General features: G+C 58.5%; 209 protein-coding genes, 6 tRNA genes and 3 pseudogenes (1 of these 218 only partly in view). 102 read left to right on the top strand and 116 right to left on the bottom strand.

Going from position 1 to position 230,686, the window contains the following annotated elements; genetic code table 11:
- Positions 1–42 precede the first annotated feature (42 nt).
- The 14 genes from ptsG to yceD all read right to left on the bottom strand — a co-directional run bounded on the left by ptsG (position 43) and on the right by yceD (position 12,352).
- Complete coding sequence (gene ptsG / locus GKN89_RS10640) at positions 43–1,476, bottom strand: PTS glucose transporter subunit IIBC (protein WP_019455831.1); 1,434 nt, start codon at positions 1,474–1,476, stop codon at positions 43–45.
- Between the two features lie 343 nt (positions 1,477–1,819).
- Positions 1,820–2,596, bottom strand: a complete 777-nt coding sequence (locus GKN89_RS10635) for a metal-dependent hydrolase (protein ID WP_063919200.1) — start codon at positions 2,594–2,596, stop codon at positions 1,820–1,822.
- Positions 2,597–2,615: 19 nt separating this feature from the next.
- Positions 2,616–3,623: a DNA polymerase III subunit delta' gene (holB, locus tag GKN89_RS10630; protein ID WP_074054513.1), complete on the bottom strand. Its 1,008-nt coding sequence runs from the start codon at positions 3,621–3,623 to the stop codon at positions 2,616–2,618.
- A complete protein-coding gene (gene tmk, locus GKN89_RS10625; RefSeq protein ID WP_019455834.1) occupies positions 3,623–4,261 on the bottom strand; it encodes a dTMP kinase in 639 nt (212 codons plus the stop codon). Before tmk ends, holB begins: the two co-directional genes overlap by 1 nt.
- Entirely contained in the window at positions 4,251–5,276 is a 1,026-nt protein-coding gene (gene mltG / locus GKN89_RS10620; protein ID WP_074054514.1) for an endolytic transglycosylase MltG, read from the bottom strand. Before mltG ends, tmk begins: the two co-directional genes overlap by 11 nt.
- Positions 5,277–5,289: 13 nt before the next feature.
- Complete coding sequence (gene pabC, locus GKN89_RS10615; RefSeq protein ID WP_154746927.1) at positions 5,290–6,087, bottom strand: aminodeoxychorismate lyase; 798 nt, start codon at positions 6,085–6,087, stop codon at positions 5,290–5,292.
- 144 nt (positions 6,088–6,231) lie between these two features.
- Complete coding sequence (fabF, locus tag GKN89_RS10610; protein ID WP_025159944.1) at positions 6,232–7,473, bottom strand: beta-ketoacyl-ACP synthase II; 1,242 nt, start codon at positions 7,471–7,473, stop codon at positions 6,232–6,234.
- Between the two features lie 82 nt (positions 7,474–7,555).
- Entirely contained in the window at positions 7,556–7,792 is a 237-nt protein-coding gene (acpP, locus tag GKN89_RS10605) for an acyl carrier protein (protein WP_004719003.1), read from the bottom strand.
- A 154-nt stretch (positions 7,793–7,946) separates the two neighbouring features.
- Positions 7,947–8,681 carry a 3-oxoacyl-ACP reductase FabG gene (gene fabG / locus GKN89_RS10600; RefSeq protein ID WP_004928729.1) on the bottom strand — a complete coding sequence of 245 codons (735 nt, stop codon included), beginning with the start codon at positions 8,679–8,681 and terminating at the stop codon, positions 7,947–7,949.
- 11 nt (positions 8,682–8,692) lie between these two features.
- Positions 8,693–9,622, bottom strand: a complete 930-nt coding sequence (fabD, locus tag GKN89_RS10595; protein ID WP_074054517.1) for an ACP S-malonyltransferase — start codon at positions 9,620–9,622, stop codon at positions 8,693–8,695.
- An 18-nt stretch (positions 9,623–9,640) separates the two neighbouring features.
- Positions 9,641–10,594, bottom strand: coding sequence for a beta-ketoacyl-ACP synthase III (locus GKN89_RS10590; protein WP_025159945.1), 954 nt, complete (start codon positions 10,592–10,594; stop codon positions 9,641–9,643).
- Between the two features lie 6 nt (positions 10,595–10,600).
- On the bottom strand, positions 10,601–11,635 hold the full coding sequence (gene plsX, locus GKN89_RS10585; protein WP_025159946.1) for a phosphate acyltransferase PlsX: 1,035 nt from the start codon (positions 11,633–11,635) through the stop codon (positions 10,601–10,603).
- A gap of 11 nt (positions 11,636–11,646) precedes the next feature.
- Positions 11,647–11,814, bottom strand: coding sequence for a 50S ribosomal protein L32 (gene rpmF, locus GKN89_RS10580; RefSeq protein WP_004927778.1), 168 nt, complete (start codon positions 11,812–11,814; stop codon positions 11,647–11,649).
- A gap of 16 nt (positions 11,815–11,830) precedes the next feature.
- Entirely contained in the window at positions 11,831–12,352 is a 522-nt protein-coding gene (gene yceD / locus GKN89_RS10575; protein WP_004927780.1) for a 23S rRNA accumulation protein YceD, read from the bottom strand.
- A gap of 141 nt (positions 12,353–12,493) precedes the next feature.
- Here yceD and GKN89_RS10570 point away from each other — a divergent pair, with 141 nt between their 5' ends.
- On the top strand, positions 12,494–13,075 hold the full coding sequence (locus tag GKN89_RS10570; protein WP_063919194.1) for a nucleoside triphosphate pyrophosphatase: 582 nt from the start codon (positions 12,494–12,496) through the stop codon (positions 13,073–13,075).
- Positions 13,076–13,081: 6 nt separating this feature from the next.
- Here the strand turns inward: GKN89_RS10570 and rluC are convergent, their stop codons facing one another.
- Positions 13,082–14,041 (bottom strand): 23S rRNA pseudouridine(955/2504/2580) synthase RluC, encoded by a 960-nt coding sequence (rluC, locus tag GKN89_RS10565; protein ID WP_004927787.1) that lies wholly within the window; start codon positions 14,039–14,041, stop codon positions 13,082–13,084.
- Between the two features lie 552 nt (positions 14,042–14,593).
- Here rluC and rne point away from each other — a divergent pair.
- The gene (rne, locus tag GKN89_RS10560) at positions 14,594–17,944 is read left to right on the top strand and encodes a ribonuclease E (RefSeq protein ID WP_154746926.1); all 3,351 of its coding nucleotides are present in this window, start codon (positions 14,594–14,596) and stop codon (positions 17,942–17,944) included.
- Between the two features lie 62 nt (positions 17,945–18,006).
- Here the strand turns inward: rne and GKN89_RS10555 are convergent, their stop codons facing one another.
- On the bottom strand, positions 18,007–18,294 hold the full coding sequence (locus GKN89_RS10555; protein ID WP_019455847.1) for a putative quinol monooxygenase: 288 nt from the start codon (positions 18,292–18,294) through the stop codon (positions 18,007–18,009).
- Positions 18,295–18,507: 213 nt separating this feature from the next.
- On the opposite strand from GKN89_RS10555, the gene pyrC reads away from it, so the two are divergent.
- The 8 genes from pyrC (at position 18,508) to GKN89_RS10515 (ending at position 24,079) form a co-directional block, all read left to right on the top strand.
- A complete protein-coding gene (gene pyrC, locus GKN89_RS10550; RefSeq protein WP_074054520.1) occupies positions 18,508–19,554 on the top strand; it encodes a dihydroorotase in 1,047 nt (348 codons plus the stop codon).
- A 75-nt stretch (positions 19,555–19,629) separates the two neighbouring features.
- Entirely contained in the window at positions 19,630–19,869 is a 240-nt protein-coding gene (dinI, locus tag GKN89_RS10545; protein WP_019455849.1) for a DNA damage-inducible protein I, read from the top strand.
- A gap of 129 nt (positions 19,870–19,998) precedes the next feature.
- Positions 19,999–20,277 (top strand): hypothetical protein, encoded by a 279-nt coding sequence (locus tag GKN89_RS10540; RefSeq protein ID WP_019455850.1) that lies wholly within the window; start codon positions 19,999–20,001, stop codon positions 20,275–20,277.
- A gap of 200 nt (positions 20,278–20,477) precedes the next feature.
- The gene (gene bssS, locus GKN89_RS10535) at positions 20,478–20,732 is read left to right on the top strand and encodes a biofilm formation regulator BssS (protein ID WP_004927812.1); all 255 of its coding nucleotides are present in this window, start codon (positions 20,478–20,480) and stop codon (positions 20,730–20,732) included.
- A gap of 141 nt (positions 20,733–20,873) precedes the next feature.
- Positions 20,874–21,989, top strand: coding sequence for an N-methyl-L-tryptophan oxidase (solA, locus tag GKN89_RS10530; protein WP_025159949.1), 1,116 nt, complete (start codon positions 20,874–20,876; stop codon positions 21,987–21,989).
- Positions 21,990–22,205: 216 nt separating this feature from the next.
- Complete coding sequence (locus tag GKN89_RS10525; protein ID WP_025159950.1) at positions 22,206–22,832, top strand: response regulator transcription factor; 627 nt, start codon at positions 22,206–22,208, stop codon at positions 22,830–22,832.
- A gap of 122 nt (positions 22,833–22,954) precedes the next feature.
- On the top strand, positions 22,955–23,071 hold the full coding sequence (locus GKN89_RS10520) for a DUF2770 family protein (protein WP_004927822.1): 117 nt from the start codon (positions 22,955–22,957) through the stop codon (positions 23,069–23,071).
- Between the two features lie 3 nt (positions 23,072–23,074).
- On the top strand, positions 23,075–24,079 hold the full coding sequence (locus GKN89_RS10515) for a zinc-dependent alcohol dehydrogenase family protein (RefSeq protein ID WP_154746925.1): 1,005 nt from the start codon (positions 23,075–23,077) through the stop codon (positions 24,077–24,079).
- Here GKN89_RS10515 and GKN89_RS10510 read toward each other — a convergent pair.
- A complete protein-coding gene (locus GKN89_RS10510; protein WP_154746924.1) occupies positions 24,027–25,085 on the bottom strand; it encodes an AI-2E family transporter in 1,059 nt (352 codons plus the stop codon). The two genes, GKN89_RS10515 and GKN89_RS10510, sit on opposite strands and share 53 nt — an antisense overlap.
- Positions 25,086–25,527: 442 nt before the next feature.
- On the opposite strand from GKN89_RS10510, the gene GKN89_RS10505 reads away from it, so the two are divergent.
- Entirely contained in the window at positions 25,528–26,082 is a 555-nt protein-coding gene (locus tag GKN89_RS10505) for a cytochrome b (RefSeq protein WP_019455855.1), read from the top strand.
- Between the two features lie 23 nt (positions 26,083–26,105).
- Positions 26,106–26,684 (top strand): YceI family protein, encoded by a 579-nt coding sequence (locus GKN89_RS10500; RefSeq protein ID WP_019455856.1) that lies wholly within the window; start codon positions 26,106–26,108, stop codon positions 26,682–26,684.
- 42 nt (positions 26,685–26,726) lie between these two features.
- Here the strand turns inward: GKN89_RS10500 and GKN89_RS10495 are convergent, their stop codons facing one another.
- Positions 26,727–27,794, bottom strand: a complete 1,068-nt coding sequence (locus GKN89_RS10495; RefSeq protein ID WP_063919186.1) for a rhodanese-related sulfurtransferase — start codon at positions 27,792–27,794, stop codon at positions 26,727–26,729.
- A 393-nt stretch (positions 27,795–28,187) separates the two neighbouring features.
- Here GKN89_RS10495 and GKN89_RS10490 point away from each other — a divergent pair, with 393 nt between their 5' ends.
- From GKN89_RS10490 to GKN89_RS10475, 4 genes are all read left to right on the top strand, one after another.
- Positions 28,188–29,108 carry a Kdo(2)-lipid IV(A) acyltransferase gene (locus GKN89_RS10490; protein ID WP_025159951.1) on the top strand — a complete coding sequence of 307 codons (921 nt, stop codon included), beginning with the start codon at positions 28,188–28,190 and terminating at the stop codon, positions 29,106–29,108.
- Between the two features lie 100 nt (positions 29,109–29,208).
- The gene (locus tag GKN89_RS10485) at positions 29,209–29,493 is read left to right on the top strand and encodes a YciI family protein (RefSeq protein ID WP_063919185.1); all 285 of its coding nucleotides are present in this window, start codon (positions 29,209–29,211) and stop codon (positions 29,491–29,493) included.
- A gap of 199 nt (positions 29,494–29,692) precedes the next feature.
- Positions 29,693–30,931 (top strand): multidrug efflux MFS transporter MdtG, encoded by a 1,239-nt coding sequence (gene mdtG, locus GKN89_RS10480; RefSeq protein WP_019455860.1) that lies wholly within the window; start codon positions 29,693–29,695, stop codon positions 30,929–30,931.
- Between the two features lie 474 nt (positions 30,932–31,405).
- Complete coding sequence (locus tag GKN89_RS10475; protein WP_019455861.1) at positions 31,406–32,959, top strand: peptide MFS transporter; 1,554 nt, start codon at positions 31,406–31,408, stop codon at positions 32,957–32,959.
- Positions 32,960–33,010: 51 nt separating this feature from the next.
- Here GKN89_RS10475 and GKN89_RS10470 read toward each other — a convergent pair whose 3' ends face one another.
- The 4 genes from GKN89_RS10470 to GKN89_RS10455 are packed head-to-tail and all read right to left on the bottom strand — an operon-like array spanning position 33,011 to position 34,572.
- Positions 33,011–33,409: a VOC family protein gene (locus GKN89_RS10470; RefSeq protein ID WP_019455862.1), complete on the bottom strand. Its 399-nt coding sequence runs from the start codon at positions 33,407–33,409 to the stop codon at positions 33,011–33,013.
- Positions 33,400–33,828, bottom strand: a complete 429-nt coding sequence (locus tag GKN89_RS10465; RefSeq protein WP_019455863.1) for a YeeE/YedE family protein — start codon at positions 33,826–33,828, stop codon at positions 33,400–33,402. Before GKN89_RS10465 ends, GKN89_RS10470 begins: the two co-directional genes overlap by 10 nt.
- Positions 33,829–33,830: 2 nt before the next feature.
- The gene (locus GKN89_RS10460; protein WP_154746923.1) at positions 33,831–34,265 is read right to left on the bottom strand and encodes a YeeE/YedE family protein; all 435 of its coding nucleotides are present in this window, start codon (positions 34,263–34,265) and stop codon (positions 33,831–33,833) included.
- Positions 34,255–34,572: a helix-turn-helix transcriptional regulator gene (locus GKN89_RS10455; RefSeq protein WP_019455865.1), complete on the bottom strand. Its 318-nt coding sequence runs from the start codon at positions 34,570–34,572 to the stop codon at positions 34,255–34,257. Before GKN89_RS10455 ends, GKN89_RS10460 begins: the two co-directional genes overlap by 11 nt.
- 136 nt (positions 34,573–34,708) lie before the next feature.
- Here GKN89_RS10455 and GKN89_RS10450 point away from each other — a divergent pair, with 136 nt between their 5' ends.
- Positions 34,709–35,500 (top strand): helix-turn-helix transcriptional regulator, encoded by a 792-nt coding sequence (locus tag GKN89_RS10450; protein WP_019455866.1) that lies wholly within the window; start codon positions 34,709–34,711, stop codon positions 35,498–35,500.
- On the opposite strand, the gene leuA is transcribed toward GKN89_RS10450, so the two are convergent.
- The gene (gene leuA, locus GKN89_RS10445; protein WP_154746922.1) at positions 35,460–37,139 is read right to left on the bottom strand and encodes a 2-isopropylmalate synthase; all 1,680 of its coding nucleotides are present in this window, start codon (positions 37,137–37,139) and stop codon (positions 35,460–35,462) included. The two genes, GKN89_RS10450 and leuA, sit on opposite strands and share 41 nt — an antisense overlap.
- Positions 37,140–37,348: 209 nt before the next feature.
- On the opposite strand from leuA, the gene GKN89_RS10440 reads away from it, so the two are divergent.
- A complete protein-coding gene (locus GKN89_RS10440; protein ID WP_063919182.1) occupies positions 37,349–37,726 on the top strand; it encodes a MysB family protein in 378 nt (125 codons plus the stop codon).
- Positions 37,727–37,760: 34 nt separating this feature from the next.
- Positions 37,761–38,306, top strand: coding sequence for a GNAT family N-acetyltransferase (locus tag GKN89_RS10435; RefSeq protein WP_019455869.1), 546 nt, complete (start codon positions 37,761–37,763; stop codon positions 38,304–38,306).
- Between the two features lie 6 nt (positions 38,307–38,312).
- On the opposite strand, the gene GKN89_RS10430 is transcribed toward GKN89_RS10435, so the two are convergent.
- The 3 genes from GKN89_RS10430 to GKN89_RS10420 form a co-directional block, all read right to left on the bottom strand.
- Positions 38,313–38,558 carry a YceK/YidQ family lipoprotein gene (locus tag GKN89_RS10430; protein WP_019455870.1) on the bottom strand — a complete coding sequence of 82 codons (246 nt, stop codon included), beginning with the start codon at positions 38,556–38,558 and terminating at the stop codon, positions 38,313–38,315.
- A 162-nt stretch (positions 38,559–38,720) separates the two neighbouring features.
- Entirely contained in the window at positions 38,721–41,279 is a 2,559-nt protein-coding gene (gene mdoH / locus GKN89_RS10425) for a glucans biosynthesis glucosyltransferase MdoH (RefSeq protein ID WP_025159952.1), read from the bottom strand.
- Entirely contained in the window at positions 41,272–42,840 is a 1,569-nt protein-coding gene (locus GKN89_RS10420; RefSeq protein ID WP_025159953.1) for a glucan biosynthesis protein G, read from the bottom strand. The genes mdoH and GKN89_RS10420 overlap by 8 nt, the downstream gene beginning before the upstream one ends.
- A gap of 260 nt (positions 42,841–43,100) precedes the next feature.
- Here GKN89_RS10420 and mdoC point away from each other — a divergent pair, with 260 nt between their 5' ends.
- The 4 genes from mdoC to GKN89_RS24480 all read left to right on the top strand — a co-directional run bounded on the left by mdoC (position 43,101) and on the right by GKN89_RS24480 (position 47,134).
- Complete coding sequence (gene mdoC / locus GKN89_RS10415) at positions 43,101–44,231, top strand: glucans biosynthesis protein MdoC (RefSeq protein WP_154746920.1); 1,131 nt, start codon at positions 43,101–43,103, stop codon at positions 44,229–44,231.
- Between the two features lie 304 nt (positions 44,232–44,535).
- Positions 44,536–44,760, top strand: coding sequence for a hypothetical protein (locus GKN89_RS10410; RefSeq protein ID WP_019455874.1), 225 nt, complete (start codon positions 44,536–44,538; stop codon positions 44,758–44,760).
- Between the two features lie 283 nt (positions 44,761–45,043).
- Positions 45,044–46,765: a potassium/proton antiporter gene (locus GKN89_RS10405; protein WP_019455875.1), complete on the top strand. Its 1,722-nt coding sequence runs from the start codon at positions 45,044–45,046 to the stop codon at positions 46,763–46,765.
- Positions 46,766–47,005: 240 nt separating this feature from the next.
- Positions 47,006–47,134 carry a hypothetical protein gene (locus tag GKN89_RS24480; protein WP_019455877.1) on the top strand — a complete coding sequence of 43 codons (129 nt, stop codon included), beginning with the start codon at positions 47,006–47,008 and terminating at the stop codon, positions 47,132–47,134.
- A 62-nt stretch (positions 47,135–47,196) separates the two neighbouring features.
- Here the strand turns inward: GKN89_RS24480 and GKN89_RS24475 are convergent, their stop codons facing one another.
- The 5 genes from GKN89_RS24475 to cho form a co-directional block, all read right to left on the bottom strand.
- Positions 47,197–47,328 carry a hypothetical protein gene (locus GKN89_RS24475; protein ID WP_015377413.1) on the bottom strand — a complete coding sequence of 44 codons (132 nt, stop codon included), beginning with the start codon at positions 47,326–47,328 and terminating at the stop codon, positions 47,197–47,199.
- 69 nt (positions 47,329–47,397) lie between these two features.
- The gene (locus GKN89_RS10400; protein ID WP_015377412.1) at positions 47,398–47,901 is read right to left on the bottom strand and encodes a YlaC family protein; all 504 of its coding nucleotides are present in this window, start codon (positions 47,899–47,901) and stop codon (positions 47,398–47,400) included.
- Between the two features lie 123 nt (positions 47,902–48,024).
- Positions 48,025–48,324: a sigma-S stabilization anti-adapter protein IraP gene (locus tag GKN89_RS10395; RefSeq protein WP_019455879.1), complete on the bottom strand. Its 300-nt coding sequence runs from the start codon at positions 48,322–48,324 to the stop codon at positions 48,025–48,027.
- Positions 48,325–48,510: 186 nt separating this feature from the next.
- A tRNA-OTHER gene (locus GKN89_RS10390) sits at positions 48,511–48,607 on the bottom strand.
- Between the two features lie 112 nt (positions 48,608–48,719).
- Positions 48,720–49,568, bottom strand: coding sequence for an excinuclease Cho (cho, locus tag GKN89_RS10385; protein ID WP_063919599.1), 849 nt, complete (start codon positions 49,566–49,568; stop codon positions 48,720–48,722).
- A gap of 216 nt (positions 49,569–49,784) precedes the next feature.
- On the opposite strand from cho, the gene GKN89_RS10380 reads away from it, so the two are divergent.
- The 6 genes from GKN89_RS10380 (at position 49,785) to GKN89_RS10355 (ending at position 56,863) form a co-directional block, all read left to right on the top strand.
- Positions 49,785–50,990, top strand: coding sequence for an efflux RND transporter periplasmic adaptor subunit (locus GKN89_RS10380; protein WP_154746919.1), 1,206 nt, complete (start codon positions 49,785–49,787; stop codon positions 50,988–50,990).
- Entirely contained in the window at positions 50,987–52,924 is a 1,938-nt protein-coding gene (locus GKN89_RS10375) for a MacB family efflux pump subunit (protein ID WP_197667463.1), read from the top strand. Before GKN89_RS10380 ends, GKN89_RS10375 begins: the two co-directional genes overlap by 4 nt.
- A 3-nt stretch (positions 52,925–52,927) precedes the next feature.
- Entirely contained in the window at positions 52,928–54,295 is a 1,368-nt protein-coding gene (locus tag GKN89_RS10370) for a TolC family protein (protein ID WP_154746918.1), read from the top strand.
- A gap of 413 nt (positions 54,296–54,708) precedes the next feature.
- Positions 54,709–56,211 carry a glycine betaine/L-proline transporter ProP gene (proP, locus tag GKN89_RS10365; protein ID WP_004927916.1) on the top strand — a complete coding sequence of 501 codons (1,503 nt, stop codon included), beginning with the start codon at positions 54,709–54,711 and terminating at the stop codon, positions 56,209–56,211.
- 150 nt (positions 56,212–56,361) lie between these two features.
- Positions 56,362–56,490 (top strand): hypothetical protein, encoded by a 129-nt coding sequence (locus tag GKN89_RS24470; RefSeq protein ID WP_255428177.1) that lies wholly within the window; start codon positions 56,362–56,364, stop codon positions 56,488–56,490.
- A 103-nt stretch (positions 56,491–56,593) separates the two neighbouring features.
- Positions 56,594–56,863: a hypothetical protein gene (locus GKN89_RS10355; protein ID WP_019455885.1), complete on the top strand. Its 270-nt coding sequence runs from the start codon at positions 56,594–56,596 to the stop codon at positions 56,861–56,863.
- Between the two features lie 67 nt (positions 56,864–56,930).
- Here GKN89_RS10355 and GKN89_RS10350 read toward each other — a convergent pair whose 3' ends face one another.
- The 3 genes from GKN89_RS10350 to GKN89_RS10340 all read right to left on the bottom strand — a co-directional run bounded on the left by GKN89_RS10350 (position 56,931) and on the right by GKN89_RS10340 (position 58,324).
- Complete coding sequence (locus GKN89_RS10350) at positions 56,931–57,482, bottom strand: hypothetical protein (protein ID WP_025159957.1); 552 nt, start codon at positions 57,480–57,482, stop codon at positions 56,931–56,933.
- On the bottom strand, positions 57,448–57,729 hold the full coding sequence (locus tag GKN89_RS10345; protein WP_071892059.1) for a hypothetical protein: 282 nt from the start codon (positions 57,727–57,729) through the stop codon (positions 57,448–57,450). Before GKN89_RS10345 ends, GKN89_RS10350 begins: the two co-directional genes overlap by 35 nt.
- Positions 57,730–57,871: 142 nt before the next feature.
- Complete coding sequence (locus tag GKN89_RS10340) at positions 57,872–58,324, bottom strand: PaaI family thioesterase (RefSeq protein ID WP_019455888.1); 453 nt, start codon at positions 58,322–58,324, stop codon at positions 57,872–57,874.
- A 236-nt stretch (positions 58,325–58,560) separates the two neighbouring features.
- Between GKN89_RS10340 and GKN89_RS10335 the strand changes: the two genes are divergently transcribed.
- Complete coding sequence (locus tag GKN89_RS10335; RefSeq protein ID WP_019455908.1) at positions 58,561–59,901, top strand: anaerobic C4-dicarboxylate transporter; 1,341 nt, start codon at positions 58,561–58,563, stop codon at positions 59,899–59,901.
- A gap of 484 nt (positions 59,902–60,385) precedes the next feature.
- On the top strand, positions 60,386–61,396 hold the full coding sequence (locus GKN89_RS10330; RefSeq protein WP_019455907.1) for an acyltransferase: 1,011 nt from the start codon (positions 60,386–60,388) through the stop codon (positions 61,394–61,396).
- 691 nt (positions 61,397–62,087) lie between these two features.
- Here GKN89_RS10330 and GKN89_RS10325 read toward each other — a convergent pair.
- The 9 genes from GKN89_RS10325 to uvrY form a co-directional block, all read right to left on the bottom strand.
- A tRNA-Leu gene (locus GKN89_RS10325) sits at positions 62,088–62,173 on the bottom strand.
- A 10-nt stretch (positions 62,174–62,183) separates the two neighbouring features.
- A tRNA-Cys gene (locus tag GKN89_RS10320) sits at positions 62,184–62,257 on the bottom strand.
- A 341-nt stretch (positions 62,258–62,598) separates the two neighbouring features.
- The gene (locus GKN89_RS10315; RefSeq protein WP_230328962.1) at positions 62,599–62,958 is read right to left on the bottom strand and encodes a hypothetical protein; all 360 of its coding nucleotides are present in this window, start codon (positions 62,956–62,958) and stop codon (positions 62,599–62,601) included.
- A gap of 175 nt (positions 62,959–63,133) precedes the next feature.
- Positions 63,134–63,469 (bottom strand): TfoX/Sxy family protein, encoded by a 336-nt coding sequence (locus GKN89_RS10310; RefSeq protein WP_154746916.1) that lies wholly within the window; start codon positions 63,467–63,469, stop codon positions 63,134–63,136.
- Between the two features lie 83 nt (positions 63,470–63,552).
- Positions 63,553–64,428: an alpha/beta fold hydrolase gene (locus tag GKN89_RS10305; RefSeq protein ID WP_154746915.1), complete on the bottom strand. Its 876-nt coding sequence runs from the start codon at positions 64,426–64,428 to the stop codon at positions 63,553–63,555.
- A gap of 227 nt (positions 64,429–64,655) precedes the next feature.
- Positions 64,656–64,731: transfer RNA gene (locus tag GKN89_RS10300), tRNA-Gly, on the bottom strand.
- A 144-nt stretch (positions 64,732–64,875) separates the two neighbouring features.
- The gene (pgsA, locus tag GKN89_RS10295; protein ID WP_025160331.1) at positions 64,876–65,424 is read right to left on the bottom strand and encodes a CDP-diacylglycerol--glycerol-3-phosphate 3-phosphatidyltransferase; all 549 of its coding nucleotides are present in this window, start codon (positions 65,422–65,424) and stop codon (positions 64,876–64,878) included.
- A gap of 58 nt (positions 65,425–65,482) precedes the next feature.
- Positions 65,483–67,315 carry an excinuclease ABC subunit UvrC gene (gene uvrC / locus GKN89_RS10290; protein WP_370520192.1) on the bottom strand — a complete coding sequence of 611 codons (1,833 nt, stop codon included), beginning with the start codon at positions 67,313–67,315 and terminating at the stop codon, positions 65,483–65,485.
- Entirely contained in the window at positions 67,308–67,964 is a 657-nt protein-coding gene (gene uvrY / locus GKN89_RS10285; protein ID WP_025160332.1) for a UvrY/SirA/GacA family response regulator transcription factor, read from the bottom strand. The genes uvrC and uvrY overlap by 8 nt, the downstream gene beginning before the upstream one ends.
- A 703-nt stretch (positions 67,965–68,667) precedes the next feature.
- Here uvrY and GKN89_RS10280 point away from each other — a divergent pair.
- A complete protein-coding gene (locus GKN89_RS10280; RefSeq protein WP_004927950.1) occupies positions 68,668–68,892 on the top strand; it encodes a DUF2594 family protein in 225 nt (74 codons plus the stop codon).
- Between the two features lie 122 nt (positions 68,893–69,014).
- A complete protein-coding gene (locus GKN89_RS10275) occupies positions 69,015–69,356 on the top strand; it encodes a GlpM family protein (protein WP_019456464.1) in 342 nt (113 codons plus the stop codon).
- A 17-nt stretch (positions 69,357–69,373) separates the two neighbouring features.
- Here GKN89_RS10275 and GKN89_RS10270 read toward each other — a convergent pair whose 3' ends face one another.
- Both GKN89_RS10270 and GKN89_RS10265 read right to left on the bottom strand, forming a co-directional pair.
- A complete protein-coding gene (locus GKN89_RS10270; protein WP_019456463.1) occupies positions 69,374–69,805 on the bottom strand; it encodes a hypothetical protein in 432 nt (143 codons plus the stop codon).
- Between the two features lie 176 nt (positions 69,806–69,981).
- Positions 69,982–70,317, bottom strand: coding sequence for a hypothetical protein (locus GKN89_RS10265; RefSeq protein WP_019456462.1), 336 nt, complete (start codon positions 70,315–70,317; stop codon positions 69,982–69,984).
- Between the two features lie 525 nt (positions 70,318–70,842).
- On the opposite strand from GKN89_RS10265, the gene GKN89_RS10260 reads away from it, so the two are divergent.
- A complete protein-coding gene (locus tag GKN89_RS10260; RefSeq protein ID WP_019456461.1) occupies positions 70,843–71,202 on the top strand; it encodes a hypothetical protein in 360 nt (119 codons plus the stop codon).
- Positions 71,203–71,249: 47 nt separating this feature from the next.
- Here GKN89_RS10260 and GKN89_RS10255 read toward each other — a convergent pair whose 3' ends face one another.
- Genes GKN89_RS10255 through GKN89_RS10240 form a run of 4 tightly spaced genes read right to left on the bottom strand, consistent with a single transcriptional unit; the run spans position 71,250 to position 74,839 of the window.
- The gene (locus GKN89_RS10255) at positions 71,250–72,518 is read right to left on the bottom strand and encodes an FAD/NAD(P)-binding oxidoreductase (RefSeq protein WP_154746914.1); all 1,269 of its coding nucleotides are present in this window, start codon (positions 72,516–72,518) and stop codon (positions 71,250–71,252) included.
- Complete coding sequence (locus GKN89_RS10250) at positions 72,511–72,771, bottom strand: (2Fe-2S)-binding protein (RefSeq protein ID WP_019456459.1); 261 nt, start codon at positions 72,769–72,771, stop codon at positions 72,511–72,513. The genes GKN89_RS10255 and GKN89_RS10250 overlap by 8 nt, the downstream gene beginning before the upstream one ends.
- Complete coding sequence (locus GKN89_RS10245; RefSeq protein ID WP_154746913.1) at positions 72,768–73,892, bottom strand: FAD-binding oxidoreductase; 1,125 nt, start codon at positions 73,890–73,892, stop codon at positions 72,768–72,770. The genes GKN89_RS10250 and GKN89_RS10245 overlap by 4 nt, the downstream gene beginning before the upstream one ends.
- Positions 73,892–74,839, bottom strand: coding sequence for a 4-hydroxyproline epimerase (locus GKN89_RS10240; protein WP_154746912.1), 948 nt, complete (start codon positions 74,837–74,839; stop codon positions 73,892–73,894). The genes GKN89_RS10245 and GKN89_RS10240 overlap by 1 nt, the downstream gene beginning before the upstream one ends.
- A gap of 389 nt (positions 74,840–75,228) precedes the next feature.
- Here GKN89_RS10240 and GKN89_RS10235 point away from each other — a divergent pair, with 389 nt between their 5' ends.
- The 5 genes from GKN89_RS10235 (at position 75,229) to GKN89_RS10215 (ending at position 81,518) form a co-directional block, all read left to right on the top strand.
- Positions 75,229–76,083: an AraC family transcriptional regulator gene (locus GKN89_RS10235; protein WP_019456456.1), complete on the top strand. Its 855-nt coding sequence runs from the start codon at positions 75,229–75,231 to the stop codon at positions 76,081–76,083.
- A 208-nt stretch (positions 76,084–76,291) separates the two neighbouring features.
- Complete coding sequence (locus GKN89_RS10230) at positions 76,292–77,212, top strand: dihydrodipicolinate synthase family protein (protein WP_154746911.1); 921 nt, start codon at positions 76,292–76,294, stop codon at positions 77,210–77,212.
- A gap of 54 nt (positions 77,213–77,266) precedes the next feature.
- Positions 77,267–78,904, top strand: a complete 1,638-nt coding sequence (locus tag GKN89_RS10225) for an aldehyde dehydrogenase (NADP(+)) (protein WP_154746910.1) — start codon at positions 77,267–77,269, stop codon at positions 78,902–78,904.
- A 15-nt stretch (positions 78,905–78,919) separates the two neighbouring features.
- Positions 78,920–80,485 (top strand): APC family permease, encoded by a 1,566-nt coding sequence (locus GKN89_RS10220; RefSeq protein ID WP_154746909.1) that lies wholly within the window; start codon positions 78,920–78,922, stop codon positions 80,483–80,485.
- Between the two features lie 19 nt (positions 80,486–80,504).
- Positions 80,505–81,518: an Ldh family oxidoreductase gene (locus tag GKN89_RS10215; protein ID WP_154746908.1), complete on the top strand. Its 1,014-nt coding sequence runs from the start codon at positions 80,505–80,507 to the stop codon at positions 81,516–81,518.
- Positions 81,519–81,564: 46 nt separating this feature from the next.
- Here the strand turns inward: GKN89_RS10215 and GKN89_RS10210 are convergent, their stop codons facing one another.
- The 3 genes from GKN89_RS10210 to GKN89_RS10200 form a co-directional block, all read right to left on the bottom strand.
- Positions 81,565–82,248 carry a hypothetical protein gene (locus GKN89_RS10210; protein ID WP_043129445.1) on the bottom strand — a complete coding sequence of 228 codons (684 nt, stop codon included), beginning with the start codon at positions 82,246–82,248 and terminating at the stop codon, positions 81,565–81,567.
- Positions 82,249–82,419: 171 nt separating this feature from the next.
- Positions 82,420–82,848, bottom strand: a complete 429-nt coding sequence (locus GKN89_RS10205; RefSeq protein ID WP_019456450.1) for a universal stress protein — start codon at positions 82,846–82,848, stop codon at positions 82,420–82,422.
- Between the two features lie 179 nt (positions 82,849–83,027).
- Positions 83,028–83,744, bottom strand: a complete 717-nt coding sequence (locus tag GKN89_RS10200; protein WP_025160334.1) for a LuxR family transcriptional regulator — start codon at positions 83,742–83,744, stop codon at positions 83,028–83,030.
- A 347-nt stretch (positions 83,745–84,091) separates the two neighbouring features.
- Between GKN89_RS10200 and GKN89_RS10195 the strand changes: the two genes are divergently transcribed.
- The 7 genes from GKN89_RS10195 (at position 84,092) to GKN89_RS10165 (ending at position 91,179) form a co-directional block, all read left to right on the top strand.
- Entirely contained in the window at positions 84,092–85,621 is a 1,530-nt protein-coding gene (locus GKN89_RS10195) for a 3-hydroxyacyl-CoA dehydrogenase NAD-binding domain-containing protein (protein WP_154746907.1), read from the top strand.
- 9 nt (positions 85,622–85,630) lie between these two features.
- Positions 85,631–86,842: an acetyl-CoA C-acyltransferase gene (locus tag GKN89_RS10190; protein ID WP_154746906.1), complete on the top strand. Its 1,212-nt coding sequence runs from the start codon at positions 85,631–85,633 to the stop codon at positions 86,840–86,842.
- 15 nt (positions 86,843–86,857) lie between these two features.
- Positions 86,858–88,069, top strand: coding sequence for a 5-aminolevulinate synthase (gene hemA / locus GKN89_RS10185; RefSeq protein WP_019456446.1), 1,212 nt, complete (start codon positions 86,858–86,860; stop codon positions 88,067–88,069).
- Positions 88,066–89,238, top strand: coding sequence for an MFS transporter (locus GKN89_RS10180; RefSeq protein WP_154746905.1), 1,173 nt, complete (start codon positions 88,066–88,068; stop codon positions 89,236–89,238). Before hemA ends, GKN89_RS10180 begins: the two co-directional genes overlap by 4 nt.
- A complete protein-coding gene (locus GKN89_RS10175) occupies positions 89,231–89,950 on the top strand; it encodes an enoyl-CoA hydratase/isomerase family protein (protein ID WP_063919166.1) in 720 nt (239 codons plus the stop codon). The genes GKN89_RS10180 and GKN89_RS10175 overlap by 8 nt, the downstream gene beginning before the upstream one ends.
- A 124-nt stretch (positions 89,951–90,074) precedes the next feature.
- Complete coding sequence (locus GKN89_RS10170) at positions 90,075–90,641, top strand: GNAT family N-acetyltransferase (RefSeq protein WP_154746904.1); 567 nt, start codon at positions 90,075–90,077, stop codon at positions 90,639–90,641.
- Positions 90,625–91,179 carry a hypothetical protein gene (locus GKN89_RS10165; protein ID WP_154746903.1) on the top strand — a complete coding sequence of 185 codons (555 nt, stop codon included), beginning with the start codon at positions 90,625–90,627 and terminating at the stop codon, positions 91,177–91,179. Before GKN89_RS10170 ends, GKN89_RS10165 begins: the two co-directional genes overlap by 17 nt.
- 117 nt (positions 91,180–91,296) lie before the next feature.
- Here GKN89_RS10165 and GKN89_RS10160 read toward each other — a convergent pair whose 3' ends face one another.
- Entirely contained in the window at positions 91,297–91,599 is a 303-nt protein-coding gene (locus GKN89_RS10160) for a putative quinol monooxygenase (RefSeq protein WP_154746902.1), read from the bottom strand.
- Positions 91,600–91,968: 369 nt separating this feature from the next.
- On the opposite strand from GKN89_RS10160, the gene GKN89_RS10155 reads away from it, so the two are divergent.
- A complete protein-coding gene (locus tag GKN89_RS10155) occupies positions 91,969–93,282 on the top strand; it encodes an MFS transporter (RefSeq protein WP_370520191.1) in 1,314 nt (437 codons plus the stop codon).
- A 74-nt stretch (positions 93,283–93,356) separates the two neighbouring features.
- A complete protein-coding gene (locus tag GKN89_RS10150; protein ID WP_074054560.1) occupies positions 93,357–93,860 on the top strand; it encodes a DedA family protein in 504 nt (167 codons plus the stop codon).
- A gap of 220 nt (positions 93,861–94,080) precedes the next feature.
- Here GKN89_RS10150 and GKN89_RS10145 read toward each other — a convergent pair.
- Positions 94,081–94,156: transfer RNA gene (locus GKN89_RS10145), tRNA-Lys, on the bottom strand.
- A gap of 349 nt (positions 94,157–94,505) precedes the next feature.
- On the opposite strand from GKN89_RS10145, the gene cycA reads away from it, so the two are divergent.
- Positions 94,506–95,906 (top strand): D-serine/D-alanine/glycine transporter, encoded by a 1,401-nt coding sequence (gene cycA, locus GKN89_RS10140; protein ID WP_154746900.1) that lies wholly within the window; start codon positions 94,506–94,508, stop codon positions 95,904–95,906.
- 185 nt (positions 95,907–96,091) lie between these two features.
- Here cycA and GKN89_RS10135 read toward each other — a convergent pair.
- A pseudogene (locus tag GKN89_RS10135) lies at positions 96,092–96,664 on the bottom strand (Tn3 family transposase); the annotation flags it as partial.
- 7 nt (positions 96,665–96,671) lie between these two features.
- Between GKN89_RS10135 and GKN89_RS10130 the strand changes: the two are divergent.
- Together GKN89_RS10130 and GKN89_RS10125 are read left to right on the top strand one after the other, a co-directional pair.
- Positions 96,672–96,994: pseudogene (locus GKN89_RS10130) on the top strand (helix-turn-helix domain-containing protein); the annotation flags it as partial.
- Positions 96,995–97,410: 416 nt separating this feature from the next.
- Complete coding sequence (locus GKN89_RS10125; protein ID WP_154746899.1) at positions 97,411–97,749, top strand: hypothetical protein; 339 nt, start codon at positions 97,411–97,413, stop codon at positions 97,747–97,749.
- A 323-nt stretch (positions 97,750–98,072) separates the two neighbouring features.
- Here the strand turns inward: GKN89_RS10125 and GKN89_RS10120 are convergent, their stop codons facing one another.
- From GKN89_RS10120 to GKN89_RS10105, 4 genes are all read right to left on the bottom strand, one after another.
- The gene (locus GKN89_RS10120; RefSeq protein ID WP_154746898.1) at positions 98,073–98,732 is read right to left on the bottom strand and encodes a CPBP family intramembrane glutamic endopeptidase; all 660 of its coding nucleotides are present in this window, start codon (positions 98,730–98,732) and stop codon (positions 98,073–98,075) included.
- Positions 98,733–100,844: a peptidase domain-containing ABC transporter gene (locus tag GKN89_RS10115; RefSeq protein WP_154746897.1), complete on the bottom strand. Its 2,112-nt coding sequence runs from the start codon at positions 100,842–100,844 to the stop codon at positions 98,733–98,735.
- Positions 100,837–102,111, bottom strand: coding sequence for an HlyD family secretion protein (locus GKN89_RS10110; RefSeq protein WP_370520190.1), 1,275 nt, complete (start codon positions 102,109–102,111; stop codon positions 100,837–100,839). The genes GKN89_RS10115 and GKN89_RS10110 overlap by 8 nt, the downstream gene beginning before the upstream one ends.
- A gap of 493 nt (positions 102,112–102,604) precedes the next feature.
- Complete coding sequence (locus GKN89_RS10105; RefSeq protein ID WP_025160336.1) at positions 102,605–103,528, bottom strand: DMT family transporter; 924 nt, start codon at positions 103,526–103,528, stop codon at positions 102,605–102,607.
- 67 nt (positions 103,529–103,595) lie between these two features.
- Between GKN89_RS10105 and GKN89_RS10100 the strand changes: the two genes are divergently transcribed.
- Together GKN89_RS10100 and GKN89_RS10095 are read left to right on the top strand one after the other, a co-directional pair.
- A complete protein-coding gene (locus GKN89_RS10100; protein ID WP_063919160.1) occupies positions 103,596–104,171 on the top strand; it encodes a helix-turn-helix domain-containing protein in 576 nt (191 codons plus the stop codon).
- Positions 104,172–104,288: 117 nt separating this feature from the next.
- Positions 104,289–104,759 (top strand): helix-turn-helix domain-containing protein, encoded by a 471-nt coding sequence (locus GKN89_RS10095; protein ID WP_154746896.1) that lies wholly within the window; start codon positions 104,289–104,291, stop codon positions 104,757–104,759.
- Here the strand turns inward: GKN89_RS10095 and GKN89_RS10090 are convergent.
- Positions 104,743–105,666: a LysR family transcriptional regulator gene (locus GKN89_RS10090; protein WP_154746895.1), complete on the bottom strand. Its 924-nt coding sequence runs from the start codon at positions 105,664–105,666 to the stop codon at positions 104,743–104,745. The two genes, GKN89_RS10095 and GKN89_RS10090, sit on opposite strands and share 17 nt — an antisense overlap.
- A 68-nt stretch (positions 105,667–105,734) precedes the next feature.
- Between GKN89_RS10090 and GKN89_RS10085 the strand changes: the two genes are divergently transcribed.
- From GKN89_RS10085 to GKN89_RS10065, 5 genes are all read left to right on the top strand, one after another.
- Positions 105,735–106,352, top strand: coding sequence for a LysE family translocator (locus GKN89_RS10085; RefSeq protein WP_154746894.1), 618 nt, complete (start codon positions 105,735–105,737; stop codon positions 106,350–106,352).
- Positions 106,353–106,430: 78 nt separating this feature from the next.
- The gene (wrbA, locus tag GKN89_RS10080) at positions 106,431–107,030 is read left to right on the top strand and encodes an NAD(P)H:quinone oxidoreductase (protein WP_004928045.1); all 600 of its coding nucleotides are present in this window, start codon (positions 106,431–106,433) and stop codon (positions 107,028–107,030) included.
- A gap of 236 nt (positions 107,031–107,266) precedes the next feature.
- Positions 107,267–107,581 carry a hypothetical protein gene (locus GKN89_RS10075; protein WP_016928271.1) on the top strand — a complete coding sequence of 105 codons (315 nt, stop codon included), beginning with the start codon at positions 107,267–107,269 and terminating at the stop codon, positions 107,579–107,581.
- Positions 107,582–107,708: 127 nt separating this feature from the next.
- Positions 107,709–109,169: a TrkH family potassium uptake protein gene (locus tag GKN89_RS10070; RefSeq protein WP_074054566.1), complete on the top strand. Its 1,461-nt coding sequence runs from the start codon at positions 107,709–107,711 to the stop codon at positions 109,167–109,169.
- Between the two features lie 153 nt (positions 109,170–109,322).
- Positions 109,323–110,123 carry a DNA/RNA non-specific endonuclease gene (locus tag GKN89_RS10065; RefSeq protein ID WP_060387549.1) on the top strand — a complete coding sequence of 267 codons (801 nt, stop codon included), beginning with the start codon at positions 109,323–109,325 and terminating at the stop codon, positions 110,121–110,123.
- A 49-nt stretch (positions 110,124–110,172) separates the two neighbouring features.
- Here the strand turns inward: GKN89_RS10065 and GKN89_RS10060 are convergent, their stop codons facing one another.
- Both GKN89_RS10060 and GKN89_RS10055 read right to left on the bottom strand, forming a co-directional pair.
- Entirely contained in the window at positions 110,173–113,253 is a 3,081-nt protein-coding gene (locus GKN89_RS10060) for a MexW/MexI family multidrug efflux RND transporter permease subunit (protein WP_154746893.1), read from the bottom strand.
- Between the two features lie 10 nt (positions 113,254–113,263).
- Positions 113,264–114,349: an efflux RND transporter periplasmic adaptor subunit gene (locus GKN89_RS10055; RefSeq protein WP_154746892.1), complete on the bottom strand. Its 1,086-nt coding sequence runs from the start codon at positions 114,347–114,349 to the stop codon at positions 113,264–113,266.
- 145 nt (positions 114,350–114,494) lie between these two features.
- Between GKN89_RS10055 and soxR the strand changes: the two genes are divergently transcribed.
- Positions 114,495–114,971: a redox-sensitive transcriptional activator SoxR gene (gene soxR / locus GKN89_RS10050; protein WP_019456251.1), complete on the top strand. Its 477-nt coding sequence runs from the start codon at positions 114,495–114,497 to the stop codon at positions 114,969–114,971.
- Between the two features lie 40 nt (positions 114,972–115,011).
- Here soxR and GKN89_RS10045 read toward each other — a convergent pair whose 3' ends face one another.
- The 5 genes from GKN89_RS10045 to GKN89_RS10025 form a co-directional block, all read right to left on the bottom strand.
- Complete coding sequence (locus GKN89_RS10045; RefSeq protein WP_154746891.1) at positions 115,012–116,082, bottom strand: fimbrial protein; 1,071 nt, start codon at positions 116,080–116,082, stop codon at positions 115,012–115,014.
- Positions 116,083–116,100: 18 nt separating this feature from the next.
- Positions 116,101–118,593 (bottom strand): fimbria/pilus outer membrane usher protein, encoded by a 2,493-nt coding sequence (locus GKN89_RS10040; RefSeq protein ID WP_154746890.1) that lies wholly within the window; start codon positions 118,591–118,593, stop codon positions 116,101–116,103.
- Positions 118,594–118,608: 15 nt separating this feature from the next.
- Positions 118,609–119,304 carry a molecular chaperone gene (locus tag GKN89_RS10035; protein WP_063919152.1) on the bottom strand — a complete coding sequence of 232 codons (696 nt, stop codon included), beginning with the start codon at positions 119,302–119,304 and terminating at the stop codon, positions 118,609–118,611.
- Between the two features lie 49 nt (positions 119,305–119,353).
- Positions 119,354–119,938 (bottom strand): fimbrial protein, encoded by a 585-nt coding sequence (locus GKN89_RS10030; RefSeq protein WP_019456255.1) that lies wholly within the window; start codon positions 119,936–119,938, stop codon positions 119,354–119,356.
- Between the two features lie 179 nt (positions 119,939–120,117).
- Positions 120,118–120,729 (bottom strand): LuxR C-terminal-related transcriptional regulator, encoded by a 612-nt coding sequence (locus GKN89_RS10025; RefSeq protein ID WP_154746889.1) that lies wholly within the window; start codon positions 120,727–120,729, stop codon positions 120,118–120,120.
- 402 nt (positions 120,730–121,131) lie between these two features.
- Here GKN89_RS10025 and GKN89_RS10020 point away from each other — a divergent pair, with 402 nt between their 5' ends.
- Positions 121,132–121,911, top strand: a complete 780-nt coding sequence (locus GKN89_RS10020) for a winged helix-turn-helix domain-containing protein (protein ID WP_154746888.1) — start codon at positions 121,132–121,134, stop codon at positions 121,909–121,911.
- Positions 121,912–122,394: a hypothetical protein gene (locus GKN89_RS10015; protein WP_019456258.1), complete on the top strand. Its 483-nt coding sequence runs from the start codon at positions 121,912–121,914 to the stop codon at positions 122,392–122,394.
- 90 nt (positions 122,395–122,484) lie between these two features.
- Here the strand turns inward: GKN89_RS10015 and GKN89_RS10010 are convergent, their stop codons facing one another.
- The gene (locus GKN89_RS10010) at positions 122,485–122,700 is read right to left on the bottom strand and encodes a hypothetical protein (protein ID WP_019456259.1); all 216 of its coding nucleotides are present in this window, start codon (positions 122,698–122,700) and stop codon (positions 122,485–122,487) included.
- Between the two features lie 228 nt (positions 122,701–122,928).
- Positions 122,929–123,016 (bottom strand) — tRNA-Ser (locus GKN89_RS10005).
- Positions 123,017–123,244: 228 nt separating this feature from the next.
- Here GKN89_RS10005 and yccA point away from each other — a divergent pair.
- Together yccA and tusE are read left to right on the top strand one after the other, a co-directional pair.
- Positions 123,245–123,904, top strand: a complete 660-nt coding sequence (gene yccA / locus GKN89_RS10000; RefSeq protein WP_004928091.1) for an FtsH protease modulator YccA — start codon at positions 123,245–123,247, stop codon at positions 123,902–123,904.
- Between the two features lie 111 nt (positions 123,905–124,015).
- The gene (tusE, locus tag GKN89_RS09995) at positions 124,016–124,345 is read left to right on the top strand and encodes a sulfurtransferase TusE (RefSeq protein WP_004928095.1); all 330 of its coding nucleotides are present in this window, start codon (positions 124,016–124,018) and stop codon (positions 124,343–124,345) included.
- Positions 124,346–124,379: 34 nt separating this feature from the next.
- On the opposite strand, the gene yccX is transcribed toward tusE, so the two are convergent.
- Positions 124,380–124,658: an acylphosphatase gene (yccX, locus tag GKN89_RS09990; protein ID WP_154746887.1), complete on the bottom strand. Its 279-nt coding sequence runs from the start codon at positions 124,656–124,658 to the stop codon at positions 124,380–124,382.
- A 93-nt stretch (positions 124,659–124,751) separates the two neighbouring features.
- Here yccX and rlmI point away from each other — a divergent pair, with 93 nt between their 5' ends.
- Together rlmI and hspQ are read left to right on the top strand one after the other, a co-directional pair.
- Positions 124,752–125,942: a 23S rRNA (cytosine(1962)-C(5))-methyltransferase RlmI gene (rlmI, locus tag GKN89_RS09985; RefSeq protein ID WP_063919149.1), complete on the top strand. Its 1,191-nt coding sequence runs from the start codon at positions 124,752–124,754 to the stop codon at positions 125,940–125,942.
- 60 nt (positions 125,943–126,002) lie between these two features.
- Entirely contained in the window at positions 126,003–126,320 is a 318-nt protein-coding gene (hspQ, locus tag GKN89_RS09980; RefSeq protein WP_004928104.1) for a heat shock protein HspQ, read from the top strand.
- A 57-nt stretch (positions 126,321–126,377) separates the two neighbouring features.
- On the opposite strand, the gene GKN89_RS09975 is transcribed toward hspQ, so the two are convergent.
- A complete protein-coding gene (locus tag GKN89_RS09975; RefSeq protein WP_154746886.1) occupies positions 126,378–126,791 on the bottom strand; it encodes a CoA-binding protein in 414 nt (137 codons plus the stop codon).
- Positions 126,792–127,046: 255 nt separating this feature from the next.
- Between GKN89_RS09975 and GKN89_RS09970 the strand changes: the two genes are divergently transcribed.
- Together GKN89_RS09970 and GKN89_RS09965 are read left to right on the top strand one after the other, a co-directional pair.
- A complete protein-coding gene (locus GKN89_RS09970; RefSeq protein ID WP_154746885.1) occupies positions 127,047–127,712 on the top strand; it encodes a DUF2057 family protein in 666 nt (221 codons plus the stop codon).
- Positions 127,713–127,835: 123 nt separating this feature from the next.
- Positions 127,836–128,294, top strand: a complete 459-nt coding sequence (locus GKN89_RS09965) for a methylglyoxal synthase (protein ID WP_015377363.1) — start codon at positions 127,836–127,838, stop codon at positions 128,292–128,294.
- 33 nt (positions 128,295–128,327) lie between these two features.
- On the opposite strand, the gene helD is transcribed toward GKN89_RS09965, so the two are convergent.
- On the bottom strand, positions 128,328–130,382 hold the full coding sequence (helD, locus tag GKN89_RS09960) for a DNA helicase IV (protein ID WP_154746884.1): 2,055 nt from the start codon (positions 130,380–130,382) through the stop codon (positions 128,328–128,330).
- Between the two features lie 166 nt (positions 130,383–130,548).
- On the opposite strand from helD, the gene GKN89_RS09955 reads away from it, so the two are divergent.
- A complete protein-coding gene (locus tag GKN89_RS09955; protein WP_025159665.1) occupies positions 130,549–131,001 on the top strand; it encodes a YccF domain-containing protein in 453 nt (150 codons plus the stop codon).
- A gap of 26 nt (positions 131,002–131,027) precedes the next feature.
- A complete protein-coding gene (gene yccS / locus GKN89_RS09950; protein WP_370520189.1) occupies positions 131,028–133,163 on the top strand; it encodes a YccS family putative transporter in 2,136 nt (711 codons plus the stop codon).
- 3 nt (positions 133,164–133,166) lie between these two features.
- Here yccS and GKN89_RS09945 read toward each other — a convergent pair whose 3' ends face one another.
- Positions 133,167–133,823 (bottom strand): TfoX/Sxy family DNA transformation protein, encoded by a 657-nt coding sequence (locus GKN89_RS09945; RefSeq protein ID WP_025159666.1) that lies wholly within the window; start codon positions 133,821–133,823, stop codon positions 133,167–133,169.
- A 230-nt stretch (positions 133,824–134,053) separates the two neighbouring features.
- Here GKN89_RS09945 and sulA point away from each other — a divergent pair, with 230 nt between their 5' ends.
- Positions 134,054–134,560 carry an SOS-induced cell division inhibitor SulA gene (gene sulA / locus GKN89_RS09940; protein ID WP_074054581.1) on the top strand — a complete coding sequence of 169 codons (507 nt, stop codon included), beginning with the start codon at positions 134,054–134,056 and terminating at the stop codon, positions 134,558–134,560.
- Positions 134,561–134,917: 357 nt separating this feature from the next.
- On the top strand, positions 134,918–135,997 hold the full coding sequence (gene ompA / locus GKN89_RS09935; RefSeq protein WP_025159667.1) for a porin OmpA: 1,080 nt from the start codon (positions 134,918–134,920) through the stop codon (positions 135,995–135,997).
- Positions 135,998–136,103: 106 nt separating this feature from the next.
- Here ompA and matP read toward each other — a convergent pair whose 3' ends face one another.
- Complete coding sequence (matP, locus tag GKN89_RS09930; RefSeq protein WP_019454505.1) at positions 136,104–136,562, bottom strand: macrodomain Ter protein MatP; 459 nt, start codon at positions 136,560–136,562, stop codon at positions 136,104–136,106.
- A 210-nt stretch (positions 136,563–136,772) separates the two neighbouring features.
- Here matP and GKN89_RS09925 point away from each other — a divergent pair, with 210 nt between their 5' ends.
- The 4 genes and pseudogenes from GKN89_RS09925 (at position 136,773) to fabF (GKN89_RS09910) (ending at position 141,194) form a co-directional block, all read left to right on the top strand.
- A complete protein-coding gene (locus GKN89_RS09925; RefSeq protein WP_154746883.1) occupies positions 136,773–138,521 on the top strand; it encodes a Lon protease family protein in 1,749 nt (582 codons plus the stop codon).
- A gap of 68 nt (positions 138,522–138,589) precedes the next feature.
- On the top strand, positions 138,590–139,108 hold the full coding sequence (fabA, locus tag GKN89_RS09920; protein WP_019454507.1) for a bifunctional 3-hydroxydecanoyl-ACP dehydratase/trans-2-decenoyl-ACP isomerase: 519 nt from the start codon (positions 138,590–138,592) through the stop codon (positions 139,106–139,108).
- A gap of 285 nt (positions 139,109–139,393) precedes the next feature.
- Entirely contained in the window at positions 139,394–139,921 is a 528-nt protein-coding gene (locus GKN89_RS09915) for a helix-turn-helix domain-containing protein (protein WP_154746882.1), read from the top strand.
- Positions 139,918–141,194, top strand: a pseudogene (gene fabF / locus GKN89_RS09910) (beta-ketoacyl-ACP synthase II). Before GKN89_RS09915 ends, fabF (GKN89_RS09910) begins: the two are co-directional and overlap by 4 nt.
- Positions 141,195–141,257: 63 nt before the next feature.
- Here fabF (GKN89_RS09910) and rmf read toward each other — a convergent pair.
- From rmf to rlmKL, 6 genes are all read right to left on the bottom strand, one after another.
- Entirely contained in the window at positions 141,258–141,428 is a 171-nt protein-coding gene (gene rmf, locus GKN89_RS09905; protein ID WP_004928150.1) for a ribosome modulation factor, read from the bottom strand.
- 270 nt (positions 141,429–141,698) lie between these two features.
- A complete protein-coding gene (pqiC, locus tag GKN89_RS09900) occupies positions 141,699–142,259 on the bottom strand; it encodes a membrane integrity-associated transporter subunit PqiC (RefSeq protein WP_019454510.1) in 561 nt (186 codons plus the stop codon).
- Positions 142,256–143,902, bottom strand: coding sequence for an intermembrane transport protein PqiB (gene pqiB, locus GKN89_RS09895; protein WP_019454511.1), 1,647 nt, complete (start codon positions 143,900–143,902; stop codon positions 142,256–142,258). The genes pqiC and pqiB overlap by 4 nt, the downstream gene beginning before the upstream one ends.
- On the bottom strand, positions 143,889–145,205 hold the full coding sequence (pqiA, locus tag GKN89_RS09890; RefSeq protein WP_019454512.1) for a membrane integrity-associated transporter subunit PqiA: 1,317 nt from the start codon (positions 145,203–145,205) through the stop codon (positions 143,889–143,891). Before pqiA ends, pqiB begins: the two co-directional genes overlap by 14 nt.
- 73 nt (positions 145,206–145,278) lie before the next feature.
- Entirely contained in the window at positions 145,279–147,183 is a 1,905-nt protein-coding gene (locus tag GKN89_RS09885) for an ABC transporter ATP-binding protein (RefSeq protein WP_046686785.1), read from the bottom strand.
- A gap of 5 nt (positions 147,184–147,188) precedes the next feature.
- Positions 147,189–149,315, bottom strand: coding sequence for a bifunctional 23S rRNA (guanine(2069)-N(7))-methyltransferase RlmK/23S rRNA (guanine(2445)-N(2))-methyltransferase RlmL (gene rlmKL, locus GKN89_RS09880; RefSeq protein ID WP_154746881.1), 2,127 nt, complete (start codon positions 149,313–149,315; stop codon positions 147,189–147,191).
- A gap of 103 nt (positions 149,316–149,418) precedes the next feature.
- Between rlmKL and GKN89_RS09875 the strand changes: the two genes are divergently transcribed.
- Positions 149,419–150,522 (top strand): YcbX family protein, encoded by a 1,104-nt coding sequence (locus GKN89_RS09875; RefSeq protein WP_197667435.1) that lies wholly within the window; start codon positions 149,419–149,421, stop codon positions 150,520–150,522.
- 6 nt (positions 150,523–150,528) lie between these two features.
- Here the strand turns inward: GKN89_RS09875 and GKN89_RS09870 are convergent, their stop codons facing one another.
- Both GKN89_RS09870 and pyrD read right to left on the bottom strand, forming a co-directional pair.
- Positions 150,529–151,077, bottom strand: a complete 549-nt coding sequence (locus tag GKN89_RS09870) for a cell division protein ZapC (protein WP_004928171.1) — start codon at positions 151,075–151,077, stop codon at positions 150,529–150,531.
- A gap of 176 nt (positions 151,078–151,253) precedes the next feature.
- Positions 151,254–152,264, bottom strand: a complete 1,011-nt coding sequence (gene pyrD / locus GKN89_RS09865; protein WP_019454516.1) for a quinone-dependent dihydroorotate dehydrogenase — start codon at positions 152,262–152,264, stop codon at positions 151,254–151,256.
- 258 nt (positions 152,265–152,522) lie between these two features.
- Between pyrD and ssuE the strand changes: the two genes are divergently transcribed.
- The 5 genes from ssuE to ssuB are packed head-to-tail and all read left to right on the top strand — an operon-like array spanning position 152,523 to position 156,836.
- Positions 152,523–153,101, top strand: coding sequence for an NADPH-dependent FMN reductase (gene ssuE, locus GKN89_RS09860; RefSeq protein ID WP_154746880.1), 579 nt, complete (start codon positions 152,523–152,525; stop codon positions 153,099–153,101).
- Between the two features lie 24 nt (positions 153,102–153,125).
- Positions 153,126–154,091 carry a sulfonate ABC transporter substrate-binding protein gene (locus GKN89_RS09855; RefSeq protein ID WP_019454518.1) on the top strand — a complete coding sequence of 322 codons (966 nt, stop codon included), beginning with the start codon at positions 153,126–153,128 and terminating at the stop codon, positions 154,089–154,091.
- A 20-nt stretch (positions 154,092–154,111) separates the two neighbouring features.
- Positions 154,112–155,260 carry an FMNH2-dependent alkanesulfonate monooxygenase gene (gene ssuD / locus GKN89_RS09850; RefSeq protein WP_154746879.1) on the top strand — a complete coding sequence of 383 codons (1,149 nt, stop codon included), beginning with the start codon at positions 154,112–154,114 and terminating at the stop codon, positions 155,258–155,260.
- An 11-nt stretch (positions 155,261–155,271) separates the two neighbouring features.
- The gene (gene ssuC / locus GKN89_RS09845) at positions 155,272–156,066 is read left to right on the top strand and encodes an aliphatic sulfonate ABC transporter permease SsuC (protein WP_019454520.1); all 795 of its coding nucleotides are present in this window, start codon (positions 155,272–155,274) and stop codon (positions 156,064–156,066) included.
- The gene (ssuB, locus tag GKN89_RS09840; RefSeq protein ID WP_154746878.1) at positions 156,063–156,836 is read left to right on the top strand and encodes an aliphatic sulfonates ABC transporter ATP-binding protein; all 774 of its coding nucleotides are present in this window, start codon (positions 156,063–156,065) and stop codon (positions 156,834–156,836) included. The genes ssuC and ssuB overlap by 4 nt, the downstream gene beginning before the upstream one ends.
- A gap of 55 nt (positions 156,837–156,891) precedes the next feature.
- Here ssuB and pepN read toward each other — a convergent pair whose 3' ends face one another.
- On the bottom strand, positions 156,892–159,510 hold the full coding sequence (gene pepN, locus GKN89_RS09835; protein ID WP_019454522.1) for an aminopeptidase N: 2,619 nt from the start codon (positions 159,508–159,510) through the stop codon (positions 156,892–156,894).
- Between the two features lie 336 nt (positions 159,511–159,846).
- Between pepN and GKN89_RS09830 the strand changes: the two genes are divergently transcribed.
- From GKN89_RS09830 to GKN89_RS09810, 5 genes are all read left to right on the top strand, one after another.
- On the top strand, positions 159,847–161,547 hold the full coding sequence (locus tag GKN89_RS09830; RefSeq protein WP_154746877.1) for a GGDEF domain-containing protein: 1,701 nt from the start codon (positions 159,847–159,849) through the stop codon (positions 161,545–161,547).
- Between the two features lie 255 nt (positions 161,548–161,802).
- Positions 161,803–163,008, top strand: coding sequence for a nicotinate phosphoribosyltransferase (gene pncB, locus GKN89_RS09825; RefSeq protein ID WP_154746876.1), 1,206 nt, complete (start codon positions 161,803–161,805; stop codon positions 163,006–163,008).
- A gap of 212 nt (positions 163,009–163,220) precedes the next feature.
- Entirely contained in the window at positions 163,221–164,621 is a 1,401-nt protein-coding gene (asnS, locus tag GKN89_RS09820) for an asparagine--tRNA ligase (protein ID WP_004928205.1), read from the top strand.
- Positions 164,622–164,922: 301 nt separating this feature from the next.
- Positions 164,923–166,050, top strand: coding sequence for a porin OmpC (gene ompC, locus GKN89_RS09815; RefSeq protein WP_304621491.1), 1,128 nt, complete (start codon positions 164,923–164,925; stop codon positions 166,048–166,050).
- Between the two features lie 244 nt (positions 166,051–166,294).
- Entirely contained in the window at positions 166,295–167,485 is a 1,191-nt protein-coding gene (locus GKN89_RS09810) for an amino acid aminotransferase (RefSeq protein ID WP_154746875.1), read from the top strand.
- 79 nt (positions 167,486–167,564) lie between these two features.
- Here GKN89_RS09810 and GKN89_RS09805 read toward each other — a convergent pair whose 3' ends face one another.
- From GKN89_RS09805 to cmoM, 7 genes are all read right to left on the bottom strand, one after another.
- Positions 167,565–168,212: an MBL fold metallo-hydrolase gene (locus tag GKN89_RS09805; protein ID WP_019454527.1), complete on the bottom strand. Its 648-nt coding sequence runs from the start codon at positions 168,210–168,212 to the stop codon at positions 167,565–167,567.
- Positions 168,213–168,276: 64 nt separating this feature from the next.
- A complete protein-coding gene (locus tag GKN89_RS09800; RefSeq protein ID WP_025159674.1) occupies positions 168,277–168,825 on the bottom strand; it encodes a YcbK family protein in 549 nt (182 codons plus the stop codon).
- Between the two features lie 180 nt (positions 168,826–169,005).
- Positions 169,006–170,814: a L,D-transpeptidase gene (ldtD, locus tag GKN89_RS09795; RefSeq protein ID WP_154746874.1), complete on the bottom strand. Its 1,809-nt coding sequence runs from the start codon at positions 170,812–170,814 to the stop codon at positions 169,006–169,008.
- A 220-nt stretch (positions 170,815–171,034) separates the two neighbouring features.
- Positions 171,035–175,483 (bottom strand): chromosome partition protein MukB, encoded by a 4,449-nt coding sequence (gene mukB / locus GKN89_RS09790; protein WP_019454530.1) that lies wholly within the window; start codon positions 175,481–175,483, stop codon positions 171,035–171,037.
- Positions 175,480–176,208 (bottom strand): chromosome partition protein MukE, encoded by a 729-nt coding sequence (mukE, locus tag GKN89_RS09785; protein ID WP_025159676.1) that lies wholly within the window; start codon positions 176,206–176,208, stop codon positions 175,480–175,482. Before mukE ends, mukB begins: the two co-directional genes overlap by 4 nt.
- On the bottom strand, positions 176,189–177,511 hold the full coding sequence (gene mukF, locus GKN89_RS09780; RefSeq protein ID WP_004928228.1) for a chromosome partition protein MukF: 1,323 nt from the start codon (positions 177,509–177,511) through the stop codon (positions 176,189–176,191). Before mukF ends, mukE begins: the two co-directional genes overlap by 20 nt.
- A complete protein-coding gene (cmoM, locus tag GKN89_RS09775) occupies positions 177,508–178,293 on the bottom strand; it encodes a tRNA uridine 5-oxyacetic acid(34) methyltransferase CmoM (protein WP_019454532.1) in 786 nt (261 codons plus the stop codon). Before cmoM ends, mukF begins: the two co-directional genes overlap by 4 nt.
- A gap of 152 nt (positions 178,294–178,445) precedes the next feature.
- On the opposite strand from cmoM, the gene elyC reads away from it, so the two are divergent.
- Complete coding sequence (elyC, locus tag GKN89_RS09770) at positions 178,446–179,219, top strand: envelope biogenesis factor ElyC (RefSeq protein ID WP_154746873.1); 774 nt, start codon at positions 178,446–178,448, stop codon at positions 179,217–179,219.
- Between the two features lie 7 nt (positions 179,220–179,226).
- Here elyC and GKN89_RS09765 read toward each other — a convergent pair whose 3' ends face one another.
- The 6 genes from GKN89_RS09765 to GKN89_RS09740 form a co-directional block, all read right to left on the bottom strand.
- Positions 179,227–180,123: a YcbJ family phosphotransferase gene (locus GKN89_RS09765; protein ID WP_154746872.1), complete on the bottom strand. Its 897-nt coding sequence runs from the start codon at positions 180,121–180,123 to the stop codon at positions 179,227–179,229.
- Positions 180,124–180,271: 148 nt separating this feature from the next.
- On the bottom strand, positions 180,272–181,021 hold the full coding sequence (gene kdsB / locus GKN89_RS09760; protein WP_019454535.1) for a 3-deoxy-manno-octulosonate cytidylyltransferase: 750 nt from the start codon (positions 181,019–181,021) through the stop codon (positions 180,272–180,274).
- Entirely contained in the window at positions 181,018–181,200 is a 183-nt protein-coding gene (locus tag GKN89_RS09755) for a Trm112 family protein (RefSeq protein ID WP_004928237.1), read from the bottom strand. Before GKN89_RS09755 ends, kdsB begins: the two co-directional genes overlap by 4 nt.
- Before the next feature lie 296 nt (positions 181,201–181,496).
- Entirely contained in the window at positions 181,497–182,723 is a 1,227-nt protein-coding gene (locus GKN89_RS09750) for a winged helix-turn-helix domain-containing protein (RefSeq protein ID WP_154746871.1), read from the bottom strand.
- Between the two features lie 113 nt (positions 182,724–182,836).
- Positions 182,837–183,058, bottom strand: a complete 222-nt coding sequence (locus GKN89_RS09745) for a cold-shock protein (RefSeq protein WP_004928241.1) — start codon at positions 183,056–183,058, stop codon at positions 182,837–182,839.
- Between the two features lie 221 nt (positions 183,059–183,279).
- Positions 183,280–183,489 carry a cold shock domain-containing protein gene (locus GKN89_RS09740; RefSeq protein WP_019454537.1) on the bottom strand — a complete coding sequence of 70 codons (210 nt, stop codon included), beginning with the start codon at positions 183,487–183,489 and terminating at the stop codon, positions 183,280–183,282.
- Between the two features lie 525 nt (positions 183,490–184,014).
- Here GKN89_RS09740 and GKN89_RS09735 point away from each other — a divergent pair.
- The gene (locus tag GKN89_RS09735; RefSeq protein ID WP_154746870.1) at positions 184,015–185,421 is read left to right on the top strand and encodes a VOC family protein; all 1,407 of its coding nucleotides are present in this window, start codon (positions 184,015–184,017) and stop codon (positions 185,419–185,421) included.
- Positions 185,422–185,423: 2 nt separating this feature from the next.
- On the opposite strand, the gene lpxK is transcribed toward GKN89_RS09735, so the two are convergent.
- The 9 genes from lpxK to ansB form a co-directional block, all read right to left on the bottom strand.
- The gene (lpxK, locus tag GKN89_RS09730) at positions 185,424–186,404 is read right to left on the bottom strand and encodes a tetraacyldisaccharide 4'-kinase (RefSeq protein WP_154746869.1); all 981 of its coding nucleotides are present in this window, start codon (positions 186,402–186,404) and stop codon (positions 185,424–185,426) included.
- Positions 186,404–188,152, bottom strand: a complete 1,749-nt coding sequence (msbA, locus tag GKN89_RS09725; protein WP_025159678.1) for a lipid A ABC transporter ATP-binding protein/permease MsbA — start codon at positions 188,150–188,152, stop codon at positions 186,404–186,406. Before msbA ends, lpxK begins: the two co-directional genes overlap by 1 nt.
- A gap of 35 nt (positions 188,153–188,187) precedes the next feature.
- The gene (locus GKN89_RS09720) at positions 188,188–190,464 is read right to left on the bottom strand and encodes a ComEC family protein (RefSeq protein WP_370520198.1); all 2,277 of its coding nucleotides are present in this window, start codon (positions 190,462–190,464) and stop codon (positions 188,188–188,190) included.
- 270 nt (positions 190,465–190,734) lie between these two features.
- Positions 190,735–191,019 carry an integration host factor subunit beta gene (gene ihfB, locus GKN89_RS09715; protein ID WP_004928264.1) on the bottom strand — a complete coding sequence of 95 codons (285 nt, stop codon included), beginning with the start codon at positions 191,017–191,019 and terminating at the stop codon, positions 190,735–190,737.
- 62 nt (positions 191,020–191,081) lie between these two features.
- Positions 191,082–192,755, bottom strand: a complete 1,674-nt coding sequence (gene rpsA / locus GKN89_RS09710; protein WP_004928267.1) for a 30S ribosomal protein S1 — start codon at positions 192,753–192,755, stop codon at positions 191,082–191,084.
- A 184-nt stretch (positions 192,756–192,939) separates the two neighbouring features.
- Entirely contained in the window at positions 192,940–193,629 is a 690-nt protein-coding gene (gene cmk, locus GKN89_RS09705; protein WP_025159679.1) for a (d)CMP kinase, read from the bottom strand.
- Positions 193,630–193,895: 266 nt separating this feature from the next.
- The gene (gene aroA / locus GKN89_RS09700) at positions 193,896–195,182 is read right to left on the bottom strand and encodes a 3-phosphoshikimate 1-carboxyvinyltransferase (RefSeq protein WP_154746867.1); all 1,287 of its coding nucleotides are present in this window, start codon (positions 195,180–195,182) and stop codon (positions 193,896–193,898) included.
- 113 nt (positions 195,183–195,295) lie between these two features.
- Positions 195,296–196,381 (bottom strand): 3-phosphoserine/phosphohydroxythreonine transaminase, encoded by a 1,086-nt coding sequence (serC, locus tag GKN89_RS09695; protein WP_063919127.1) that lies wholly within the window; start codon positions 196,379–196,381, stop codon positions 195,296–195,298.
- A 302-nt stretch (positions 196,382–196,683) separates the two neighbouring features.
- A complete protein-coding gene (ansB, locus tag GKN89_RS09690) occupies positions 196,684–197,730 on the bottom strand; it encodes an L-asparaginase 2 (protein ID WP_063919126.1) in 1,047 nt (348 codons plus the stop codon).
- A gap of 148 nt (positions 197,731–197,878) precedes the next feature.
- Here ansB and ycaO point away from each other — a divergent pair, with 148 nt between their 5' ends.
- The 4 genes from ycaO (at position 197,879) to pflA (ending at position 204,318) form a co-directional block, all read left to right on the top strand.
- Entirely contained in the window at positions 197,879–199,642 is a 1,764-nt protein-coding gene (ycaO, locus tag GKN89_RS09685) for a 30S ribosomal protein S12 methylthiotransferase accessory factor YcaO (RefSeq protein WP_154746866.1), read from the top strand.
- A gap of 457 nt (positions 199,643–200,099) precedes the next feature.
- Positions 200,100–200,960 (top strand): formate transporter FocA, encoded by an 861-nt coding sequence (focA, locus tag GKN89_RS09680; protein WP_019454548.1) that lies wholly within the window; start codon positions 200,100–200,102, stop codon positions 200,958–200,960.
- Between the two features lie 54 nt (positions 200,961–201,014).
- On the top strand, positions 201,015–203,297 hold the full coding sequence (gene pflB / locus GKN89_RS09675) for a formate C-acetyltransferase (RefSeq protein ID WP_019454549.1): 2,283 nt from the start codon (positions 201,015–201,017) through the stop codon (positions 203,295–203,297).
- A 280-nt stretch (positions 203,298–203,577) separates the two neighbouring features.
- On the top strand, positions 203,578–204,318 hold the full coding sequence (pflA, locus tag GKN89_RS09670) for a pyruvate formate lyase 1-activating protein (RefSeq protein WP_015377324.1): 741 nt from the start codon (positions 203,578–203,580) through the stop codon (positions 204,316–204,318).
- Between the two features lie 49 nt (positions 204,319–204,367).
- Here pflA and GKN89_RS09665 read toward each other — a convergent pair whose 3' ends face one another.
- On the bottom strand, positions 204,368–205,519 hold the full coding sequence (locus GKN89_RS09665) for an MFS transporter (RefSeq protein WP_025159681.1): 1,152 nt from the start codon (positions 205,517–205,519) through the stop codon (positions 204,368–204,370).
- 163 nt (positions 205,520–205,682) lie between these two features.
- On the opposite strand from GKN89_RS09665, the gene GKN89_RS09660 reads away from it, so the two are divergent.
- Positions 205,683–206,048 carry a DUF1801 domain-containing protein gene (locus tag GKN89_RS09660; RefSeq protein WP_154746865.1) on the top strand — a complete coding sequence of 122 codons (366 nt, stop codon included), beginning with the start codon at positions 205,683–205,685 and terminating at the stop codon, positions 206,046–206,048.
- A 53-nt stretch (positions 206,049–206,101) separates the two neighbouring features.
- Here the strand turns inward: GKN89_RS09660 and serS are convergent, their stop codons facing one another.
- From serS to lrp, 5 genes are all read right to left on the bottom strand, one after another.
- Positions 206,102–207,394: a serine--tRNA ligase gene (gene serS, locus GKN89_RS09655; RefSeq protein WP_019454553.1), complete on the bottom strand. Its 1,293-nt coding sequence runs from the start codon at positions 207,392–207,394 to the stop codon at positions 206,102–206,104.
- Positions 207,395–207,503: 109 nt separating this feature from the next.
- Positions 207,504–208,790: a replication-associated recombination protein A gene (locus tag GKN89_RS09650; RefSeq protein ID WP_050439750.1), complete on the bottom strand. Its 1,287-nt coding sequence runs from the start codon at positions 208,788–208,790 to the stop codon at positions 207,504–207,506.
- Positions 208,791–208,857: 67 nt separating this feature from the next.
- Positions 208,858–209,469 carry an outer membrane lipoprotein chaperone LolA gene (gene lolA, locus GKN89_RS09645; RefSeq protein WP_019454555.1) on the bottom strand — a complete coding sequence of 204 codons (612 nt, stop codon included), beginning with the start codon at positions 209,467–209,469 and terminating at the stop codon, positions 208,858–208,860.
- 195 nt (positions 209,470–209,664) lie between these two features.
- Positions 209,665–213,309, bottom strand: coding sequence for a DNA translocase FtsK 4TM domain-containing protein (locus GKN89_RS09640; RefSeq protein WP_154746864.1), 3,645 nt, complete (start codon positions 213,307–213,309; stop codon positions 209,665–209,667).
- A gap of 120 nt (positions 213,310–213,429) precedes the next feature.
- Positions 213,430–213,924 carry a leucine-responsive transcriptional regulator Lrp gene (lrp, locus tag GKN89_RS09635; protein ID WP_004928318.1) on the bottom strand — a complete coding sequence of 165 codons (495 nt, stop codon included), beginning with the start codon at positions 213,922–213,924 and terminating at the stop codon, positions 213,430–213,432.
- 223 nt (positions 213,925–214,147) lie between these two features.
- Between lrp and GKN89_RS09630 the strand changes: the two genes are divergently transcribed.
- From GKN89_RS09630 to infA, 6 genes are all read left to right on the top strand, one after another.
- Positions 214,148–214,420, top strand: a complete 273-nt coding sequence (locus GKN89_RS09630; RefSeq protein WP_154746863.1) for a hypothetical protein — start codon at positions 214,148–214,150, stop codon at positions 214,418–214,420.
- Positions 214,421–214,578: 158 nt separating this feature from the next.
- Positions 214,579–215,550 (top strand): thioredoxin-disulfide reductase, encoded by a 972-nt coding sequence (trxB, locus tag GKN89_RS09625; RefSeq protein WP_019454557.1) that lies wholly within the window; start codon positions 214,579–214,581, stop codon positions 215,548–215,550.
- Positions 215,551–215,790: 240 nt separating this feature from the next.
- Complete coding sequence (gene cydD / locus GKN89_RS09620) at positions 215,791–217,557, top strand: cysteine/glutathione ABC transporter permease/ATP-binding protein CydD (RefSeq protein WP_154746862.1); 1,767 nt, start codon at positions 215,791–215,793, stop codon at positions 217,555–217,557.
- A gap of 2 nt (positions 217,558–217,559) precedes the next feature.
- Positions 217,560–219,299: a cysteine/glutathione ABC transporter ATP-binding protein/permease CydC gene (gene cydC, locus GKN89_RS09615; RefSeq protein WP_154746861.1), complete on the top strand. Its 1,740-nt coding sequence runs from the start codon at positions 217,560–217,562 to the stop codon at positions 219,297–219,299.
- Between the two features lie 29 nt (positions 219,300–219,328).
- Positions 219,329–220,054 carry a leucyl/phenylalanyl-tRNA--protein transferase gene (gene aat, locus GKN89_RS09610; protein WP_019454560.1) on the top strand — a complete coding sequence of 242 codons (726 nt, stop codon included), beginning with the start codon at positions 219,329–219,331 and terminating at the stop codon, positions 220,052–220,054.
- A gap of 105 nt (positions 220,055–220,159) precedes the next feature.
- On the top strand, positions 220,160–220,378 hold the full coding sequence (infA, locus tag GKN89_RS09605) for a translation initiation factor IF-1 (RefSeq protein ID WP_002211347.1): 219 nt from the start codon (positions 220,160–220,162) through the stop codon (positions 220,376–220,378).
- 205 nt (positions 220,379–220,583) lie between these two features.
- Here infA and clpA read toward each other — a convergent pair whose 3' ends face one another.
- The gene (gene clpA / locus GKN89_RS09600; RefSeq protein WP_004928343.1) at positions 220,584–222,863 is read right to left on the bottom strand and encodes an ATP-dependent Clp protease ATP-binding subunit ClpA; all 2,280 of its coding nucleotides are present in this window, start codon (positions 222,861–222,863) and stop codon (positions 220,584–220,586) included.
- Between the two features lie 27 nt (positions 222,864–222,890).
- Positions 222,891–223,211 carry an ATP-dependent Clp protease adapter ClpS gene (clpS, locus tag GKN89_RS09595; protein WP_004928347.1) on the bottom strand — a complete coding sequence of 107 codons (321 nt, stop codon included), beginning with the start codon at positions 223,209–223,211 and terminating at the stop codon, positions 222,891–222,893.
- A 355-nt stretch (positions 223,212–223,566) separates the two neighbouring features.
- Between clpS and cspD the strand changes: the two genes are divergently transcribed.
- A complete protein-coding gene (cspD, locus tag GKN89_RS09590) occupies positions 223,567–223,788 on the top strand; it encodes a cold shock-like protein CspD (RefSeq protein WP_004928349.1) in 222 nt (73 codons plus the stop codon).
- A gap of 87 nt (positions 223,789–223,875) precedes the next feature.
- On the opposite strand, the gene macB is transcribed toward cspD, so the two are convergent.
- Both macB and macA read right to left on the bottom strand, forming a co-directional pair.
- Positions 223,876–225,822: a macrolide ABC transporter ATP-binding protein/permease MacB gene (gene macB, locus GKN89_RS09585; RefSeq protein WP_154746860.1), complete on the bottom strand. Its 1,947-nt coding sequence runs from the start codon at positions 225,820–225,822 to the stop codon at positions 223,876–223,878.
- A complete protein-coding gene (macA, locus tag GKN89_RS09580; RefSeq protein WP_019454562.1) occupies positions 225,822–226,937 on the bottom strand; it encodes a macrolide transporter subunit MacA in 1,116 nt (371 codons plus the stop codon). Before macA ends, macB begins: the two co-directional genes overlap by 1 nt.
- Before the next feature lie 194 nt (positions 226,938–227,131).
- Between macA and GKN89_RS09575 the strand changes: the two genes are divergently transcribed.
- Complete coding sequence (locus GKN89_RS09575; protein ID WP_154746859.1) at positions 227,132–228,085, top strand: VirK/YbjX family protein; 954 nt, start codon at positions 227,132–227,134, stop codon at positions 228,083–228,085.
- A 14-nt stretch (positions 228,086–228,099) separates the two neighbouring features.
- Here GKN89_RS09575 and GKN89_RS09570 read toward each other — a convergent pair whose 3' ends face one another.
- Entirely contained in the window at positions 228,100–229,758 is a 1,659-nt protein-coding gene (locus GKN89_RS09570) for an ATP-dependent endonuclease (RefSeq protein WP_019454564.1), read from the bottom strand.
- A gap of 187 nt (positions 229,759–229,945) precedes the next feature.
- Between GKN89_RS09570 and GKN89_RS09565 the strand changes: the two genes are divergently transcribed.
- On the top strand, positions 229,946–230,686 hold the 5' portion of the coding sequence (locus tag GKN89_RS09565) for a lysine exporter LysO family protein (RefSeq protein ID WP_019454565.1). It continues 156 nt past the right edge of the window; 741 of the gene's 897 nt are visible here — the first part of the coding sequence; its start codon is at positions 229,946–229,948; its stop codon lies beyond the right edge, outside the window.

Genomic DNA, 230,686 nt, shown 5'->3' with positions numbered 1-230,686 from the left:
AAAGGGAGGCTTTCGCCTCCCTTGGTAACTCCCCTGCCTGAATCAGTGATTACGGATATATTCGTCCATATCGGTTTTCAGGTTGTCAGACTTGGTGCCGAAGATGGCCTGCACGCCAGAGCCAGCGACGACTACGCCGGCTGCGCCCAGTTTCTTCAGGCCCGCCTGGTCAACTTTGGACACGTCGGCCACGCTGACGCGCAGACGGGTGATGCAAGCATCCAGGTTAGTGATGTTTTCTTTACCGCCGAAGGCCTGAACCAGCGCTGCGGACATTTCGGAACCGCCCTGCGCAGTCTGCTCGGCAGCGGTGTCTTCACGGCCCGGGGTTTTCAGATCCAGCTTGGCGATCAGCACGCGGAAGATGGTGTAGTACACCAGACCGTAGATGATGCCGACGATTGGGAACAGCCAGATTTTGCTGCTGTTGCCGCTCAGTACGATAAAGTCGATCAGGCCGTGCGAGAAGCTGGTGCCGTCACGCATGCCCAACAGGATGCAGATTGGGAACGCCAGACCGGCCAGGATAGCGTGGATCACATACAGGATCGGTGCGACAAACATGAAGGAGAACTCGATCGGCTCGGTGATACCGGTCAGGAACGAGGTCAACGCGGCGGAGATCATGATGCCGCCGACTTTAGCGCGGTTTTCCGGCTTGGCCGAGTGCCAGATGGCGATGGCCGCAGCAGGCAGACCGTACATTTTGAACAGGAAGCCGCCGGACAGTTTGCCCGCGGTTGGGTCGCCCGCCATGTAGCGAGGGATGTCGCCGTGGAACACCTGGCCCGCCGCGTTGGTGAATTCACCAATTTGCATTTGGAACGGTACGTTCCAGATGTGGTGCAGACCGAACGGCACCAGAGCACGCTCAACCACGCCGTAAATGCCGAAGGCTACAACCGGGTTCTGATAAGCCGCCCACTGCGAGAAGGTCTGGATAGCCGTACCGATCGGTGGCCAGATGAAGGACAGCACTACGCCCAGAACGATCGCCGCCAGACCGGAAATGATCGGCACGAAACGCTTACCGGCAAAGAAGCCCAGGTATTCCGGCAGTTGAATGCGGAAGAAGCGGTTGAACATATAGGCCGCGATGGCGCCGGAGATAATCCCCCCGAGCACACCGGTATCCGCCAGGTGTTTGGCCGCAATCTCTTCAGCCGGCAGGTGCAGCACCAGCGGCGCAACCACCGCCATGGTTTTCACCATGATGCCGTAAGCCACCACCGCCGCCAGCGCGGAAACGCCGTCGTTGTTGGTGAAGCCCAAGGCGACGCCGATAGCGAAAATCAACGGCATATTGGCGAAGACCGAACCGCCCGCTTCCGCCATCACGTGGGAGACTACCGCAGGTAGCCAGCTAAAGTTGGCGGAACCGACGCCCAGCAGGATACCTGCGATAGGCAACACGGACACCGGCAGCATGAGCGATTTACCTACTTTTTGCAGGTTTGCAAATGCGTTCTTGAACATAGTTGAGTGTGCTCCTGAGTAATAATGCTTTGCTACTTCTTGTCGCGATACGTCGCGCTGCAAGGGGGGGAGAAAAACCCCTGCAATTCAGGGTGTCTGAGCACCCCTTGAATTTATTACGCAGAGTAAAATAAATAGCCTGCGCAATGTTTGATGACAATCACGTTTCGATGATCGAGCCGCAGCAACTTTGCATAAACCGGCTGTTTTTTGGCAAAACAGGCCAAAAAATACGCACCGAACAACCTGAAACGGGAGGGAACCTTACCCGTTTCAGTGATTAATTACGAGCTCAAAAAAAATTATGCAGACAATGACCTACAGCTATAGCCTAGGTCAAAGATCACAGATCGAGGTGAAATAAGCGTGAAAAGTTGGCGGTGGTCGCTTCGGCCAGTTGTTCCAGGCTAACGCCCTTCAATACCGCCATGTATTCAGCCACATCGCGCACATAGGCGGGTTGGTTTTCTTTGCCGCGATGCGGCACCGGCGCCAGATAAGGCGAGTCGGTTTCCACCAGAATGCGGTCCAGCGGCACATAGCGGGCTACTTCACGCAGCTGTTCGGCGTTGCGGAAGGTCACGATGCCGGAGAAAGAGATGTAAAAGCCCAGATCCAGCAAAGCTTCGGCGGTGGCCAGATCTTCGGTGAAGCAGTGCAGCACGCCACCACAGTCCTGTGCGTTCTCTTCACGCAGGATCGCCAGCGTATCCGCGCGCGCATCGCGGGTGTGGACGATCACCGGCTTGTTCAGATCCCGGCCAATGCGGATATGCTCGCGGAAAGAGTCCTGCTGCAGCTCAAGGTTGTCTTTCTGGTAGAAGTAATCGAGCCCGGTCTCCCCCAGCGCCACCACCTGCTCCGCCGCCGCCAGGCGACGCAGCTCGGCGTAATCATAGCCTTCTTCCAGGTTGAGCGGATGCACCCCGCAGGAGAAGGCCACATCGTCGCGCTGGCCGATCAGTTCGGTCATGGAACGGTAGCCCGGCAGCGTGGTGGCGACCGCCAGCACATAGCCGACGTCGCGCGCTTTGGCCTTGGCCAGCGCATCGTCCACATTCTGGTGCAGCGTTTGATAATCCAGGCCGTCAAGATGGCAATGAGAATCGACTAACAACATAATTTTTAACTCTTTTACTTTACAGCGAATGAGGTTGGGAATAGCCGGCGGCGCCGAGCATCTGTTCCCAGCGAAGTAACTGTTCGGTCAGCAGCAGCTCGCGATTGACGCCCACCACGCTGAGCAGCTGGTGACGACAGTTCAGCCACTGCTGCACGATCTGCTGCAGCGAGGCGCTGCTCAGCAGGCTGGCCAACTGGTGCACCAGCGGCTGCTGATCCTGATTCAATACATAGTGATGCGCGCCCTGTTGCCACTTCATCGCGTCCACCAGCAGCGCGCACAGCCAGTGCAGGCGCTCGGCGACGTCTTCGTGGTTTAACGCCGGCAGCAGCGACAGCATATCGCGCTGCGGCAGCGCGGCGCTCAATGCAGCGCACAGGGCGCTGCGCTGTTGCCACTGCTGCGGCTGCAACAGCTGTTCGGCGGCCAGCGGCGCGCCGTCGTGCAGGCGCAGCGCCGTGAGGCGGTCCGTCTGAGATCCGGCCGCCTGTCGGCCCAGCCACTGCAGGCTGAGCTGCTCCTCCGGGCTGGCCAAATGCCAGTACAGGCAGCGGCTGCGCAGCGTCGCCATCAGCCGCGACGGCTCACGGCACCCCAGCAGGAAATAGGTTTTCTCCGGCGGCTCCTCCAGCGTTTTCAACAGCGCGTTGGCCGCCGCCTCGGTCAGCTGTTCCGCCTGAGGCAGCCAAATCACCTTGGCGCCGCCCTGCTGCGCGTGGGCATACAGCTTCTCAATCACCTGGCGAATCGGTTCGATCCCCAGGCTGCTCTTGCCCTTTTCCGGCGCCAGCACGTGATAATCCGGGTGGTTACCCGCCAGCATCAGCCGGCAGCTATGGCACTCACCGCAGCTTTTTTCACCGTTGCGCTGCTGACAGATCAACCAACGGCTCAGGCCGTAGGCCAGCGCATCGTCACCGTTGCCCGCCGCAGCGTGCAGCAGCAGCGCATGATGGCCGCGGCCCTCGGCGTACTGCCCAACCAGCTGGCGATAAGGGCCATTCAGCCACGGATACCAGTTCATTATGCGCCTTCCTGCTGCCGCAGCCACTGGCTGACGCAGTCGCGGATCGCCGCCGTCACCTGTTCCAGCGGTTGGGCGGCGTCGACGGTGACGATGGTTTCATCCTGCGCCGCCAGCTCGAGATAACGCGCGCGGGTGCGTTCGAAGAACGGCAGCGCCTCCTGTTCGATGCGATCCAGCTGGCCGCGAGCCTGTGCGCGTTGCAGGCCAACCAGCGGCGGCAGATCGAGATAGACCGTCAGGTCCGGCCGGAAATCCCCCAGCACGGTGTCGCGCAGCGAGGCCATCAGCTGCGGATCCACGCCACGGCCGCCGCCCTGGTAAGCCTGTGAAGAGAGATCGTGACGGTCGCCCACCACCCACGCGCCGCGCGCCAGAGCCGGTTTAATTACGGTCTCCACCAGCTGCACGCGCGCGGCGTACAGCATCAGCACTTCGGCCTTGATGGTCGGCAATTCGCCATCGATGCCGCGCTTAAACAGATCGCGCAGCTTTTCCGCCAGCGGCGTACCGCCCGGTTCGCGGGTGAAGACGATATCGCTGACGCCGTGTTCACGCAGTACATTGACCACCGTGTCGCGCGCGGTGGTCTTGCCCGCGCCTTCCAGCCCCTCGATAACAACGAATTTACTTTTCATTCTTTTCCTTTAACGCCTGACGGTACGCACGCACCGCCTGGTTATGGCTCGCCAGATTGGTGGTGAAGGTATGCCCACCCTTGCCATCGGCGACAAAATAGAGATAAGGCGTTTTGGCCGGATTGGCGGCCGCCTGCAGCGAGGCCTCACCCGGCATGGCGATCGGCGTTGGCGGCAGGCCGGCGATCACATAGGTGTTATAAGGCGTCGGCGTCTCCAGATCCTTGCGCGTGATGTTGCCATTATAGCTTTCGCCCATGCCGTAGATCACCGTCGGATCGGTCTGCAGACGCATGCCGATGCGCAAGCGGTTGACGAACACCGACGCCACCTTGCTGCGCTCTTCCGGCACGGCGGTCTCTTTCTCGACGATCGAAGCCATGGTCAACAACTCTTCCGGCGTTTTATACGGCAGGCTGGCGTCGCGGCCGGCCCAGGCTGCCTGCAGCGCTTTGTTCATGCGCACGTGAGCGCGTTTGAGTAGCGCAATGTCGCTCATGCCGGCGGTATACTGATAGGTATCCGGGTACAGGTGCCCTTCCGGCGTTTCGCCCGCAGGAATGCCTAGCGCGGTGGCGATCTCCGCTTCGCTCTTGTCCGCCAGAGTGTGTTTCAGGTATTTGGACTGCTGCAGCACCTGCTGCCAGTCACGCAGGCGTGAGCCTTCGATAAAGCGCGCGGTGAACTGCGCCTCTTTGCCGCTGGCCAACAGCTTCAGCATCTGGCGCACCGTCATGCCCGGCGTGAAACGGTAGGTACCGGCCTTGAACTCCGCCAGCTCCGGCTCCAGTTTCAGCAGCCACTGGAACCAGCGGCCGTTGCGCACCAGTTTATCGCGCACCAGCAACCCTTCCAGCGCCACCCGGCCGGTGCCGGCAGGCAGTTTGAAGATAGTCTCTTGCTGGATGGCCAGCGGCGTATCGGCAAAGCGTTCGATCTTCTGGTAGCCCCAAAACAGCAGCGCCAATGCCAGAACAACAATAACAGACAGGACCTTCAGCTTTCTTTTCTTCATCAATCAGCCATGGTTAACAGTGTGGACGCAAAAAATCATACAGCTGGCGCGAATGATAACGCCATGATTGGGCAACGTTTACCGGCAGCAGCGGCATCAGCGCGTTGCTCACCAGAACTTCGTCAGCGTCGGCCAGCGTCTCCAGCGGTTCACTGACGCAGTGCAGACGGTATTCCGAACCGGTCAGCAGCGCGATCACCCGCCGCCGCATCAGCCCGGCGACGCCCGCCTGGCTCAGGTCCGGGGTAAACACCGCTTTTCCCTTACGCCAGAACAAATTAGCCGCACAGCATTCCACCAGCATACCGGCAGTGTCAAGCACCAGCGCCTCGTCGGCGGCCGTCTGGTCAAGATGCGCGCGGATCAGCACCTGCTCCAGACGGTTCAAATGCTTTAGCCCCGCCAGCAGCGGGTTACGCGCCAGCGCCACCGGGCTGAGCGCGAGCGTGATGCCCTGCTCGCGCCACTGCAAATAGTGCGCGGGATAGCTGCTGCGGGCGACGATGCGCGTTGGGTTTTCGCACCCCGACGGGCTGTAGCCGCGCCCACCGCTGCCGCGCGTCAGTATCGCTTTGACCACGCCGAGCGGAATTGATTCGGCCGCCTGCGCCATCTCCCGTTCGAAAGCCAGCCAATCGGTGGCGGGCAGCATCAGCCGCTGCGCCGCTTGCTGCAGCCGCTCCAGATGCCAGGGCAGCAGCTCGACTTTGCCGTCGATAACCCGGGCGGTAGTAAAGCAGCCATCGCCGAATTGCAGGCCGCGATCGCTCGGCGCCAGCGTATCGTGGCGTTGTCCGTTAATCCAATACATGCTTCCTCCTGTTGCCGGCTGATGACTTGACGCTCGCAGAATAGCAGGCGATGAAGCGATGTGCAGCCCCGCAGAGAGTCAGGCGTCAGACGTAAAAAAGCCCGGTTAAAAAACCGGGCTTTCATCAGCAGTCGACCGTGCGAGTTACACTCGGCGGAAGATCAGCGAGCCGTTGGTGCCGCCGAAGCCGAAGGAGTTACACAGGGTGAACTCCATATCGCTGACCTGGCGCGCTTCGTGAGGCACGAAGTCCAGATCGCAACCTTCATCCGGGTTATCCAGGTTGATGGTTGGCGGTACCGCCTGATCGCGCAGCGCCAGCACGGTGAAGATGGACTCGATCGCGCCTGCCGCACCCAACAGGTGGCCGGTCATCGATTTGGTCGAGCTCACCAGCACGCGCTGGGCATCGGCGCCAAATACGGATTTCACCGCCTGCGCTTCCGCCTGATCGCCCGCCGGCGTAGAGGTGCCATGTGCATTGATGTAGCCGATTTGTGACGGGGTCACACCGGCGTCAAGCAGGGCATTCTCCATCGCCAGCGCAGCGCCAGCGCCGTTTTCCGGTGGAGAAGTCATGTGATAGGCATCGCTGCTCATCCCAAAGCCAACCACTTCGGCGTAGATTTTCGCGCCGCGTTTTTTCGCGTGTTCGTACTCTTCCAGCACCATCATGCCGGCGCCGTCGCCCAACACGAAGCCGTCGCGGTCTTTATCCCACGGACGGCTCGCCGCCTGCGGGTTGTCATTACGGGTGGACAGGGCGCGCGCTGCGCCAAAGCCGCCGACGCCCAATGGGGTGCTGGCTTTCTCTGCCCCACCGGCCAGCATCACGTCAGCATCATTGTAAGCAATGATACGCGCCGCATGGCCGATGTTGTGCACACCTGATGTACAGGCGGTGGCGATGGAAATGCTTGGGCCACGCATGCCGTACATGATTGTCAGGTGGCCTGCAATCATATTCACGATGGTGGATGGCACGAAGAACGGACTGATTTTCCGTGGGCCACCGTTAACCAGTGAACTGTGGTTTTCTTCAATCAAACCCAGGCCGCCGATGCCGGAACCGATCGCGGCTCCAATGCGGGTAGCGTTAGCCTCGGTGATGTCCAGACCTGCATCCTGCATGGCTTGCATGCCGGCAGCGATACCGTACTGGATAAAGGCGTCCATCTTGCGCGCATCTTTGCGAGAGATGAAATCCTCAGAATTAAAATTCTTTACCAGGCCAGCAAACTTGGTCGCATAGGCAGTGGTATCGAAATGGTCGATCAGGCTGATGCCACTCTGACCGGCAAGAAGAGCGTTCCACGTGGACTCTACCGTATTGCCGACAGGAGACAACATGCCCAGTCCGGTCACAACTACTCGACGCTTAGACACGTTTGTCCTCCAGGGAGGGAAAAATATGACACTAGGGATAGAAAAAACTTAGGCGGTCGAACGACCGCCTAGATATGTTCTCTTACTGCTGGCTAGCGTTGATGAAATCAATAGCTGCCTGAACAGTAGTGATCTTCTCAGCTTCTTCGTCTGGAATCTCGGTGTCGAATTCTTCTTCCAGTGCCATTACCAGCTCAACGGTGTCAAGAGAATCAGCGCCCAGATCTTCAACGAAAGAAGCGTTGTTCAAAACTTCTTCCTGTTTAACACCCAGTTGCTCAACAATGATTTTCTTAACGCGTTCTTCGATAGTGCTCATACTCTTAAATTTCCTATCAAAACTCGCTTTCGCGATGGTTTTCGTAGTGTATAAAATGCTGAAAAAGATGCAACTAAATCCCGGCTGGTCAAACCACGATTTTACGCTATTTTGCGGTTTTTGCCTCAAATAACGCAAATGGTTTTCGCATTTTTTAAATCATGTACATGCCGCCATTGACATGTAACGTTTCACCGGTGATATAGCCGGCCTCATCAGAGGCCAAAAATGCAACAGCGCTGGCGATTTCTTTAGCATCGCCCAGCCGGTTGGCTGGAACTGATGACAAAATGCCTGCGCGTTGATCATCTGTCAACGCCCGTGTCATGTCCGTCTCAATAAAGCCAGGTGCCACGACGTTGACCGTAATGCCACGCGAAGCAACTTCACGTGCCAAAGATTTGCTAAAACCAATCAGGCCGGCTTTAGCCGCCGCGTAGTTCGCCTGCCCTGCGTTCCCCATGGTACCGACAACGGAACCGATGGTGATGATACGGCCAAACCGCTTTTTCATCATAGCGCGCATTACCGCTTTTGACAGACGGAATACGGAAGTCAGGTTGGTGTCGAGGATATCCTCCCACTCATCATCCTTCATGCGCATCAGCAGGTTATCACGCGTAATGCCGGCATTATTCACTAAAATGTCGATTTCGCCAAATTCGGCGCGAATCGATGCCAGCACGCTGTCGATAGATTGCGCATCAACAACGTTCAACATAAACCCTTTGCCGTTTGCGCCCAGGTAGCCGCTGATCGCTTCAGCGCCGCTCTCGCTGGTCGCGGTGCCGATCACTTTGGCGCCGCGTGCCACAAACGTTTCTGCAATAGCTCGGCCAATACCGCGGCTCGCGCCGGTGACCAGAACGATTTTACCTTCGAAGCTCATCATTTTCCTCTTTATTGTTCAAGCGCCGCCGACAGGCTGGCGGTGTCGTTCACCGCCGCAGCCGTCAGGGTGTCAACAATACGTTTAGTCAGGCCGGTCAGCACTTTGCCCGGCCCCACTTCCAGCAGCGACGTCACTCCCTGTGCTGCGATAAATTCTACGCTTTCGGTCCAACGCACCGGGCTGTACAGTTGACGCACCAGCGCGCTGCGGATCGCTTCAGGATCGTTTTCGGTACGCACGTCGACGTTGTTCACCACCGGCACCTGCGGCGCGTTGAAGGTGATGTCCTGCAGCGCCACGGCCAGCTTGTCGGCGGCCGGTTTCATCAGTGCGCAGTGCGAAGGCACGCTCACCGGCAGCGGCAGCGCGCGTTTGGCGCCGGCGGCTTTACAGGCGGCGCCTGCGCGTTCAACCGCTTCCTTGTTGCCGGCGATAACCACCTGGCCCGGCGAGTTGAAGTTGACCGGTGAAACCACCTGCCCTTGCGCGGACTCTTCACACGCCTTGGCGATCGCGTCGTTGTCCAGGCCGATGATGGCGTACATCGCACCGGTGCCTTCCGGCACCGCTTCCTGCATCAGCTTACCGCGCAGCTCGACCAGACGGATCGCCGCCTTGAAGTCCAGCACGCCGGCGCAGACCAGCGCCGAGTATTCGCCCAGGCTATGGCCCGCCATCAGCGCCGGCGCTTTACCGCCCTGCTGCTGCCAAACGCGGAAAATCGCCACCGAGGCGGCCAGCAGCGCCGGCTGGGTCTGCCAGGTCTTGTTCAGCTCTTCCGCCGGGCCTTGCTGCACCAACTGCCACAGATCGTAACCCAGGGCGGAGGAAGCCTCGCCGAAGGTCTCTTCGACGATCGGGAACTGTGCGGCCAAATCGGCCAACATGCCAACGGTCTGCGACCCCTGGCCCGGGAAAACAAAAGCAAATTGCGTCATTTTTTCTTCCTGTCCAAATCAGAAACGAACCAGCGCCGAGCCCCAGGTAAAGCCGCCGCCGAAGGCTTCCAGCAGCACCAGTTGGCCGCGCTGAACTCGCCCGTCGCGCACTGCTTCGTCCAGTGCGGAAGGCACCGAGGCGGCGGAGGTGTTGCCGTGACGATCGAGCGTCACCACCACTTTGTCCATCCCCATGCCCAATTTTTTCGCCGTTGCGCTGATGATGCGCAGGTTGGCCTGGTGCGGCACCAGCCAATCCAGCTCGCTGCGGTCCAGATTATTGGCCTGCAGCGTCTCGTCGACGATACGCGCCAGCTCGGTGACCGCAACCTTGAAGACTTCGTTGCCCGCCATGGTGACATAGGCCGGCTTGTCTTGATTCTGACGATCCTTGTACGGCAGCGTCAGCAGGCCGCCGTAGCTGCCGTCGGCGTGCAGATGGGTGGACATGATGCCCGGCTCTTCGGAAGCCCCCAGCACCACCGCCCCTGCGCCATCGCCAAACAGAATGATGGTGCCGCGATCTTCAGGATCCAGCGTGCGTGACAACAGATCTGCGCCGATCACCAACGCATGTTTGACCGCGCCGTTTTTCACGTACTGATCGGCCACGCTGAGCGCGTAAGTAAAGCCGGCGCAGGCCGCAGCCAGATCGAACGCCGCGCAGTCCTTGATACCCAGCATGTCTTGCACCAGGCACGCCGCGCTCGGGAACGCGTGCGTATTCGTGGTGGTCGCCACCACGATCAGCCCGATGTCTTCTTTAGCCACACCTGCCATTTCCAGCGCTTTTTCAGCGGCCTGGAAGCTCATCGTCGCAACGGTTTCATCCGCAGCGGCGATACGGCGTTCGCGAATACCGGTACGCGTGACGATCCACTCGTCAGAGGTATCCACCATTTTTTCCAAATCAGCATTGGTGCGCACTTGTACGGGCAAATAACTCCCCGTACCGAGAATCTTTGTATACATGTACGATCAGTCACTCTTAGGTAATACAGCCTCAAGGCGCGCAGCAATCCTTTCCGGGACTTGCCGCTGCACCGCCTGCACAGCCTGTTCGATTGCGACTGCAAACGCGTGAGGGTTCGCAGCGCCGTGGCTCTTGACTACGGTGCTGCGCAATCCTAACAGACATGCGCCATTATACTGGTCGGGGTTCAGGTGGCCGAACCGCTTAACCACCCGTTTTTGCAGCCAACGGCCCAACAATTTCAGCCACCAGGCTCGCTTGTTTCCGTCGCCGGACGATTTCAGCAGCGATAAGAACACCCTGACCACCCCTTCCATGGTTTTCAGGGTGACGTTGCCCACGAAGCCGTCGCAGACCAACACGTCGGTCTTGCCGGTGAGCAGCTCGTTTCCTTCCAGATAACCAATATAGTTGATTGCCGGCGTATTTTTTAGCACAGCGGCCGCTTCGCGGATATTATCCAGGCCTTTGGTCTCTTCTTCGCCAATATTCAGCAACGCCACTCGCGGTTGTGCAATGCCGATCACCTCTTCCGCCATCACCGCGCCCATCACCGCGAACTGCACCAGCATGGTGCTGTCGCACTCGACGTTGGCGCCCAAATCCAGCACCACGGTTTTGCTGCGTTGCTGATTCGGGATCACCGTCATCAGCGCCGGGCGTTCGATGCCTTCCAACGGCTTGACCAGCAGCTTCGCCAACCCCATCAACGCACCGGTATTGCCGGCACTGACGCAGCCCTGCGCGTTGCCGCTGCTGAGCTGTTCGAGCGCAATGCGCATCGATGTGCCGCGGCTGGCGCGTATCGCTTGTGAAGGTTTGGCGTCGCCGGCGATCACCGACTCGGCGGGCACGACTTGCAGACGCTCCAGAAGAACCGGATCGGCGTGGGCAAGCAAAGGGGAGATGACGTCGGGATTGCCGACCAGCAGGAGATGAAGCTGTAAATTAGAGGCCAGTGCCTGCAACGAAGCAGGCACTGTGACGCAGGGACCGAAGTCCCCGCCCATTGCATCTAACGCCAGGGTTAGACGAGTCAAGGTATCGCTACTTAGCCGATAACCTTGCGACCGCGGTAGAAACCGTCGGCAGTGATGTGGTGACGACGGTGAGTTTCACCGGATACTTTGTCTACAGACAGAGTAGTCGTGGTCAGAGCATCGTGAGAACGACGCATGCCACGCTTGGAACGGGTTGGTTTATTCTGTTGTACGGCCATGGACCTTACTCCTCAATTACTTACGCTTTAAACTGGCTAATACGGCAAACGGATTCGGTTTCTCCGCCTCAGGAGGCAGTTGGCCAAATACCATGTCCGCTTCGGACACTTCACAGTGTTCAGATTCATGTACCGGAACGACAGGCAGTGAAAGAATAATTTCGTCTTCAATCATTGCCAACAGATCGACTTCGCCAAACTCGTCAACTTCGATCGGTTCGTACGCTTCCGGTAATGCCTCAGCCTGCTCATCATTGACGACCGGGCTAAAACAATATGTTGTGTGGACCTGATGTTCGAACGGGACTCCACAGCGTTGGCACATCAACGTTACCGTGACGTCCGCATGCCCTGTTATCACCGCGAGGCGCTGATTGTCGATATTAAACGACAACGACACCTCGACATCACTGTCCACACTGACCACGGAGTCGGCAACACGAGTAACCTGCTCAGGCGCATAGACACCAGCATAGTCCAGGCGTTTCTGAGCGGTACGTACCGCATCAATGGTCAAGGGTAATTTTACCTTTTGCATAGGGCGCGCATATTAACTTTGTAACGACATAGAGTCAAAGAAAAAGGCCGTAAAACGGCTCCTTTCACCAATATTCGCTTCCACAGCGGCCGACAGTTTAAAATGCCGTACCCATTTACGCTACGGTTTGCGAAAAAAATTATGCAGAGATTGCTTTTAGCCTCCACCTCCCCCTATCGAAAAATGCTGCTGGAGAAGCTGCAACTGCCCTTCGACTGCGCCGCGCCGCAGGTGGATGAAACGCCACTGCCGGGTGAAAACGCCGAAGCGCTGGTGCTGCGCCTGGCGGCGGCGAAGGCGCGGGCGCTGGCCCTCGCCTATCCCGAGCATCTGATCATCGGCTCCGATCAGGTCTGCGTGATCGACGGCGCCATCACCGGCAAGCCGCATACCGAGGAAAACGCCCGCGCGCAGCTGCGCAAGGCCGCCGGCCAGGCCGTGACCTTCTATACCGGCCTGGCGCTGTACAACGGCCGCAGCAAACAGCTGCAGGCTCTGTGCGAGCCTTTCCACGTACATTTTCGCGCGCTGAGCGAAGCGGAGATCGCCGCCTATGTGCGTCTGGAGCAACCGCTGAATTGCGCGGGAAGTTTCAAAAGCGAAGGATTGGGGATCGCGCTGTTCGACAGGCTGGAGGGCCGGGATCCGAATGCCCTGATCGGCCTGCCGTTGATCGCGCTGTTGGATATGTTGCGGGCTGAAGGCGTCAACCCGCTGGTCTGATGCGGATTACTTGGCCGCCTGCCGGCGCAGCACCTGCAGGCAGTGGCGCAGTTCTTCGTCCATCGGCGCTTCGATGCGCATCGTTTCGCCGGTGGCCGGATGCTCAAAGCGCAGCGCCGCAGCGTGCAGGAACAGACGTTTCAGGCCGGTGCCCGCCAGTTGACGATCGAACTCGCGATCGCCATAGCGATCGTCAAAAGCGATCGGGTGCCCGGCATGCAGGGTGTGCACGCGGATCTGGTGGGTGCGCCCGGTGATCGGGCTGGCCTTCACCAGGGTGGCGAACTCGTAACGCTCTTCCACCTTGAAGCGGGTTTCCGAAGGCTTGCCTTCGCTATTGACGCGCACGATGCGTTCGCCGCTTTGCAGAATGTTTTTCAGCAGCGGCGCCTGTACGGCCTTGCAGTGGGATTGCCACTGGCCGCGCACCAGCGCCAGATAATCCTTCTGCATGCCCTTCAGCCGCAGTTGCTCATGCAAAGAGCGCAGCGCGGAACGCTTCTTGGCCACCAACAGCACGCCGGAGGTGTCGCGATCCAGGCGATGCACCAGCTCGAGGAAGCGAGCCTCGGGGCGCAGCGCCCGCAGCCCTTCAATCACGCCGAAGCTCAGGCCGCTGCCGCCGTGCACCGCAGTGCCGGAAGGCTTGTTGAGGATCAGCAGGTGGTCGTCTTCATACAGAATGCAGTCGGCCAACGCGGCCACCTTATCCAGCTTGGCCGACACCGGCGCCTCTTCGCGTTCGGCCACGCGCACCGGCGGCACGCGCACCACGTCGCCGGCCGCCAATTTGTATTCGACCTTGATGCGCCCTTTATTGACCCGCACCTCGCCTTTACGCACGATGCGGTAAATCATGCTCTTCGGCACGCCTTTCAGGCGAGCGAGCAGAAAGTTGTCGATTCTCTGACCGGCTTCGTCGTCAGAAATCGTGATGAATTGTACTGCTGGATTGTTCGTTTTCATGGTGCGGGATTCTAAATAGAGCGCGTGAATAGCGCCACATCTTTTTCTGTGCTTAACTGTCTCTCTGACGGCGGGCGAAACCCCAGCGGACAATAAGGCAGCAAGCCGATTTGAACGTTTGCGATTTCTTCCGCAGTTAAGGAAAAGTCACCTTGCTATAACGGCATCAGCAGTGGAATAATGCAGTCACTTTCCGCGTTGATTCTCGTTAAACAGGGAAAACGGTGGAATTATAAAATTTGTCTGATCGCGCAAAAACGCAGCAATGGCGTAAGACGTAATGCGAAATCAAACAATTAGCGGGCTGCGGGTTGCAGCTTGGCCGGCAAATGGAATCAGATCTGTCGACGTAAATCAGAGGCTATTCCCCTAGTAAAAGTGCTGCCTTTCACAAAGAAAGGCAGGCTTACCGAGATAATGCGCCCCTATGCAGGCGACAACCGTGAGGTTGACGGCTTTGCGAGAAGACACGGGGCTTTCGGTTTAACTCCGGCCATGAGGTTATTTTGCCCGCAGCTTTGTCGATAATGTAAAAATAACGAGTAAGTTAAGATGAAAAGAATGTTGATTAACGCAACTCAGCAGGAAGAGTTGCGTGTTGCCCTCGTAGATGGACAGCGGCTGTATGATTTGGATATCGAAAGTCCGGGTCATGAGCAGAAAAAAGCGAATATTTACAAAGGCAAAATCACCCGCATTGAACCAAGTCTTGAAGCAGCGTTCGTGGACTACGGCGCAGAACGACATGGTTTCCTCCCTCTTAAAGAAATCGCCCGCGAATACTTCCCTAGCAATTACTCTTCCCATGGCCGCCCGAACATCAAAGATGTGCTGCGCGAAGGCCAGGAAGTCATCGTTCAGGTAGACAAAGAAGAACGTGGCAACAAAGGCGCCGCCTTGACCACCTTCATCAGCCTGGCGGGCAGCTATCTGGTGCTGATGCCGAACAACCCGCGCGCCGGCGGCATTTCTCGCCGCATCGAGGGTGACGATCGCACCGAGCTGAAAGAAGCGCTCTCTTCGCTGCAACTGCCGGACGGCATGGGCCTGATCGTTCGCACCGCGGGCGTAGGCAAATCCGCCGACGCGCTGCAGTGGGATCTCTCCTTCCGCCTGAAGCACTGGGAAGCGATTAAAAAAGCCGCCGAAGGCCGCCCTGCGCCGTTCCTGATCCATCAGGAAAGCAACGTTATCGTGCGCGCCTTCCGCGATTACCTGCGCCCGGACATCGGCGAAATCCTGATCGACAACCCGAAAATTCTCGATCTGGCCAAAGAGCACATCGCTGCGCTGGGCCGCCCGGATTTCAGCAGCAAGATCAAACTGTACAGCGGTGAGATCCCTCTGTTCAGCCACTACCAGATCGAATCGCAGATCGAATCCGCCTTCCAGCGCGAAGTGCGCCTGCCGTCCGGCGGTTCGATCGTCATCGACAGCACCGAGGCGCTGACCGCCATCGATATCAACTCCGCGCGCGCAACCCGAGGCGGCGACATCGAAGAGACGGCGTTCAACACCAACCTGGAAGCGGCGGACGAGATCGCGCGCCAACTGCGCCTGCGTGACCTCGGCGGCCTGATCGTCATCGACTTCATCGACATGACGCCGGTACGCCACCAGCGCGAAGTGGAAAACCGCCTGCGCGACGCCGTGCGTCAGGACCGCGCGCGCATCCAGATCGGCCGCATCTCCCGCTTCGGCCTGCTGGAAATGTCGCGTCAGCGCCTCAGCCCGTCGCTGGGCGAGTCCAGCCACCATGTGTGCCCGCGCTGTAACGGCACCGGCACCATTCGCGACAACGAATCGCTGGCGCTGTCCATCCTGCGTCTGATCGAAGAAGAAGCGCTGAAGGAAAACACCAAAGAAGTTCACGCTATCGTGCCGGTTCAGGTCGCTTCGTACCTGCTGAACGAAAAGCGCGAATCCGTCAGCGCGATCGAAAAACGCCAGGGCGGCGTGAAAGCCGTCATCGTGCCGAACGATCAGATGCAAACCCCGCACTACTCGGTGCTGCGCGTGCGTAAGGGTGAAGAGACTTCCACCCTCAGCTACCTGCTGCCGAAGCTGCATGAAGAAGACATGGAGCGCCCGCTGGAAGATGCGCCGATGGAACGCAAGCGTCCGGAGCAACCGGCCCTGGCTTCCTTCTCGCTGTCCGCCGATGCGCCGCCGCCGGCTGAAGAGCCTGTCGCCGTGGCCAAACCTGTCGCTGCAGCCGCCAAGGCTAAAGCCGCAGCGCCGGTCGCCGCCAAGCCAGGCTTCCTGGGCCGCCTGTTCGGTGGTCTTAAGAGCCTGTTCGCCGGTGAAGAACAACCTGCCGTCGAAGAAGCCAAACCGGCCGAAACGCCGAAAGCGGAAGGCAACGGTGAAAACCGTCGTCAGGATCGTCGCGGTCAGCGCCGCCAAGGCACCGGCCGTAAAGAGCGCGGTGAGCGTGGCGATCGTCCGGAACGCGGCGAGCGTAAAGAGCGCGGTGAAGGCCGTGACAATCGCGAGCGCGACAACCGTGAACCGCGTGAGAACCGTGAAGGCCGTGAATCGCGTGAATCCCGCGATGAGCAGCGCCGTAACCGCCGCAACCAGCAGCAGAACGCGCCGGTAGCTGAGGAAACCGCAACGGAAGAAAGCGCTAAAGCGCCGCGCGAAGATCAGCAGCAGCGCCGTGAGCAGCGTGCTGAACGCCAGCGTCGTCGTCAGGAAGAGAAACGTCAGGCTCAGCAGGAAGTGAAAGCGCTGGAAAGCGTTGAAGCGGTCGAGAGCACCGACGAAGAGCAGGAAGAACGCCAGCAGCAGAACATGCAGCGCCGTCAGCGCCGTCCACTGTCGCAGAAAGTGCGTATCCTGTCTGCGGAAGAAGAACTGCAGCGTGCAGCGGAAGAGCTGTTGGCGCCGAAAGCGCCGGTAGCGAAAGCCGAAGACGCGCAGCCGACTGCCGACGACAGCGTCAAGCTGCTGCCGGAAACCGTTGCTGCACAACCGGAAGACGATGCCCAAGGTGAAAACCGCGGCAACGGCGAAGGCATGCCGCGCCGTTCCCGTCGTTCACCGCGTCACCTGCGCGTCAGCGGCCAGCGTCGCCGTCGTTACCGCGATGAGCGTTACCCGCTGCAATCCCCAATGCCGTTGGCGGGCGCCTTCGCTTCGCCGGAAATGGCGTCGGGCAAAGTGTGGGTGAGCTACCCGGTCGCTCAGGTTGAAGAAGCCGAAGTGCAGACCGAAACCGTAGAACAGGCAGCGGCACCCGTTGTCGCCGCAGCGGTTGAACAGCACAGCGTTGCCGTGGAAGAAGCGCAGATCGTGGCCAGCGTCAACGAACCGGCACCAGAAGCCGCCGCTGAAACTGTTACCGTCGCCGTAGCGGAAGAAGCCGCAGTCGTTGCTACCCCGGCCGAGGAAACCCCTGCGCCGGTAGCAGCAGCGCCGGCAGCTGTCGCGGTTGAAGAGCCGAAAGCGGAAGAAACTGCCCCGGCAGTGGAAGCCGAGCCGGTAGCTGAAACCGTTGCGGCAGAACCTGTGGTTGAAACTGCCGCACCAGCGGAAGAGGCCCCTGTGGCCGTCGCTGCGCCGGTAGAAGCTGCGCCTGTGGCAGAAACAGCGCCTGCAGCCGCCGCCGTGGAAGTGGCCCCGGAGGAAAAAGCTCCTGCGACTATCGCCGCTGAACCTGTGCCTGCGGTTGTTCAACAACCAACGCCGGTGAAAGCCGTGCAGGACGTGCTGTACAAGCACATCGCCACTGCGCCGATGACTAAAGCGCCTGCGCCTGCCTACGTGCCGGAAGAACGCAAGCACAGCGACTGGCAGCGCCCTTCCTTCAACTTTGAAGGCAAAGGTTCCGCCGGCGGTCACTCGGCGGTGAGCCAGGCGACCGCGCCGGCCACCAAGCCGCAGCCGGTTAACGAATAAGTTAATCTGCAACCCTAAAAAAAACCCGCCATCGGCGGGTTTTTTCTTGGCTGCAAAAAGGTTCAGGCGATCTTCTTCAGCTTTTTGATGTCCAAAACATCCAGCTTGCCATCGAGCCGGCTGACGAACTGCTGAAAATGCGCCGTCTTATTATGCTTATCCAGCGCTTCGCTGCTGGCCCAGCGCTCGAAGAACACGAAGACGCCCGGTTTTTCCAGGTCGCGATGCAAATCATATTGCAGATTGCCCAACTCCTGGCGGCTAGGCTCGAGTATGTCGTGCACCGCTTCGCTGACGGCGGCCTCAAATCCCGCTTTTGCTTGCAGGGTGGCGATAACGCGTACTTCCATTGTTTTCTCCCTTTCCACTTGATGGCAGTCGACCCTAATCATGTCGGCATCGTTGAAATCCCTGCCACTATGCGCCTGCTGGCACATTGATTTCAACTTGTCGGCAACAAACAGATGCATCTGCGGCACTTTCCGCTTATCCTTACACCCCGGCGTGAATAAACCCATTATTCGCTTTTCATTAGACGTATTTGACCGCCGGAGCCTAGCTAGATGACCGCACAACCTCAAGTTCTGAAAATCCGCCGCCCAGACGACTGGCATATTCACCTGCGTGACGATGAGATGCTGAAAACCGTGGTGCCCTATACCAGCCAGGTATTTGGCCGGGCGATCGTGATGCCGAACCTGGTTCCGCCCGTAACGACCGTGGCCGCCGCGCGCGCCTACCGCGATCGCATTCTGGCGGCGGTTCCGCAGGGCCACAATTTCACTCCGCTGATGACCTGCTACCTGACCAACTCCCTGGCGGCCAGTGAACTGATCAACGGCTTCGAGCAAGGGGTGTTTACCGCCGCCAAGCTGTATCCGGCCAACGCCACCACCAACTCCAGCCACGGCGTCAGCGACGTGACCGGCATTTACCCGTTGTTCGAGCAGATGCAAAAAATCGGCATGCCGCTGCTTATCCACGGCGAAGTGACCGATCCTGCCGTCGATATCTTCGACCGCGAGGCGCGCTTTATCGAACAGGTGATGGAACCTATTCGCCGTCACTTCCCGGAACTGAAAATCGTCTTCGAGCACATCACCACCAAAGAAGCGGCTCAATACGTGCAGGCAGGCAACCGTTTCCTCGGCGCCACCATCACGCCGCAGCACCTGATGTTCAACCGCAACCACATGCTGGTCGGCGGCATTCGCCCACACCTGTTCTGCCTGCCGATCCTCAAGCGCAATGTGCATCAGGAAGCGCTGCGCCAGGCGGTGGCCAGCGGCTCGGACCGTTTCTTCCTCGGCACCGACTCTGCGCCGCACCTCAAGCATCGCAAGGAGTCCAGCTGCGGCTGCGCCGGCTGTTTCAACGCACCGAATGCCATCCCGGCTTACGCCGCCGTTTTCGAACAGCTCGGCGCGCTGGAGCACTTCGAGGCCTTCTGTTCGCTCAACGGCCCGCGCTTCTACGGCCTGCCTCTCAACGAAGACTTCATCGAGCTGCAGCGCGTGCCAACCACCCAGCCGGAAGCGATCGCCCTGGGCGATGAGTCCGTCATCCCCTTCCTGGCCGGCGAAACCTTAAGCTGGTCGTTGAAAGACTGATATTTTTGCTTTCCCTACTTGCTCCCGCTCGCGGTTAACTGTATAAATAAACAGTAAATCGCTTCGGGGGCAATTATGCGTGTTGAAGTCACTATAGATAAAACCCGGCCGCTGCCGTCGGGCGCCATTGAGGCGCTGACCGGTGAACTGGGCAAGCGGGTCAATCGCCAGTTTCCAGACGCCGTCGTGCACGTCCGCTATGCCGGCACCAACGGGCTCTCCGTGCTGGGGGGTGCCAAAACCGACCGGGATCTGATCGAGGAAATCCTTCAGGAAACCTGGGAAAGCGCGGACGAATGGTTCAGCGCAGAATAACACTGCAATGCTGTTTTTGCCGGGGGTCGCTCTCCGGCTTTTTTGTTTCTGGCGCCCTGCTCTTTCATCGCTTACCCTTATTCTGGAACAAAATCCGCTGCATACTGTTTTTAACGCAAAGGAGTTAGCATGGCCCCGGACAAGGTGAAATCCGAAGACGCGATGACGTTTGGCGAATTGCTGGCGCTGATTGCCGATCAGAAAAGGCGTCTGAACGTACTGGAAGTGGCTTTCTCTTATCTGGCATTCAGCCTGGATGACAAAGCCAATCAATTGCTGATCCACAGCCTGAAGCTGGAATCGCAGAGCCAGAACCGCGACGCCGAAACGCAAAAGCATTTCGCGCATTTGGCCGAGGAGCTGGAAAAATGCCTGCACGGCTCACCGCCGCCTGCCGGCGCGGAATAACGCCGCCGCGCTTTTCATCCACAGAATCGCATACGAATTTGTAGAATAATTGTTCAAATAAATATTTATTTTGCAAATTTCGGTGACAACCCCCTCCACCGATGAAAGCGGATGCGTATACTGTAATTGCTCTCATGATGATGAGCCGCATTGATCCTCGTTAGTCACTCACGGTAGTTACTACTCAATAAGGGGTCTTTATGGACAGAAATGATGAAGTAATTCAGACGCACCCGCTTGTCGGTTGGGATATCAGTACTGTCGACGTTTACGACGCCATGATGATACGCCTTCATTACCTGTCTTCACTAGACCAAACGCCCGAAGAAGCCCAAGTAGACCGAACGCTTTGGCTGACCACAGATGTCGCCCGTCAATTAATCAATATCTTAGAGGCCGGCATCGCCAAAATTGAAGCTACGGATTACCAGGATCTTGATCGCAGAAAGCATTGATTCATCGTCCCCTAACCCCTAAGGCGCCGCGCCCCATTCCCGGCGCCTTTTTCTTTGCCTTTCGCCGTTCAATCAGTGCATTGCGCTCGCCAAACTTTTATCATGGGCCGATAAGAAATCGCTATCAGAGAAGGTGGGCACGTGGAATATGATTTGATTGTGGTGGGCAGCGGTTCCGTCGGCGCAGCGGCAGGTTATTACGCCACGCGCGCCGGCTTGAAAGTGCTGATGATCGACAGCGCCATCCCGCCGCACCGCAACGGCAGCCATCACGGCGATACCCGCATTATCCGTCACGCTTACGGCGAAGGCGAAAAATACGTACCGTTGGTGCTGCGCGCGCAGGCGCTGTGGAATGCGCTGATTCAGCAATCCGGCGAGGAGCTGTTCCAGTCGTGCGGCGTGCTCAACCTGGGGCCGCAGCAGTCCGAATTCATTCGCAATGCGCAGCACAGCGCACAACAATTCCGCCTGAACGCGCAAACCCTCAGCGCCGAACAGATCAATCAACGTTGGCCGGAATTCCGTGCGCCGGAAGGCTACGTCGGCGTCTTCGAGCCGGACGCCGGATTCCTGCGTTCCGAGCTGGCGGTAGCCGGCCTGATCAAGCTGGCGAAAGAAGCCGGCTGCAGTCAGTTGTTCAACTGCCCGGTCAACGCGGTAACGCCTATCGATGGCGGTGTGGAGGTCGTCACCGGCGAAGGGCGCTTTACGGCGCGCAAAGCGGTAGTTACCGCCGGCACCTGGGTCAAAGCGCTGTTGCCGCAATTGCCGGTCACGCCATTGCGCAAGGTCTTCTCCTGGCACCAGGCGGACGGCCGCTACAGCGTGAACAATCGTTTCCCGGCCTTTACCGTCGAAGCGCAAGACGGCACGCACTATTACGGCTTCCCGGCGGACAACGACGGGCTGAAAATAGGCAAGCACGACGGCGGCCAGCCGATGGATGCCCCCGAGCAGCGTAAACCCTTCGGCAGCTATGCCAGCGACGGCACGGAAGTCTTCGCCTTCCTGCGGCAGTTTTTGCCGGGTGTAGGCGTATGTTTACACGGTGAAGCCTGCAGTTACGATATGAGCCCCGACGAAGATTTTATTATCGATACCCTGCCGGATTGCGATCGCCTGATGGTCATCAGCGGCTTGAGTGGCCACGGATTCAAGTTCGCCAGCGCACTGGGCGAGATCGCCGCGCTGTTCGCGCAGGACAAAGCGCCGCCGGTCGACGTTTCCTGCTTTGGCCTGAAGCGATTTCGTTGAGCGAAGGATTTCGCTGTCCGCATTCACCCTTGTCCCTGGACAGCGAAATTTGATGGTTACAATTTATTAACCTGCTAACGCTTTTAAATATCAAGTAAAAATCCTGATAACGGAAATTTCTTGTATTCAGCAATTGAATTTCCGAATTGAACACTTGCAGTGTAAGTCCTATTTTACAGAAGATATGCTCCATCGGCTTTCAACAAGGACGTCACCATGAAACTACTTGTCGTGGACGAATGCTGCTTCACCCGGGTCGGTATAGCCAGCTACTTTGCGGATAGTGGAATTACGACGATCAAATGCTGCCATAGCATTGAACACGCTACGCCGCTGTTGGCCAGCTTTCAGCCGAGTCATATACTGGTGAACCTCAGCAACCAATGCCGCTATAACGAAGCCGACGCGCAGCTGCTGGCGTTTATGGAAGCCAGCCAGTCCGCCCTGCTGTTCATCTATCTCGACACCCCTTACCCTTACAGCGAAACGCCAATGCGTATCGCCGATAACGCATTTCTGTTCAATAAAAGCATCCTGCCGTTCACCTTGCGCATGCTGCGCGAAAATCCGCTGGCGCTGGCCGATGACGGCGAAGAGCGTTCGCTGTTCAGCCCGCAGGAACTGACGGTGATGAAATATTGGATGGCGGAAATGCCCAACTACCGCATCGCGAAGAAACTGCAGATCAGCTCGCATACGGTGTACGTGCACAAACGTCACATTACGGAGAAGATCAACGCGCGCAATCGCCTGGAGTTCTACTCGCTGTATAACGTACTGCGCTACTTCTATCCGCCGAGTGCACCAACCAATTCGACGCCGTTGGCGCTGCTGGCGGTTTAGCATCAAGCCTGCGATAACGCAGGCTTTTTTATCGCCATTCGCCCACCGCCCCCACGCGGCGCGCTATAAAAGACGCCAAGAAAAGGACTATAATCAAAGGTCCCTTTCTTCAGGCGGCTGAAATGTTAAACCGAATTCTGGCGGCGATCGTCAACAACGTGCGCGAGCACCTGGTGCTGTACCTGTGTCTGTGGCTGGTGCTGCTGGCGCTGGATGTCTATTTCTTCTTCGTGATGTAACCCATGTCGTCGTCATTTCCCCGACTGAGCTTCAACCGCTTTGGCGACCCCGCCGAGGTGCTGGAACTGCAGCAGGCGATCAAACCGCCACTGCGCCCCGGCCAGCGGTTGCTGCGGATGCGCTATGCCCCGATCAACCCTTCCGACCTGATCCCGATTCACGGTCAATATGCGCACCGCATCGCCCTGCCGCAGGTGCCGGGGTATGAAGGCGTGGGCGTCATCGTCGATCCGCAAAGCGGGCGCTCAACCGGCCGACGCGCGCTGGCGGTAGCCGGTGACGGCAGCTGGCAAACCTTCGTCACGCTGCCTGACGAGCGGGTGGTCTGGGTGCCGGACGACATCGACGACGCCAGCGCGGCGCAAATCTATATCAACCCGCTCACCTGCTGGGTGCTGTTGACGCAATGGCTGTCGCTCACCGCCGGCGACGTGCTGCTGCTTAACGGCGGCGGCTCCGCCGTTAGCCTGCTGCTGGCGCAGCTGACGGCGCTGCGCGGCATTCGTCTGGCGATCGTGGCGCGCAACGCCGCTCATCGCCCGGCGCTGCTGGCCGCCGGCGCCTGGCGCGTTATCGACGCGCCTCAGTTGGCACAGATGACGAATTTTGGCGCCCGCGCGGCCATCGACTGCATCGGTGGAGAAGACGGCTTGCAGCTGGCGCGGGCGGTTCGCACCGGCGGCGACTTCGTGGCGCTGGGCCTTTTAGGTGGGCGTCAGGTGGACTGGCGGCGCGTGGTGGACGAGCTGAAGCTGCGCGCTTCGCTGTTTCACCTGCGCAAATGGAACGCACAGGCAGCACCGGCGCAGTGGCAGACGGCGTTTTATCAGCTCTTCCAGCTGCTGCGACGCGGGGAGCTGGCGCTGCGCCCGCCCGCTGCGATTTACCCTCTTCACCAGTTCGCTGCGGCGCTGCGGCATGCCGCCCAGCCAGGCGTAAACGGAAAAATCTTCCTCACTCCGGCGGCATCGGAGGCTGACGCGGCGGGCGACCGTCCCCCAAAATGACCGCCAGCCGATAGCCGCCCTCGGTAGTCTCCAGCGCGATGCGCGCCACGATCGTCAGCGGCACCGACAGCAGCATGCCGACCGGCCCGAGCAGCCAGCCCCAAAAGATCAGCGACAGGAATACCACCAGCGTCGATAACCCCAGCCCGCGCCCCATCACTCTCGGCTCGAGGATATTGCCGATCACCATGTTGATAGCGATAAAGCCGCCCGCTACCACCAGCGCATCGCCCAATCCGTTGAACAGCAGCGCCTGAATCAGCGGCGGAATGGCAGCCAACACCGAGCCGATATTGGGAATATAGTTGAGCAGAAACGCCAGCAGCCCCCAGATAAAGGCGAAGCGCACGCCGACCGCCGCCAGAAAGATCCAGACGATCACCCCGGTGGCCAGGCTAATAATGGTTTTAATCACCAGATAGCGCGTCACGCCATCCAGCGCTCGCCGCATCGCGGCGAGCCCCTCGTCCGGTTTATCCAGCGCCTGCCGCAGCTTGTAAGGCAGCAGTTGCACTTCGAACAGCATGAACACCACGGTCATCAGCAGCAGGAAGACGTTGGTCATGGCGCCAGACAAGTGCCCCAGCATGCGGGTGACCAGATTCATCGCCGCGCTGGGATCGACATACTGCAGCATCGCTTCGCTGGAGAGGCTAATGTTGATGCGGTCGGCGTAATGCTGCAGCTCGCGCAGCTTCTCGATCATCATGCCGCGATACTGCGGCAGCGAGCGGGCGAACTCATTGAGCGAAGCGCCTAACATGCCGATAAACAGCATCACGACCACGATCACCGCCGTCACCAGCAGCGTGACGCCAACGATGCGCGGCACGCGCTTGCGTTCCAGCATCGCCACCAGCGGGTTCAGCACCATGGCGAGAAACACCGCCAGTAAAAACGGCACCACGATATCGGCGGCGGCTTTCACCCCGGCCAAAATGATCACCAACATCGCCAGCAGGACGGCCAGGCGCAGGCTGCTGTCGGTCACGCGGGTACGGCCCATGACGTTTCCTTGTTATTTCACTGGGTTAACCGGCCTCATGGGGCCGTCTCTTGGCGCTAATGGTAGCAAAATTCCGCCGCCGCGCCGCAGGGGATTTAACGCAACCGTTCGATGAAACTAATCTTTTCGCCCTTCTCTCGTCGCAAGAAATAGGCATAACCTTTGCCAACAAATAATCCCGCCGAGCAATTCATGCAGAATTTACGTAAAATGACAAAAGCTGACGTTAATAAAGAATAATCCTAATTTTCAACAACTAGCATAAATTTTACGTGAGCAAAATAATATCATCTTCAACGATTTATCTGATTAACTCCCAACATCTCAAACAAATTCACTGACTAATATTTCAAAGTAGTAACATAGTTAAATTTATTATTGATTTTATGTTTCCTAAAGTTTAATTATTGCAGCCAGCCAATCGGTAATCGAAGGAAACAGGATGCTCTGGAAAAATACCGCCGATCGTTTCGGCCATGTGTCAGTGTTGATCCACTGGCTGGTGGCGCTGACGGTATACGGCATGTTCGCGCTCGGCCTGTGGATGGTCACGCTGGGCTATTACGACGTCTGGTACCACCAGGCGCCGGAGATCCACAAAAGCATCGGCGCGCTGCTGTTCATCGTCATGGTGATCCGCGTGATCTGGCGCTTTGTCTCGCCGCCGCCCAAGCCTTTGGCCAGCTATGGCCGCCTCACTCGCGTCAGCGCCATCCTCGCGCATCTGGCGCTGTACGCCGTGTTGTTCGGCATTCTGATCAGCGGCTATCTGATCTCTACCGCCGACGGCCAGCCGATCAGCGTGTTCGGCTGGTTCAACGTGCCCGCCACCGTCACCGGTATGGCCGAACAGGCCGATACCGCCGGCGCCATACACCTTTACCTGGCCTGGACCGTGGTCGTGCTTTCGGTACTGCACGGGCTGGCCGCGCTTAAACATCACTTTATCGATCGTGATGTCACTTTGAAACGGATGCTGGGTAGCAGCGCCGATTAACCTTTGGATTTATGGAGATTGCTATGTTGAAAAAGACCGTATTGGGCCTGACCGCAGGCGCCCTGCTGCTGAGCGCCGGTTCCGCACTGGCGGCGAACTACAAGATCGACAAACAGGGCCAACACGCCTTTATCGAGTTCCGCATCCAGCACCTGGGCTACAGCTGGCTGTACGGCAGCTTTAAAGACTTCGACGGCGGCTTCACCTTCGACGAAAAAGATCCGTCCAAGGACAAGGTCAATGTGACCATCAATACCGCCAGCGTCGACACCAACCACGCCGAGCGCGACAAGCATCTGCGCAGCGCCGAGTTCCTCAACGTGGAGAAGAACAAGCAGGCCAAGTTTGAATCCACCGAAGTGAAGAAAAACGGCGACGGTTATGCGGTGGTCGGCAACCTGACGCTGAACGGCGTGACCAAGCCGGTTACGCTGGACGCCAAACTGATTGGCCAGGGCAACGATCCGTGGGGCGGCTACCGCGCCGGCTTTGAAGCCAACGGCAAGATCAAGCTGAAAGACTTCGGCATCACCACCGATCTGGGCCCGGCATCGCAAGACGTTGAGCTGATCATCTCCGTAGAAGGCGTGCGCGAGAAATAAAAAAAGCCCGGCCAGACGGCCGGGCTTCTCATTTCGTCAGGCTCAGCGGGCTGGGCCTTCTTCTTCCGGTGCCGGAATGTGCATCGTGGTCTGCAACAATCCTTTCGATTTATTGAAGATCTTGACGCCATTCTCACGGCCGGCACGGCGCGCGCGCTGCTCTTCGCGCGGCAGCTTCAGCTCTTCGCGGCAAATCTCGCTGCAGCACCCTTCAAACTTGGCGGCGCAGCTCGGGCACTGAATGAACAGCAGGTGGCAGCCGTCGTTCTTGCAGTTGGTGTGGGTATCGCACGGCGCACCGCACTGGTGGCAGTTGGCGATCACATCGTCGGAGATGCGTTCGCCCATGCGCTCATCGAACACGAAGTTTTTGCCGATAAACTTCAGCGGCAACCCCTGCTCTTTCGCTTTGCGAGTGTACTCGATGATCCCGCCTTCCACGTGGTAGATGTTTTTAAAGCCGTTGTGCAGCATATAGGCGCTGGCTTTTTCACAGCGAATGCCGCCGGTGCAGTACATGACGATGTTTTTGTCTTTGCTGTCCTGCAGCATCTCCACCGCCATCGGCAGCTGATCGCGGAAGGTATCCGATGGCACCTCGATGGCATTTTCGAAGTGACCGACTTCGTACTCATAGTGGTTGCGCATATCGACGAATACCGTGTTCGGATCGTCGATCATCTGATTGACGCGATCGGCCTGCAGATACTCGCCGACGTTGCTCGGATCGAAGCTGTCGTCATCGATGCCATCGGCCACGATGCGCTCGCGTACCTTGAGGCGCAGCACCCAGAAGGATTTGCCGTCGTCTTCCAGCGCGATGTTCAGGCGCACCTGATCCAGCGCCGGGTGCGAGGCGAACAGCGCGGCTTTGAACGCGTCGAAGTTATGCTGCGGCACGCTGATCTGCGCGTTAATGCCCTCTTTCGCCACGTAGATGCGGCCGAACACCTTCAGTTTTTCAAACTGAACGTACAGGCTGTCGCGAAACGCTTTGGGATCGTCGATGGAGAAGTATTTATAAAAAGAAACTGTGGTGCGCGGCTCGGTTTCCGCCAGCATGCGCGCCTTCAGTTCCTCGTTAGAAATTCGGTTATGTAACACTGGCATGGTGTACTTTCCTGTCTTTCGGGAGGTGACTGATACCGCGCGCTGCCAACCGGCCCGCGCGCGGCGCACATCATACCCGAAAAACCGGCGCAGCGCACAGCTGCGCACGAGCCAAGGGCCGCCATATCGCTGCCTTGTGCACCATAACATCGCCGAAGATGCCCATGCCGTTGTCCTTGCACAGGAAATTTTGTGGAAAAATCCCGCACCTGATGCATATTTAACGCCGAAAAGGGGATTTTAATGCGTTGTTTTTTCCCGACGCGCCAGAAAAATGCCACAATAGTCGCAAACAAACGGCAGAAACGAACCTGACGGCCGAGCATATCCGCCGCCAGACCATGCTATGACTCTGTCATTACACTTAAACAACCGTATTCAAACAGAGAATCCATGACTCAAGTTCCTACTTTCAATCGTTCCTTATTGCACCCGCGCTACTGGCTGACCTGGGTAGGCATCGGCTTGCTGTATCTGCTGGTGTTGCTGCCTTACCCCGTCATCTACTGGCTCGGCACCTCGATCGGTCGGTTTTCCATGCGCTTTCTCAAGCGGCGCGTCGTTATCGCCCAACGTAACCTCGAGCTCTGTTTTCCCGACATGCCGCAGGCCGAACGCGATGCGCTGGTGGTAAAGAATTTCGAGTCGGTCGGCATGGGTCTGTTTGAAACCGGCATGGCGTGGTTCTGGCCGAACTGGCGCATCGAGCGTTGGTTCAAGGTCAGCGGCCTGGAGCATATCCAAAAAGCGCGCGATAACCATCAGGGCGTGTTGCTGATTGGCCTGCACTTTTTGACGCTGGAGCTGGGCGCGCGCATCTTCGGCATTCACAACCCAGGCATCGGCGTTTACCGCCCGCACGACAACAAGCTGATGGACTGGCTGCAAACCTGGGGACGCATGCGCTCCAATAAATCCATGTTGGATCGCAAGGACGTCAAAGGCATGATCCGCGCCCTGAAACAGGGCGATATCATCTGGTATGCGCCGGATCACGACTACGGCCCGCGCAGCAGCGTTTTCGTGCCGCTGTTCGCGGTGGACAAAGCCGCCACCACCACCGGCAGCTACGTGCTGGTGCGGATGGGCAAGCCGGCGATCATTCCGTTCACCCCGCGCCGCCTGCCGGACGGCAAAGGCTATGAGCTCATCATGCAGCCGGCGGTGGAGAACTTCCCGCTGGATAACGAACTCGACGCCGCCGCCTTTATGAATAAAGTGGTGGAAAAAGAGATCCTGATGGCGCCGGACCAGTACATGTGGCTGCATCGCCGCTTCAAGACTCGCCCGGAAGGCGAGCCTTCGCTGTACTGACCTAAAAACCCGCCGCCGGCGGGTTTTTTATTGCGCGCCCCTTGAGAATCGCCGGCGAGGGTGGGATGGTAAAGCCTTTGCCGCCAACCCTGGAGCCGCTATGTACATTGTCAGCCTGACCTACCATCGCCCGATTGCCGAAGTCGACAGCCACCTTGACGGGCACATCGCCTGGCTTAAACAATATTTTCAGGACGGCACCTTCGTCGCCTCCGGCCGCAAGAATCCCCGCACCGGCGGCGTGATCCTGGCCAAGGGCATTGAACGCGCGCGTCTGGACGCCATCCTGGCCGAAGATCCCTTCAACGCCGTGGCCCACTATGAGGTCACCGACTTTAGCGCCACCACCACCGCCGCCGGTTTCGAGGCGCTGGCCGGACTATAAAACGCTGTAAATTCCGCGCGATAAGCGCGGAATAAGGTTTAAACGCCATTTTTAAAACTTTATTTCATTTTTACCCCGATCTTCGTCCCCTCGTTTGCCGTTGCCGCGCTGGCGGCGCATACTTATCAGGCTAACTTTCACGTTTTGCCCCTTCACCTTGCCGCTGGCAAAACGCGTCACCTTTCGGCAGTGGACATTTATGGCTTCGGCAGCAGAACCCGTTAACTGGAAACGCAACCTTTTCGTCGCCTGGCTGGGATGTTTTCTCACCGGTGCCGCCTTCAGCCTGGTGATGCCGTTTCTACCGCTGTACGTAGAGACGCTGGGCGTAACCGGCCATCAGGCGCTCAACATGTGGTCCGGCCTGCTGTTCAGCATCACCTTCCTGTTTTCCGCTATCGCCGCGCCGTTTTGGGGCGCTCTGGCCGACCGACGCGGCCGCAAACTGATGTTGCTGCGCTCCGCATTGGGCATGGCGATCGTCATGGTGCTGATGGGCATGGCGCAAACGGTCTGGCAGTTTCTCGCGCTGCGCGCGGTGCTGGGGCTGCTCGGCGGGTTCATCCCCAACGCCAACGCGCTGATCGCCACCCAGGTGCCGCGCAACCGCAGCGGTTGGGCCCTGGGCACCCTGTCTACCGGCGGCGTAGGCGGTGCGCTGATCGGCCCGCTGATCGGTGGCCTGTTGGCCGATCTGTACGGCCTGCGCCCGGTGTTTTACATCACCGCTGCGGTGCTGTTCGTCTGCTTCGTGCTGACGCTGCTGTATGTCAAAGAGCAATTCACTCCAGTGCAAAAACGCGACATGTTGCACGCACGGCAGGTGTTCGCCTCGCTGAAGAACCCGAAGCTGGTGCTCAGCCTGTTCGTCACCACCATGATCATTCAGATCGCCACCGGCTCGATTGCGCCGATCCTGACGCTGTATGTGCGCGATCTGGCCGGCGCCACCCATAATCTGGCGTTTATCAGCGGGCTGATCGCCTCTGTGCCCGGCGTCGCGGCCTTGATGAGCGCCCCGCGGCTGGGCAAACTGGGCGATCGCATCGGCCCGGAGCGGATTCTGGTATGCATGCTGCTCCTTTCGGTGCTGCTGCTGATCCCGATGGCGTTCGTGCAAACGCCGTGGCAGCTTGGGGTACTGCGTTTTCTGCTGGGGGCGGCCGACGGCGCGCTGCTGCCGGCGGTACAGACGCTGTTGATTTATAACTGCACCAATCAGGTGGCCGGTCGTATTTTCAGCTACAACCAGTCGTTCCGCGATGTCGGCAACGTCAGCGGTCCGTTGCTCGGCGCCGCGGTCTCCGCCGGCTACGGTTTCCGCGCGGTCTTCTGCGTCACCGCGCTGGTGGTGCTGTTCAACGCCGGCTATTCCTGGTGGTGTCTGCGGCGGCGCCCGGGATACATGCGGGAAGACACGCTGCAAGAGGAACAATAGCTGCATTTATCGCCAGTTTTCGCCGTTGACCGGATCAACGGCGCATTTCCCCTACTTTTAATAGTGCCTCCCCCGAAGCGGTGAATTTTCGCCTCACTCAGAACATTCTTATCGCAACAGTTTGTTTATCAACAAAAAACAAACTTTCAGCACATAAAACCCGCTGTCAATCTTATTCCTGCTTTAACCAACGGAAAAACCAGAAAAGGAGATGCTTGTCGACTTTTCGTCTAAAAAATGGGATACAGGTACTAGACAAAACCAACGACCAGTTATCAAATGGTTAAATAATATCACGCCAGATGTGAACCATCGGCCAAGTGAAGAAAAGGTCAGCACGCTTTCCACGGTTTATCAGCGTTGCAGCCGCGGTTTTGTCGGGTAATCCGCATTGGGCGGAGCGCCTTCATTAAATACACATACATACCACAGTACGGGCTGCAGCCTTGCAGCGCCTTTTATTGGGAAATCGTTATGCAATCCTCTGTCAATAAGTCAGAAAGCCGGACCTTCTTCGGCCATCCCTATCCGCTGGGTTCGCTGTTCTTCACCGAAATGTGGGAGCGCTTCTCGTTCTACGGCATCCGTCCGCTGCTGATCCTGTTTATGGCCGCCACCGTGTACGACGGCGGTCTGGGTCTGGCGCGTGAGAACGCTTCGGCGATCGTCGGCATCTTCGCCGGCAGCATGTACCTGGCGGCGCTGCCGGGCGGCTGGCTGGCGGACAACTGGCTCGGCCAACGCAAGGCCGTCTGGTACGGCTCGATCCTGATCGCGCTCGGCCACCTGTCGATCGCCCTGTCCGCGGTGATGGGCACCAACCTGTTCTTCATCGGCCTGATGTTCATCGTGCTCGGTTCCGGCCTGTTCAAGACCTGTATCTCGGTGATGGTCGGCACGCTGTACAAGAAAGGCGATGCGCGCCGCGACGGCGGTTTCTCGCTGTTCTACATGGGCATCAACATCGGCTCGTTCATCGCTCCGCTGATCTCCGGCTGGCTGATCAAATCACACGGCTGGCACTGGGGCTTCGGCATCGGCGGTATCGGGATGCTGGTGGCGCTGGTGATCTTCCGGGTGTTCGCCGTACCGGCAATGAAACGCTATGACCGCGAAGTGGGCCTGGACTCCACCTGGAACAGCCCGGTCGCGAAGAAAAAAGGCGTCGGCGCCTGGTTGCTGGCGCTGGCGGCCATCCTGGTGGCCGTCATCGTGCTGATCGCACAAGGCACCATCGTCATCAACCCGGTCGAGGTGGCCAGCGTGCTGGTGTACGTGATCGCCGCGTCGGTCACCCTGTACTTCATCTATCTGTTCGCCTTTGCCGGCCTGAGCCGCAAAGAGCGCGCACGCCTGCTGGTGTGCTTCATCCTGCTGATCTCCGCCGCGTTCTTCTGGTCGGCGTTTGAGCAGAAACCGACCTCGTTCAACCTGTTCGCCAACGATTACACCAATCGCATGATTGGCGGCTTCGAGATCCCGGCGGTGTGGTTCCAGTCGATCAACGCCCTGTTCATCATCCTGCTGGCGCCGGTGTTCAGCTGGGCCTGGCCTGCGCTGGCGCGCAATAACGTGCGTCCGAGCAGCATCACCAAGTTCGTGATCGGCATCCTGTGCGCCGCCGGCGGCTTCGGCCTGATGATGCTGGCCGCGCAGAACGTGCTGAGCAATGGCGGCGCCGGCGTATCGCCACTGTGGCTGGTGGGCAGCATCCTGATGCTGACGTTGGGTGAACTGTGTCTGAGCCCGATCGGGCTGGCTACCATGACGCTGCTGGCGCCGGAGAGAATGCGCGGGCAAATGATGGGGCTGTGGTTCTGCGCCAGTGCGCTGGGCAACCTGGCGGCCGGTCTGATCGGCGGTCACGTCAAGGCCGACCAACTGAATATGCTGCCTGATCTGTTCGCTCGCTGCTCAGTCGCGCTGCTGATTTGCGCCGCCGTGCTGATTGTGTTGATCGTACCGATTCGCCGCATGCTGGAAAATACCCAGTCCAAGAGCGCGCCAAAACCGGCGACCAACGCCTGACGGATAAACCGTTTTCATCTCGCAAACCGGCGCTCGATGCGCCGGTTTTTTTTATGCTTGCCAGGCCTGATGTTGCAATACCACCCGGTAGCCATCAGGATCTTCAAAGGTTTGCCCCGCCCGATCCCAATAGGGATTATAGGCGGCGACCGATAGGAACCCCGCCGCCCGCATCCGCTCACACGCTGCGCGCCAATCGTTCTCATCCGGCAGATAAAACACCAGCAGATGATCCTGCGTCGGCGCCTGTCCGACTCGCACTCCGCGATGCTGTGTGAACTCCAGATGGTAGGCATGCTGCGGATGCCCGATCATAATGCCGTCAAAGCCCTGATGATCGACAAACTCGCCCAGCCTTTCGAATCCCAACCCGCGGCAATACAGCGCGGCGATCTCTTGCAACCGATCCGTGGGGCGCGCGATGCGCAACACCGCTTTGGCTATCGACATGAACGCCTCCGCCTCATGATAATTTCATACAGCGCCATACCCGCCAGCATCGCCAACAGGAACGGCCACACCCGCTGCATCTCCGCTCCCGCCAGCACCCAGGCGGGGCCGGGGCAGATGCCCGCGATGCCCCAGCCGATGCCGAACAGCGCGCTGCCCGCCAGCAAACGGCGATCCACACGTCCGGCGGCCGGTATCTGCAATGTTTCCCCCAACAGGCTCCGTTCGCGTCGCCGCGCCCACAGGAAGGCCGGCGCCGCTACCGCGATCGCCCCAGCCATCACTAACGCCAGCGAAGGATCCCACTGGCCGGTAACGTCGAGAAACGCCAACACCTTAGCCGGATTGGCCATGCCGGCGACGATCAGCCCCAGACCGAAAATGACGCCGCTCAGCAACGCCAACAACGATTTAAGCATTTTCACCCTCCCAACAGGTGGCGCATCAGCCAGACGGTCATAAACCCCAGCAGCATGAACACCGCCATGGCGGCCAGCGAACGCGGCGCCAACCTTGCGACGCCGCACACGCCGTGCCCGCTGGTGCAACCGCTGCCCAATCGAGTGCCCAATCCCACCAACAGCCCTGCGGCCGCCAGCCAGCCGCTGCCGGTCGCGATCTCACCGGACGGCAAAGCCGCAGCGGCAGCATACAGCCAGGGAGAGAGCAACAACCCGCCAATAAATGCGACGCGCCAGCCCCGCTCCCGACCGCCGGCGCTCAATAAGCCGCCGGTAATGCCGCTGATACCGGCGATCCGGCCGTTGAACAGCAGCAGCAGCGCCACCGCTGCGCCGATAATGGCCCCGCCCGCCAACGCGGAATAAGGCGTGAAATGTTGCCAGTCAATGTTCATCGCGGTTCTCCGGCTGTGGGCAATAGAGTTGATACAGGGTATGGAGCAGCGCCAGCGCTTTGGCATCGGCCACCGCATAGTAAATCTGCTTGCCGGCGCGCCGGGTGGAGACCAAGCCTTCCTCACGCAGCACGCCAAGCTGTTGGGACAGCGTCGGCTGGCGGATATCCAGCGCCTGCGCCAACTCGCTCACCGCCATTTCTCCCTGGCTGAGCCGGCACAGCAGCAGCAGCCGATCTTCATTGCCTAAGGTGCGCAGCATCGCGCCGGCCTGCGCCGCCGCCTTGCGCATCGCGTCTATGTCCATTGACCCTCCAAACAATTTATAAAATTATATAATATCATTTTATATACCATCTAACCGTGCCGCGCCACCGGCTGGTGCTAAACCGCGCCTCATGGCATGCTGTTATTCCCTTTTCGCCGCGCGGAGAACACTCACCATGCTGTTGTTTCACGACGTTCTGCCGGCCAATCAGCCTATCCGGCCATTAGCCAAAGATTATCGCCACGGCGACAGCGAGCCGGAGCACTACCATCATTGCGCACAGCTGATACACAGCCTGAGCGGTGTAGTGCAGGTCACAACCCGGCTTGGCAGCTGGGTTGTGCCGCCCGGCCGCGGCGTCTGGGTGCCGGCGAAAATGGTGCACAGCCTGCGCATCACTGGCCAGGTGGCAGCCAGAACGTTGTTCGTCGATCCGTTGGCGCGCGCCGATCTGCCGGCCCAATGCCAGGTGGTGCAGGTTTCGCCATTGCTGCGCGAGCTGATTATCTGTGCGATGGAGATTGCGCCAGGCTACCCAAGCGGCGGGCGCGATGAGCGGGTGATGGAACTGATTCTGGATGAGTTAAGGATGCTGCCGATCCTGCCGCTGCACCTGCCGGAACCGCGCGAAGCCTCGCTGCTCGCCCTGTGCCGCCATATACAGACCTCACCGGCGCAGCCCTGGACGCTGGAACAGGCGGCCGCTCGCCTCAGCGTCAGCGGACGCACCCTGTCACGACGCTTCCAGCGAGAAACCGGGCTGCGTTTTAGCGATTGGCTGCGACGCGCCCGTTTGCTGGCGGCATTAAACGCGCTGGCGACCGGCCGTTCAGTATTGGAAGTCGCGCTGGATCTCGGCTATGACAGCCCCAGCGCGTTCAGCGCCATGTTTCGCCGGGTGCTGGGCGTCGCGCCCAGCGACTATTTCACTCGAACCGCGACGCCAGATAGCGCCCGGCAACGTTGAACAGCGCCTGCAGCGAGGCACTGGCGGAGTCGACGTCGATGCCAACGCCGTAGCTCGCCTCTCCATGCGGCAAGACGCAGCGAATGTAGGCCACCGCTCGACTGTCGCTCTGATGCCCTAACGTGTGTTCGTGGTAATCCTCGATCGCCAACGGCAAGCCGAAACGCTGACGTAACGCATCCACCGCGCTGGAAAGCAGACCGTTGCCGGCTCCCTGCAGCCGCAATTGTTCTCCTGCGCAAGCGACTCGTGCGTTGAAGCTGTATGCCTCTGCGCCGTGGCTTTCCGTCTGGTAGCTCAGCAGCTGCAAGCACGGCTGCTCCACCAGCCCGTAAGTGTCGCGGAATAAACGCCACAGCTGTGCGACGCTCATTTCCTTACCGCTGCCGTCGGTCGCCCGCTGTACCACCTGGCTGAAATCGATCTGCAAACCGCGCGGCAACGCCAGCCCATGATTCTGTTCCAACAGCCAGGCGGCGCCGCTTTTGCCGGACTGGCTGTTGACCCGGATCACCGCCTCATAGCTGCAACCGACATCGGCGGGATCGAGCGGCAGGTAAGGCACCTGCCAGCGGCCGTCTTGCCGCTGCCGCTGTGCGGCGAAGCCTTTCTTGATCGCATCCTGATGCGAACCGGAGAAGGCGGTAAACACCAACTCGCCGGCATAAGGATGGCGAGGATGCACCGGCAGCTGATTGCACTGCTCCACCACCTCCACCACCTGCTTCAGGCGGCTGAAGTCCAGGCCCGGCGCCACGCCCTGGGTATAGAGATTCAACGCCAGCGTGACCAGATCGACGTTGCCGGTGCGTTCGCCGTTGCCGAACAGACAACCTTCGACGCGGTCGGCGCCGGCCAACAGCGCCAGCTCCGCGCAAGCCACGCCAGTACCGCGATCGTTATGCGGGTGCACGCTGATCGTCACGTCGGCGCGACGACTGAAATGGCGACAGAACCATTCGATCTGATCGGCATACACGTTGGGCGTGCTCACCTCCACCGTCGCCGGCAGATTGATGATCATCGGCCGTTGTGCCCCCGGTTGCCATACATCCGCCACCGCTTCGCAGATCTCCAGCGCGAACTCCAATTCGGTAAAGCAGAAGGTCTCCGGCGAATACTCGAAGCACCAGGCGGTATCGGGCTGCGCCTCGCAATGTCGGCGAATGCGGCGCGCGCCGTTCACCGCCAGCGCCACGGTCGCCGCCTTATCCTGACGGAACACGATGTCGCGAAACATCGGCGCAGTGGCGTTATACAAATGTACGATGGCCCGCGGGGCGCCCTGCAATGCCTCAAAAGTGCGATCGATCAGATCATCGCGCGACTGCGTCAGCACCTGAATCGTGACGTCGTCCGGGATCAGCCGCTCGTCGATCAGCGCGCGCACAAAGTCGAAGTCCGTTTGCGACGCCGAAGGGAAAGCCACTTCGATCTCATTGAAACCGCACTGCAACAGCAACTGATAAAACTCGCGTTTGCGCGCATTATCCATCGGCTCCGCCAGCGCCTGATTGCCGTCGCGCAGATCGCTGGAGCACCAACGCGGCGCCTGTCGCAGCGTGCGTGAAGGCCACTGGCGATCCGGTAACGCCACCGGCGGGAACGGTCGGTATTTGTGTGAAGGGTCGATTAACATGGGCTTCTCCTGACGCCTGAGTGAACGATAAGTTCATTATTTCCCGCCTCCGCCTCTGCTTCTCCCGCTTTGCAGACAATCGTCGTCGCACAACGGACAATAAAAAAATTTGCATCCTGCGCCAGTCAGACAACAATTAGTTTTGATATTTCTCCCACCGCGCCAACAGTACGCCGGGCGCTTTACTCTCATCGTCAACGGAGGCGAACATGAGCCTGTATGCAACCCTGGAAGAAGCCATCGAGGCCGCACGCGAAGAGTTTATCGACACCGCAGAAGGCGGCAGCGATGGCGAACCGCCGGTGCCGCAGCAGTTCAATCTGCAAAAGTACGTGATGCAGGATGGCGATACGATGTGGCAGGCGGAGTTCTTCGAAGACGAAGGCGAAGCGGTGGAATGCCTGACGCTACGCAGCGGTGCGGCGGCGCAGGCGATTTTCGACGGTGACTACGACGAGGTGGAGATCACCACCGAGTGGATAGACGAAAATACCCTGTACGAATGGGAAGAAGGCGACTTCCAGCTCGAGCCGCCGCTGGACACCGAAGAGGGCCAGGCCGCCGCCGATGAATGGGATGAGCGCTAATCCGCTCCAGAGATTTTATCGCCAAGGAGGCAACATGATTATTCGTCAGGCCCGTCCCAGTGACTACCCCGCCATTTTGCAGCTGCAGGGGGAAAACGTGCCGGAAGCGCTCGACGAGCGCCAAAAAAGGCAGGGATTTATCGTTTCGCGCATGAATGAGGCACAGCTGGCGGCGATCAACCGCGGCATCGGCATAGTAGTGGCGGAACAGGATGGCCAACTGGCAGGATTTGTTTGCCTGATGCCCGCCGACGTGCAACCGCGGCCGCCGGTGGTGGACGCGATGCTGGCAACGCTCGTCACGCAGTCCTTCGCTGGCCGGGCGCTGAGCGAGCAGCGAGTGTTTCTCTACGGCCCGGTCTGCCTCGACGCCGCCTGGCGCGGCAAGGGCGTGCTGAAACGCCTCTACGACGCGGTCAAAGCGCACACCCGCCATGACTACGACGTGGGCGCGCTGTTTATCGACGACGACAACCCGCATTCGCTGGCCGCTCACGTGCAGGGGCTGGGCATGACGGCGCTGACGCCTTTCCACTGCGGACAAAAAGGTTATCAGCTGGTGGTGTTCGCCACCCGCTGAACGGATCTATTCATAGGGGCCATGCTGCGCATCGAACGGCAGCATAAAGGTGTCCACCACCATCGACAGCGGCACGTCTATCACCGTGACGTAGCGCCAGGGCGTATCGCGCAGATCCCACTGCACGCCGGGATAATACTGATGGCCATGCCCGGCACCGGGCACGGTGCGGCTGATGATGCTGCCGCAACCGGTTAAGACCATCACGCCGGCCGCCACGCAGGCCAGGCGAAAGTAGGAAGAGAGCGTCACGACATTAACTCTGAGCAAAGGGTTGTTTCGCGAGTGAACAATGCATTGGCCGCAGTCTATCACAGTTCCCTTTCTCCACCGGTACCGGCGCGCGTAAGCAAAAGGTAAAAAAAACGGGGAACGCGCGATGCGCATTCCCCGTCGAGCGTTGCCGTTTAGCGGTTAACGCCGGCCCGTTGGGTGCGCCAGCGGGTTATGCGGCAACTGCTGATAGTGCTCACGCCAGGCGGCGCCTTCCGGCAACAGCCAGACGCGCTGGTGCAGACGAGCCAGCGTGACCGGATCGCTCAACAGCTCCAGACGTTTGCCCTTCACCAGCTTCTCCGGCCCCAGCTGCAGCGCTTCGTTCACCCGCTCTTCGCGGTTGCGATCGAGCGTGGCGCGCAGATGGTGACGCGCCGTCGCCAGCGCTGTCGCCAGCGCGTTGAAGGACGGGTTGACCACCGCGTGCATAAAGCCGTTGGTCAGCGCACGGTTACGGTTGAGATGCAGGTACTCTTCCGTCGCCAGCAGCTCACGCGGCGGATTGTACTCTTCCGGGATCAGGAACAGCTTGGCGCGTTTGCTTTTCATGCCCAGCGTCGCGCGGCTCGACAGCACCGACACGAACGGCGACAGGATCAGCGAGAACACGATCGGCGACAGCCACCACAGGAAGCGCAGATCCAGCCACGCCATGCCGCCGGCCCACACCAGGCCCAGCAACATCTGCGAACCATGGCGGCGGAACGCTTCGCCCCACGGCGTATCGTCATCGTCACGCTGCGGCGAATTCCACACCACTTCCCAACCAAGGAAAGCGCTCACCACGAACACGGTATGGAACAGCATGCGCACCGGCGCCAGCAGCACCGAGAACAGCATTTCCATCAGCATCGAAATGAACAGACGGAACGCCCCGCCATACTCTTTCGCGCCCTTGGCCCAGATCAGCACGATGCTGAGCAGCTTCGGCAGGAACAGCAGCACCAGCGTTGTGGAGAACAGCGCTATCGCCAGCTCCGGCCGCCACTGCGGCCAAACCGGGAACAGCTGCCGCGGCTGCAGGAAGTATTGCGGCTCCATCAGCGTGTGCACCACCTGCAACGCGGTGGAGAGCGCCAGGAACATGAACCACAGCGGCGCCGACAGGTAGGACATCACGCCGGTAAGGAACACTGCCCGGTGCACCGGGTGCATTCCTTTCACCAGGAACAGGCGGAAGTTCATCAGGTTGCCGTGGCACCAGCGACGGTCGCGCTTCAGCTCATCCAACAGGTTCGGCGGCAGCTCTTCGTAACTGCCCGGCAGATCGTAAGCGATCCACACGCCCCAGCCGGCGCGGCGCATCAGCGCGGCCTCAACGAAGTCGTGCGACAAGATAGAACCGGCGAAAGAGCCCTCGCCCGGCAGCGGCGCCAGCGCACAGTGCTCGATAAACGGCTTCACGCGGATGATGGCGTTATGGCCCCAATAGTGCGACTCGCCCAACTGCCAGAAATGCAGACCGGCGGTAAACAGCGGCCCGTAAACGCGGGTGGCGAACTGCTGCACGCGCGCATACAGGGTATCCATACCGGACGCCTTCGGCGCGGACTGGATGATGCCGGCGTTCGGGTTGGCTTCCATCAGGCGCACCAGCCCGGTGAGGCATTCGCCGCTCATCACGCTGTCGGCGTCCAGGATCACCATGTAGCTGTACTCGCCGCCCCAGCGACGGCAGAAGTCGTCGATGTTGCCGCTCTTGCGTTTTACGCGGCGGCGGCGGCGGCGATAGAAGATACGGCCGTGGCCGTCGACATCGCGACACAGTTCCATCCACGCCTTTTGCTCGGCCACGCAAATGTCCGGATCGTAGCTGTCGCTCAGCACGTAGATATCGAAGTGTTCCAGCTGACCGGTGGCGGCGACGGACTCATAGGTCGCACGCAGACCGGCGAACACGCGCTCGACGTCTTCGTTGCAGATCGGCATGATCAGCGCGGTGCGGTGCGCCGGGTTGATCGGCTCATCACCCTTGATGGTGGAGGAAATGCTGTATTTGTCCTTGCCGATCAGCAGTTGCAGGAAGCCCATCAGCGCGGTCCAGAAACCGGCCGAGACCCAGCAGAAAAGCACCGCGAACAGGATCAGAATGCCGGTCTGCAGCACATACGGCAGCAGCTGCAACACCGACTGCATCAGGTCCTGATCCAGCATGGCGATAGGATCGATCAGCGCCCAGCCCTGATAAGGCAGGATGGTTTTCATGTACCAGGTGGCGATGCCGGTCTGCACCAGCATCAGCACCAGCAGCACATAGCGGCGCATCGAACCGACGACACGCCAGCGGTTCTCGGCCTCGGCCTCCTCTTTGGTGGCGTGCCGATTGTGCGGCGAACGCCCCAGCAGAGAATCCCAGAAGCGCGCCACCGGGTTGGTGCGCCAGGCTTCCGGGAACATGGTGGTGCGTTTGATCGGCGGCGTCGCTTTCAGAATGGCGCGCCCTTCGGCGTCGGTATCGAAGTCGTCATCGCTGACCGCATCCGGCCAGGCGCTTTCGATACGCGGCTTGACCGAGGCCAGCGCCACGTCATCCGCCGACAAACTATTGACGTTGGCGTCGGCGGCGCCCATCTGCCGATGGAGCGCCTCCAGTGCCTGAGCGTCATCCGCCGTTTGAGGGGTGAGCGCCTCCGACCGCTCAGCGGTCAGAGGCAGCGCCGCAAGATAATCCTGGGCGGGTTGAGTAGGCTTATTCATTGGCAGGTAGCTGATAGCTCCAGGTTTCCGACAGAGTCTTATCGCCATTGACCAGCGCCGCGCGCATTTCTACCGGTTTTTTGTCGTCTTTCACTTTCAGACGCACCGTCAGGCGCCAGCCTTTGGTCACTGGGTTATAGCGGACGTTGTTTTCTACCATTTCACCGTTGTCGCCGATGCTGATCTGAGAAGCGACCGGCGTGTTGGCGTCCAGCCCTTTCAGCACCGGGCCGACGAAGTCGACCAGGAAGGCCACGCTGCCGTCAGGCTCGCGAATCAGGTTCGACTGCTTCACGTCGCCGGTCGAACGCATAGTGCGCGCCACATAGGCGATGTCTTGCGAATGCAGTTTATCTTCATCGCGGGTGAAGTTCAGACGGTAGCTCAGCGTCAGCGGTTTTTTGGCTTCCGGCAAGGTGTCCGGCGTCCAGAACGCGACGATGTTGTCGTTGGTTTCATCCGCCGTCGGGATCTCCACCAGCTCGACCTTGCCTTTGCCCCAGTCGCCCTTCGGTTCGATCCAGGCGCTCGGGCGCAGATCGTAACGATCGTCCAGATCTTCGTAATCCTTGAAGTTGCGGCCGCGCTGCAGCAGGCCGAAGCCTTTCGGATTCTCGACGGTATAGGTGCTGACGGACAGGTGTTTAGGATTGTTCAGCGGGCGCCAGATCCACTCGCCGTTGCCAGCGTGGATGGACAGGCCGTTGGAATCGTGCAGCGCCGGGCGGTAGTTCAGCGTCGGCGACGGCTGGTTTGGCCCGAACAGGTACATGCTGGTCAGCGGCGCCAGGCCCAGTTTGCCCACTTTGTCGCGCAGGAACACTTTGGACTCGACGTCCACGGTGGTATCGCGACCCGGGATCACCGTGAAACGGTAAGCGCCGGTAGCGCGCGGGGAATCCAGCAGCGCGTAGATCACCAGGTGTTTGTCGCCCTGCTTCGGACGCTCAACCCAGAATTCGCGGAAACGCGGGAACTCTTCGCCGGACGGCAAAGCGGTATCGATAGCCAGGCCACGAGCGGAAAGCCCGTAAACCTGCCCTTTACCCACCACGCGGAAATAGCTCGCGCCCAGCAGGCTCATGATCTCATCGTTTTTGTCGGCGCTGTTGATCGGGTAGATCACCTTAAAGCCGGCAAAGCCGAGGTTCTTCACCGATTCAGGATCGTGCTTGACCGAACCGAAATTGAAGTAATCCGGGCTGTATTTAATCTGCTTTACGCTGGTGGAGGTGACCTCGTTGATTTTCACCGGCGTATCGAAGTACATCCCCTGATGATAAAACTCAAGCTTGAAAGGGGTTTTCAGCTTGCTCCAATAGGCTTTATCGTGATTGAACTGAATCTGCTGATAGTCTGCGAACTTCATCTCGCGGAACTGAGAAGGAAGGTTGCTCTTCGGGGCTTCGAAACCTTTCGCAGCCAGATCCTGCGCCTGCTTGGCCACATCATCAATAGAAAAGGCCCACGCCGGCGCACTGAACAGCGTGAACAATACGGTGGCACCTAACCAACGAACGCTCGCGGCGCGTGGTTGTCCGGATAATATATTAACTAGCACATCCCCCCCTATTCGTGTGCTCAAATCATTTTAAATCCATATTAATGGATTACTCAGCTTTCCGACAACATGATAAATGGATGGTTCATGTTTACGGCTCATTGTTTAAGCAGCTGATGGAGCACCAGCGTAGCAAGCCGCGCAACAAGACGCTATGGAAAAATGCGGGGGGCTATAGTAGGGTTTCGGATAACAATTTAACCTTTGACGACTTATTAAGCGTGTTAATGAGCACCCGATTAAATCACCAGCGGTAATCTATGACTAAAGGCAGCAAACAGCGCGAGTTTTTCCTCGATTCGATCCGAGCCTATTTGATGTTGCTCGGCATTCCGTTTCACCTCTCCCTGATTTATTCCAGCCATGCCTGGGCGGTGAACAGCGCGTCGCCCTCCTTCTCGCTCACGGTGCTGAACGACTTCATCCACGCCTTCCGCATGCAGGTGTTCTTCGTGATATCCGGCTACTTCTCCTACATGCTTTACGAACGCTACGAGCGACATCAGTGGCTGAAGGTCAGGCTGGAACGGGTGGCGATCCCGCTGCTGAGTTCCATCCCGCTAATAACGGTGCCGCAGTTCTTTATGCTGAAATATTTCACCGATAAATTAAATGGCTGGGATACGTTTTCTCTCTATCAGAAAATAAATGTAACAGTTTGGGAATTGGTTTCTCATCTGTGGTTCTTATTGACGTTATCACTGTTAACCTGCGCCTGTTTTTATCTGTTCCGTAAAATCAAGCGTCAAACCCGTGAGCATATCCCAGCCTTAATAAATAGAATGCGGGGATTAGGAAACATCTCACTGTGTTTCTTTATTTATGCGGTATGCTATTCGGCCGCGCACCGTATTATTTTGATTTTCGCGCCGCAGCTATTATCCAACGGCCTGTTCAATTTCGTGGTGATGGAGACGATGTTCTACCTGCCGTTCTTCATCCTCGGCGCCTATGCGTTTAAGTACGTGTGGCTTAAGGAGATTTTCCTGCGCCGTTCGCCGCTGGCGCTGCTCGGCTCGCTGCTGCTGTTTATCGCGTATATGCTGAACCAGAAACTGCTGGCGCACAGCAGCTATATGTTCGAACTGGAAGTGGTGATCAAAACCCTAATGGGGATTCTGATGACCAATGTGGTGTTCTCTTTCGGGCATAACCTGCTGAATTATCACTCGCCGCGCATCACCTATCTGGTCAACGCCTCGCTGTTTATATATCTGGTGCACCATCCTCTGACGCTGATATATGGCGCCTTCGTGACGCCTTATATCGGCAACAATCTGTTGGGATTCTTGCTGGGCCTGCTGTTTGTGTTCTCGCTGGCCTTCGCTTTATATGAACTGCATAAGCGTATTCCGGTGCTGCGTTTCCTGTTCTCCGGCAAGCCGCAATAACCTTCCCTCCCTGTAAACCCGATCGTTTGCAGGGATTTCCTGTCATATTTACGCCGCGTAAAAAGCCTATACTGGTGGTTTGCATGCAGAGCACACATTGCTCAGCCTGGCGTCGACCGTTGAGGCAAAGTGATACGGCTGCATAGATAACCTAGGCGTTATAACTGCAATGCATAAGTAGAAATCCGGATCCCTGCCTTACGGTAGCGATTGGGCTCAACACCCCCGAGGGGCTGCGCGACCGCTTGATATATTCGATGGCGCTAGCTGTTTCTCCCTTCCGTCACGACAGAGAGGATTTTGAATGACCGATAAAACCCCACCGGCTGAGGAAGCCGTAGCGGAAAACGCCACCTTGCTGAAGATCCTCGGCCGGCTGCTGTCCGCGCTGGACGCTTCGATCAGCGGCAAAGAACGCAGCGTTTTGGTAACTGAACTCGCCAACTTCAATCTCGACGGCATTTCCGAAACGGAAAGCAAGCTGGCGACCGAGCTAATCAAGCGGGCGCTGGAATCGCTCGACCATTAACCCTGCCGCGCCTGCAAACCATTAAGCCTGCCTGCGCGGGCTTAATGGTTTTTCCCTCAGCCACGATCGGGCATTGTTGCCAAAGCAGAAATACAGCAGACTGATAATGTTGGATAAAAGGCAGCATTCTCCCTCTTCCCCTCACTTTCTTCGGTTAATCGCACCAAAGGGCAATAATTGATCGGTTGTTTTCGCAATCAGCCTTGGCGTTTTACCCACTAAACACGTTATCATCGACACCAGCGCAGTGCCCCCTATCCCCCAGCCTCAGGAGAGCGATATTTTGGATGCCAGCACCATTAACAGTTTGTTCGTCATCGGTGCCGTGCTGGTGGGGGCAAGCATTCTGCTCAGCTCATTTTCTTCCCGGCTCGGCATTCCGATCCTGGTGATCTTCCTGGCGATCGGCATGCTGGCCGGCGTCGACGGGCCAGGCGGTATCGTCTTCAGCAATTACCCGGTCGCTTATCTGGTCAGTAACCTCGCGTTGGCGGTGATCCTGCTCGACGGCGGCATGCGCACCCGGGTCAGCTCTTTCCGCGTCGCCCTGTGGCCGGCGCTGTCTCTCGCCACCATTGGCGTGGTGATCACCGCCGGCCTGACCGGCATGGCCGCCGCCTGGCTGTTCAATCTCGATCTGCTGCAGGGGTTGCTGATCGGCGCCATCATCGGTTCCACCGACGCCGCTGCAGTCTTCTCGCTCCTCGGCGGCAAAGGCTTGAACGAACGCGTTAGCGCCACGCTGGAGATCGAATCCGGCAGCAACGATCCGATGGCGGTATTTCTCACTATCACGCTGATTGCGATGATCGCCGCCGGGGAAACCGCGCTAAGCTGGACCTTCCCGCTGCATCTGATGCAGCAGTTCGGCATGGGCATCGTCTTCGGTTTGGGCGGCGGCTGGCTGCTGCTGACGCTGATCAACCACATCAAGCTGGCCGACGGCCTCTATCCGTTGCTGGCGGTGAGCGGCGGCATTCTCATTTTCGCGCTGACCACCGCGCTGGACGGCAGCGGCATTCTGGCGGTGTACCTGTGCGGCCTGCTGCTGGGCAACCGGCCGATCCGCAACCGTCACGGCATCGTGCAAACCTTCGATGGCCTGGCGTGGCTCAGCCAGATCGGCATGTTCCTGGTGCTCGGCCTGCTGCTTAATCCACACGAGCTGCTGCCGATCGCCATCCCTGCCCTGCTGCTGTCGCTGTGGATGATCCTGTTCGCCCGCCCGCTGTCGGTGTTTATCGGCCTGCTGCCGTTTCGCAGCTTTACCCTGCGCGAGCGCGGCTTTATCTCCTGGGTTGGCCTGCGCGGCGCGGTGCCGGTGATCCTGGCGGTGTTCCCGATGATGGCCGGCTTGCCCAACGCCCAGCTGTTCTTCAACGTGGCGTTCTTCGTGGTGCTGGTCTCCCTGCTGCTGCAGGGCACCACGCTGTCTTTCGCCGCCAAAAAAGCCAAGGTGATCGTGCCGCCGGCGCTGACGCCGATCTCCCGCGTCGGGCTGGACGTGCACCCGGAAAACCAGTGGGAGCAGTTCGTCTATCAACTTTCGGCGGAAAACTGGTGCGTCGGCGCGGCGCTGCGCGAGCTGAAAATGCCGCCCAACACCCGCATCGCCGCCCTGTTCCGCGGCAAAGAACTGCTGCACCCGAGCGGCAGCACCCGGCTGCGAGAGAACGATATTCTGTGCGTTATCGGCCATGAGCACGATCTGCCGATCCTCGGCAAGCTGTTCAGCCAGGCGCCGGCCGTGACGCTCGATGAGCGGTTCTTCGGCGACTTTATCCTGCAGTCCGACGCCCGTTTGAGCGATATCTCGCAGGTCTATGGCCTCAATCTGCAAGACGACGTGGATGAGCAGCAGACGCTCGGCCAGTTTGTTATTCAATTGATCGGCGGTGAACCGGTCATCGGCGACCAGGTGGAATGGGACGGTCTGACCTGGACCATCGCCGAAATGGAAGGCAATCAAGTCAGCAAGATAGGCGTGCGGATCGTGACCGACTAACGCTGCCGCTCAGGCGCCGGCCTATCAGATGAGGGAACTTCTGGCCTTAAGAACGCTCTTAATCTCTATCACGATGTATGCAGTACGGCGCCGCCAAATTATATCCCTTTGATATAACGGCGCCGACAGGGATTAGGGATGTGAACGGCAAGACTCGATTTCTTTCGGTGATAATGATCATGGCGCTGGGCGTAGCGGCGCTCGATCTCGGCATCGCCGGTTTGGTCCATAGACTTTTAATTGGATAACTTCAACGTGACGCAGCGGGAACAAGAAAAAGACATTCTGGGGAAAATACTGGTGACGGTGTCCGCGCTTTGCCTGATTTTGGTGGCGGCGTTCCTGATCTGGGGATTCGTGCTGGATTGACGCCGCGCGATGCTCAGACATAAAAAAAACCGCCGCGGCGGTTTTTTTTATGGGGCAGGCGATCAGATCTTGCAGCCTTCGCAGTCCGCTTCGTCCTCGAGGAACTCAGGAACCTCTTTTACCTTCTGCGCCGCTTTTTCTTCGGCTTTCGCCAGTTCGGCATCGATATCAAAATCGAAAATATCATCGCTCATCGCTTGGTCCTTATTCTGCTTCACGTTCAAACGCTGAGTATAATCGACAAGCCGCCGGCCGGAAACCTTTCAGTTCGCCGCCGCCAGCTGAGACGGCTCATCCTGCGGCTTTTTTCCGTAGGCCATGTCGTACACGTCGTAGAAATCGATTTCGCCCTTGTTGCCGATGATGATTCGCATCTTCTGTTTCAGCGCGGCGCCGATGGACGGCTCATCCAGCAGCTGCTGCACCGCATAAGGCGACAGCGCGCGGGTGAAGTACCATTCGCCGTTGTAGCAAACCCGCAAATCCAGCACCCCGATGTCCTCGAAACGATACACCGGCCGAATCTCGATCAGCAGCATGGCGAACATGAACAGCACGAAGGCGGTGAAGCCCAAGAAGGCATACATCCCCATATACGGCACCTGATACATCACGGCGATCACCGCGAAGTAACCGGCGAACATGGCAAGGCACAAATAGCGGTGAGTGCGGGCGAATTCGCTGTTGAAACGCGGCTTGCCGTCGCGCCCCTCGCGCCGATTGATCTGTTCAATCTCTTTAACCAAGATGCTTTTAATCGCGTCCATCGTTACAACCTTATGCTGGAAACAGCATTGCCATCAAATCTCACCGCTAAAAGTAACACAAGTACAGTTTTGCCGGGTAGATCAGTTAGCCAACTTAATGACGGCAACTGTTATAGTTCGGCTTCAGCGCGGCTGAGCGGCTTTGCCTTGCGCAAACATGAACATGCGCTGGGCGACGTCGTCGGCCTGTTTGATTTTTTGCTTTTGCGGTTCGTTGCTGCGTTGAATGGCGCGGGCGTAGGCGATTTCATGGGCCTGATCGATCATGGCGATGATCCGGTCACGTTCGGCCTTCTCCATATTGCCCAACATGGTGGTGATAATCGCCTGATAAGCGTTGGATGCGGCGGTCAGCGCTTTCTCCCTCGCCTCGAGGGCGGCGACGCGTTGCAAGAGCTCCTGCAGTTGCTCGGAGTGAGACATATCGACCTCCTGTTGCCGGGCAGACAGCCTGCCTGATTACAGTTTAGCAAAGGATCGAAAGAGAAAGAGGAAGGAAAGCCAGCGGTTACGGTAAAGCACACCCGAAAATCCCAACGAGGAGCCGATAGTGCAAATCAACCCGGGTGCGCTTTACGGTAAACGCGGTGAGGTGAAGGGAAAGAAAGCTGGCGCGCTATGCAGGACTCGAACCCGCGTCTATCAATTTTCAAGCCAAAACAAGCCATTATAAAACCAATCACTCTGCCAACTGAGTTAATAGCGCGTTCCTTCGCTTCGGGGCGACATTATCCATAACAACATTATGGACTCAAGCTTTTTTAGCATAATGTCATGCATTTACGGATAAGTCTTAGGTAATCGCTAGCGTTCCGGCATTAAGGCAGCGCAATAATCCGGTAATCGCCACCGATGAGCGGCTTGCACAGAATCTTGTAGCCATCGCTGTCAAAGTGGCTGGCCGCGCTCTGCAGCAACTTCGCCTGCGCCAGGCTGCTGACCGATCCCAGATAAAACCAATTGTGGATAACATGGTACTGCCGCAGCGCCTCGCCCTGCTCCTCCAGCGCCACGCGCCCGGCGAACGGCCAACAGGCGATGCGCAACTGTTCAAGCGCCGCGCTGAGCCGCAGAGCATGTTCCTGCGCCGACTCCACGCCACAGCAGGCGCCGGCGCACTTGCGCAGGCTGTAACGGAAACAGGCTCGCCCGGCGGGCAGCTTGTCGATCCCCAGCTTGCCGTAACACAATCGATGCTCGTCAGCGATGGCGCGCAGCTTTTCCAACGCGGCGTGGCGATTGGCGAACAGCCCGTAGAGATCGGGCGTGACGGCGAAATCAATCTCTTTGGCATGCGCTATCGTCACGTTCCCCGCCAGCAAACGCAGCGCACACAGCTGCTTCGAACGCCGCAGGCGTTTGTTGAACAGCGGCTGCTGCTGCTTGATCAGCTGCGCCTCCAGCAGCAACGCCCCCAATTCGCCGGCGGTCTCGATAAAGCTGATGCGCCGGGTTTGACGCAGCATTTTAGCCTCGTCCTGCGCGCGAAAATGCGCCATCACCCGGCTGCGTACGTTGACGCTTTTGCCGATGTAAAGCGGCAGGCTTTCGCTCTGGCCATGGAACACATACACGCCCGGCCCCTTGGGCAACGACGCCAGGCAAGCGCGCAGGTGCTCCGGGTATTGGTAAATATCGAGTTCAGGCTCGAGGCGGTTCGGCATCATGGCGGCGGTGTCATCCTGCTGATAAATGAATACTGGTTTTTTACCCAGTATAACGCCCATCGCCGTCGGTTGCACACCCAACGGATAGTAACTCGCCGTGATCTTTAGCGAGAAAGCCTTTACTATCCCCTTTCCAGCGGGAAAGCGCCTGACGTTTAGCGCCAGTTCAAGCTGGCGCTGCCATGATGGCAGACTGGAACCGCCGCTTTTATCGTTATGGAAAACCTGGGTATGCCATCACTGAAACTCTCCTCCCGCCGCCTGGCGTTGGTCGCCGTCATCGTTTTCATCGCCGTCGCTGTCGCGTTGGCCATCTATTGGCAACGCCCGCCGCAACAGGATTACGTTACCGCACCGGCCCGGCTGGGCGATATCGAAAACGCCGTGCTGGCCACCGGGCGGCTGGACGCCGTCGAACGCGTCAACGTCGGTGCGCGAGTCTCCGGTGAGGTCAAATCGCTGAAGGTCAAACTAGGCGATCGCGTCACCAAAGGCCAGCCGATCGCCGACATCGACGATCTGCAACAGCGCAACGATCTGCGCAACGCCGAAGCGGCGCTAAACGTGATCAAAGCCGAGCTGCAGGCCAAACAGGCGCAGCTGAAACAGGCGGAATCACGTTTCAAACGCCAACGCCGCATGCTGAGCGACGAAGCCAGCTCGCATGAAGACTTCGAAACCGCCGAAACCGCGCTCGCTACCACCCGCGCCGAACAGCTTTCGCTCAATGCGCGCCTGGTACAGGCGCAGATTGACGTCGACAAGAAAAAGATCGATCTGGGCTATACCCGCGTGGTCGCGCCGATGGACGGCATCGTCATCGCCGTGGTCACGCAACAGGGGCAAACGGTCAACTCCAGCCAAAGCGCGCCGACCATCGTCAAGCTGGCGCGGCTGGATATGATGACTATCAAGGCGCAGATCTCCGAAGCCGACATCACCCGCATTTCGCCAGGGCAAAAGGCATACTTCACGATTTTCTCCGATCCGGATAAACGCTACGACGCCACGCTGCGCACCATCGAACTGGCGCCGGAATCGGTGATGAAAGACGATTCGCTCGCCGGCACCAGCTCCGCGTCCGGCTCCGGCACCTCGAATGCGTCGGTCTATTACAACGCGCTGTTGGACGTACCTAACCCGGAAAATCGCCTGCGCATCGCCATGACCGCGCAGGTTTCCTTGCTGCTCGGCGAAGCGAAGAACGCCCTGCTGGTGCCGATCCAGGCGGTGCATAAAACCGAAGGGAAAGTGCAGCAGGTACAGGTGCTGACCCAAGACCAGCGGCTGGAAACGCGCGAAGTGACCACCGGCATCACCAACAACGTCGATATTCAGATCCTCAGCGGTCTGAAAGCCGGTGAGGCCGTGGTGCTGTCGCAGCCTGCCGCCAAATCGGCTGAGGATGGCTTCTTCCTGTGAACGCGATCATCGAGCTAAAAGGCATCAGCCGAACCTACACCAACGGCGGCCAGGCGTTGACGGTGTTGAAAGACATCGATCTGACCATCGCCGCCGGCGAACTGGTGGCGATCATCGGCGCCTCCGGTTCCGGCAAATCGACGCTGATGAACATCATGGGCTGTCTCGACGTGCCGGATCGCGGCGACTACTACATCAGCGGCCAGAACGCCGCCCATCTGTCGCCTGACGAATTGGCCCGCTTGCGCCGCGAGCATATCGGCTTCATCTTCCAGCGCTATCACCTGATGCCCGATCTCAGCGCGCTGGGCAACGTCGAGATCCCGGCGATTTATGCCAATGACAGGCGCGATCAGCGGCGGCGGCGCGCAGCGCAGCTGCTGGCGCGGTTGGGCCTGGAGGGACGCGAAGACCATAAGCCTGGTCAACTTTCCGGCGGCCAGCAGCAGCGCGTCAGCATCGCCCGCTCGCTGATCAACGGCGGCGAGATCATTTTGGCGGACGAACCGACCGGCGCGCTGGACAGCCAATCCGGCCAGGAAGTGCTGGCGATCCTCAGTGAACTGAATCAGCGCGGCCACACCGTGGTGATCGTCACCCACGACATGAAAGTGGCGCAGCATGCACAGCGCGTCATCGAGCTGCGGGACGGCGAAATCATCGCTGACAGCGGCCGCCAGTCGGTGCCCGGTCCTTCGCTGCCGTCGCCGAACCGCAGCCGGCAAAGCGGCTGGCAAAGTCTTATCGACCGCACCCGCGAATCGCTGCATATGGCGCTGAAGGCGATGAATGCCCACCGCCTGCGCACCGCGCTGACCATGACCGGCATCATCTTCGGCATCGCCGCCGTGGTCACGGTCGTCGCGCTGGGCGAAGGCGCCAAGCAACGCACGCTGGAGAATATCAAAGGGCTCGGCACCAACGTGGTAAGCATCTATCCGGGGCGCGACTTCTTCGACGACGCCATCGACAGCATCCGCACCCTGGTGCCGGCCGACGCCGACGCCCTGGCGCAGCAAAGCTTCGTCGACAGCGTCAGCCCGGAAGTCAGCGCGTCCGACAGCATCCGTTTTCGCAGCAAATCCGCCACCGCGTCAATCACCGGCGTCGGGCGCGACTATTTCCGCGTCAACGGCATCACGCTGGTGCAAGGCGCCACCTTCCGCGACGATCGCAACGCGCTGCAGGAAGTGATCATCGACGACAACGCGCGCCAGGCGCTGTTCGGCGACTTCGGCGTCGAGCCGCTCGGCCAGATCGTGTTTCTCGGCTCGGTGCCGGCGCGAGTGGTCGGCGTCGCCAAAAGCGAGCGCAACTACGCGCCCAACCGCATCAGCGTTTGGATGCCCTACAGTACGGTGATGTACCGCATGGTCGGCAAAACCACGCTCAGCGGCATCACCGTGCGGCTGAAGGATGACGTCGCCAGCGATGCCGCCGTCAGCGCCATCACGCAGTTGCTGACCCAGCGCCACGGCGTCAAGGATTTCATGACCTTCAACCGCGATCAGTTCCGTAAGTCGATCGAGCGCACCTCGATGACGCTCAGCCTGCTGATCCTGATGGTAGCCTCGATCTCGCTGGTGATCGGCAGCCTCGGCGTGATGAACATCATGTTGGTTTCGGTGACCGAACGCACCCACGAAATCGGCGTGCGCATGGCGGTCGGCGCGCGGCGCAGCGACATCATGCAACAGTTCATGATCGAAGCGGTGCTGGTCTGTCTGATCGGCGGCGCATTGGGCATTGCGCTGTCGCTCGCCGCCGGGTCGCTGTTCACCTCGCTGGCGGGCGGCATGTTCACCGCCATCTATTCCTGGCAAGCTGCCGCAACGGCGTTTTTCTGTTCAACCTTAATCGGCATGATCTTCGGTTATCTCCCCGCCCGCAAAGCGGCAAGGATGGATCCGGTCGTTTCATTGGCCAGCGAGTAACCCATGAAAATTTTATCCCCCCTGGCGCTAAGCCTCGCCGCCCTGCTCACCGCCGGCTGCGGCAATGCCCTGAAAAGCGACTACCAGGCACCGCAGGTCAACTACCCGGCGGGCTGGCAGCACGCGGCAGAAAATGCCGCACCGACGCCGTTCGACTGGCGTGATTTCCACGATCCCGAGCTCGATCGTTGGCTGCAACAGGTGATGGCGAGCAACAACGATTTGGCCCTCGCCGTGCTGCGTGTTTACCGCGCGCGGCTCGAAGCGGAACGCGTCGGCATCAGCACCGCGCCCGCCGTCAGCGCTTCGTTGACGAACGGCATCAATCGCCCGCTGTCCGAATCCTCCGCCTGGAACAAAACCAGCGGCGCCTCTCTCTCTACGAGCTATGAAGTCGATCTGTGGGGCAAACTGGCGCGCCAGCGCGACGCCGCCGAGTGGGCCAGCCAGGCTTCCGAGCAGGATCTGCAGACGGCGCGCCTGACGCTGCTGGCCGACGCGGCCACCAATTACTGGCGCATCGGCTTCCTCAATCAGCAGATCGACGTCAGCCGGGCGAGCATCGCCTACGCCAAAGAAACCCTGCGGCTGGCCAACGCCCGCTACCGCGCCGGCAGCATCTCGGCGCTGGACGTGGTGAACGCGGAGCAAAGCTTGCTGACGCAGGAAAGCCGGCTGCTGGCGTTGCAGCACGAACGCCAACAGGCGCTGAATGAACAGGCGGTGCTGCTGGGTGCGCCTTCAGGCCAGGCCACCATCGTCCCCGCACGTCTGCCGACGGCGGCGATGCCGCAGATCAACACCGGCATTCCCGCCAGCGTCTTGAGCCGCCGCCCGGACCTCAGCGCTAAAGAGCTGCGGTTGCGCGCCGCGCTGGCCAACGTCGACGAGAAACGGCTGCAATACTATCCCGCGTTCAGCCTGACCGGCTCGCTGGGTGCCAGCAGCAGTGCGCTACTGGAGTTCCTGCGCAACCCGACGGGCAGCCTCGGCGCCAGTCTGACGCTGCCGTTCCTGCAATGGCGGCAAATGGGCGTGGATATCAAGATCGCCCGCAACGACTATGAACAGCAGGTTCTGGCGTTCAAGCAGGCGCTGTACAAAGCGATGGGCGACGTGAACAACGCACTGTCATTGCGTACGCAGCTGCTGGCGCAGGAGACGCAGTTGCGGGCCTCATTGGCACTGGCGCGCAAATCGGAGCGGCTGAACGAGGTGCGCTACCGACAGGGCGCCGTCACCATTACCGACTGGCTCAACGCTCAGGAGCAACGTCGTCAGGCGGAACTGGCGGTAGACGAAAACCGCTTCGCGCAGTACCAGAATCTGGCGAAAATCTATCTGGAATTCGGCGGTTCGTCGGCGCCATAACCCAACCGGCCCGGCCATCGAGCCGGGCCTTTTTTGACGGCAAACACATCAATTTTTCCTGTTTTATCTCTCGCTTTCTCTATACTTGAAGCATCGTCAATCAGACGAAAAATCGCCAAATCGCGCAATTATTAGACCAATCTCGCACCAAATCGGTGCAAATACTTAAGTTAAACTGCTGGATTTGATCGCCGCAAGATATAACGTTAAGCTATAGATGCAAAATAATTAGTCACCTAAATGACATAACATCGGCATAAGCGAGGTTATTTTGCGATCCACATCACAACTTAAATGTGGATAATGGATCGTCTTGAATCGCGATTCAATTAGCCGATTTGATAACTCAAAAACAACAGTGAACGGAGATTACGCTTTCACGAACAACGAATAATTCATTAAGGGATGATTATATGAAGTTAAGAAAAAAACGACATAAACCGATGCACATTAACGACATCACCATCATCGATGACAGCAAACTCAAGAAGGCGATCACCGCGGCGGCCCTGGGCAACGCGATGGAGTGGTTCGACTTCGGCGTATACGGCTTTGTCGCCTATGCGCTTGGCCAGGTCTTCTTCCCCGGCGCCTCTCCCGGCGTACAAATGATCGCCGCGCTGGCGACCTTCTCCGTGCCCTTCCTGGTGCGTCCGCTCGGTGGTCTGTTCTTCGGCGCCATGGGCGACAAGTTCGGCCGGCAAAAAGTTCTCTCGGTCACCATTATCATCATGGCGGTCAGCACCTTCTGTATCGGCCTGATCCCGTCCTATGCGTCGATCGGCATCTGGGCACCGATCCTGCTGCTGCTGGCCAAGCTGGCACAGGGCTTCTCCGTCGGCGGTGAATATTCCGGTGCGGCGATCTTCGTCGCCGAGTACTCGCCGGACCGCAAACGCGGCTTTATGGGCAGCTGGCTGGACTTCGGCTCCATCGCCGGCTTTGTGATGGGTGCCGGCGTGGTGGTGCTGATCTCCAGCATCGTCGGTGAAGCCAACTTTCTCGACTGGGGCTGGCGTATCCCGTTCTTCATCGCCGCACCGCTGGGCCTGATCGGTCTCTATCTGCGCCATGCGCTGGAAGAAACCCCGGCGTTCCAGCAGCACGTGGACAAGATGGAGAAAGAGGACCGCAACGCCATCGAAAATCCGCCGAAAACCTCGTTCAAAGAGATCGCGGCCAAACATTGGAAAAGTTTGCTGGTGTGTGTCGGTATCGTGATCTCCACCAACGTGACCTATTACATGCTGCTGACCTACATGCCGAGCTACCTGTCGCATAACCTGCACTACTCGGAAGATCACGGCGTTCTGATCATTATCGCCATCATGATCGGCATGCTGTTCGTGCAGCCGGTGATCGGCCTGACCAGCGACCGCATCGGCCGCAAGCCGTTCATTATCGGCGGCAGTATCGGCCTGTTGGCGCTGGCGATCCCGTGCTTCATTCTGATCAACAGCAACGTGATTGGCCTGATCTTCGTCGGCCTGCTGGTGCTGGCGGTGCTGCTCAACTCCTTCACCGGGGTGATGGCGTCCATTCTGCCGGCGATGTTCCCAACGCACATCCGCTACAGCGCGCTGGCGATTTCGTTCAACATTTCGGTGCTGATCGCCGGTGCAACGCCAACCGCCGCCGCCTGGCTGGTGGAGGCGACCGGCAACCTGTACATGCCGGCCTACTACCTGATGGTTGTGGCGGTGATCGGTCTTATCACCGGTCTGTACATGAAAGAAACTGCTAACAAGCCACTACGCGGCGCGACGCCGGCGGCGTCTGACCGTACCGAAGCGAAAGAGCTGCTGCAGGAGACCTACGACAACATCGAACAGAAAGTCGAGGACATCAACGCGCAGATCGCCGAACTGGAAAAGAAAAAGCAGATCCTGATAGACCAGCACCCCAAACTGGACTGATCGGCGCTGAAAGGCAAAAGCCACCCGCTTGGGTGGCTTTTTTACATGGGTTTCACGCGAAACAATGCGCAGCGCATTTTATGACAATCAGGATTGATGATACGCTTTGAACCACACTCTTTATTGATGAAGCACCTGATCATGAGCAAGATGGATCTTCCCGTCATCATTGGCATCCTGGTTATGCTAACCCTGTGGCTCGGCGCACTGTTCAACATCGGCGATATCACCTTCACCATTTCTCGTCTGTTTCACTGGATTGAAAGCCAACGAGGATAGCCTGCGTACGCGGCAACACGGGCGATGAGCAAACATCGACTATGATTGAAAGACGTTACCGTCATTTTCCGAGACTGTCGCTCGCGATAAAGAGGACCGCATCATGACCGACTATGTATTCTACAATCAGATCCTGACCCGGCTGGCCGCCAATCACCCCGGCACGCTGGATGAAAAAACCTACGAGCTGTGGAAGCAAGACGCCACCAGCCCGCACGCCTTCGCCGATCCCTTCGCCTATCTCAAAACCAAGGGGCTGATACAGGCCTATGTAATGAGCGATATCGACGAGAACAACTATGACATCGATCCGCATCAAACGCGGATCACCGCCGCTGGTCTCGAGTTCATTCGCAACGGTGGTTTCAAATAAGGGCGATGGTCACCAATAAAAAACCGCCGGACGGCGGTTTTTTATTTCGGGCAGCATGCTGGCCGGGTCAGGCGGGGAAAGGCCGATAAAAAATGCGCAGCACTTCGTTGTCGCCCTGGCGTAAAAAGCCGCCTTCCGGCTGCCAGCGCAGATCGCGCGCCAGGTTGAGATTTTCCCAGCCGACCGCGCCGCCCACGCCGATGCAAAGATTTTTATTGCCTGCGGCAAAGCCCGCACCGGTGCCGATCATCGCATGCAGCAAACGGGGAGCCGCCGCGTCGCGCAGGGAGAATATGCCGATAAAGCAGCCCTGCGGAGCGCGCAGCATCTCTGCACTGGTGCGGATCTCGGTATCTTCCGGGCTGACGAAATGTTTGTATTGTTTATCGAATACCGTCAGCCACAGCTGCTTATATTTCGCCTTGCTGAGTGCCCCGGAGCGATAGGCGCAAAGCACGACCGCATCCCAACATATCTCCCCGCTCAACGAGAAGTATTCATCCGTATTCGCCTGCGGCTGAGCCGCGTAATGTCGTGCGAATTCGGCCGCATTCAGATGCGGCGGCACAGCCTGTTTGGCAACCTCACTCTTGTAACGCTTGAAATTCAACCAATGCATGGGAAGCATCCTCTCCGCCTGTCGGATGAGTCAATCCACAACGGTGGATCAAACGAGCCATCAAATCCAGAGCGTCGTCGGCGATAGCGGTTTCCTCATCATTCAACCCCTGCGCCACCGACCGCTCGATGGCGCCCATAACTGTCGGCGCGCTGGTTTCTTCCCCCTGCGCCACCACGTCCAATACGGCCCTGCCGATCGCCAGACAAAGCTCATGATCAAACTCAACCTCTTTATGCGGCTGCATACTCACTCCGATAAAATTTTTACCCAAGAATACTAGACCACAATGACGCATCGCGCCCGCCATTGCGCCACCGCGTGATATGCAGCCGAAGAGAAAGGCATCAGGCCCCGGATGATTAATCCCGGGCCTGATAAGCGACAGGTTATTGCGGCGCTTGCCCGGTAGGGCGAATGATAAAGCAAGTGGCGGTTGCCGAAGCCAGCAGCTTCCCTTCCGTCGTTTTAAGCGTGCCTTCAGCGAACGCGACATTCTTCGATGTGTAGACCAGGCGCCCCTCGGCGATCAGATCAATTCCCTTCGGCACAGGGCGCAACATTTTAACCTGCAGATCGACAGTGCCATAGCCAATCCCCGCAGCCAGCGTGCTGTGCACCGCGCAACCGGTCACCGAATCCAGAACCGTGGCGGCGAAGCCGCCATGAACGCCTCCCAGCGGATTCAGGTGACGTTCGTCAGCCCGCGCCACGATGCGGATATAGCCCTCTTCAACCGCATCCGGTTTCATGGGCACCGTTTCAGCGATTGAAGCCGGTGGGATCTTGCCGGCCATCGCAGCCTGTAATAACGCCAATCCCGTCATTTTGGTCGGATCCATAGTTTTCTCCTCTGGTGGTAAACCCGTCATATAGGAGAGGTCTGACCTGTTGGCTTGCTTTTTCGTGCTGATGACGTCAGTCAGCCGCGTTTCCGATGTTCAAATGTGACCGCTATCACTCTTTAGGGTTAATAACCACAATTTATTCATGACTATAGATTTAAAACAACTTTCTGCTGTAAGCGCCGCCGGAAACTGAACGCAGTTAAGTTCAACATTATTAAGGCGCATCTATCATGGATTTCTTTCTGCAATTAGCGGTTATATTGGCATGCCTGCTGTATGGGGCGCGTAAGGGCGGCATCGCGCTGGGGTTGCTGGGCGGTATCGGTTTGATGATTCTGGTGTTCGGCTTTCACCTGCAGCCCGGCAAACCGCCGGTAGACGTGATGCTGGTGATCATTGCGGTGGTGGCGGCTTCCGCCACCCTGCAGGCCTCGGGCGGATTGGACGTCATGCTGCAAATAGCCGAACGGATGCTGCGGCGTAACCCGCGCTATGTTTCGATCATTGCACCGTTCGTCACCTGCATTCTCACTATCCTGTGCGGCACCGGGCATGTGGTGTACACCATCTTGCCTATCATCTATGACGTGGCGATCAAAAATAATATCCGCCCGGAACGGCCGATGGCCGCCAGTTCGATCGGCGCGCAGATGGGCATTATCGCCAGCCCGGTCTCGGTGGCGGTGGTCTCACTGGTGGCGATGCTCAGCAGCTACACCTTTAATGGCCGCCATCTGGAATTCCTCGATCTGCTGTCGATCACCATTCCCTCAACCCTGTGCGGCATTCTGGCGATCGGCATCTTCAGCTGGTTCCGCGGCAAAGACCTGGACAAAGATCCCGAGTTCCAAAAATTTATCTCAGTGCCGGAGAACCATCGCTACGTCTATGGCGACGCCGCCACCCTGCTGGATCGGGTGCTGCCGCGCAGCAACTGGATCGCCATGTGGATCTTCCTCGCCACCATCGCATTGGTGGCGGTGCTGGGAGCCTTTTCCGACCTGCGGCCCAACTTCGGCGGCAAACCGCTCTCCATGGTCCTGGTGATCCAGATGTGTATGCTGATGGCCGGGGCGCTGATCGTTATCATCACCCGCACCAATCCGGCGTCGATCTCTAAAAATGAAGTGTTCCGTTCCGGCATGATCGCCATCGTGGCGGTGTATGGCGTCGCCTGGATGGCAGAAACCATGTTTGGCGCCCATCTGGCGCAGATAGAGGCCACGCTGGGCGTGCTGGTGAAAGAGTACCCCTGGGCCTATGCGCTGATCCTGCTGCTGGTGTCGAAGTTCGTCAATTCACAGGCCGCCGCACTGGCGGCGCTGGTGCCGGTCGCGCTGGCGATCGGCGTCAACCCGGCCTATATCGTCGCTTCGGCGCCGGCCTGCTACGGCTATTACATTCTGCCGACCTACCCCAGCGATCTGGCGGCGATCCAATTTGACCGCTCCGGCACTACCCGTATCGGCCGCTTCGTGATCAACCACAGCTTTATTCTGCCCGGCCTGATCGGCGTCAGCGTCTCCTGCGTCTTCGGCTGGATCCTCGCCGCAGCGTTCGGTTTCTTATGAGTTGTACTTCGGAGCCCTGCGGGGCTCCAAGATATGTGCTCCAGCTATACCAGCATATTTCTGAAAATGCAGAGCAAAGAAGCTATCCTTGCCCCAGGCTTTACTTAACTCGTCAACAACCGCAACCAATTAAAATAGCTAACTATCACAATGTGTTACCTGGCTACACAGAAAAGCGCTATCGACTTCATTTCCTCACTTGATACCCATAAGATAAAACGCCTTCGTTTGCCTTACGAGATATAAAGTTATCTTTAACACACCTGTCACCACAACATGTGGTGCGCAGAGTAAAAGAAAAAAACAATATATAGGGGTAAAATGAAGTAGCAACAATAAATCAGACTACTTCTAGGATTGCATTTTGCTTGTGCCCGTTGCAATATGTGTCGTTTTAAATAATATGACCAGCAAAAATTTGATTATTCTTATCAAGATGTTGGAAAAAAATTAACAAAGTCACGGGGATTTGGGCAGGATATCCATGAAAAAGTTAGACACCTTACAATACGCTAGAGCACTTGCAGCCCTGTTCGTTGTTATAGCCCACACTGTTAATCAGTTTTATTTATATCACCCCCTTGAAAACCCCATTATTAGTAACGCAATGCGCCTTACTGTTCATTTAGGTGATATTGGGGTTTATGTGTTCTTTGTTATTAGTGGATACATTATGTCCTATACGACAAAGAACAAAGACTTTGGGATTAACTATTCCATTCAGTTTTTAAAGAAGAGAATAAAGAGAATATATCCTTTATATTGGATATATTTGACGGCTTTAGTTTTCCTCTGGTACTTTGGTTTAGCCTTGAGAGCTCAAAACTTTGAAATCGAAAAGATAATATTTAATTATTTCTTAATACCTTTTGGTGCCAGCGGTGGGAAAATTGACACCCCTGTAATGTCTCAAAGTTGGACATTATCTTACGAAATGTTCTTTTATATAGCATTTGCCATTATAATATTTTTGGACGTTAAAAAGGAAAGAGTAATAGGTTGTTTAACAGCGATATTTTTAGCTTTATTTTTCGCTGCACATTTTAACCTCCTCCCCTCCGAAGAAGCGAATATCTTTTTTTCAAAATGGCTCATATTCCTATTTATCGCCGGTGTCATTATTGAACGAAATGAGAATTTCATGCGTAAGCTAGAAGGGAAAGTGAGCGATGCGTTTCTTTGGATCTTAACCTTATCTTTCATTCTCTTGGCAACCTATATCGAAAAGCCTCAATACGTAGACTGTATGATAAGCATCTTAATATTAATAACTATATTACCTATACAAGTAAAAAACAAAACGTTATTGGATATTGGCGATGCGTCTTACACCATATATCTTACCCATAATTTTATAGTAATGGGATACGGCATTTTGATTAAAAAATCGCCTGGAATTTTCATGGGCACACTCGCTGGCGCAATAACAATATTAATATGCATTCCATTTGGGCTAGTTTTATATAAACTCGTCGAAAACAAAATACACCGATAATATTGAATTAGATCACACCCGCAAAGAACATAATCTGAGCGGGTTAATCCCACTAAAAAACGAATTTAAATAGGAAGAAAGAAATCACTCACGAAATCCAGGCTGTTAACCATTTTTAATTAAAAAACGCTATAAAGCAGAACCCTTCAAATGAGATACTACTCCCACCGAACACACCTGCAATGACCATTAATTACAAAGTAGACTTATCCGCTGTTTCAGGCATTGAAATCAGTATTAGCTGAAATGCCAGACGTATAGAAGAGTCAGGTACTACTAGCTCTGGAACTGTTGAGTATGGGAGATTTCCTGGCGGCGTCATGCGGGAACGACTGTCAAATTGTCGCTATTCATACGGCAACTCAGGGATGATACGATGAATGAAAATCCACACGGACGCGCAAAGCACCGAAAAATTGTTTCGTTTCGAAGGCACCCTCAAACACCTCAAAGGTGACTGTAACTAGTTCGGCAGCTATCCAGCAGAAGTGTTAGCGTATCTGTCCGAATCTATGGTGTGTCCCACGTGCCTATCTACAGTAGTATCTGGAAACTTAGGCCGTCACCGAAAAAATGGCCAGTGGGGAATAGAAACAAGGCTCAGCCTCACACTGCAAAAACAAAAAAACCGCCTCTCGGCGGTCTACGACATTACTACTTATTGCTTTGATTATTCGGTATTTTTATTCCCTGGTACCCGGGGCGGGACTTGAACCCGCACAGCCATAAGCCGAGGGATTTTAAATCCCTTGTGTCTACCGATTTCACCACCCGGGCTCGGGAAAGTTGGAGGCGCGTTCCGGAGTCGAACCGGACTGGACGGATTTGCAATCCGCTACATAACCGCTTTGTTAACGCGCCTTTATTCTGTTTGCCTTTTCAGGCTAAAGCCGGTGAATCACCCGCTTCGTTTTATTCTTTTGGTCTGCGATGCTGAAACCGCTTAACCTAATCATCTGATTCTCAAGCGATTTGTTTCGTTACCGCCGAATCGATGGACTGCATTATGGACTAAACCCCCTACCTTGGCAACCCCTCGAAATAGCAAAAAGTTCTCTAACGCTTTCAACTGCTTATTTTGTGGGCGCACTGTTCACAATACCGACGCAAAGGCAAGCGGAATGTTGATTTTATATGCATCGGCTCAGAAGTTCACGGGCAAATCGGCGATTTTTTCTCGTTCAGACTGTTGGGGAGCTTGTTTATTGCCATGGCGTACCGGGCAAAATATCCTGGTTAGAGGCTGCTCGCAATCTCCTGCGCCACCATAAAAAACCGGTGATTATCCCCGGCAAAACCGCAATCGCGCCAAAAATGCGCTGTTCGACATTCAGCAAACCGGGTGCAACGGCGGACAGCAGCGCGCATAACAGCAGAAACCATCGCAACCGGCTGATGCCAGGCTGGGCGATACCGACGATAGCCCCCACCAAGCATGCCGACAAAAAACCAATCGCATAAGAAAAAGCCCCGATAAACCCCACCATGCCCAGTATATCTCCGGCTTCGAGACGGCCCATTTCCACCAGTTCGCCGCTGCCGAACGTCATCAGCAGCAACATGATAACGCCCCCTAACGGCGGTGCAATCAGACCGAAAAATAACATGCATGCCGCCGCCGTCCTCACCAGATGCCTTATAGCACCGGATTCCATACCGCCTCCTATGCGCGGCCCCAAGATACCGACAGTAATAGTGAATGGGTAGACTGCCGTGTAAAAGGTGGCTCCGCGCCATTCAATTGGATTTCTTCGATGCTTTTTTCTTGGGTACCGGCAACTGAGCGTAAGTCACAGAGACTAATTGGGAAAGCCAAGCGCTATCCTGCCAGCGCTCTTCAGGGATCAGAAAGCAAGGCTTTGCGCCAGGATAAGGCGCCGCCTCTAAACCTTCGTTCAGGAGCGTTTTGCCGCCCGCCGTCGGTTTGATAAACAATCGATCATCGCAGACCAGCGCGACCAGTTTCTCGCCGCAATAAATGCCATACTCACCGAACATCTTCTTTGCCGAAACCGTATCCGACACAGAAATATTGCCGATGATTAATTCTACCGTACTCGGTTTTGAGGCCATCGGCCCCCCTTCTTCCTATAGTGGTCCATCGCCAGCAGCGGCCAGCGCCCCGTGGACGCTCTTTCTCATACCGACATAACACTTCACTTTGCCGATAGCCCTGCGATCAATCGCGGCCAAAGCACAGCGTGGCTGCGCCTGAACATGTTGATATGCCCTATCGCCCGACCATCAGTCTCCGCCGGCTGCAGCAAGTGAACCCTATGCCGCGCATTGGGCAATAGCCGCAGCCAGTCTGCAATACTGCACTGCGTTACCAACACGTCATCGGCTGCAGCAACCACGGCGATCGGTGCCTGGAACGCTTCATAATAATGACGTTGGATTTCCGTACCAAATGAGTTTTCCACGTAGCCTGGCCGCCGACACCAAGCGGCCCATTGCCGTGCGACGCCGGCGGGCAGATCCTCCCCCCACCCCAACCACTTTGCCGGCGCGTAGCCGAGCAACCGTACCGAAAGCGGAATATAGCCCCACATCAAGCCTATCGCCGTCGCCCTGAACGGCCAACGGATATTGCCGATATAGCCGGAGGAGGCGGAGACCGCCGTCAGGCTGCGTACCGCTTGGTAGTTGGGCATCAACCCCACCAGCTGAGCGCCGGCGCTATGACCGATCACATGCGCCTGTTGCGCTGCGGTTTTCGCCAGCAGCCAGTTCAGCGCCGCCGGCATATCCCGTTCACCCCAATCCTGCTTGCGGGCTTTAGAGTGTCGGACATGCGATTCCGCCAGAGAAGCGCCGATGCTCCGGTAGTCGAACACCATAACCGGATGCCCCTGCTCGCTCAGCCACTGCGCGAAGGCATAATAAAACCCTTGCTTAACGCCGGTGGCGGGGCAAATCAGCACCGGCGTTTTATTACCGCATGGGGCAGGAAAGTAGCTGCCGCTCAGCGCATAGCCGTCCGCTGCGATAAAATGGATCGTTTCATACGCCGCGTGAGTTTCTTCCTGCATGGCGCTGCTCCCGGCATAGCCAAAATTCTGCCGCTCATTCTTTCACCGTTTAACGGGCGCAGCCAGCAGTATGAAGACAACGGGAGAGATAACGTGAGGAGGGTCAATAATCGATATGGGAAGATGAAGAAAGGTTTAGCGAACGGCGCTAAAAAAGAAAACGAAAAAGGGGCCGAAGCCCCTTTTCGCTTGCCTGCCGAATCACTGGGATTCAACAGGCCAATATTTGGAGCGGGAAACGAGGCTCGAACTCGCGACCTCAACCTTGGCAAGGGTGCGCTCTACCAACTGAGCTATTCCCGCATTACCAGAACTGACTGATTTCTTTGCTATCTTTCGGCAATTCATCGTTGTCGTCTGATGCGATGCATTCTACTTACCTGACGTGATGAGTCAATAAAATTGTTGGCCCATCACGATCGTTTGCCGCTTTTTGCAGCGTATCGATCACGGTTCCAGCAGATCGTTGCGCGCTGCGTTCAAATATTGGAACATCGACCAGAAAGTCAGCACCGCCGCGATATACAGCAAACCGAACGCCACATACTCGACGGAACGATCCGGGCGCCACAGCAAGCCCACCAGCGACATCATCTGCGCCATGGTTTTCACTTTGCCGATCCAGGACACCGCCACGCTGCTGCGTTTGCCGATCTCCGCCATCCACTCGCGCAGCGACGAAATGATGATTTCACGGGCGATCATGGTCGCCGCCGGCAGCGTGATCCACCAGCTGTGGTAGTGCTCCGCCACCAGCACCAGCGCCACCGCCACCATGACTTTGTCCGCGACCGGATCCAGGAACGCCCCGAAGCGCGTCGTTTGTTTCCAGCGGCGTGCCAGAAAGCCGTCAAACCAGTCGGTGACAGCGGCAAACACAAAGATAACGGCGCATACCATCGGAGCCCAGCTGAACGGCAGATAAAACGCCAGCACAAAGAATGGGATCAGAACTACGCGAAACAGGGTAAGCCAAGTCGGTATATTCAATTGCATAATGCTACGGTAACTATCTGGCTAGAGTGGAAATTAAGAGTATGTTGCTACATTGCCCTCAGTGTTTCAATGCATTGTAGATCTTTTCTGCCAATGCTTGTGAAATACCCGGCACTTTTGCAATTTCCTCCACGCTGGCGTTCAACAAAGGTTGCAGTCCGCCCATATACTTCAACAGCACCTGGCGCCGTTTCGGCCCTACGCCCTCAATCAGCTCCAGTGCGCTGGTATTTCTGACTTTCGCTCTTCTCTGCCGGTGACCGGTAATCGCATGATTGTGTGAATCATCGCGGATGTGTTGGATCACATGCAGCGCCGGCGAATCCGGCGGCAGCGAAATCCCCTCGCCTTCCGGCACGAAGAACAACGTCTCTAATCCGGCCTTGCGATCCGCGCCTTTGGCGATGCCGATCAGCAGCGGTTTGTTCTTGTCCCAGGTCACATTCAGCGATTTGAACACCTCGTTCGCCATGCCAAGCTGCCCTTTGCCGCCGTCGATGAAAATGACATCCGGGATCTTCTTCTCTTCCAGCGCTTTGCCGTAGCGGCGCTTCAGCACCTGCGTCATCGCCGCATAATCATCGCCGGGTGTAATGCCGCTAATATTGTAACGCCGATATTCCGCGCGCACCGGACCATTACCGTCAAACACCACGCACGAGGCCACAGTTTGCTCCCCCATGGTATGGCTGATGTCGAAGCACTCCATACGGTTGATTTCCGTCAGGTTCAGCACTTTGGCCAATTCAGCCAGCCGCTGATGGATCGTCGACTGCTGTGACAGCTTGGTGGTCAACGCCGTTGCCGCATTGGTGCGCGCCAGCTTCAGATAACGAGCGCGGTCACCGCGCGGTTTGCTTTGGATCTGGATTTTTCGCCCCGCCAACTCGGAGAGCGATTCTGCGAGCAGATCTTTTTCCGGCAAGCTGAAATCCAGCAGGATCTCGCCGGGCAGCGTGCGCGCCTGGCTGCCCTGCAGATAAAATTGGCCGACGAAGGTTTGCACGACTTCGCCCATATCCGTGCCGCCCGGTACCTTAGGGAAATAGCTGCGGCTGCCCAGCACCTTGCCCTGACGGATGAACAACACATGCAGGCAGGCCATACCGGCGTCGAACGCCACGCCGATCACGTCCAGATCGTCGCTATCGCCCGACACGAACTGCCGTTCGGTGACGCGGCGCACGGCCTGAATTTGATCGCGAATGCGCGCCGCCTCTTCGAAATTCAGCAGCTTGCTGGCTTCTTCCATGCGCGCAATCAGCTGGTGCAACACCTGCTGATCCTTACCTGAAAGGAACAGCCGCACATAATCCACCTGTTGCCGATACTCTTCTTCGCTCACGAGGCCGGCGACGCAAGGCCCCAGGCAGCGGCCAATCTGATACTGCAGGCACGGCCGCGACCGGTTGCGATACACGCTGTTTTCGCACTGACGGATCGGGAACAGCTTCTGCAGCAACGCCAGCGTTTCGCGCACGGCGTAAGAATTGGGAAAAGGACCGAAATATTCGCCCTTGGCGTGTTTGGCGCCGCGATGCACCGCCAAACGGGGATGGGTATCCGCACTGAGAAAAATCAGCGGATAAGATTTATCGTCTCGCAAAAGAACATTATATCGCGGTTGGTACAATTTAATGTAGTTATGTTCCAACAGCAGCGCTTCGGTTTCGGTATGGGTAACCGTTACGTCTATTTGCGCGATATTTTTAACCAGCGTCTCGGTTTTACGGCTGCTGACCTGCTGCCGAAAATAGCTGGCGAGACGTTTTTTCAGGTCTTTGGCTTTACCGACGTAGATCACCGTGCCCGTGGCGTCGTACATACGGTAGACGCCGGGCTGGCTGGTGACGGTACTCAGGAAGGCTTTGGCATCGAAACGATCATTCACTGCTTAACAACGTCTCCGCATTGAACAATCCATGTCGGATGGCCAGGTGGGTCAGTTCGACGTCGCCGCTGATATTCAGCTTACTGAACATGCGGTAACGGTAGCTGTTCACCGTTTTCGGGCTGAGACTCAATTGCTCCGAGATCTCATTCACTTTTTTGCCTTTGGTGATCATCAACATGATCTGCAGCTCGCGCTCAGACAGGCAGCTGAACGGCGTTTCAGCCTGCGGCTCCAGCTGGCTAAGAGCCATTTGCTGGGCGATATCAGACGCGATATAGCGCTGCCCCGCATGCACGGAACGCAAGGCGTTAACCACTTCCTGCGGCGCGGCGCCCTTGCTCAGATAGCCGGCGGCACCTGCCTGCATCACCTTCGCGGGCAAGGGATTTTCAGTATGGATAGTCAACATGATGACTTTGACGTCGGGTGCATAGCGCACAATCTTGCGCGTGGCTTCCAGCCCGCCAATGCCCGGCATATTCATGTCCATCAGCACGATATCGACAGCGTTGCCACGGCACCATTTAACGGCGTCTTCACCGCACTGGGCCTCACCGACAACTTTTATACCTTTGATATCTTCAAGAATGCGTCGTATCCCTGCGCGCACCAGTTCGTGGTCATCAACAAGAAGAACGCTAATCAAGGAAAAATCTCCAAAAAAAGGGAGTAACGCAATCAGCCTCTGTTTTCGCCAGAGATATTACTTGTTTTTCAGACAAGAATGAACACAGATTAATACATACTGCCGAATAACTTTGCGGAGCAGAGCTGATTTTTCAATTTTAGCCGTCTATGCCGCCGATAAATCGTCACGCGGGGAAACATTGGCCGGATAAAATAATTTCGCTGCGCCGCATACAGGATAGCCTGACAATCATGCCGCAAGGGGAAATCTGTGTAAGCAATCACGACATGAATAATATTAACACGGTTGCCGGTTCTTTGTAATCATTTGATATTTAACGGCGAAGGAAGAACCACTACTGATGGGAACCTGCCCCCCTGAGTGCAAAACTATTATTCCCGTTGAATGCCGGCGAAATCAGCGCCATCAGCCCAAGATAATTATAATAACCCCAAGGATTCAACAATGACGAGCCGGACAAATACTTGTTAACCGTCTCGAAATAACTTGTCGATAATTGAATGGTTCGGTCATGCAGTGAGCGAGTTTTGCCCTGGAATGCGGCCCAAACAAGCCCGGTGCAGATGGCGGGCACATGCTATGCTATACTCCGCGCCCAGTTAAATTCGCCGCCGTGCCTGGAGCAACCTTTCTTAGCCCGCGCGCGGTGCGCCAAAGCAGTTTGTATCAGGCTACGGCCTCAAAAAAATCAGGAGAAAAAATGAGCAACGTTGATTTCACTACGTCTGCAAACCCGGAAATCTTGGCAACCGAGGTTGCCTGCCTCAAAGCCACGCTGACGCTGATCCTGAAATCGATCGGCCAGGCCGACGCCGGGAAAGTCATCATCAACATGGAACGTTTCATTGCCCAGATTGAAGATCCGACCCAGGCAGAAATCTTCAAGAACAGCATTCAGCAAATCAAGCACGCTTACCGTCAGTAAGCGTTGCGCCTCAGACCCGCGCTTCATGCGGGTCTACTTTTCCCCAAGCTAAGCCTCACCCCGTTGATCTTGCTCAGGCTTTCGGGCAGTGTGTTGGCATTCCCCCGACACCCGAGACCATTATGGGCATTCTTGTCAAAGCGCTGATCGGCGCGCTGGTCGTGGTTCTGATTGGCCTGCTGGCCAAAACGCGCAACTATTATATCGCCGGTTTAGTCCCGCTCTTCCCCACTTTCGCCCTGATTGCGCACTACATTGTCGGCAATGAACGTTCAATTGCGGCGTTGAAAACCACGCTGATTTTCGGCATGTGGGCGGTGCTGCCGTATCTGGTGTATTTGATTTCGCTGTATTTTCTGATTAACAGCCTGCGGTTGTCCGTCGCGTTAGGGGCAGCAGTGCTGTGCTGGATTGCAGCGGCGTGGCTTTTAATCACGCTATGGGGTTGGTGGCAAGGGCGTTAACGCCCTTGCCTCGGCAGTTACGGGCGCCCCGCCTGCAAAACGAAACCGCGCTGCCGGTCACCGGCGATACGCAGGTAGCGGCTCTCACCGGCGCGCAGCGTCATTGGCACGTTGCCACCGGTATCACGCCAAATACACAGGTGATTCTCGATCATATCTTGCCCGATGCTGATCGACGTATTGCCCGTCGGCACGCGAAACTCCGCTTTTTCTTTCGCGCCCAGCGAAGCGGCGAACTCGCCATTCACATAAACACCAGTGCGGCAACTGCCCGCCAGCATGCCGCTGTCGCGCACGACGACCACCGTGGCATAAGGCGTATCCGGAATATTTTGATAGAGCAGCAGACGGCTTGGGGGGGGTAATTCGGCCTGCTGCGGCGGCACGGCCTGGGTCGTACATCCCGTCAACAGTACAGAGGCAAAAAACAACGCGGCGTAGTGCTTCATCCTTGCTTGGCTCCTGAAGAAAATAATGCTCATCGTAACAAGAGAATAGCGGCCACCCGTAGTGCTAATGCCGCAGAGATGAAAAAATAGGATAACTTCCCAGTCTCCATCCATGACCAGTGAAGATAAGAAGATTCTGCATTAAACATATTGAAATAAAGACGGTTTTTACGAAATTATAACTTGACCATACCGCGTTGGATATCTGCCGCCAATGCGCCGCTGACGTAACTAAAACCATCCGGCGTGACGTAAACCCGGGTATGGCCACTCTCCGACAGCACGGCCACCATATATCCCAGACTGATCATTTCATGTGATGGGACATTCATCGGCGTAAGAAACCCGCGCCCGCGACACCACTGATAAAAACGGGTTCGCCCATATCCCAACACGGCGCCGACGTCAGCGAGGTACTTAAATGTATCATAATCCTCTGATGCTGAAGGTAAACCGTCATGGTTTTCAGACGTTTTCTTTATCCCAGGCAAAATAAACTCCTTTTTTTGCATCTGTCACTAACGGTTATCCTTCATCTGGAATGAATTTAAAAAATCCAAATTTAAAATGCAAATGAATTCCCTATAACTAAAAAGACTTTTATGGAGAAAATCTGAAAATAAAACCACAATAAAAAAACCGAAATAAAAAAATAGAGTATTAATACCGTGAATTAAATCTTTGGCATGGGTAAATATCCTAAACAAAAAATAATAGTGAAATCGCATAAGAAAATGCTTAGCCTGCATATTATACCGCACCACCCAAACGTTCACACAGTAACCGGATCATGACGGCGTAAGAGAAGGGATAAAATTACCGGGCCTGCCTCCTGCCCACATCATCAGATCACTGATTCCTGCAGACCTCCCGCCCCCATCTGCATCATCTATCGATGATCGTGTTTCCTCAATCACACCTAAACAATAACTATTATCATTTCCAATTATCGCTCCAGTTGATTACACTTTTTTGTGTCGCAGGTTGGGAATATTCCTAGACCGCGTCCTCAGGATAAAGAAAGAGTTAGGGACATTATGAAGAATTGTCGTTATTTGATTGTTTTGCCGTTATTGATGCTGACTGCCTGCACACAATGGGAAAGGCCTGGCGCAGTTGAGAGTACCCGGGATGCCGAATATGCCGAATGCCGCAGCCGCGGCTACGATCGCTTCCCGCCGGATGTGGTGCGGGACGTGGAGTTCAGCTACGAAAACAAATACATTCCTTGCGAGAAGAATAAGAAAGATTGCCCATCGGGATACCGTTATGACAAGGAGCCGTCAATTAAAACGGTGCAGACCGATCGCAATAAATCCGCTCGAGACGCCACCATCGAAGCCTGCATGTACGGCAAAGGCTGGCGGGAGAAAACCTACTATTGGCCGCAGTGGTGATGCAGCGAGCGTGGTTCGGACTGAAACGCCACTGCGGCAATGTCCCATCAGTTATCGTCGCTGCTGCAGAGCTTCCCCAGAGCAGCCAGCGTTTCCGTTCTCACCGGCGTTAAAGGAACGCGCGGCGCCGGCAAAGGCCATCCCAACAGTTGCCGCGCCGCCGCCGCACAAACCTTGCCCTGACAGGCCCCCATGCCGCAACGGCTGCTCAGCTTGGCCGTGTTCCAATCCGGCTGATGACGTACCTGTTCCAACGTGACGTCTTCGCAGCGGCATAGCAACGTCTGCGGTTTAGCCAGTGAGTTCACGCGTTCATCGAGCCGAAAGGCGCTCGCCGTCGCCGTGGCGAAATGACGCCACCGCCGCCGTTGCGCCGCCAGGGCCTCGGCTTTTTCCTGCTGCCCGGTGGCGGCATAACCGGCGATGGCGCCTTCGGTGAGCGCCAATTCACTGCCGCCGATGCCGGTACACTCCCCGGCGGCATAAACTTGCGCCAGGCTGGTTTGCTGCCAATGATCAACCGCTACGGCGTCGTGTTCTATTCTGCACCCTAGCAGCATCGCCAGCTCAATGTTCGCCACCAAACCGAAGCCGCAGGCCAGCCTGTCGCAGGCCACCGTACTTTCCCGCCCGCCAATCTCGACACGCACCAACGCCAAGCGCTCTTGCCCCAAGGCCGCCAGCACCCGGCTACCGGCGCGATAATGGCTTGGCATCAGAGAGAAGGCCTGACGCAGCTTGCCCGGCCAGCGCCACAGGCCGCCGGCGAACGCCGCCAACCGCCATAGCGGCGCCTGTTCAGCCACCAGCACCACCTCGCCGCCGGCCTGCTTCACACTGCGCGCCACCGCCAGCAGCAGCGGACCGCTGCCGGCGATAACCACCCGCTCGCCGCGCATCGTCAGCCCCTGCTTGATTTGCGCCTGTAAACCGCCTGCGCCGGTCACCCCCGGCAGCGTCCAGCCGGGAAACGGCAGCAGCAGCTCGCGGGCACCATGGCATAAAATCAGCTTTTTATAGCGAATCACGCCACAGCCTTCTGCGTCTTCATACGCCAATCGATCGGCGCCGCACCGCGCCACCAGTTTGCAACCGGACTGCAGCACAATATTTTCCCGCGCCGCCAGCGCCTGCCGATAGCGGTTCGCCGCCTTAGGCAGGATCACCTGCGGCCCATCGCGCCAAATTTGCCCGCCGGGGCGCGGATTATCATCGATCACCCGCACCAGCCCCCCACTCTCCGCCGCAGCCAACGCTGCCGCCATGCCGGCCGGCCCAGCGCCGACGATCAGCACTTCGCAGTCAAAGTCACTCATCATCGCTCCTCTCGATGCGCATGCCGGACTGGCACAGCGTCTGGCAAGCCAAACGACGCAGGCCGTTTATGGTCACCCGACATTCCTGACAAACGCCCATGCCGCAAAATGGCGCGCGCGGCTGGCGTGAAACCGACAACCGACAACGATCGGCGCCACACAGACTGAGCGCCGCCGCAACGCTGATGCCAACCGGCACCCGGCAGGGTTCGCCGTCGATGCTCAACATGAGCGTATTTTGCCTTTCGTTCATACAGCCAGTTCCTCGGCGGCAAATGCCCGCGCCGCCAAATACGGGGAGTCGTCAATCTCCGTCGTTTGCCGGCCGATCTGCGCGGCGATCAACGCGGCGCTGCCGAGTGCAGTCGTGACGCCTAACCCTTCGTGCCCCAACGCCAGCCACAGCCAGGGATGGTGCGGATGCGCGCCCAGCAGCGGCAACCCGTCGTTCGAGGCGGCGCGCAGCCCGGTCCAACAGCGAATGATGTTCATCTGCGCCAATGCGGGCAAAAAATGCTGCGCACGCATGAGCATCGCCGCCAACAGCGGCATATCCAATGACGAGTCGACGGAATCGAATTGGCGGGAAGAACCGATCAGCCATTGCCCGGTAGGCCGCGCCTGCACATTGAATGCCACCGATGTGCCGTCGCTGGCGTGCGCGCTGGCGCCATACCCCAGCTCCACCAGCTGATGCCGCACCCGCGCTGGGTAGCGATCGGTGATCGCCAGGTGCCCCTTTTTGGCGTGCAGCAACGGTTGCGGCAACAAGACATTGGCCCGCAGGCCGCAGGCCAAAACCACCACCGGCGCAGCCAACTCTCGGCCATCCGCCAACCGCACCGCCTGCTCGTCCAGCGCGACCGCTTCACCCTGCACCACGTCGATCGCCGCGCCAGCATCGGCCAACAGCCAGCGCGCCGCCTGCGGCGCATACAAAATACCGTCTCCCGGCACTCGCAGCCCACCGGCCAGGCCAGGCCGCAACATCGGCTCGATGGCGGCGATCTGTTCCGCCGTCAGCAGCTCTGCGGCCACGCCCCGCTCCGCCAGCCGCGCTCGCTTTTGCTCGGCGATGGCCATTTCATCGGCTTTATCCGCCAGCCACAGCGTACCGCAGCCGCGCCAGGCGCATTCTTCCGGCATCCGCCCCGTCACGTCACGCCACAGCCGCAGTGAATAAGCACTCAACGCCAGCTCGGCCGGATTATCGGCCATGCACACCAAATGCCCCATGCCGGCAGCGGTAGCGCCGGCGCGGCGATCGTCCACCACCAAGACGCGATAGCCTTCCCTCGCCAACCGCCAGGCGCAGGCGGCGCCGATGATGCCGGCACCCACCACGATCGCATCGGCTGCCCGCCCGGCGCCCATCAGCGTATACCCCAGACGAAGGGATCGCGTTCGTCGAGCAGCAGCTGGCTATCGGCACACACGTAGGCTTGCCCGCGGATATAGGGGGTGATGCGCTCACCGTTCCAGCGATAATAGGCCTGGAATTCGCTGCCGATCACGCTGGCCTGCCGCCAGGGAGTATCCGGCGGCAGTTTGCCGTCCGCCGCCAGACACGCCAGTTTGGCGCTGGTGCCGGTGCCGCACGGCGATCGATCGTAGGCTTTGCCGGGGCATAACACGAAGCTGCGGCTGTCGGCCCGCGGGTCGTCACCGAACAGTTCGATATGATCTATCACCCCGCCGTCTTCACCACAGATGCCCGCCTGCTCCAGCGCCTGCCGCACCGCCCAGGTGAACGCGGTCAGCGCCTCCAAATTTTGCTTATCGATGGGCAAGGGCGACTCACCGATCAGGAAAAACCAGTTGCCCCCCCAGGCGATGTCCCCCGTCACCGAGCCATAACCCGCCACCTCAACCCGCACCTCATGGCGATAACGATAAGCCGCCACGTTCTCCACCGTCACACTGCCGTCATCGTGCAGCGTAGCGTTTACCGGGCCGACCGGGGTCTCGATCAGATGGCGCCCGGCGCGGATGCGCCCCAGGTGCGCCAGCGAAGCGATCAGCCCGATAGTGCCGTGGCCGCACATGCCCAGATAGCCGGCGTTGTTGAAAAAGATCACCCCGGCGGTGGCCTGCGGCGAACAGGGAGAGCACAGCAGCGCCCCCACCAACACGTCATTGCCGCGCGGTTCGAGCATCACCGCACAGCGCCAGTGATCATAATGTTGCGCGAAATTCGCCCGCCGTTCCGCCATGCTGCCTGCGCCGAGATCGGGAAAACCTTCGACGATCAGCCGGGTCGGCTCCCCGCCGGTATGAGAATCGATCGCCCGCAAAGCGGTGATATGCGCTGAAAGTGCCATCGGCGTCTCCAGGGTTAATGAGATGTTACCAATAGCAGTAGCCTGAACGAATGCGAACATGACGGCTTGATGCGTTTCGGCGTGGCGAATGAAGAAATCAGCACAGTGATAAACGTCAGACCTGGCGCGTCGCGGGTATGAGTTTAACGAACGCCATAACAATAACTTATTTATCATAGCCTTACTTTCATGCTAAACCACCGAGTAGCGAGAGACGCCGCAGTTTTCAAGCAACCGCCAAGCGCAGCGCGACAAAAGTATGCGGCAATCCGCATATTTAATAACCGGCCGGAAATAGCGCTTGATTCGTTACGGGAAAGTTAATATTGATGCGAAAGCGCCAACCTGGCCCGCCTGTTATTCCGGCTAACGATCGAAAAGGGAATGCTATGCGAACCACTTCAGCCCCTCAGCCTCAGGTTTCTCTCTCGCCGCCTTCGCTCGCGGGGCAGCCTGAACAGGAGGACATTTTCGCCGTCGAGCATCTGTCGCGCCTGTGCGATGGGCTGGCGCAGCAGCGCCCGAACAACCTGCGCGATCTGTTGAATACGCTGGCGCTGATCGCACCGTTGCTGAACGCGATTCCCAACGTGGTGTTCTTTATCAAAGACGCCCAGGCCCGCTACCTGCTGGCCAACCTGACGCTGGCCAGGCGCTGCGGTTTCAAGACCGTCACACCACTGCTGGGCAAGACGTCCGCCGACGTGTTTCCCGCGCAGCTCGGTTCCGGCTATACCGAGCAGGATCTGCGGGTGTTGCGCCACGGCGTGCTGATCCAGGATCAGCTGGAAATGCATCTGTACAACGGCCGTGAAACCGGCTGGTGCCTGACGCAAAAGCTGGCGCTGTACGACGCACAGGGAAAAGTCATCGGCATGGCGGGCATTTCCCACGACCTGCAGGAAGCCAGAGCCAATCACCCTGCTTATCAACGACTGGCGGCGATCGACGTGCACATCCGCCGCCACTACGCCAGGCCGATCGCGCTCGAGGAGTTGACGGCGCTGACCGGTTTGTCGGTGGCGCAGATCGAACGCTACTGTAAACGCATCTTCCACCTCACCCCGCGCCAGATGATCCACAAAGTACGGCTGGAAAAGGCCACGGAACTGCTGGCCGGCGATCTGCCGATCACCGACATCGCGCTGCAGTGCGGCTATACCGATCACAGCGCCTTCAGCCGTCAGTTCAAAGCGATGACCGGCTCCACGCCGCGCGATTTCCGTCTGACGCTTTCCGCTTAATGCGCTGATCTACCAGATTAAAAACATCTTCTCATGGCGCACCGGCGCCCGATTTTCGCATGCCCGCCTCTTGGCGCTACTGTGCCAATTTCGTCGTGGCAATCGGCGAAAAGCGTCAAGCCTCCCTGTGCAATACCGGTCAATCTGTCGGTGAGTTTCACCAACGGTTCACTTTTCATTAACACTTTCGAACGACAGGACAAACACCATGAGCCATAAAACCCTAAGCTGGAGCGGCGTATTCCCGGCGGTGACGACCCAGTTTCGCAACGATTTCTCTCTGGATCTCGACGCTACCCATACGGTGATCAAAAACCTGGTGCGCGACGGCGTCTCCGGCGTGGTGGTATGCGGCACCGTCGGTGAAAACACCTCGATGACGGTGCAGGAAAAGCTGGCGGTGATCGAAGTGGCCAGAGACGCCGCCGACGGCAAAGTGCCGGTGATCGCCGGCATCGCCGAGTTCACCACCGCCTTCGCGCAGAACATGGCGCGCGAAGCGCAAAAGGCCGGCGTCGACGGCATTATGGTAATGCCGGCGCTGGTCTATTCCGCCAAGCCGCACGAAACCGCCGCGCACTTCCGCAGCGTCGCCGGCGCGACCGATCTGCCGATCATGGTCTACAACAACCCGCCGATTTACAAGAACGACGTCACGCCCGACATCCTGACCTCGCTGGTCGACTGCGAGAACATCGTGTGTTTCAAAGACTCGTCCGGCGACACACGCCGCTTTATCGATCTGCGCAACGCAGTCGGCGATCGCTTCGTGTTGTTCGCCGGGTTGGACGACGTGGTGCTGGAGAGCATCGCCGTTGGCGCACAAGGCTGGATCTCAGGCATGTCCAACGCCTTCCCGCGCGAAGGGGAAACCCTGTTCCGTCTGGCGAAGGAAAAACGCTATGAGGAGGCGTTGGCGCTGTACAGCTGGTTCATGCCGCTGCTGCATCTCGATGCCCGCCCCGATCTGGTGCAGTGCATCAAGCTGTGTGAACAGCGGGTCGGCCGCGGCAGCGCCGTCACTCGCCCACCGCGCCTGGCGCTGCAGGGGGAAACGCTCACCGAAATCAACGCCGTGATCGATAAAGCGCTGGCCACCCGCCCCGCGCTGCCGAACGTCGGTCTGTAACGCCTTCACCGCCCGGCCATGTCGGGCGTCACTCTTTTTCTACCGGGGGTACCGATGCCCAACGATCGCTACGCCGCCATCAGCGGCCAACACTTTATCGGCGGCCAGCGCCGCGCGGCGGAAGAAGCGGTGCTGCTGAGCCTGCGCGCCGAAGACGGTCAGCCGACCGGCTACCGTTTCCATCAGGCTACGGCGGAGGAAATCGCTGCCGCCGCCGAAGCCGCCTCAGCGGCCTTTGCGCCTTATTCGCAACTCAGCGCCGAGCGGCGCGCTAACTTTCTCGACGCCATCGCCGAGGAGCTGGACGCCTTGGACGAGGCCTTCTTCGCCTTCGCCACGCAGGAGACCGCCCTGCCGCCGGCGCGGTTGAGCGGCGAACGCGCCAGAACCAGCGGCCAGATGCGGCTGTTCGCCACGCTGCTGCGGCGCGGCGACGTCGAAGGTGTGCGCATCGACTGCGCATTGCCGCAGCGCTCCCCCCTGCCGCGTCCCGACCTGCGTCAATATCGCACGGCACTCGGTCCGGTGGCGGTGTTCGGCGCCAGCAACTTCCCGCTGGCTTTTTCCACCGCGGGCGGCGACACCGCCGCCGCGCTCGCCGCCGGTTGCCCGGTCGTGTTCAAGGCGCACAGCGGCCATATGATCACCGCTGAGCTGACCGCTCAGGCGATCGAGCGCGCGCGGCGACGCACGGGCATGCCCGCCGGCGTCTTCAACATGATCTTCGGCAACCGCGTGGGAGCCGGCCTGGTACAGCATCCGGCGATTCAGGCGGTGGGATTCACCGGCTCGCTGCAAGGCGGCCGGGCGCTGTTCGATCTGGCCATGCAACGCCCTCAGCCGATCCCGGTCTTCGCCGAAATGTCGAGCATCAACCCGGTGGTTATCCTGCCGCAGGCGCTGGCGCGGCGCGGGCAACGCATCGCGCAGGAACTGGTCTCTTCCTTCACGCTCGGCTGCGGTCAGTTCTGCACCAAGCCCGGCGTGATCGTCGCGCTGCGCGGCACCGCCTTCGAACAGCTGATCGAAACGATGAGTGCCCTGGTCAACGCCGCCGAGCCGCAGCCAATGCTGAATGCCGGCACGCTGGAGCACTACCGCCACGGGCTGGCGGCCCTCGATGCGCACCCGGGCATGCGGCGTCTGGCGGGCCGAAGCGAAACGCCTCCTCATCGGGCAGCGGCGCAGCTGTATCGGGCCGAGGGAGCGTTGCTGCTGCAGGCCGACCCGCTGCTGCAACAGGAGGTATTCGGCCCGGTCAGCATTCTGGTGGCGGTGGATAACGAAGCGCAGCTGCATGCGGCGCTGGCGGCCTTGCAAGGTCAGTTAACCGCCACGCTGCTGGCGGATGACGGCGATCTCGACATGGCTGCCGGGCTGACGACATTGCTGACGCGCAAAGCCGGTCGGGTGCTGTTCAACGGCTACCCGACCGGGGTAGAGGTGTGCGACGCCATGGTGCACGGCGGACCCTATCCGGCGACCAGCGACGCGCGCGGCACCTCGGTAGGCACGTTGGCCATCGAGCGTTTTCTGCGGCCGGTTTGCCTGCAAAACACCCCCGTGGCGCTGTTGCCGCCGCCGCTGCAGGACGCTAACCCGCTCAACCTGCTGCGGCTGGTGAACGGCGTTTATACCCGAGATCCCATAGTTTCACCTGCCCAACACCAGCCCGGCCGCATCTGCCAATAACAAAAGGGTCACACCATGACAACCCAAGGCAAATTCAAGAAGCAGCTTACGCTCACCGATCTGACGTTCATCGGTCTGGGCGCCATCTTCGGCTCCGGCTGGCTGTTCGCCGCCAGCCATGTCTCCTCCATCGCCGGCCCCGCCGGCATCTATTCCTGGTTGATCGGCGGCCTGGCGGTGTTGCTGCTCGGCATCGTCTACTGCGAGCTCGGCGCCGCCCTGCCGCGCGCCGGCGGCATCATTCGCTATCCGGTGTTCTCGCACGGCGAGTTGATGGGTTATCTGCTGGGGTTTATTACGTTGATCGCCTTCTCCAGCCTCATTGCCATCGAAGTCGTCGCCGCCCGACAGTACGCCGCCGCCTGGTTTCCGTTCCTCAGCCAGCCGGGTTCCGGCAACCCGACGCCGATCGGCTGGCTGGTGCAGCTGGCGCTGCTGTGCTTTTTCTTCGCGCTCAACTACTACAGCGTCAAAACCTTCGCCAAATCCAATAACCTGATCAGCGTGCTGAAGTTTCTGGTGCCGCTGTTGGTGATCGTGGTGCTGTTCGGCTTCTTCAAACCGGAAAACCTGCACAGCCAGGGCTTTGCCCCCTTCGGCTCCGCCGGGGTTGAAGCCGCCATTTCCGCCGGCGGCATCATCTTCGCCTACCTCGGTCTGACGCCGATCATCTCGGTCGCCAGCGAGGTGCAAAAACCGCAGCGCACCATCCCCATCGCGCTGATCCTGTCGGTCGTGTTGTCCACCATCATCTATGTGCTGCTGCAGATAGCCTTTCTCGGCAGTATCCCCAGCGAGATGCTGAGCGGCGGCTGGGCCGGCATCAGCCAACAGTTCTCCCTGCCGTTCCGCGATATCGCCATCACGTTGGGCATGGGATGGCTGGCGTTTTTGGTGGTCAGCGACGCGATCGTTTCGCCGAGCGGCACCGGCAACATCTACATGAACGCCACGCCTCGCGTGATCTACGGTTGGGCACGCGCCGGCACCTTCTTCAAGCTATTCACCCGGGTGGATGGCGAGTCCGGCATCCCGCGCCCGGCGCTGTGGCTGACCTTCGCCCTCTCGGTATTCTGGACGCTGCCGTTCCCGTCGTGGGAAAAACTGATCGGCGTGGTGTCCGCCGCGCTGGTGCTGAGCTACGCCATCGCGCCGGTCACCGCCGCCGGGCTGCGGCGCAATGCGCCCGATATGCCGCGTCCGTTCAGGGTGCGCGGTTTCTGCGTACTCGGCCCGCTGTCATTTATCATTTCGGCGCTGATCGTTTTCTGGTCCGGCTGGGATACCGTTTCCTGGCTGCTCGGTTTGCAGATCCTGATGTTCTTCATCTACATCCTGTTCAAGAATCAGGTGCCGACCCACGCCGTTAGTCTCAGGCAACAAATCAGGTCCTCGCTGTGGCTGATCGTCTTCTATGCGCTGGTGATCGCGCTTTCCTATCTCAGCAGCTTCGGCGGCATCGGCGCCATTGCCCACCCGTGGGACACCCTCACCATGGCGGCGATCGCGCTGGCGATTTACTACTGGGGCGCCTATACCTGTTTACCCCAGGCCAATTTTATCGGCGATGAAGAAGAGTGACCCCAGGGAGGAGATCAAGATGACATCCATGCACGTTCTGTCGCTGGAACAGGCTTATCAACTGGCATTGCGCGCGCTGTGCAGCAACGGCTTCAATCAGGCGCACGCCGAAGCGGTAGCGCAAAATGTCACGCAAGGCGAGCGCGACGGCTGCGCTTCGCACGGGCTGTATCGGCTGTTGGGCTGCGTGCGCTCACTGCAGGCGGGCAAAGTCTCCGCCGATGCCCAGCCCAGGTTGGTCGACCAGGCGCCGGCCATCTTGCGCGTCGACGCCGGCGGCGCCTTTTCGCTGTTGGCTTACCACACCGCACTGCCGGCCTTTATCGATAAGGTACGCGCCAACGGCATTGCCGCCCTGGCGATCAATCGCTGCGTGCATTTCTCTGCGCTGTGGGCCGACATCGAACCGCTGACCGAACAGGGGTTGGTAGCCCTGGCCTGCACGCCCAGCCACGCCTGGGTGACGCCGGCCGGCGGCTCGCGCCCGTTATTCGGCACCAACCCCATCGCCTTCGGCTGGCCGCGCTCGCAGCGGCCGCCGTTTCTGTTCGACATGGCCACCAGCGCGGCGGCGCGCGGCGAAATCGAGCTGCATCGCCGCGCCGGCACCCCGTTACCCGAAGGCTGGGGCATTGATAAAGCGGGCAACCCCTCCACCGACGCCGCCAGCGTGTTGGAGGGCGCAATGCTGACCTTCGGCGGACATAAAGGCTCGGCGCTGGCGGCGATGGTGGAACTGCTGGCCGGCCCGCTGATCGGCGATATGACCAGCAAGGAATCGCTGGCTTATGACGGCGACACCGGTTCGTCGCCTTACGGCGGTGAGTTGATCATCGCATTGGATCCCGAACGTTTTCTCGGTGCGGATAAGGAGACGTATTTCGCCGCGGCGGAAACAATGTTTGCCGAGATGCAGGCGCAAGGCGCACGCATCCCCGGCGAACGGCGCTACCAGCGTCGCAGACAGAGCGAGCAGTCGGGGGTAGCGATTCCCGCAACGCTGTACGATGAAATAGCGGCACTGTGCCAATAAGCGCCGCTCTGGGCTCGCGATAAGCGTCATCGCGGGCCCACCTTAATCAACCGGTCTGGACTAAATCGGTATGCAAACGCCGACGCCAGATCGGTTTTGTCGCCCATTTGCCGACATTCTTTTTATCCACCTTGCCCTGCTGCACGTTATGCCACATGCTCTCTTTCCACAGCATCGGGGCTTTGCCTTTCAACGTGGGCCTGACCTGCTTAATCACTCGCCGCAGGTGCTCCGCCTCTGCCCGCTTGATCTCCGGCGCATTGGTGGCCGGATCCAGCGCGCAGGCGGCGAACGGCGCCATGCAAAGATTGAGCACGTTAACCTGTTGCAGCGTCGAAAGTTGGTTGCCGCTCATCCCTTTGCCGGACCAATGCTCATACTTCTCCCCGGGATCATCCCCTTGCTGGCGATATTCGCTGCCCGGCCCTTCAACAATATTCCATCCTTGCCAGGTCACCAACGTGTGCAGTCCATCGCGGTCATGCACATTTTTATCTTTAATCTGCTGAAGCACGCCCGCGTAATTTGGCACGCTGATCAACTGCATAAACTCTGCCAGCGCCTCCCAATGTTCTCCCGCCACTAAACCATTCCATACCGCGCGCAGGCAATTCCAGGGAATGGTGTGGTGCCAGGTTAATGTCACTGACGGCGTAGTGGGCGTATGCTGCCACTTGCCCGGTTCGGCACCTCGATCGCCCTTAATGATCCCGTTGGCCTCTAATGGCATGGCTGTCCCTCTTCTGGTCTGGCTGAGATGAAAACGTGTAAGGCCGGCAGACCGGATTACACCGATAAAACGTCAGCTAAAATCGTAGCAGTTCAGGCTGAGATGGCAAAAAAACGCAAAGCGCGCTCTGCAACCGCAGAACGCGCCTGAAAACGGCGGACTTGAGGGGGGTTATCTCACTACCATCACCGAGATGTTGGCATGGCGCACGATAGCGGCGGCGTTGGAGCCCAGCAGATAGGTTTTCACGCTCGGGCGACGCGAACCGATAATGATCAGATCGGCGTCGATCTCTTCCGCCAGTTCCAGCGCCTGATCGCGCGCCGAACCGAAGCTCACGGTGTAGTTGAGGCGATCCAACGGCAGATCGATCTCCGACATGATTTTCTTCAGCTTGTCCACCGCCTTCACTTCCGCCTGATTCTCAAACTCCTTGAGGCCAAATGAATAGGCGGTAACAAAGGCCGAAGCATCCGGCAACGCATGGAAGAAATGCACTTTAGCGCCGGACATCTTCGCCAAATATTCCACATGCTTCAACGCATGTTCAGTCAACAGATCTTCTTCAATATCTATCGGCACCAAAATAGTCTTATACATATCACATCCTTTCTATGTAAAGCGGGTGCCTACAGAATACTGCCGCCCACCAGCGCGGTGAACCGCTTTATCGCACTTTTGTGATCGGGGGTAAATACTGACAAGGACAATGTTTAATTTAACAAAATATAAACACCGCGCCGCTAACTGATAGGCGATTAATTATTTATTCCTCACCGTTAAATCAGCTGTAAATAAACCGCTTTGGCGGTGGCCGCAGTCTTATTGGCGACAGAAAGCTTTTTAATCGAGTTGCCGATATGGAAGTTGATCGTGCGTTCGCTCACCCCCATCAGCAACGCGATCTCTTCCGCCGTTTTCCCTTCGCTGCACCAGCGCAAGATATCTTTCTCGCGCAGCGTCAGCACATCTTTTATCGCTTCGTCGTTCACCGATATCAACGCTTCACGCAGCGTTTTGTGGGCGGTTTGCGCCAGCCAAAGGAAAAACGTTTCGTTGGCCGCGCGCGCTTGCGGCGTTTGCTGCGGCAGCGTCTTGCCGGCAAAAGTCAGGATCCCGAGGCGACCATAGCAATCCTTGACCGACTGCGACCAACCGGTACACAGGCCAAACTGCGCCATACGCCGCCACATCGCCGGCCACTGGTGATAAAAGCTTTCGTCCCACTGAAACTGCAGCGTGGAATGGTGGGCGCGCTCGATGACCGGATCCTGCAAATAGGCCCGCTGCCGCCGATATTCCTCGAGATAGCTCGCAGGGATATTCCCCTCGATCAGCATTTTGGGCCGGCTGGCCGGGTAGCAGGAAAAAACGATGTAGGAGAAGTAATCAAACCCCAACGCCTCGGCGCAGGGCCCCAGCTGCGTCAGAAAACGTTCGCGATCGGTTAAGCTGCCAATCACCTCCGCCATGAGCCGTTGAGTGCGGGTATCCATAACGCGAGTTCTCCAGATAGCGATGCCGATTTATCGATAGGTCAGACTCACTATAGGATATCGCCGCCTGGCGTCAGTAGCCGTTTCATATAATAAAAAATACCAAGGCTATAACGAAAAAAGCTATTCTCCCGTTTATTGACCTCAGAATACGCCTTTTTATTACGCTACACGGGAAAACTACGCGAATAGCATAAACCCTCCGGCGCGTAAACCTGTCATTTCTACCGTTAGACAGCCAACACACCGCCAATTACTTTCCTCACAGGCACCCGGTGCCGCCGTAAATCCAAAGAGATAATAAGCATTTGCGAATTTCGCATGGCATACAGTGACGGGGATTTTCTATGGCAGAACGTAATGCGGCAATTCAATCGGCTGCGATTATCGGCGCGGGAACGATGGGCAGAGGCATCGCTTATCTTTTCGCGCAAAAAGGCATTCGTACGGTGCTTTATAATCGCAACGGCAATACCCTCATTCAGGCTCGTGAATATATCGTGCAAGACCTGGACAAAAAGGTCGAACAGGGCAGGCTCGCGCCGCAGGATAAAGACGCGGTGCTGGCCAATCTGCAGTTCTCATCGGTGTTTGAAGCTATCGTCGACAGCGATTTGGTGCTCGAAACTATCGCCGAGCAAGAGCAAGCCAAACTCGAGGTGCTGGCCGCCATCGCTGCGGCGGTCAAACCCGACACGCTGATCGCCACCAATACGTCCTCATTGTCGCTCAATAAGCTGGCAACGGCGGTGACCCACAGCGAACGCTTTATCGGTTTGCACTTTTTCAACCCCGCACCGCTAATGAAGCTGATTGAAATCATTCCGGCCTACTTTACCACCCAAGCCACCACTGAACGTTGCCGCCAACTGGTGGCGGCATTGGGGAAACGCGATGTCGTCTGCCAGGCTACGCCGGGGTTCATCGTCAACCGTATGGCCCGCCCCTATTACCTGGAAGGCTTTCGCCTGTTGGAAGAGCACGTGGCGCGCGCGCCGCAGATCGACCGCGCCCTCAAGGCCGGCGGACACTTTCGCATGGGGCCGCTCGAGCTGACCGATTTTATCGGCCAGGACATCAACTATCAGGTCAGCCGGCAAATTTGGCAGGACATGCAGTACGACCCGCGCTATACCCCCGGCCATCTGCAGCGTTCGCTGGTCGATGCCGGGCTGCTGGGGAAAAAGAACGGTCGCTCCTATTTTTCCGCCGAAGAAACCGCCCCGCCGGTTGAGGCCGCCGCCGAGGCGGATGTCGAGACGCTGCGCATTTACGGCGAACACCCTTTGTTTACCCTGCTGCAACAGCGAGCCGCACTGCAATGGCCGCAGTTGCGCGTGGAACAGCGGCCGGCCTTGTCGGGCCTGGGAGCGGCCATTCAGGTCAATGACGCTTTCACCGTCAGCATCACCGATGGCCGCACGGCAAATCAGTTGGCCGAGCAGACGGCGGCGGACGCCTTTGTGGTCGATGTCGCCCTGAACTACGCCGACACGGCGTATCTGGTGGCGGCGCACAGCCGCCACGCCTCTGCGGCTAATAAGGCGTTGTTTTTGCGCCTGCTGCACACCGCGCTTCCGCAGGTTGAATTTATCAAGGACTCCCCGGCGCTAATCGTCGCCCGCGTCCTCAGCAGCCTGATCAACGAGTCGGTGATCATGGTGGAAAGCGGCGTCTGCAGCCGGGAAGACATCGATGTCGCCGCCGTCGCCGGCGTGAACTACGCCGACGGCATTTTCGGCTGGCTCACTCGCCTGGGGGAGAAAAACGTCAGGACGACGCTGAGCAACCTGGCGCAGCTGCTGCACGCGGCCCGCTATGCGCCGCATTACACCCTTCTGCACGCCGCCCAACCGGCGCTGACCACCACGCCTTAAGGATCAACGATGAGCATTAAAGATGACGGTGTGTATCTGATCGACGGCACGCGCACGGCGATCGGCGCCTATGGCGGCAGCCTGGCGCAGACCCGCCCCGACGATATGGCGGCGACCATCATTCGCAGCCTGCTGCAGCGCCATCCGGCGGCAGAGGCGAGTCTGGACGAAGTGGTGCTGGGCTGCGCCAACCAGGCCGGTGAAGACAATCGCAACGTCGCCCGCATGGCGACGCTGCTTTCCGGGGTGGATCAGTCGGTGCCGGCCATTACCCTCAACCGCCTTTGCGCCTCCGGATTGGATGCGGTGATTTACGCCGCGGCGAAAATTCGCAGCGGCCTCAGCGAACTGATCCTGGCCGGCGGCGTGGAAAGCATGAGCCGCGCGCCCTATGTGCTGAGCAAAAGCGAAACGCCGTTCGATAAGGGGGTAAAGCTGTACGACACCACGCTGGGATGGCGCTTCGTTAACCCGCGTCTGGCGGAACGCTACGGCAGCGATCCGCTGGGCATCACGGCGGAAAACGTGGCCCAACAACAGCATATCTCGCGCGAGGAACAGGATCTGTTCGCGCTGGCCTCGCAGCAAAAGGCCCGCAGGGCGATCGACAGCGGCCGGTTGGCGCGGGAGATCACGCCGCTGGAAGTGCCGGCCGATCGTAAAACCACCCGCCTGTTCGCGCAGGATGAATTCCCCCGCCTCAGCACGCTGCAACAGCTGCAGGCATTGAAACCGGCGTTCTCCGCCGGCGGCTCGGTCACCGCCGGCAACGCTTCCGGTATCAACGACGGCGCCGCCGCACTGCTGCTGGCCTCCGGCCGCTACGTGAAACGCCAGGGGTGGCAACCGCTGGCGGAGATCGGCGACAGCGCGGCCGCCGGCGTTGCACCGGCGCTGATGGGGCTGGGGCCGATCGCCTCCACCGAGCGTTTGCTGCAGCGCGGCGGATTCACGTTGCACGACTTCGACATCATCGAGATTAACGAAGCGTTCGCCTCACAGGTGCTGGCGGCGCTGAAACACTGGCGTATCGATGCCAACGACGCGCGCGTCAACCCGAACGGCGGCGCCATCGCACTCGGCCATCCGCTGGGGATGTCCGGCTCGCGTCTGGTGCTGTCGGCGGCGTTGGAATTACGCGATCGGCAGGCCGGCAATGCATTGGTGACGATGTGCGTCGGCGTCGGTCAGGGTCTGTCATTAAGCCTTAAAGCCGTTTAACACAAGGAATATGCTATGAGCGTACTGAACATTCTTGAAGAAAAGCTGGCAGAAACCAAAAGACAGGGGCGCTTTCGCGAGTTCCTCAATCTTGAGCGCGGCGTGCAGGACAAACCCTGGGCCACCCGTCACGGGCAACAAGGCGAGCGTCGTCTCAACGTCTGGTGCTCAAACGACTATCTGGCGATGAGCCACCATCCCAAGGTACTGCTGGCCACCACCGACGCGGTTAACCGCGTCGGGCTGGGCACCTGCGGCGCCCGCAGCATTTCCGGCACCTCGGTTTATCACAGCGAGCTGGAAACGCTGCTGGCCAGCGCCTACGGCAAAGAGTCGGCGCTGCTGTTCACCACCGGCTTCGGCGCCAACGACGCCACCTTGTCCACCCTGTGCGACGCCATTCCCGATCTGATCGTGTTCTCCGACGAACTGAATCACGCCTCGATGATTTATGGCATCCGCTACAGCAAAGCGGAGAAAAAGATCTTCCGCCACAACGACGTGGCGCACCTCGCCGAGCTGCTGCAGGCCGCCGACCCGGCGCGGCCAAAGCTGATCGCCTTCGAGTCGCTGTATTCCATGGACGGTGACTTTGCTCCCCTGGCGCAGATTGTGGCGTTGGCGGAACAGTACCAGGCGCTGACCTATCTCGACGAGATCCACTCCGCCGGCGTGTACGGCGAAAGGGGATTGGGCTACGCCGAACAGCTGGGCCTGTTGGATAAAATCACCATTATTCAGGGCGGATTCGGCAAGTCTTACGGCGCAGCGGGCGGTTATATCGCCGCGCCCCGCTCGGTGGTGGAGGCGGTGCGCAGCTGGGCGCCGGCATTCGTGTTCAGCACCTCGTCACCGGCGCCGGTGGTCGCTGCGGCGTTGGCCAGTTTCAAATACAACCTCGAGCATGACACCCAGCGCAAGCACCTGCTGGCGATCGTCGATCACCTGAAAACCGGCCTGCGCGCCGCCGGCATCCCGCTGGTATCGGCCGACAGCCACATCCTGCCGCTGTTGGTCGGCGATCCGCACCGCAACAAGCACATCAGTCAGGTGCTGCTCGACGAGCATGATATCTACGTGCAGCCGGTCAATGCCCCGACGGTGCCCGCCGGCAGCGAGCGGCTGCGGGTGACGCCGACCTCGGCGCACTCCCATGCCGACGTGGAAACGTTTCTGGCGGCGCTGGGACAGGTTTGGGCGGCGAACGATCTGCGGAGGGCGGGATGAAGTTAGCGGATTATAACGGCCATCTGGTCACGCTTTGTTTGATGGCGACCGGCACCTTCGCCATCGGCACCGACGCCTTTATCGTCGCCGGCGTGCTCAGCGACATTTCCGAAACCTTTGCCGTCAGCCCCGCGCAAGCGGGGCAGTTGATATCGGTATTCGCGCTGGCTTATATGCTGTTCGCGCCGCTGACCGCCTGGCTGCTGGGCAACGTCAACCGCAAGCATATTCTGCAGTTGGCGCTGGTGCTGTTCATCGCCGGCAATCTGGCCTGCGCCTGGGCCACCAGCTACCTGCAGATCTCGTTCGGCAGAGTGTTGGCGGCATTGGGCGCGGCCTGCTATACGCCGCAGGCCGCCGCCGCCGCGGTGGGGTTGGTGACGGAAAAACGCCGCGGCCTGGCCATTTCCATCGTTTATGGCGGCATGACGCTGGCCATCGCGCTCGGCATCCCGTTCGGCACCTTTCTCGCCAAACTGATCGGCTGGCGCGAAATCTTCCTGTTCATCGCCCTGCTGGGAGTGATTGCGCTGCTCGGTCTTTCGCTGGCGCTGCGCGCCATTGCGCCGCCGGGCAAGCATTCGCTGAAAGAGCGGCTCGCCCCGCTGCGGCAAAAGGCGGTGCTGACCACGCTGCTGATCACCTTCTTTGCCGTTTGCTCGGAGCACATCGTCTACAGCTACGTCAGCGTATTATTGAAAAACACCCAGTTCGGCCCGGAGGCGATCCTGCCCCTCGCGCTGCTGGTATTCGGCATTGGCGCGGTGATCGGCAATTTTGCCTCCGGCGCGCTGACCGACGCCCTCGGCAGCAAATTCGTGCTGCTGTTTTCCGTGGCGATCCAGACGCTGTCCCTGTTTCTGCTGGCCTTTTATGTCACCTCGCCCTGGTGGGTGCTGGTCATCTTTCTGGTCTGGGGCATTACCGGCTGGATGTATCTGGTGCCGATCCAGCACCACTTGTTATCGCTGTCGAAACGCTTTGGCGCCTTGACCGTGTCGCTCAACAGCTCGGTGCTGTACGCCGGCATCGCGGCGGGTGGCATGCTGGGCGGCCTGACACTCTACGCGCTGCCGGCCTATTATCTGCCGCTGTTTTCGCTGCCGCTCGGCGCCATCGCCCTGCTGCTGACGCTGTTCTTTTTCCAGGGAGAGGCCATCGATGAGTGAATCACCGCCGGTGCTTTATGAGCGCCACGGCGCGCAGGTTGCGGTCATCACCCTCAATCGGCCGGAAAAAAAGAACGCCATCAACCTGCAGATGGCCGAACTGATCCGCACCTACCTGCGCCAGGCGGACAGCGACGACTCGGTGCGCGCTATCGTCCTGGCCGGTCAACCGACGGTATTTTCCGCCGGCATGGATGTTAACGCCTTTCGTCAGGGCGAACTGCCCATCGTCACGCCGGAGGGATTTGGCGGGTTGATCCATGCGCAGATCGGCAAGGTGATCATCGCCGCCGTTGACGGTATCGCCTACGGCGGCGGCTTTGAGCTGGCGCTGGCGTGCGATCTGATCGTCGCCGGGTGCGATGCGCGCTTCAGCTTTCCCGAGACCGGGCTTGGGTTAGTCGCCGCCCAGGGAGGATGCGCCCGCTTGCCGACGCGAGTTTCGCCCTACGTGGCGCTGGATTGGCTGCTGACCGGCAGAACCGTCAGCGCACAGGAAGCGTTGTCACACGGCGCCATTTCCCGCATCAGCGCAAGTTCGGCCCGGGAAGAAGCGTTACGCATCGCCGAGCAGATCGCCGGGAAAGACCGTGACGCCAGCCTGGCCGTCAAGGCCATCGTCCGCCAGGGGCTGACGCAGCGCGAAGCGCCATCGTTCGACTTTCAACAAGCGCCGGTCGAGCGCCTGCGCCAGGCGGCCGCCCGGCGTTAATCCTCCTTGCCGGCTCGCCTGAGCCGGCATGTCCCGCCTCTCCTCCACAGCTCATTTTACGCAGCCCATCTCTCGACGCTAAGCTACACTGCCCGTTGCCCTAATGCGCTGATAAGGAAAAACAATGCGCCATTTGCCTCTGTTGACCCCCAGGCTGATCCTGCGCCCGTTCACGGCCGACGATCTGCCCCATTTTACCGCTTACCGCAATCATCCCGACGTGGCGCGCTACCAGAGCTGGAGCGACTACAACGCGGCGGACGCCCAGGCCTTCTTCGAACAGCAGCAGCAGCTCCCCTTCAACCGCGACGACAGCTGGTTTCAACTGGCGGTCGAACGCCGCGAGGACGGCGCCTTGCTGGGCGATGTCGCAGTGCATTTTTTCGATGAGGGACGCCAGGCTGAGCTGGGCGTGACCTTCGATCCCGCTCATCAGCGGCAAGGTCAGGCGCGCGAGGCGCTGAGCGCAGCCATCGCCCTGCTGTTCGGGCCGCTGGCGAAGCACCGCATTACCGCCGTGGTGGACGCGCGAAATCTTCGCGCCGCCGCGCTGTTCAGCAAGCTAGGTTTTCGTCGTGAAGCCTGTTGGCGGCAAAACGTGTTTTTCAAAGGCGCATGGGGCGACGAATTCGGCTTCGCTCTGCTGCAAAGCGAATGGCGGGAAGCTGCAAAACATGAAGCTGCTGAATAAATACCTTGGGCAATACCAGTTCTCGGAGCGGCACGCGATCGCCATCGCCGCGCCGCAGGCCCGGGTCCTGGCGGCCGTGGCCGCTTACGATCCCAAGCACGATCGCTTTTTCCGCAGCATGATAGCGCTGCGCGAATTGCCCGCGCGTCTGATGCCACGCAATAAACCCAGCCCGCCGCCGTTTGGCCTGCATAACTTTTGCCTGCTCGAGCAAGATGAAGGCGCGTTGGTCTATGGCCTGATCGGCCGCTTTTGGCAGGCCGAATACGGCCTGAAACAGATCGCTGACGGGCCGGAATTTCTGGCCTTCGCGCAGCCCGGCGTCGCCAAACTGGCGCTGGGCTATGCCGTGAGCCCGCTGCCGGACGGCCGTTGCCGTCTGGAGACGGAAACGCGCATCTTCTGCCCCGACGACGCCAGCCGGCGGCGGTTTACTCCCTACTGGTATACCATTCGCCTGGTCAGCGGGTTGATACGCCGCCGCATGTTGCGCGCCATCAAAACCGCCAGCGAGGTCATGCCGCACAACCATCCATAGTGCGAATGTGTTTAGGAGCATTCTCAAAGCATAACGCGATCGGAAAGGTTATTTATTAACCACTATAACATGCATTGAGAAGCCATTAGCCCCGCCCCCCTGCGGGGCTTTTTTCATCTAGCCGTCGTTTAGGCCCGGAAATGCCTGCATAAACAGGAAGGTGCAAGGCTTGCGCTGATGCTGATTGATCTGCGGCACCAGCCGGGTGAAATGCTCGGTTTGGCAATGCACATCCAGAGCGGCGCGGTCCGGCCAGCTTTCGATAAAAATAAAATGCCCGGGATCCTGCTGATCGATGCACAGGTCATAACTGATGCACAGCGGCTCCTGTCGGGTTTTTTCCACCAGCTCACGATACCAGGGCATGACGGTTTCAATGTGTTCCGGATGAATAAAATCTTCAGCAATGACCTTAAGCATGTCGCACTCCTGCGTTCCGTTTTGTCGTGCTTCACCTTATCTTTCTCCTTCTCGAGAGGAAAGCGACGCTCTCCAGGCCTCTAACCGAGTTCTCAATTCGGTGATAGCGCACACAGATCTCGATCAAAGCGCTTGAACACGCCACAGCCCTGTGTGAACTTTTAATTAACAAAAAAGCAACACACCATTCACCAGGGTGATGTCTGCTGCGATATGCCGACGCACTGCGCGGCGTTTTTTCGCCTTTAAAGGCCTGACCATTAGTCCTTTAGACCTTTAAAGGCACGAAAAAAATCCGATGTCATCGGCGACGGCGCCAGACGGTCTTGTGACCGACGTTTGTCATTCTCAGAAGAGAGGTTAACGCCAGTGAATCACGCCACCTATGCCGCCCCTGCGCTCAATGCCGCCATCCGCAAAACCTGGCGCAGACTGGTGCCATTGATGTTCGCCATGTATTTCATCGCCTTTATCGACAGGGTTAATGTCGGTTTTGCCAAGGACGCAATGGCCATCGATATCGCACTGTCGCAATCCGCCTTTGCTCTGGGCGCAGGAATATTCTTTGCCGCCTATGCGCTGTTCGGCATCCCTGCCAACCTGTTGATGAATCGCTGGGGCGCCAAACGCTGGCTTAGCGCCACCACCGCGCTGTGGGGCGCGTTATCGGCCTGCACCGGGCTGGTGACCAACGAACAGCAATTTATCGTCCTGCGGTTTCTGCTGGGGATCGCCGAAGCCGGCTTTTACCCCGGCATCCTGCTGCTGGCGTCGATCTATTTTCCCAATAAGGTTCGCGCCTCGGTCATTGGCATTTTCGTGCTCGGCGTGCCGGCGGCGCTGACGCTTGGTTCACCGCTGTCGGGGGCATTGCTGGAGATGCACGGCGTGTTGGGTAAACCCGGCTGGTTCTGGATGTTTGTGTTGGAAGGGTTGCCGGCCGTCGTCCTCGGCGTTTTCGCCTTTTTCTATCTCGACGATAATCCACGGCAGGCGCGCTTTCTGAGCGAGGAAGAACGCACGGCGCTGGTGGCACAATTGGCCGATGAACAGCAGCAGACCGAAACCAGCAGCGTCAAAGCGGCGATGAGCAGCGGCAAAGTTTGGCATCTGGCATTGATCTACGGCACCCTGCAGATCGGCGTATACGGCCTGATGTTTTTCCTGCCGTCGCAGGTCGCCTCGCTGATGGGCACCCATCTTGGCTTCAAGGCCTCGCTGGTGGCCGCCATTCCCTGGGCATTCTCCGCGCTGGGCGTCTATTTCCTGCCGCGCTATGCCGACAGAAAAACCGCCAGACGATTACCGATCGCCGTCGGCTGCATGGTAGCGGCAGCGCTGGGTTTGGTGGTCTCGTCCTATGCAGGCCCTTTGCTCGCTATCGTCGCCCTGAGCTGTTGCGCGATAAGTTTCCTGGCGGTACAACCGATTTTCTGGACGTTTCCCGCCCAGGTGCTGACCGGCCCGGCGCTGGCGGCCGGCATCGGTTTTTGCACCACGCTCGGCGCCGCATTCAGCTTTTTAGCTCCGCTTATCCGCACCGAGGCGGAACAGCGCTTCAACAGCCCGCATGCCGGGCCGCTGGTGCTGGCCGCCTTTTCACTGCTGTGCGCCGCACTATTATGGGCGCTCAAACATCGGCGTGCCGACGTGAGCAAACCAGATGCAGAGATTGCCGGATAGCGGCGCGTTATTTAGCCATTATTGAACCTGTGGATGTGACACTGACACTCAGCCTCCTCACCCGCAGGTGTTAAATGGATGAATTGACGCACATTATCGCCAAGTACAGCCCGGAACCGGAGATGTTGCTGCTGCTGATTTTCCTGTTTGCGCTGGGTAAATCCGTGATCGTAGTGTCTTCCGTCTTGCCGCCCGCCTCGGTCACGTTGCTGATGGGCATCGTGGCGGGCAAGCATGCGCTGCCCATCGGCGCGGTTTGGGCGGCCATCGCCCTCGGCGCCGCGTTGGGATCGATCCTGTCGTTCCACTGCGGCGCGCTGCTATGCCGCCGAGATCTTGGCCGCCGGCTGCCGGTGCGCTTTCACGCTCCGCTGCGTAAAGCGCAAAGCGCCTTGCAAAAACGCGGGCTACCGCTGCTGTTCGCCTCGCGTTTTCTGGCGGTGATGCGTTACACCGTGCCGCTGATGGCCGGCATGTTGCAACTGCCGGCGCGGCGCGTCTATGCCACCGCCGCGCTCTCGGCCGCCGTCTGGGCGCTGCTTTTGATGTCGGCTGCGCATTTATTCCCCGTTTCCTGACCTGAAAGATTCTTGGGCAAATGGCCCGCCCCTACGCCGACGTTGCGCCAGCGCACAGCCTTCCTTGCCGTATAAAGTCCGGTGCAACATTGCAGTTTGCGCCAGATCACCTTTCTGAACATCAGTCGAAAAATGCGAATTTTTTTGCAGAATGCGCGCTTAAAACGGCGCAATGCGGGAAGAAACGAAGAAAAGTCTGAGCGTAACACGCTGATTTGGTTGGTGGGTCGTACAGGGTTCGAACCTGTGACCAATTGATTAAGAGTCAACTGCTCTACCGACTGAGCTAACGACCCAACGAGGTAAATTGTCCTCCTCGTCGGAGGCGCTGTCAAACGCTTACACGCATTACTTTTTCTCATGCGAAATTTACAACCCTTTGTTTAATCAACGAGATAAGCCGCATAAGGTCTGTTAATCCCCTCTTTTGAAGAGTAATCTTCCGCTCCCTGAACGTCCGATTTGCCTCCTCCGTGTAAAGATTGATCGACTTTTATCCCGCGTATAAATGTTGTAAACATGTTGCACAAAGGTGGCGTTATTGCACTACCTTACTAAAGCCGGACCAACCGGATAAATGTATAAAAAAGAGCCACTTCAGAGCTCGCGATTTCACTAATGACAGGTAAAACAGGACATCATCAGATGGTAGATCACTCTAAAATAGCGACTGACGCGACGCCCGCCTCAGAAGATCATCTACGGCGAAACCTCACTAACCGACATATTCAACTGATCGCCATCGGCGGCGCCATCGGCACCGGCCTATTTATGGGTTCCGGTAAAACCATCAGCCTGGCCGGCCCCTCGATCATCTTCGTGTACATGATCATCGGCTTTATGCTGTTCTTCGTGATGCGCGCCATGGGCGAGCTGCTGCTGTCCAACCTGGAGTACAAATCCTTCAGCGATTTCGCCGCGGACCTGCTCGGCCCGTGGGCCGGTTTCTTCACCGGCTGGACCTACTGGTTCTGTTGGGTGGTGACCGGCATCGCCGACGTCGTGGCGATCACCGCCTACGCCCAGTTCTGGTTCCCGGGACTCTCCCAGTGGATCGCTTCACTGCTGTGCGTGCTGTTGCTGCTCGGCCTTAATCTGGCGACGGTGAAGATGTTCGGCGAAATGGAGTTTTGGTTTGCGATGATCAAAATCGTCGCCATCGTCGGGCTGATCGTCGCCGGGCTGGTGATGATCGCCATGCAGTTCCAGTCGCCGACCGGTACCGTGGCCTCATTCACCCATCTGTGGAATGACGGCGGCATGTTCCCTAAAGGCATCAGCGGCTTCTTCGCCGGCTTCCAGATCGCCGTATTCGCCTTCGTCGGCATTGAGCTGGTGGGCACCACCGCCGCGGAAACCAAGGATCCTGAGAAGTCGCTGCCGCGCGCCATCAACTCGATTCCGATCCGCATCATCATGTTCTACGTGTTCGCCCTGATCGTTATCATGTCGGTGACACCATGGAACTCCGTGGTGCCTGACAAGAGCCCGTTCGTTGAACTGTTCGTGCTGATCGGCCTGCCGGCCGCGGCCAGCGTAATCAACTTCGTGGTGCTGACCTCCGCCGCCTCCTCCGCCAACAGCGGGGTGTTCTCTACCAGTCGCATGCTGTTCGGGCTGGCGCAGGAAGGCGATGCGCCGAAGTCGTTCGCCAACCTGTCCAAGCGCGCGGTGCCGGCCAATGGCCTCACCTTCTCCTGCATCTGCCTGCTGGGCGGGGTGGTGCTGATTTACCTGATCCCGAACGTGATGACGGTCTTCACCCTGGTGACCACCGTGTCGGCGATTCTGTTCATGTTCGTCTGGACCATCATCCTGTGTTCGTACCTGGTCTACCGTAAACAGCGCCCGGCGCTGCACCAGAAATCGATCTACAAAATGCCTGCCGGCAAACTGATGTGCTGGGTGTGCATGGCGTTCTTCGTGTTCGTGCTGGTGCTGCTGTCGCTGCGCGAAGACACCCGCCAGGCGCTGATCGTCACCCCGCTGTGGTTCATCGTGCTCGGCCTGTCTTACGTGTTCCTGCGCAAGAAGAAAAATGCTTGATGTAAAAAGGGGCGGATATCTGTATGAATCGGTCACATAGGTTACAGACCTGACCGGTCACATAGGTGACACTTTTTGACTTAATCGGCCCGGATTATACGATGATTTCGTTTGTCGTACCGGGCCAGTATCAGTTCGCCGAACCCTTGTCGTCCCCCCCCCTCATCCAGCGCCCTCCACCAGACTCGCTCATACCGCAGGGCTTCAGACAAAAAGGTTTCACCCAGCTGGACCGCCAACTGTTGCACGTCTCTATGTCCATCGGTGGGATGTCCCAGCGCTGGGCAGACGGGGACCCGCTGCGCCTGCCATTCTTCTCCCTGCGACAGCTTCTCACGGGGGTTTCCCCAGCGATCGCTGTTTTCGAGCCAAATGTCCCGTCGACGCAGTGCATCCTGAAGACGCTCCAGCAGGCGAAGCGAGTAACCGGCACGTTGTATCCGCCCCTTCGCATCGTACACCAGGCGTTTCCAGGGGCCGGTAATAATATGTTCAGGCGCATCGTCCAGGATGCGCTTTTTCGAGCCGTTCAGTTCGGTCAGATAATGAATGGCGGACAGCATATGTTCTCCGGCTGACGTTGCCTGGAAATGCAGGTCGCTCAATACCGCCGGAAGAAAACACTTTACCCGCCCGTACTGCTCCACCATTTCGTCATGGAAATTGTTGTTCTGAGACCGGGCCAGCTCATTTACCTTGCTGACGGATTCTGCCAGCCTGCTTTTCGGTATGCTGCTGAATATGGTCTCCCTCAGCTCAGCATCGTTGATAAAAGAATTCGATTCTCAGGGGGGCGCAATTCGGTTTATTGACGATGGGAGCTGTACTGACGGTAACATGGGAAAAATGGTGGTCACTATCCTCTCCGCTGTGGCACAGGCTGAACGAAGAAGGATCCTGGAGCGCACGAATGAGGGGAGGCAGGAAGCAAAGCTCAAAGACATCCAATTTGGGCGTAAGCGCACTGTCGACAGGAGCATTGTGCGAGCCCTTCACCAGAGGGGCTCGGGGCAATGGAAATTGCTCGGCAGCTCAACATTGCCCGTTCCACTATTTATAAAATTCTGGAAGATATGAAGACCTCGTGATAGCGCCAGCTTTATCATAACAATTTAAGGTTGGTACCCAGCGTTGCAAGCGGGAGCTGTCAAAATCTTTACTTTTCCCTAACTCAGCTCCTTCAACTTAAAGCGTGCGCCGAAGCAAATGATAAATATGAGTACAATACCTACCAGCTGTGGCCATCTTGCGCCACAAAGGAACTCGTCCCCCACATGCTTACTGAGATCGAGGCATGTGTAAACCGTAGCCCCAGAAAACCAAGCTTTGATCCATGATGCTTTATTCATTGAGTATCCTTAGCTTAAACTTAATATAAACAAAAAGTATATAATTATTATACACCCTCCAATCCAAACTTGACTCTTATTGAAAAAAGAGATACTAGTAAATGGCTTTACAAAAGATTACACAAGGTTAACCAAATAATCAAAAGTAGTTGTTTATGAAAATCATTGATTCTTCAATGTTAAACTTTGTTTCTGGTGGTAGGGGTAACAATGGCGGTGACCGTGCTGATAATGGTGGCCGGAACGATAGCGCTCGAAATTCAGGTCGTGATGCAGCTACATATGCAGGCGGGGCCGCAGGCACTGCAATTGGAATCTTAGCCGGTGGGCCTGTCGGGGGACTTGTCGGTGGCTTAGTTGGTACCGTTGCTGCTGGTCAGAGCTATGATTCGGCGATGAGCGCTGTAGATAAATATGGTAATAATGGTAATGGCGGCGGTGCGTTTGGTGGAGATAGTAACAAGAATAGTGTTAACGGACAATGCCATTGGTAAATATACAAAAGAGGTTCTTTTGAACCTCTTTTTTAGATTCATAGGCCAAATAATGTTAAATCAGTTTAAGCGGTTTATTTTTTTCTTTGTTATTTTCTTTTTAGGAAATGTTTTTTTTGGTGTGGAGGTCACTATCAACATAGTGAAGTCTAGTATTTTATCACTGGTGACTGTAATATTTATTTCTGTATTTAGTAGCCAATGGTGGAAAAAAAACATCCTCAAAGTAAAAGTAGACAAATAGCTTCATCTATGAGTCATATACATATAGTCGATTTATAGATGAAGAAGTTAGCTCGGCAATATATTTCGACATCCGTCCACTATATTGTATAAATACCTGCACTCAATATAACGCAATTCATTGCCATATGCAGTGCAATTGGCATTACTATCCCTCTGGATATTATTCTGGATGTAATCAGGATGATAGAAATTAGAAACAAAATAATTAACGTTCTGACATCCGTGTATTGAGTGTGTAACACAGCAAATAAGAACGAAGTTACTAGAGATGCGATGTAAATATTACCACGAAAAAAAACCAGTAAAGCTGTTAGCAACCCCCCTCTGAACGCCAATTCTTCATAAACCGGAACGATTAAAACTAACATGAAAAAATTAAGCCAAAATAAGCTTCCTTTTCCGGTTTCCTGCTCCATCACCCAGTGTTCTGCTTCCCTGATATCCAGAATGTAAGCAACCGCAGTTTGAGCAAGTAGAATGAGGAGTAGAAATATTAAAAATTGCCTAACACTAAAACATCCCCGCCCCATGTCGTCCCATTTTCTGAAGAAAATGAAATATAAGGGAACAATAAATGAGAACTCAAGAACATATAAAACAATTAGTAATAGCCCTGATTGTTCGAGTGCAACCTTATCAGGAACAACAATTGGGTAAAATGTTATCCCAACCAAAAGAATAAACAACGCAAAACAAGCAAACCCGCGTTTTATACTCATTCCCGTTCTGTTATTCATCTAACTTTCCTTTAGCCCAAGGTAAATAACCCGATCTGCTGACGCGATTGTCGTTTCGCGGTGGGCAATAATCACCCGTGTAATGCTGAGTGCCTTAATCGCCTGATTCACCTTCGCTTCACTGTCCTTGTCCAGCGCACTGGTCGCCTCGTCCAGGAACAAAATCGCCGGCTTCTTGTAAATGGCCCGGGCAATAAACAGGCGTTGCTTCTGCCCGCCGGATAATCCTTCCCCCAGTTCGCCGATCAGGGTTTCATACCCCATCGGCATGCGCATAATCACTTCATGCAGATAGCTGGCACGGGCACAGATTTCCATCCAGGCGTCATCTACCTCGTCCACGAACCCGCAAATATTTTCCCGGATTGAGCCGGAGAACAGCTTGTCGTCCTGCATCACGCAGGCGATCATCTTGTGGTAGTTGTTGATGCCGAGCTGCCGAATATCGACGCCGTTCACCTCAACCCGCCCTGAATCCGGGGGAAACAGCCCGCACAGCACCTTCATCAGCGTGCTCTTGCCTGCCCCGGACGGGCCCACGATGGCCACACTTTCCCCCGGTGCAACGTTGATGTCCAAGGCATCAAAGACCGCCGGTGACTGGCTGTCGTACCGGTAGCTCAGGGCATGGGTGGACAACCCCATCGGTTGCATTCCCGAGATATATGGAAGGTCGGGCTTGCGATCTTCCCGTGGGTGCAGGGCAATATCGGCAATACGTTCGTTATGCAGGCTCATCATGCGCAGCTGCAGCAGAAACGCCGTCAGGGACCCGATACGATCGGAAAACTGTCCCCGAAAGGCACCGAACGCCACGAACATGCCGAGGGTCATCTGATTGTCGATCACCAGACTGGCCCCCAGCCACAGAATGACAACCTGGTCACAGGCCGCCACGAAGGTGTTGATCCCACCAAACAGCATGTCCATTCGGGTGATCCGGATACCGGTATTGATGGTGTCGATTTCAAGGTTGAGCCAGTGAGCGATGCGGCGTTCCGCCATGCCCTGCATTTTGACGGTAGCGATACCGTACAGCGTCTCCATAAAATATGAACCGGCGCGGGCATTTCTCACCAACGCTTCTTCGGACAGCTGGCGATAATAGCCGTAAGTCAGCAGGCGCATCAACACATAGAGCGCGGTGAAAGTGAGCACTACCCAGGTCAGCCAGCCGCCATACAGCACCATCATCACCAACACACCGATCACCATGATGCCGTCCATGATGGCGCCGACGATACTGGTGGTGAAAGTGCTGCGCAGCGTATCCAGCGAACCGAAGCGTGACTGAATGTCACCCAGCTTACGCCGTTCAAAGTAGCCGAGCGGCAGGCGCAACAGGTGGGTAAACAGACCGGACTGCCACTGCACATTGATGAGCGTCGACATGACCAGTCCGGACCAGGCGCGCACCATACCAATGGCGGCCCGCAGCAGGATGAACAGCATCAGCCCAAGGCAGATGAGCGTCAGTAACCCGCGATCCCCGGCAGGAATAGCGTGATCCATCACCAGCTGCGTGCCGATGGGCATCACCAGGTTGATGGTTTCGAATACCAGAGACAGGCAAAAGATTTTGCCGAGCGCCCCCTTGAGGCCATGCACGCTGCCAATTAGCGTACGCAGGTGAATGCGGTGGCGAATGCTGTCGGCGGTGAAGGCGGTGCCGGGCCAGGCCTCAAGCGCTACGCCGGTGAAACTGTGCGACAGTTCCGTCAGGCTGATGGCCCGGCGCCCGCGCGCCGGATCATGCAGCACTACGCGGTGGCCCTTGACGCTGACCAGCACCACGAAATGGTTGAATTCCCAGTGCAAAATGCAGGGCAGTTTCAGCGCGTTGAGTTCGTCCAGATCCAGAGACAGAGGACGGGTGTTCAACCCCAGTTGCTCGGCGATACCGGTCAATCCAACCAATGTGGCACCGCGCGTTGACAGGTTGAACTGCCGGCGCAGCGCGATCAGGTCGATGTTTTTTCCGTAGTAACCGCATATCATCGCCAGGCAGGCCAGCCCGCATTCCGACGACTCGGTCTGGTGCACCATCGGAACCCGGTGACGTAGCCGCAGATCCAGCTGGCTGACCCGTTGTTTGAATGCAGGCTTACTCATTGACCGGCCCCGTCGCGCTGTGTTTCATGTCGTAGAACGGTGACAACATCCATTGATAAATCTTCCTTTTTTCCAGAAACAGGGTGCTTTGCGCTTTCATGCCGTTTTCCAGGCTCAGACGTTTACCGTCATAGGCAATGGCCTGTTTTTCCGGAATGACAATCACCTTGTAGTAGGGCACAGCGGCGGTCAGCGCCGCTTTTGGGGCCCCCTGATAGGTCAGCATTTCCTGCGGTGAGGCCGGGGCTTTGGAGATGACGGACACCGTACCGGCAAACTGGCCGAATTTTTCCGCCGGAAAGGCGTCATAACGTACATTGACCTTGTCACCGGCAGCAATGTAAGGAATGGCATCGTTAGGTACCCACAGCACGAGGGCGTAGTGATCGATGTCGTGGGGGATCACCTGCAGCAGGCTGTCGCCGACGTTGACCATTTGGCCAACCGTGACGCTCAGCGAATCGATACGGCCATCGGCCAGCGCACGAACGACGATCGCTCCACCGGCATCGATGTTGAGCCGCTCTTTCTGCAGCTCGTAGCGCTGCAGCTCCATCTGGTAGATCTGGTTGTCGAAGTTGGCGGCCTGGGTATGGATCTGGCTTTCCAGCGCGGTGATCTGCAACGCATTCTGTTCGTTCTGGCCGGACAGGCCCAGCAGGTTGTTCTGCTGCTGGTAATACAGGGCCACCTGATTGGTGAGCTGATCCTTGTTGATCAGTCCCTTGGTCTGATAGTGCCTGTAGTTCTCCATGTTCTCCTTCATGATGTGTATCCCTTCCTGAGCACGCCGAAGAATGTCGGTTGAGCGCGAGAACGCGGCGGTATATTGCGCCTTCTGTTTTTCCAGCATAGTGAGCGTGGCCTGCTTGCTGCTTTCCAGTCGGCTGATGATTTGCGCAATGCGTGCCAGCTGGCCATCAATATCCCGCTGCTGGTTATCGCTGACTACACCACTGCGAGTGCTTTTGCTGACGTCAATCTGGTAAATGGGTGCTCCGGCGGTGATCACCTGCCCTTCGGTGACAAATTGTTTGACGACTACCCCCTGAACGGAAGAATAGACGTTGGCGGCACGCGGATAGGTGCTGACCTCACCAGTCACATTGACCCGTCGGGTATAGGTACCGGCGATCACGAAGGTGAGAAATGCAATGAGAAAAAACAGGCAGAGCCCTGCTATGAGCCAAAAGGGAATGCCGGGAAGGAGGAGCGCCCGACCACGCCATTTCATTCTCTGATTATCGATCGCTTCCTGGCGAAACACCGTTTTTCTTCCTTAAAAAGAAGGGGGAATGAAGTCCAGCCCCATTATGCTGTCAACAAATCGCTAAACACCAGCGTTGCGGTGAGTGGGCGTTTAATGGATTGTTGGACATAAAATGGAGCAGAAGCCGGGAATGAAGATATCGCCCGGTTATCCCCACTGATGCATGAGCATATCAATATGCTGGAGCATTATACGTTCACGCTCCCGGAGGATATTTTAAAGGGGGAACTTAGAACGTTAAATTTTAATACAAACAACGAATTATCTTCTTAGCGTACGTTTTCGTTCCATTGGCTCTCAAACCCCACATACTTCTGCAATCGGAAGCTCACCTTCCAAACAGGCCGTGACAAACTGTAAACGTTGCATGGTAACAGTCTCATTCCAGGGCACGGTAAACCGCCATAGGCTGTTTACCGTACCGTTATAACCTGTTACCCATGTGACCGGTTCATACATCTCTCCGCCCCTTTCTTTTTACGCCTCTGCGCTAGTCCGCTTCCGTCGCCACCGCCGCTTTCCCCTTGCGCCGCACGCGCAGCTCGCTGACCACCACCCCGATCACGATCAACGCGCCGCCCAATAACGCCACGCCCGGCAAACGCTCCCCGGCCAACCGCCCGACGATGCCCGCCCAGACCGGTTCGCCGGCGTAAATCACCGTGGCCCGCGTCGGCGAAACGCTGCGCTGCGCCCAGTTCATGGTCAGTTGAATCAACGCGCTGGCCAGCCCCAGCCCAATGGCGCTGTACAGCAGGTAATCCGAATACGGCGGTGGCGATTCACCGGTCGGCGCCATCATCAAGAATGAGGTCAACGAGGCGGTCGCCAGCTGTACGATGGTCACCCGGCGGATATTCACCTTGCCGGCGAAGGCGCCGATCAGGATGATCTCCGCCGCCATGCCAAGGGTGCCGGCCAGCGTCAGAATTTCGCCGAGGCTCAGCGTCATGTCGGTGCTGCTCGGCGCTGCCAGCAGCATCAGCCCGGTAAAGGCCAGCAGAATGCCGATCCACGACATGATGCCGGGGAACCGCCCCAGCACCAGCCATTGCAGCAGCGGTACGATCGGCACATACATGGCGGTGATGAACGCCGACTGGCTGCTGGTAATGGTCTGCAGGCCGACGGTTTGCATGCTGTAGCCAAACATGATCGCCAGCCCGATCAGCCCGCCCGCCTTCAGTTCATACAGCGTCAGGCCGCGCAGCACGCGCAGCGAAAACAGCGTCAGCGCCAGCGTGGCGGTGGCGAAACGCAGACCGACGAAAAAGAACGGCCCGCTGACCTGCATCGCGTGATGCACCGCCAAAAAGGTGCCGCCCCAGATCATGGTGATGAAAATCAACACCGCTTCCGGCAACCTGATTTGCGGAACCACGGCGGAAATAAAGGATTTTTTTGCTGCTGACACCGGCTTGCCCTTCCTGCTGAGTGCAATATAATGCACAGTTCCTGCCAGTATGAGATAAAGTCCGGCGATGAGCAATACGGCGCATAACGCGAAAACCGATCCTCCCAAAGTGCTGCAGTATCTGAGCAGCAATCTGCGCGGCTACCGCCAACAGGCGGGCCTGAGCCAAGTGGCGCTGGCCGAGCTTTCCGGCGTCAGCCGCCGCATGCTGGCGGGCATCGAGGCCGGCGATCGCAACGTCAGCCTGGCAGTGCTCGACAAGATCGCCGCCGCCCTGGCGATTTCCTTTACCGATCTGATCCAGGCACCGGAAGCGCGCGGCAGCCATCTGGTAGGGGAACTGGCCTGGCAAGGCGCGCAGTCCGGCAGCCAGGCGCTGTTCGCCGCCAGCGTGCCGGCGCGCCAACGGGCCGAGCTGTGGGAATGGACGCTGATGCCGGGTGAGCGCTATGACTCGGCGCCGGACGCCGAAGGCTGGAGCGAGATGATCTATGTGATTGCCGGCACCCTGACGCTGGAGCTGGAACAAGGCACGCTGACCCTTTCCGCCGGCGCCGCGCAAACCTTCAACAGCGATCAACGCTACGCTTACGCCAATCTCGGCGACCTGCCCCTGCGCTTTATCCGCAACGTCGCCTTCTGACTGCTCGCCAGCCCGCGCCGGCGGTGGATGTCGTGCCGCTGTCGTGCCGCTGTCGTGGCGCCGTCACCCCGCACGCCCTACACTGGATGACAGTGACAGTGAACTCGGGAGTGCATCATGCAAAAGTACCGCATCAGGCCATTACGTCTGGAAAAAGGCTGGTCGCAGGAGCAGCTGGCGACCATTGCCGGTCTCAGCACCCGCACCGTACAGCGGATTGAAAACGGCGAACAGGCCAGCCTGGAAACCTTGACCGCGATCGCCGCCGCGCTGGGGGTGCAGGTCAGCGATCTCACCTCACCGCCGCAGGCGGAAACGCCGAGTGAGGTAGATGAACAGCAGCGCATTCGTCGCCAGGTCGCGGCAGAAGGCAAACTGCTGAGCATGGCGGTGCGTTTCGCCGTGATTGGCGCGCTGCTGTTCGCCATCAACGAGTTGACTCACCCGCAATACCTCTGGTCGCTGTGGGCGATCGGCGGCATGAGCCTCGCGCTGGTTATGCGGGCGGTGCGCACCCTGCTGCTGCGCAATGCCTTCAGCCGCTGGCAGGAACAGCGGCTGGCGCAAAAACTCAGGCGCCTGCCGTAAACGTCAGCCACTCCGCCAGCCGGGCCAGCGCACTGCCCGGCACGATCGGCTGCGGCGACAACAGGTAATAGCCGCTGCCGTCGGGCGTGAAACCGAACGGCGCGCTCAGCAAACCGGCGGCCAGATCGTCTCGCACCTGCAGCCACGGGCCGATAGCGATGCCAAGACCGGCTACCGCCGCCTGCAGGCTGAAATAGAAATGATCGAAACGCTGCTCCGGATGCCCCGCCAACGTCACCCGCTGCCGCTGCGCCCAGTGCCGCCAGGCATCCGGCCGGGTGGCGGCATGCAGCAACTTGGCGTCGGGCCGCAGGTTCTGCCTGCCGTCCACGCTGGCCGTCAGCCTCGTCAGCGCTTCGGGTTGGCACACCGGCCCGACTTTCTCATCAAACAGCGCCAGGCTATGCACCTGCTTTCCCCAATCAAAGTCATTGCGCCTGATCGCCGCCGTAATGCCGTCATGGAACGAAAACGGCCCGCCGCCGGCCACCAGCTGTAAGTTGATATCCGGGTGCGCCTGCTGAAAAGCCGGCAGGCGCGGGATCAGCCAACGCATCAATAAGGTCGGCTCACAGGACAACACCAACGGCGCATTGAATGCCTGCTGGCGCAGCTCCAGCGCCGTAGCATCCAAAATGCCGAATGCCTGCTGCGTCGCCTGAAACAGCTTGCGCCCCGCCGCCGTGAGCAGAACCCGCCGATGGCGGCGCTCAAACAGCGCCACGCCCAGCTCCTCTTCCAGCGCCCGCACCGCCCGGCTGACCGCGCCATGCGTCAAATTCAGCCCCTGTGCCGCCTGCGTGAAACTTTCCAGCCGCGCGGCGGCTTCAAAACAGCGCAGACCGCCCAGCGGCAGCGGCCTACGGGTTTTGCGTGAGTTTTTCTCACCGATATCGTCACTATTCATCGTTTGTCACCGAGGGAAATTACTCTTATAAATCAGTCACTCTATCGAGAAACATCGCAAGGATAACTATGACTGAACTCATCGCTGTCGTCACCATTACTTTACTCGCTGTAATCAGCCCGGGGCCGGATTTCGCCATGGTCTCGCGCAACAGCCTATTGCTTTCGCGCCGCGCCGGCGTCTTGACCGCCTGCGGCATCGGCGCCGGCGTGCTGATCCATGTCAGCTATACGCTGATTGGCGTCGGCGTGTTGATTCAACAGTCGCCCTGGCTGTTTAACCTGCTTAAAGGCATCGGCGCCGCCTATCTGATCTATCTCGGTTTTACGTTGCTGCGCAACGCGGCGCATCATGACGCCGCGCCCACCACGACACCGGCCGTCATCAGCGATTTCGCGGCGCTGAAAACCGGTTTTTTAACCAATGCGCTGAATCCGAAAACCACCATCTTCGTCGTCAGCCTGTTCATGCAGGTGGTTTCTCCGCACACCCCGCTCGGCGTGCAAATTGGCTATGGTCTTTTTATCGCCGCCGTCCATATCTTCTGGTTTGCCGCCGTCGCGCTGCTATTTTCTGCGCCGGGGGTCAATGCGCGCTTTTTGCGTTTGCGCCGCGGCATCGATCGCACCTTTGGCGGGCTGCTGATCGCCTTTGGCGCCCTACTGGCGATCGCCGGCATCAAGTAACGCCGCGACGCCAAGTTCGTCATTCGCTTCTATGCTTATCAGGGGTTTTTGTTAATCATCTGAGAGGGAGTACGGAACATGACGAAACTGTTGGTGCTTTATTACTCAATGTACGGCCACATCGAACGCCTGGCGCAGGCGGTGGCCGAAGGGGCAAATCGGGTCGATAACGTGGACGTGACGATTAAACGCGTGCCGGAAACCATGACGCCGGAAGCCTTCGCCAAGGCCGGAGGCAAGCAGCACCAGCAGGCGCCGGTCGCCACCCCGCAAGAGCTGGCGGACTATGACGGCATTATCTTCGGCACGCCGACCCGCTTCGGCAATATGGCCGGACAGATGCGCACCTTCCTCGATCAGACCGGCGGCCTGTGGGCGTCCGGCGCGCTGTACGGCAAGGTGGGCAGCGTCTTCTCCTCCACCGGCACCGGCGGCGGCCAGGAACAGACCATCAGTTCGACCTGGACCACGCTGGCGCACCACGGCTTCATCATCGTACCGATCGGCTATGCGACGCAGGAGCTGTTTGACGTTTCGCAGGTGCGCGGTGGCACCCCATACGGCGCCACCACCATCGCCGGCGCCGACGGTTCGCGGCAGCCGAGCAACGAAGAGCTGACCATCGCCCGCTATCAGGGCGAGCACGTGGCGAAAATCACCGCCAAGCTGAAAAGTTAAGCGCCCTCCCGCACCCTTGATTCAAAGGGCCGCGCATTCGCACGGCCCCATCTTGTTGCCGACCCGCCGCAAGGTTAGAATGCCCCTCCCCCGGCCATTCAGCGTCTGAAGGCCAGGCCCGAATTCGTTCTGCCCGTCGCTCATCGGCTTTCAGCCTGAGGACGGGCGTTCTGTTTTTTGCGCACAGCGAAGGGAATAAGTCAGTGTCTAAAGATTTTGATGAACTAATAAGAGACATGGATCTTATTATTGAAAATGTAGACAGCTTCAAAGCTCTGGCTCCGCGCGCGCCCGAGCCGGCTCCGGCCCCGCCGCCGCCGGTTCATCATTACGACTCGTTCTGCGAAAACATCGCGTTGAAAGTGGTATTGAAGGTGCTGCTGTCTTCGGTAGACAAGATAGTCAAAGTGCAGATCGCCAACAAGGTCGAGCAGGAGATCGCCCAGATCGAACAGCAGGTGGTGCGCGCCGGCGGCGGCCCGGTGTCGCCGGACGATCTGGCGCAAATGACGCACTATGTGCGCCGCACGGTCAACGATCTGCTGGAATAGCGTTCTCCCCCTCCACGCCATGCTTATTCGGCGATATGAATTTTTACGTTATTTTTATATCGCCTGCTTTATGCTTGATACACTTCAATAAATTGACGCATCGTCGGCGGGCACTCCGAGCAACAGCATGGTCAAAACCAAACAAATCCTGGTCGTTATTCATCTTTGCAGCTTTTTAGTCCTCCTTTACAGCCTTTCAATGATCCCGCCCCTGTTGATGGGCCTGCTGTATAAAGAAAAAAGCGCCTTCTCGTTTTTCTATACCCTGGTGCTCGCCGCCACGCTAGGCGGATTGGGCTGGTTCAGCACCCGGCAGTCGAAAGTGCAGCTGCGCACCCAGGACGGTTTCCTGATCATCGTCATGTTTTGGCTGTTGTTTTCCGCAATCAGCGCCCTGCCGCTGTGGCTGGATGACACGCTGAACGTCCGCCTGGTGGACGCGATGTTCGAGGGCGTCTCCGGCATCACCACGACCGGCGCTTCGGTGCTGAACGACGTCTCCAACGTCCCCAAATCATTCCTCTACTATCGCTCTCAGCTCAATTTTATCGGCGGTCTGGGGGTTATCGTGTTGGCGGTGGCCGTGCTGCCGCTGCTGGGCATCGGCGGCGCCAAACTTTATCAATCGGAAATGCCCGGCCCATTCAAAGAGGAGCGCCTGACGCCGCGGCTGGCCGACACCTCGAAAAACCTGTGGCTGATCTACCTTGGCCTGGGGCTGGCCTGCACCGTCGCCTTCCGCCTGGCGGGCATGCCGTGGTTCGATGCCTTGTGTCACGGCATCTCTACCGTCTCGCTCGGCGGATTTTCCACCCGCAACGAAAGCCTGGGGTACTATGACAGTTCGGCGGTGGAAATGGTCGGCGGCATTTTCTCTGTTCTGGCGGCGGTGAACTTCACGCTCTATTTCGTCGCCGTCGGCCGCCGCAGCCTGAAACCGCTGTACCGGAACCCCGAGCTGCGCTTTTTCCTGTTGGTGCTGGCCATCGTCGTGGCTATCGTGTGCGTCGAGCTGTATCGTTCGGGCATGTACGGGGTCAAGGACGCCTTCGTGCACGGTTTTTTCCTCACCAGTTCGATGATGACCGATAACGGTCTGGCCATCGCCGATTACACCAAAATTCCGTCCCACACCATCATGCTGCTGCTGGCGGCGAGCTTTTTCGGCGGCTGCGTCGGATCCACCTGCGGCGGCATTAAAGCGCTGCGTTTTCTGATCATGTACAAGCAAAGCCGGCTCGAGATCAACCAGCTGGTGCATCCTAACGCCTTGTACACCATCAAGGTCGGCAATGCGCCGATCCAGGATCGGATGCTGCGCTCGGTTTGGAGCTTTTTCTTCCTCTACGTGCTGTTCACCTGCCTGTTTATCTGGCTGCTGAATCTGATGGGCTATGATCTGGTCACCGCTTTCGCCACCGTCGCCGCCTGCATCAACAATATGGGGCTGGGATATGGAGAAACCGCCGCCGGCTTCGGCACGTTGAACGACGCGGCGAAATGGCTGATGTGCGCCGCCATGCTGCTTGGCCGCCTCGAGATCTACCCGATGCTGATCCTTTGTTCACGCGCGTTTTGGCGTTTTTAAGCGGATAAACCCGGCATGAAGCCACCGTTTCGCTCGGTTATCGCTGACACATTCACAACACACATATGTTGCATTGTTGTATTCGTTTCACTGCGATAAGTTTAATTCACTGTAAATATATACAGTACATTTTAACTTATTGAGGATATGAATATGCGCTTTAACAACAAGATGTTGGCCCTGGTCGCCCTACTGTTCGCCGCACAGGCGTCGGCCGACACGCTCGAATCCATCGACAACTGCGCGGTCGGCTGCCCGACCGGCGGCAGCAGCAACGTGTCGATCGTGCGTCATGCTTATACGTTGAATAACAACAGCACCACCAAGTTCGCCAACTGGGTGGCCTATCACATCACCAAAGACACGCCGGCCAGCGGCAAGACGCGCAACTGGAAAACCGATCCGGCACTCAATCCGGCGGATACCCTGGCGCCCGCCGATTACACCGGCGCCAACGCGGCGCTGAAGGTAGATCGCGGCCATCAGGCGCCGCTGGCTTCGCTGGCAGGCGTTTCCGACTGGGAATCGCTGAACTATCTGTCCAACATCACGCCGCAAAAGTCCGATCTGAACCAGGGCGCCTGGGCGCGGCTGGAAGACCAGGAACGCAAGCTGATCGATCGCGCCGACATCTCTTCGGTCTATACCGTGACCGGGCCGCTGTATGAGCGCGATATGGGCAAACTGCCGGGCACCCAGAAAGCGCACACCATCCCCAGCGCCTACTGGAAGGTGATTTTTATCAACAACAGCCCGGCGGTAAACCACTACGCCGCCTTCCTGTTCGACCAGAACACGCCGAAGGGCGCCGATTTCTGCCAATTCCGCGTGACGGTCGACGAAATTGAGAAACGCACCGGTCTGATCATCTGGGCCGGCCTGCCGGACGACGTGCAGGCTTCGCTGAAGAGCAAACCCGGCGTGCTGCCGGAGTTGATGGGCTGCAAAAACTGACGAAAAAACCCGCCGAGGCGGGTTTATTTTTCACGCGGGCGCCGGCGGCTTACTCCGTCAGCGCCTTTTGCGCAGCGGCCAACTCGCGCTGACGAGGTGAGGCTACCGCGTGGTCGCGCGCCAGCAACGTATACACCGTCGGCAACACGAACAGGGTAAACAGCGTGCCCACCAGCATGCCGGATACGATCACCAAGCCCAGACCGAAGCGGCTGGCGGCGCCGGCGCCGCTGGCGAACAGTAGCGGGATCAGGCCGAACACCATCGCCCCGGTGGTCATCAGCACCGGCCGCAGACGAATTTGCGCCGCCTGCAAAATCGCGGCGCGCCGCGCCAGCCTCTGATGCATCTGCAGCTCGTTGGCGAACTCCACCATCAAAATGCCGTGCTTGCTGATAAGCCCGATCAGGGTCACCAGCCCGACCTGGGTATAGATATTCATCGTCGCATAGCCCAGCGCCAACGGCAGCAAGGCGCCGCAGATCGACAGCGGCACGGTGATCAGAATGATCAGCGGATCCTTCAGGCTCTCGTACTGCGCCGCCAGCACCAGGTAGATGATGACCAGCGCCGCCAGGAACGCGAACGCCAGCGCGCTGCCTTCCTGGGTATACTGGCGCGAATCCCCCTGCCAATCGTGGCTGAATTCGGCCGGCAGCGCATTCGCCTGCCGTTCGAGGAACGCTACCGCTTCGCCCATCGAAACGCCGGGCGCGGGGATCGCCTGCAGGGTGGCCGCGTTCTGCTGGTTGAACTGGGTCAGCTTGTTCGGCTCGACCTTAACGGCCACCGATACCACGGTGGAGAGCGGCACCAGCGTATTGTCCTGCGTGCGGACATACTGCCGCGCCAGCGCCTGCGGCGTCAGCCGCTGTTCGCGCAGGCTCTGCGGGATCACGTCATAGGCGCGCCCGTCCATGCCGAAGCGGTTGAGGTAGTTCTCGCCCACCAGCACCGCCAGCGATTCGCCGATGTCGCTCATGCGGATCCCCAGGCTGTTGGCCTTGGCGCGGTCGATGTGCACCTCCGCCAGCGGATTGTTGTAGTCCAAATCGCTGTCTACCACCATAAACAGGCCGCTGTTTCTGGCGTTCTGCTTGACCTCTTCCAGGGTGCGGTACAGCTGCGGGTAGTCCTGCGGCGTGCGCAACACCATCTGCACCGGCAGCCCACCGGTGGAGCCCGGTAAAGCGGGCAGCTGGAAGGCGAAAATGCTGGTGCCTTCGACATCGTTCACCGCCCGTTGCAGATCGGCCTGCACCGCCGACGCCGAGCGCTGGCGCGCCTGCCATAGCGTCAGGTTGATGCCGCCGATGCCGGACGCCGTGCCGTCGCTGCCGTTGATGATCCAACGGCTTTCGGTTTCCGGCATGCGGTTGTAGACCTCATCCAGCTTATAGGCGAAGCGTTCGACATAGTTCAGGTTAGCGTGCTGCGGCGCCTTGATGGCGGTCAGTACGATGGCCTGATCCTCGGTCGGCGCCAGCTCGCGCTGCGGCATCAGATACAGCAGCGGCAGGCTGATCATCACCAGCAGCGCCAGCGCTCCGGTCAGCCAACGGTGATGCAGCGAGAAATCCAGCGCGCGGGCATAGCGCCGCGTCAGGCCGCCGAAGAACCACTCGGCGGCGCGCGCCACGCGCCCTTCGCTCTGTTTGGCGGGCAGCAGGAGAGAACTCATCACCGGCGACAACGTCAGCGCCACCACGCCGGACACCACCACCGCGCCGGCCAGCGTCAGCGCGAACTCGCGGAACAGTGCACCGGTCAGCCCGCCCATCAGGCCGATCGGCGCATAGACCGCCGCCAGCGTCAGAGTCATGGCGATCACCGGCCCCGCCACCTCGCGCGCGCCGATCATCGCCGCCGCCAGCGGCGTTTTCCCCTCTTCGATATGGCGATGCACGTTCTCCACCACCACGATGGCGGCGTCCACCACCAGACCGATCGCCAGAACCATCGCCAGCAGCGTCAGCAGATTGACGCTGAAGCCAAAGGCCAGCATCAGCCCGGCGGCACCGAGAATCGACAAGGGAATGGTCACCACCGGGATCAACACGGTGCGCAGCGATCCCAGACACAGGTAGATCACCGCCACTACGATCGCCAGCGCTTCCAGCAGGGTATGCACCACTTCATCGATCGAGGCCTGAATAAAGCGCGCGGTTTCAAACGCCAGCGCCATCTTCACGCCCGGCGGCTGCATCTTGTCGATCGCCGGCATCAGGTGACGAATGCCGTCGACGATCACCAGCGGATTACCGGTCGGCGTGGGGAAGACGCCGAGGAACACCGCCGGTTCGCCATCCATCAGCGCGCTGGTCTCCGTGGCCGCGGCGCCCAGCTCCACGGTGCCGACGTCTTTCAAGCGCACCAGGCCGTTACCGTCGTTGCGCACCACCAGATTGCGAAACTCCTCCACGCTGGTGAGATCGGTATTCACCCGCACGTTGGCGACCACATACTGCCCTTTCACCTTGCCCGGCGCCGCCTGATAGTTGTTGCGCCGCACCGCGTCGGCCACGTCGGCGGCGGTCAGGCCGCGGCCCGCCAGCCGATCGCTGTCCAGCCACAGGCGCATCGCCATTTTTTGCCCGCCGAACACTTCAACCTTGGCGACGCCGTCGATGGTGGTGAACATCGGCTCCACCACCCGCGTCAGGTATTCGCTCAGCGCCGGCGTGGACAGCGTTTTACTGGAGAAACCGACATAGGCCACGGCGGTGGCTTCACCGGCGGAACGCTCAATCACCGGATCGTATGCCTGCTCCGGCAACTTGTAACGCACCTGATTGACCTTGGCCATCACCTCGGTCAACGCCTGGGTGGAATCGCGGTTCAGCGCCATGCGCACCGTCACCACGCTACGCCCCTGCACCGACGAGGAAGAAAGGTAGTCAACGCCTTCGACGGACGACACCGCCTGGGCGATCGGCTGCGTGACGAAGCCCTGCATCAGCTCGGACGAGGCGCCGGGATAGTCGGTGCTGATGGTGATGGTCGAATTTTCCAGCAGCGGGTATTGGCGAATCGGCAATTGGCTGAGCGCCAGCGCGCCGAACAGCAGGATCAGCGTGCTGACCACCAGCGCCAGCACCGGTCGGCGCACGAACAGATCGGTAAATGTCATCGGTCTCTCCTCAGGAACCGGCCTGGGCGGCGCTCAGGGTATCCTGCGCCACCGGCTCGGCCGCCATGCCGTCACTCAGTTTGAGCTGGCCCGAGGTCACCACCCGCTCGCCTTCCTGCAGGCCGCTGACGATCTCGACGCGCCCGTCATTGCGTTCGCCCACGGTGACCGAGACGCGCTTGACCACCATGCCCTTCTCACCCTGCTGCGCGACGAACACGGTATCGCCGTACGCCGTATAGGTCAGCGCCGTTTCCGGCACCGTCAGCACCGCCACGCGCTGTTGCTGCGTGACGCGAATGCCGGCGTACATGCCGGCCTTCAGCAATCCCTGGCGGTTAGTCAACGTCGCCTGCACCTGTACGGTGCGAGATTTGCCGATCATCGGATCGATAGCGGTAATAACGGCGGGGAAAGCGCGATCGGGATAGGCGCCGACCTGCACCGATACCGCCTGGCCCAACGCCAATCCGGCGCTGCTTTGTTCGTCCAGCGAGAAATTGACCCGCAGCGTATCGGCATCCACCAGGTTGGCCACCGCCTCGGCGGCGTTGAGGTATTGCCCTTCATGCACGCGGCGAATGCCGATGACGCCGGAGAACGGCGCGCGGATCGCCTTCTGGGCGATTTTGGCCTGCGTTTCCTGCACCGCACCGAGCGCCATATCCCGTTCAGCCAGCGCATCGTCCAACTGCTGCCGCGCGGTGGCGTTAAGGTTCATCAGCTTGCGCATGCGCTCCAGCAACAGATCGGCATTGCGCAGCTGCGCCTGCAGGCGCACCAGCTCCGCTTGCTCGACCGCATCGTTGAGCTGCACCAGCAGTTGCCCCTGCCGCACCGTTTGGCCGGACTCGAACAGAATGCGCGTGATGCGGCCGCTGGTCTCCGCCGCGACCTCCACCTGGCTGGCCGCTTCCAGCTCGCCCACGCCGGCATAGCTGCGCGCCGTTTGTTCACGCAGGGCCGGCGCCAGCGCCACTTTTACCGGCGGATAGGCCGGCGCGCCTTCGCTTTGCCGGGCGGTGGAGCGCATCGCTACCGCAGCGACGGCGACCGCCGCCAACAGTGCGGCAATAATGAGGTATCGTTTCATCATGTAACGGTTTCTTCCTGATTTTACAGCCAAAGCCATCCTTCCCCCGACGCAGCGCAGGCAGGTGACGAGAGATGCCGGTTGCCAAGCCCGGCTGGCTGCACTATAAAACCTCAGGTTAACTTGAGGTCAAGCTAAGGGATGTGGAATGGCAAGAAATGAACCGATTGACAACTATCGGCTGCTGACCGTGGGAGAGGTGGCGAAACGCAGTGGCGTAGCGGTGTCCGCTTTGCACTTTTACGAGAGCAAGGGGCTGATTCAGGCGACGCGCAACGCCGGCAACCAGCGCCGCTACACGCCGGTGGTGCTGCGTTACATCGCGGTGATCAAGATCGCGCAAAGCGCAGGCATTCCGCTGGAGGAGATCCGCGCCACGCTGGGCCGCTTTCCCGCCGGCAGCAAGCTGACCTCGGAGCAATGGGGCGTGTTGTCCTCCGCCTGGCGCAAAACGCTCGATGAGCGCATTCAACGGCTGACCATGCTGCGCGACCATCTCGACGGCTGCATCGGCTGCGGTTGCCTGTCGCTTGCCGACTGCCCGCTGCGTAACCCAAACGATATTCTGGGCCAACAGGGCACCGGCGCACAGATTCTCGAACATGGCGCCGGAAAGGACCGATGAGCGAGACGGCGGCTCACCGGTGCTTCCCAGCCCATTCCTCTCAGGGATAGATGATGTTCAACGTGGCCGAAGTGTTAATTTCCCCCTGCGTGACGCCATCGCGCTGATAAGGGTAATAATAAGCGCCCATGCCGATGATGAAGTGACTGTTCAGGCTGCCGCCGGCGGCGACGTGAAACAGCGAGGTGGCGCCGCCGCGATCGACGTTGGAGGGCGACACCACCACCGGCGAGCTCGGCATGTCGCGCTTGACCAGCCGCAGCCCCACCCCTTGCGCACCGCCCGCATTGGCATTGGTCAGTACGCTGGCGTCAGAGGCCAGCAGGTTATTGCTGGACAGGAACATCTCTACGGCGCGATCGGCGATGCCTTCCTGCTGCATGTTCTGGCAGCTGATGGTGAGCGAGAACGGTGTGTAGCCGGGTTGGCTGTTATTCAGCACCTGCGCCACGCCCATTTTGGGCAACCTGACCGTCAGGCCGGCATTGTCGAAACGACAGGTGGTGGTTTTCGGCGCGTATTTGATGTTCATCGGCTGGCCGTACATGTCGCGATCGTCATAAGGCCAGTTGCCGGTAAGCAACCAGGTGAGCAGTTTCCCTACTTGTTCCAGCAGCCAGAACGGCAATTCCAGAATGCCGATACCGGTCACATCGCTCACCAGTAAAACGTCATCAAGCATCAAGGTATCGCCCGGCACCACCCGCCCATCTTTGGGTTTTTGTACCAGCGAATAACGAATGGTCATCGGCGAGTTTAACTCTGACGCGGAGTGTTCCCCGCGCCCCCTCAACGTTCTGTCGCTTATCTTGTTGGTGATTTCCGCTCGGACCCACTGTTGACCGTTGTTAAAACCGAAAATCGCGGCCTGCGAATCTTTCGGCGAAAGCTTGATGGTGTAGGAAAAGTTGCTTTTGGACTTGCTGCAGTTAAATGTGCCGGTGTACTGGGTATTATATTGCGCCTCCCAGACCGGCGTATTGGCGCTCAGCTTGTCGGAGAGATCAACGAAAATCGGGGGCGCAAACTCCGCTCCTTTGCCATAGCAGGAAGCATAGCTATAGCTGCTGAACAGCCCGGACAGCAGCAGTAAAGAAATCAGCCTGATCATAGGTTCGATTATCCTGTATTAGCGGCAAACGCCGGGCGACGCATCCAGCGTCAGAGTAGGTTTGGCGATGCGGCAGCGGCCATCGCGCAGTTGCACCGTCAACGCCGTTGGCGGCTGTTCGGCGCGCAGATACAGCACGCTGGCCTGGCCGACAAAGCCTACCGACCGATCGTGTTCATCCAGCACTTTGGCGCCGAACGGCAGCGGCGTGCCATCGGCGCGTTGCGCCCGTTGCTGGAATGGCCGGCGTTGATCGGTTTCGAATTTCAGGTAGCTGACCGCGCCGTAGTAAGGCACGTGGTTGGCGACGTTGCCGCTGATTTCCGCCCCGCTGCTGTGGCCGGTATCCGATAGCGTGATCGAGTTTTGCCGGTACGGCGTGGCGTAGGGCACCAGCGCCAATCCTTGCGCGTTGGTGACGATGCTTTCGTCGCCGTTGACCATCAACCCCGCAGCCTGCGGCGCCTCCACCACCGTCATGGTGTTACCGATTTCGTTCGACGCCAGCAGATGCCAGGGGATCGCCACCAGGCTGCCGCGTGCGCTGAGGCCGCTCTGACGATAATCGTTGCCTTCGCTGTAGGAGACGCCCAGCGTCGAAGCGCGAGCGCGATAGGCCGCATTGACGCTGGCCATATTGTCGCCGCCGCTGCGGTTGCTGCCGCTCAGCGAGTAACTCAGGCGGTTGGATTCCAGCGCGTTGCCGCTCAGGCTGACCGTGCTTTGCTGATAGTGAGAGTCCGTCGCCGACAGACCGGTGCTGAGATAGGCGTTGTTGTCGAATACCGACAGCGGCAGGCTGAATGACAGGTAATAGCGCGTCTCTTCTTCACGCTGGCTGTTGCGCACCCGGCTGGCGGAAACCGCGTAGCTGACGCGCCCCAGATTGTTGGAGTAGCCCAGCTGGTATTCGCGGCTCTTGGCGTTGGCCGTCCAGTAATCGCGCTGAGAGCCGGAGAAGAACAACGTGCCCCAGCCTTCGTTCAGGCGCTGGTTCAGGTTAAGCGTAAAGGTATTTTTCGGCCGCGCGGAACGCAGCGCATCCCAGGTGTTCATATCCAGTTCCGATACACCCTCTTCGTCGCGCCAGCGATCAAATTGCCGCTCCAGTTGGCGATAGCCGTCATTGGAGTAAATGGCGTCGGTAAAGCTGTAGTAACCGCGGGTGGAGTAACGGTAGGCCGCCAACGTGAAGTTGGTGGCGGTGACATCGAGAAATTTACTGTAGGCGATGCGAAAGCTCTGCCCGCTTTCGCGGCGATTTTTCAGACGGGTATCGGCATGCGTCAGATCGATGGACACCGCCCCAATCGGCAGGTTCCACCCGCTGCCGAGCAGCCAGGCCTGATAATCGTCGCTCAAAATGCTGCCAGCATAGCCGGTCACCAAGTTATTGAAACCATACTGCAAGGTGCCTTGCACAAAGCCGGGATCGTAATCGGTATTGCTTTCGTTAACCTTGCCCGCCAGCACGCTGTATTGGCCGACACCCTGCTTCAACATGTTGGGCACGGCGGAAAACGGCACGCTGAACGACTGCTCGCGCCCATCCGCTTCTTTGACCGTCACCCACAGATCGCCCGCCGAGCCGGTAGGTTGAATGCTGTCGAGCGTAAAGGCGCCCGGCGGCACGTTTTCCTGATAGATGACGTTGCCGTTCTGCACCACTTTCACCAACGCGTTGGTTTGCGCCACGCCCCGAACGATCGGTGAAAAACCTTGCTGCGAGTTGGGGCGCATGCTGATGTCCGACGCCAGCGCCACCCCGCGAATGCGCACCGAGTCGAACAGATCCCCCGGCGAATAAAAATCGCCGACGGTCAGGTTGGATTTGATGTCGGCGAAGCCGCGCTGCAGATAGCGCGTGTTGTTCTGCCAGTGACTACCGCGCCCGCTGCCGTGGCGAAAGCTGCTGCTGTCGCGAAATTGCCAACCGGCCAGGTTGATCCCTGACTCCAGCCCGGTATAGAGATCGTCATTGCTGCTGCGATTGCCGTCGCCGTGCGTCTCTGCGTGATAGTAGGTCGCGTTGTAGGCCAGCGTCAGCGCTGAGATGCCGCGATTCCAAAAGGCGGGATCGACATACCCCGCCTCCGACCGGTTGACCCGCGCCTGCGGCACCGTCAACCGCAGGCTAAGCGCGCCGACGTCCATATCAAACCGCCCGCCCTGTACCAGCGTGGCGATTGGCAGCGTCTCCTGGGGCGCCTGAGGCGCCGGCAACCGGCTCAGATCGATGCCCAGCCGCTGCGCATCCCGGTAGTCGATTTGAATATCGTCGCGCTGGGCGCCAAACAGCAGCGCGTAGCGCCCTTTCCAGTCATGGTTGACATACACATCGATCTCCTGCCGGCCGGCAGGCATGTCATTGTTGAGATAAAAACGCGAAAGATCGGAATCGCGCGATTCGCCGGCCAGCAGCGAAGTATCGAACGTCACCGCCCAGGCCGTGTCCGGCAACAAGAATGAAGAGGCGGTCAGCAACGAGAGGACTTTTTTATTCAGCTTCATTGTTGTTCTTTCAGGTTAGTGTGCGGTGACGGCTTTAGACTTGTAAGCCCCCAGATCGTCGATATACATCAGGTCATAGCGGGCGTTTTTAGTGACCGATCGTTTGCTGGCGGCAAACTGGGTGGAAAACGGCGCAACCATGAGCGAGTCAACCAGCAAGTGTTTGTCCGCGCCCTGGCCGATATTCGCTATCGTGATGAAATACGGGCTGCTGTTGGTGACGTCGAACCCTTTGCCGTTGGCTTGCAGCGTCAGTTTTTCCAACGCGCTTTCTACGCCGCGGGTTAACGCCGGCGGGCGGTAGAACAATTTGATGCGCGACTTGATCGCCAGCTGCAGCGTGTTGGTGCCCTGCAGGTTTTCCGGCGTCGGCGGGATATCCAGCACGTTGAGATAGAACACCGATTCGCGATCCGCCGCCAACGCGGCGCCGACTTTCTGAATTCGCAGCTGCTGGCCGCTATTGCCGTTGACCTTCACCACCGGCGGCGACAGCAAAAACGGCACATTGGCGGTTTCCGGGGTGGAATTGATATCGCCGTCGTCGATCCAGGCCTGAACCAATGAGGGGTCGGCGCCATTGTTCAGCAGTTGGACAATCACGTCCTTGTTGTTTGCCGGATAAATAACCCGCGTCCCGTTAACCACCACGTTGGCCTGAGCGCCAACGGCAGTGAGCAGCAACGCCGCCATCATCAAGTATTTTTTCATCGTTCCCCCGAGTGGCCAGGCCCGGTCAGGGGCCTGGCGGTCAGCGTGATTACAGGTAAGAAATGGTGTAAGTCACGTTGGAGCTCAGAGCGCCCACTTTTGCCGCTTCGGCGTTGGTTTTGTAGTAGTACGCATCCAGCGTCAGGGTTTCCGAATCCGGCGCCGTTTTGTCGCCCATGATGTCGGTGACATACGGCACGTTCAGTTGGATCGGCGTAGAAGAACCGGTTTCCGCCAGAGAGAAGCCCACGTTCTTCGCGACGGAAGCGTCGTTCTCATTGACCGAGTTGTTCAGCAAATATTTGCCGTCAGTGGAAATGTTATCCGCGGAGGAGAAGTAAATTTTCAGCGGGGTGCCTGCCGTGCCGGCCGCCGGCGAACAGCCGGAGAAGGTCAGCGAGAAGGACTTTTTGTTCTTGGTGATTGGCCCAACGGCGTTACCGGCATCGGTCACCGAGATCGGGCTCAGCGCTACGGTGAAATCCGCACTTTTGCCGCCGTTGATGGTACAGGTGGTGTCGGTAATGGCACCGGTAAAGTTAATGACGCCACCGGCGGAATTATCTTCAGCGAAAGCCGTAGGCGCAGCGACCGCAGCCGCCATGATTGCAACAGAAAACATCTTCTTCATCATGATGATAAAACTCCATAACAGTTTGGTTTGAGAGAATAAATAAAGCGGCCGCTGCCGGCGGGATGAAACAGTCCCTCCCCGTAATACAGAGGCAAAAAATAGCGATCACATTCCTGTTTTTATAAAAACCAATAAATAACGTGATGCATCCACCAGGAATATAAGCGAGAAATAGCCCCCTACCTCTCTCCTATAAAACCGGAAGAAATCCCCAACAAATTATGCACCCGGTTTTCCAGCCCCATTTTGCGTAACGCACTGCATTTCTGCGTGCTGACGGTTTTTACGCTTTTATCCAACATTTTGGAAACCTGAGTCACCGTATAGCCAAAAGAAAGCAAATGGAGAGTTTCCGCCTCGCTTTCCGTCAGGCAATGTTTCGCCGCGCGAACCGGCCTGTCATCTATCTTTTGAGGCGATGCTGAGCAACGGAGAATATCGGCCAGTAATAACGCCAGAGACTGGCTCATATTAGAGACGCTGTCCCGTTTGTCGAACACCACGACATCGTGCCAGAAGGATCGACATAGCAGGCGGCGCATCTCTTCCGTTGCAATAAAAAATTTAACCCCGTGGATTGACGGTAATAAGGTTACCGCCACACTGAAACGCAACATGCTTTTTACCGCGTCGTCAATAACCAGAATGTCATGACAACGACTTCCCATTACCAATGGCAAATCGCCGTAACAGGTAATAACGTGTTCTTGATGATAAATCCTTGGCGTCAATATTCTCTTGACCGCCTCCCTGAAGAACAGATTTTCAGATACAATACCGACACTGAGCATATCCCCTCCATCCGTGGCTTAACCAGAACACGTCATCATCACTGAAAAAAAACACTTTTACGGAAAATTCTTATTACCAGACAAACATAGAAAATAAGCCACATGCACAGGGAAGCCCTGTTCCGTACAGCCAGGATAATTCTGCACCAAACCGCCACCACTAGAAAGATTATTTTTTATAACAGAAATTTTAATCACAATAATCTAAAAATATTGAAATTATTAGCACAAAACACTTAAAACATCATTCATCACACTCGAGGTCAGACATTGCGCCCAGCGTAAAAATAAAAAACCAACCCGCTTCACTTGTGAATTCCGCCATAATCCTTGACCTCCTTGCCTTTTACCTAAATACTAGCCGCGCATTGGAAGCCTATATCCTTATAAAAACCTGCAAATATGAAATACATTATCGATCTCTGCGTGATCTATGACGCAAGCACCTGTTACCTCCAGCTTATTGATAACCATGAGTCATCAATACGAATATCCAACCCGGCATCACGACTGCTAATTGAAATGCTGACGCATCCAAACGTTCCATTAAAACGCGAGGTATTGATACAGAAGGTATGGGAAGAATACGGCTTTAGCGGCTCGTCAATCAGCCTGAATGTCGCCGTGAGTGAAATAAGAAAAGCCTTCAAGCTGCTGGGAAGGGAGACGCCTCCCATAAAAACCATTGCCAAGGTCGGTTTTTGCTTTACCGCGTTGGTTGAAATACACTCCCTGCCTCTGGTAGAGGAAATACCTTCCCAAACGCCATTGCCGACCGAGACATTTCCTTCCCCACGCCGCAATAACGCGCTAAAAAGGCTGAGACTCTCCCCAACCGTCATTATTATCGGCCTGCTCTCCACACTATTGATGATGGCGATGTTCTATCCGATTGAATTTCCCAAGCAACTGCAGCAAGAATTAATTGCGTTGGGAAAACAAGACAACTGCACTCTGTATTCACTGGATGCCGAAAAACACATCGATAATGAAGCGGAAAAACGCATGGCGGGGAAGATATTGCAGCTCAGCAACGTAGATTGTAAGAAAATCAGCGCCGACGTCTATTTTTCGATGCGCAGACATACGCTGAGTTATGACACATTTCTCGGCGTATGTTACCTGGGAAATGAACATCAATACACTCAGTGTGTGACCTATAAAATACTCAACGGTAAATAAATGACGGCCTTGCGCACCCCCAAAGCAGTGATTATCGGCTTGTCAGCCGCGATTATTCTTATTGTCATAGTCCGCGTCTTCACCCTGCGTCCCCCCTCCTACATCAACTGCAAGGCGGAGACGGTGACTCGGAAGCTGTTGGCTTCAGGCGACGCTCTCGACCTGAAAGTGTCGGGCAGCTTGTTCATTTACGATGAAGACAGAGCGGTGATCGTGCAACGCGGCGATATCACCCTCAGGGGTAAAACCTACAATCTGGACCAGAAACTCATCTTTAAACTCAAAAAAATAGGCGATGGCTTTTATATGACGACGCAACGTGAAGTGATCAAAAGCCCCGACGACAACGCACCGGATGAGCTCACCAAGGAGATCCCCATGATTTCTCTCGGCATTAAGAACGGGTTCTTTTCGATGCGAAAAGTACGGCAGGACGCCTATATCATGCACGGCGTGTTGTTCCCCGTCGCGATGTGCCGCTAACGGACGCTCATCGCGCAAACCAACAGGGACAGGAAAGGAAAATCAACAGGGGCGCTATCGTGATAAACGCCCCCGACGGCGGCAGCGCGCTTATTGAACCGAATTCTCCGCGCGGGTAATGCCATGCTTTTTCATCACCTCTTCCATGGTGAGATTCTCGTCATACGGCTTATCGTCCACCACGACGTCCTGCGGGCGCACATAAGGTTTGGTCGCGCGTTTGAACATCCACCACCATACGAATACCAGAAAAGCGCCGGACTTCAGGAAGATCATGGTCCATAGGGCGACTTGATACCAGTTCATCTCTGTCTCCATAAGAGCATTACGCAAAATTGATAAGGCGGCGTTGATTATTACGCCGGTCACGCCTGACAGCAGCAGGCAGCCGAACGGCCGACCTTGGTGACCGCATAATCTCACCGATACGTGGCCCTTATCAATAGCCGAACGCGTTTCCTGCCAAAGCGCGCCGGTTTCTCCGCACGCAAAAGCAAAAAACCCCGCGCTCAGAGAGCGCGGGGTCAGAATGTATGGCGGAGGAGCAGAGATTCGAACTCTGGAACGGTTTCCCGTCGACGGTTTTCAAGACCGTTGCCTTCAGCCACTCGGCCACCCCTCCGCAACGACGCGCACTATAAACAGAGCTTATTCGCTTGTAAAGCCCGGCGGCGTTCAACCGCGCGAAAAATCGGCGACGCTCATGCAAGCGGCGAACAAACGCGCAGCCGCTCCCGCATGGTTGCAATAATGATAACTAAGGGTAAAGATTGGTAAACAGACTTTAATCAAACGCTTGCGCTGCCTATCATCGGGACTATTTTGTGATGGCTTGATAAGAGAGAACATTATGGACCGCATTGTCGTCTCGTCTTCCTCGCGCGACTCGCTGCTCAGCACGCATAAAGTCCTGCGCAACACCTATTTCCTGTTATCCCTGACGCTGGCTTTCTCGGCGTTGACCGCTACCGCCAGTACGATGCTGGGCCTGCCGGCGCCGGGCTTATTGCTGATGCTGGTCGGCTTCTACGGCCTGATGTTCCTGACGCATAAGCTGGCCAACAGCCCGGCGGGCATTCTGGCGGCGTTCGCGCTGACCGGGTTCATGGGATATGCCCTCGGCCCGATCCTCAGCTCGTTCCTGAACGCCGGCGCGGGCGATCTGATCATGCTGGCGCTGGGCGGCACCGCCGCGGTGTTCTTCTGCTGCTCGGCCTACGTGCTGACCACGCGCAAGGACATGTCGTTCCTGTCAGGCATGATGATGGCCGGTTTTGTGGTGCTGCTGGTGGCGGTGATCGCCAACCTGTTCCTGCAGATCCCTGCCCTGCATCTGGCGATCAGCGCGCTGTTCATTCTGTTCTCCGCCGGCGCTATCCTGTGGGAAACCAGCAACATCATTCACGGCGGCGAGACCAACTACATTCGCGCCACCGTTAGCCTGTACGTGTCGCTCTACAACATGTTCATCAGCCTGCTGAGCATTCTGGGCTTCGCCCGCAGCAACTGATAGCACGCTACGCATGCCTTCCAGGCCCCGCTCCGGCGGGGCTTTGTTTTTTGCGGCCGAAAAAATTTGCTAAACTGGCGGCCGTTCCGAATTATCCGTTATCGAGGCAGTATGTTGGAGTTTGAAGGTCAGGTTATCGACACTGACGCGCAGGGCTATCTGAAAAACAGCGCCGACTGGCATGAGGGCCTGGCGCCGCTGCTGGCCGCGCAGGAAGAAATCGTGCTCACCGAAGCACACTGGGAAGTGGTGCGCTTCGTGCGCGACTTCTATCAGGAATTCAATACTTCGCCGGCTATTCGCATGCTGGTCAAGGCCATGGCACAGAAATACGGTGAGGAAAAAGGCAACAGCCGTTACCTGTATCGCCTGTTCCCGAAAGGGCCGGCCAAACAAGCCACCAAGATAGCCGGGTTGCCGAAGCCGGTGAAATGCATCTGACTGCACAGCCCGCAGCGCAGCTGCAGGCGAGCGTTTAATAGCGAATGCCGAACCCGGCGTAATCGGCCACGCCCTGCGGCTCCACCAGCACGCGTTCGACACGCGCGCTGCGCGGGCCGCCCTGTTTCAACCATGCCACCAGCTGCTCCACCTGGGCCTGAGCGCCACAGGCCACTACCTGAACGCTGCCGTCATCAAGGTTGCGCGCATAGCCAGTCACGCCCAGCGCCTCGGCCTGCCGCTGGGTGGAATAGCGAAATCCAACCCCCTGCACTACGCCATACACATACGCAGCAATGCAAACTTGTGTCATAATCGCCCCCTTAATTCAGTTTTCATTATGGCATTGCCGTGCCTTTGCACCGCCGTGTCACTCTTTCTATCCTAGCTGGCAGCACTATTAATTATGACCGTACGCCTGTTTCTCGCCAAAGGACGTGAAAAGTCCTTACTCCGTCGCCACCCTTGGGTGTTCTCCGGCGCCGTTCAACGCGTTGAGGGTAAAGCTCTCTCCGGTGAAACCATCGATATTCTCGACAGCCAGGGCAAATGGCTGGCTCGCGGTGCCTATTCGCCCGAGTCGCAGATCCGCGCACGCGTCTGGACCTTCCAGCAGGATGAAGAGATTAACATCGATTTCTTTATTCGACGCCTGCAGCAAGCGCAAAGCTGGCGTGATTGGGTCGCGCAGCGTGACGGTCTGGACGGATATCGCCTGATCGCCGGCGAGTCCGACGGCCTGCCGGGCATCACTATCGATCGCTTCCAGAATTTCCTGGTGCTGCAGCTGCTGTCCGCCGGCGCGGAATACCAGCGCCCGGCACTGCTTTCCGCACTGCAGCATTGCTACCCGGAATGTTCGATTTACGATCGCTCCGACGTCGCGGTGCGCAAGAAAGAAGGACTGCCGCTGGCGCAAGGCCCGGTATTGGGCGACCTGCCGCCTGAGCTATTGCCGATCACCGAACACGGCATGAAGCTGCTGGTGGACATTCAGCAAGGGCACAAGACCGGCTTCTATCTCGATCAGCGCGACAGCCGCCTGGCGGCGCGCAACTACTCCGCCGGCCGTCGGGTGCTGAACTGCTTCTCCTACACCGGCGCCTTCGCCGTTTCCGCTCTGATGGGCGACTGCGCGCAGGTGATCAGCGTGGATACCTCGCAGGCGGCGCTGGATATCGCCAAACAGAACGTCGAGCTCAACAAACTGGATTTGAACAAGGCGGAGTTCGTCCGCGACGACGTATTCCAGCTGCTGCGCAACTACCGCACCCAGGGCGAGAAGTTCGACCTGATCATCATGGATCCGCCGAAGTTCGTTGAGAACAAGAACCAGCTGGCCAGCGCCTGCCGCGGCTATAAGGACATCAACATGCTGGCGCTGCAGCTGCTGAACCCAGGCGGTATTCTGCTCAGCTTCTCTTGCTCCGGGCTGATGCCGACCGACCTGTTCCAGAAAATTTTGGCCGACGCCGCTGTAGATGCCGGACGTGATGTACAATTTATAGAGCAGTTCCGGCAGGCCGCCGATCACCCGGTGATCGCCACATACCCTGAGGGGCTGTATCTGAAAGGCTTCGCTTGTCGGGTGATGTAACTTGAAATGCGCTGCCTTGCCCCCATATATGAGCAAGGCATTGTTTCTCAGGAGGTCATCATGATTGCCAGCAAATTCGGTATCGGACAACAGGTTAGACATAAACTGCTGGGGTATTTGGGCGTCGTGATCGATATCGACCCCGAATACTCTTTGGAACAACCCAAAGCTGACGAGATAGCGGCGAACGATGAACTGCGTTCCGCCCCTTGGTACCACGTGGTGATGGAGGACGAGGAAGGCCAACCGGTGCACACCTATCTGGCGGAAGCACAGCTGGATGGCGAGCCCCAGGAAGCCCACCCCGAGCAACCATCGCTGGATGAGCTGGCGGAATCCATCCGCCACCAGCTACAGGCGCCACGCTTGCGCAATTGACCGCGCCAAGACCTGAGAAACCCGAGAGGGCCTGGCATCGCGCCAGGCCCTTTTTATTCAGCGCTCCAGCCCCAAACGCGGGATGTCGATTTTCGGACAGCGATCCATCACCACCCGGAGCCCGGCCTGTTGTGCCAGCTCTGCCGCCTGGTCGTTAACTACCCCGATCTGCAGCCACAGCGCCTTGGCGCCGATCGCTATCGCCTCTTGCGCCACGCCGTACGCGGCCTGCGAATTGCGGAAAACATCGACCATATCCACCGGCTGCGGAATGTCTGCCAGCGTCGCGTAAACCTGCTGGCCCAACAGCGTCTGCCCCGCCAGTTTTGGGCTGACCGGGATCACCTGATACCCTTGCGCCAACAGATAAGCCATCACCCCATAGCTGGGCCGCGACGGATTATCGCTGGCCCCCACCAGCGCGATGGTATGCACCTGCCGCAACAGCTCAACAATCTCTTGATCTTGCATCTTCAACTCCCGTTTATCACTGCGTCACTCTCCGTTTCGAGTGTAACCGATCGGCCTTCTCTCGGCTAAACGCAACGCGTGCGAAACTTCAGCGCGATCTTATGGTCTGAGGCTGTCGCGGTTCAGCTGTGCATGGTCGTGTCTAATCGCGATAAAATATGTGAAAATGTAAACAAAATACCCGATTGAAAAATTTTGACACAACCTGTGCCGTGTTCAACACTTAGAGCTACGTCACTTTATAAGGAGATAATGATGAAATTTGGTCTGGTGGTTGCGGCGTTGATCAGCATCAGCATGCCTGCCGCGGCTACGACCCTGAAACTCTCCCCGGACATCGACCTGCTGGTGGTCGACGGCAAGAAAATGACAGGTTCGTTGTTAAAAGGCGCCGACAGTCTTGAGCTGGATGGCGGGCAGCATCAATTGCTGTTTAAAGTGACCAAAACCCTACATTCTGGCCAGCATGCGCAAACCTACGCATCCCTGCCGCTGATCGCCACCTTCAATACGCAAAAGATCAGCCAGGTCGCGATCGAAATTCCGCGTATTGAGAACGATCGTGACGCGCAACGCTTTGACAAAACGCTGAATTACCTGGTGGTGGACAAAGGGGGCAACGCCCTGCCGTTCAAACAGGATGTGCTGCATCCCGACAGCGTGACTTTCAATGCCGATTTGGAAAAGGTGATGACGGATTACAACCGCCAAAACCGCCCGGCCTCCGTCCCAACCTTCGTGCAGACGAACGCCGGTAATGCCCCGGTATCCCCCCAGGCCAACTCACCGTTGAATGCCCCGACGGTGACGCTGAAAGGCGAAAACGTATCGGAGCAGATGCTGCAATACTGGTTCCAGCAAGCGGATAAGGAAACGCAAAAGCGTTTCCTGCGCTGGGCCAATAAGCAGCCGGTGCGCTGAACCCGCCTCGGCGCCTTTACCCGCAAAGGCGCCGTTTCTTCGCATTTTCTGGCGCAAACGCTAGGCAGTGAAAAACAGTTTCAGTAATCTGTCGCACATCCCCGATTAGCGAAGGACATCGAGATGGAATTGACCACCCGCACTATCGCCGCGCGCAAACACATTGCGCTGGTGGCGCACGATCACCGTAAACAGGCCCTGCTGGAGTGGGTAGAAAGCCACAAAACCATTCTGGCGCAGCACCAGCTGTATGCTACCGGCACCACCGGCAACCTGATCCAGCGCGCCAGCGGCATTCCTGTCACCAGCATGCTAAGTGGCCCGATGGGCGGCGATCAGCAAGTCGGCGCACTGATTGCGGAAGGCAAGATAGACATGCTGATCTTCTTCTGGGATCCGCTGAATGCGGTGCCGCACGACCCGGACGTGAAGGCGTTGTTGCGGCTGGCGACCGTATGGAATATCCCGGTGGCCACCAACCGCTCAACCGCGGATTTTCTCATTGACTCTCCGCTGTTCAAAAGCGAAGTGGAGATCGCCATCCCCGACTATCAGCGCTATCTGCAAGATCGCCTGAAATAGTCCTTGCGGCCTGACGGCCGCCAGGCCGGATGCTTAAGGCTTTTTCTGCGCCGGGACGCCAAGCTCCCGCAGGTGTTCAACGAACACCGAAGGACGCTCAGGATCCTGTAACAGCCAAACCTGATGTTTGGCGCGAGTCAATGCGACATACAGCAGGCGGCGCTCTTCAGCATCCGGGAAGTCCTCCGGCTGCGGCAGCAGCACCTCTTCCAACACCGACTCACGCGCCACGGCAGGGAAGCCGTCACGCCCGTCATGCAAACCGGCGATGATGACGTATTCCGCCTGTTGCCCCTTGCTGGCGTGGATGGTCATAAACTCCAAATCCAGCTTGGGCCAGCGGGTGGCCGCTTTCGCCAGCGCTTCCGGTTTCAGATGGTGATAACGCGCCAACACCAGGATACGCTCATCCGGCTTGGCATAACCGCTCAGCTTGTCCAACAAGGGCTCCAACTGCTCGTGCGGCAAGATCGCCACCGACTTTTTATTGCCCTTGCTCAGGCTGTTGAGCGGTTTTTTCAGCTGATGCGGATTCTGCTGCACGAACCGGTTAGCCACCTCGCCGATCCGCTCATTGAAACGATAAGTGGTATCCAGCGCGCACTGCGCCCCTTCGCCGAAGTTCGTGGCGAACGCTGTGGTTAACGTCAATTCTGCGCCGCTGAAGCGATAAATCGCCTGCCAATCATCGCCCACCGCAAACAGGCAGGTCTGTTTGTTCTGCCGGCGCAGCGCTGCCAGCAACAGCGCGCGCTGCGGCGAGATATCCTGAAATTCATCGACCAGAATGTGTTTCCACGGGCTGACGAAGCGCCCCTTGTCAAGAATATTGACCGCCTGATGGATAAGGCCGGAGAAATCCACCGCCCCCTCCTCTTTCAAGGCGCTTTTCCAGGCCTTAAGCAGCGGTGCCATCAGCCGGATACGTTTCGAGAACAGATCGCGAATCTCTTCATTCGCCTGCTCAATCATTTCCGCCTGGCTGCCGCCGTGCGTGCGCATCAGCCCCAGCCAGCGCTCCAGCCGGCCCGCCAGCCGATCCGCCAGGCGTTTATCCTGCCAGAAGTCGCCTTCCGGCACGTCCCATTCCAGCTCTTCAGTCAACCATTGACGCCACCCCTTGGCCTGGGCTTTCTTCTCCGCACACTGCTGACGCCAGTGGGCAATCAGCAGCTCTTTGCGCGCTTTGGCGTCGGTTTCCAAGCGGCTGATGGCAGGTGCTTTACGACTGCCCTGCTGAATGATTTGCAGCGCCAATGCATGAAAGGTTTTGGCCTGAATGCCGACATCACCCAGGCGTTCTTTAATACGGTCGTTCATTTCACCGGCGGCCTGACGGCCGAACGCCAACAGCAAAATTTGGCCCGGCTCCGCCTCCTGACGACGCAACAGCCAGCCGGCGCGCGCCACCAGCACTGACGTTTTGCCGCTGCCGGCACCGGCCAGCACCAGCACGGAATCCTCGCCATTGACCACCGCACGGCTCTGAGAGTCATTGAGCGGCGAACTCTCGACGGTCTGGAAGAAGTCATGGTGCTGCTCCAGCATGCGCTCGGTCCATTGCCGGTTGCGTTGGTCGACGCTGCGCTGCCCTTGCTGCAGCCATTGCAGACACAGCTGATAGTCGGCGCGGCAGTTATCGAACGCCTCCAGGCGCGCCACCGGCATCGGCAGCGCGGAGAAAGCCTCGCGAATTTGCTGCTGCAGCTTGCCCAACTCAGACTTTTTGAACCACTTATCTTGTTGCTCGATGCGCTGGATCAGCGCCACCTGCTGTTGCAGCACGCCGGCGCTGATCTCGCTCATTTCGGCGCTCCACTGCTGCCACGCCTGCTGCAGATAGTGATAAAAACGCTGCGTTTCCTGCCATTCGGTGCCGTGCAGCCGCACCACTTTTTCGTCCGGCAGCTCAAATTCCAGCTCGCCCCAGACGATGCCGCGCTTGCACCTGACCTGAATCAATTGATTGAAGGGGATCAGGTATTCATGTTTTTCCCCGCTCACCTCAACACCGGCGTGCAGCAACCGCACGCGGTTATAAGGGTGCTGAGCCAGGTGTTTCCCCAGCGATGTCGCTTTAAGTTCCATATCGTCGCGCCATGACTATGTTGAGATTAAATAACGGATATCTGCCAGTTTACCTGCGATAAGCAGTGGCACTCTAGCGCTAAAAAAAGGGTAGAATAGATTTTGCGTTTTTATCGTGAATACGCCCGCATCGCGGTTTGGCCATCATTAGAGCAGAATGACGTCTATGCGTACTGTACTGAATATTCTTAATTTTGTGTTGGGCGGTTTCGTCACCACGTTCGGCTGGCTCATCGCCACGGTGTTCAGCGTGCTGCTGGTCATCACATTGCCGCTTACCCGCTCCTGCTGGGAAATCACCAAGCTGTCACTGGTGCCGTTCGGCAACGAAGCGATACACGTCGATGAACTGTACCCGGAGAAAAGCAATACGCTGCTTTCCGCCGGCGGTTCGCTGCTCAACATTATCTGGCTGGTGCTGTTCGGCTGGTGGCTGTGCCTGTCGCACATCGCCGCCGGTATCGTGCAGTGCATTTCGATCATCGGCATTCCGGTCGGCATCGCCAACTTCAAAATTGCCGCCATCGCACTGTGGCCGGTGGGACGCCGCGTCGTCTCGGTAGAAATGGCTCAGCAAGCCCGTATTGAGAATGCTCGCCGCCAATATCAACAGCGTTAATTTTTTCTCCGTTTGAGGAGTTTTTCGTGCTCTCTTTTGCACCCGCAGTTCGTCGATATACCTACAACAGCAACCTGCTGTACCACCTGCGCATCCTTATTGCGCTGACCGGCACCACCGCCGTTCCCTGGTGGCTGGGCATTCCCAAGCTGACCATCCCGCTCACGCTGGGCGTGGTGGCGGCGGCCCTGACTGATTTGGACGATCGCCTGGCCGGCCGGCTGCGCAATCTGCTGATCACCCTGGTATGTTTCTTTATCGCCTCCGCCTCGATCGAGCTGCTGTTCCCCTATCCCTGGCTATTCGCCCTGGGCTTAACCACGTCGACCTGCGGTTTTATTCTTCTTGGCGCCCTGGGGCAACGTTACGCCACCATCGCCTTCGGCGCGCTGCTGATCGCGGTTTACACCATGCTCGGCACCGCCATGTACGATGCCTGGTATCAACAGCCGCTGCTGCTGGTGATCGGCGCACTGTGGTATAACCTGCTGACGCTGGCAGGCCACCTGTTGTTTCCTATCCGGCCGCTGCAAGAGAACCTGGCGCGCTGCTACGATCAATTGGCCAACTATCTGGACGCCAAAGCCAACCTGTTCGATCCCGATGCCGAGCGCGACGCCGACCTGCCGTGGATGGATGTCGCGATGGCCAACAGCGCCTTGGTTGCATTGCTCAACCAAACCAAAGCCTCGCTGTTGACGCGCCTGAAAGGCGATCGCGGCCAGCGCGGCACTCGCCGCACCTTGCACTACTATTTTGTCGCCCAAGATATCCACGAACGCGCCAGCTCTTCCCACGTTCAGTATCATGCGCTCAGCCGACAATTCCGACACAGCGACATTCTGTTCCGCTTCCAGCGGTTGCTGAGCATGCAGGCGCGCGCCTGTCGCCAGCTGGCGCAATCCATCCTGCTACGGCAAAAGTACCAGCACAACCCGCGTTTTGAGCCGGCGTTCAACCGCATTCAGGAGGCCTTGACGCGCATCGCCGAAACCCAGGGCAATGCCGAGCAAGCCAAGGCGTTGGCGCATCTGCTGAAAAACCTGCATGCGATCGATGCGCAGTTGGCCAATATCGAATCAGAGCAGACATTGGCCAGCGGGCAGGCGGAAGAGAACAGCCTGGCCGACGACCGCTTAACCGGCTGGAGCGACATCCGCCTGCGCATCAGCCGCCATTTGACGCCCCAATCGGCCCTGTTCCGTCACGCCATCCGCATGTCGGCAGTGCTGTGCGTAGGCTACGCCTTCATTCAATTCACCGGCATGCAGCACGGCTACTGGATCCTGTTGACCAGCCTGTTCGTCTGCCAGCCGAACTATAACGCCACCCGCCGGCGCCTGGCGCTGCGCATCATCGGCACCCTGGCCGGCATACTGATCGGTTTGCCAATCCTCTATTTCGTACCTTCAGTGGAAGGGCAGCTGGTGTTGATCGTTATCACCGGCGTTCTGTTCTTCGCTTTCCGCACCGTGCAATATGCCCATGCCACCATGTTTATCACGCTGCTGGTATTATTGTGCTTTAACCTGTTGGGCGAAGGGTTCGAAGTGGCTGCCCCGCGCGTTTACGACACGTTGCTGGGCTGCGCCATCGCCTGGGCGGCGGTCAGCTTTATCTGGCCGGACTGGAAATTCCGCCAGTTGCCGGTGGTGGTGGATAAAACGCTGAATGCCAACTGCCGCTATCTGGACGCCATTCTGGTGCAATATCATCAGGGTAAGGATAACGGCCTCGCCTACCGCATTGCGCGGCGGGACGCCCACAACAGCGACGCCGAATTGGCTTCGGTCATCTCTAACATGTCCGCCGATCCCAAAGCCGACAAGGCCCTGCAGGAGGCGGCCTTCCGCCTGCTCTGCCTGAACCACACTCTTCTGAGCTATATCTCGGCATTGGGGGCGCATCGCGAGCGGCTGGGTACCCCCGCCACGCTCGATCTGCTCAATGACGCTGTGTGTTACGTGGATGGTGCCTTGCATCAGGAAGAGCAGAACAGCCAGCGGGTTGCGCAGGCGTTGGAGCAGCTGGCTGAGCGCATTCGCAAAGCCGTTCCGGAGCCGGAAAGCAAAGAACAGTTGGTCCTGCAGCAGGTGGGGCTGATGCTCGAACTTCTGCCGGAGCTCACCGCGCTGCACGCCCAAATTAATAAGGCAACCTAATGTTCAGGGCCTGATCGACGGGCCCTGAATCACCGGTTCATGTCCGTGACGGCGCATCGCCATCGTATGTTCGAACCAGCGCACCAGCTCGTTACGCAATTCGGCCGGCAACGCCGCCTGGTGATAGCCGGCTATCGCGCCCCCCAGCGACAGCAAGACTCGCAGCCCCAGATTGGTCTGCTGTTGCAGTAAACGCAGATAGCTGCGCTTGGCGCCTTGCAATCGGAGATCATAGGCGTTGCGAATGCCCGCTCGCCACAGCAGACGCTCCATATTGACGTCAATATTCGGCAGCGCCTTCAACCTGCCGTGATCGCCGGCCTTGAGCCTTTGCTCCCGGCGCGCCTCTCTGACCGCCTGCCAAGCCAGCCCGACCAGCTCGTTGCACTCGCGCCACAGCGACTCGTCGACCCAGTAATAACGCAGTGTGATCGGCACGCCCCGCTTGGAATAGACCATGTTGACCATTCCCCGTGCGCGAAACACCGGCTCCATGCTCGCCGTTGCTCGCAAATACAGCTCGCCTTCTGCGATCACGGCGAACATGACCCCTTCAGCCAGCAGGCCGTAGCCGCCAAACTGCGATCGCGTGGTGATGGCCCCCAGCGCCGCAAAGCAATTTTTAGCCTGCGCGATTCTACTCGTCGACATCCTTTTCATAGCGTTTCTCCGATTTAGGTTCTGGTCGTAATATTTCTCTCATCAATGAAAAAAGTAACGTGAACAACTAATTAGAAAAATACGCACTATCCGTCTGCCTGCCAATCCCAAACAAACCCCGGTATAAAAAATGTTCGTAATTATGCGAGCCGCTACGAAAATTTGGGTTGATCTTATCCTAAATCAGGGATACTGTATAAACATACAGTAACACGACGGGCGGGAACTCAATGCGTACTCAATCACTCTACCAACCTCATTTCGGCCAAGGCGCTTTTACAGCGCGCAACGTTGCGAAGAACACGGATGTCGGCAAAGAGAATGGCTTGATCAGTGAACTTGTTTACAACGAACGCCAGCCCGCCGTGGCTCAATTGTTGTTGCCCTTGTTGCAGCAATTGGGCAAGCAGTCTCGCTGGCTTTTATGGCTGACGCCGCAGCAAAAATTAAGCAAGCAATGGCTGCAGCAATCCGGCCTGCCGGTGGATAAAATGGTGCAGTTAAGCCAAATCAGCCCGGTAAATACGGTTGAGGCGATGGAAAAAGCGCTGCAAACGGGAAATTACAGCGTGGTTCTCGGCTGGTTGCCCGAGCTAACGGAGGAGGATCGTCTAAAATTAAGACGTGCGGCAGAATTGGGTAATGCCTACGGGTTTATCATGCGTCCTCAACGTGACATTGGCCCGACTCACGGACACTGTTCCACCCTAAAAATTCACTCTTCTTTGTATCATTAAGTAAATTTAGGATTTTTCCCATCATTTTCGCACCCCGTGAAGGGAACCTTTGCGGGGTCAGGCAGAAAGCTAGTCCGGCTGCGGTTTGGCACGAAAAAACGCCTGGTGAATCGCCGTTTTTTTAGGCGAAGAATGTTAGCAAATATGTACGATTCCGCGTTTTTTTTTAGAGCCTTATCACATCACACTTGTAACTTTCGCGCCACGTTGTAGACTTTACATCGCCAAGGTTGCTCTATAACGCCAGAAAAACTGGCGAGTAACAAACGAGGGCTTAAACCTTGGCGAAGGAATTTAACCAAGGGCTTAAAACAGCTTTAAAGCTCATTGCCTATTTGGATGATAACGAGGCGCAAAATGAAAAAGACAGCTATCGCATTAGCAGTGGCACTGGCAGGTTTCGCTACCGTAGCGCAAGCCGCTCCAAAAGATAACACCTGGTACACCGGTGCTAAACTGGGCTGGTCCCAGTACCACGACACTGGTTTCTACGGTAACGGTTACCAGAACGGTATCGGTAACGGCCCAACCCACAAAGATCAGCTGGGTGCAGGCGCGTTCCTGGGCTACCAGGCAAACCAATACCTGGGCTTCGAACTGGGCTATGACTGGCTCGGCCGCATGCCCTACAAAGGCAGCGTGAACAACGGTGCTTTCAAAGCGCAGGGCGTTCAACTGGCCGCTAAACTGAGCTACCCAATTGCTGACGATCTGGACATCTACACTCGTCTGGGTGGTATGGTATGGCGCGCAGACTCCAAAGCTAACTACGGCAACGGCACTCGCCTGAGCGACCACGACACCGGCGTTTCTCCGCTGGCTGCTGTTGGTGTTGAATACGCACTGACCAAAAACTGGGCTACCCGCCTGGACTACCAGTTCGTAAGCAACATCGGTGACGCAGGTACCGTTGGCGCACGTCCAGACAACACCATGCTGAGCCTGGGCGTTTCTTACCGCTTCGGTCAGGATGACGTAGTTGCTCCAGTTGCTCCAGCTCCAGCTCCGGCTCCAGTTGTTGAAACCAAGCGTTTCACTCTGAAGTCTGACGTGCTGTTCAACTTCAACAAAGCAACTCTGAAGCCACAAGGTCAGCAGGCTCTGGATCAGCTGTACACCCAGCTGAGCTCCATGGATCCTAAAGACGGTTCCGTAGTTGTTCTGGGTTACACCGACGCCGTTGGTTCTGCTCAGTACAACCAGAAACTGTCTGAAAAACGCGCACAAAGCGTTGTTGACTACCTGGTCTCCAAAGGCATCCCGTCAGACAAAATCTCTGCACGTGGCATGGGCAAAGCTGATCCAGTTACAGGCAACACCTGTGGCTACAAAGCTGGCCGCGCTACCAAAGCTCAGATCGACTGCCTGGCACCAGATCGTCGCGTAGAGATCGAAGTTAAAGGTATCAAAGACGTTGTAACTCAGCCTCAGGGCTAAGTTTACTCGCTTAGTAAAAAACCCCGCATTGCGGGGTTTTTTTTCGTCTTGAATTTATCCGAGCATTCAAAGCCATACGCAACCGAAGGCTCTCCCTCAGCCCCGTTTACTTGGGCTCTTTGCCGAGAATCGCCTTCAGGTCTTCTTTCAACGACGACATCTGGTTCGCATACTTCTCTTTGCGTTCAGCATCCTCGATAAGCTGCACCACGGTTTCCGACAGCGTAACGCCGCGGCGGCGTGCTAAAGCAGCCAGGCGTTGCCAAACCAAAAACTCCAAATCGATAGATTTTTTACGCGTATGCTGGTGTTCTGCGTTAAAATGACGTTTGCGGCGGGCGCGGATCGTTTGCTTCATCCGGTTATCCAGTTCCGGATTCATATGGGCGGCAATCCATGCAAGTACCTTTACCGGCTCATTTTCCAGCTTCAGCAGCTCGTTAACCGCTTCCTGAGCAGCGCTGTTTTCAATGTAGCGGGTAATGAGTTCCCCTTCCCGGTGCTTCTTCACCAGGTACTTCCATTTCCAACCGCTCTCCAGATTTTCCAGTTGCTGATATTTCATCTTGAGCTCTTCAGTGACCGCGTAACTTCAACTAAGCATAACAGCTTTGCGCCGAATTTCCCCGGCAATTAAGCCGTCTTTTAGACTGTTTTTTGCACAGTCATCGCGCGATGTCAAACTCCCTGACGCCAACTGGCACTCCGCATGTATCAAGCCGCCGTTATTCTTGTATAATCGCCCTTTCCCTTTTTAACGATTGCATCTAACACTTTGACCAATAACCGACTTGAATGGCAATCTTTATTGCCGGACGTAACGCCTTATCAGGCGATATTTGATACCGCCGCTCAGTTGGCACCCGTGCCCTTTTCCGCCATTCAGCCTCGGCTGGAAAATGCCCTGACGCTATTTTGCCACCCCCAATCGCCGCCGCGCTTTATGCTGTTGAAAGCGCAAGAAACGCGCGAGTACCTGGAGCTGATCGCTAACGCCGTCAAGCCGCTGCTGACGAAAAATACCGCATGCCGCGGCAGCCACTATGTCATTCAGGATGGTCAGGTCAGCGTAGCACCGGCCAGCCGTGGCGATGAACCTTTCGCCGCCGGCGGCGCTTGCGTGTTCCAGGATTGGATTGAACCCGAGCAGCTGTTTGGCTGCGTGCGGATCCACAATGGTGACATCACCCTGCAGCCAGGCCTGGTGCACCAGGCCAACGGCGGCATTCTGATCCTGTCGGCCCGGGCGCTGCTGGCCCAGCCGTTGCTATGGCTGCGGCTGAAGCAAATGATCGGCCAGCGCCAGTTCCATTGGGTTTCACCCGACGAAACCCGCCCGCTGCCGGTAGCCATTCCGCCAATGCCGCTGGATCTGCGTCTGATCGTCGTCGGCGACCGCCACGGCCTGGCCGATTTCCACGATATCGAGCCGGAGCTGAGTGAACAAGCGGTCTACGGTGAATATGAAGACGACCTGCAGCTGACCGAAGTTGATGATATGGCGCAGTGGTGCGGCTACGTCAACGGCGTGATCGCCGAGCGGCAATTGCCGATGCTGGCGGCCGACGCCTGGTCGCCGCTGATCGTCCAGGCGGTGCGTTACAGTGGCGACCAGGGCATCCTGCCGCTCTCGCCGGTTTGGCTTGGTCAGCAGCTGTCCGAAGCCGCTCTGTATGCCGAAGAGGATCGCATTACCGCCAAAGCGTTTGAAGCGGCGTTGAATGCCCGCGAATGGCGTGAAAGCTATCTGGCCGAGCGTATGCAGGATGAGATCGAACTGGGCCAGATCCTGATTGAGACCGAGGGTGAAGTCGTCGGACAGATCAACGGGCTGTCAGTTCTGGATTATCCCGGTCATCCGCGCAGCTTCGGCGAACCGTCGCGCATCAGCTGCGTTGTACACCTCGGCGACGGCGAGTTTACTGACGTCGAGCGCAAAGCCGAACTGGGCGGCAACCTGCACGCGAAAGGCATGATGATCATGCAGGCGTTCCTGATCGCCGAACTGGATCTGGATCAGCAACTGCCCTTCTCCGCCTCGATCGTCTTTGAACAATCTTACGGTGAAGTGGACGGCGACAGCGCCTCGCTGGCTGAGCTGTGCGCATTGGTCAGCGCCCTGTCTCAGCAGCCGATCACTCAACAGATCGCCGTCACCGGCTCCGTCGACCAATTCGGCAACGTACAGCCGATAGGCGGCGTTAACGAAAAGGTCGAAGGTTTCTTCGAGGTTTGTTTGCGTCGCGGTCTGACGGGCAAACAGGGCGTCGTATTGCCCGTGACCAACGTGCGCCACCTGTGTCTGCGTCAAGATATCGTCGATGCGGTGCGCGAGGGGCAGTTCCATCTGTGGGCAGTCGAAAGTGCGGCGGAAGCCTTGCCTTTGCTCACGGGTTGCCTCTACTCTGACGAACAACAGCCGAATCTGTTGGCGGCCATTCAGGAACGGATTGCGCAGGTCAGCCTGCAGGAACGCCGCCGTCCGTGGCCGCTGCGCTGGCTCAACTGGTTCAACCACGGCTGATCGGACTTGTTCAGCGTACACGTGTTAGCTAACCTGCGTCCTTCATTAAAATAAGGCTTACTGAGAACATGGTAGATAAACGCGATTCCTATACGAAAGAAGACCTCGAAGCATCCGGCCGTGGCGAGCTGTTTGGCGCCGGTGGCCCACCGTTGCCGGCAGGTAACATGTTGATGATGGACCGCGTGGTCAAGATGACCGAAGACGGCGGCACTCACAACAAAGGTTATGTGGAAGCGGAACTGGATATTAATCCGGACCTATGGTTCTTCGGTTGCCACTTTATCGGCGATCCGGTCATGCCAGGCTGCCTGGGCCTGGACGCGATGTGGCAGTTGGTCGGCTTCTACCTCGGTTGGCTGGGCGGCGAAGGCAAAGGCCGCGCGCTGGGCGTCGGTGAAGTCAAATTCACCGGCCAGGTGCTGCCAACCGCGAAGAAAGTGACCTATCGCATTAATTTCAAGCGCGTCATCACCCGCAAGTTAATCATGGGCGTCGCCGATGGTGAAGTGCTGGTTGACGGTGAAGTAATCTACACCGCCACCGATCTGAAAGTGGGCCTGTTCAAGGATACCGCAGCGTTCTAATCGCGCTGAAGAGAAGGCGGCCACCGCCTTCTCTTTTCAAGCCAATCGGCGGATTATCACTTTCGCCTTCAGTGTCTGAGTATCCCAATTCTCACGGCCTGCTTTACCCCCTGACTCCGCTATCTCTGCCCTATTCCTATCTGATGCGGCCAAATCAACAGCGGCTCAAACGCGCCCCTTATCATCGCCCTGACGGTTTTTTTCCTCCTGCTGTTTGCTTGCCTTTCAAGATCGCCTAATATGTCTACCTAGTAACTACAATAAATGTACTTATAAAGGAATCAAATGCAAAAAACCCGTTTTAGCGATGCGCCTTGCCCGGTTGCGCGCTCATTGGATCTCGTCGGAGAATGGTGGAGCATCCTGATTCTGCGCGACGCCTTTCAAGGGCTCTCCCGATTCGACGAATTCCAGCAGAGCCTGGGGATGTCGCCAACTCTGCTGGCCCGACGGCTGAAGGATTTGGTCGCCCACGGCATTCTGCATAAGGAACTCTATCAAACGCGGCCGGCGCGCTATCAGTATCTGCTCACCGAGCGCGGCAACGATTTTCTCCCCGTGCTGGCTGCCCTCTCGCAATGGGGTAATCGCCATCTGACCGACGGTGACATCAGCGCCCAATTGATCGACAGCCGTTCCGATCAACCGATCGAGGTACAGTTGATCAATCACGACACTCAGCAACCGGTGCCGCAACGGTTTATTACGTTGGCGCCAGGGCCGGCGGCCAGCGACGGCATACATCAGCGCGCCGAGTTGATGCGGCGCCGGCGCCTCGAAAATTTCCCAGAATTGACCAAGGAGACATCATGAACCATCGTCGTATCGTCATTACCGGCATGGGCGCCGTTTCACCGCTAGGGTGCGGCGTAGAGACCATCTGGCAGCGTTTGTTAAACGGAGAATCCGGTATTCGTCCTCTGCCTGAAGAGATCGTGGCAGAGCTGCCGGTCAAGGTGGGAGGACAGGTTCCCGAGCTGGCGCAAGATGCCGAGGCGGGATTCAACGCCGACGCTGCCGTCGCCCCCAAGGACCAAAAGAAAATGGATCGCTTTATCCTGTTTGCCATCGCGGCGGCCGACGAAGCCATTCGTCAGGCCGGCTGGATAGCCGATACGGAGGAAAAACAGGAGCGCACCGCCACCGTCATTGCCTCGGGCATTGGCGGTTTCCCGGCGATTGCCCAAGCGGTACGCACCACGGACAGCCGAGGCGCCAAGCGCCTGTCACCGTTCACCATCCCCTCTTTCCTCGTCAACCTGGCGGCCGGCATGTGTCAATCAAGCACCGCTTCAAAGGCCCGATTGGCGCCCCGGTCACCGCCTGCGCGGCCGGCGTGCAGGCCATTGGCGATGCGGTGCGTCTGATCCGCAATGATGAAGCCGATATTGCACTATGCGGCGGTACCGAGGCCGCGATAGATACCGTCAGCCTGGGCGGCTTCGCCGCCGCGCGCGCCATGTCCACTGCACCGGCCGAATTGGCGCGCCAGGCCTCCCGGCCCTTCGACAGCACCCGGGACGGGTTTGTCATGGGGGAAGGCGCCGGCATGCTGGTGATTGAAACGCTGGAACACGCGCTGGCGCGCGGCGCCACGCCGCTCGCGGAAATCGTCGGTTATGGCACCAGCGCCGATGCCTACCACATGACCTCCGGCGCTGAAGACGGCAACGGTGCCTATCGGGCGATGAAAATCGCGTTGAAGCAAGCGAACGTCGCTCCCGAGGAAGTTCAGCACTTAAACGCGCACGCAACCTCGACCCCCGTCGGCGATTTGGGCGAAATCAACGCCATCAAGCATTTGTTTGGCAGCGCCGGGACTGTCGCCGTGACCTCGACAAAATCAGCGACCGGGCACCTGCTTGGCGCCGCTGGCGGGCTGGAAACCATCTTTACCGCCCTGGCCCTGCGCGATCAGATAGCCCCCGCGACGCTGAATCTGGATAACCCCGATCCGGCGGCGGCAGGCCTGCACCTGGTCGCGAAACAGGCGGAGTCGATGAACATGACCTACGCCTTATCAAACGGCTTCGGGTTTGGCGGCGTGAATGCGAGTATTTTGCTGAAACGCTGGCGGGATGAATAAACGCTGAAACAAAAACCTCCGCCAAAGGGCGGAGGTTATTCCTTTTATTTGACAGGGAGCCGCTTAAGCGGTCACAGCCCTGTCTTCCATGGCTTCTCGCCAACCTCCCAGCCATTGAGACCGGGCGTCCACTGATGATTGGTAGGGACAATGTTCCCTGGAACGCCCTAAAATACCTGCCTGATACCCTCTCGAATGCGCCCTTTCCAGACGATCGCGTTTCTGTCTCTTCATGCCTCGTTTCCCTCATTTTGGTCTGGTGGAAAGAAAACAATGGCTGCTTTTTGCGCAGCCACGAGTAATCAATAGCGCTAAAAGAGCAGAAGATCAATGCGCAAAATTCACGCCAATGTCATATTTGTGAGCTACACACGCGGAAAAGGCTAAGTGGCTGATCTGCAGGGAAAGGATTTAACTGTTTGAAATGAAATAAAAATCCCTGCCGATGAGAAAAAAAGACTTTTCACGCCGACAGGGATTAGATGATTTTAGACCAAATTATGACTAAATGCCGCCCATCTGTGTTGCGATAGCCTGAGCCTCCTGCTGCCAGCCCTGCGCCAGGGTGCGCACCAGGGCGTCATAACCGTCCTCACCCTGTTTCAGCTCCAGGCTGAACGGCCGTTTGATCAAACGCCCCTGGCGGTTCAGCACCCACTCGCCGCGAATGATCGCTTTACCGTCAAAGCGGCCGTGGAAACCGCTGATGGTCACGTTCAGCACATCCTGATCGCTGCTCATCGGCTGCGAAGAGACCACCCAGCCCGGCAGCGCGCTGCTCAGGTTGGTGACCAGCGTTTGCTGCAGCTGCTGGTCGAGCGGGCTGGCCCACAGGTTATTTTGTGCTATCACATACTGGACGTCGTTGGTCTGATACACCACGCCGCTCTGCGCCAGATAATCCGCCACGCTCACGTGCTCCAGCCACAGCTGGCGCGTGGAGGCGCCGCTGCTGCTGACCGCCGCCGGCGCGCCCAGCGCCGGCAACTGATAGTAGGTCTTCTGTGGTGAACTGCTGCAGGCGCTGAGCAACAGCGCCAGGGCTACCGGGATCCATTTCATCATTTAGTGGCCTTCTTCGGCTGAGGGTCATTGCTGCCGGCGGCTTCAAACACCAGCGCGTTGCTCTTCTCATTCAGGGTGCGCAGCACCGGCTGCAGCTCACGCAACACCTGGTCGAGGCGCTGCATGTCGCCCACCATCTTGTTGTAAGCCGGTGAGCCAGGCTGGAACCCTTTCATGCTGCGGTTCAGCTCCAGCAGCGTTTTCTGCATATCCTGCGGCAGCGCCTGCATCTCTTTGCTGGCGATGATGTCGTTCAGCGACTTCATGGTCTGCTGCGTCGACTTCATGGTTTTCTGGCTTTCCGCCAGCGTTTTGGTCGCTTCGTTGATCATCGGATTGATCGGCATCGCGTTGATCTTGTCCAGTGTCTGCATCAGCTTCTGCTGGATCTGCGCCAGCCCGCCGCTGGTAGTCGGCATCAGTGGATAACCGAAGACCTCACGCGGCCCTTTCCACGCCTTCTCCTGCGGATAGAAGTCGAGATCGATATACAGCGAACCGGTCAACAGGTTGGCGGACTTCATCGAAGCGCGCATGCCGCGGGACTCGGCGTCTTTCAAGTGCCCTTCGATATCGAAGTTGCCGCCCAGCTGTTTCTGGAAACGATCCGGCTCGATACGGATCAGCACCGGAATGCGGTAATCGTTATCCAGACGCTGCGCCATGCCCTCTTTATAGAACGGCACCTGCGCCACCGTACCCAAACGGATGCCACGGAACTCGACCGGCGCGCCCGGCTGCAGGCCGCGTACCGAATCGGAGAAGAACAGCAGGTAGTCTTTATGCACGGTATACAGCGAATCCTGCGTGCTGCGCTGGTTGTCGAACAGCTGGTATTCCGCCTTCTCTTTCGCCTGCTCACCGCGATCCCAGCCGTCCGGCACATCGAAGCTGACGCCGCCGCTGAACAGCGTGGTCAACGACCCCATCTCCACCCGCATGCCCTGCGCCGACATGTCGAACGCCACGCCGCTGTCTTTCCAGAAGCGCACGTTGGTGGTGACCAGTTGGTCATAAGGCGCGGTGATGAACAGCTGATAGCGCATGGCGCGCTCTTTAGGATCGAAGTAACTGGTCTCCACCGACCCGACGCGATAGCCGCGGAACAGCACCGGATCGCCGGCGTTAAGCTGGCCCGATTTTTCGCTGTCCAGCACGATGCGCAGCCCTTTGGCGTCCGGGGATGCCAGCGGCGGCGCATCGAGCAGCTGATAATTGTCTTTGCCGTCTTTACCCTTGCTGCCCGGCTGCAGTTCGATATAGGCGCCGGAGAGCAGCGTACCCAAGCCGGAGACGCCTTCACGGCCGATCTGCGGCTTCACCACCCAAAAGGCAGAGTCCTGGCGCAGCAATTTCTCCATGCCGGAATTAAGGCGCGCCTGCACCATCACCTTGCTCAGGTCATCGCTCAGCGTGACGGTTTCCACCACGCCGACGTCAACGCTGCGGCTTTTGATTTTGGTTTTACCTGCTTCCAGTCCTTCCGCCGTCGTAGTGACCAGCGTCACCACCGGACCCTGATGGCTGAAGTGGTAAAACAGGATCCAGGCGCCGATCAGCGCGGTCACGATGGGAATGATCCACACCGGCGACCAGCGTTTGATCTTCTCAACGTCCGCGACGCTATGATTATTTTCCGTCACCTTGCGGCTCCTTGTTGATTGTTTCACTTGCGCGATCCCAGGTCAGCCGGGGATCAAATGTCATGGCGGCGAACATGGTGAGGATCACCACCAGCGCGAACAGCACGGCGCCCGTCGCGGGATAAATGCTCATCAACTGCCCCATTCGCACCAGCGCCGACAATACGGCGATCACAAACACGTCGATCATTGACCAGCGGCCAACGAATTCGACCACTTCATAAATCAGATGCATGCGCTCGCTGTCGGCGCGCGGCTTCTTCCTGCCGTTGGCGTCCCAGCACAGCCAGCCGATCGCCAGCATTTTCAGCGACGGCACCATGATACTGGCGATGAAAATCACCATCGCCACCGGGTAAGAACCGTCTCCCCACAGCAGGATCACCCCCGCCATGATGGTGGAGTTCATCTTGTTGCCCAGCGCCTCGGTCACCATGATCGGCATCAGGTTGGCCGGAATATACAGCATGATGGAGGTTACGAGCAGCGCCAGCGTCCATTGCAGGCTGTGGCGGCGACGCACGTAGCCCTTGGTGTGGCAGCGCGGGCAGCGCACCTGACTGGCCGGCAAGATCGCCGTGCAGCAGGCGCAGGAGCGCACGCCCTGGCGCATGCCGGTGCGTCCCACCGTCAGCGGGCGATCGAGACGCGGCGCCGGCTCGATGTCCTGCCACAGCCAGCGCCGATCTACGCACTGGAAGGCGCGAACCTGCAGCAGACAGAACAGGCAATACGGCACGAAGCTGCTGCCTATGCCGATATCGCCATAGGCCATCAGCTTGACGAAGCTGACCAGCACCCCGGCGAGGAAAATCTCCACCATGCACCAGGTCTTGAACTGGAACAGCACCCTGGCCATCCACTCTTTAAGCCCCAGCGGCAGTCGCACTTTGGCGCACAGCAGGATGATCGCCACCATGCAGAATGCCGGGATCAGCTGCACGAACACCATAAACAGCGTGGCCATGCTGGCGTAGTCTTCCGCCACCATGACTTCCGGAATTTGAATCAGCCGGATCTCGTTGCCGAGGCCGGCGACGCGCATGTTGATAAACGGGAAGATGTTGGCCAACACCAACATGAACAACGCGCTGAGCGCGTAACCGATCGGCCGCTTGCGCGGCTCGTCCCAGCGGGCGCTGAGCGTGGTTTTGCAGCGCGGGCATACCGCTTTGCTGCCATAGGCCAGCGGCGGCAGCGCCACCAGCATGTCGCATTGCGGGCACAGTATCAGGTTATCCTGCTGCTGCGCCGCCGGTGCGGAATGACTATGCTGCTGATGATTGTTGTGGGAACACACCATATTCCTCCTCAATAACGTTGCTCACCGGCACGTCGATACCGCCCGCAGCAGCGCGCGGGCGGTATCGCAACGGTCAGCCGTTTTTCATCGCTTCCAGCTCTTCCCAGCGGGCGAAGGCCTGCTCCAGCGCCTGCTCGGCGTTAGCCAGCGCAGTCAGCACCTCTTGCGTTTCGCTGTGCGGCCGCGTGAAGAAGTCGGCGTCGCTCATCTGCGCCTGCAGCGCTTCGATTTCCGCCTCCAGCTGTTCGAGCCGCTGCGGCAGCTGTTCCAGTTCGCGCAGCAGGTTGTAGCTCAGTTTGGCCGCCGCCTTCTTCGGCTGTTCGGCCTTCTTCTCCGCCGCCGGTTTGCTCGCGCTCGGCGCCGCCTGGCGAATCGGTTTCGCCGTGGCGCGCTGGTGATGCGCATCGTAGTAGCCGCCGACGAAGGCGTTGATCACGCCATTGCCTTCGAAGATCCAACACTCGGTCACCGAGTTGTCGACGAACTGACGATCGTGACTGACCAGCAACACGGTGCCCTGATAGCCGTCGATCAGCTCTTCCAGCAGCTCCAGCGTTTCGACGTCGAGATCGTTGGTTGGTTCATCGAGGATCAGCAGATTGCTCGGTTTCAGAAACAGCTTAGCCAACAGCAGACGGTTACGCTCACCGCCCGACAACGCCTTCACCGGCGTCATCGCGCGTTTCGGGTGGAACAGGAAGTCCTGCAGATAACCCAAGACGTGACGAGGGCGACCGTTGACCATCACTTCCTGCTTGCCTTCCGCCAGGTTGTCCATCACCGTGCGCTCCGGATCGAGATCGGCGCGGTGCTGGTCGAAATAAGCCACTTCCAGCTTGGTGCCGCAGTGCACGCGGCCGCTGTCGGCTTTCAGTTGACCGAGCATCAGTTTCAGCAGCGTGGTTTTACCGCAGCCGTTAGGCCCCACCAGCGCAATCTTGTCGCCGCGTTGCACCTGGGCGGAGAAACCACGCACCAGCACTTTCTCGCCGACCTGATAATTGACGTCTTCCAGCTCGAACACGATTTTGCCGGAGCGGGTCGCCTCTTCCACCTGCATCTTGGCGGTGCCCATCACTTCACGACGCTCTGAACGCTCGACGCGCAGCGCCTTCAGCGCGCGCACGCGGCCTTCGTTGCGGGTACGGCGCGCCTTGATACCCTGACGGATCCAGACCTCTTCCTGCGCCAGCTTGCGGTCGAACTCGGCGTTTTGCAGCTCTTCCACCCGCAGCGCTTCTTCTTTGCTCTGCAGATACAGATCGTAGTTGCCCGGCCAGGAGACCAGCTTGCCGCGATCCAGATCGACGATGCGCGTCGCCATGTTGCGGATAAACGAACGGTCGTGCGAGATGAAGACGATGCTGCCGTCGAACTCTTTCAGGAAGCCTTCCAGCCAGTCGATGGTTTCGATATCCAGGTGGTTGGTCGGTTCGTCGAGCAGCAGCACGCGCGGTGAGCTCACCAGCGCGCGGCCCAGCGCCGCTTTACGCAGCCAGCCGCCGGACAGCGAAGACAGTTCGGCGTCGCCGTTCAGCCCCAGCTGCAGCAGCACTTCGCTGATGCGGCTGTCGAGCTGCCACAGCCCCTGGTGATCGAGGATCTCCATGATTTGCGCCATGCGCGCCAGGTTTTTCTCGCTCGGGTCGCTTTCCACCAGGTGCGAGATCGCGTGATACGCCTTCAGGTGTTCCGCCTGCTCCGCGACGCCTTCCGCCACGAAATCGAACACGCTGCCGCCGATATTGCGCGGCGGATCCTGTTGCAAGCGCGCCACGATCAGATCCTGTTCGTAGATCACCCGGCCGTCGTCCAGCGGGATCTCTTTGCCGAGGATCTTCAGCAGCGTGGATTTACCGGCGCCGTTACGCCCGACCAGACACACGCGCTCGTTGTCTTCGATATGAATTTCGGTGTTGTCTAAAAGCGGCGCATCGCTGAAAGAGAGCCAGGCGCCGGACATGCTGATTAACGACATAGTAATTATTTTCCTTCGCCGGCGTGAGTCACCAGCCAGCAGTTGTGGATCTGACGGTTACGGGCAAAATCCTGCGACAGCGTCTTGGCGGTGATCTCTTTCGCCTCCAGACCCAACGCGCTCAGCCCTGCCATATCCATTTGGAAACCGCGCTTGTTGTTCGAGAACATGATGGTCCCGTTGCGGCGCAGCAACCGTTTCAAATCTTTCATCAGCGCCAGATGATCGCGCTGCACGTCAAAGGTGTTCTCCATCCGCTTGGAGTTAGAGAACGTCGGCGGATCGATGAAGATCACGTCGAACTGTTCGTCGGCGTTGCTCAGCCAAGACAGGCAGTCGGCCTGGATCAGCCGATGCTGGCGGCCGGTCAGGCCGTTGGCGCGCAGGTTCTTCTCCGCCCATTCCAGATAGGTGCGCGACATGTCCACCGTGGTGGTGCTGCGCGCGCCGCCCAGCCCGGCGTGCACGCTGGCGGTGCCGGTATAGGCAAACAGGTTGAGGAAGTCTTTGCCGTTGCTCATCTCGCCCAGCATGCGGCGCGCGATGCGGTGATCGAGGAACAGGCCGGTATCGAGATAGTCGGTCAGGTTGACCCACAGCTTGGCGTTATACTCTTCCACCAACAGGAACTCGCCCTTTTGCGCCAGTTTCTCGTACTGGTTTTTACCCTTCTGCCGCTCGCGGGTTTTCAGGATCAGCTGATTCGACGGCAGTTCCAGCACCGCCAACGTCGCGTTGATCACATCGAACAGGCGCTGACGCGCTTTTTGCGCATCGACGGTTTTCGGCGGCGCATACTCCTGCACGACCACCTTGCTGCCGTAGCGATCCACCGCAACGTTGTATTCTGGCAGATCGGCGTCGTACAAGCGGTAGCATTCAATGCCTTGCTGCTTCGCCCACTTGTCGAGCTTCTTCAGGTTCTTGCGCAGACGGTTGGCGAAATCTTCCGCCACCTGCACGCCGCCGGTAGCGGCGCCGGCCGGGTTTGCCGCCAGCTGATAGTTTTTCTGCACGCACTCCAGCGGGCCGTTCTTCGCCTTGAACTGGCGCTCGGCGCGCAGCTGCAGGCAGCTCAACAGCTCCGGCGAAGCGCTGAACAATGACAGCTGCCAGCCGCCAAAGGCGCTTTTCATCACGCGACCCAGCATGTTGTGCAGCGCGATCAATGCCGGTTCGCTTTCCAGACGTTCGCCGTACGGCGGGTTGCTGATCACGGTGCCGTGCGGGCCTTCCGGCAGCGGATTGGTCAAGCGCGCCACGTCACCGACGTTGAAGGTGATCAGCTCGGCGACGCCGGCGCGGCGGGCGTTGCCGCGCGCCATTTCAATCACCCGACGATCGATATCGGAGCCGAAGAAGCGAGAGGGGGTTTCCTGCAGGCCACGGCGTGCGCGCACCTGCGCTTCGGTGGTGACTTCACGCCACAGTTCGGCGTTGTGGCCGTTCCAAGCGCTGAAGCCCCAGTGTTGGCGATGCAGGCCCGGCGCGCGATCGGCGGCGATCATCGCCGCTTCGATCAAGAGCGTGCCGGAGCCACACATCGGATCGAGCATCGGCGTACCCGGCTGCCAGCCGGAACGCAGCACGATGGCGGCCGCCAGGTTTTCCTTCAGCGGCGCCTGGCCGGTAAGATCGCGGTAACCGCGCTGATGCAGGCCTTCACCGCTCAGATCGAGCGCCACGCTGGCCATATCGCGCTGCAGGAACACGTTAACGCGAATATCCGGCTGCTGCTTGGCGACCGTCGGGCGTTGGTCCAGTTTACGGGTGAAGCTGTCGACGATGGCGTCTTTCACCTTCAGCGCGCCATACTGGCTGTTGCGGATCTCTTCGTTAACGCCGCTGAAATGCACGGCAAAGGTTTTATCCACGCCAAAAATGCTCGGCCAGTCGATCGCCTGCACCCCGAGGTACAGATCCAGGTCGCTGTGCACGCGGAATTCGTTCAGCGGCAACAGAATGCGCGAAGCCAGGCGGCTCCAGAGCAGGCTTTGGTACAGAAGACGATCGTCACCCTGAAAATGTACCCCACCCTGCACCACTTTGCAGTCGTGAGCGCCAAGCGCTTCCAGCTCGCTTTTTAACAGTTCTTCCAATCCACGCGCCGTGCTGGCAAACAGAGAGTTCATATCGTGCTTATCACCAAAAAGAAAATTGTTGCGCATTATAGCTAATCCGCACCGCTTGTCATAAAGTTGCTCCCTTCTATTTAATCATCGCACGGAGATAAGGGTGATTACGCTTTCCAGACTCTACGTCCATCCGGTTAAATCATTGCGCGGTCTGCAGCTTTCTTACGCCCAGGTCGGCAGCAGCGGCCTGGCTTTCGACCGCAACTTTATGATCACCGAGCCGGACGGCACCTTTATTACCGCGCGCCAATACCCGCAGATGGTGTTGTTCACGCCGGCGCTGTTGCCGGACGGACTGTTCCTGACCGCGCCGGACGGCGAAAGCGCCGCCATTCGCTTCAGCGACTTCGCCGCCGCGCCGCAGCCGACCGAGGTGTGGGGCAACCATTTCACCGCGCTGATCGCGCCGGATGAGATCAACCGCTGGCTGAGCGGCTATTTCCAGCGCGACGTGCAGCTGCGCTGGCTGGGGCCGGAGTTGACCCGCCGGGTGAAGAAGCACCCTGAGATTCCGCTGACGTTTGCCGATGGCTACCCTTATCTGCTGATTAACCAGGCCTCGTTCAACGATCTGCAGCAGCGCTGCCCCGGCAGCATCAAGCTGGAGCAGTTTCGCCCCAACCTGGTGGTGAGCGGCGCAACCGCATGGGCCGAAGACGGCTGGCAGGTGATCCGCGTCGGCGACGTGATGTTCGATCTGGTGAAACCCTGCAGCCGCTGCGTGCTGACTACCGTCAGTACCGAACGCGGCCGCAAGCATCCGAGCGGCGAACCGCTGAGCACGCTGCAAAAATTCCGCACAGCCGACAACGGCGATATCGATTTCGGCCAGAATATGATCGCGCGCAACAGCGGCATCATTCGCGTGGGCGATACGGTGGAAGTATTGTCGACCAAACCGCCGCGCCCGTATGGCGCCGGCAAAGTGGTGGAGAGCGTGCAGGCGCCGCAAGACAGCGCGCACAACGTCACTATCGACTATGAAGGAAAGGTATTTACCGGCAACAATCAGCAGATCCTGCTCGAACAGCTGGAGCAGCAAGGCATTCGCGTGCCTTACTCCTGCCGCGCCGGGATTTGCGGCAGCTGCCGCATTACGTTGGTGAGCGGTGAGGTCGCGCCCCTGAAGAAAAGCGCGTTGGGCGACAACGGCACCATCCTGTGCTGCAGCTGCATCCCGAAAAGCGATTTAACCCTGGCGTAATCCGCCTTACACCGCCCTGTCGTAAGCCGGGGCGGCGCTTTCATCCTGCGCGCAGGGTTTCAGCCGATCGTGCATCACCTTGATGGCGTCGCCCAAAACCATGGTGCGGCCGGCCACCGTCAGCTGATTTTGCGCCAGCAGGCACAGGCTGGCGTTATCCCCGGCCTCTACCACCAGCAGGCGCGCTTCCGCGCCGCTTTCCATCACTTTCACCGCCGCCAGTTCGCCGTTTTTCGGCTGCAACGGATAGTGCTGCTGCGAGAAATGCCAGCTTTTCGGCATCAGCGGTTTCAGGAAACGGTAGGCGACCAGCGCATTCAGCACCAGCTCGGCGCGCTGCTCATGGCTGAGCTTGACCTGTTTGCACTGTTCTTCATAGGTGAAATAAAGGGCGGCGTCATCCACGCAAAAAGCGCATTCATCGAAGGCGTCCGGCGTTAACATTTTGGCCGGGAAACGTGAACGAAAGATCATACCATTAGCTAAATCCAACATTAGCCGATCGTGTTCGGCATCAAAATACCAACGCCAATTATCGTCAGGTTTTATCTTCATTTCGTATCCTTCTCGCTGCCTACGCCAACGCCGCACTCACCCTAAAAGGCGATTTTATCATCGATAAAATAGCTTAAACATCGGATAATTCCGCGAACGATATTTATGCTAACGAACAAAATATAGACGAGCCGGGGGCAGAAATAAACCCCCGGAATAAAATGAGAGGAAAAATATTAGATATGGGTAACGATATCTTTAATCAAACGCGGGCCGTGATAGATAAATCCGGAATAAATTTGCAGCAGGCTCGCGCCGGCCTCCATTTTTTCGCGCGCCGCCGTCAGCGAATCGATGCCGCCCACGCCGATAATCGGCAGGCGCCCTTGCAGTTCGGTGGAGAGACGACGAATCACCTCGGTGCTGCGTGATTGCAACGGACGCCCGCTTAACCCGCCCGCTTGCTCGCAGTAATTCAATCCCTGGATCAATTTTCGATCCAAGGTGGTATTGGTGGCGATCACGCCATCGATATTATGCCGTACCAGGCTATCGGCAATTTGGATCAATTCTTCCTCTGAAAGATCCGGCGCGATCTTTACCGCCACCGGCACATATTTGTGATGGCGCGCATGTAATTCCTGCTGCTTATTTTTAATCGCCGCCAAAAGATCGTCCAGCGCTTCGCCATACTGTAAGGATCGTAACCCCGGCGTATTCGGTGAAGAGATGTTGATCGCGATATAACCGGCATACGGATAAACTTTATCCATGCAGATCAAATAATCGTCTTTACCCTGCTCGACCGGAGTGTCTTTATTCTTGCCGATATTGATCCCAAGAATGCCGCCAAAATGGGATTTCTTAACGTTTTCAACCAGATTGTCCACGCCATGGTTATTGAACCCCATGCGGTTGATCAGGCCTTCCGCCTCAACTACGCGGAACAAGCGCGGCTTGTCGTTGCCCGGCTGCGGACGCGGCGTCACGGTGCCGACTTCCACATGGCCGAAGCCCATCGCGCCGAACGCATCGATGCATTCGCCGTTTTTATCCAGACCGGCGGCCAATCCCAACGGATTTTTAAACGACAGCCCCATGCAGCTGACCGGTTTGGTCGGCACGGACTGGCGGACAAGAAACGCTAATGGGGTGCCGGTAATACGGCTGAGCTGACGAAAGGTCACTTCGTGCGCGCGCTCCGGATCGAGCTGGAACAACGCTTTCCTGATGAGGGGGTAGTACATGGACTCTCCTGATTTCCCGGTTGCAAACCGGGGGCGTATTATCCGGTATCCCCCGCCCAATTGGAATTGATTAAAGGCAAAAAAAGCCGTTTTTACGCAATCGTTTTCTCTCTTCGCCGCCAAATCGGCGCCAATCCGCTTTTGCGCATATCCAAATCAAAAAATGAGATTTAAAAAACGCGCCCAGTTGCTGGTAGGTTTAAAACACTTCCTATTGATTTTCTAATTAAACCTAACTTTTAGTTATAAGGAGTGGCAATGCGCGTTATATCACTGGCCGGTAGCCCACGCATCCCATCACGTTCCGCCGCACTGCTCTCGCTGAGTCAGAACTGGCTGCGGCAGCAAGGCGTGGAGGTGACGGCTTATACCCTGCACGACTTCGATGCCGAAGATCTGCTGTACGCCAACTTCAACAGCCCGGCGATCAAGGCCTTTGCCGACCAGTTGGCGCAGGCCGACGGCCTGCTGATCTCCACGCCGGTTTATAAGGCGTCGTTCTCCGGCGCGCTGAAAACCCTGCTGGATCTGCTGCCGGAGCGCGCACTGGATCATAAGGTGGTGCTGCCGCTGGCGACCGGCGGTTCGATCGGCCACATGTTGGCGGTGGACTATGCGCTGAAGCCGGTGCTGGCGGCACTGAAAGCGCAAGAGGTGTTGCACGGCGTGTTCGCCGACGACAGCCAGATCCAACTGACCGGTGAAAGCGCCACGCTCACCGACGCCGTCGCCGCCCGGCTGGAAGAGGCGCTGGCCAGCTTCTACCTGGCGCTTGGCCGCCGCAAACCGCCTGCGCTGCGCATCGCCTCACCGCTGGCGACGCGCCAGACGGCCTGAAACGCCTGGAAAAGGAGAGCCTGAATGAAACAACGCATCGCTTTGCGCCGTTGGCTGAACGCAGCCGCCTTCACCGGCCTGCTGTCGCTGGTCTGGGCCAACGCCGCCGCCGCGCAGGATCCGGCGCAATTCCGCATCGGTTACCAGAAAGGATCGGTCAGCCTGGTGCTGGCGAAAAGCCACCGGCTGCTGGAGGAGCGTTTCCCCGCCACCCGCATCAGCTGGATCGAGTTTCCCGCCGGCCCACAGATGCTGGAAGCCCTGAACGTCGGCAGCATCGATCTGGGCAGCACCGGCGATATTCCGCCGATCTTCGCGCAGGCCGCGGGGGCGGACCTGCTGTATGTCGGCGTTGAGCCACCTAAACCCAAAGCGGAAGTGATCCTGGTGCCGGAAAACAGCCCGATCAAAACCGTCGCCGATCTGAAAGGCCATAAGGTCGCCTTCCAGAAAGGATCCAGCTCGCACAACCTGCTGCTGCGATCGCTGCAAAAGGCCGGCTTGAAATTTACCGACATCCAGCCCGCTTACCTGACGCCCGCCGATGCGCGCGCCGCCTTCCAACAGGGCAATGTCGATGCCTGGGCTATTTGGGATCCTTATTATTCCGCCGCGCTGCTGCAGGGCGGCGTCCGGGTGCTCGGCGACGGCACCGATCTGAATCAGACCGGTTCCTTCTATTTGGCGGCGCGGCCGTATGTCGAAGCTAATGGCGCCTTTATCAGCCAGGTCTTGACGGTGCTGACCCAGGCCGATGCGCTGACCCGCAGCGACCGGGCGCAAAGCGTGACCCTGCTGGCCAACGCCATGGGGCTGCCGGAGCCGGTGATCGCCAGCTATCTGGATCACCGCCCACCGACCGCCATCACACCGCTCGATGCGCATACCATCGCCGCACAGCAACAAACCGCCGACCTGTTTTACGCCAACCGACTGGTGCCGGTGAAGGTCGATATCTCGCAACGCATCTGGCGCCCAAGCGCACAATAAATAATGGGAGAACATTGACGATGAGCCTGAACGTTTTCTGGTTTTTACCCACCCACGGCGACGGCCACTACCTCGGCAGCGCACAGGGCGCACGCAGCGTCGATCACGGCTATTTGCAGCAGATCGCCCAGGCGGCGGATCGGCTGGGATTCGGTGGGGTGTTGATCCCTACCGGCCGCTCGTGCGAAGACTCCTGGCTGGTGGCCGCCTCGCTGATCCCGGTCACTCAGCGGCTGAAGTTTTTGGTCGCGCTGCGGCCGGGCATCATCTCCCCTACGCTGGCGGCGCGCCAGGCGGCAACGCTGGATCGCCTGTCCAACGGGCGCGCGCTGTTCAATCTGGTTACCGGCGGCGATCCGGAAGAGCTGGCGGCAGAGGGATTGCACCTCAGCCATGAAGAACGTTACGAAGCCTCGACCGAGTTCACTCATATCTGGCGCCGGGTGCTGGAAGGTGAAACCGTCGATTTCCACGGCAAGCATATTCAGGTGAAAGGCGCCAAACTGCTGTTCCCACCGGTGCAGCAACCGCGCCCACCGCTCTATTTTGGCGGATCTTCCGCCGCCGCGCAGGATCTGGCCGCCGAACAGGTAGAACTGTACCTCACCTGGGGAGAGCCGCCGGCGCAGGTCAAAGAGAAGATCGAAGAAGTTCGCGTCAAGGCGGCGGCGAAAGGCCGCCAGGTACGCTTTGGCATCCGCCTGCATGTCATCGTGCGGGAAACCACCGAAGAGGCCTGGCGCGCTGCCGATCGGCTAATCGCTCACCTTGATGAAGAAACCATCGCCAATGCACAGCAGGCTTTTGCGCGCTTCGACTCCGTCGGCCAACGGCGCATGGCGGCGCTGCACGGCGGCAAGAAAGATAACCTGGAGATCAGCCCGAACCTGTGGGCCGGCATCGGCCTGGTGCGCGGCGGTGCCGGCACCGCGCTGGTGGGCGACGGCCCGACGGTCGCGGCGCGCATGCAGGAATATGCCGATCTGGGCATCGACACCTTCATTCTCTCCGGCTATCCGCATCTGGAAGAGGCCTACCGCGTCGGCGAACTGCTGTTCCCACACCTCGATCTGGCGCAGGAGGAAACGCCCGCGCGTCTTCAGCCGGTGCGTCCACAGGGCGAAGTGGTAGCCAACATTTATGTTCCGCAAAAAGTGTCGCAGAGTTGAGGAGCGCCCCGATGGCAAATAACGCACAACGCATCCTGTACCGGCTGGCCCCTTGGGCGCTGCCGCTGGCGCTGGTGATCATCTGGCAAATCGCCGTCGAAACCGGCTGGCTGTCCAACCGCATTTTGCCGGCGCCGAGCGCAGTACTGACCGCCTTCTGGAGCCTGAGCAAAAGCGGCGAACTGTGGCAGCATCTGAGCATCAGCAGCCAGCGCGCGTTGTTAGGCTTTGCCATCGGCGGCGGCATCGGGCTTACCCTCGGTTTTATTACCGGCCTGTCGCGCTGGGGTGAACGTCTGCTGGACAGCTCGGTGCAAATGATCCGCAACGTGCCGCATCTGGCGCTGATCCCGCTGGTGATCCTGTGGTTCGGCATCGATGAATCCGCCAAGATCTTTCTGGTGGCGCTCGGCACGCTGTTTCCTATCTATCTCAATACCTATCACGGCATCAAAAACATCGATCGCGGCCTGCTGGAGATGGCGCGCAGCTATGGCCTGAGCGGCTTCCGCTTGTTCACGCAGGTGGTGCTGCCGGGCGCACTGCCGTCGATCATGGTCGGCGTGCGTTTCGCCCTCGGCTTCATGTGGCTGACGCTGATCGTCGCCGAAACCATCTCGGCCAACTCAGGCATCGGTTATCTGGCGATGAACGCCCGTGAATTCCTGCAAACCGACGTGGTGGTGGTGGCGATCGTGCTGTACGCCCTGCTCGGCAAGCTGGCGGACGTGGGTGCGCAACTGCTGGAACGGGTTTGGCTACGCTGGCATCCGGCCTATCAACTGAAACAGGGAGAAGCGCTATGACCCTTCCCGCTCGCCTTGCGCAAGGCACGCCGGTGACGCTGGAGTCCATCGGCAAACGTTACGGCAACCGCACGGTGCTGGACAATATTCAGCTGCGCATTTCCGCCGGGCAGTTCGTGGCGGTGGTCGGCCGCAGCGGCTGCGGCAAGAGCACGTTGCTGCGCCTGTTGGCCGGCCTAGAACAGGCCAGCAGCGGCGCTTTGCTCAGCGGCAACGCGCCACTCGCCGCCGCCAAAGAGGATACCCGGCTGATGTTTCAGGATGCACGCCTGCTGCCATGGAAAACGGTGATCGACAACGTGGGGCTGGGGCTGCGCGGCCACTGGCGCGACGCGGCGCTGGAGGCGCTGGCCGCGGTCGGTTTGGCGGATCGCGCCGGCGACTGGCCGGCGGCGCTGTCCGGCGGACAAAAGCAGCGGGTCGCCCTGGCGCGCGCGCTGATCCACCGCCCCCGCCTGCTGCTGCTGGATGAACCGCTCGGAGCGCTGGATGCCCTGACGCGCATCGAGATGCAAGGTCTGATAGAGACGCTGTGGCAACAGCACGGTTTTACCGTACTGCTGGTCACGCACGACGTCAGCGAAGCCATCGCGCTGGCGGATCGGGTCATCCTGATCGAAGAGGGGCATATCGGGCTGGATCTCGCCATCGATCTGCCGCGGCCGCGGCGCAAGGGCTCTACCAGGCTGGCAGAACTGGAGGCCGAAGTGCTGGAACGGGTACTATCGCCGCCTGCCGCGACGGACGCCGCGCGCCGGGCGGCGAATTGAATGAATGAAAAAGGGACGGCCCAGGCCGTCCCTTGATGTCTCTAGCGCGAAAAAATCAGGCGTCGAGCGCCTTGCTGATCTTCTCGTACAGATCGCCGGACAGGTTTTCCAACCCTTTCAGCTGTTCCAGCGCCTTACGCATCAGCGCCTGGCGGCCGGCATCGTAACGCTTCAGGCGAATCAGCGGTTCGATCAGACGCGCGGCGATCTGCGGGTTGCGCTGGTTGAGATCGCTCAGGATCTCCGCCAGGAACTGATAGCCGCTGCCGTCCGCAGCGTGGAACGCAGCCGGGTTGCCGGAAGCGAAACCGCCGATCAATGAACGAGTGCGGTTCGGGTTGCTCAGGCTGAACGAGCGGTGTTGCAGCAGCGCACGCACCTTGCTCAGCACGTCCGCCGACGGGCTGCCGCCCTGCAGCACGAACCATTTGTCCATCACCAGACCATCCTGATGCCAGCGTTCGTCGAACGCCGCCAACAGCGCATCGCGGCACGGCAACTGGGCCGCGACCGCGGCGGACAGCGCCGCCAGCGAGTCGGTCATGTTATCCGCCTGACGATACTGTTCGCTCACCAGCTGATCCGCCAGCGCCGCATCTTCGCCAAACGCGAGATAGCCCAGACAAACATTGCGCAAGGCGCGTTTGGCGATCTCGGCGTGCTCCACGCGGTAGCCGTCGGTCTTGTTGGCGTGGTACACCGCCAGCCACTCATCGGCCAGTTCCCGCGCCAGGCAGCGAACGATCGCTTCGTGCACTGCAGCGATCGCTTCCGGATCGATGGTGGCGAACAGCTCGGCGATCTCGTTCTCCGACGGCAGCGTCAGGATCTGCGCCGCCAGCGCCGGATCCAACTTCTCGTCCAGCAACACCGCGCGGAACGCGTCGGCCACATGCAGCGGCAGCGACAACGGCTGTTTCTGCTGGTGCCGCGCCACGTTCAGCTTGATATAGGTCGCGAGCAGGCTCTGCGCCGCATCCCAACGCGCAAATTCATTGCGCGCGTGCTGCATCAGGAAGGTCAGCTGCTGATCGCTGTACGGATAGTCCAGCTTCACCGGCGCGGAGAATTCGCGCAGCAGCGACGGCACCGGCTTGTGCGCCACGCCGTCGAACACGAAAGTCTGCTCCGCTTCGGTGACGTTCAGCACGTTGTTGACCGGCAGACCGCCCTTCTGCAGCGCAATGACGTTGCCTTCGCTGTCGTACAATTCGATATCCAGCGGGATATGCAGCGGCAGCTTCTCCGGCTGATCGGCGGTCGGCGCGGTTTTCTGGCTGACATGCAGGCGATATTGTTGGGTTTGTGCGTCGTACTCGTCGCGCACCGTCAACAGCGGCGTACCGGACTGGCTATACCAACGGCGGAAGCGCGACAGGTCGACGTTGGATGCATCCTCCATCGCCTGCACGAAGTCGTCGCAGGTGGCGGCGCTGCCGTCGTGGCGCTCAAAATAGAGCTGCATCCCTTTCTGGAAATTCGCTTCTCCCAACAGGGTGTGCATCATGCGGATCACTTCGGAACCCTTTTCATACACCGTCAGGGTGTAGAAGTTGTTCATTTCGATCACTTTGTCCGGACGAATGGCGTGCGCCATCGGGCTGGCGTCTTCGGCGAACTGCGCGCCACGCATCACACGCACGTTATCGATGCGGTTGACCGACCGCGATCCCAGATCGGAACTGAACTCCTGATCGCGGAACACCGTCAGCCCCTCTTTCAGGCTGAGCTGGAACCAGTCGCGGCAGGTAACGCGGTTGCCGGTCCAGTTGTGGAAGTATTCATGGCCGATCACCGCTTCGATGTTCAGATAATCCTTGTCGGTGGCGGTTTCCGCCTTGGCCAGCACATACTTAGAGTTAAAGATATTTAACCCTTTGTTCTCCATCGCGCCCATATTGAAGAAGTCGACCGCCACGATCATATAGATGTCGAGATCGTATTCCAGGCCGAAGCGGGTCTCGTCCCACTTCATCGAGTTCTTCAGCGAGGTCATCGCCCAGTCGGCGCGATCCAGGTTGCCGCGATCGACGAACAGCTCCAGCGCCACCTTACGGCCGGAACGGGTGGTAAAGCTGTCGCGCAGTACGTCGAAATCCCCCGCCACCAGCGCAAACAGGTAACAAGGTTTCGGGAACGGATCCTGCCATTGCACCCAGTGGCGGCCATCGGCCAATTCGCCCTGGCCGATGCGGTTGCCGTTGGACAGCAGGAACGGATAGCGCGCCTTGTCGGCCACGATGCGGGTGGTAAAACGCGCCAGCACGTCCGGGCGATCCTGATAGTAGGTAATATGGTGGAAGCCTTCGGCTTCGCACTGCGTGCACAGCGCATCGCCGGACAGGTACAGCCCTTCCAGCGCGGTGTTTTTCGCCGGATGAATATCGTTGACGATGGTAAGAGTGAATTGTGCCGGCAAATCCTCGATGATCAGCTGGTTATCCTGCTGACGATAGGCGCCCCACGGTTGGCCGTCGACCTCAATGCTCACCAGCGTCAGATCCTCGCCATCCAGCACCAACGGTGCGCCGGCCGCGCCCTGACGTTTGATTTTGCTGACGGCGGTCACGCGCGTGTTTTCCGCGTCCAGACTGAAGTCCAAGTCGATATCGGTCGTGGTGTAATCGGGCGCGCGATAATCGTGGCGATATTTTGCCTGTGGCTGTTGTGTCATAAAAACCCTTAAACGTCTCAGTGAGTTATAGGAGCCAAGCCGCTCTTCTCAACCGCGCCGCAGCCGGTATATTCACCTGCGGCGCCCGGCGGACCTGATTGTGAATAAACTGTATCACAGCTGGCTGAAAAGCCCAGAGTCGCCGGGCGTTCGCGATAGAGAAATCAGAAGCAAGTCATAAATCGCCCGCCGGGCGCAGGAGTGGGTGACCAGCGGCTAAATAAAACTCAGCATTAAATGCTAAAAAGAGACCATTGGTGCGCCCCGGCATAGTTAAGGCGGTGCCAGCGGCATGATGGTATAATTGCTGAATCAGGTTCAGGGATGGCTCGCATTATGAAGATTAAATACGCAATCTATTTTTTCACCCTGTGCCTGATGACCTCCTTCTCGCTGTTCATTGTCGAAGAGCTGCTCGAAGCCCATACCGAATACCGTGATAACCAGCTCAACCTGTATAAGATCGATCGCGCCAAAGAAATCTCCGAGGCCTTTCAGGCATCTCTGCAGGCCCACCGCCTCAAGCGATTGAGCCTGATCGATCCGCAAATCACCCGCGCGCAATGTCTGGCCGCCGATCGGGCAGCGCGCGAGAAAATCGCCCGGATCCGCGAACACCTGAACGATGCGGTCGCCAAACAGCTCGGGGTGCGGCAAAAAATCGCCGCGCTGTCGATGATCGGCCTGCTGGAACAGCTACTGGATAACGACAATCTGCAGCTTTCGCAGGTCAACAACGCCAACGCCAATCTGTTCAACATCAACAGCGCCTATTACATCTCGCAAACCAGCAAGAGCTATTATCGCTACACCTACGATACCCGGATGGTGGATACCGATTCCTTTATGTTTCTCGAGGCCATCCGCCTCAACAATCGGCTGAATATGTCACTGACGGAGTTAAGCGATCAGATTATCGACGTCAATGTCAGCCCGCTCGATCGCAAAGACGCCTACCTGAAGTCCATCCAGCTGACCGGCGTACTGAACGCGCTGAGCACCCGATTGATCTTCATGAAGATCAACTACGACGACGTGCAAACCACCGACCTCGTCAACCAATTGCTCACCGAGGTGTCCGCCGAGCGCCTCAAGCAGATTACCGATGGACTGTATACCGCCATCAATACCCAAAAACCCTATCCCGCGGCGCTTATTTCGCATTATGTCGACGAGCTGAGCGGGCTTTCGCAGGCGCTGTATCAACGCAGTTTCGAGCTGGAAACCGTCGCTTCGCGTCACAAAATTTATGACAGCCAGACCACCATTTACGGCATGATCGCGCTGGCCGGTCTGGTGGTGCTGCTGTTTATCTTGCCGGCGCTGGTATTTTGCACCAGCATCAACCGCTGGTTGACCAAGACCCACAACAATATCGTGCGATTGTCGCGCGGCGAGATGAATATCGATCGCAATGAGGCTTTCTACAGCCGGGAGCTGATCGCCATCAGCGACGCCATTCAGCAACTCAGACAATATCAGCTGGACAAGGTCTCGCTGGAGAGCGAGAAACAGCTGCTGATTAAAGAGCTCGAGGCCTCTTCCTTCCTCGATCCGCTCACCAACATTTATAACCGCCGTAAATTCTTCCTCGAATGTCAGCTATTGGGTGCCGGCAGTTATCCGCAGGCCTTTTGCCTGATCGATATCGACAATTTCAAACAGCTCAACGACTGCTATGGCCACGACGTCGGAGATCGGGTGCTGGTGGAGTTCGGCCACTTGTTGCAGCGCGCGTTCCGCGCCAGCGACATTTTCTGCCGCTACGGCGGTGAAGAGTTCGCGGTGCTGCTGGGCAGCTGTTCGTTGGACAATGCGCGGGACATCATGGAACAGTTGCGCGCGCGCACCCATGGACTGACGTTAAATCTGGCCGACGGACGGCAGGTGCGTTTCACCACCAGTTGCGGCATTGCGCCGGTCAGCGCGTTCAGCGCGCTTCAGGCGGCGATCAAGCAGGCAGACGAAGCGCTCTATTTCTGCAAAAAGAACGGCAAGGATCGGGTCAGCGTGCATACCCTGGCCGGGTTTATCTGATTTGCTGTTTAAAATAATTAACATTATAATTTTTATGACTAATTAGGCTAAGTCATTCACCTTACAGGCATATCTGACTTTTTTGTCGCCCCGCCGCCGCCAGGCCGCCATAAAGGCACGTTTAATCCTCGACCCGCTTTGGTGATTTATGGTGTGATGCAGCTTCAATAACAGGATAATCCGGGTATACTCCACCCCCACTTTTATGATTATCCGGATTTGGACACGCGCCTGACGAGGATGCTGTAACGCGCTATGACTCAATACGCTTCCCCGATTTTGATATCACTGCTTGATACCGACGCTTACAAGCTTCATATGCAGCAAGCAGTGTTCCATCGCTATCCCGCGATCAGCGTGGCGGCGGAATTCCGCTGCCGCGGCGACGAACTGCTGGGCGAATATGCCGACGAGATCCGCGCACAGGTGGCGCTGATGAGTCAGCTGGCGCTGACCGATGCCGAGTTCGCTTACCTCTCGGGCCTGCCCTTTTTCCGCCAGGATTACCTGAACTGGCTGCGCACCTTCCGCTACGATCCGCAGCAGGTGTCTATCGACAACCGCGACGGCAGGCTGCAAATCCGCATCGCCGGGCCATGGCGCGAAGTGATCATGTGGGAAGTGCCGCTGCTGGCGGTGATCAGCGAAGTGGTGCACCGCCGGCGCTCTCCGCTGGCGACGCCGGAACAGGCGGTGGCGCACCTGCAAACCAAACTGGCGCAGTTCAAAACGCTGGCGGGCGACCTGGATCTCTCGCGCTTCAAGCTGATGGACTTCGGCACCCGTCGCCGTTTCTCTCAGGGCGTGCAGCAGGCCATCGTCAGCACCTTGCAGGCCGAGTTCCCCTACCTGTCGGGCACCAGCAATTACGATTTGGCGCACCAACTCGGCCTGGCGCCGGTCGGTACCCAGGCGCATGAGTGGTTCCAGGCGCATCAGCAGATAAGCCCGGTGCTGGCCAACAGCCAGCGCGCCGCATTGCAAGCCTGGTTGGATGAATACCCGGACCAGCTGGGCATCGCGCTCACCGACTGCATCACCATGGACGCCTTCCTGCGCGACTTCGGCCCGCAGTTCGCCGAGCGTTATCAGGGGCTGCGCCACGATTCGGGCGATCCCGTCGAGTGGGGTGAAAAAGCCATTGCCCACTATCAGAAGCTGGGCATCGATCCGATGAGCAAAACGCTGGTGTTCTCGGACAACCTGGATCTGGAAAAAGCGCTGGCGCTCTATCGCCACTTCTATCAACGCATCAATCTCGGCTTCGGTATCGGCACGCGCCTGACCTGCGATATTCCGGGCGTCAAGCCGTTGAATATCGTGATCAAACTGGTCGAGTGCAAAGGCAAGCCGGTGGCTAAGCTCTCCGACAGCCCCGGCAAGACCATCTGCCAGGATCAGGCGTTCGTCAGAGCCCTGCGCAAAGCCTTCGATCTGCCGCTGGTGAAGAAGGCCAGCTGATCCTTCTTTATATAAAGAAAGCCGGCCCGGTTTCCGCGCCGGCTTTTTTGTTTTTATTTCCGAACGCCCTCTTTTCAGCCAGCCGCGATAAATGTTGCGCCAATCCGATGATTTCTGCTTGTGCTCTGCACCGCGGCAAGTAACATAGCCATTACCCCCATATTCTTGGGTTGTAAGCTATTTCTAAACCAAATTATTAAAGAGAGAAATCTATGAGCGTAGTGCCTGTAGTCGACGTACTGCAAGGTCGTGCTGCGGTTGACAGTGAAGTCACCGTACGCGGCTGGGTACGTACCCGGAGAGATTCAAAAGCTGGTATCTCCTTCCTGGCCGTCTATGACGGTTCCTGCTTTGATCCGTTACAGGCCGTCGTTAATAATTCTCTGCCGAATTATCAGGATGAAGTGTTGCATCTGACGACCGGTTGTTCGGTTGAAGTCACCGGCAAGGTTGTCGCCTCACCGGGCGAAGGCCAGAGCTTCGAACTGCAAGCCACCGCGATCAAAGTGGTCGGCTGGGTCGACGATCCGGACACCTACCCGATGGCGGCCAAACGTCACAGCATTGAATACCTGCGCGAAGTGGCTCACCTGCGCCCGCGCACCAACCTGATCGGCGCCGTGGCGCGCGTGCGTCATACCCTGGCGCAGGCGATCCATCGCTTCTTCCATGAAAATGGCTATTTCTGGGTGTCCACCCCGCTGATCACCGCCTCCGACACCGAAGGCGCCGGCGAGATGTTCCGCGTATCCACGCTGGATCTGGAAAACCTGCCACGCACCGACAAGGGCGCCGTCGACTTCAGCGAAGACTTCTTCGGTAAGGAAGCCTTCCTCACCGTTTCCGGCCAGCTGAACGGCGAAACCTACGCCTGCGCGCTGTCCAAGGTTTACACCTTCGGCCCAACCTTCCGCGCTGAAAACTCCAACACCAGCCGTCACCTGGCGGAATTCTGGATGATCGAGCCGGAAGTGGCCTTCGCTACGCTGGACGACGTTGCCGGCCTGGCCGAAAGCATGCTGAAGTATGTGTTCCAGGCGGTGCTGGATGAGCGCGCCGATGACCTGAAATTCTTCGCCGAGCGCGTAGATAAAGACGCTATCGCCCGTCTGGAGCGCTTCGTTTCTTCCGATTTCGCCCAAGTGGACTACACCGACGCCATCGAAATCCTGCTGGCCTCGGGCCAAACCTTCGAAAACCCGGTTTCCTGGGGCATCGATCTCTCTTCCGAACATGAGCGTTACCTGGCAGAGAAACACTTCCAGGCGCCGGTGGTGGTGAAAAACTACCCGAAAGACATCAAAGCCTTCTATATGCGTATGAACGAAGACGGCAAAACCGTCGCGGCCATGGACGTGTTGGCGCCGGGCATCGGTGAAATCATCGGTGGCTCGCAGCGTGAAGAACGCCTCGACGTGCTCGATCAGCGTCTGGAAGAGATGGGTCTGAATAAAGAAGACTACTGGTGGTACCGCGATCTGCGCCGCTACGGCACCGTGCCGCACTCTGGTTTCGGCCTGGGCTTTGAACGTTTAATCGCCTATGTCACCGGCGTGCAAAACGTGCGCGATGTGATCCCATTCCCACGCACACCACGTAACGCAAGCTTCTAATTTATACGATCAAACGTTTTTTAAACGATTTCGTTACAAAACAAAGGCCAGCATCGCTGGCCTTTCGCATTTTTTAATATTGACGCACGTCACAAAGTTCCCTAAAAATTACATTTAGTTACACATACTTTCTTTTTGCAACCTGATTGGGACATTGGTATCATTTTCGTCCTAGATTAACCCGCCTGTGAATGGAACACTGCGTTCAGACACAGGACGACACCAATCTATCAACAATAGTTCCCAAAGAATTATTGGCGGCAGTGGCAAAGGTGTCCGAATAACACCAATGAGGGTAATAATGATGAAGCGCAACATTCTTGCAGTGGTTATCCCGGCTCTGTTGGCTGCTGGTGCAGCAAACGCAGCTGAAATCTACAACAAAGACGGCAACAAGCTGGATCTGTACGGCAAAGTTGACGGTCTGCACTACTTCTCCAAAGACAAAGGTAATGACGGCGATCAGACCTATGTTCGTTTTGGCTTCAAAGGTGAAACCCAAATTACTGACCAACTGACCGGTTACGGCCAGTGGGAATACAACGTTCAGTCCAACCACTCCGAGTCTCAGGGCACCGAAGGCACCAAAACCCGTCTGGGCTTCGCCGGTCTGAAATTCGCTGACTACGGCTCCTTCGACTACGGCCGTAACTACGGCGTACTGTACGACGTGGAAGGCTGGACCGATATGCTGCCAGAGTTCGGTGGCGATACCTACACCATCACCGACAACTTCATGACCGGCCGTACCAACGGCGTTGCGACCTATCGTAACAACAACTTCTTCGGTCTGGTTGACGGCCTGAACTTCGCTCTGCAATACCAGGGCAAAAACCAGAACGACGGTCGCGACATCAAGAAACAAAACGGCGACGGCTGGGGCATCTCCTCTACTTATGACATCGGTGAAGGCATCAGCGTAGGTGCAGCATACGCATCTTCCAACCGTACCGATAAACAGAAAGACGAATCCAACGAGAAAGGCAAAAAAGCTGACGCTTGGACCGTGGGCGCGAAATACGACGCCAACAACGTCTACCTGGCCGCCATGTACGCAGAAACCCGTAACATGACCACTTACGGCGGCAAAAACTTCGGTGACGGCTGTGCAGCCACCGATGACAAGTGCGGCGGCTTCGCCAGCAAAACTCAGAACTTCGAAGTGACCGCTCAGTACCAGTTCGACTTTGGTCTGCGTCCAGAAGTGTCTTACCTGCAGTCTAAAGGTAAAAACCTGAACGTCCCAGGCGTGGGTTCTGACCAGGATCTGGTTAAATATGTTTCTGTTGGTACCACTTACTACTTCAACAAAAACATGTCCACCTACGTTGATTACAAAATCAACCTGCTGGATGAGAACGAGTTCACCAAAGCAACCGGCACCCCTACTGACAATATCGTAGCTGTTGGTCTGGTGTACCAGTTCTAAGTTGCCTCGCTTAACGGCGGTTTACTGCCGGCTAAGTTAAAAAACAGGGCTTCGGCCCTGTTTTTGTTTGTGTCAGCCGGTAACTTTTTATCCTGCCAATTTCTCCTTCCCCATCATTTTTTCTGCCTAATACTCCCCCTTCGCAAGATCGCGGTGTTTTTGTCGCAAACGGTTGGCAAAGCCGGTAACTGGCGTTACCCTGATGCTTCTGTCTGCTTAACTCCGAGATTTGGAAGCACCTGACATGTTTGAAAAAATCACCGCCGCACCCGCCGACCCGATCCTGGGCCTGACCGACATTTTCCGCGCCGACGCCCGCCCGAATAAAATCAATTTAGGGATTGGCGTTTATAAAGACGAAACCGGTAAAACCCCGGTGCTGACCAGCGTAAAAAAAGCTGAACAGTATCTGCTGGAAAATGAGACCACTAAAAACTATCTCGGCATTGAGGGCATCCCGGCGTTCGCCAGCTGCACGCAAGAGCTGCTGTTCGGTAAAGAGAGCCCGATCGTCGCCGATCGTCGCGCGCGCACCGCACAGACGCCAGGCGGCACCGGCGGCCTGCGCGTGGCGGCAGACTTTATCGCTAACCAGACCAGCGCCAAACGCATCTGGATCAGCAACCCAAGCTGGCCGAACCACAAAAACGTCTTTAGCGCCGTGGGCCTGGAAGTGCTGGAATACGCCTATTACGACGCCGCCAACCACGCGCTGGACTTTGACGGCCTGCTGAACAGCCTGAAACAGGCGCAGGCCGGTGATGTGGTGCTGTTCCACGGTTGCTGCCATAACCCGACCGGTATCGACCCGACGGCGGAGCAGTGGGCTCAGCTGGCTGAGCTTTCCGTCGTCAACGGCTGGCTGCCGCTGTTCGACTTCGCTTATCAGGGCTTCGCCAACGGGCTGGAAGAAGACGCGCAAGGTCTGCGTATTTTCGCCGCCAAACATAAAGAGCTGATCGTCGCCAGCTCCTACTCGAAAAACTTCGGTCTGTACAATGAGCGCGTCGGCGCTTGCACCATTGTTGCCGCCGATGCCGAGACCGCCGATCGCGCCTTTAGCCAGGTGAAAGCGGCTATCCGCGCCAACTACTCCAACCCGCCGTCACACGGCGCGGCCGTTGTCGCCACCATTCTGGGCAATGACGCGCTGCGTGCGATGTGGGAGCAGGAGCTGACCGATATGCGTCAGCGCATTCACCGCATGCGTCAGCTGTTCGTGAACACTCTGCAGGAGAAAGGCGCACAGCAGGACTTCAGCTTCATCATCCAGCAGAACGGCATGTTCTCGTTCAGCGGCCTGACCAAAGAACAGGTGCTGCGTCTGCGCGAAGAGTTTGGCGTCTACGCCGTGAACTCGGGCCGGGTTAACGTTGCCGGCATGACGCCGGACAACATGGCGCCGCTGTGCGAAGCCATCGTCGCCGTGCTCTAAGCGCGTCGGCGCAGGCCATCAGGACATAAAAAAGGGGCGCTCTAAGCGCCCCTTGATTATTTCTGCCGGGAAATAATCGTTACCACACCGCCGGCTCTTCACGCAGGAACGGGTTGGTCTGGCGTTCGTGGCCGAAGGTCGACATCGGGCCGTGGCCGGGAATAAAGCGCATGTCGTCACCCAGCGGCAGCAGCTTGGTGCGAATAGAGGCGATCAGCGCCTGATGGTCACCGCGCGGGAAGTCGCTGCGCCCCACGCCGCCGTTAAACAGCACGTCCCCCACCAGCGCCAAACGCGCCTGTTCATTAATAAAGACGATGTGGCCCGGCGTATGCCCTGGGCAATGCAGCACCTTGAGCGTCATCTCGCCCACCCGCATCTCATCGCCTTCCGACAGCCAGCGAGTCGGCGTCAGCGGCGCACACTCTTCCAGCCCGAACATCCGGCTCTGCGCCGGCAAACCGTCCAGCCAAAAAGCGTCCTCTTTATCCGGGCCGTAAATCGGCACCTGATAATGATCCGCCAGCTCCGCCGCCGCGCCGACGTGATCCAAATGGCCGTGCGTCAGCAAAATCTGCGTAATTGTCACACCCTGCTGCGCCACTTCCGCTTTAATTTTTTCCGCTTCGCCACCGGGATCGACCAACGCCGCCTGTTGCGTGTTTTCACACCAGATCAGACTGCAGTTCTGGCTGAAGGCGGTAACGGGAATAAGATGGTATTTCATAAGGCTCCAACGACAATAACGCCGCCTCCGCAAGGAGCGGCGTTATTCACTGAGGGCACAGCGGTTACCAGTTCCGAACCGGGCCGGTATCGATGTGCACGAAGTTGCTACGTGGGTAATATCCTACACCACCGGCGCGCATTTTTAACGCCGCTTTACGGATATTACTCAATTGGATACCTTCGATATGGAAATCCATCGCCTGGCCCTTGGTGTGGTAGCTGTGCTTGGCCACGCCGCGGCTGTGAGCGCGCAGTTCATTGTTGGTATCTACGGAACGGTAACCGGAGATCAGCTGCACCGGCTTGCTGGTACCCAGCAGCCCCTGCAGGCGGTAGAGGTGATCAAACAAGCTGGGATCGATCGATTTGACCTTGTTGGCGCGATAATCGCGGAACAGATGATTTAGCCGAACCAACTCTTCTTTATTGTAACCTTTGCCGTCAAAGAACTCGGCTTTAATAGATTCACCGGTATTCAGGTTATTCAGCACTAAAATACGCGGTCGAGCGGTGGAAAGACTGGCAAACGCCTGCCCTGGGAGCAGCGCTATGCCCATAGCAGCGCCACCTAGCGCCAGCCATTTACGGCGGTGATGATCAATTTTGTCCATGACTCTGTTAAACCCGGCAAGAATGTCAAAATAAATGCACAAAGCAGCGCACTGTCCGAACCATAACCGCCTGCGTATGCTGAGTCAACCCGCGATACGCCTAGGTTTACAGGCCCCCGCCTGTGGGGGCCTGCGGTATAGCCAAACATTCTGACCGTTATTTATTTATAATTACTGCATTTACTGCATTAATTTTTTGGCCTGAGCCAAAATTTGTGCGCCCGATCGCACCGTATTATCATAATTGTAAATATCTGTGCGGAATTGCGGTTGGCCGTCATCCGAAACCCAGGCGGTCAGATAATACAGTTTTACGGGAATACGCTGGCGAATATTCACATAAGTGGTATTCCCCTCTTTCAGCGTGGAAGAAACGCGGCTGTTGTTCCAGCCGGCATCCTGCAGCAGCATATTCGCCAAATCGGACGCTTTGTTCACCCGCACGCAGCCGGAGCTGAGCGCGCGAATGTCTTTCTGGAACAGGCTGTGGTTCGGGGTATCGTGCAGGTAGATAGCGTCTGAACTCGGCATGTTGAACTTGAAGCGCCCCAGTGAGTTGGTGGCGCCCGGTGCCTGGCGCACGCGATAGGGGAAATTGCGTGCAGAGACCATGCTCCAGTCGATCATCGCCGGATTGATCACTTCCGCGTCGTTGCTCCAGCCCGACAGCACGGTATAGCCGTGTTTCTGGAAATAATTACCGTCGCGCATCGCCTTCGGCACAATATCCTCGCGCACCAGAGTGGTCGGCACGTTCCACGGCGGGTTGACCACCACGTTGTTCAAGGCGCTGCTCATCAGCGGCGTCTTGCGGCTTGGGCGCCCGACGATAACGCGGGAAGAGAGCACCTCGTTGCCGTTCTGGTAGTAGGTCAGCGAATAGTTGGGAATATTCACCATAATGCCGGTGCTGACATGCCCCGGTAAAATTCGCAGGCGCTGGATATTCAGCGCCAGCAGCGCGGCGCGAGTCTTTGGCGACACGTTGAGCCACTCGCGGGTGCGCACGCCAATCACGCCGTCCGCCGTCAGCCCCTGCCATTTTTGGAAGCGCTTGACGCCCTCCACCAGCTCGTTGGTGTAGAGGTTGTCGCTCACCACGCTACCGACCTGCGGCGGTGTCTGTTCCGCCGTCAGTTCCGTCACCGGCGCCGCCGATGGGCTGACCGTCACGCGGCTTTTTTCTTCGTCTACCGTCAGCCCGCCGTCGTCCGGCTCATTGCTCTTCGCCGAAACCACCGCCGGCTCCGGCTCCGCTTCAGGCGCCGAGCCGGCCAGCATGCCGGTGCGGGTCAGGATTTCCCGCAGCGCTGGAATATCATTGCTCATTTGCCCAGGGCGCAGGCTCGGGCCGCTGCTCACCTGCGGCCAGGGACGATTATCCGCCAGCATGTCGCGCAGCGCCTGATGCATTTTGGCGTATTGCGGATGCTGCGGCGCGAGCGAGTTCACGTAGCTCAGGGTGCGCGCCTGGCGCACCGCCAGCTGCCATTGGTTGATCACCGCATTAGGCGGCAAACCAAGCTTGTAGGGAATATTGCTGTACAGCCAGTTGTTGCCGTTGGCGCCGATAGCGGACACGAACTGCAGGTAGCCCAGCATCGCATCGGACAGCACCACATCGCGGCCTACGTCATTGAGCGCCGGATTGGTCAACATTTTCACCCATTGGGTGAACTGCGGCTGCACGCCGGACATTGCCAGCTCAGCCAGCTGCTGTTGAAACTGCTGAACGGCCTCGCGATCCTGCCACATCGGCTGCATATGATTCGCCGCATACAGCGGTGCCAGCGTGGAAAGGTAATGCAGTTCCATGCCGCGCGGCAGCGCGGCCAACAGTTCAGAACGGCTCTGCGCAACGGACATGCCTGCTGATGCCACCGGTAACGCCGTCACGGTGGCCGATGCGGAAAACGACGACACAAGACTACAGGCGATAGCGCCACTCAGCGCCAAACGTCGTAGAGAGTTTCCCTTTTTAAGCACCATCCCTTGCCCCCTGTATGCTCACAAAAAAAACGTCAAAAACTGCATATAGTTTCAGTATACAAACAGAAAGGCCGTTTCGCCCTGCGGGCGTCGAATAACTGTTTATGTGATTAAACTAACCGCTTTTCAACGGATAAAAAAGCAGGACTATCATCCACGCGCACAAAAAAATAGCCACCCTGCGGCGGCTATTTTCAGATTTTTAGGGCGTTTTTTTGCGTTACGGCGTTTCGACCGGCGCAGTGCCCAACGCCGGCGGCTCGCTGGCGAAACCGCGCAGCCCCACCACGTGTACATGCTCGTGGTTCTGGAACACCTTACGCACCAGTTTATAGGTGGTGCCCTTCTCCGGACTGATGTTTTCCGGCGCCGCGATGATAAGCTGCATCTCCAGACGGTCGCACAGCTCGAACAGCGTGGCGATCGATTTGGCATCCAGACGCGCCGCTTCATCGAGGAACAGCAGGCGGCACGGCGAGATGTCTTTACCGCGCAGACGACGGGATTCTTCTTCCCAGCTCTGCACCACCATCACCAGGATTGACATCCCGGTACCGATGGCTTCACCGGTAGACAGCGCGCCACTTTCCGCACGCAGCCAGCCGTCGGAACCGCGATATACCTCCACCTCCATCTCCAGGTAGTTGCGGTAATCGAGCAACTCCTCGCCGATGGTCTGCGGCGTGCGCTGCCCCATGTCGATCTGCGGATTCAGGCGCTGGTACAGCTTGGCCAACGCTTCGGAGAAGGTCAGGCGGTTGCTGTTGAACAGATCCTGATGCTGTTCCTGCTGTTCGGAGAGCACGTCCAACAGGGTGGCGTGTGCTTCTCGCACGTTGACGTTCAGGCGCACGCTCTTCACCTGGCCGAAGGCAACGGCCTGCAGCCCCTGGTTCAGCATGCGAATGCGGTTCTGTTCGCGCTGAATGGTTTTGCGGATGATGTTGGCCACGCTTTTCGAACTGATCGCCAGCTTCTGCTCGCGCGCGGTCAGCTCTTCGGTCAGACGGCCCAGCTCGATCTCCATCTGCTCGATGGCCTCGACCGGATCGTCGGTACGGATGATATCCTGGCGGATACGCTCGCGCAGGTGCTGGTAGACCGCGATATAGAACTGAATTTTACGCTCCGGCCGCTTCGGATCTTCCGACAGGCGCAGCACGTCGCGCAGGTGTTCGTTGTCCGCTACCGCCAGACGCAGCGCACCGAGCGCCTTATCCGACATCGAACGCAGTTCGTCGCCATCCATATACGCCAACTCGCGGCGATGCAGGCGGCGTTCCACGCCGTTGTCTTTCACCAGGCGCATCACCGCGCACCATCCCGCCTTGGCGGTCACCACCTGCTCGCGCAGCTGATGATAGTCGCGTTCCAGCTTGCGCAGTTTCTTCTGCAGGCCATCCATTTCGGCTTCGCAGAAGGTTAGCTGTTTCTCCAGCTGATTGCGACGAGCGCGGTTGTTGCTCAGCGCCGCATGCAGTTCGTCGCGACGCTGGCGCGCGCGCGCTTCGGCGTTGGCGTCGGCCTGCACGCCGATGTCCACCAGTTCCTGGCTCAGCTCTTTCAGCATGTCGCGCTTGGCTTCGTACGAGCTTTTCAGCGAGGCCAGCACCTGGCTGTACTGAGTGAACTGGGTTTGATACTGACGCAGCTGCTCGCGGGCGCGGGCGCGTTCGGCTTCCGCCTGCTCCAGACGCTGACGCAGCTTGTCGTTGAGATCGTTGTTGGCATTCTGCATACCGGCGGAGTCGGTATAGCTGAAGTGCGCACGACGCTGCACCACTTCAGTCAACGCGAACGCCTGCTGTTTAGCCTGACGCTGCACGCTTTGCGCCTGCGCGTAGTCCTGTTGCAGCTGTTCATGCTGCTGCGGATCGCTTTGCAGCACCGACAGTAGCGGCTCCAGCTTGGTCAGCGATACGCCATGCTGTTGAATATGACGCGCGGCGTCCTGTGCTTCTTCCAGCTCTTCGCGGATTTCGTCGACGCGATCCTGCAGCGTTTCGTCGTTCAGCAACGATACCAGCGGCATCAGGCGGTTGAGCGCGGAAATGCCCTCTTTGGCCTGATCGTACTGCTGACGCTGCTGCTGGTTCTGCGCTTCGTGGTTGTTCAGCGCGCGCTCGATCTCACCGCGACGGCCGTTCAGGCCGCGGATCTCCGCTTCCGGGTCGGCGTCGAACGCCACCGCCAGATGGGTACCGATAAAGCGGCTGAAAGCCTGGTGCGAACGCTGGGTTTTCTGCACGTCGAACGACAGCGTGGCGTAGCGTTCCGCCAGCGTTTCACGCTCGGCATGCAGCACTTCCAGGCGGTTTTCGCGCGCCGCACGGCCGAACAGCGGCACTTCCGGATAGCGGGAATAACGCCACTGGCGATCGGCGATTTTCACCACCACCGCTTTGTCCTGCTCTTCGACGGCGAACACGCTGTCATCGAACGACTGCGGATCCCCTTCGATCAGGTAAAGATCTTCCGGGCAATCTTCCAGCCCTTCCAGCATCTCGCGCACCAACGACAGATCCGGCACCACGATGGCGTGGCGCGAAGGGCCGTACAGCGCCGAGAAGTAAGGCGCGTCGTCGATGGTAACGTCATCGTAAATTTCCGACAGCAGCACGCCGCCGAAACGCTCGGCCAACGTGACCAGGCGCTGATCTTCCGCGCCGCCCGGCTGGCTGAGACGTTCGATCTGCGCTTCCACTTCACGCTTGCGGGCCGCCACTTCGTCGCGCTCGACGGTGGTTTCGCGCTCGCGCTCCAGCAGCTGCTGCATGTATTCGGTCACCTGCTGGCTGTTTTCCAGCGGCTCTCCGCTCTGATCGCTGAGCTGGCCCAGGGCGTCCTGCGCCGCCAGCCACACCGGGGCGCGCGCCGTCAGCTCACGGATGCGCTGCTGGATCTGCTCCAGCTCCTGGCGCATCTCCATGCGGCGTTCGCCGGCTTCGCTGACGTTCTGCGACAGCGCTTCCAGGCGCTCTTCCAGCTCCTGCTGCAGCATGTCGAGATCGTCAGGCTGGTACTCTTGGCCATGGCGCTTGCAAAACTCTTGCAGCAGGCGCTCGGCGTCCTGCTGCGAGCGCAGGCGCTGTTCCAGTTCGCTCAGGCGCAGGCGCAGCGGCTGAACGCGCTCGGCGAGGTGTTGCTGCGAAGGCCAGTCGCGCAGCAATTCGCGCGCGCACTGCCAGGCTTCGCTGCGGCTGACTTGGCCGGCGATTTTACCCACCAGCTGATAGGCCTGTTCGAACTGACCGTGCGCGGCGTCGGCCACGCTCAACTTCTGTTCCAGCATCAGCAGCGCTTCAGTCGCTTCCTGCTCGCGGGCCTGGAAGGTATCCAGCCACTGCTCGGCGTTGTCGGCGGTCAGATCCGGCAGTTGGCACAGCGCGCGCGCGCGCTCCAACGCCTGCAGCGCCTGCTGATACTGAATGGCGCGGGTCTGCTGCACGTCGAGCGCCTGCTGGTAGTCGGCCAGCTGGCTCTTCAGCTCATCCACTTCCAGCTCGGCCGCTTCGGCACGCGCTTCGTTTTCGGCCTGCTGTTCGCTCGCCTCGGCCACCACTTCGTTCTGCTCTTCCAGACGGTAGGTCAGCTCTTCCAGATCGGCTTCATAGCGTTCGATCTTCTCCTGCTGACGCATCGCCGTCTGCACCAGATTCAGGTGGTCGCTGGCGGCCTGGTAATCGGTTTCCAAATCGGATTCGGCACCGCTCTGCTCGCTCAGCTCGCGCGCCATTTCCACATGGCGATACTGTTCGGCGGCCAGCTGCTTGCGGCTGCCCAACAGATCGCTGCGCAGCGCCAGTGCGCCGTCCAGATGGATGCGGCGTTCGTTGGCGTGGCGCATATAGTCCGCCGCCACATAAGAGGTGGCCTCGGAGATCAAATGTTTGAACAGGTCGCGATCCGACTGGGTGACGCGGATCGCCTCCAGCGTCATGCGGTTCTCGCGCAACGCCGCTTCCATGTCCTGGAACGCCTTGCGCACGCCGCTGTTTTCCGGCAGCAGGTAATCGCGCAGCGAGCGGGTGATGGCGCTGGAGATACCGCCATACAGCGACGCTTCGATCAGACGGTAGAACTTGCTGCGATCGGCGGACGAACGCAGGCGTTTCGGGATCACGCCCAGATCGAACATCAGCGAGTGGTAATCGGTGATGGAGTTGAACTGCTTGAACTGCACGCCCTCCATCTCTTCCACGCGCTCTTTCAATTCTTGCAGCGACAGCACGCGCGCCTGACGCTCACCCACCGTCTGGGTCAGCAGCTCGGTCGGCTGTACTGCAGTCGGCAGGCCCTGGATGGTGAAAGGCTTGATATCGACCTTGCGATCGCGCCCCGCCACCTGCTGCAGACGCACGCCAACCACCACGCGCTGGTGTCGCGAGTTGACGACATCGAGGGTGGAGTAACACACGCCGGCGCGCAGCTTGCCGTGCAGGCCTTTGTCACGCGAACCGCTGGTGGCGCCCGCTTCGGTGGTGTTACGGAAGTGCAGCAACGTCAGATCGGGAATCAATGCGGTGACGAAAGCCGCCATGGTGGTGGATTTCCCCGCCCCGTTACCGCCGGACAGCGTGGTCACCAACTCATCGAGATCAAAGGTGCGGGCGAAGAAGCCGTTCCAGTTAACCAGCGTCAGCGAGCGAAATTTACCGCGTTCAATCATTCCTGTTCATCCTCTGCACCGTCAGGAGCGTTATCAACCTGCTGATCCTCAGCGTCATTCTCATCGTTCAGCAACAGGCTGGTTTCAACCGGCATCGCCTCGCCGTCGCGAATCATGCGCAGCTGTGCTTCACGCGGATCGTCGCCGCTGCGCACGTCGGCGCCAAAGCGGAACACCGCCTCGGTAATGCGGAACTTGCTGCTGTCATTGCCCATGAAATAGACCATGCCGAGACGGCGCAGGCGGTTCAGCGAGGTGCGCACCTTTTCGTGCAGCTTCTGCCGATCGAGATCCGAACCGGTGGAACGCTGGTTGACGAACTTCAACAGTTTGTTCTCATCGGCCAGGCTCAGCAGCTCGTCGTACAGCTCCTGATGGCTGAAGATACCTTCATGCGCCAGGCGCTCGGGGCTGAGATACAGGTAGCACAAGATCTTGCCGACCATCATATCCAGCTCGGACAGCACCGAACGCGGGATCAGCGTGGTGGAGCGCGGGCGCAAATAGAAGAAGCCTTCCGGCGCCCGAATCAGCTCGACGCTGTAACGGTTGTAAAACTCTTCCAGCTCATCCTGGAAATCCATTAAAAAGGCGTGGTTGTCCAGCTCATCGATACCGATGTGACGACCCGCGCGCAGTTGGCTGTCCAGCGCCGGGAACAGCGAGTTGGACAGCGCCTTGGCCAGTTTGACTGGCATTACTTGTTCAATATTTGTCGATGACATGGGCCTGGACCTTGGCTCCGTAATCATTGATTGCCTGCCATTCCGCCGGCAACCCTGAGAAATCTGCTTCAGCCACACCGAGGCGCACTGCCTGGTCGACCACTAAACGTGCCACGTCGAAATGACGCGCACGCGGATATTGCGCCAGGTAATCGCGCATCACCGCTGCAAGGTTGAGCGGCATCTGCTGTTCCTGGTACACCTTCAGCGCTTCTTCGATCATCGCCGCCAGCTGTTCGCGAATTTCGCTGAACTCTTCGAACTCCAGATCCGGCGGCAGTTCCCCGGTCACTTCCTCACTGCGCAGCGCCAGTTCTTCGTCGCGCATGTCCAGCAGACGATCGGCATTAGCATGGGTCAGCGCCCACGGGTGGTCGAAATAGGTTTGCACCGACTGGCGCAGGCGTTGGGCGAACACGCGGTTTTTATCCATATCGATAGCGGTACGGATAAATTTGTGCACGTGACGATCGTAGCCGATCCACAGGTCGATCGCCTGCTGGCCCCAGCTGATGATGCGATCCAGCTTGCTCTGCAGATCGAACACCAGCTTGTCGACGAAGCCCAGCTCCACGTTGCCGAGGGTTGCGTCCTGGATGCGCAACAGATTGGCCTGCAGCTTATCGCCCGCCGCATCCAGCGTATCCTGCAGCTCGCGCAGGGTGCCTGAGGTTTCCGACAACAGCATTTCACAGCTGGAGATCGCCGCCCGCCAGTCTTTGCTCAGCAGCGCCGCGATGTCGTTTTTCACGCTCTGCTGCTGTTCATCCATCACGCGTTGCGTCATGTCGATGCTGTCGAAGATTTCCGCCACCGAATATTTCAACGGCGCGAACACGTTGCGGTGCCAATGGAAATCGTCGCCGCCTTCGTCGGCGGCGTCGGCGGCGCGCTTCAGTTCCTGCGCCACGATCGACAGCTGCATCGACAAGCGCAGCGTGGAGAATTCGCGTTGGCGAATATAGTAATCGGTAATGCCGATACCCAACGGCGTCAGGCGGTAAATCGCATTACCGTCTGCCAGTTCGCTGGTAAAGCGGTTCAACAGGCGCTGGCGCACCATGTCGTTGATCGCATTGTTGGCGCGCATCGCCACCGTTTCATGCGTCTGTTCAAAACCTTTGCTGACATGGCGAAATGCATCAACCAGCTCACCTTCGCTCATCTCGCCGTCCAGCCGTTCGCCATTCAGGGTGGCGATGGCGAGCAGAAATGCGAGACGCTCCGTAGGGAGCGAAATAGAGAAATCATTTTTCCGTGCCCAGGCGACCAGTTCGGGTACTGTCTGGGAAAATTCACTCATAGTTCGTCCTTCAGGTTTGGTTTATGCGCCATGACGTGAATATAGCGCCCCAAACTCACGTACGGCTCCTGCCGGCAATAGTGCTGTTCAAGCGCCAGTAACTCTTCAAATTTTTGTGTTTGCAGCTGTCTGCTCTGCAGATAGTCGTGGAACACCCGCACGCCGGTTTTGCCGCTGATGCGCATGCCCAGCTGTTCCAGCCAGCCGTAGACCAATAGCGGATCGTGCGGATATTGCGGCGACAGCGAACGCTTGCGGCGCCGCCTGACCTCGGGATCCACCAGTTGGAAGTTACCCAACACCACGTTGCGCATCAAGAGGCCGTTGGCGTTGAAGAACATCAGCGACAGCGCGCCCCCCGGCGTCAGGCAGTCATACAACGCCTCCAGCGCCGCTTCGGGTTCGGCGATCCATTCAAGCACTGCATGAAACAATATCAGATCAACCGGCTGTTCCAAATGTTGAGCAATATCCTGCGCAGAACTTTGTACGAATTGCATGTTCTGGCTCACACCTTTCTGCTCCGCCAGCTGCGCAGCGCGCTGGATCATCTCACCAGAAAGATCGCACAACAACACCTGATGTCCTAATTCTGCCAGTTGGCAGGCCATATGGCCTTCACCGCCCCCGGCGTCGAGGATACGCAGCGGCCGCTGCGGCAACTGCGCCAGCAACCCGGTCAGATCCTGCCAAACCACCGCCTGGCGGATTTTTCCTTTGGTGGTGCCGTAAATATTACGCGCAAATTTTTCAGCAATATCGTCAAAATTGCGATCCTGCATGGACAACGGCTCCGCTGATCTCATTCTTGTCGGCGGCAAAGCGCACGCCCATTCAAACCTGCTATTTTGGCACAGACTGGCTTAGAATGTATCTTCTTGCGGCCTGTTTATGCCTGGATGCCGCTTTTTCACCCAAAAGGATCTGATTTTCGATGCTGTTCAACCTGAAAAAGTTCTTTGGCGCCATGCTGATGCCGCTGCCGCTGTTGATGCTGCTGATGGGGCTGGCGCTGCTGCTGCTGTGGTTCACCCGCTGGCAAAAAAGCGGTAAGACGATTTTTACGCTGAGCTGGCTGTTTTTACTGCTTTTCAGCCTGCAGCCGGTGGCCGACCGGCTGCTGCGGCCGATCGAAGCCCAATACCAGACTTATCGCGGCAACGATCCGGTCAGTTACATCGTGGTGTTGGGCGGGGGCTATACCTACAATCCCGATTGGGCGCCCAGCTCGAATTTGCTCGGCAACAGCCTGCCGCGCGTGACGGAAGGCGTGCGGCTTTACCTTGCGCATCCCGGCGCCAGAATGGTGTTTACCGGCGCATCCGCCGGAAGCATGCAAAGCAACGCCGCCACGGCGGCGCTGGTGGCCGAAAGCCTGGGCGTGCCGCGCAGCGATATGGTGATCCTGAGGGAACCGCGCGATACCGAGGAAGAAGCCGCTCAGGTCGCCAAGTTGGTCGGCGAGCAACCGTTCATTCTGGTGACCTCCGCCAACCATCTGCCGCGCGCCATGCGCTTCTTCGAGGCGAAAGGCCTGCACCCGATCCCGGCGCCGGCCAACCAGTTGGCGATCGACTCGCCGCTGAATATCTGGGATCGCGCCACGCCGTCGTCGATGTTCCTCGGCCATACCGAGCGCGCCTGGTATGAAACGCTGGGCAGCCTGTGGCAATGGCTGAAAGGCGCGGATCACGCCGGCGCCGAGTAAGTTCCGTTCAACCGGCCAGCCAGGGCAGCAGCTGTTGCGACGCAGAGTCGAACGGCCGCCGCTCCAGCTGGCCGGTATGTATCAAACGCCCTACCGCTTCCCACACCACGTACAGCCAGCGTCGCGCCAGGAATGAATCGGCGACCGGCGCCCGCTGCAGATAGCTGAACAGCAGTTGGCTGGGCATGCCCGCCTCGCAAAGGCGGAAAAGATCGTATTCGCGCGGTGCCCACAGCACCACGCCGGGATTCAGCATCGCCAGCAGCTGATCGGTTTTGGGATCTTTCAGCATGCTGCGCAGCGACAGGTTGCCATGCACCAGCACGCAGGGATCGTCGAAACCGACGAAGAAATGGGTCAGCGCTTCGCGCGTGCGGTACAGCAAACGCCGATCCGCCATGGTCAACTGCGGCGTATTGAGATTGACCACCGTCGCCCACAGCACTTCGACCCGCTGCTGATACCAGCAAAACCAGTCGTTCTCCTGCGTACTATCGACGCTGCCTACGCTGCCGTGACTGTCGATGCGGTGCCAGGCCAACATCCCATCGACGATCTGCTCCATCAGCATGTTCCAGCGATCCGGCGAACGTGTCGGCGCTTCGACCGATACGCCGCGCAGGCGCTCGATCAGCAAAATTTCCTTATACGGCGCCTGGTGGGTGCATACCACGCCGTACACCGTGGGCAGACGAATATCCCCGTCGCGCGCCAGCATCGACAGCTTGTAAGCCTCTTGCTGGGCGATGCCCTGACAGATAAAGCTTTTCGCCATCAGCGGCATGGCGTTGCCCTGCCGATCGTACAAGGAATACATATGTGCGTAAGGCTGCTCGCTCATCCGTTCCAGCCGGCTGATGGACTCACCCAGCACAATGCTCAGTTCGGCGCGTAACTGCTCCATAAAGCATTCACCTCAGGCTAATAAGGGGGATGCGTAACATCATCGAACGGTGAGCGGAAAAATACTTCAACGCAGATCAACAAAACGGGGATCAGATAGGGGGTATTGCATCGTCGGCGCGTTGCGCGGCGCGCCGACGAACTCAGGCTCAGGGTTGAATGCTGTCGCGCACGCGCTGGAGATCTTCCGGCGTATCGACCCCCACGCTCGGGATCGCTTTCGCGACCGCCACGTGGATTTTTTCACCGTACCACAGTACGCGCAGCTGTTCCAACAGCTCGATCTGCTCCAGCTGACTTGGCGCCCAGCTGACATAGCGGCGCACGAAGCCGGCGCGGTAAGCGTAGATACCGATGTGACGCAACAGGCTGTCGCCGATGCTCTCTTTCGACGCGGCGAAACGCTCGCGATCCCACGGAATGGTGGCGCGCGAAAAGTAGAGCGCATAACCCTGCGCATCCATCACGACCTTCACCGCATTAGGATTGAAAGCTTCTTCGGCGCTGTCGATCGGCACCGCCAGCGTCGCCATGCCGGCCTGGCTGCCCGCCAGGTTCTCCGCCACCTGCCGCACGATCACCGGCGGGATCAGCGGCTCATCGCCCTGCACGTTGACAATGATCTGGTCGTCGGCAAAGCCGTAATGCGCGATCACTTCCGCCAAACGCTCGGTGCCGGAATGATGATCCGGACTGGTCATGCACACTTCACCGCCGGCGGCTTCCACCGCTTTGGCGACTTCAGGGTGATCGGTCGCCACGATGACGCGGCTAGCGCCGGACTCACGGGCGCGCTCCATCACGTGCACCACCATCGGTTTGCCGTGAATATCGGCCAGCGGTTTGCCCGGCAAACGGGTCGAGGCGTAGCGAGCGGGAATAATAGCGATAAAACTCATGCGTGCTTCTCGTCCAGCGACAGCGCACGCGCTTCATTTTCCAACAGCACCGGAATGCCGTCGCGCAGCGGGTAAGCCAGCCCGTCCGCTTTGCACACCAGTTCCTGGTTTTCTTTATTGAAATAGAGTTTGCCGTTGCATACCGGGCAGGCAACGATTTCGAGTAAACGGTGGTCCATGCATCCTCCGCAAGGGGATAGGTCATCTGGGAAAGGGGATGAGGATAGCATAACGTCCGGCCTCAGGTTAATCACCGGCGGCGTCCACCCGCCGATATTTCCTCACGACGCCGGCGCAACGGCTTGAACTGCGGCGCATCCCGGCGTAGAATTTTGTGATACAAATCACAAAAAGGCAGTGATACGTGATCAAACGTCTGCATAAAATCATCGCTCTGTTCGCTAACTACAGCCACTGAGCCCCTTTGTAACGAGCGGCGCGGTACTTCGTTTTACCCCACCGACGGCGTCGCTCGTTATCCCACTTCCCAGCCAGCTCCCCATTCAGCGGCCAGCGCCGCCGGAATGTCACCCAGCGCTACGCGTTGCGCACCGTGCCATTTGGCCGTGCGCGCGATGGCTTGCCGGATATCCTGCGCCCGCTGTTTGCCGAAGCGCACCTGCGACTCGGCATGGAAACTGATGATCTCGAATACGCCCTGGCGGCGGTGTGCCTTGGCGTCAATTCGCCCCACCAGCTCACCGCGATGCAGCACCGGCAACGTGAAGTAACCGTAGCGGCGTTTTTCTTTCGGCGTGTAACACTCCAGACGATAGTCAAAGCCGAACAGCTCCAGCGCACGGCGGCGATCCCAAACCACCGGATCAAAAGGCGACAGCAGGCTGGTGACCGTCGATTTGAGCTTGCCCTGCTCCGCCAGCGGCAGCAGTTCCGCCAGTGATTCATGCACATAGAACTGCCCTTCCAGCTCCGCTACCCGCACCGGCGTAATCTCTCCCTGCTCCTGCAACTCGGCCAGCAAGGCTTTTGGCGCCACGCGCTTCAAGCGATAATAATCCGCCAACCATTCGGCGCGAAAAATGCCCAGATAGCGGCAGGTACGGTGCAGCATCTGTCGGCGCGCCTGCTCTACAGGCAGCGTATGGCGCGCATCGTCCCAGGCCGGAAGCAGCCTTTCGGTCAGATCGTAAACCCGGTGGAAGTTGCGGCGTTCGGTCACCATCAGTTTGCCGGCAGTAAACAGGATCTCCAGGTGCCGTTTCTCCGGCTTCCAGTCCCACCACCCGCTGTTGCCCTTCTTCTCGGCGCTGAAATCCGCGGAACGCACCGGCCCCTGTCGTTCGATGTGCCGCAACAGACTTTCCATCGCCGCTTGATGCTGCCGCACCCAGTCGGCGGAGTATTTCCAACCCATGTCATGGGGCGCCAACATGCGATGTCGCAACAGACCAAAATCCTCGATCGGCAGGAAGCAGGCCTCGTGCGCCCAATATTCGAACAGCTGGCGGCCGGCGAGCGCCTGCTCCAGCCATTCCGGCTGATAGGCCCCCAGGCGGCTGAACAACACCAGATACGGGCTGCGGGCGACAACGCTAATGGTATCGATTTGTAACAGCCCCATGCGCCGGATCGCGCTCACGACGTCATCGGGCCGAGCCTGGCGTTTAAGCGGAGAAAGCAACCCCTGGGCGGCAAGGTGCAGCGCGCGAGCGGCGGTAAGGGAAATCATCGGGGTGGTCATCCTGATATCCGTGACGAGTAGGCAATGGCCTGATAATAGTGGATATCGAGGGATTTATCTTCGCCAGTGCATGCGGGTGGCGACACCGGCACTGGCGAGGAAGGAGGGTGCGATCAGAACGCGATAACGTCTGCCGCGGACAGCCCATGCGAGCTGCGATAGATCGAGAACTCAACGTTCTGACCTTCGTTCAACGACTTATTTTTGGTGTTGGCGATAGCGTTGCGATTGACATAGATTTCGTCGCTGCCATCTACCGGTGAAATAAAACCATAGCCTTCGGCCTGATTAAACCATTTCACACGGCCCATTTTTAACACGGTATTTTTAAACATAACTGATATCCTTTTACTTGAGCATCCTTGACAACGTCATTTTTTATATTGTCTGGACGCTACCAGCCCATCCTAAAGTTTTTCGTAACAAACCTCTCGTGAGCAAAAAATAAAAAACCCGCACTAAGGCGGGCTTGTTGAACTTAATATCTTCCGCATGACTCAGCGCTGAGGCGTCACCATGGTTGTATTAAGATCTCTTATACGCGTTCCCTGTATTCTTACAGAGCAACAACGTTGGCGGCAGCCGGCCCGCGCGGGCTGTCCTGGATGGTGTACTCGACACGCTGGCCTTCAGCCAGGGTCTTGAAACCGTCGGTCATGATTGCGGAGAAGTGTACGAATACATCTTTGCCGCCGTCGTTCTGCTCAATGAAACCAAAACCTTTGCTTTCGTTGAACCACTTAACCTGACCAGTCTTCTTAGACATTACATTTACCTTTAAATATATTTACAAAACCTGCCATAAGAGGCAATTGGGGCCATTTCAGAAACATTACTTATGGGAGGTACTTAGAAGGTTCGTCTTTGAAGCGGAATCGGATGATAACGTTTTTGGAGGAACTGCTTAACTCTAAACTCGAACATAAATAGGTCTGGATTACAGGCCGACTTGCATTTACTCATAAAAATGATGAATGCACAAGAGGTTTATTGCATTAAATTCGCCATTACGCCGAATTTATTTTTATCCTGCTGAATATACATGAATTAATTTATCGTTCGCCGCAGCCCATCCGCCGCATCCGCCCCCTCGCCAGGGCATCCTTTGCCCGTCCGTACGCTGCAAATGAGAGCTAACGCATAAAACTCTAATATGCTTGGCGCGTCTATAACAAATCCCAAATCAGATGGCTAAACTTGAGGGGAAAACAAGGCAGACGGCTTTTTCGCCAGCACTTTTGCCGCTAAAAACACGATTTTTCAGATTATGCTGAATCAAGGAGCTATGCGCATGACCGCCCAGCAGTTCGTTTCACCTAATGAAATCCGCGCCAGATTCTCTCACGCCATGTCGGACATGTACCAAAAAGAGGTACCGCTGTACGGCGATCTGCTGGAACTGGTGGCGGAAACCAACCGACAGGTTCTGCGCGAAGATGCCGCACTGGCCCATCAACTGCAAATTACCGGCGAGATCGAGCGCCTGGCGATGGAGCGCCACGGCGCAATCCGCGTCGGCACCGCGGACGAGTTGGCCACCCTGCGCCGCCTGTTCCGGGTGATGGGCATGGCGCCGGTCGGCTACTATGATCTGTCGGTGGCGGGCGTTCCGGTGCACTCCACCGCCTTTCGCGCCGTACACGAAGACGCGCTGCAGGTCAGCCCATTCCGCGTATTCACCTCACTGCTGCGCCTGGAACTGATTGAAGATCTCGCGCTGCGTGAGCTGGCCGAGCGCTTGCTGGCGCGCCGCCGCATCTTTACCGAACGCGCGCTGGAACTGATCGCGCTGCAAGAAACGCAAGGCGGATTGAACGAAGCGCAGGCGCAAGAGTTTGTCGAGCAAGCGCTGGAAACCTTCCGCTGGCACAATCAGGCGACGGTCAGCGCCGAAGAATACCGACAGTTGCACGATCAACATCGCCTGATCGCCGACGTGGTGGCGTTTAAAGGGCCGCATATCAACCACCTGACGCCGCGCACGCTGGATATCGATCGCGTTCAGCAGGCGATGCCCGGCCGCGGCATTACGCCTAAGGCGGTTATCGAGGGCCCGCCGCGCCGCCGCCGTGCAATCCTGCTGCGCCAAACCAGCTTCAAAGCATTGGAGGAAAGCGTCGATTTCGTTGAGCGAGATGGCCACGCCGTCGCCGGTCACCATACCGCACGCTTCGGCGAAATCGAACAGCGCGGCGTGGCGCTGACACCTAAAGGCCGTGAACTCTACGATCGCCTGCTGCAAGCGACCAACGATGCGCTGCAGGCGCCGCCGAGCGAGAAAAATGCGGAACGCTACTATCAACTGCTGGAAGAAAACTTCCGGGCGTTTCCGGATGATTACGCCACGCTGCGCGAGCAGCAGCTGGCCTGGTTCCGCTACTTCCCGACCGAATGCGGCCTGGCGGCCAAAGAATCGCTGGATAAACACAGCACGCTGGAGCAGTTGATCGCGAAAGAACACGTTCGCTTCCAACCGCTGGTGTATGAAGATTTTCTACCGGTCAGCGCTGCGGGGATTTTCCAGTCGAATCTGGGGGACAGCCGCCACGCGCAGTACAACGCGGTTTCCAGCCGGGCGGCGTTTGAACAAGCGTTGGGCAGTGAGGTGATCGATGAACTGGCGCTGTATCAGCAGACCCAGCAGCGTTCGCTGGAGGCCTGCGCACAAGCCCTGGGGCTTGTCACGCTGGCATCCTGAGGTTATTTAGTCAGCAGGGATTCGATATCCTGCAGCAGTTGCTCAGCCTGAGCGGACGGCAGCACCGCATCAACCGGTAAATACCACCAATTGGGCTGGGCAAAGGCGCGACACTTCACCGCGTCTTTCTCCGTCATCAGCAGCGTTTGGTCTGCACAGACCAGTGCCGCCAACTGCGCCTGCTGATATTCCTGATGATCGGCGAACGCCACTTCCTGCACAACGTCGACGTTCAACTTTTCCAGCGTCGCGAAGAAACGCGGCGGATGGCCGATGCCTGCCATCGCCACCACGCGCGGCAGCTCGGCCGCCGGGCGGCGTTCTCCGCTCAGCAGATTAACCGCGTCACGCGCCTGCAAGCGCATGGCGATTTCCCCAGCCTGCGCCACGCCGCCGTTGGCGACGCGCGCGTCGACGCTGGCAAGCCGCGCGGCGCGCTCGCGCATTGGCCCGGCCGGCAACCACCAACCGTTGCCGAAACGGCGCACGCCGTCGATAACCACCAGCTCGAAATCGCGCTGCAAAGCATAGTGCTGCAAGCCGTCATCAGTGATGATCACATCCAACGGTTGTGGCTGCAGCAATGCCTGCACCGCCTCAGCCCGCTTGGGCGCGATCGCCACAGGCGCCCCGGTGCGCTGATAAATCAGCACCGGCTCATCCCCCGCTTCACGGGTTGAAGTATTCCGACTGAGCACCAGGGGATAGACTGCCGACTTGCCGCCGTAGCCGCGCGACACCACGCCAACGCGGTAGCCCCGCTGCTGCAGGTGTTCCACCAGCCAGATCACCATCGGGGTTTTGCCGTTGCCGCCGGCGGTGAGGTTGCCCACCACCACCACCGGCACCGGCGCGCGCCAGCTTTTGCGCAGGCCGCAGCGATAGCTTAGGCGAATCAGCCAACTGAACAGGCCATACAGCCAGGAGAGCGGCAGCAGCGCCAGATAAAGCAGCGATCCGCCGGACCAAATGCGCTCGATCATTATTGGCCAAACTGCATGCGGTGCAGCTGCGAATAGGCGCCGTGCTGTTCAAGCAACTCAGCGTGCTCGCCGCGTTCGACGATGCGCCCATCTTCCACCACCAGGATCTCGTCCGCCTTCTCAATGGTCGACAAACGGTGCGCGATCACCAGCGAAGTGCGGTCTTTCTGCAGTTCGTCCAGCGCAGCCTGAATGGCGCGTTCGGATTCCGTATCCAGCGCAGAAGTGGCCTCATCCAGGATCAGGATCGGGCAGTCGCGCAGCAGCGCACGCGCGATGGCGATACGCTGACGTTGGCCGCCAGAAAGCATCACGCCATTTTCACCGATCACCGTGTCCAGGCCGTTTTCCATCTTGTTGATGAAGTCCATCGCGTACGCCATTTCGGCCGCTTTCTCAATCTGCTCGCGGCTGTATTCGCTTTCGCGCGCATAGGCGATGTTGTTGGCGATGGTGTCGTTGAACAGGTGCACGTTTTGCGAGACCAGCGCCACCTGATTGCGCAGCGAAGCCAGCGTGTATTCCCGCAGATCGTGGCCATCCATCAGGATTTCGCCTTCCTGGATATCGTAGAAACGCGTCAGCAGGTTGGCGATGGTGGATTTACCTGACCCCGAACGCCCTACCAGCGCCACGGTCTTGCCTTCAGCGATTTTCAGGTTGATGTCACGCAGCGCCGGCGTTTCTTTGGCCGGGTAGTAGAAGGTGACATTGCGGAATTCGATATCGCCTTTCGCACGCTTCACTTCACGGGTGCCGGTGTCTTTTTCCTGTTCCATATCCAAAATGGAGAACAGCGTCTGGCAGGCCGCCATCCCACGCTGGAACTGGGCATTGACGTTGGTCAGCGATTTCAGAGGACGCATAAGCGCGATCATCGACGAGAACACCACGGTAATGGTACCGGCGGTCAGGGTTTCCATCACGCTTGGGAAGCTGGCGGCAAACAGCACGAACGCCAGCGCCAGCGAAGCGATCAACTGAATGATCGGATCGGAGATCGAAGACGCGGACACCAGTTTCATGCCCTGTTGGCGCATGCGATTGCTCACCGAGTTAAAGCGCTCGGTTTCCACCTGCTGGCCACCGAAGATCAGCACTTCTTTATGGCCTTTCAGCATCTGTTCGGCGCTGGTGGTGACCTGCCCCATGGTGTTCTGCATGTTCTTGCTGATGTTGCGGAAACGCTTGGACACCAGGCGAATGGCGATGGAAACGATCGGCGCCAGCACGATCAGGATCACCGACAGCTGCCAGCTGTAGTAGAACATCATGATGAACAGGCCAATGATCGAGGCCCCTTCCCGCACCACGGTCACCAGCGCGCTGGAGGAGGAGGAAGCCACCTGCTCGGAATCATAGGTGATGCGCGACAGCAGAGTCCCAGTGGACTGCTGATCGAAGAAGGCCACCGGCATTCTCATCATGTGGCCAAACAGGCGGCGACGCATCTGCATCACCACCATGCCGGAAACCCAGGAAATGCAGTAGCTTGAAACAAAGCTGGTCACGCCGCGCATCAACATCAGCGCAATGACCGCCAACGGCATCCATACCAGCACGCTGCTGTCGGTTTTTCCAAACCCATCGTCCAATAGCGGTTTAAGCAGAGACAGCATCAGCGTGTCCCCCGCTGCGTTCATAATCAACGCAATGGCGGCCACAATCAGCCCGGTCTTAAAAGGAGTGATCATCGGCCAGAGTCGACGGAACGTCTGCCAGGTCGAGAGATCTTTATCATTCATCATGCAAATACCAGCATCGGAAGAAATAGCGGCCTATTTTACTCATTATCACCCTCTACGCCAAACCGCTGATGATACCAACGGGGCATTAATTGTTCGCGAAAGCCTTTAATTTGCCAATCGTTGTCGAAAAAAAGTACCGATAACTGACCGGAGCGCGTCGTATCGCGCCATTGGATGCCATTTGCCCGGTATCTGGCGACCACTTTCCGCGCCGGTAATCGCCATTTGTTGTAACGAGATGCGGACGCCAGCGCCGCTTCGGGATTGACCGCGCGCAGAAACGGCGGCGTCGAGGACGTCCTGCTGCCGTGGTGTCCCACCTGCAACACCGTGGCGGCCAAACGATCGCGCCGCAACCGTAACAACTGCGCCTCCGCCTTCTTTTCCGCATCGCCGGTGAGCAGCAGGCTGTATTTTCCATCGTCGATACGGATCACGCAGGAGTCGTCATTGACCGGCCTTTTGAGCGTTTTCGGCGGCCACAGCACCTCGAATTGCAGCGATTGCCAGCGCCAACGCTCACCGGCGACGCAGGGCAAGTGCCCTTCCCCGCGTATCGGGCTGCGCACCGTAGCCTGCGGAAACGCCCGCCGCACCGCCGGCAACCCGCCGATATGATCGAGGTGAATATGGCTGATAATGATCTGCTCCAGCTCAATATCCCGCCAGTTCAGCATCGGTAAGATATGTCGCTCGGCAGCGCTGCCCGCGGGCCAACGATCGCCGGTATCGTACAGTATCCCCTTGCCGTTTTGCTCGATAACCACCGCCAACCCGTGCCCGACATCAAGCATATCGACACGCCAACGATAGTCCGGCGCTTTGCCACGCCACAACACGCAGCATATCGCCACCGCCGCCAGCCCCGGCGCATAGCGCCACCACCAATGAAATCGCCAACAGATAACGATAAGCCATCCCGCTGCGCTGGCCAGCAGCGAAGCGGCCCCCAAATCCACCCAGCCATGCTGCAGATGATTCAGCGGCACAAACACCCAGTGCAACGTGACGTCCGCCAGCCACCATAACCCGTAGCTTAATGAAGGAGCGAAGCCAAAGATCACCGCCAACAAGATCAACGGCACCGTCATCAATGAAACGATGGGCACCGCCCACAAATTAGCCGGCAATGAGGTCAGCGTCAGGCCCAGAAACAACGCGGCCTGCATCGGCACCAGCAGCAGCGTCATGCCAAGTTGAATATGTAACCAGCGCACCGGCGCCCAGTACCAGGCTGAGCGAAATCGTTCACCGAGCGGCGCCCATTCAAACCAAAAAATCAGACAACCTACCGCCAGCACCGACAGCCAGAAGCTGTCTGACAATACCGCCAGCGGATCGCACAGCAAAATCAGCCCGACACACCACAGCCACACTTGCCAGGAAGAGCAAAGCACCCCACGCAGACGCAGCGACATCCACAATGTCATTGCCAGGAGGGAGCGCACCGCCGGCGGCTGGGCGCCCACCAACCAGACATAGATCAGCGTCGCCACCCAGCCCGCGATCAGTGGAAAACGATAGCCAATCAGGTGGGCGGGAAGAAAAAACTGCAGCCCGCGCAGCACGGCCCAGAGCAAGATGGCGACCATCGCTACATGCAGCCCTGAAATGGCCATTAAATGTGCAATGCCGGTTTTCAGCATCAGCGTGCGTAAAGCCTGTTCCAGCGCGGTTCGTTCCCCAAACGCCAGCGCCAGCAACACGGCCTTGTAACGCAGCTCACCGATATTGGTTTCCGCATGGCTGATGATGTGCTGGCGCAGGCTGCAACCGCCTTCCAATAAATAAGCCTGCCTGACCTGGCCGGTCAGCGGCTGGCGCTGTGCGATAGCCCAACGCTGGCTGTCGAAACCCCCTTCATTGAGCTTGCCATGCACCGGGCGTAAACGCAGTTTCAATTGCCAACGCTGCCCGGCGCACAACCGCCGCTGTTGCGGAACCCATGCGGTGGTAAACGCCAGCGCAGGCACCAGCCAATGGCCATCGATCCGCTCGATACGCATCAATGCCTGCTTGCTGTCGGCGGACTCCAGAGCGATGCTGCTTACCTGCACCACCGCCGTCACCTCCGGCCCGCGGCTTAAGCGTTCCATTTGCCCGATCAGGGTTCCGGCGTTAAAAACCGCCCATGTGAATCCCAACCCAAGACAGGCCAAATAGCGATAGAACGGCCAGCGCATGCGCAGCAGTAAACCGGCGGCAAGCAATATCGGCCACAGCAGCCATGGCTCAGGCAACCGCGGTAAAACCAGCAGCGGCAGAATGCCGCCGATAACGGCGAAAATCGCCAGATCCAGCGAAAGTTTGATCGCTCTTCTCCCATCCTACCCGCCATCAGCAAAAGCGCGTCGAGGCAGGCAAACAGGATTATTCAGGCGATATGCCGCCGCCAGCGGGCTTTAGCGAAGATGCGGTGAACCTGGCAGGATAAGAGAAGTTTATGCAGCAACCACACTGCACATGCGGCGCGGTACGCAATTCACGAGCGGAGCGCTGAGAACCACAGGCGAAAAAAAACGGCGCCTTAAAGGCACCGTTTTATATTCTTTACAAGCAACAACGCTATGAGCAGTCAGCGACTAACCATAGATATTGGCGCGGTCACGCAACTCTTTGCCTGGTTTGAAGTGAGGAACGTACTTGCCGTCCAGCTCGACTTTGTCACCGGTTTTCGGGTTACGACCTACACGCGGGGCACGGTAGTGAAGAGAAAAACTGCCGAATCCGCGGATCTCAATGCGTTCGCCCTCGGCCAGCGTAGCGGCCATGTGCTCAAGCATCTCTTTCACTGCATCCTCAACGGCCTTCGCCGGAATATGAGATTGCTGGCCAGCAAGTCTTTCAATAAGTTCAGACTTGGTCATAGTACCTCCAAGCTTTGCAGCTAAACTACCGTATCGGGGCGGCCAGAGACCGCCCCCCGTCATTACTCGCCTTTAGCCGCTTTGAAAGCTTCAGCCATTGCGTTAGAGAAGTTGCCTTCTTCCTGTTTGTTGTTAACAGTTGCGATGGCGTCTTTCTCGTCAGCTTCGTCCTTAGCACGTACGGACAGGCTTACAACGCGGTTCTTACGGTCAACGCCGGTGAATTTAGCTTCAACTTCGTCACCTACGTTCAGAACCAGAGTTGCATCTTCAATGCGGTCGCGAGAGGCTTCAGATGCACGCAGGTAACCTTCTACGCCGCCTGCCAATTCAACTGTAGCACCTTTGGCGTCAACTGCAGTGACTTTACCAGTAACAATAGCACCTTTCTTGTTCATAGACAGGTAGTTATTGAACGGGTCTTCAGCCAGTTGCTTCACGCCCAGGGAGATACGCTCGCGCTCTGCGTCAACTTGCAGAACAACCGCAGCGATTTCGTCGCCTTTCTTGTATTCACGTACTGCTTCTTCGCCTGCAACGTTCCAGGAGATGTCAGACAGGTGAACCAGGCCGTCGATGCCGCCGTCCAGGCCGATGAAGATACCGAAGTCAGTGATAGACTTGATTTTACCTTCAACGCGGTCGCCCTTGTTGTGGGTTTCTGCGAACTGCTGCCATGGGTTGGATTTGCACTGCTTCAGGCCCAGGGAGATACGACGACGTTCTTCATCGATGTCCAGAACCATCACTTCCACTACGTCGCCCACGTTAACAACTTTGGACGGATGGATGTTTTTGTTGGTCCAATCCATTTCAGAAACGTGTACCAGACCTTCAACGCCTTCTTCGATTTCTACGAAGCAGCCGTAATCAGTCAGGTTGGTTACACGACCAGTCAGCTTGGTGCCTTCTGGGTAACGTTTCGCGATAGCAACCCATGGATCTTCGCCCAGCTGTTTCAGGCCCAGGGATACACGAGTACGCTCGCGGTCGAACTTCAGCACTTTAACAGTGATTTCATCGCCAACGTTGACGATTTCGCTTGGGTGCTTAACGCGTTTCCAAGCCATGTCAGTGATGTGCAGCAGGCCGTCTACGCCGCCCAGATCAACGAATGCACCGTAGTCAGTGAGGTTCTTAACGATACCTTTAACTTCCATGCCTTCCTGCAGGTTTTCCAGCAGTTGATCGCGCTCAGCGCTGTTCTCGGATTCGATAACCGCACGGCGAGAAACGACAACGTTGTTGCGCTTCTGATCCAGCTTGATGACTTTGAACTCAAGCTCTTTGCCTTCCAGGTGCAGAGTGTCACGTACCGGACGCACGTCAACCAGGGAACCTGGCAGGAACGCGCGGATGCCGTTCAGCTCGACGGTGAAGCCACCCTTCACTTTGCCGTTGATAACACCGGTTACAGTCTCAGCTTCTTCGTAGGCTTTTTCCAGCGTGATCCAAGCTTCGTGACGCTTAGCTTTCTCACGGGACAGCAGGGTTTCACCGAAGCCGTCTTCAACAGCATCCAGAGCAACGTCAACTTCGTCACCAACCTGGATTTCCAGCTCGCCCTGGGCGTTTTTGAATTGCTCAGCCGGGATGGCAGACTCAGATTTCAGACCGGCGTCAACCAGTACGATATCTTTGTCGATAGCAACAACGACGCCACGAACGATGGAACCCGGGCGGGTTTCGATTTCTTTTAAGGATTCTTCAAAGAGTTGAGCGAAAGATTCAGTCATGTTGTTAATCTTCAGGGTTCTTTAGTTTAACGTCCATTTAGCATCCCGCCGAATGGGGTTGTTTCACATACCCCGCCATTGGCTCCATGCCGACAGGGTTTAAGGTTACAGGGGTAAAATTTTACCCGATATATTGCGATACCGCTATGACAAATATGACAAAAAGCCAATAGCGCCGCCGCGCTTATCGCTGCGGCAACGCCAACACTTTCTGTGCATACGTCAACGCCTGCCGGATTACTTCTTCGATCGACATGCTGGTAGAATCCAGCACGAGGGCGTCTGAAGCGGGCACCAGAGGCGCGATAGGCCGATTACGGTCACGGTCGTCCCGTTCCTTTATCTCGGCTAAAAGACGTTCAAAGTTAACATTAAAGCCCTTCTCCTGCAACTGCAGCATGCGGCGGTGCGCGCGCTCCTCCGAGCTGGCGTCGAGGAAAATCTTGACCGGCGCGTCCGGGAACACCACCGTGCCCATGTCGCGGCCATCGGCAATCAGGCCGGGCGCCTCGCGGAATGCACGCTGGCGGCGCAGCAGCGCCTCGCGCACGCGCGGAAACGCCGCCGCTTGCGACGCGGTGTTGCCGACGGTTTCGGTGCGGATCTCGTTGCTGACGTCCTCACCTTCCAAAATCACCTGCAGCTTGCCGTCCTGGGCAACGAAGCGAACATCGAGATGTGCGGCCAGCGGAACCAGCGCTTCCTCAGAAGTGATATCCACCTGATGATGCAACGCCGCCAGCGCCAGCACGCGATAGATCGCGCCGGAGTCCAGCAAACGCCAACCAAGGGACTCGGCCAACGCTTTACACAGCGTGCCTTTGCCTGCGCCACTTGGTCCATCAACGGTTATCACCGGGGCTGTAGCCGTCATTTCTCTCTCCTTCAGGTAGAAAACCTCACAGAGACACGGCGTGCTTCGGCTCAAGGCCCGCGCGCCGCACTCTCTGTCACCTGCCCAATCAGGGGCAAATACGGTGGCGTATTATACGCTGCCCTACGGCGATCTGTTACCCTGGAACTGTCCGGTTGTTGAAAATAAGCGCACAACCGCGAAAAAGTATAGAAGAAACGCCGGTCGCCAAAGGTTAAAAATGATAAAGGCCCGCAAAGGGGCCTTAAAATAAACGATTTGACGGGTTACGCTGGCTGGCTGATGCGCGCCAGCTGTTCGAAATAGTCAGGGAAGGTTTTCGCGGTGCATTTCGGATCGAGAATGGTGACCGGGGTATCCGACAGTGCCACCAGCGAGAAACACATCGCCATGCGGTGATCGTTGTAGGTGCCTATCTCGGCGAACTGCAGCTTGGCCGGCGGCACTACGTGAATGTAGTCTTCGCCTTCATCCACTTCCGCCCCGACCTTGCGCAGCTCGGTGGCCATCGCCGCCAGACGATCGGTCTCCTTCACCCGCCAGTTGTAGATATTGCGGATGGTGGTCGGCCCCTCGGCGAACAGCGCCGCGGTGGCGATGGTCATCGCCGCGTCCGGAATGTGGTTCATGTCCATGTCGATGCCGCGCAGTTCACCGCGGCTGCACTCGATGAAATCGTCGCCCCAGGTGATGCTCGCGCCCATTTTCTCCAGCACGTCGGCGAACTTGGTGTCGCCCTGCACGCTTTTGCGACCAATGCCGGTCACACGCACGGTGCCGCCCTTGATCGCCGCCGCCGCCAGGAAGTAAGAGGCGGAAGAGGCGTCGCCCTCAACCAGGTAATCGCCCGGCGCGATATACGTCTGGCGCCCCTGGATATGGAACACCCGATAGTTGTCGTGGCTGACCGCTACACCGAAGGTGCGCATCAGATGCAGCGTGATGTCGATGTACGGCTTGGAGACCAGCTCGCCCTTGATGTGGATCTGCGTATCCTGCGGCGCCAACGGCGCGGTCATCAGCAACGCGGTCAGGAACTGGCTGGAGACGCTGCCGTCGACGGTGACGTCGCCGCCCTGGAAGCCGCCGCGCAGGCGAATCGGCGGGTAATCGGTCTGCTCGAGGTAGTCAATCTGCGCCCCGCCCTGGCGCAACGCATCCACCAGATGGCCGATCGGGCGCTCTTTCATGCGCGGTTCACCGGTCAACACCACGTCGCCTTCGCCGAGGCACAGCGCCGCCGCCAACGGGCGCATCGCGGTGCCGGCATTGCCGAGGAACAGTTCCAGCGGCCGTTCGGCCACCAACGGGCCGGCCACGCCGGTCACTTCGCACACGGTGCGGTCAGCGGAAAGCTGATAGCTCACGCCCAACGCCTGCAGCGCGTTCAGCATATGACGCACGTCGTCGCTGTCCAGCAGGTTGGTCAGCCGGGTCGTTCCTTTCGCCAGCGCAGCCAGCAGCAGAGCGCGGTTAGAAACGCTCTTGGAGCCGGGTAAGTTGACGGTGCCATTGACCAGGGCAACCGGTTGTAACGTCAGGGAATCCACCATGTGAACAAAACTCTCCAATTCTGATAAACGAAACGGCTCCGGGATAATGCCGGAGCCGCTTTAATGCAAAAGGACAACAGCCTGAGCAGCCCGCACGTGGCGAGCTGCCGGGATCAGCCGTGACGACGTTCGAAGTCGGCCATGAAGTCGGTCAGCGCCTGCACGCCGGCCAGCGGCATGGCATTGTAAATAGAAGCGCGCATGCCGCCAACTACCCGATGGCCTTTCAGCGCCTGCAGGCCAATGGCTTCGGCTTCGCTGAGGAACACTTTGTCCAGCGCCGCATCGGCCAGCTGGAACGGCACGTTCATCCACGAACGGTTGGCGATAGCCACCTGGCTGCGGTAGAAGTCGGATTTATCGATGGTCGCATACAGCAGCTCGGCCTTGGCCTGATTGCGTTTCTGCATCTCCACCAGGCCGCCCTGCTCTTTCAACCATTTGAACACCAGCCCGGACAGATACCAGGCGAAGGTCGGCGGCGTGTTGAACATCGAATCGTTCTCGGCCAACACGGTGTAATCGAGGATTGACGGCACTTCTTTGCGCGCCTTGCCCAGCAGATCGTCGCGCACGATTACCAGCGTCAGGCCGGCAGGGCCGATATTTTTCTGCGCGCCGGCGTAAATCACGCCGAAACGGCTGACGTCGAGCGGGCGGGACAGGATGGTCGAGGAGTAATCGCCAATCACCACTTTGTCGCCGAAGTCCGGCGTTTCATCGATGGCCACGCCGTCGATGGTCTCATTCGGGCAATAGTGCACATAGGCGGCGTCGGCGCTGAGCTGCCACTCTTTCATCGGCTTGATGCCGCTCAGGCCGTCGATGCGGGTTTTCACGTCGATGACGTTCGGGGTGCAATACTTTTCCGCTTCCTTGATGGCGCTATGCGCCCAATAGCCGCCGTCGATATAGTCGGCGGTGGTCTTGTCACCCAGCAGGTTCAGCGGCAGCGCGGCGAATTGACCGCGGGCGCCGCCGTGGCAAAACAGCACTTTATAGTTGGAGGGGATTTTCAGCAGATCGCGCAGATCCTGTTCCGCCTGCTCGGCAACGGCGATAAATTCTTTGCTGCGGTGACTGATCTCCATCACTGACGTTCCCAGACCGTGCCAGTTGCACAGTTCCTGTTCCGCACGACGCAACACTTCCACCGGCAGCATCGCCGGGCCAGAGCTAAAATTATAAACCTGAGTCATTTCCCCTCACCACATTCACTGTTCGCCGCAGAAAAGCGACCTGTCGAAAAGACGCCCGAAGTTAACGCTCGCGTTAACCAACCCTTCGGTTTTATCACTCACGCCCCATGGCTGCAACGCTTATTCGCCCGTCGGCGGCAAACGGCCGCACCGGGTGATGACAGGCTCTGCGGCCGTCGCGATTGTTTGGACGATAAAACCCTGCGACATGGGGAAATTCAGCGGGTTAACGCGGTGTTTTATGCTGTATTCAGCCGAGATGGCTGCGGGAGCCCGGCCGGCGCCCGCAGGAGAGAAAACGATCAGTACTGATTGAACATTTGCTGGATCTGCTTCGCGTCTTTGGTTTGCGTCAACGCCAGCTGCAGCAGAATGCGCGCTTTTTGCGGATTCAGCGTGCCGGCCGCGACGAAACCGTACTTGGCGTCGTCCACTTCCGCGTCCTCGGTGGTGGCGCCGGTCGGCACGCGCGAAGAACGCACCACCGCCACGCCGTTGTGCGCCGCCGTCGCCAGGGTGTCGAACACCGTTTTATACAGGTTGCCGTTGCCGACCCCCGCGCTGACGATGCCCTGGTAGCCTTCGGCGATCAGCGCCTTGGCCGGCGCATCAGAAGCGTTGGCGTAGTTGTAGACGATGCCGACCTTCGGCAGTTCGTTCAGCTTGCTGACGTCGAACGGCGTATCACGGGTGTGTTTGCGCTGCGGCGAGCGCTGGTAATCGACCTTGCCGTTGTGGATATACCCCAGCGGGCCGAAGTTCGGCGACTGGAAGGTCTGCACGGCGGTGGTGTTGGTTTTGGTGACGTCGCGTGCGTCCAGCACGCTGTCGTTCATCGCCACCAGCACCCCGCGATTGGCCGATTGCGGATCCGCCGCCGTCACCACCGCGTTATACAGGTTGAATGGACCATCGGCACTCATCGCCGTCGCCGGCCGCATCGCCCCGACCAGCACCACCGGCTTGTCGCACTTCACCGTCAGGTCGAGAAAATAGGCCGTCTCTTCCAGCGTATCGGTGCCGTGGGTGATGACAAAGCCATCGGTTTTGCCGCAGTCGGCGTCGATCTTCTTCGCCAGCGTCAGCCAGACCTGATCGTTCATGTCCTGCGAGCCGATGTTCACCACCTGCTCCCCCTGCACGTTGGCGATGTCCTTCAGCGCCGGGACCGCATCGACCAGTGCCTCGACGCCCAATTTGCCCGAAGTATAGTTGGACTTGGTCGCCGAGTCGCCGCCGCCGGCGATGGTGCCGCCGGTCGCCAGCAGGGTGATGTTGGGCAGCGCCAGCGCCGAGGCGCTGACGCCGGTCAACAAGAGGGTTAACACGCTGAGTTTCACTGATTTCATTAGATTTCTCCTTGACAGATAACTCGCTGAATTATGGCCTTTATCCTTAAAAAAACTGTGACTTTGCCGCCGCTTTAGGAATACGTGGAGCTCCGGCGTAAAACCCCGTATCATTGCGCGTTTTTAGTACGCGCAAAAAGTGAAGACAATGACGCAAACTTTTATCCCCGGTAAAGACGCCGCCCTGGAAGACTCCATCGCCCGTTTCCAGCAGAAACTGAGCGATCTCGGTTTTAACATCGAAGAAGCCTCCTGGCTGAACCCGGTGCCGCACGTATGGTCGGTGCACATTCGCGATCGCGATTGCCCGCTGTGCTTCACCAACGGCAAAGGCGCCAGCAAAAAAGCCGCGCTGGCCTCGGCGCTGGGTGAATATTTCGAGCGCCTGTCCACCAACTACTTCTTCGCCGATTTCTACCTGGGCCGGCAGATCGCCGAAGGCGACTTCGTGCACTATCCGAATGAGAAATGGTTCCCGATCCCGGCGGACGATACGCTGCCGGCCGGCCTGCTCGACGAGCGTCTGCACGCCTTCTACGATCCGCAGCAAGAGCTGAACGCCAGCGATCTTGTCGATCTGCAATCGGGCAATGCCGATCGCGGCGTGTGTGCGCTGCCGTTTACCCGTCAGTCTGACCAGCAAACCGTGTATATCCCGATGAACATCATCGGCAACCTGTATGTGTCCAACGGCATGTCCGCCGGCAACACCGCTAATGAAGCGCGCGTGCAGGGTTTGTCGGAAGTGTTCGAGCGCTATGTGAAAAACCGCATCATCGCCGAATCCATCAGCCTGCCGGCGATCCCGGACGAGGTGTTGAACCGCTACCCGGGCGTGGTGGAAGCCATCGCCAAGCTGGAAGAGGAAGGTTTCCCGATCCTCTCCTACGACGCGTCGCTGGGCGGCAACTACCCGGTGATCTGCGTGGTGCTGTTCAACCCGACCAACGGCACCTGCTTCGCCTCGTTCGGCGCGCACCCGGACTTCGGCGTAGCGCTGGAGCGCACGGTGACCGAACTGCTGCAGGGCCGCAGCCTGAAAGATCTCGACGTGTTCACCGCGCCAACCTTCGATGACGAAGAAGTGGCGGAACACACCAACCTGGAAACGCACTTCATCGATTCCAGCGGCCTGATCTCCTGGGATCTGTTCAAGCAGGACGCGGATTATCCGTTCGTTGACTGGAGCTTCAGCGGCAGCACGCAGGAAGAGTTCGCCACCCTGATGAGCATCTTCGACAAAGAAGACGCGGAAGTGTACATCGCCGACTACGAGCATCTGGGCGTCTACGCTTGCCGCATCATCGTACCGGGCATGTCCGACATTTATCCGGCGGAAGACCTGCTGCTGGCCAACAACAGCATGGGCGCGCACCTGCGCGACACCCTGCTGGCGTTGCCGGGCAGCGAGTGGGAACCGGAAGAATACCTGGCGCTGATCGAACAGCTGGACGACGAAGGGTTGGACGATTTCACCCGCGTGCGCGAACTGCTGGGTATTGCCAGCGGCAAAGACAACGCCTGGCATACCCTGCGCATCGGCGAGCTGAAGTCGATGCTGGCGCTGGCGGGCGGCGATCTGGATCAGGCGCTGATCTGGACCGAATGGACGCAGGACTTCAACGCCTCGGTGCTGAGCCCGGCGCGCAGCAACTACTACCGCTGCCTGCAAACGCTGCTGCTGCTGGCGCAGGAGCCTGAGCGCGAAGCGGCGCAGTACTATACCGCGTTCGTGAAGATGTACGGCCAGGAAGCGGTTGACGCAGCCTCCGCCGCCATCAGCGGTGAAGAGCGCTTCAACGGGCTGTTCGCCGTCGATGCCGATCTGAAAGCGTTGCCGGCCCACCAGGCGCTGCTGGCGGCCTACGAGAAGCTGCAAGCGGCCAAACGTCGCCACTGGGCCAAGGCCTAATGCCATCGGGGGCTGCCACTTTGGGAGTACCCCTGTTGCTGAACGCCGCACTCCGTTGCGGCGTTTTTATTTTTGCGCGTTATTTCAACGTATTCTGACTTATTTTCCAGCTGGGAAGTAGGCGGTTAAACGGCCATAAAAAGAAATAAACCGGCGATTGTTGCCGGACGGTGAAATAATAATTAACCGATAATTAAACTTTCAGCGACGAACAGCGACAAAACGTCTAAAAATTTAACTTTAGCGCCTGCGGCCCACCCTGCTTATTCAAAAAAAATTGCAAACATTAAAAAATTGTTTTTTATTAAAAATCAATTAATTAACCACAAAAACCACACAAAAAACACGTCATTTTGCCGCTCTACTTCCCCGCCTTATGATCCAAATCAAATTTTCCCCTATACTGCTTTGCTAGTATCTCATTGCGTTGTTTTAACCCTTAAGAGCGAGAGTTAGTTTGAAAACTGACAGCCCCTTCGATCTGATTTTACCTGCGGCAACGGCGAAAATCGCTGAGGATGCCGGCGTGTATAAAGCCACCAAACATCCGCTGAAAACGTTTTATTTGGCGATCACCGCTGGTGTCTTCATTTCCATCGCCTTCGTCTTCTACATCACGGCGACTACCGGCACCGCCGGCGTGCCTTTCGGGCTGGCGAAACTGGTCGGCGGCATCTGCTTCTCTCTCGGGTTAATGCTGGTGGTGGTGTCGGGCGCCGACCTGTTCACCTCTACCGTACTTATCGTCATCGCCAAGGCCAGCGGCCGCATCAGCTGGGGCCAGCTGGGCGCCAACTGGCTGAACGTTTATCTCGGCAACCTGGTCGGCGCGCTGTTCTTCGTGGCGCTGATTTGGTTCTCCGGCGAGTATATGGTCGCCAACGGCCAGTGGGGCCTGAATGTCCTGCAAACCGCAGACCATAAGCTGCATCACACCTTCATCGAAGCCGTATGCCTCGGCATTCTGGCCAACCTGATGGTCTGCCTGGCGGTCTGGATGAGCTACTCCGGCCGCACCCTGACCGACAAGATGCTCGCCATGGTGCTGCCGGTCGGTATGTTTGTCGCCAGCGGCTTCGAACACAGCATCGCCAACATGTTTATGATCCCTATGGGCATCGTGGTCAAACACTTCGCCACGCCAGAATTCTGGCAAGCCGTAGGGGCGGTACCTGAGCAATTCGCTCATCTGACAGTAAGCAACTTCATCATCGACAACCTGATTCCGGTCACCATCGGTAACATCATCGGCGGCGGTCTGCTGGTTGGGTTGACTTACTGGGTAATTTATCTGCGCGGGGGCCGCGAGCAGCACTAAGCTGTGAGTTACCGCGCGCAGAGTTAGAAATCCACAATCAAAGGTAGGTGTACAATGACCGAACTTAACGAGAAATTAGCCAACGCTTGGGAAGGTTTCAGCAAGGGTGACTGGCAGAATGAAGTCAACGTTCGTGACTTCATCCAGAAAAACTACACGCCTTATGAGGGTGACGAATCCTTCCTGGCTGGCGCTACTCAAGCCACCACCACCTTGTGGGACAAGGTTATGGAAGGGATCAAACTGGAAAACCGCACTCACGCGCCGGTTGATTTCGACACCAACGTTGCTTCAACCATCGTTTCTCACGACGCGGGTTACATCGCCAAAGAGCTGGAAACCATCGTGGGTCTGCAGACCGACGCCCCTCTGAAACGCGCGCTGATCCCGTTCGGCGGTATCAAAATGGTCGAAGGTTCGTGCAAAGTGTACGGCCGCGAACTGGATCCGCAGCTGAAAAAAGTGTTCACCGAATACCGCAAAACCCACAACCAGGGCGTATTCGACGTTTACACCAAAGACATCCTGAACTGCCGTAAATCCGGCGTGCTGACCGGTCTGCCAGACGCCTACGGCCGCGGCCGCATCATCGGCGACTACCGCCGCGTGGCGCTGTACGGTATCGACTTCCTGATGGCCGACAAGCTGAACCAGTTCAAATCGCTGCAGGAAAAACTGGAAAACGGCGAAGACCTGGAAATGACCATCCAGCTGCGCGAAGAGATCGCTGAACAGCATCGCGCTCTGGCTCAAATCAAAGAGATGGCCGCCAAATACGGTTACGACATCTCCGGCCCGGCCACCAGCGCGCAAGAAGCGGTGCAGTGGACCTACTTCGGCTACCTGGCCGCAGTGAAATCCCAGAACGGCGCTGCCATGTCCTTCGGCCGCGTGTCCACCTTCCTCGACGTGTTCATCGAGCGCGACATCAAGGCGGGCAAACTGACCGAAGAACAAGCGCAGGAACTGATCGACCACCTGGTGATGAAACTGCGTATGGTGCGCTTCCTGCGTACCCCTGAGTACGATGAGCTGTTCTCCGGCGACCCAATCTGGGCGACTGAGTCCCTGGCCGGTATGGGCGTCGACGGCCGTACCCTGGTCACCAAAAACAGCTTCCGTTTCCTGAACACCCTGTACACCATGGGGCCGTCTCCGGAACCGAACATGACCATCCTGTGGTCTGAGAAGCTGCCGCTGAACTTCAAGAAATTCGCGGCGAAAGTGTCCATCGACACCTCTTCCGTACAGTACGAAAACGACGACCTGATGCGCCCTGACTTCAACAACGATGACTACGCCATCGCTTGCTGCGTCAGCCCGATGATCGTCGGCAAACAAATGCAGTTCTTCGGCGCCCGCGCCAACCTGGCGAAAACCATGCTGTACGCCATCAACGGCGGCGTTGACGAAAAACTGAAAATGCAGGTCGGCCCGAAAGAAGCGCCAATGATGGACGAAGTGCTGGACTATGACAAAGTCATGGCCCGCATGGACCACTTTATGGATTGGCTGGCCAAGCAGTATGTGACCGCGCTGAACATCATTCACTACATGCACGACAAGTACAGCTACGAAGCTGCGCTGATGGCGCTGCATGACCGTGACGTTTATCGCACCATGGCTTGCGGCATCGCCGGTCTGTCCGTTGCGGCCGACTCCCTGTCCGCCATCAAGTACGCGAAAGTCACCACCATTCGCGACGAAGACGGCCTGGCTATCGACTTCAAAGTGGAAGGCGAGTATCCGCAGTTCGGTAACAACGACGCCCGCGTCGATGACATCGCCTGCGACCTGGTTGAGCGTTTCATGAAGAAAATTCAGAAACTGCGCACCTACCGCCACGCGGTACCAACTCAGTCCGTACTGACCATCACCTCCAACGTGGTATACGGTAAGAAAACCGGTAACACCCCGGATGGCCGCCGCGCTGGCGCACCATTCGGCCCAGGTGCCAACCCGATGCACGGCCGCGACCAGAAAGGCGCAGTAGCCTCCCTGACCTCGGTAGCCAAACTGCCGTTTGCCTACGCGAAAGACGGGATCTCCTACACCTTCTCCATCGTGCCTAACGCGCTGGGTAAAGACGACGACGTGCGTAAAGCCAACCTGGCTGGCCTGATGGATGGTTACTTCCACCATGAAGCCTCCATCGAAGGCGGCCAGCACCTGAACGTCAACGTGATGAACCGCGAAATGCTGCTGGATGCGATGGAAAACCCTGAGAAATACCCTCAGCTGACCATCCGCGTCTCCGGTTACGCCGTGCGCTTCAACTCGCTGACCAAAGAGCAACAGCAGGACGTCATTACTCGTACCTTCACTCAAACGATGTAATGCGCCAGCCGGGCGGGAAACCGCCCGGTAGCAACGTCGGGCCGGTTCTTCCGGCCCTTTTCTCCCACCGCTCTCCCCTGACTCTGTGCGAGTCTGTTTTGCCGGACATCTATACTGAATGGATAGCCGGCAAAACAGTTATCCGGCAACTGACCGGCCGACAGGCATCATTACCCCCGGTGGCGGGCTCATCCCGCCGCTGCATCGCAGATACCTGGCCGGCGGCCACGCGCCTATTTTTAGACTGCGTTTGACAGTCAATATTGGAGAAAACCCCGCAATGTCAGTAACTGGTCGCATCCACTCCTTCGAATCCTGCGGCACCGTCGATGGGCCCGGGATCCGCTTTATCGTCTTCTTCCAGGGCTGCCTGATGCGCTGCCTCTATTGCCATAACCGCGATACCTGGGACACCCACGGCGGCAAAGAAGTGACCGTCGAAGAGCTGATGAAAGACGCGGTGGCCTATCGCCACTTCATGAATGCCTCCGGCGGCGGCGTGACCGCATCCGGCGGCGAAGCGATTCTGCAGGCTGAATTCGTGCGCGACTGGTTCCGCGCCTGCCATGCCGAAGGCATCAATACCTGCCTGGATACCAACGGTTTCGTGCGCCGCTACGATCCGGTGATCGACGAGCTGCTGGATACCACCGATCTGGTGATGCTGGACCTGAAACAGATGAACGACGAGATCCACCAGAACCTGGTTGGCGTCTCCAATCACCGCACGCTGGAATTCGCCCGCTACCTGGCGAAACGCAACCAGCGCACCTGGATCCGCTACGTGGTGGTGCCGGGTTGGTCAGACGACGATAAGTCGGCGCATCTGCTGGGCGAGTTCACCAAGGACATGACCAACATCGAAAAAATCGAGCTGCTGCCCTACCACGAGCTGGGCAAGCACAAATGGGTGGCGATGGGGGAAGAGTATAAGCTGGATGGCGTGCATCCGCCGAAAGCCGAGACCATGGATCGCGTCAAAGGCATCCTGGAAAGCTACGGCCACAAAGTGATCTACTGATTGGCGCGCACCACAAGAAAAAACCGGCTCATGGCCGGTTTTTTTATGCTCAGGCGGCGGCGAACGGTGTGTGGTGGTGATCCGGTTTCTGCTTTTTCAGCAGCATCAGCAGATAAACCAGCGCCACGGCGGCAATCATCACAAACAGCACGCGGTCGGAGTAGTTTTGCATCAGCAGCGCCGTCATCGATGGGCCCAGCAGGCTGCCGATGGTGTAGCTCATCAACAGCGCCTGGTTCATCGCCACCAGCTCGTGTGGCATCGCCTTCTCACAGGCCCAGGACATCGCTACCGGATACAGGGTAAAGCCGGCGCAACCGAGGATGAACAGCGAAGGCGCCATGGCGTAGTTGCCGAGCATCGCCACGCTGGCGAGGATCACCACGAACACCTGAATGCGCAGCACCAGCAGACGCCCGTAACGATCGGCCAGGCGTCCAACCGGCCATTGGCCGACGATGCCGGAGCTGACCAGCAGCGCCATCCAGTAGCCGACGTTGGCGTCGCTCATGCCCTGATGAGAGAGGTACAGCGGCATCAGGCCGTACAGCGAACCGAGCACAATGCCGGAGATGATGCAACCGTTGATGCCCAGGCGCGCGCTGCGGCGTCTCAGCATCGACCACACCGCCGCCTGCTGCGGCTCATCTTCATGACGGTTGACCCGCGCGAACAGCATCGGCAGCATGGCGCTGATCACAATGGCGGTCACCCACGGCACCACGTGCAGCAATTCGGTCGAGGTCATGCTCAACAGCAATTGGCCGGTCACCGTCCCGAGGTAATAGACGATCATATAGGCCGCCAGCAGCTGGCCGCGGTTGCTCAGGTTGCCGCTGCGCAACAGCGCGCTCTCTACGATCACCCAAATCCAGGCGCAGCCGACACCGGCGAAGAAGCGCCAACCCAGCCAACTCCAGAAATCGATCGACAGCACCATACCGGCGGTCGCGGCGGCGAATACCAGACAAGAAAGGTGATAGCTGCGGGTGAAGCCGACGCGTTGGATCAGTTTGCCCGCCACCAGCGTGCCCAACAGGTTGCCGCTGAAATAAGAAGAGCTGACCATTCCCACTTGCCAGGTCGACAGCTGAGCATGGGTTAACCAAAGGGGCACGAGCGTATTCAAAACGGCAATGGATACCGTGAGCAGCAAGAGGCCGCAGAGCAATAACAGCACCGGGCGGGAGTATGCGGACATAGTGAAATTGTGACCGAACGCGCAATGAGAGTGCGCGCATCATGCCACTGGCGATAAAAAAGTCAATCGCCTCTTATCATTCCACCGCACGATTTGTTTCCGGTTAACCGGCTGAAAAAGCGCTATGCTCAGCGCAGTGCGTATTTGACGATAAGGAAACAGGATGAGTCAGGCAAATGATGCGGCGGTCGCAGCCCTGCTGGCGGACATCGGCAGCACGCACGGCGAGCTGCTGGAGATAGTGCAACAGGTTCGCCGGGCCGCTGCCGCGAGCGGCGATGGCGTCACCGAATCGGTCAAATACGGTGGCATCATGTTCTCGCATCGCCAATTTTTCTGCGGCGTTTTCGCCTATCGCAACCACGTTACGGTGGAATTCGGCCACGGCTACCGATTGACAGATCGCCATCACCAACTTGAAGGCAGCGGCCAGTATCGGCGGCACATCAAGCTCCACTCACCCGCCGAGGTGAAAAGCAAACATCTGGCCGACTACATTAAACAGGCTTACGCGCTGGCGGCAGACTGAATTCTCGACATAAAAAAAGCGCCCGCAGGCGCTTTTTTCTGGTGATTGGCTGTTCAGCCGATATATTCCAGGCCACCCATATAAGGGCGCAGCACTTCAGGCACCTGAATACGGCCGTCGGCCTGCTGGTAGTTCTCCAGCACCGCCACCAGGGTACGGCCAACCGCCAGGCCGGAACCGTTCAGCGTGTGGACCAGACGCGGTTTCTTGTCGGCTTTGCTGCGGCAGCGCGCCTGCATGCGACGCGCCTGGAAGTCCCACATGTTGGAGCAGGACGAAATCTCGCGGTAGGTATCCTGCGCCGGCAGCCACACTTCCAGATCGTAGGTCTTGCACGCGCCGAAGCCCATGTCTCCGGTGCACAGCAGCACCTTACGATAAGGCAGGTTCAGCAGTTGCAGCACTTTTTCCGCGTGGCCGGTCAGCTCTTCCAGGGCGTCCATCGAATCTTCCGGACGAACGATCTGCACCATCTCGACCTTGTCGAACTGGTGCATGCGGATCAAACCGCGGGTGTCGCGGCCGTAAGAACCGGCTTCCGCACGGAAGCATGGCGTGTGCGCGGTCATCTTCAGCGGCAGAGATTCCTCTTCCACGATCTCGTCGCGCACCAGGTTGGTCAGCGGCACTTCCGCCGTTGGGATCAGCGCGTAGTTGCTGCTGTCAGCTTCTTCTTCCAGCGGACGGGTATGGAACAGATCTTCGCCGAACTTCGGCAGCTGGCCGGTGCCGTACAGCGTGGCGTGGTTAACCAGGTAAGGCACGTAGGCCTCCAGGTAGCCGTGCTGCTCGGTGTGCAGATCCAGCATGAACTGGGACAGCGCACGGTGCATGCGGGCGATTTGCCCCTTCATCACCACGAAGCGCGAACCGGTGAGCTTAACCGCGGCGGCAAAATCCAGCCCGCCGGCCATTTCGCCCAGGTCGACGTGATCGCGCACCGCGAAGTCGTACTGGCGCGGTTCACCCCAGCGGGTGACCTCCAGGTTTTCGCTGTCGTCTTTACCATCCGGCACGGCGTCGTCCGGCAGGTTAGGCAACGTCAGGGCGTAATCGCGGATCTCGCTTTGCAGCGCATCCAGCTCCGCCTTGGCGGCATCCAGCTTGTCACCCAGCTCGTTCACTTCGCGACGCAGCGGCTCGATGTCTTCCCCACGCGCTTTGGCCGCGCCGATGGATTTCGATCGGGAGTTGCGTTCCGCTTGCAGCGTTTCAGTTTCTACCTGCAGAACTTTGCGGCGTTCTTCCTGCGAACGCAGCAGATCCAGATCGAGTTTAAAGCCTCGGCGAGCCAGTTTGACGGCGACTGCGTCTAGCTCATTACGCAGCAGATTGGGATCGAGCATGCTAATCCTGTGCTTGTTGTTATTGAAAGAAGTGTTGTTGTTCTATGCGGCTGATTTATAGCCGCATAAAAGAAGAGTGATACCTGCTAACCTTACCGCAACGGCCAGGCTAGCGGTAGCGTTTTGTCGGGCTATTTTGATCCTGCTCAGCCAGCCATGCCAACTTTTCGCCGATTTTCCCTTCCAGCCCGCGCGAGGTCGGTTGATAGTAGCGCGTCTTGGCCATTTCAGGCGGGAAATAGTTCTCGCCGGCGGCGTAGGCGTTGGGTTCGTCGTGGGCGTAACGGTATTCCGCCCCCAGCCCCATCTCCTTCATCAGCTTGGTCGGCGCGTTGCGCAGGTGTTCCGGCACGTCATAATCGGCCTGCTCTTTGGCATCGCGCATGGCGGCTTTGAACGCGGTGTAAACCGCGTTGCTCTTCGGTGCGCAGGCCAGATAGACGATCGCCTGCGCGATGGCGCGCTCGCCCTCCGCCGGCCCCACGCGGGTAAAACAATCCCAGGCGGCGATCGCCACCTGCATGCCGCGCGGATCGGCGTTGCCCACGTCTTCAGAGGCGATCGCCAACAGACGGCGCGCCACGTAAAGCGGGTCGCCGCCGGCGGTAATGATGCGCGCATACCAATACAGCGCGGCGTCCGGCGCCGAACCGCGCACCGATTTATGCAGCGCGGAAATCAGATCGTAATAACGGTCGCCCTTATTGTCGAAGCGCGCGCTGCGCTCGCCCGACACCTCTTTCAGCAGTTCCGGCGTCAGCACCCGCACGCCCTTGGCGTCTAACTCCGCCATGTCCGCCATCATTTCCAGGCTGTTCAGCGCCCGGCGCGCGTCGCCGCCCACCAACTCCGACAGCAGGCGACGCGTTTCCGCCGGCAGCTCGACATTCTGGCCGCCAAAGCCGCGCGTCTTGTCATTCATGGCCTGATCCAGCACCTGGCCGATATCTTCGGCGGTCAGCGCCTTCAACAGATAGACTCGGGCGCGGGACAGCAGCGCCGAGTTCAGCTCGAACGACGGATTCTCGGTGGTGGCACCGATAAAGGTGATGGTGCCGTCTTCAATGTGCGGCAGGAAAGCGTCCTGCTGGCTTTTGTTGAAGCGGTGCACCTCGTCGACGAACAGGATGGTACGGCGGCCGGCGTCGCGGTTTTGCCGCGCCCGTTCGATCGCCTCGCGGATCTCCTTGATGCCGGAGGTCACGGCAGAAATTCGTTCGACATCCGCCTGACCGTAGCGGCCGATCAGCTCTGCCAGCGTCGTCTTCCCGGTGCCCGGCGGCCCCCATAAAATCATCGAGTGCAGCTGCCCGGCCTCAATGGCGCGCGGCAGCGGTTTGCCGGCGGCCAGCAGATGCTGCTGGCCGATGTATTGCGCCAGCGTGGTCGGCCGCATGCGCGCGGCCAACGGCTGGAACTCGTTCTGGGAAAAGTCGAGCGACAGATTATTACTCACTTGCACCTCACTGGCGCTGGTCGTCCAGCGTCACCCCCTTCGGTGGGGTAAATTTGAATTTGGCCGGATCGGCGGCGACGTTCTGCTGGCTTTTCAGCGTGTAGGAACTGCGCTGACCGTCCTGCTCCACCGCGGCGAAGCTACGGATGGTACCGCTGTTGGTCACGCTGATGGCGAACTGCTTCAGATTGCCGCTGGCGGATTTCGGCGTCAGTTCGAAGTCATCGCCCTTTTGCTTCACGTTGTACTGTTTCCAGTCGCTGGCATTATTGCGGGTGATCAGCATGAACGGCGTATTGCCGGTGGCGTTTTTCAGCCAGGTCGCCGTCACCTGCTCAACGAACGGGTTGTAGAACCAAAGGGTCTGGCCATCGGAGACCAGCACGCTCTCATCAGGCGACGTCATGTGCCAGTTGAACAGGTTCGGCCGCTTCACCCACAGCTCGCCTTCCCCCTGCTGCACCGCGGCACCGTCGGCGCTGGTTACGGTTTGCGAGAAGCTGGCGTGGAAACTGTTCACCTTCGCCAGGCGACTTTGCAGATCCTGTGCGGCGTCGGCCAGCACGGAGGTAGAAGCGAATCCCGAAAGCAGACAGCAGGCAACTAACAGTTTTTTCATTATTCCAGATACCTTATGAAATGCGTTAACCGCAGGGCGACGCCGTGCGGGTCAAATCAACCCTTTACCCCGTTACTTTACCCGAAGCCGGCGGCCGGTCGGTAGGCCAATGTTCCGAGAAGAAACGGGTTTACGCTTCTTTGCACAAGGGCCGCTTAAGCGGCCCTTTCTTATTGAATTGCAATGGCTAAAGCATCAGTCATGCCGCGGCGGCGCCAGCACCTCGCGGTTGCCGTTGTGCCCCTGCTCACTGACGATGCCTTGCGCTTCCATCTGTTCGATGATGCGCGCGGCGCGGTTATAGCCGATGCGGAACTGGCGCTGTACGCCAGAGATGGAGGCGCGGCGTTTATCCACCACGAAATCCACCGCCTGGTCAAACAGCGGATCCAGCTCTTCGTCACCGTCCATCCCACCGCCGGCTCCGCCCTCGCCGTCTTCGCCGCCGCTGAGAATGCCCTCTTTATATTGGGGCCGCTCGCGCGCTTTCCAATCCTTGACCACCGCGTGCACTTCCTGATCGCGCACGAATGCGCCATGTACACGCACCGGAATCGAGGAGTTCGGCGCCAGATAGAGCATGTCGCCCATCCCCAGCAAGGACTCGGCGCCGCCCTGATCGAGGATGGTGCGGGAATCGATCTTGCTCGACACGGTAAAGGCGATACGCGTCGGAATGTTGGCCTTGATCAGGCCAGTGATCACATCCACCGACGGACGCTGGGTCGCCAGCACCAGGTGGATGCCCGCCGCACGTGCTTTCTGCGCCAGGCGAGCAATCAGCTCTTCAACCTTCTTGCCCACCGTCATGATCAGGTCGGCGAATTCGTCGACCATCACCACGATGTACGGCTCTTTCTCCAGCACCGGCGGCGTGATGTCCATGCTGTCGGTCGGCTTCCAGAACGGATCCGGGATCGGACGCCCCATCGCTTCGGCCTGATCGACACGCTCGTTGTAGCCGGCCAGGTTACGTACACCCAGGGCTGACATCAGCTTGTAGCGGCGTTCCATTTCGCCCACGCACCAGCGCAGCGCGTTGGCCGCGTCTTTCATGTCGGTGACCACGTCGGTCAACAGATGCGGGATGCCTTCGTAAACCGACAGCTCCAGCATTTTCGGGTCGATCATGATAAAGCGCACTTCTTTCGGCGTGGCCTTATACAAAATGCTCAGGATCATGGCGTTGACCCCGACCGATTTACCGGAACCGGTGGTACCGGCAACCAGCAAGTGCGGCATCTTACCCAGATCCGCCACCACCGGTTCGCCGGAGATGTCCTTACCCAACACGATGGACAGCGGCGACGGGTTGTCGCGGAAGGCCGGGCAATCCAGCACTTCGCGCAGATACACCGTCTGACGTTTGGTGTTCGGCAGCTCCAGACCGACGTAAGGCTTACCAGGGATCACTTCCACCACGCGCACCGCCGAAGTCGACAGCGAGCGCGCCAGATCGCGCGACAGGTTGGAAATGCGCGCCGCTTTAACCCCCGGTGCCAGATCCAACTCGAAGCGGGTGATCACCGGCCCCGGCAGGATGTCTACCACGTCGGCTTTCACGCGGTAATCGGCCAGGCTAGCCTCTACCAGGCGCGCCTTCTGTTCCAGCGCGAAGGAATCGACCGGCTCCACCTCTTTCGGCGCTTCGGTCAGCAGATCCAGCGTCGGCAGCGGCGTGGTCGGCTTCTGCAGCGGCTGATCGTTGCGCATCAGGAACGGGTGAATCAAGCTGTCCATCGCCGGATGCTGCTCGGCCTGCGGTTGCTGAGACTGTTGCGGTGCCTGCTGCGGCTGCTGATATTGCTGCTGCGGCGACGGTTGATACGGCTGCTGCTGCGGCTGTTGGTACTGCTGCTGGTACGGTTGCTGAGGCTGGGCAGCCGGCTCCGCAGGCTCAAACTGGCCGAACGGCACATCGTCCTCTTGCTCGCTCTGCAGTTCAATGCGCTCTTCAAGCTGCGGCGACAGCGTGAACATCGGCTCGCTAGGGCCATCGTCCACCAAATCCGCCATCGGCGAGAAGCTGAAAGCATTGCGGGTATCGACCGCACTGGCGGCCGGTGCCTGCGGGGCAGACTCCTGCTGGCCGTAGCGCGCCTGCTGCTGCTCGGCGAACGCCTGACGCAGCACCGCTTCTTGCCGCGCCTCTTCGTCGTCCTGTTGATACTCTTCGCCGTAACGTTGGCTCTGCTGTTCGGCAAACGCCTTGCTCAGCTCGGCTTCCTGCAATGCACTCTCGTCATCTTGCTCCGGCGCGTAGCTTTCGCCGTAGCGCTGGCTTTGCTGTTCGGCAAACGCCTGACGCAGCGCGGCTTCTTGCAGCGCCTCTTCTTCCTGCGGGTTCACCGCCGCCGGCTGTTGAGGCTCCGCCTCGGCCTGGCGCAGCTCCTGTTCGGCCGCACGCTGCGAAGGCAGCTTGATGCCGTAAGAAGCCAGCTCACGACGGGTCGGGATACGCACCGGATTCGGCCGCGGCAACTCAGGGCCGATACCCTGTTTAACCTGCGGATTGCCGTCGCTGGTCGCCGTGAAAGCAGGCATGAAGGTGGCTGCTGCTGCACCCGCCGCGGCAGTGGCCGCCGCCGTGTCCAGCTGCGGCCTGGCGCCGGTGGCGCTGAAACCGCCCGAACCGCCGAGGTCGACGCTGTCGCGCTGCGCAGCGCTAAAATCAAAGGGAGAATGCGCCTGCGGTTGCGGCGCAGCCGGCTCTTGCCAGTTGCCAAGGCGCGGCTCATCGTCATCCTGATAAGGATCGACCGGACGCGTCGCCTTCGGCGCCGGCGTTTCTTCCGGGATCTCGAAGGAATATAGCGGCGGCGTAGCGTCTTGTGGCGGGGCGCTTACCGGGTGCTGGTTGACCGAGGCCGGGGCGGCCGGTGCCACCGTCACCGACGGCGCCTGAACGCCAACCGGTGCAGCAACGGGCTCGTGGACCGCCGCCGTTACCGCCGGTGCAGGCGGAGCCGCTGGCGCGATTGGCGCCGCTTCAGCGTCGACTTCGTCATCGTCGGCACGCAGGCCGCTGAGCAACGGATCGGCAGCGTCTTCCGCTGCCGCTTTGGCGCTTTCGGTGACCGAAGGCGCGGAGAACAGCACGTCGTCATCGGCGGCCGCGGCTCCGGCGGCGGTCGCGGCAACCGCTGCGGCGGCGCCCTTCCCTGCCTGCTCAGGCTCGTCGTCAACGTAACGCTCGTCATCCTCGAAATAGCGTTCTTCGCGGCGTGAGCGATTGGTCATCACCGTCGCGACGCCCAGCACCGCACCGCCGATCTTCTCGGCGATCACCAGCCAGGACCAGCCGGTAAACAACGTCAGGCCTGCCGCCCACACGCACAGCAGCGCCAGCGTGGCGCCGATGCCGTTGAACCACGGCAACATGGCGTTGCTCAGCAGGCTGCCGATCACGCCGCCGGAAGCGAAGTAATAAAGATCGTCAACGTTCAGCGCCGCCAGCCCACAGGAGGTGAGCACCAGCGCCAGAGTGCCGATAAGGCGCAGTGAGAGCGCGAAATAGTCGACGTAGTCTCGGTTGCCGCGTTGGCGGTAGGCCGCCCAGCACAGAACCAGCATGATCGGCGGTATCGCGTAGGCGAGCACCCCGAAGGTGAAGAACAGCGTGTCGGCCAACCAGGCCCCAACACCGCCGCCCAGGTTGTGAATCGGCTCATGCCATGCGGTCTGCGACCAGCTTGGGTCAGACGGATTGAAGCTGACCAACGCGGCCATGAGGTAAACGGCAAAAATCGCTACCACGATCAACACAGCTTCCAGCAAACGCCGGCCACTGCTGAGTCTTTTCAGGGTAACTTCTTTATCTTCTGTATATTCCTGGCTCAAGAAAGGCTCTCCAGGTTCCTGTTAGCTGACATAGCAACAGCGCCGAGAAGCTTCCCCGGCGCCGAAACTGTATGAATAAACAGGAGTGTAACCAATTTAATCAGGTTTTGCACCTGCACCTTACCGTGTTTTGATAACCAGACGGTTACTCTGTTTCACTTCTTCCATCACTACGTAGGTACGGGTGTCGTTAACCCCCGGCAAACGCAGCAAGGTTTCGCCCAGCAGTTTGCGGTAAGCCGACATGTCCGGTACGCGGGTTTTCAACAGGTAGTCGAAATCGCCGGAAACCAGATGACACTCCTGAATCTCTTCAAGCTTCTGCACTGCCGAGTTGAATTGCTCAAACACATCCGGCGCGCCGCGGTTCAGCGTGATCTCCACGAAAACCAGCAGGGACGCATCCAGATAATGCGGGTTGAGCAATGCGGTATAGCCATGAATGAAACCCTGGCGCTCGAGACGGCGCACGCGTTCTAAACATGGTGTCGGGGATAACCCCACGCGCTTCGAAAGCTCGACGTTCGAAATACGCCCATCCTTCTGCAGCTCATTCAGGATGTTGCGGTCGATACGGTCAAGATCTTTACCCGGGCGTTTCTTGTTGTCTGCCATTATTATTGTCTCTCTTATTTTCTTCCGTGCACTTGCCACACCCTAGCCAACGTCAATGTGTAAGGGTTCGTTCCAAGCGAAGACCCGATGCCTGTCATATGCTTCTTCACTACCATCATTCCACGCCGCGCAGCCTGTCTGTCCAACCCCGCGCAGCGCCGGTAACGACGTTTCGGTCGAGAAAAAATCAGCAAACGCTTGCGCGCCCTGCTCCGCACACCTGGTGCGTATTGCCGCCTTACGGCGTAAATACGTACGATTTGCTGGTGTTACGGGGATAATTTCTTCTTCCTATGATGTTTTCGCAAATGCGCAGCGGATTGTCAAAGTAAAAGAAGCAAAATCAGAACAACGTACCGTCATGAAAAGTCTGCATCCCATTTTTGGTTATGAATCGCTGGCAGATAAACCCCGGGCGGAAGCGGCTGAACTCGCAGAATGCGCCGTTTTTGCGCGGTGGGTGATTCGCTGGCGGACGGCGGCTTTGATAAGTTAAATTTCTGCGTTCGGCGTACGATTTACCGACAATGGACGCATTAATAGGCGACAACTATCATACAAATCGTTAACAACGTCGCCCGGCGCTTTTTTTACTGCGTCATTTTCCCTACAATCGGCTTCATTGTCCGCCATTGTGGAATAAAGAGGTTATTCATGGGCACGGCTAAACATAGCAAATTACTGATTCTGGGTTCCGGCCCGGCCGGTTACACCGCCGCCGTCTACGCGGCGCGCGCCAACCTGAACCCGGTGCTGATTACCGGTCTGGAACAGGGCGGCCAGCTGACCACCACCACCGAAGTGGAAAACTGGCCGGGCGATGCCGAAGGCCTGACCGGTCCGGCGTTGATGGAACGCATGCGCGAGCACGCGGAGAAGTTCCAGACGGAAATCGTCTTCGACCACATCAACAGCGTCGATCTGCAGCAGCGTCCGTTCCGCCTGTTCGGCGACAGCGGCGAATACAGCTGCGACGCGCTGATCATCGCGACCGGCGCTTCCGCCCGCTATCTTGGTCTGCCTTCCGAAGACGCGTTCAAGGGCAAAGGCGTTTCCGCCTGTGCGACCTGCGACGGTTTCTTCTACCGCAACCAGAAAGTCGCGGTGGTCGGCGGCGGCAACACCGCCGTTGAAGAAGCGTTGTACCTGTCCAACATCGCCGCCGAGGTTCATCTGATCCACCGCCGCGACAGCTTCCGCTCGGAGAAAATCCTGATCGACCGGCTGATGGAAAAAGTGAAAAGCGGCAATATCGTGCTGCACACCGACCACACGCTGGACGAAGTGCTGGGCGATGAAATGGGCGTGACCGGCGTGCGCATCCGCAGCACCAAAGCGGAAAACGAAACCCGTGAACTGGAGCTGGCCGGCGTGTTCATCGCCATCGGCCACAGCCCGAACACCGGCATCTTCGGTGGCCAGCTGGAGCTGGAAAACGGCTACATCAAGGTGCAGTCCGGCATTCACGGCAATGCGACCCAAACCACTATCCCCGGCGTCTTCGCTGCAGGCGACGTGATGGATCACATCTATCGCCAGGCGATCACCTCAGCCGGCACCGGCTGCATGGCGGCGCTGGATGCAGAGCGTTACCTGGACGGCATCGCCGGCGCCGAAGTCTGCTAAGACTTTCTCGTCATCAGCAAAAAGCGGCTCTCGAGCCGCTTTTTTTGTTTCTGCGTTCTGCAATCGCCCTCTCCCATCTGTTATAGCCACTTTCGCCCGCTTTATTCTTTTCAGTCTGCCGGGTGACGAGGTAACATGAGCCCTCGCTTGTTTGTCGCCGATTGCGCCAAACACTATTATTTAACAGTACGTTAACCCAGCCCGTAACAAACGGGCGCCGGCGACGCAGACGCATATCTGATGAAAAAAACCAGACAGCAACAGTTAACCCGTTGGCTTAAAACCCAGAGTTCGTTAGCGCAGCGTTGGCTGCGCCTTTCCATGCTGTTGGGGCTATTCAGCGGCCTGCTGATCGTGGCGCAGGCCTGGCTGCTGGCCAGCCTGCTGCACGCCCTGATCATCGAGCACACCCCGCGCGAACAGCTGATCCCTTCGTTTATCTGGCTGATCGTCGCGTTTGCGCTGCGGGCGCTGTTGAGCTGGCTGCGGGAGCGGGTCGGTTTCCTGTGTGGTCAGGTGATCCGTCAGCGCATGCGTCAGCAGGTGCTGGATAAACTCCAGCAGCTCGGCCCCGCGTGGATCCAAGGCAAACCGGCAGGCAGCTGGGCCAGCATCATCGTCGAGCAGATCGAGGATATGCAGGACTATTACTCGCGCTATCTGCCGCAAATGTATCTGGCGGTGTTCATCCCATTGCTTATCCTGATCGCCGTCTTCCCGATCAACTGGGCCGCAGGCATCATTCTGCTGGCGACCGCGCCGCTCATTCCGCTGTTCATGGCGCTGGTCGGCATGGGGGCCGCCGACGCCAACCGCCGCAACTTCGTGGCGCTGGCGCGATTGAGCGGCAACTTCCTCGACCGCCTGCGCGGCCTGGACACCCTGCGGCTGTTCGATCGCGCACAGGCCGAAACCGCGCAGATCGCCAAATCCTCCGAAGACTTCCGCAGCCGCACCATGGAAGTGCTGCGCATGGCCTTCCTCTCTTCCGGCGTGCTGGAGTTCTTCGCCTCGATTTCCATCGCCGTAGTGGCGGTGTATTTCGGTTTTTCTTACCTCGGCGAACTCAACTTCGGCAGCTACGGCCTCGGCGTAACGCTATTTTCCGGTTTTCTGGTGCTGATTCTGGCGCCGGAGTTCTTCCAGCCGCTGCGCGATCTCGGCGCCTTTTACCATGCCAAGGCGCAGGCGGTCGGCGCGGCGGAAGCGCTGGAAACCTTCCTCAGCGCCGAAGGCGAGCAGATGGGGAACGGCACGCGGCAGCTGCCCGCCGATCAGCCGCTGACGCTGCAGGCGAACGAGTTGGAAATCCTGTCGCCGAACGGCGTGCTACTGGCCGGGCCGCTCAATTTCACTCTGCAGCCGCGACAGCGCGTAGCATTGGTCGGGCTGAGCGGCGCCGGTAAAAGCTCGCTGCTCAACCTGCTGCTCGGCTTCCTGCCCTACCGTGGGTCGTTGACCGTCAACGGCGTCGAGCTGCGTGAGCTGTCCGCAGAAAACTGGCGTCAACAGCTCAGTTGGGTCGGGCAAAACCCGCATTTGCCGGCGCAAACCCTGCGCGCCAATATCCTGTTGGGCTGCCCACAGGCCGACGAAGCGCAGCTGCAGCAGGCGGTGGAACACGCCTACGTCAGCGAACTGCTGCCCTATCTGCCGCAGGGGCTCGACACCGAAGTGGGCGACAACGCCGCCCGCCTGTCGGTCGGCCAGGCGCAGCGCGTGGCGGTCGCCCGGGCGCTGATCGGCCCGCGCCGCCTGCTGCTGCTGGATGAACCGGCCGCCAGCCTCGATGCCCATAGCGAACAGCGGGTAATGCAGGCGCTGAACGCCGCTTCGCATCAGCAAACCACCCTGCTGGTGACGCATCAGTTGGAAGATACCGAAGACTACGACCAGATTTGGGTGATGGATAATGGGCGTATCGCGCAACAGGGCGATTACGCCACCCTCAGCGCCCAACCGGGCCTGTTCGCCAGTCTGATCGCCCATCGCCGCGGGGAGCTTTAATCATGCGCGTTTTGCTGCCGTTTTTGGCGTTGTATCGCCGCCATAGCCTGCTGATTAGCCTGGGCATCCTTTTAGCGATCGTCACCCTGCTGGCCAGCATCGGCCTGCTGGCGCTCTCCGGCTGGTTCCTGGCCGCGTCTTCGCTGGCCGGATTGGCGGGTCTGCTGACCTTCAACTACATGCTGCCGGCCGCCGGCGTGCGCGGCGCAGCGATCTTCCGCACCGCCGGGCGCTACGCCGAGCGCGTGGTCAGCCACGACGCCACCTTCCGCGTGCTGTCGCATCTGCGGGTGTTCACCTTCAGCAAGATCCTGCCGCTGACGCCGGGCGGCATCGCCCGCTTCCGCCAGGCCGACCTGCTCAACCGCCTGGTGGCGGACGTGGACACGCTGGATCACCTTTATCTGCGGGTGATTTCACCGCTGGTAGGTGCGGCGGCGGTGATCCTGGTGGTCACCTACGGCCTGAGCTGGCTGGATCCCGCGCTCGCCCTGACGCTGGGCGGCATTCTGTTGCTGCTGTTGCTGCTGGTGCCGCCGGTATTCTATCGCGCCGGCAAACCGATCGGTGGCCAACTCACCGCCCTGCGCGGCCAATACCGCACCGATCTGACCGCCTGGCTACAGGGGCAGGCGGAGCTGGTGGTGTTCGGCGCCGCCAACGACTTCCGCCAGACGCTGAACGCCACCGAGCAGCTGTGGCAACGCCGCCAGTGGCAGCAGGCCTCGCTGAGCGGCAAGGCGCAGGCGCTGATGATCCTCGCCAGCGGGCTGACGGTGACGCTGCTGCTGTGGCTGACCGCCGCCGGCATCGGCGGCGATGCCGAGCCCGGCGCGCTGATCGCGCTGTTTGTCTTCGCCGCGCTGGCGTCGTTCGAAGCGCTGATGCCGGTCGCCGGCGCCTTCCAGCACCTCGGCCAGGTGATCGCCTCCGCCACGCGGGTCAAACAGATTATCGATCGCCAGCCGGAAGTGACCTTCCCGGCCGCCGGTCCGGCCGCCGCCGATCGGGCGCAGCTCAGCCTGCAGCAGTTGAGCTTCACCTACCCCGATCAGCCGCAGCCGGTGCTGCGCGACGTTACGCTCGAAGTCGCAGCCGGCGAACACATCGCCTTACTCGGCCGCACCGGCTGCGGCAAGTCCACCCTGCTGCAGTTGCTGACCCGCGCATGGCGCACCGACGGAGGAAAAATTCTGCTCAACGGCGAACCGCTGGAGGATTATGATGAAACCACGCTGCGCCGGATGACCACGGTCGTCAGCCAGCGGGTGCACATCTTCAGCGATACGCTGCGGGAAAACCTGCGGCTGGCCGCACCGGATGCCGACGACGCTCGCCTGAGCGAGGTGTTGCAGCAGGTGGGGCTGGGCAAACTGCTGGACAGTGACGGCGGGCTGAACGCCTGGCTGGGCGAAGGCGGCCGCCAGTTGTCCGGCGGTGAACAGCGCCGTTTGGGCATCGCCCGCGCGCTGCTGCACCCAGCCCCGCTGCTGCTGCTTGACGAACCCACCGAAGGGTTGGACGCCGAGACCGAGCAGCAGATTCTGGCGCTGCTGCGCCAGCATTGTCAGGGCAAGACGCTGATTCTGGTGACGCACCGCCTGTATGGTCTGGAGCATCTCGATCGCATTTGCGTAATGGACGACGGCCAGATTGTCGAACAGGGCGATCACGCCACCCTGATGAGCCAGCAGGGCCGCTATGCCCGCTTTCGCAACCGTATCAGCAACCTGGCGCCGTAATCGGCCCGTAGAGGACGCAGAGGCCCTGTATGCGCATCGTTAAGCTCTCCCCGCAGTCGCTGGCGTTTCCCTCGCCTGAGGGCGCCCTACGCGATCCTAACGGCCTGCTGGCGATCGGCGGCGACCTCACGGCGCCGCGGCTGCTGGCGGCCTACGAGCGCGGCATCTTCCCCTGGTACTCGCCGGGGGAAGCGATATTGTGGTGGTCGCCCGATCCGCGCGCGGTGCTGTTCCCGGCCGAGTTTCATCTCAACCGCAGCCTGAAACGCTTTCTGCGCCACGACCCGTTTCGCATCACGCTCAATCACGACTTCGCCGCAGTGATCGCCGCCTGCGCCCATCGCCCGGACGAAGGCACCTGGATCGGCCCGGAGGTGCAGCGCGCCTATCTGCACCTGCATCGTCTCGGCTACGCCCACTCGGTGGAGGTATGGCAGGATGATCAATTGGTTGGCGGCATGTACGGCGTGGCGCAGGGCGCGTTGTTCTGCGGCGAATCGATGTTCAGCCGCGTCACCAACGCCTCCAAATGCGCATTAATGGCCTTTTGCCGCCATTTTGCCGCTTATGGCGGGGAATTGATTGACTGCCAGGTGCTGAACGCTCACACTGCCCGCCTTGGCGCGCGTGAAATTCCGCGCCGTCAATTTTTGCAGCAGCTCAGCACCCTTCAACGGCGGCCCCTGGCGCCGGCGTGCTGGGAGGCGCAAGTCATATCCCCACAGCCGGTTGAACCGCCCTCCCCAGCAAACTAATTGGTGGAAACGGTGCAATGTTCACCGACACATCTTTACATAATGGGGGTTTTTCGGCATTATCTTGCCGGTTAAAAACTAAGGTAGTTAAACCTAGAGGATTCGATGGCCAAAGAAGACAATATTGAAATGCAGGGCACCGTTCTTGATACGCTGCCGAACACCATGTTCCGCGTTGAATTGGAAAACGGGCACGTGGTAACCGCACACATCTCCGGTAAAATGCGTAAAAACTATATCCGCATCCTGACGGGCGACAAAGTCACTGTAGAGCTGACCCCGTACGACCTGAGCAAAGGCCGCATTGTCTTCCGTAGCCGTTAATCGGCTCACCGCGCGCCACACGCTGGCGGCATCGAGGATGTAATCCCTCGGGAGCCCTTTCCGTTTACCCCCGCAGCGACGTTAAACAACGGGTTGCAGGTGCGCAGGTAAACTGAGAGGGCTCACTCGTTTCTGTTGTACGGTGAATCTCACCCATAAAAAAAGCGATGCCGAAGCATCGCTTTTTCTTTGCCTGAAGGCGGCCTTAGTGCACCGCACCCTCGTCTGCCTTGCGTTTGGCGGCGCTGAGGAAGTGGTAAGTCAGCTGTTTTTTGTCCTTGTCCAGCTCGACCTTCACGGAACCGCCGTCCACCAGCGAACCGAACAACAACTCGTTGGCCAACGGTTTCTTCAGGTTTTCCTGCATGACGCGCGCCATCGGACGAGCGCCCATCGCACGGTCGTAACCCTTCACCGACAGCCAATCGCGCGCTTCGTCGCTCACTTCCAGCGAGACGCCCTTCGCATCCAGCTGCGCCTGCAGTTCGACGATAAACTTGTCGACCACCTGCTGGATCACCTCGGTAGACAGATGGTTGAACCAGATGATGTTGTCCAGACGGTTGCGGAACTCTGGCGTAAACACCTTCTTGATCTCTTCCATCGCGTCGGTGCTGTTGTCCTGCTGCACCAGGCCGATCGACTTGCGTTCGGTTTCCCGCACCCCGGCGTTGGTGGTCATCACCAGGATCACGTTGCGGAAGTCCGCCTTGCGGCCGTTGTTATCGGTCAGCGTACCGTTGTCCATCACCTGCAGCAGCAGGTTGAACACGTCCGGGTGCGCCTTCTCGATCTCATCGAGCAGCACCACCGCATGCGGATGCTTGATCACCGCATCGGTCAGCAGCCCGCCCTGATCGTAACCGACGTAGCCCGGAGGCGCGCCGATCAGACGGCTGACGGTATGCCGCTCCATGTACTCGGACATGTCGAAACGCAGCAGCTCGATATCCATCGCCTTGGCCAGCTGCACGGTGACCTCGGTTTTCCCGACCCCGGTCGGCCCGGCGAACAGGAAAGAACCGACCGGCTTGCGCTCGTGGCCCAGACCGGCACGGCTCATCTTGATCGCTTCGGTCAGCGCTTCGATCGCCTGATCCTGGCCGAATACCAGCATCTTCAAGCGATCGCCCAGGTTTCTCAGCACGTCGCGATCGCTGGCCGACACGGTTTTCTCCGGGATGCGGGCGATGCGCGCCACCACGGATTCGATATCGGCCACGTTGACGGTTTTCTTGCGCTTGCTGGCCGGCATCAACCGGCTGCGGGCGCCCGCCTCGTCGATCACGTCGATCGCCTTGTCCGGCAGATGACGATCGTTGATGTATTTCACCGACAGCTCCACCGCGGCGCGGATCGCCTTGGCGGTATAACGCACGTCATGGTGCGCTTCATACTTGGCCTTCAGGCCGTTGATGATCTGAACGGTCTCTTCCGCCGTCGGCTCGGTGATGTCGATCTTCTGGAAGCGGCGCGCCAGAGCGCGATCCTTTTCGAAGATGTTGCTGAACTCCTGGTAGGTCGTCGAGCCGATCACCCGGATCTTGCCGCTCGACAGCAGCGGTTTGATCAGGTTGGCGGCATCCACCTGCCCACCGGAAGCCGCACCGGCGCCGATGATGGTGTGAATTTCATCGATGAACAGGATGCTGTTCTGATCCTGCTCCAGCTGCTTGAGCAGCGCCTTGAAGCGCTTCTCGAAGTCGCCGCGATATTTGGTGCCGGCCAGCAGTGAACCGATATCCAGCGAATACAGCGTGCAGTCCGCCATCACTTCCGGCACGTCGCCCTGCACGATGCGCCAGGCCAGGCCTTCGGCGATGGCGGTCTTGCCGACGCCAGATTCGCCGACCAGCAGCGGGTTGTTTTTACGACGGCGGCACAGAACCTGAATCGCGCGCTCCAGCTCACGATCGCGGCCGATCAACGGATCGATGCCGCCCACACGGGCCAACTGATTGAGGTTGGTGGTGAAGTTTTCCATACGGTCTTCCCCTCCGGACTGCTCTTCGTTCACCGGGTTTTCCGCATTCGGTGCTTGGCCCGGCTCGTCTTTACGCGTGCCATGTGAAATGAAGTTCACCACGTCGAGACGGCTGACGTCGTGCTTGCGCAGCAGATAAGCCGCCTGCGACTCCTGCTCGCTGAAGATGGCCACCAACACGTTGGCGCCGGAGACTTCGCTGCGGCCGGAAGATTGCACATGGAAGACCGCGCGCTGCAGCACGCGCTGGAAGCTGAGCGTCGGCTGAGTGTCGCGCTCTTCTTCGCCGGCGGGCAGCGTCGGTGTGGTTTGTTCGATGAAGGCTTCCAGCTCCTGGCGCAACGCGGCCAGATCCACCGTACATGCCTCAAGCGCTTCTCGCGCGGCAGGGTTGCTCAGCAACGCCAGCAACAGGTGCTCCACGGTCATAAACTCGTGTCTGTGCTCACGCGCCCTGGCGAAAGCCATGTTGAGACTGAGTTCCAGTTCTTGATTGAGCATAAGCACCTCCCCAATAGATTGCCTTATTCAGGCTTTTTCCAGCGTACAAAGCAACGGATGCTCGTTCTCCCTTGCGTACCGGTTCACATGGACGACTTTGGTTTCCGCCACCTCGGCGGTAAAAACACCACAGATCGCCTTGCCTTGATAGTGGACCGTGAGCATCAGTTGCGTTGCGCGTTCAATATCATAAGAAAAGAACTTTTGCAGAACGTCAATCACAAATTCCATCGGTGTGTAATCGTCGTTGTTAAGTATAACTTTATACATAGACGGCGGTTTTACCGCATCGATTTGTTTTTCTTCGGCCAAGTGTTCAAAATTTAGCCAATCGTTGTTATTGCCCATCGCTGCTCATCTTCTCTGCTCTGTCCTCTGATATGGGGACAGGTTTCGGTTATTCAAAGTGGGGATAGTTACTATTTTATCATCTTCGGCATCGTCCCGCCGCACTGTAACGTGCGCAAAAAAACGGGCCAATTGTGACTGAATCGTGGCAATAGCGTTACCTGCTTCAAACTTTGGTGAACTGCTCCCCGCCGACAAAAGCCGATCGCTTGACGCCCCGATCATTTGCTCTAGAGTGTAAATTCGTGGCTGGTGGTCTTTTAACCACCCCTTGTCCACGCTGCTACTCGCCCATGGCGAGTGCGAAATCAGTTATTCATCTCACTTAAAATAGCGTTGCGAGGGATGTAAAAGCATGGAGACGGGTACTGTTAAATGGTTTAACAACGCCAAAGGTTTTGGCTTCATCTGCCCAGCCGGCGGTGGCGAAGATATTTTCGCGCATTATTCCACAATCAAGATGGATGGTTACAGAACGTTGAAGGCGGGCCAGCAGGTCAGCTTCGACGTGCATCAAGGGCCCAAAGGCAACCATGCCAGTCTTATTGTGCCGGTGGAAAGCGAGGCGCTGTCCTAAACGCTTCCCGCAGCGTCGCGCTGCACTGACCGTGACTGCGATAAAAATGCCAGCCGCCGTGTGACTGGCATTTTTTATGCCCTTTACTTATTCGCGCGCCAGCGCATCGATAGGATTCAGCCGCGCGGCGTTGCGCGCCGGCAGATAACCGAACACCACGCCGATGCCGGTGGAGCAGAGGAAGGCGCTCAGCAACGCCGCCGGCGGGAAGCTGATCTGCCAACCCGGCAGCACCAACTGCACCGCCAGACCGATGGCGAATGACAGCGTAATCCCCAACGCGCCCCCCACCAGGCAGACCAAGACCGCCTCGATCAGGAACTGCTGCAGCACGTCGCCGGAACGGGCGCCCACCGCCATGCGGATGCCGATCTCGCGCGTGCGCTCGGTCACCGACACCAGCATGATGTTCATCACGCCGATGCCGCCGACCACCAGCGAAATCACCGCCACCAGCGTCAGGAACAGCTGCAGCGTGCGGGTGGTTTTCTCTGCGGTTTGCACCAGGCTGTCCATGTTATAGGTAAAGAAATCCTTCTTGCCGTGGCGCAGCGTCAACAGACGCGACAGCTGTTGCTCCGCTTCCCTGCTGTCGTAACCGTCGCGGATGCGCACGGTGATCGAATCGAAATAGCTGTTGCCCATCAGCCGGTTGGCCATGGTGCTGTAAGGCACCCATACGTTCAGCGTTTTGCTGCTGCCGAACATCGACTGCTTCTCCTTCGCCACGCCGACCACCGTCGCCGGCATGTTGCCGACCAGGATCACCTCACCCACCACGTTCTTCTGGTGCGGGAACAGCCGCCGTTGGGTATTGGCGTCGATCACCACCGTCTGCGCCTGCGATTGCACCTGCATCGGATCGATGCCGACGCCCTGGGTAAAACTCATGCCGTACACGCGGAAGAACTGCTCGCTGACGCCGTTGACGTTGGCCGCCGCGTCGACGTTGCCCAGCCGCAGCCGCATGCTGCTGCTGATGCTCGGCGACAGCGCGCTGATGTAAGGCTGCTCGCGCAGCGCATCGAGATCGCCGTATTTCAACGATTGCCGGTAGGTCGGATCGTCGTCGCCGAAATCCTTGCCGGGGTATATGTCGACGGTGTTGGTGCCGATCGATTTGATGTCCGCCAGCACCATCTGCTTGGCGGCGTCGCCGATGACCAGGATCGAGACCACCGAGGCGATACCGATAATGATGCCGAGCATGGTCAGCGCGGTGCGCATCTTGTTGGCCGCCATCGCGCGCCAGGCCATGACCAGCGCTTCGCGGAAGCGGCCGCCCATCTGCCGCCAGGAAGGCGCCGCGGCGGCCAGCGCCAGCGGCTTGGCCTGCGCATTCTCCTGCGGTGCCGGCCGCGAATCGGCAATGATCTCGCCGTCGCGGATTTCGATGATCCGTTCAGCCTGGCGAGCCACCGCCGGATCGTGAGTCACCAGGATCACCGTGTGGCCCTGGGCGCACAGCTGCTTGAGGATCGCCATCACCTCTTCGCCGGAGTGGCTGTCGAGCGCGCCGGTCGGCTCATCCGCCAGGATCACCTGCCCGCCGTTCATCAGCGCGCGGGCGATGCTGACGCGCTGCTGCTGGCCGCCGGAAAGCTGGCTCGGCCGATAGTTGACGCGCTCCCCCAGCCCCAGACGCCGCAACAGCGCTACCGCCCTTTCGCGCCGCGCCGCTTTGCCCAGCCCGGCGTACACCGCCGGCACTTCGACGTTGTGCGCCGCGCTCAGGTGCGGCAGCAGATGATAGCGCTGAAAGATAAAGCCGAAATGCTCGCGCCGCAGCTGCGCCAGCGCATCGTCGCTCAGCGTCGCCACATCCTGCCCGGCTACCCGATACACGCCGGCGCTCGGCTTGTCCAGACAGCCGAGAATGTTCATCAGCGTCGATTTTCCGGAGCCGGAGGCCCCCATGATCGCCACCATTTCACCGGCGTCGACGCTCAGGCTGATCCCCTTCAGCACCTCCACCGTCTGCTCGCCGGAACGGTAGCTACGGCGAATGCCGTTCAGCTGCAACAGCGCCGCCATCAGCCGGCCTCCACGCCGCCACGGCTGACGATCACCTCATCACCCGCCTCGAGCCCGCTGAGGATCTGCACGTCGATATTGTTGCGCAGGCCGATGGCCACTTCGCGCTTCTCTTCCTTGCCCTGTTTCAGCACCGAGACGTGGTAGCGATTGTCGGCGATCTGATCGCCCAGCGCAGCCAGCGGGATCACCAATGCCTGTTTGACGCCGGCCAGTTGAATATGCACCTGCGCCGTCATTTGCAAGCGCAACAGCCTCTCAGGGTTGGGCACTTCGAAACGCGCATAATAGAAGATGGCGTTGTTGACCTTTTCCGGCGTCGGCTGAATGTCTTTCAGCACGCCGTCGAAGCGCCGGGTCGGATCGCCAAGCACCGTGAACCAGGCCTGCTGGCCCGGCTTGAGGTTAATGACGTCGGCCTCCGATACCTGCGCTTTCACCAGCATGGTGCCGAGATCCGCCAGCGTCAGAATATTCGGCGCCTGCTGCGCCGCGATCACCGTCTGGCCCTGCAGCGTGGTGATCTGCACCACGTCGCCATCCATCGGCGCTTCGATGCGGGTGTAGGCGAGGTTGATCTTGGCGGTATCCAGGCTGGCCTGGTTGCGGGCGATCTGCGCATTGATGGTGCCCACCTGCGCTTTCTTCACCGCCAGCTGCGTCGCCGCCTGATCCAGATCCTGGCGCGATACCGCCTGCAGCTTGGCCAGCGCCTGGTTGCGTTGCAGCGTGACCGCCGCCAGCTGCTGCTCGGCCTGCGCCTGCAGCAGTTGGGCATGCAGTTCGCGCAGCGTCGCTTCCCCTTCGCGAATGCTGTTCTGCGCCTGTTGCGGATCGATGACCCCCAGCAACTGGCCTTTCTTCACCTTGTCGCCGATCTCGACATACAGCTTTTCCAACTGGCCGCTAACCTGCGCGCCGACATCAACCTTGCGCACCGCGTCCAGTTGACCGGTCGCCAACACGTTCTGCTGTAGATCGCGCTGAGTGGCTTTCACCGTTTTGAAATCGATTGGCGCCGGATGGCGGAAGTGCCAAACGGCCGCCGCGGCAATCGCCGCGATCGCCGCCAGAGCAAGTATCCAGCGGCGTTTATGTCCTTTAAACCCTGTCAAAATTGACCTGCCTGTGCTTGTGAATATCGACCGCCCACTGCGGCGGCGGAGCTAAATTAGCATGCACCGCAGGGAATAACTAAACCTTAGCTCAACACAATGTGGAGACACGCTTGGTTACAGTTCGGCATTGAACTCCCGTTTAGTGAAGCCTTGATGAAATAGCGCCATTCAACACAGCCAAGGATTTCATCATGTCACAGCTCAGCTACCCACTCGCCTCCGCCCAGCCGCTTAACGGCTGGCAACTGATGACGGCGCTGATCAATGGCGAGAAGGCGCCGAGCAATGCCTGGAAAAAAACCTCGTTTCGCCTGAAGTTTCTCGGCCGTTCGCTGCTCAACTGGCGCACCACCAGCGGCCTGCTCAGCACTCTGGCCAGCAACCCGCTGCTGGAAGAGATCCTGAGCGCGCAGCCGAACCTGCCGTGCAAACTGCATCGCCCGTACCTGGCGGCCAACATGAGCAAGATCGAATGTCTGTTCGCCCTGCGCGATCACTACGATCTCATCGTACAGCGCATGCCGCTGAAGATGCGTCTCGGCCACCTCAGCCCACAGCCTTTCGTGCTGGCCAGCGCGATGGGCAAGAACGAAGTGCCGATCACGCTGGAGCTGGCGGCGATCGACAAGCTGAATAAGGAAGGGGAAGCCACGCTGCTGCTGCGCAACGCCAACGGCGTGATGCTGGCGGAGATCACCTTCGCGCTGATGCATTATCAGCAGCAGCCGACGCTGTTCATCGGCGGCCTGCAGGGCGCGAACCATGACGTGCCTCACGCCGAGATCCAGCACACCACCAAAGAGTGTCATGGCCTGTTCCCCAAACGGCTGGTGCTGGAAGGCATCTGCACGCTGGCGCGGCACCTCGGCATCCGCCGGATCGTGGCGGTCGGCAACGCCACCCATATCTATCAAAACTGGCGTTACCAAAGTAAAAAGAAAGACAAACTGCACGCCGATTACGATCAGTTTTGGCTATCGATGGGTGCCAAACCGCTCGATAGCGGCTATTTCCTGCTGCCCGAGCGCATTGCCCGCAAGCCGGTCGAAGAGATTGCCAGCAAAAAACGCGCCGAATATCGCCGCCGCTATCAGTTGCTGGACGAGCTGGAACAGGGATTGGCGGCGCATTTCTGCGCCCGATAACGCCCGGCGGGCCGTCAGTCCGCCCGGCCGCGCGCCAGCCAGATCACCCGTGAGAACATTTTTTTCAGCAGCGGCGGCACCGAATCGGTGCCCCATTCGCCGGCCTGCATCGCAACCTCGATCGCCAGATCCGGCTTCGAGGAGTGGTGGACCGCTTTCAGGATCACCTTGCGCACCGGCATCTGCGCGTTGAGCGGCACCGACGCCATCCGGTGATAGACCGGGCCGAACCCTTCGCGGAACATAAAGTGCTCCATGTCCGGCGCCGGCAACGCGGTCAGCCGATCGCGCTCGTTGTCTTCATGATTGTCCAGCAGGCTGCGCACGGTGTTGGCGTACTTTTTACCCGCCTCGTCGCCGTCCACCAGCGCATGCCATTCGATGCCCATGCGGCGGGCGAAGCGCAGCAGCGGCTTCAGGCCGCACTGTGCGAATTCGATGACCCTCACCCCTTCCGCCTCGAAATGGTAGCCGCACTGGCGCGCCAGCTCGTTCAGCAGCCACACTTCGGTCTCGCCCTCCACCAGCAGCCAGCAGCGGGCGAACAGCGACGACGGCCGATTGAAACGGATGTGAAACGCAATGCGCCTCCCGTCTTCGGCGCTGAGCCCGCGCGGCCCGAGACGATAGGTCGCGACCCGCCCCGACTCGCGCACCAGCCGGCATACGTGTTCCACCGGCACCAGCGACACCAGTTCGCTGGAGTTGGTGGTGGTGATGCGCTGCAACGGCAGCTGATTGAGCAGCCCCCAGGCCACCGACAGCATGATCGGATGCAGACGAGTTTCCGGGTCCTCCACCAGCAGCAGCGGCCGGGCGTGCGGGTCCAGCTTGACGTCGCCCTTGGCCTGCAGCAGGGTAGAAAACATCCCCAGCAGGATCAGGCGCATGCTGCGGCTGTTCGGTTCGGCCACCATACGGTTGATGCCGTCCAGCGCGCGCCAGGCGTCCTGCTCCGGTTCGCCGCCGCGGCGACGCGGCCGCGCCACCTGCGAACTCTGCTCGGCGAAATAGTGCTCCAGCAGCTGCTGCATGGCCGCCAGCCCCTGGCGCAGTTCGCTGTTGGTCAGCTTCTGCGGATTGCGCACCAGCTCGCGCGTCAGCTGATCCAGCTGCTGCGCCAGCGCCTGCGTATCGGGTTTGCGTTCATCGCCGAGGCTGCTGGGGCGCAAGCGGCGAATAAAACGCGCGTCACGCAGGCGCAATACCGGGTGGATGCGGATGATGGCGTGGGCCAGCTGTTCGATATGGTGCAGTTGAAAGGCGTTGCCGTCGGCGTCGAGAAAACCGCGCCAGGTACACACCGTGCCGTCGTCGGCCAGCTCGCCCTCGCAGCGGTAATGAATACGGCTCAGGCCATCTTCACCCTTGACCCACAGCGGCGTCAGATGGCGATAGCGCGGCAGGTGCGCATGGCCGATGTCTTTCTCGCAAAAGGTGAACACCACCTGCAGATGGCGCTCTTTGGCCGCCTCTTCACCCGGCGGGAAATGGAAGTCGTGCGCTTCAAAACGATACAGTTTCTGCTCCGGCGCCAGCAACAGCGTCAGCGCATCCAGCAGGCTGGATTTACCCCAGGCGTTTTCGCCAAGCAACAGCGTGTTGTCGTCCAGCATCAGCGACAGCCGATTAATGCCACGAAAACCTACAATTTCGATACGCTCCAAGAACATCCGCCGCCTCCCGTGCGTGTCGCCAGCTCTTCAATGAGGTGACTTTCACAGAGCATGGTCAAAAAACCCCTTGCAGGTCAAGCGGCCAACGTCAAATCTGCCGCTTTACTCCGGCCGGGCTTTTGGTTAGCGTGTGCTCCTCGCCGCCATTCGGCGCGCTTCAATACTCAAGGACACAAGCTGCACCATGTACTCAGGACTGCTGATTATTCTGTTACCGCTGATTGTCGGTTACCTCATACCCTTGCGCCATCGTCCGCTGCTGGTGCTGATCAACCGGCTGCTGAGCTGGATGGTGTACGTGATCCTGTTTTTCATGGGCATCAGCCTGGCGTTTATGGAAAACCTCAGCAGCAACCTGGTGTTGATCTTCCAGTACAGCGCGGTGTTCTTCTTCTGCATTCTCTGCGCCAACCTGCTGCTGCTGGCGCTGCTGGAGCGGCGCATGCCGTGGCGCAGTAGCCATAAACAGGAAAAACTGCCTTCGCGCGTGCACATGGCGCTGGAGTCGCTCAAGCTGTGCGGCGTGGTGCTCGGCGGCTTCCTGCTCGGCCTGACGCAGTGGTCATGGCTGCAGTTCGCCCATAAAGGCAGCGAATATGCGCTGATCTTCCTGCTTCTATTGGTTGGCATCCAGCTGCGCAACAGCGGCATGACGCTGCGCCAGATCATACTCAACCGCCGCGGCACGCTGGTGGCGCTGGTGGTGGCCGTTGCATCGCTGGCCGGCGGCGCACTGGCGGCTCAGCTGCTGGGGTTACCGGTGAAGGCCGGGCTGGCGATGGCCTCCGGCTTCGGCTGGTACTCGCTGTCCGGCATTCTGATCACCGACGCCTACGGCCCGGTGATGGGCAGCGCCGCGTTCTTCAACGATCTGGCGCGCGAGCTGGTGGCGATCATGCTGATCCCGACGCTGGTGCGCCGCAGC

The sequence above is a fragment of the Serratia sp. YC16 genome (genome assembly GCF_009707615.1).
GTDB lineage: Bacteria > Pseudomonadota > Gammaproteobacteria > Enterobacterales > Enterobacteriaceae > Serratia > Serratia surfactantfaciens.
This window is presented reverse-complemented; position numbering and strand designations above follow the sequence as displayed.

What these genes read in the sequence shown, in the direction of transcription:
- ptsG (WP_019455831.1), bottom strand. Translation starts at nt 1,476, where the DNA reads ATGTTCAAGAACGCATTTGCAAACCTGCAAAAAGTAGGTAAATCGCTC.
- GKN89_RS10635 (WP_063919200.1), bottom strand. Translation starts at nt 2,596, where the DNA reads ATGTTGTTAGTCGATTCTCATTGCCATCTTGACGGCCTGGATTATCAA.
- holB (WP_074054513.1), bottom strand. Translation starts at nt 3,623, where the DNA reads ATGAACTGGTATCCGTGGCTGAATGGCCCTTATCGCCAGCTGGTTGGG.
- tmk (WP_019455834.1), bottom strand. Translation starts at nt 4,261, where the DNA reads ATGAAAAGTAAATTCGTTGTTATCGAGGGGCTGGAAGGCGCGGGCAAG.
- mltG (WP_074054514.1), bottom strand. Translation starts at nt 5,276, where the DNA reads ATGAAGAAAAGAAAGCTGAAGGTCCTGTCTGTTATTGTTGTTCTGGCA.
- pabC (WP_154746927.1), bottom strand. Translation starts at nt 6,087, where the DNA reads ATGTATTGGATTAACGGACAACGCCACGATACGCTGGCGCCGAGCGAT.
- acpP (WP_004719003.1), bottom strand. Translation starts at nt 7,792, where the DNA reads ATGAGCACTATCGAAGAACGCGTTAAGAAAATCATTGTTGAGCAACTG.
- fabG (WP_004928729.1), bottom strand. Translation starts at nt 8,681, where the DNA reads ATGAGCTTCGAAGGTAAAATCGTTCTGGTCACCGGCGCGAGCCGCGGT.
- fabD (WP_074054517.1), bottom strand. Translation starts at nt 9,622, where the DNA reads ATGACGCAATTTGCTTTTGTTTTCCCGGGCCAGGGGTCGCAGACCGTT.
- GKN89_RS10590 (WP_025159945.1), bottom strand. Translation starts at nt 10,594, where the DNA reads ATGTATACAAAGATTCTCGGTACGGGGAGTTATTTGCCCGTACAAGTG.
- rpmF (WP_004927778.1), bottom strand. Translation starts at nt 11,814, where the DNA reads ATGGCCGTACAACAGAATAAACCAACCCGTTCCAAGCGTGGCATGCGT.
- yceD (WP_004927780.1), bottom strand. Translation starts at nt 12,352, where the DNA reads ATGCAAAAGGTAAAATTACCCTTGACCATTGATGCGGTACGTACCGCT.
- GKN89_RS10570 (WP_063919194.1), top strand. Translation starts at nt 12,494, where the DNA reads ATGCAGAGATTGCTTTTAGCCTCCACCTCCCCCTATCGAAAAATGCTG.
- rluC (WP_004927787.1), bottom strand. Translation starts at nt 14,041, where the DNA reads ATGAAAACGAACAATCCAGCAGTACAATTCATCACGATTTCTGACGAC.
- rne (WP_154746926.1), top strand. Translation starts at nt 14,594, where the DNA reads ATGAAAAGAATGTTGATTAACGCAACTCAGCAGGAAGAGTTGCGTGTT.
- GKN89_RS10555 (WP_019455847.1), bottom strand. Translation starts at nt 18,294, where the DNA reads ATGGAAGTACGCGTTATCGCCACCCTGCAAGCAAAAGCGGGATTTGAG.
- pyrC (WP_074054520.1), top strand. Translation starts at nt 18,508, where the DNA reads ATGACCGCACAACCTCAAGTTCTGAAAATCCGCCGCCCAGACGACTGG.
- dinI (WP_019455849.1), top strand. Translation starts at nt 19,630, where the DNA reads ATGCGTGTTGAAGTCACTATAGATAAAACCCGGCCGCTGCCGTCGGGC.
- GKN89_RS10540 (WP_019455850.1), top strand. Translation starts at nt 19,999, where the DNA reads ATGGCCCCGGACAAGGTGAAATCCGAAGACGCGATGACGTTTGGCGAA.
- bssS (WP_004927812.1), top strand. Translation starts at nt 20,478, where the DNA reads ATGGACAGAAATGATGAAGTAATTCAGACGCACCCGCTTGTCGGTTGG.
- GKN89_RS10525 (WP_025159950.1), top strand. Translation starts at nt 22,206, where the DNA reads ATGAAACTACTTGTCGTGGACGAATGCTGCTTCACCCGGGTCGGTATA.
- GKN89_RS10520 (WP_004927822.1), top strand. Translation starts at nt 22,955, where the DNA reads ATGTTAAACCGAATTCTGGCGGCGATCGTCAACAACGTGCGCGAGCAC.
- GKN89_RS10515 (WP_154746925.1), top strand. Translation starts at nt 23,075, where the DNA reads ATGTCGTCGTCATTTCCCCGACTGAGCTTCAACCGCTTTGGCGACCCC.
- GKN89_RS10510 (WP_154746924.1), bottom strand. Translation starts at nt 25,085, where the DNA reads ATGGGCCGTACCCGCGTGACCGACAGCAGCCTGCGCCTGGCCGTCCTG.
- GKN89_RS10505 (WP_019455855.1), top strand. Translation starts at nt 25,528, where the DNA reads ATGCTCTGGAAAAATACCGCCGATCGTTTCGGCCATGTGTCAGTGTTG.
- GKN89_RS10500 (WP_019455856.1), top strand. Translation starts at nt 26,106, where the DNA reads ATGTTGAAAAAGACCGTATTGGGCCTGACCGCAGGCGCCCTGCTGCTG.
- GKN89_RS10495 (WP_063919186.1), bottom strand. Translation starts at nt 27,794, where the DNA reads ATGCCAGTGTTACATAACCGAATTTCTAACGAGGAACTGAAGGCGCGC.
- GKN89_RS10490 (WP_025159951.1), top strand. Translation starts at nt 28,188, where the DNA reads ATGACTCAAGTTCCTACTTTCAATCGTTCCTTATTGCACCCGCGCTAC.
- GKN89_RS10485 (WP_063919185.1), top strand. Translation starts at nt 29,209, where the DNA reads ATGTACATTGTCAGCCTGACCTACCATCGCCCGATTGCCGAAGTCGAC.
- mdtG (WP_019455860.1), top strand. Translation starts at nt 29,693, where the DNA reads ATGGCTTCGGCAGCAGAACCCGTTAACTGGAAACGCAACCTTTTCGTC.
- GKN89_RS10475 (WP_019455861.1), top strand. Translation starts at nt 31,406, where the DNA reads ATGCAATCCTCTGTCAATAAGTCAGAAAGCCGGACCTTCTTCGGCCAT.
- GKN89_RS10470 (WP_019455862.1), bottom strand. Translation starts at nt 33,409, where the DNA reads ATGTCGATAGCCAAAGCGGTGTTGCGCATCGCGCGCCCCACGGATCGG.
- GKN89_RS10465 (WP_019455863.1), bottom strand. Translation starts at nt 33,828, where the DNA reads ATGCTTAAATCGTTGTTGGCGTTGCTGAGCGGCGTCATTTTCGGTCTG.
- GKN89_RS10460 (WP_154746923.1), bottom strand. Translation starts at nt 34,265, where the DNA reads ATGAACATTGACTGGCAACATTTCACGCCTTATTCCGCGTTGGCGGGC.
- GKN89_RS10455 (WP_019455865.1), bottom strand. Translation starts at nt 34,572, where the DNA reads ATGGACATAGACGCGATGCGCAAGGCGGCGGCGCAGGCCGGCGCGATG.
- GKN89_RS10450 (WP_019455866.1), top strand. Translation starts at nt 34,709, where the DNA reads ATGCTGTTGTTTCACGACGTTCTGCCGGCCAATCAGCCTATCCGGCCA.
- leuA (WP_154746922.1), bottom strand. Translation starts at nt 37,139, where the DNA reads ATGTTAATCGACCCTTCACACAAATACCGACCGTTCCCGCCGGTGGCG.
- GKN89_RS10440 (WP_063919182.1), top strand. Translation starts at nt 37,349, where the DNA reads ATGAGCCTGTATGCAACCCTGGAAGAAGCCATCGAGGCCGCACGCGAA.
- GKN89_RS10435 (WP_019455869.1), top strand. Translation starts at nt 37,761, where the DNA reads ATGATTATTCGTCAGGCCCGTCCCAGTGACTACCCCGCCATTTTGCAG.
- mdoH (WP_025159952.1), bottom strand. Translation starts at nt 41,279, where the DNA reads ATGAATAAGCCTACTCAACCCGCCCAGGATTATCTTGCGGCGCTGCCT.
- mdoC (WP_154746920.1), top strand. Translation starts at nt 43,101, where the DNA reads ATGACTAAAGGCAGCAAACAGCGCGAGTTTTTCCTCGATTCGATCCGA.
- GKN89_RS10410 (WP_019455874.1), top strand. Translation starts at nt 44,536, where the DNA reads ATGACCGATAAAACCCCACCGGCTGAGGAAGCCGTAGCGGAAAACGCC.
- GKN89_RS24475 (WP_015377413.1), bottom strand. Translation starts at nt 47,328, where the DNA reads ATGAGCGATGATATTTTCGATTTTGATATCGATGCCGAACTGGCGAAA.
- GKN89_RS10400 (WP_015377412.1), bottom strand. Translation starts at nt 47,901, where the DNA reads ATGGACGCGATTAAAAGCATCTTGGTTAAAGAGATTGAACAGATCAAT.
- GKN89_RS10395 (WP_019455879.1), bottom strand. Translation starts at nt 48,324, where the DNA reads ATGTCTCACTCCGAGCAACTGCAGGAGCTCTTGCAACGCGTCGCCGCC.
- cho (WP_063919599.1), bottom strand. Translation starts at nt 49,568, where the DNA reads ATGATGCCGAACCGCCTCGAGCCTGAACTCGATATTTACCAATACCCG.
- GKN89_RS10380 (WP_154746919.1), top strand. Translation starts at nt 49,785, where the DNA reads ATGGAAAACCTGGGTATGCCATCACTGAAACTCTCCTCCCGCCGCCTG.
- GKN89_RS10370 (WP_154746918.1), top strand. Translation starts at nt 52,928, where the DNA reads ATGAAAATTTTATCCCCCCTGGCGCTAAGCCTCGCCGCCCTGCTCACC.
- proP (WP_004927916.1), top strand. Translation starts at nt 54,709, where the DNA reads ATGAAGTTAAGAAAAAAACGACATAAACCGATGCACATTAACGACATC.
- GKN89_RS24470 (WP_255428177.1), top strand. Translation starts at nt 56,362, where the DNA reads ATGGATCTTCCCGTCATCATTGGCATCCTGGTTATGCTAACCCTGTGG.
- GKN89_RS10355 (WP_019455885.1), top strand. Translation starts at nt 56,594, where the DNA reads ATGACCGACTATGTATTCTACAATCAGATCCTGACCCGGCTGGCCGCC.
- GKN89_RS10350 (WP_025159957.1), bottom strand. Translation starts at nt 57,482, where the DNA reads ATGCATTGGTTGAATTTCAAGCGTTACAAGAGTGAGGTTGCCAAACAG.
- GKN89_RS10345 (WP_071892059.1), bottom strand. Translation starts at nt 57,729, where the DNA reads ATGCAGCCGCATAAAGAGGTTGAGTTTGATCATGAGCTTTGTCTGGCG.
- GKN89_RS10340 (WP_019455888.1), bottom strand. Translation starts at nt 58,324, where the DNA reads ATGGATCCGACCAAAATGACGGGATTGGCGTTATTACAGGCTGCGATG.
- GKN89_RS10335 (WP_019455908.1), top strand. Translation starts at nt 58,561, where the DNA reads ATGGATTTCTTTCTGCAATTAGCGGTTATATTGGCATGCCTGCTGTAT.
- GKN89_RS10330 (WP_019455907.1), top strand. Translation starts at nt 60,386, where the DNA reads ATGAAAAAGTTAGACACCTTACAATACGCTAGAGCACTTGCAGCCCTG.
- GKN89_RS10315 (WP_230328962.1), bottom strand. Translation starts at nt 62,958, where the DNA reads ATGTTGCTGCTGATGACGTTCGGCAGCGGCGAACTGGTGGAAATGGGC.
- GKN89_RS10310 (WP_154746916.1), bottom strand. Translation starts at nt 63,469, where the DNA reads ATGGCCTCAAAACCGAGTACGGTAGAATTAATCATCGGCAATATTTCT.
- GKN89_RS10305 (WP_154746915.1), bottom strand. Translation starts at nt 64,428, where the DNA reads ATGCAGGAAGAAACTCACGCGGCGTATGAAACGATCCATTTTATCGCA.
- pgsA (WP_025160331.1), bottom strand. Translation starts at nt 65,424, where the DNA reads ATGCAATTGAATATACCGACTTGGCTTACCCTGTTTCGCGTAGTTCTG.
- GKN89_RS10280 (WP_004927950.1), top strand. Translation starts at nt 68,668, where the DNA reads ATGAGCAACGTTGATTTCACTACGTCTGCAAACCCGGAAATCTTGGCA.
- GKN89_RS10275 (WP_019456464.1), top strand. Translation starts at nt 69,015, where the DNA reads ATGGGCATTCTTGTCAAAGCGCTGATCGGCGCGCTGGTCGTGGTTCTG.
- GKN89_RS10270 (WP_019456463.1), bottom strand. Translation starts at nt 69,805, where the DNA reads ATGAAGCACTACGCCGCGTTGTTTTTTGCCTCTGTACTGTTGACGGGA.
- GKN89_RS10265 (WP_019456462.1), bottom strand. Translation starts at nt 70,317, where the DNA reads ATGCAAAAAAAGGAGTTTATTTTGCCTGGGATAAAGAAAACGTCTGAA.
- GKN89_RS10260 (WP_019456461.1), top strand. Translation starts at nt 70,843, where the DNA reads ATGAAGAATTGTCGTTATTTGATTGTTTTGCCGTTATTGATGCTGACT.
- GKN89_RS10255 (WP_154746914.1), bottom strand. Translation starts at nt 72,518, where the DNA reads ATGAGTGACTTTGACTGCGAAGTGCTGATCGTCGGCGCTGGGCCGGCC.
- GKN89_RS10250 (WP_019456459.1), bottom strand. Translation starts at nt 72,771, where the DNA reads ATGAACGAAAGGCAAAATACGCTCATGTTGAGCATCGACGGCGAACCC.
- GKN89_RS10245 (WP_154746913.1), bottom strand. Translation starts at nt 73,892, where the DNA reads ATGGGCGCCGGGCGGGCAGCCGATGCGATCGTGGTGGGTGCCGGCATC.
- GKN89_RS10240 (WP_154746912.1), bottom strand. Translation starts at nt 74,839, where the DNA reads ATGGCACTTTCAGCGCATATCACCGCTTTGCGGGCGATCGATTCTCAT.
- GKN89_RS10235 (WP_019456456.1), top strand. Translation starts at nt 75,229, where the DNA reads ATGCGAACCACTTCAGCCCCTCAGCCTCAGGTTTCTCTCTCGCCGCCT.
- GKN89_RS10230 (WP_154746911.1), top strand. Translation starts at nt 76,292, where the DNA reads ATGAGCCATAAAACCCTAAGCTGGAGCGGCGTATTCCCGGCGGTGACG.
- GKN89_RS10225 (WP_154746910.1), top strand. Translation starts at nt 77,267, where the DNA reads ATGCCCAACGATCGCTACGCCGCCATCAGCGGCCAACACTTTATCGGC.
- GKN89_RS10220 (WP_154746909.1), top strand. Translation starts at nt 78,920, where the DNA reads ATGACAACCCAAGGCAAATTCAAGAAGCAGCTTACGCTCACCGATCTG.
- GKN89_RS10215 (WP_154746908.1), top strand. Translation starts at nt 80,505, where the DNA reads ATGACATCCATGCACGTTCTGTCGCTGGAACAGGCTTATCAACTGGCA.
- GKN89_RS10210 (WP_043129445.1), bottom strand. Translation starts at nt 82,248, where the DNA reads ATGCCATTAGAGGCCAACGGGATCATTAAGGGCGATCGAGGTGCCGAA.
- GKN89_RS10205 (WP_019456450.1), bottom strand. Translation starts at nt 82,848, where the DNA reads ATGTATAAGACTATTTTGGTGCCGATAGATATTGAAGAAGATCTGTTG.
- GKN89_RS10200 (WP_025160334.1), bottom strand. Translation starts at nt 83,744, where the DNA reads ATGGATACCCGCACTCAACGGCTCATGGCGGAGGTGATTGGCAGCTTA.
- GKN89_RS10195 (WP_154746907.1), top strand. Translation starts at nt 84,092, where the DNA reads ATGGCAGAACGTAATGCGGCAATTCAATCGGCTGCGATTATCGGCGCG.
- GKN89_RS10190 (WP_154746906.1), top strand. Translation starts at nt 85,631, where the DNA reads ATGAGCATTAAAGATGACGGTGTGTATCTGATCGACGGCACGCGCACG.
- hemA (WP_019456446.1), top strand. Translation starts at nt 86,858, where the DNA reads ATGAGCGTACTGAACATTCTTGAAGAAAAGCTGGCAGAAACCAAAAGA.
- GKN89_RS10180 (WP_154746905.1), top strand. Translation starts at nt 88,066, where the DNA reads ATGAAGTTAGCGGATTATAACGGCCATCTGGTCACGCTTTGTTTGATG.
- GKN89_RS10175 (WP_063919166.1), top strand. Translation starts at nt 89,231, where the DNA reads ATGAGTGAATCACCGCCGGTGCTTTATGAGCGCCACGGCGCGCAGGTT.
- GKN89_RS10170 (WP_154746904.1), top strand. Translation starts at nt 90,075, where the DNA reads ATGCGCCATTTGCCTCTGTTGACCCCCAGGCTGATCCTGCGCCCGTTC.
- GKN89_RS10165 (WP_154746903.1), top strand. Translation starts at nt 90,625, where the DNA reads ATGAAGCTGCTGAATAAATACCTTGGGCAATACCAGTTCTCGGAGCGG.
- GKN89_RS10160 (WP_154746902.1), bottom strand. Translation starts at nt 91,599, where the DNA reads ATGCTTAAGGTCATTGCTGAAGATTTTATTCATCCGGAACACATTGAA.
- GKN89_RS10150 (WP_074054560.1), top strand. Translation starts at nt 93,357, where the DNA reads ATGGATGAATTGACGCACATTATCGCCAAGTACAGCCCGGAACCGGAG.
- cycA (WP_154746900.1), top strand. Translation starts at nt 94,506, where the DNA reads ATGGTAGATCACTCTAAAATAGCGACTGACGCGACGCCCGCCTCAGAA.
- GKN89_RS10125 (WP_154746899.1), top strand. Translation starts at nt 97,411, where the DNA reads ATGAAAATCATTGATTCTTCAATGTTAAACTTTGTTTCTGGTGGTAGG.
- GKN89_RS10120 (WP_154746898.1), bottom strand. Translation starts at nt 98,732, where the DNA reads ATGAATAACAGAACGGGAATGAGTATAAAACGCGGGTTTGCTTGTTTT.
- GKN89_RS10115 (WP_154746897.1), bottom strand. Translation starts at nt 100,844, where the DNA reads ATGAGTAAGCCTGCATTCAAACAACGGGTCAGCCAGCTGGATCTGCGG.
- GKN89_RS10100 (WP_063919160.1), top strand. Translation starts at nt 103,596, where the DNA reads ATGAGCAATACGGCGCATAACGCGAAAACCGATCCTCCCAAAGTGCTG.
- GKN89_RS10095 (WP_154746896.1), top strand. Translation starts at nt 104,289, where the DNA reads ATGCAAAAGTACCGCATCAGGCCATTACGTCTGGAAAAAGGCTGGTCG.
- GKN89_RS10090 (WP_154746895.1), bottom strand. Translation starts at nt 105,666, where the DNA reads ATGAATAGTGACGATATCGGTGAGAAAAACTCACGCAAAACCCGTAGG.
- GKN89_RS10085 (WP_154746894.1), top strand. Translation starts at nt 105,735, where the DNA reads ATGACTGAACTCATCGCTGTCGTCACCATTACTTTACTCGCTGTAATC.
- wrbA (WP_004928045.1), top strand. Translation starts at nt 106,431, where the DNA reads ATGACGAAACTGTTGGTGCTTTATTACTCAATGTACGGCCACATCGAA.
- GKN89_RS10075 (WP_016928271.1), top strand. Translation starts at nt 107,267, where the DNA reads ATGGATCTTATTATTGAAAATGTAGACAGCTTCAAAGCTCTGGCTCCG.
- GKN89_RS10070 (WP_074054566.1), top strand. Translation starts at nt 107,709, where the DNA reads ATGGTCAAAACCAAACAAATCCTGGTCGTTATTCATCTTTGCAGCTTT.
- GKN89_RS10065 (WP_060387549.1), top strand. Translation starts at nt 109,323, where the DNA reads ATGCGCTTTAACAACAAGATGTTGGCCCTGGTCGCCCTACTGTTCGCC.
- GKN89_RS10060 (WP_154746893.1), bottom strand. Translation starts at nt 113,253, where the DNA reads ATGACATTTACCGATCTGTTCGTGCGCCGACCGGTGCTGGCGCTGGTG.
- GKN89_RS10055 (WP_154746892.1), bottom strand. Translation starts at nt 114,349, where the DNA reads ATGATGAAACGATACCTCATTATTGCCGCACTGTTGGCGGCGGTCGCC.
- soxR (WP_019456251.1), top strand. Translation starts at nt 114,495, where the DNA reads ATGGCAAGAAATGAACCGATTGACAACTATCGGCTGCTGACCGTGGGA.
- GKN89_RS10045 (WP_154746891.1), bottom strand. Translation starts at nt 116,082, where the DNA reads ATGATCAGGCTGATTTCTTTACTGCTGCTGTCCGGGCTGTTCAGCAGC.
- GKN89_RS10040 (WP_154746890.1), bottom strand. Translation starts at nt 118,593, where the DNA reads ATGAAGCTGAATAAAAAAGTCCTCTCGTTGCTGACCGCCTCTTCATTC.
- GKN89_RS10035 (WP_063919152.1), bottom strand. Translation starts at nt 119,304, where the DNA reads ATGAAAAAATACTTGATGATGGCGGCGTTGCTGCTCACTGCCGTTGGC.
- GKN89_RS10030 (WP_019456255.1), bottom strand. Translation starts at nt 119,938, where the DNA reads ATGATGAAGAAGATGTTTTCTGTTGCAATCATGGCGGCTGCGGTCGCT.
- GKN89_RS10025 (WP_154746889.1), bottom strand. Translation starts at nt 120,729, where the DNA reads ATGCTCAGTGTCGGTATTGTATCTGAAAATCTGTTCTTCAGGGAGGCG.
- GKN89_RS10020 (WP_154746888.1), top strand. Translation starts at nt 121,132, where the DNA reads ATGAAATACATTATCGATCTCTGCGTGATCTATGACGCAAGCACCTGT.
- GKN89_RS10015 (WP_019456258.1), top strand. Translation starts at nt 121,912, where the DNA reads ATGACGGCCTTGCGCACCCCCAAAGCAGTGATTATCGGCTTGTCAGCC.
- GKN89_RS10010 (WP_019456259.1), bottom strand. Translation starts at nt 122,700, where the DNA reads ATGAACTGGTATCAAGTCGCCCTATGGACCATGATCTTCCTGAAGTCC.
- yccA (WP_004928091.1), top strand. Translation starts at nt 123,245, where the DNA reads ATGGACCGCATTGTCGTCTCGTCTTCCTCGCGCGACTCGCTGCTCAGC.
- tusE (WP_004928095.1), top strand. Translation starts at nt 124,016, where the DNA reads ATGTTGGAGTTTGAAGGTCAGGTTATCGACACTGACGCGCAGGGCTAT.
- yccX (WP_154746887.1), bottom strand. Translation starts at nt 124,658, where the DNA reads ATGACACAAGTTTGCATTGCTGCGTATGTGTATGGCGTAGTGCAGGGG.
- rlmI (WP_063919149.1), top strand. Translation starts at nt 124,752, where the DNA reads ATGACCGTACGCCTGTTTCTCGCCAAAGGACGTGAAAAGTCCTTACTC.
- hspQ (WP_004928104.1), top strand. Translation starts at nt 126,003, where the DNA reads ATGATTGCCAGCAAATTCGGTATCGGACAACAGGTTAGACATAAACTG.
- GKN89_RS09975 (WP_154746886.1), bottom strand. Translation starts at nt 126,791, where the DNA reads ATGCAAGATCAAGAGATTGTTGAGCTGTTGCGGCAGGTGCATACCATC.
- GKN89_RS09970 (WP_154746885.1), top strand. Translation starts at nt 127,047, where the DNA reads ATGAAATTTGGTCTGGTGGTTGCGGCGTTGATCAGCATCAGCATGCCT.
- GKN89_RS09965 (WP_015377363.1), top strand. Translation starts at nt 127,836, where the DNA reads ATGGAATTGACCACCCGCACTATCGCCGCGCGCAAACACATTGCGCTG.
- helD (WP_154746884.1), bottom strand. Translation starts at nt 130,382, where the DNA reads ATGGAACTTAAAGCGACATCGCTGGGGAAACACCTGGCTCAGCACCCT.
- GKN89_RS09955 (WP_025159665.1), top strand. Translation starts at nt 130,549, where the DNA reads ATGCGTACTGTACTGAATATTCTTAATTTTGTGTTGGGCGGTTTCGTC.
- GKN89_RS09945 (WP_025159666.1), bottom strand. Translation starts at nt 133,823, where the DNA reads ATGAAAAGGATGTCGACGAGTAGAATCGCGCAGGCTAAAAATTGCTTT.
- sulA (WP_074054581.1), top strand. Translation starts at nt 134,054, where the DNA reads ATGCGTACTCAATCACTCTACCAACCTCATTTCGGCCAAGGCGCTTTT.
- ompA (WP_025159667.1), top strand. Translation starts at nt 134,918, where the DNA reads ATGAAAAAGACAGCTATCGCATTAGCAGTGGCACTGGCAGGTTTCGCT.
- matP (WP_019454505.1), bottom strand. Translation starts at nt 136,562, where the DNA reads ATGAAATATCAGCAACTGGAAAATCTGGAGAGCGGTTGGAAATGGAAG.
- fabA (WP_019454507.1), top strand. Translation starts at nt 138,590, where the DNA reads ATGGTAGATAAACGCGATTCCTATACGAAAGAAGACCTCGAAGCATCC.
- GKN89_RS09915 (WP_154746882.1), top strand. Translation starts at nt 139,394, where the DNA reads ATGCAAAAAACCCGTTTTAGCGATGCGCCTTGCCCGGTTGCGCGCTCA.
- rmf (WP_004928150.1), bottom strand. Translation starts at nt 141,428, where the DNA reads ATGAAGAGACAGAAACGCGATCGTCTGGAAAGGGCGCATTCGAGAGGG.
- pqiC (WP_019454510.1), bottom strand. Translation starts at nt 142,259, where the DNA reads ATGATGAAATGGATCCCGGTAGCCCTGGCGCTGTTGCTCAGCGCCTGC.
- pqiA (WP_019454512.1), bottom strand. Translation starts at nt 145,205, where the DNA reads ATGGTGTGTTCCCACAACAATCATCAGCAGCATAGTCATTCCGCACCG.
- GKN89_RS09885 (WP_046686785.1), bottom strand. Translation starts at nt 147,183, where the DNA reads ATGTCGTTAATCAGCATGTCCGGCGCCTGGCTCTCTTTCAGCGATGCG.
- rlmKL (WP_154746881.1), bottom strand. Translation starts at nt 149,315, where the DNA reads ATGAACTCTCTGTTTGCCAGCACGGCGCGTGGATTGGAAGAACTGTTA.
- GKN89_RS09870 (WP_004928171.1), bottom strand. Translation starts at nt 151,077, where the DNA reads ATGAAGATAAAACCTGACGATAATTGGCGTTGGTATTTTGATGCCGAA.
- pyrD (WP_019454516.1), bottom strand. Translation starts at nt 152,264, where the DNA reads ATGTACTACCCCCTCATCAGGAAAGCGTTGTTCCAGCTCGATCCGGAG.
- ssuE (WP_154746880.1), top strand. Translation starts at nt 152,523, where the DNA reads ATGCGCGTTATATCACTGGCCGGTAGCCCACGCATCCCATCACGTTCC.
- GKN89_RS09855 (WP_019454518.1), top strand. Translation starts at nt 153,126, where the DNA reads ATGAAACAACGCATCGCTTTGCGCCGTTGGCTGAACGCAGCCGCCTTC.
- ssuD (WP_154746879.1), top strand. Translation starts at nt 154,112, where the DNA reads ATGAGCCTGAACGTTTTCTGGTTTTTACCCACCCACGGCGACGGCCAC.
- ssuC (WP_019454520.1), top strand. Translation starts at nt 155,272, where the DNA reads ATGGCAAATAACGCACAACGCATCCTGTACCGGCTGGCCCCTTGGGCG.
- ssuB (WP_154746878.1), top strand. Translation starts at nt 156,063, where the DNA reads ATGACCCTTCCCGCTCGCCTTGCGCAAGGCACGCCGGTGACGCTGGAG.
- pepN (WP_019454522.1), bottom strand. Translation starts at nt 159,510, where the DNA reads ATGACACAACAGCCACAGGCAAAATATCGCCACGATTATCGCGCGCCC.
- GKN89_RS09830 (WP_154746877.1), top strand. Translation starts at nt 159,847, where the DNA reads ATGAAGATTAAATACGCAATCTATTTTTTCACCCTGTGCCTGATGACC.
- pncB (WP_154746876.1), top strand. Translation starts at nt 161,803, where the DNA reads ATGACTCAATACGCTTCCCCGATTTTGATATCACTGCTTGATACCGAC.
- asnS (WP_004928205.1), top strand. Translation starts at nt 163,221, where the DNA reads ATGAGCGTAGTGCCTGTAGTCGACGTACTGCAAGGTCGTGCTGCGGTT.
- ompC (WP_304621491.1), top strand. Translation starts at nt 164,923, where the DNA reads ATGATGAAGCGCAACATTCTTGCAGTGGTTATCCCGGCTCTGTTGGCT.
- GKN89_RS09810 (WP_154746875.1), top strand. Translation starts at nt 166,295, where the DNA reads ATGTTTGAAAAAATCACCGCCGCACCCGCCGACCCGATCCTGGGCCTG.
- GKN89_RS09805 (WP_019454527.1), bottom strand. Translation starts at nt 168,212, where the DNA reads ATGAAATACCATCTTATTCCCGTTACCGCCTTCAGCCAGAACTGCAGT.
- GKN89_RS09800 (WP_025159674.1), bottom strand. Translation starts at nt 168,825, where the DNA reads ATGGACAAAATTGATCATCACCGCCGTAAATGGCTGGCGCTAGGTGGC.
- ldtD (WP_154746874.1), bottom strand. Translation starts at nt 170,814, where the DNA reads ATGGTGCTTAAAAAGGGAAACTCTCTACGACGTTTGGCGCTGAGTGGC.
- mukB (WP_019454530.1), bottom strand. Translation starts at nt 175,483, where the DNA reads ATGATTGAACGCGGTAAATTTCGCTCGCTGACGCTGGTTAACTGGAAC.
- mukE (WP_025159676.1), bottom strand. Translation starts at nt 176,208, where the DNA reads ATGTCATCGACAAATATTGAACAAGTAATGCCAGTCAAACTGGCCAAG.
- mukF (WP_004928228.1), bottom strand. Translation starts at nt 177,511, where the DNA reads ATGAGTGAATTTTCCCAGACAGTACCCGAACTGGTCGCCTGGGCACGG.
- cmoM (WP_019454532.1), bottom strand. Translation starts at nt 178,293, where the DNA reads ATGCAGGATCGCAATTTTGACGATATTGCTGAAAAATTTGCGCGTAAT.
- elyC (WP_154746873.1), top strand. Translation starts at nt 178,446, where the DNA reads ATGCTGTTCAACCTGAAAAAGTTCTTTGGCGCCATGCTGATGCCGCTG.
- GKN89_RS09765 (WP_154746872.1), bottom strand. Translation starts at nt 180,123, where the DNA reads ATGGAGCAGTTACGCGCCGAACTGAGCATTGTGCTGGGTGAGTCCATC.
- kdsB (WP_019454535.1), bottom strand. Translation starts at nt 181,021, where the DNA reads ATGAGTTTTATCGCTATTATTCCCGCTCGCTACGCCTCGACCCGTTTG.
- GKN89_RS09755 (WP_004928237.1), bottom strand. Translation starts at nt 181,200, where the DNA reads ATGGACCACCGTTTACTCGAAATCGTTGCCTGCCCGGTATGCAACGGC.
- GKN89_RS09750 (WP_154746871.1), bottom strand. Translation starts at nt 182,723, where the DNA reads ATGACCACCCCGATGATTTCCCTTACCGCCGCTCGCGCGCTGCACCTT.
- GKN89_RS09745 (WP_004928241.1), bottom strand. Translation starts at nt 183,058, where the DNA reads ATGTTTAAAAATACCGTGTTAAAAATGGGCCGTGTGAAATGGTTTAAT.
- GKN89_RS09740 (WP_019454537.1), bottom strand. Translation starts at nt 183,489, where the DNA reads ATGTCTAAGAAGACTGGTCAGGTTAAGTGGTTCAACGAAAGCAAAGGT.
- GKN89_RS09735 (WP_154746870.1), top strand. Translation starts at nt 184,015, where the DNA reads ATGACCGCCCAGCAGTTCGTTTCACCTAATGAAATCCGCGCCAGATTC.
- lpxK (WP_154746869.1), bottom strand. Translation starts at nt 186,404, where the DNA reads ATGATCGAGCGCATTTGGTCCGGCGGATCGCTGCTTTATCTGGCGCTG.
- msbA (WP_025159678.1), bottom strand. Translation starts at nt 188,152, where the DNA reads ATGATGAATGATAAAGATCTCTCGACCTGGCAGACGTTCCGTCGACTC.
- ihfB (WP_004928264.1), bottom strand. Translation starts at nt 191,019, where the DNA reads ATGACCAAGTCTGAACTTATTGAAAGACTTGCTGGCCAGCAATCTCAT.
- rpsA (WP_004928267.1), bottom strand. Translation starts at nt 192,755, where the DNA reads ATGACTGAATCTTTCGCTCAACTCTTTGAAGAATCCTTAAAAGAAATC.
- cmk (WP_025159679.1), bottom strand. Translation starts at nt 193,629, where the DNA reads ATGACGGCTACAGCCCCGGTGATAACCGTTGATGGACCAAGTGGCGCA.
- aroA (WP_154746867.1), bottom strand. Translation starts at nt 195,182, where the DNA reads ATGGTGGATTCCCTGACGTTACAACCGGTTGCCCTGGTCAATGGCACC.
- serC (WP_063919127.1), bottom strand. Translation starts at nt 196,381, where the DNA reads ATGACTCAGGTTTATAATTTTAGCTCTGGCCCGGCGATGCTGCCGGTG.
- ansB (WP_063919126.1), bottom strand. Translation starts at nt 197,730, where the DNA reads ATGAAATCAGTGAAACTCAGCGTGTTAACCCTCTTGTTGACCGGCGTC.
- ycaO (WP_154746866.1), top strand. Translation starts at nt 197,879, where the DNA reads ATGACGCAAACTTTTATCCCCGGTAAAGACGCCGCCCTGGAAGACTCC.
- pflB (WP_019454549.1), top strand. Translation starts at nt 201,015, where the DNA reads ATGACCGAACTTAACGAGAAATTAGCCAACGCTTGGGAAGGTTTCAGC.
- pflA (WP_015377324.1), top strand. Translation starts at nt 203,578, where the DNA reads ATGTCAGTAACTGGTCGCATCCACTCCTTCGAATCCTGCGGCACCGTC.
- GKN89_RS09665 (WP_025159681.1), bottom strand. Translation starts at nt 205,519, where the DNA reads ATGTCCGCATACTCCCGCCCGGTGCTGTTATTGCTCTGCGGCCTCTTG.
- GKN89_RS09660 (WP_154746865.1), top strand. Translation starts at nt 205,683, where the DNA reads ATGAGTCAGGCAAATGATGCGGCGGTCGCAGCCCTGCTGGCGGACATC.
- serS (WP_019454553.1), bottom strand. Translation starts at nt 207,394, where the DNA reads ATGCTCGATCCCAATCTGCTGCGTAATGAGCTAGACGCAGTCGCCGTC.
- GKN89_RS09650 (WP_050439750.1), bottom strand. Translation starts at nt 208,790, where the DNA reads ATGCGGCCGACCACGCTGGCGCAATACATCGGCCAGCAGCATCTGCTG.
- lolA (WP_019454555.1), bottom strand. Translation starts at nt 209,469, where the DNA reads ATGAAAAAACTGTTAGTTGCCTGCTGTCTGCTTTCGGGATTCGCTTCT.
- lrp (WP_004928318.1), bottom strand. Translation starts at nt 213,924, where the DNA reads ATGGCAGACAACAAGAAACGCCCGGGTAAAGATCTTGACCGTATCGAC.
- trxB (WP_019454557.1), top strand. Translation starts at nt 214,579, where the DNA reads ATGGGCACGGCTAAACATAGCAAATTACTGATTCTGGGTTCCGGCCCG.
- cydD (WP_154746862.1), top strand. Translation starts at nt 215,791, where the DNA reads ATGAAAAAAACCAGACAGCAACAGTTAACCCGTTGGCTTAAAACCCAG.
- cydC (WP_154746861.1), top strand. Translation starts at nt 217,560, where the DNA reads ATGCGCGTTTTGCTGCCGTTTTTGGCGTTGTATCGCCGCCATAGCCTG.
- aat (WP_019454560.1), top strand. Translation starts at nt 219,329, where the DNA reads ATGCGCATCGTTAAGCTCTCCCCGCAGTCGCTGGCGTTTCCCTCGCCT.
- infA (WP_002211347.1), top strand. Translation starts at nt 220,160, where the DNA reads ATGGCCAAAGAAGACAATATTGAAATGCAGGGCACCGTTCTTGATACG.
- clpA (WP_004928343.1), bottom strand. Translation starts at nt 222,863, where the DNA reads ATGCTCAATCAAGAACTGGAACTCAGTCTCAACATGGCTTTCGCCAGG.
- clpS (WP_004928347.1), bottom strand. Translation starts at nt 223,211, where the DNA reads ATGGGCAATAACAACGATTGGCTAAATTTTGAACACTTGGCCGAAGAA.
- cspD (WP_004928349.1), top strand. Translation starts at nt 223,567, where the DNA reads ATGGAGACGGGTACTGTTAAATGGTTTAACAACGCCAAAGGTTTTGGC.
- macB (WP_154746860.1), bottom strand. Translation starts at nt 225,822, where the DNA reads ATGGCGGCGCTGTTGCAGCTGAACGGCATTCGCCGTAGCTACCGTTCC.
- GKN89_RS09575 (WP_154746859.1), top strand. Translation starts at nt 227,132, where the DNA reads ATGTCACAGCTCAGCTACCCACTCGCCTCCGCCCAGCCGCTTAACGGC.
- GKN89_RS09570 (WP_019454564.1), bottom strand. Translation starts at nt 229,758, where the DNA reads ATGTTCTTGGAGCGTATCGAAATTGTAGGTTTTCGTGGCATTAATCGG.